This is a genomic window from Cyclobacterium jeungdonense, from assembly GCF_010994275.1.
Classification (GTDB): domain Bacteria; phylum Bacteroidota; class Bacteroidia; order Cytophagales; family Cyclobacteriaceae; genus Cyclobacterium; species Cyclobacterium jeungdonense.
The window spans coordinates 1-230,686 of sequence record NZ_WMCD01000006.1 but is presented as its reverse complement, the minus strand read 5'-3'; the positions used below and the strand labels follow the sequence as shown (position 1 = coordinate 230,686).

The 230,686-nt window shown below is 44.1% G+C and carries 176 protein-coding genes, 1 tRNA gene, 1 pseudogene and 1 riboswitch (1 of these 179 cut by a window edge); of the genes and pseudogenes, 54 read left to right on the top strand and 124 right to left on the bottom strand.

Translation table 11 applies throughout. The features are described 5' to 3' along the window. A pseudogene (locus GKS34_RS13985) lies at positions 1-78 on the top strand (acyl-CoA dehydrogenase family protein); its annotated part reaches 225 nt to the left of the window's first position; the annotation flags it as partial. Positions 79-218: 140 nt separating this feature from the next. After that, positions 219-1,148 (top strand): helix-turn-helix domain-containing protein, encoded by a 930-nt coding sequence (locus tag GKS34_RS13980; protein WP_163385459.1) that lies wholly within the window; start codon positions 219-221, stop codon positions 1,146-1,148. On the opposite strand, the gene GKS34_RS13975 is transcribed toward GKS34_RS13980, so the two are convergent. Genes GKS34_RS13975 through GKS34_RS13965 form a run of 3 tightly spaced genes read right to left on the bottom strand, consistent with a single transcriptional unit; the run spans position 1,131 to position 2,567 of the window. Continuing rightward, positions 1,131-1,910 carry a phosphoglycerol geranylgeranyltransferase gene (locus GKS34_RS13975; RefSeq protein WP_163385458.1) on the bottom strand — a complete coding sequence of 260 codons (780 nt, stop codon included), beginning with the start codon at positions 1,908-1,910 and terminating at the stop codon, positions 1,131-1,133. The genes GKS34_RS13980 and GKS34_RS13975 overlap by 18 nt on opposite strands. Continuing rightward, positions 1,894-2,226, bottom strand: a complete 333-nt coding sequence (locus GKS34_RS13970; protein WP_163385457.1) for a hypothetical protein — start codon at positions 2,224-2,226, stop codon at positions 1,894-1,896. Before GKS34_RS13970 ends, GKS34_RS13975 begins: the two co-directional genes overlap by 17 nt. A 2-nt stretch (positions 2,227-2,228) precedes the next feature. Continuing rightward, positions 2,229-2,567, bottom strand: coding sequence for a phage holin family protein (locus GKS34_RS13965; protein WP_240459308.1), 339 nt, complete (start codon positions 2,565-2,567; stop codon positions 2,229-2,231). Positions 2,568-2,828: 261 nt separating this feature from the next. Between GKS34_RS13965 and GKS34_RS13960 the strand changes: the two genes are divergently transcribed. Then, a complete protein-coding gene (locus GKS34_RS13960; RefSeq protein ID WP_163385455.1) occupies positions 2,829-3,455 on the top strand; it encodes a DsbA family oxidoreductase in 627 nt (208 codons plus the stop codon). Between the two features lie 60 nt (positions 3,456-3,515). Continuing rightward, entirely contained in the window at positions 3,516-5,003 is a 1,488-nt protein-coding gene (gene crtD / locus GKS34_RS13955; RefSeq protein ID WP_163385454.1) for a 1-hydroxycarotenoid 3,4-desaturase CrtD, read from the top strand. Here crtD and GKS34_RS13950 read toward each other — a convergent pair. From GKS34_RS13950 to GKS34_RS13930, 5 genes are all read right to left on the bottom strand, one after another. Then, a complete protein-coding gene (locus tag GKS34_RS13950) occupies positions 4,979-6,379 on the bottom strand; it encodes an MltF family protein (RefSeq protein WP_163385453.1) in 1,401 nt (466 codons plus the stop codon). The two genes, crtD and GKS34_RS13950, sit on opposite strands and share 25 nt — an antisense overlap. 121 nt (positions 6,380-6,500) lie before the next feature. Continuing rightward, positions 6,501-7,823 (bottom strand): TolC family protein, encoded by a 1,323-nt coding sequence (locus GKS34_RS13945; protein ID WP_163385452.1) that lies wholly within the window; start codon positions 7,821-7,823, stop codon positions 6,501-6,503. Position 7,824: 1 nt separating this feature from the next. Beyond that, entirely contained in the window at positions 7,825-10,887 is a 3,063-nt protein-coding gene (locus tag GKS34_RS13940) for an efflux RND transporter permease subunit (RefSeq protein ID WP_163385451.1), read from the bottom strand. A gap of 6 nt (positions 10,888-10,893) precedes the next feature. Continuing rightward, positions 10,894-11,970 (bottom strand): efflux RND transporter periplasmic adaptor subunit, encoded by a 1,077-nt coding sequence (locus tag GKS34_RS13935; RefSeq protein WP_163385450.1) that lies wholly within the window; start codon positions 11,968-11,970, stop codon positions 10,894-10,896. A 500-nt stretch (positions 11,971-12,470) separates the two neighbouring features. After that, positions 12,471-15,842 carry a TonB-dependent receptor gene (locus GKS34_RS13930; protein ID WP_163385449.1) on the bottom strand — a complete coding sequence of 1,124 codons (3,372 nt, stop codon included), beginning with the start codon at positions 15,840-15,842 and terminating at the stop codon, positions 12,471-12,473. 412 nt (positions 15,843-16,254) lie between these two features. Here GKS34_RS13930 and GKS34_RS13925 point away from each other — a divergent pair, with 412 nt between their 5' ends. Continuing rightward, positions 16,255-16,947 carry a lysoplasmalogenase gene (locus GKS34_RS13925; RefSeq protein WP_163385448.1) on the top strand — a complete coding sequence of 231 codons (693 nt, stop codon included), beginning with the start codon at positions 16,255-16,257 and terminating at the stop codon, positions 16,945-16,947. Positions 16,948-16,973: 26 nt separating this feature from the next. On the opposite strand, the gene aspS is transcribed toward GKS34_RS13925, so the two are convergent. Beyond that, on the bottom strand, positions 16,974-18,731 hold the full coding sequence (aspS, locus tag GKS34_RS13920) for an aspartate--tRNA ligase (protein ID WP_163385447.1): 1,758 nt from the start codon (positions 18,729-18,731) through the stop codon (positions 16,974-16,976). A 234-nt stretch (positions 18,732-18,965) separates the two neighbouring features. Between aspS and GKS34_RS13915 the strand changes: the two genes are divergently transcribed. Together GKS34_RS13915 and GKS34_RS13910 are read left to right on the top strand one after the other, a co-directional pair. Next, positions 18,966-20,246: a M23 family metallopeptidase gene (locus tag GKS34_RS13915; RefSeq protein WP_163385446.1), complete on the top strand. Its 1,281-nt coding sequence runs from the start codon at positions 18,966-18,968 to the stop codon at positions 20,244-20,246. Between the two features lie 97 nt (positions 20,247-20,343). After that, positions 20,344-20,682: a hypothetical protein gene (locus GKS34_RS13910; RefSeq protein WP_163385445.1), complete on the top strand. Its 339-nt coding sequence runs from the start codon at positions 20,344-20,346 to the stop codon at positions 20,680-20,682. Positions 20,683-21,051: 369 nt separating this feature from the next. Here the strand turns inward: GKS34_RS13910 and GKS34_RS13905 are convergent, their stop codons facing one another. From GKS34_RS13905 to GKS34_RS13840, 14 genes are all read right to left on the bottom strand, one after another. Next, positions 21,052-22,617, bottom strand: coding sequence for an amidase family protein (locus GKS34_RS13905; protein ID WP_240459303.1), 1,566 nt, complete (start codon positions 22,615-22,617; stop codon positions 21,052-21,054). A gap of 10 nt (positions 22,618-22,627) precedes the next feature. After that, positions 22,628-24,382 (bottom strand): asparaginase domain-containing protein, encoded by a 1,755-nt coding sequence (locus tag GKS34_RS13900; protein WP_205602075.1) that lies wholly within the window; start codon positions 24,380-24,382, stop codon positions 22,628-22,630. Positions 24,383-24,396: 14 nt separating this feature from the next. Beyond that, positions 24,397-25,548 carry an acetamidase/formamidase family protein gene (locus GKS34_RS13895; protein WP_163385444.1) on the bottom strand — a complete coding sequence of 384 codons (1,152 nt, stop codon included), beginning with the start codon at positions 25,546-25,548 and terminating at the stop codon, positions 24,397-24,399. Positions 25,549-25,959: 411 nt separating this feature from the next. Further along, entirely contained in the window at positions 25,960-27,540 is a 1,581-nt protein-coding gene (locus GKS34_RS13890; protein ID WP_163385443.1) for an amidase, read from the bottom strand. 199 nt (positions 27,541-27,739) lie between these two features. After that, positions 27,740-29,254 (bottom strand): amidase, encoded by a 1,515-nt coding sequence (locus tag GKS34_RS13885; protein ID WP_163385442.1) that lies wholly within the window; start codon positions 29,252-29,254, stop codon positions 27,740-27,742. Positions 29,255-29,384: 130 nt separating this feature from the next. Continuing rightward, a complete protein-coding gene (locus GKS34_RS13880; RefSeq protein WP_163385441.1) occupies positions 29,385-30,977 on the bottom strand; it encodes an amidase in 1,593 nt (530 codons plus the stop codon). Positions 30,978-31,019: 42 nt separating this feature from the next. Further along, complete coding sequence (locus GKS34_RS13875; RefSeq protein WP_163385440.1) at positions 31,020-32,564, bottom strand: amidase; 1,545 nt, start codon at positions 32,562-32,564, stop codon at positions 31,020-31,022. A 31-nt stretch (positions 32,565-32,595) separates the two neighbouring features. Next, on the bottom strand, positions 32,596-34,074 hold the full coding sequence (locus GKS34_RS13870; protein WP_163385439.1) for a SusD/RagB family nutrient-binding outer membrane lipoprotein: 1,479 nt from the start codon (positions 34,072-34,074) through the stop codon (positions 32,596-32,598). 82 nt (positions 34,075-34,156) lie between these two features. Further along, entirely contained in the window at positions 34,157-37,393 is a 3,237-nt protein-coding gene (locus GKS34_RS13865) for a SusC/RagA family TonB-linked outer membrane protein (RefSeq protein ID WP_163385438.1), read from the bottom strand. 1,690 nt (positions 37,394-39,083) lie between these two features. Then, positions 39,084-41,441 (bottom strand): OmpA family protein, encoded by a 2,358-nt coding sequence (locus tag GKS34_RS13860; RefSeq protein ID WP_163385437.1) that lies wholly within the window; start codon positions 41,439-41,441, stop codon positions 39,084-39,086. Between the two features lie 2 nt (positions 41,442-41,443). Further along, on the bottom strand, positions 41,444-42,418 hold the full coding sequence (locus GKS34_RS13855; protein ID WP_163385436.1) for a PorP/SprF family type IX secretion system membrane protein: 975 nt from the start codon (positions 42,416-42,418) through the stop codon (positions 41,444-41,446). A gap of 38 nt (positions 42,419-42,456) precedes the next feature. Continuing rightward, the gene (locus GKS34_RS13850) at positions 42,457-45,369 is read right to left on the bottom strand and encodes an Ig-like domain-containing protein (protein ID WP_163385435.1); all 2,913 of its coding nucleotides are present in this window, start codon (positions 45,367-45,369) and stop codon (positions 42,457-42,459) included. Positions 45,370-45,632: 263 nt separating this feature from the next. Further along, positions 45,633-47,186: an LruC domain-containing protein gene (locus tag GKS34_RS13845; RefSeq protein ID WP_163385434.1), complete on the bottom strand. Its 1,554-nt coding sequence runs from the start codon at positions 47,184-47,186 to the stop codon at positions 45,633-45,635. 65 nt (positions 47,187-47,251) lie between these two features. Then, on the bottom strand, positions 47,252-47,683 hold the full coding sequence (locus GKS34_RS13840; protein ID WP_163385433.1) for a hypothetical protein: 432 nt from the start codon (positions 47,681-47,683) through the stop codon (positions 47,252-47,254). A 513-nt stretch (positions 47,684-48,196) separates the two neighbouring features. On the opposite strand from GKS34_RS13840, the gene GKS34_RS13835 reads away from it, so the two are divergent. Next, complete coding sequence (locus GKS34_RS13835; RefSeq protein ID WP_163385432.1) at positions 48,197-49,348, top strand: PQQ-dependent sugar dehydrogenase; 1,152 nt, start codon at positions 48,197-48,199, stop codon at positions 49,346-49,348. 55 nt (positions 49,349-49,403) lie between these two features. Here the strand turns inward: GKS34_RS13835 and GKS34_RS13830 are convergent, their stop codons facing one another. Genes GKS34_RS13830 through bshC form a run of 3 tightly spaced genes read right to left on the bottom strand, consistent with a single transcriptional unit; the run spans position 49,404 to position 52,034 of the window. Continuing rightward, positions 49,404-49,883, bottom strand: a complete 480-nt coding sequence (locus GKS34_RS13830) for a hypothetical protein (RefSeq protein WP_163385431.1) — start codon at positions 49,881-49,883, stop codon at positions 49,404-49,406. A gap of 20 nt (positions 49,884-49,903) precedes the next feature. Beyond that, on the bottom strand, positions 49,904-50,479 hold the full coding sequence (locus GKS34_RS13825; RefSeq protein WP_163385430.1) for a 5-formyltetrahydrofolate cyclo-ligase: 576 nt from the start codon (positions 50,477-50,479) through the stop codon (positions 49,904-49,906). Further along, on the bottom strand, positions 50,436-52,034 hold the full coding sequence (gene bshC / locus GKS34_RS13820) for a bacillithiol biosynthesis cysteine-adding enzyme BshC (RefSeq protein ID WP_163385429.1): 1,599 nt from the start codon (positions 52,032-52,034) through the stop codon (positions 50,436-50,438). Before bshC ends, GKS34_RS13825 begins: the two co-directional genes overlap by 44 nt. A gap of 172 nt (positions 52,035-52,206) precedes the next feature. On the opposite strand from bshC, the gene GKS34_RS13815 reads away from it, so the two are divergent. Genes GKS34_RS13815 through GKS34_RS13790 form a run of 6 tightly spaced genes read left to right on the top strand, consistent with a single transcriptional unit; the run spans position 52,207 to position 57,663 of the window. Further along, positions 52,207-54,414, top strand: a complete 2,208-nt coding sequence (locus tag GKS34_RS13815) for a heavy metal translocating P-type ATPase (protein ID WP_163385428.1) — start codon at positions 52,207-52,209, stop codon at positions 54,412-54,414. 5 nt (positions 54,415-54,419) lie between these two features. Further along, positions 54,420-54,632, top strand: a complete 213-nt coding sequence (locus GKS34_RS13810; protein ID WP_163385427.1) for a heavy-metal-associated domain-containing protein — start codon at positions 54,420-54,422, stop codon at positions 54,630-54,632. Positions 54,633-54,682: 50 nt separating this feature from the next. Next, on the top strand, positions 54,683-55,921 hold the full coding sequence (locus GKS34_RS13805; protein ID WP_163385426.1) for a M16 family metallopeptidase: 1,239 nt from the start codon (positions 54,683-54,685) through the stop codon (positions 55,919-55,921). Between the two features lie 37 nt (positions 55,922-55,958). Further along, positions 55,959-56,456, top strand: coding sequence for a 2-C-methyl-D-erythritol 2,4-cyclodiphosphate synthase (gene ispF, locus GKS34_RS13800; protein ID WP_163385425.1), 498 nt, complete (start codon positions 55,959-55,961; stop codon positions 56,454-56,456). After that, entirely contained in the window at positions 56,453-57,142 is a 690-nt protein-coding gene (gene mnmC2, locus GKS34_RS13795; protein ID WP_163385424.1) for a tRNA (5-methylaminomethyl-2-thiouridine)(34)-methyltransferase MnmC2, read from the top strand. The genes ispF and mnmC2 overlap by 4 nt, the downstream gene beginning before the upstream one ends. Beyond that, on the top strand, positions 57,127-57,663 hold the full coding sequence (locus GKS34_RS13790; protein WP_163385423.1) for a hypothetical protein: 537 nt from the start codon (positions 57,127-57,129) through the stop codon (positions 57,661-57,663). Before mnmC2 ends, GKS34_RS13790 begins: the two co-directional genes overlap by 16 nt. A 55-nt stretch (positions 57,664-57,718) precedes the next feature. Here GKS34_RS13790 and GKS34_RS13785 read toward each other — a convergent pair whose 3' ends face one another. From GKS34_RS13785 to GKS34_RS13675, 23 genes are all read right to left on the bottom strand, one after another. Further along, positions 57,719-58,120, bottom strand: coding sequence for a hypothetical protein (locus GKS34_RS13785; protein ID WP_163385422.1), 402 nt, complete (start codon positions 58,118-58,120; stop codon positions 57,719-57,721). A gap of 130 nt (positions 58,121-58,250) precedes the next feature. Beyond that, positions 58,251-59,261: an adenosine kinase gene (locus GKS34_RS13780; protein WP_163385421.1), complete on the bottom strand. Its 1,011-nt coding sequence runs from the start codon at positions 59,259-59,261 to the stop codon at positions 58,251-58,253. A 52-nt stretch (positions 59,262-59,313) separates the two neighbouring features. Further along, positions 59,314-59,718, bottom strand: coding sequence for a transmembrane 220 family protein (locus GKS34_RS13775; protein WP_163385420.1), 405 nt, complete (start codon positions 59,716-59,718; stop codon positions 59,314-59,316). A 47-nt stretch (positions 59,719-59,765) separates the two neighbouring features. Beyond that, on the bottom strand, positions 59,766-61,142 hold the full coding sequence (locus tag GKS34_RS13770) for an alkaline phosphatase family protein (protein WP_163385419.1): 1,377 nt from the start codon (positions 61,140-61,142) through the stop codon (positions 59,766-59,768). Further along, complete coding sequence (eboE, locus tag GKS34_RS13765; protein WP_163385418.1) at positions 61,139-62,347, bottom strand: metabolite traffic protein EboE; 1,209 nt, start codon at positions 62,345-62,347, stop codon at positions 61,139-61,141. The genes GKS34_RS13770 and eboE overlap by 4 nt, the downstream gene beginning before the upstream one ends. Before the next feature lie 37 nt (positions 62,348-62,384). Continuing rightward, the gene (locus GKS34_RS13760; RefSeq protein ID WP_163385417.1) at positions 62,385-63,545 is read right to left on the bottom strand and encodes a 3-dehydroquinate synthase; all 1,161 of its coding nucleotides are present in this window, start codon (positions 63,543-63,545) and stop codon (positions 62,385-62,387) included. A 70-nt stretch (positions 63,546-63,615) separates the two neighbouring features. Further along, a complete protein-coding gene (eboC, locus tag GKS34_RS13755; RefSeq protein WP_163385416.1) occupies positions 63,616-64,515 on the bottom strand; it encodes a UbiA-like protein EboC in 900 nt (299 codons plus the stop codon). Positions 64,516-64,523: 8 nt separating this feature from the next. Further along, a complete protein-coding gene (locus GKS34_RS13750) occupies positions 64,524-65,435 on the bottom strand; it encodes a TatD family hydrolase (protein WP_163385415.1) in 912 nt (303 codons plus the stop codon). Between the two features lie 106 nt (positions 65,436-65,541). Continuing rightward, complete coding sequence (locus GKS34_RS13745; RefSeq protein WP_163385414.1) at positions 65,542-66,429, bottom strand: EboA domain-containing protein; 888 nt, start codon at positions 66,427-66,429, stop codon at positions 65,542-65,544. Positions 66,430-66,614: 185 nt separating this feature from the next. Continuing rightward, positions 66,615-67,769 carry a Gfo/Idh/MocA family protein gene (locus GKS34_RS13740; RefSeq protein ID WP_163385413.1) on the bottom strand — a complete coding sequence of 385 codons (1,155 nt, stop codon included), beginning with the start codon at positions 67,767-67,769 and terminating at the stop codon, positions 66,615-66,617. 52 nt (positions 67,770-67,821) lie between these two features. Continuing rightward, positions 67,822-68,853: a sugar phosphate isomerase/epimerase family protein gene (locus tag GKS34_RS13735; RefSeq protein ID WP_163385412.1), complete on the bottom strand. Its 1,032-nt coding sequence runs from the start codon at positions 68,851-68,853 to the stop codon at positions 67,822-67,824. 170 nt (positions 68,854-69,023) lie between these two features. Next, complete coding sequence (locus GKS34_RS13730) at positions 69,024-70,229, bottom strand: cupin domain-containing protein (RefSeq protein ID WP_163385411.1); 1,206 nt, start codon at positions 70,227-70,229, stop codon at positions 69,024-69,026. 34 nt (positions 70,230-70,263) lie between these two features. Next, complete coding sequence (locus tag GKS34_RS13725; protein WP_163385410.1) at positions 70,264-71,328, bottom strand: aldose 1-epimerase family protein; 1,065 nt, start codon at positions 71,326-71,328, stop codon at positions 70,264-70,266. A 101-nt stretch (positions 71,329-71,429) separates the two neighbouring features. Beyond that, entirely contained in the window at positions 71,430-72,227 is a 798-nt protein-coding gene (locus GKS34_RS13720) for a 3-keto-disaccharide hydrolase (RefSeq protein ID WP_163385409.1), read from the bottom strand. A 76-nt stretch (positions 72,228-72,303) separates the two neighbouring features. Beyond that, on the bottom strand, positions 72,304-74,961 hold the full coding sequence (locus tag GKS34_RS13715; protein WP_163385408.1) for a PQQ-dependent sugar dehydrogenase: 2,658 nt from the start codon (positions 74,959-74,961) through the stop codon (positions 72,304-72,306). A gap of 211 nt (positions 74,962-75,172) precedes the next feature. Further along, a complete protein-coding gene (locus GKS34_RS13710; RefSeq protein WP_163385407.1) occupies positions 75,173-76,678 on the bottom strand; it encodes a RagB/SusD family nutrient uptake outer membrane protein in 1,506 nt (501 codons plus the stop codon). A 30-nt stretch (positions 76,679-76,708) separates the two neighbouring features. After that, on the bottom strand, positions 76,709-79,804 hold the full coding sequence (locus GKS34_RS13705) for a SusC/RagA family TonB-linked outer membrane protein (protein ID WP_163385406.1): 3,096 nt from the start codon (positions 79,802-79,804) through the stop codon (positions 76,709-76,711). A gap of 359 nt (positions 79,805-80,163) precedes the next feature. Further along, the gene (locus GKS34_RS13700; protein ID WP_163385405.1) at positions 80,164-81,672 is read right to left on the bottom strand and encodes a RagB/SusD family nutrient uptake outer membrane protein; all 1,509 of its coding nucleotides are present in this window, start codon (positions 81,670-81,672) and stop codon (positions 80,164-80,166) included. 20 nt (positions 81,673-81,692) lie between these two features. After that, complete coding sequence (locus tag GKS34_RS13695; RefSeq protein ID WP_163385404.1) at positions 81,693-84,767, bottom strand: SusC/RagA family TonB-linked outer membrane protein; 3,075 nt, start codon at positions 84,765-84,767, stop codon at positions 81,693-81,695. A 290-nt stretch (positions 84,768-85,057) separates the two neighbouring features. Continuing rightward, on the bottom strand, positions 85,058-85,423 hold the full coding sequence (rplS, locus tag GKS34_RS13690) for a 50S ribosomal protein L19 (RefSeq protein WP_163385403.1): 366 nt from the start codon (positions 85,421-85,423) through the stop codon (positions 85,058-85,060). 58 nt (positions 85,424-85,481) lie between these two features. Continuing rightward, a complete protein-coding gene (gene trmD / locus GKS34_RS13685) occupies positions 85,482-86,207 on the bottom strand; it encodes a tRNA (guanosine(37)-N1)-methyltransferase TrmD (protein WP_163385402.1) in 726 nt (241 codons plus the stop codon). 1 nt (position 86,208) lies between these two features. Beyond that, positions 86,209-86,739 (bottom strand): ribosome maturation factor RimM, encoded by a 531-nt coding sequence (gene rimM / locus GKS34_RS13680; protein WP_163385401.1) that lies wholly within the window; start codon positions 86,737-86,739, stop codon positions 86,209-86,211. Positions 86,740-86,753: 14 nt separating this feature from the next. Continuing rightward, positions 86,754-87,416, bottom strand: coding sequence for a 30S ribosomal protein S16 (locus tag GKS34_RS13675; RefSeq protein WP_163385400.1), 663 nt, complete (start codon positions 87,414-87,416; stop codon positions 86,754-86,756). 278 nt (positions 87,417-87,694) lie between these two features. On the opposite strand from GKS34_RS13675, the gene GKS34_RS13670 reads away from it, so the two are divergent. Next, a tRNA-Arg gene (locus GKS34_RS13670) sits at positions 87,695-87,766 on the top strand. Between the two features lie 66 nt (positions 87,767-87,832). Here GKS34_RS13670 and GKS34_RS13665 read toward each other — a convergent pair. The 20 genes from GKS34_RS13665 to GKS34_RS13570 all read right to left on the bottom strand — a co-directional run bounded on the left by GKS34_RS13665 (position 87,833) and on the right by GKS34_RS13570 (position 116,760). Beyond that, positions 87,833-88,261, bottom strand: coding sequence for a terminase small subunit (locus tag GKS34_RS13665; protein ID WP_163385399.1), 429 nt, complete (start codon positions 88,259-88,261; stop codon positions 87,833-87,835). 77 nt (positions 88,262-88,338) lie between these two features. After that, a complete protein-coding gene (locus GKS34_RS13660) occupies positions 88,339-88,860 on the bottom strand; it encodes a hypothetical protein (RefSeq protein WP_163385398.1) in 522 nt (173 codons plus the stop codon). Between the two features lie 105 nt (positions 88,861-88,965). Then, positions 88,966-89,676, bottom strand: a complete 711-nt coding sequence (locus tag GKS34_RS13655; protein WP_163385397.1) for a M48 family metallopeptidase — start codon at positions 89,674-89,676, stop codon at positions 88,966-88,968. Beyond that, complete coding sequence (locus GKS34_RS13650) at positions 89,669-92,908, bottom strand: type I restriction endonuclease subunit R (RefSeq protein WP_163385396.1); 3,240 nt, start codon at positions 92,906-92,908, stop codon at positions 89,669-89,671. Before GKS34_RS13650 ends, GKS34_RS13655 begins: the two co-directional genes overlap by 8 nt. Before the next feature lie 168 nt (positions 92,909-93,076). After that, positions 93,077-93,595, bottom strand: a complete 519-nt coding sequence (locus tag GKS34_RS13645) for a hypothetical protein (RefSeq protein ID WP_240459301.1) — start codon at positions 93,593-93,595, stop codon at positions 93,077-93,079. Next, a complete protein-coding gene (locus tag GKS34_RS13640) occupies positions 93,595-94,305 on the bottom strand; it encodes a DUF3800 domain-containing protein (RefSeq protein ID WP_163385395.1) in 711 nt (236 codons plus the stop codon). The genes GKS34_RS13645 and GKS34_RS13640 overlap by 1 nt, the downstream gene beginning before the upstream one ends. 5 nt (positions 94,306-94,310) lie before the next feature. Further along, complete coding sequence (gene avs4 / locus GKS34_RS13635; RefSeq protein WP_163385394.1) at positions 94,311-99,038, bottom strand: AVAST type 4 anti-phage nuclease Avs4; 4,728 nt, start codon at positions 99,036-99,038, stop codon at positions 94,311-94,313. 26 nt (positions 99,039-99,064) lie between these two features. Beyond that, positions 99,065-100,252, bottom strand: coding sequence for a restriction endonuclease subunit S (locus tag GKS34_RS13630; RefSeq protein ID WP_205602073.1), 1,188 nt, complete (start codon positions 100,250-100,252; stop codon positions 99,065-99,067). Beyond that, on the bottom strand, positions 100,249-101,778 hold the full coding sequence (locus GKS34_RS13625; RefSeq protein ID WP_163385393.1) for a type I restriction-modification system subunit M: 1,530 nt from the start codon (positions 101,776-101,778) through the stop codon (positions 100,249-100,251). The genes GKS34_RS13630 and GKS34_RS13625 overlap by 4 nt, the downstream gene beginning before the upstream one ends. Then, positions 101,775-102,341, bottom strand: a complete 567-nt coding sequence (locus GKS34_RS13620) for a restriction endonuclease subunit S domain-containing protein (protein WP_163385392.1) — start codon at positions 102,339-102,341, stop codon at positions 101,775-101,777. Before GKS34_RS13620 ends, GKS34_RS13625 begins: the two co-directional genes overlap by 4 nt. 146 nt (positions 102,342-102,487) lie before the next feature. Continuing rightward, positions 102,488-104,302, bottom strand: coding sequence for a DUF3987 domain-containing protein (locus GKS34_RS13615; protein WP_163385391.1), 1,815 nt, complete (start codon positions 104,300-104,302; stop codon positions 102,488-102,490). Positions 104,303-104,305: 3 nt separating this feature from the next. Then, positions 104,306-105,316 carry a BT4734/BF3469 family protein gene (locus GKS34_RS23280; protein WP_205602072.1) on the bottom strand — a complete coding sequence of 337 codons (1,011 nt, stop codon included), beginning with the start codon at positions 105,314-105,316 and terminating at the stop codon, positions 104,306-104,308. Positions 105,317-105,320: 4 nt separating this feature from the next. Further along, positions 105,321-105,608 carry a helix-turn-helix domain-containing protein gene (locus GKS34_RS13605; protein WP_163385390.1) on the bottom strand — a complete coding sequence of 96 codons (288 nt, stop codon included), beginning with the start codon at positions 105,606-105,608 and terminating at the stop codon, positions 105,321-105,323. A 90-nt stretch (positions 105,609-105,698) separates the two neighbouring features. Next, positions 105,699-106,523 carry a hypothetical protein gene (locus GKS34_RS13600; protein WP_163385389.1) on the bottom strand — a complete coding sequence of 275 codons (825 nt, stop codon included), beginning with the start codon at positions 106,521-106,523 and terminating at the stop codon, positions 105,699-105,701. A 1-nt stretch (position 106,524) separates the two neighbouring features. Then, positions 106,525-107,820, bottom strand: a complete 1,296-nt coding sequence (locus GKS34_RS13595) for a site-specific integrase (RefSeq protein WP_163385388.1) — start codon at positions 107,818-107,820, stop codon at positions 106,525-106,527. Positions 107,821-108,077: 257 nt separating this feature from the next. Beyond that, positions 108,078-108,860 (bottom strand): glycosyltransferase family 2 protein, encoded by a 783-nt coding sequence (locus GKS34_RS13590; RefSeq protein WP_163385387.1) that lies wholly within the window; start codon positions 108,858-108,860, stop codon positions 108,078-108,080. Then, a complete protein-coding gene (locus GKS34_RS13585) occupies positions 108,860-109,687 on the bottom strand; it encodes an FkbM family methyltransferase (protein WP_163385386.1) in 828 nt (275 codons plus the stop codon). The genes GKS34_RS13590 and GKS34_RS13585 overlap by 1 nt, the downstream gene beginning before the upstream one ends. A gap of 92 nt (positions 109,688-109,779) precedes the next feature. Continuing rightward, the gene (gene pheS, locus GKS34_RS13580) at positions 109,780-110,808 is read right to left on the bottom strand and encodes a phenylalanine--tRNA ligase subunit alpha (RefSeq protein ID WP_163385385.1); all 1,029 of its coding nucleotides are present in this window, start codon (positions 110,806-110,808) and stop codon (positions 109,780-109,782) included. 77 nt (positions 110,809-110,885) lie between these two features. After that, on the bottom strand, positions 110,886-115,238 hold the full coding sequence (locus GKS34_RS13575; RefSeq protein ID WP_163385384.1) for an AsmA family protein: 4,353 nt from the start codon (positions 115,236-115,238) through the stop codon (positions 110,886-110,888). A 487-nt stretch (positions 115,239-115,725) separates the two neighbouring features. Then, positions 115,726-116,760, bottom strand: coding sequence for an RluA family pseudouridine synthase (locus GKS34_RS13570; protein ID WP_163385383.1), 1,035 nt, complete (start codon positions 116,758-116,760; stop codon positions 115,726-115,728). A 66-nt stretch (positions 116,761-116,826) separates the two neighbouring features. Between GKS34_RS13570 and GKS34_RS13565 the strand changes: the two genes are divergently transcribed. Then, positions 116,827-117,735 carry a 1-aminocyclopropane-1-carboxylate deaminase/D-cysteine desulfhydrase gene (locus GKS34_RS13565; protein ID WP_163385382.1) on the top strand — a complete coding sequence of 303 codons (909 nt, stop codon included), beginning with the start codon at positions 116,827-116,829 and terminating at the stop codon, positions 117,733-117,735. A gap of 82 nt (positions 117,736-117,817) precedes the next feature. On the opposite strand, the gene GKS34_RS13560 is transcribed toward GKS34_RS13565, so the two are convergent. Genes GKS34_RS13560 through GKS34_RS13550 form a run of 3 tightly spaced genes read right to left on the bottom strand, consistent with a single transcriptional unit; the run spans position 117,818 to position 121,052 of the window. Beyond that, positions 117,818-119,170, bottom strand: a complete 1,353-nt coding sequence (locus tag GKS34_RS13560; protein ID WP_163385381.1) for an FAD-dependent oxidoreductase — start codon at positions 119,168-119,170, stop codon at positions 117,818-117,820. Between the two features lie 31 nt (positions 119,171-119,201). Continuing rightward, positions 119,202-120,479, bottom strand: coding sequence for a kynureninase (kynU, locus tag GKS34_RS13555; RefSeq protein WP_163385380.1), 1,278 nt, complete (start codon positions 120,477-120,479; stop codon positions 119,202-119,204). Between the two features lie 60 nt (positions 120,480-120,539). Continuing rightward, positions 120,540-121,052, bottom strand: a complete 513-nt coding sequence (locus tag GKS34_RS13550) for a 3-hydroxyanthranilate 3,4-dioxygenase (protein ID WP_163385379.1) — start codon at positions 121,050-121,052, stop codon at positions 120,540-120,542. A gap of 333 nt (positions 121,053-121,385) precedes the next feature. Here GKS34_RS13550 and GKS34_RS13545 point away from each other — a divergent pair, with 333 nt between their 5' ends. Then, positions 121,386-122,003, top strand: a complete 618-nt coding sequence (locus GKS34_RS13545) for a thiamine pyrophosphokinase (RefSeq protein ID WP_163385378.1) — start codon at positions 121,386-121,388, stop codon at positions 122,001-122,003. Here the strand turns inward: GKS34_RS13545 and prmC are convergent. The 3 genes from prmC to GKS34_RS13530 are packed head-to-tail and all read right to left on the bottom strand — an operon-like array spanning position 121,998 to position 123,513. Beyond that, positions 121,998-122,837, bottom strand: a complete 840-nt coding sequence (gene prmC, locus GKS34_RS13540; RefSeq protein WP_163385377.1) for a peptide chain release factor N(5)-glutamine methyltransferase — start codon at positions 122,835-122,837, stop codon at positions 121,998-122,000. The two genes, GKS34_RS13545 and prmC, sit on opposite strands and share 6 nt — an antisense overlap. Before the next feature lie 8 nt (positions 122,838-122,845). Next, the gene (locus GKS34_RS13535) at positions 122,846-123,205 is read right to left on the bottom strand and encodes a magnesium citrate secondary transporter (RefSeq protein WP_163385376.1); all 360 of its coding nucleotides are present in this window, start codon (positions 123,203-123,205) and stop codon (positions 122,846-122,848) included. Then, positions 123,205-123,513: a hypothetical protein gene (locus tag GKS34_RS13530; RefSeq protein WP_240459300.1), complete on the bottom strand. Its 309-nt coding sequence runs from the start codon at positions 123,511-123,513 to the stop codon at positions 123,205-123,207. Before GKS34_RS13530 ends, GKS34_RS13535 begins: the two co-directional genes overlap by 1 nt. A gap of 97 nt (positions 123,514-123,610) precedes the next feature. On the opposite strand from GKS34_RS13530, the gene GKS34_RS13525 reads away from it, so the two are divergent. Together GKS34_RS13525 and guaB are read left to right on the top strand one after the other, a co-directional pair. Next, entirely contained in the window at positions 123,611-124,801 is a 1,191-nt protein-coding gene (locus GKS34_RS13525) for an RsmB/NOP family class I SAM-dependent RNA methyltransferase (protein ID WP_163385375.1), read from the top strand. Between the two features lie 180 nt (positions 124,802-124,981). After that, complete coding sequence (gene guaB, locus GKS34_RS13520) at positions 124,982-126,460, top strand: IMP dehydrogenase (protein ID WP_163385374.1); 1,479 nt, start codon at positions 124,982-124,984, stop codon at positions 126,458-126,460. An 83-nt stretch (positions 126,461-126,543) separates the two neighbouring features. On the opposite strand, the gene GKS34_RS13515 is transcribed toward guaB, so the two are convergent. Genes GKS34_RS13515 through GKS34_RS13500 form a run of 4 tightly spaced genes read right to left on the bottom strand, consistent with a single transcriptional unit; the run spans position 126,544 to position 129,691 of the window. Next, the gene (locus GKS34_RS13515) at positions 126,544-127,107 is read right to left on the bottom strand and encodes an FKBP-type peptidyl-prolyl cis-trans isomerase (RefSeq protein ID WP_163385373.1); all 564 of its coding nucleotides are present in this window, start codon (positions 127,105-127,107) and stop codon (positions 126,544-126,546) included. A 17-nt stretch (positions 127,108-127,124) separates the two neighbouring features. Beyond that, the gene (locus tag GKS34_RS13510) at positions 127,125-127,670 is read right to left on the bottom strand and encodes an FKBP-type peptidyl-prolyl cis-trans isomerase (RefSeq protein ID WP_163385372.1); all 546 of its coding nucleotides are present in this window, start codon (positions 127,668-127,670) and stop codon (positions 127,125-127,127) included. Between the two features lie 55 nt (positions 127,671-127,725). Next, entirely contained in the window at positions 127,726-128,658 is a 933-nt protein-coding gene (locus GKS34_RS13505; RefSeq protein WP_163385371.1) for an FKBP-type peptidyl-prolyl cis-trans isomerase, read from the bottom strand. Continuing rightward, positions 128,642-129,691, bottom strand: a complete 1,050-nt coding sequence (locus GKS34_RS13500) for a DHH family phosphoesterase (protein ID WP_163385370.1) — start codon at positions 129,689-129,691, stop codon at positions 128,642-128,644. The genes GKS34_RS13505 and GKS34_RS13500 overlap by 17 nt, the downstream gene beginning before the upstream one ends. A gap of 180 nt (positions 129,692-129,871) precedes the next feature. Here GKS34_RS13500 and GKS34_RS13495 point away from each other — a divergent pair, with 180 nt between their 5' ends. Together GKS34_RS13495 and GKS34_RS13490 are read left to right on the top strand one after the other, a co-directional pair. Beyond that, complete coding sequence (locus tag GKS34_RS13495; protein WP_163385369.1) at positions 129,872-130,294, top strand: nucleoside-diphosphate kinase; 423 nt, start codon at positions 129,872-129,874, stop codon at positions 130,292-130,294. A 145-nt stretch (positions 130,295-130,439) separates the two neighbouring features. Next, entirely contained in the window at positions 130,440-131,810 is a 1,371-nt protein-coding gene (locus tag GKS34_RS13490) for a glycoside hydrolase family 140 protein (RefSeq protein ID WP_163385368.1), read from the top strand. 13 nt (positions 131,811-131,823) lie between these two features. Here GKS34_RS13490 and GKS34_RS13485 read toward each other — a convergent pair whose 3' ends face one another. Both GKS34_RS13485 and GKS34_RS13480 read right to left on the bottom strand, forming a co-directional pair. Next, positions 131,824-132,876, bottom strand: a complete 1,053-nt coding sequence (locus tag GKS34_RS13485) for a lysylphosphatidylglycerol synthase transmembrane domain-containing protein (protein ID WP_163385367.1) — start codon at positions 132,874-132,876, stop codon at positions 131,824-131,826. A gap of 87 nt (positions 132,877-132,963) precedes the next feature. After that, positions 132,964-133,719 (bottom strand): segregation and condensation protein A, encoded by a 756-nt coding sequence (locus tag GKS34_RS13480; RefSeq protein WP_163385366.1) that lies wholly within the window; start codon positions 133,717-133,719, stop codon positions 132,964-132,966. 182 nt (positions 133,720-133,901) lie between these two features. Here GKS34_RS13480 and dxs point away from each other — a divergent pair, with 182 nt between their 5' ends. Next, positions 133,902-135,827: a 1-deoxy-D-xylulose-5-phosphate synthase gene (gene dxs, locus GKS34_RS13475; RefSeq protein ID WP_163385365.1), complete on the top strand. Its 1,926-nt coding sequence runs from the start codon at positions 133,902-133,904 to the stop codon at positions 135,825-135,827. Between the two features lie 374 nt (positions 135,828-136,201). Here the strand turns inward: dxs and GKS34_RS13470 are convergent, their stop codons facing one another. The 3 genes from GKS34_RS13470 to GKS34_RS13460 all read right to left on the bottom strand — a co-directional run bounded on the left by GKS34_RS13470 (position 136,202) and on the right by GKS34_RS13460 (position 137,938). Beyond that, positions 136,202-136,804 carry a Uma2 family endonuclease gene (locus GKS34_RS13470; RefSeq protein WP_163385364.1) on the bottom strand — a complete coding sequence of 201 codons (603 nt, stop codon included), beginning with the start codon at positions 136,802-136,804 and terminating at the stop codon, positions 136,202-136,204. A 478-nt stretch (positions 136,805-137,282) separates the two neighbouring features. Next, complete coding sequence (locus GKS34_RS13465) at positions 137,283-137,573, bottom strand: helix-turn-helix domain-containing protein (RefSeq protein ID WP_163385363.1); 291 nt, start codon at positions 137,571-137,573, stop codon at positions 137,283-137,285. Continuing rightward, entirely contained in the window at positions 137,570-137,938 is a 369-nt protein-coding gene (locus GKS34_RS13460) for a type II toxin-antitoxin system RelE/ParE family toxin (protein ID WP_163385362.1), read from the bottom strand. Before GKS34_RS13460 ends, GKS34_RS13465 begins: the two co-directional genes overlap by 4 nt. A gap of 330 nt (positions 137,939-138,268) precedes the next feature. Here GKS34_RS13460 and GKS34_RS13455 point away from each other — a divergent pair, with 330 nt between their 5' ends. From GKS34_RS13455 to GKS34_RS13445, 3 genes are all read left to right on the top strand, one after another. Continuing rightward, on the top strand, positions 138,269-138,709 hold the full coding sequence (locus GKS34_RS13455) for a hypothetical protein (RefSeq protein WP_163385291.1): 441 nt from the start codon (positions 138,269-138,271) through the stop codon (positions 138,707-138,709). A gap of 248 nt (positions 138,710-138,957) precedes the next feature. Continuing rightward, positions 138,958-139,914 carry a zinc metalloprotease gene (locus tag GKS34_RS13450; RefSeq protein ID WP_163385361.1) on the top strand — a complete coding sequence of 319 codons (957 nt, stop codon included), beginning with the start codon at positions 138,958-138,960 and terminating at the stop codon, positions 139,912-139,914. Continuing rightward, the gene (locus GKS34_RS13445) at positions 139,911-140,558 is read left to right on the top strand and encodes a T9SS type A sorting domain-containing protein (protein WP_163385360.1); all 648 of its coding nucleotides are present in this window, start codon (positions 139,911-139,913) and stop codon (positions 140,556-140,558) included. The genes GKS34_RS13450 and GKS34_RS13445 overlap by 4 nt, the downstream gene beginning before the upstream one ends. Before the next feature lie 208 nt (positions 140,559-140,766). Here GKS34_RS13445 and GKS34_RS23745 read toward each other — a convergent pair whose 3' ends face one another. Beyond that, positions 140,767-141,039 carry a type II toxin-antitoxin system RelE/ParE family toxin gene (locus GKS34_RS23745; RefSeq protein WP_163385359.1) on the bottom strand — a complete coding sequence of 91 codons (273 nt, stop codon included), beginning with the start codon at positions 141,037-141,039 and terminating at the stop codon, positions 140,767-140,769. After that, positions 141,033-141,257, bottom strand: coding sequence for a hypothetical protein (locus GKS34_RS13435; RefSeq protein ID WP_163385358.1), 225 nt, complete (start codon positions 141,255-141,257; stop codon positions 141,033-141,035). Before GKS34_RS13435 ends, GKS34_RS23745 begins: the two co-directional genes overlap by 7 nt. Before the next feature lie 624 nt (positions 141,258-141,881). Here GKS34_RS13435 and GKS34_RS13430 point away from each other — a divergent pair. Together GKS34_RS13430 and GKS34_RS13425 are read left to right on the top strand one after the other, a co-directional pair. After that, positions 141,882-143,030, top strand: coding sequence for a cellulase family glycosylhydrolase (locus GKS34_RS13430; RefSeq protein ID WP_163385357.1), 1,149 nt, complete (start codon positions 141,882-141,884; stop codon positions 143,028-143,030). Further along, positions 143,023-143,799, top strand: coding sequence for an alpha/beta fold hydrolase (locus GKS34_RS13425; protein WP_163385356.1), 777 nt, complete (start codon positions 143,023-143,025; stop codon positions 143,797-143,799). Before GKS34_RS13430 ends, GKS34_RS13425 begins: the two co-directional genes overlap by 8 nt. Here the strand turns inward: GKS34_RS13425 and GKS34_RS13420 are convergent. The 5 genes from GKS34_RS13420 to GKS34_RS13400 all read right to left on the bottom strand — a co-directional run bounded on the left by GKS34_RS13420 (position 143,789) and on the right by GKS34_RS13400 (position 150,041). After that, complete coding sequence (locus tag GKS34_RS13420) at positions 143,789-144,550, bottom strand: SDR family NAD(P)-dependent oxidoreductase (protein ID WP_163385355.1); 762 nt, start codon at positions 144,548-144,550, stop codon at positions 143,789-143,791. The genes GKS34_RS13425 and GKS34_RS13420 overlap by 11 nt on opposite strands. A gap of 60 nt (positions 144,551-144,610) precedes the next feature. Next, positions 144,611-145,780: a PepSY-associated TM helix domain-containing protein gene (locus tag GKS34_RS13415; protein ID WP_163385354.1), complete on the bottom strand. Its 1,170-nt coding sequence runs from the start codon at positions 145,778-145,780 to the stop codon at positions 144,611-144,613. Then, entirely contained in the window at positions 145,780-148,161 is a 2,382-nt protein-coding gene (locus GKS34_RS13410) for a TonB-dependent receptor (protein WP_163385353.1), read from the bottom strand. The genes GKS34_RS13415 and GKS34_RS13410 overlap by 1 nt, the downstream gene beginning before the upstream one ends. A 280-nt stretch (positions 148,162-148,441) precedes the next feature. Beyond that, a complete protein-coding gene (locus tag GKS34_RS13405) occupies positions 148,442-149,197 on the bottom strand; it encodes a DUF547 domain-containing protein (protein WP_163385352.1) in 756 nt (251 codons plus the stop codon). Positions 149,198-149,354: 157 nt separating this feature from the next. Beyond that, a complete protein-coding gene (locus GKS34_RS13400; RefSeq protein ID WP_163385351.1) occupies positions 149,355-150,041 on the bottom strand; it encodes a haloacid dehalogenase type II in 687 nt (228 codons plus the stop codon). 149 nt (positions 150,042-150,190) lie between these two features. Here GKS34_RS13400 and GKS34_RS13395 point away from each other — a divergent pair, with 149 nt between their 5' ends. Beyond that, positions 150,191-150,388 carry a hypothetical protein gene (locus GKS34_RS13395; RefSeq protein WP_163385350.1) on the top strand — a complete coding sequence of 66 codons (198 nt, stop codon included), beginning with the start codon at positions 150,191-150,193 and terminating at the stop codon, positions 150,386-150,388. A 92-nt stretch (positions 150,389-150,480) separates the two neighbouring features. On the opposite strand, the gene GKS34_RS13390 is transcribed toward GKS34_RS13395, so the two are convergent. From GKS34_RS13390 to GKS34_RS13380, 3 genes are all read right to left on the bottom strand, one after another. Next, the gene (locus tag GKS34_RS13390) at positions 150,481-150,981 is read right to left on the bottom strand and encodes a rhodanese-like domain-containing protein (protein WP_163385349.1); all 501 of its coding nucleotides are present in this window, start codon (positions 150,979-150,981) and stop codon (positions 150,481-150,483) included. A gap of 82 nt (positions 150,982-151,063) precedes the next feature. Then, positions 151,064-151,579 (bottom strand): DinB family protein, encoded by a 516-nt coding sequence (locus tag GKS34_RS13385; protein WP_163385348.1) that lies wholly within the window; start codon positions 151,577-151,579, stop codon positions 151,064-151,066. 172 nt (positions 151,580-151,751) lie between these two features. Further along, positions 151,752-151,913: a hypothetical protein gene (locus GKS34_RS13380; RefSeq protein WP_163385347.1), complete on the bottom strand. Its 162-nt coding sequence runs from the start codon at positions 151,911-151,913 to the stop codon at positions 151,752-151,754. A 365-nt stretch (positions 151,914-152,278) separates the two neighbouring features. On the opposite strand from GKS34_RS13380, the gene GKS34_RS13375 reads away from it, so the two are divergent. Further along, positions 152,279-152,488 carry a YgaP family membrane protein gene (locus GKS34_RS13375; RefSeq protein ID WP_163385346.1) on the top strand — a complete coding sequence of 70 codons (210 nt, stop codon included), beginning with the start codon at positions 152,279-152,281 and terminating at the stop codon, positions 152,486-152,488. A gap of 78 nt (positions 152,489-152,566) precedes the next feature. On the opposite strand, the gene GKS34_RS13370 is transcribed toward GKS34_RS13375, so the two are convergent. Then, entirely contained in the window at positions 152,567-155,086 is a 2,520-nt protein-coding gene (locus tag GKS34_RS13370) for a zinc-dependent metalloprotease (RefSeq protein WP_163385345.1), read from the bottom strand. Between the two features lie 136 nt (positions 155,087-155,222). Between GKS34_RS13370 and GKS34_RS13365 the strand changes: the two genes are divergently transcribed. Next, positions 155,223-156,338 (top strand): NAD(P)/FAD-dependent oxidoreductase, encoded by a 1,116-nt coding sequence (locus GKS34_RS13365; RefSeq protein ID WP_163385344.1) that lies wholly within the window; start codon positions 155,223-155,225, stop codon positions 156,336-156,338. Between the two features lie 56 nt (positions 156,339-156,394). Here GKS34_RS13365 and GKS34_RS13360 read toward each other — a convergent pair whose 3' ends face one another. The 5 genes from GKS34_RS13360 to GKS34_RS13340 form a co-directional block, all read right to left on the bottom strand. Continuing rightward, positions 156,395-158,800: a TonB-dependent receptor gene (locus tag GKS34_RS13360; protein ID WP_163385343.1), complete on the bottom strand. Its 2,406-nt coding sequence runs from the start codon at positions 158,798-158,800 to the stop codon at positions 156,395-156,397. Between the two features lie 82 nt (positions 158,801-158,882). After that, a riboswitch (TPP riboswitch) is annotated at positions 158,883-158,979 on the bottom strand. Positions 158,980-159,028: 49 nt separating this feature from the next. Next, positions 159,029-160,096, bottom strand: coding sequence for a fatty acid desaturase family protein (locus GKS34_RS13355; RefSeq protein ID WP_163385342.1), 1,068 nt, complete (start codon positions 160,094-160,096; stop codon positions 159,029-159,031). Between the two features lie 131 nt (positions 160,097-160,227). Then, the gene (gldD, locus tag GKS34_RS13350) at positions 160,228-160,812 is read right to left on the bottom strand and encodes a gliding motility lipoprotein GldD (RefSeq protein WP_163385610.1); all 585 of its coding nucleotides are present in this window, start codon (positions 160,810-160,812) and stop codon (positions 160,228-160,230) included. A gap of 20 nt (positions 160,813-160,832) precedes the next feature. After that, positions 160,833-161,441 (bottom strand): nitroreductase family protein, encoded by a 609-nt coding sequence (locus tag GKS34_RS13345; RefSeq protein WP_163385341.1) that lies wholly within the window; start codon positions 161,439-161,441, stop codon positions 160,833-160,835. Between the two features lie 16 nt (positions 161,442-161,457). Further along, positions 161,458-163,710: a TonB-dependent receptor domain-containing protein gene (locus GKS34_RS13340; RefSeq protein ID WP_163385340.1), complete on the bottom strand. Its 2,253-nt coding sequence runs from the start codon at positions 163,708-163,710 to the stop codon at positions 161,458-161,460. Between the two features lie 147 nt (positions 163,711-163,857). Between GKS34_RS13340 and GKS34_RS13335 the strand changes: the two genes are divergently transcribed. From GKS34_RS13335 to GKS34_RS13320, 4 genes are all read left to right on the top strand, one after another. Continuing rightward, positions 163,858-164,397 (top strand): gluconate 2-dehydrogenase subunit 3 family protein, encoded by a 540-nt coding sequence (locus GKS34_RS13335; RefSeq protein WP_163385339.1) that lies wholly within the window; start codon positions 163,858-163,860, stop codon positions 164,395-164,397. A gap of 14 nt (positions 164,398-164,411) precedes the next feature. Further along, the gene (locus tag GKS34_RS13330; protein ID WP_163385338.1) at positions 164,412-166,112 is read left to right on the top strand and encodes a GMC oxidoreductase; all 1,701 of its coding nucleotides are present in this window, start codon (positions 164,412-164,414) and stop codon (positions 166,110-166,112) included. Positions 166,113-166,405: 293 nt separating this feature from the next. Beyond that, on the top strand, positions 166,406-166,774 hold the full coding sequence (locus tag GKS34_RS13325; protein ID WP_163385337.1) for a DUF3127 domain-containing protein: 369 nt from the start codon (positions 166,406-166,408) through the stop codon (positions 166,772-166,774). A gap of 58 nt (positions 166,775-166,832) precedes the next feature. Beyond that, the gene (locus tag GKS34_RS13320) at positions 166,833-168,869 is read left to right on the top strand and encodes a glycoside hydrolase family 3 protein (RefSeq protein WP_163385336.1); all 2,037 of its coding nucleotides are present in this window, start codon (positions 166,833-166,835) and stop codon (positions 168,867-168,869) included. A 150-nt stretch (positions 168,870-169,019) separates the two neighbouring features. Here GKS34_RS13320 and GKS34_RS13315 read toward each other — a convergent pair whose 3' ends face one another. After that, entirely contained in the window at positions 169,020-169,517 is a 498-nt protein-coding gene (locus GKS34_RS13315; RefSeq protein ID WP_163385335.1) for a hypothetical protein, read from the bottom strand. Positions 169,518-169,591: 74 nt separating this feature from the next. Here GKS34_RS13315 and GKS34_RS13310 point away from each other — a divergent pair, with 74 nt between their 5' ends. From GKS34_RS13310 to GKS34_RS13295, 4 genes are all read left to right on the top strand, one after another. Then, the gene (locus GKS34_RS13310) at positions 169,592-169,963 is read left to right on the top strand and encodes a hypothetical protein (protein WP_163385334.1); all 372 of its coding nucleotides are present in this window, start codon (positions 169,592-169,594) and stop codon (positions 169,961-169,963) included. Positions 169,964-170,144: 181 nt separating this feature from the next. Continuing rightward, positions 170,145-170,576, top strand: a complete 432-nt coding sequence (locus tag GKS34_RS13305) for a hypothetical protein (protein WP_163385333.1) — start codon at positions 170,145-170,147, stop codon at positions 170,574-170,576. A 2-nt stretch (positions 170,577-170,578) separates the two neighbouring features. Further along, positions 170,579-170,962, top strand: a complete 384-nt coding sequence (locus tag GKS34_RS13300; protein WP_163385332.1) for a hypothetical protein — start codon at positions 170,579-170,581, stop codon at positions 170,960-170,962. Positions 170,963-171,149: 187 nt separating this feature from the next. Beyond that, positions 171,150-172,115, top strand: a complete 966-nt coding sequence (locus GKS34_RS13295) for a YihY/virulence factor BrkB family protein (protein ID WP_163385331.1) — start codon at positions 171,150-171,152, stop codon at positions 172,113-172,115. A gap of 24 nt (positions 172,116-172,139) precedes the next feature. Here the strand turns inward: GKS34_RS13295 and purE are convergent, their stop codons facing one another. The 4 genes from purE to GKS34_RS13275 form a co-directional block, all read right to left on the bottom strand. Beyond that, positions 172,140-172,667 carry a 5-(carboxyamino)imidazole ribonucleotide mutase gene (gene purE / locus GKS34_RS13290; RefSeq protein WP_163385330.1) on the bottom strand — a complete coding sequence of 176 codons (528 nt, stop codon included), beginning with the start codon at positions 172,665-172,667 and terminating at the stop codon, positions 172,140-172,142. Beyond that, positions 172,664-173,803 carry a 5-(carboxyamino)imidazole ribonucleotide synthase gene (locus GKS34_RS13285; RefSeq protein ID WP_163385329.1) on the bottom strand — a complete coding sequence of 380 codons (1,140 nt, stop codon included), beginning with the start codon at positions 173,801-173,803 and terminating at the stop codon, positions 172,664-172,666. The genes purE and GKS34_RS13285 overlap by 4 nt, the downstream gene beginning before the upstream one ends. A gap of 119 nt (positions 173,804-173,922) precedes the next feature. Beyond that, positions 173,923-174,075: a lmo0937 family membrane protein gene (locus GKS34_RS13280; RefSeq protein WP_163385328.1), complete on the bottom strand. Its 153-nt coding sequence runs from the start codon at positions 174,073-174,075 to the stop codon at positions 173,923-173,925. A 66-nt stretch (positions 174,076-174,141) separates the two neighbouring features. After that, positions 174,142-175,923 (bottom strand): MutS-related protein, encoded by a 1,782-nt coding sequence (locus tag GKS34_RS13275; RefSeq protein ID WP_163385327.1) that lies wholly within the window; start codon positions 175,921-175,923, stop codon positions 174,142-174,144. A gap of 476 nt (positions 175,924-176,399) precedes the next feature. On the opposite strand from GKS34_RS13275, the gene GKS34_RS13270 reads away from it, so the two are divergent. Further along, the gene (locus GKS34_RS13270) at positions 176,400-177,200 is read left to right on the top strand and encodes a hypothetical protein (protein ID WP_163385326.1); all 801 of its coding nucleotides are present in this window, start codon (positions 176,400-176,402) and stop codon (positions 177,198-177,200) included. 141 nt (positions 177,201-177,341) lie between these two features. Here GKS34_RS13270 and GKS34_RS13265 read toward each other — a convergent pair whose 3' ends face one another. Genes GKS34_RS13265 through GKS34_RS13255 form a run of 3 tightly spaced genes read right to left on the bottom strand, consistent with a single transcriptional unit; the run spans position 177,342 to position 180,023 of the window. Beyond that, positions 177,342-178,187, bottom strand: coding sequence for a mechanosensitive ion channel family protein (locus GKS34_RS13265; RefSeq protein WP_435380169.1), 846 nt, complete (start codon positions 178,185-178,187; stop codon positions 177,342-177,344). A 52-nt stretch (positions 178,188-178,239) separates the two neighbouring features. Next, positions 178,240-178,947: a methyltransferase domain-containing protein gene (locus GKS34_RS13260; protein ID WP_163385324.1), complete on the bottom strand. Its 708-nt coding sequence runs from the start codon at positions 178,945-178,947 to the stop codon at positions 178,240-178,242. Further along, a complete protein-coding gene (locus GKS34_RS13255; RefSeq protein ID WP_163385323.1) occupies positions 178,944-180,023 on the bottom strand; it encodes a type III polyketide synthase in 1,080 nt (359 codons plus the stop codon). The genes GKS34_RS13260 and GKS34_RS13255 overlap by 4 nt, the downstream gene beginning before the upstream one ends. A gap of 87 nt (positions 180,024-180,110) precedes the next feature. On the opposite strand from GKS34_RS13255, the gene GKS34_RS13250 reads away from it, so the two are divergent. From GKS34_RS13250 to GKS34_RS13240, 3 genes are all read left to right on the top strand, one after another. Continuing rightward, positions 180,111-180,995, top strand: a complete 885-nt coding sequence (locus GKS34_RS13250) for a UbiA family prenyltransferase (RefSeq protein WP_163385322.1) — start codon at positions 180,111-180,113, stop codon at positions 180,993-180,995. Positions 180,996-181,182: 187 nt separating this feature from the next. After that, positions 181,183-184,617 carry a ThuA domain-containing protein gene (locus GKS34_RS13245; RefSeq protein ID WP_163385321.1) on the top strand — a complete coding sequence of 1,145 codons (3,435 nt, stop codon included), beginning with the start codon at positions 181,183-181,185 and terminating at the stop codon, positions 184,615-184,617. Positions 184,618-184,686: 69 nt separating this feature from the next. Then, complete coding sequence (locus GKS34_RS13240; RefSeq protein ID WP_163385320.1) at positions 184,687-185,301, top strand: hypothetical protein; 615 nt, start codon at positions 184,687-184,689, stop codon at positions 185,299-185,301. An 88-nt stretch (positions 185,302-185,389) separates the two neighbouring features. Here GKS34_RS13240 and GKS34_RS13235 read toward each other — a convergent pair whose 3' ends face one another. Both GKS34_RS13235 and GKS34_RS13230 read right to left on the bottom strand, forming a co-directional pair. Further along, the gene (locus tag GKS34_RS13235; RefSeq protein WP_163385319.1) at positions 185,390-187,147 is read right to left on the bottom strand and encodes a M56 family metallopeptidase; all 1,758 of its coding nucleotides are present in this window, start codon (positions 187,145-187,147) and stop codon (positions 185,390-185,392) included. Positions 187,148-187,149: 2 nt separating this feature from the next. Continuing rightward, complete coding sequence (locus GKS34_RS13230; protein WP_163385318.1) at positions 187,150-187,521, bottom strand: BlaI/MecI/CopY family transcriptional regulator; 372 nt, start codon at positions 187,519-187,521, stop codon at positions 187,150-187,152. Positions 187,522-187,664: 143 nt separating this feature from the next. Here GKS34_RS13230 and GKS34_RS13225 point away from each other — a divergent pair, with 143 nt between their 5' ends. Then, positions 187,665-188,417 (top strand): NRDE family protein, encoded by a 753-nt coding sequence (locus GKS34_RS13225; RefSeq protein ID WP_163385317.1) that lies wholly within the window; start codon positions 187,665-187,667, stop codon positions 188,415-188,417. A gap of 157 nt (positions 188,418-188,574) precedes the next feature. Further along, positions 188,575-189,564 (top strand): YpdA family putative bacillithiol disulfide reductase, encoded by a 990-nt coding sequence (locus GKS34_RS13220; RefSeq protein ID WP_163385316.1) that lies wholly within the window; start codon positions 188,575-188,577, stop codon positions 189,562-189,564. An 8-nt stretch (positions 189,565-189,572) separates the two neighbouring features. Here GKS34_RS13220 and GKS34_RS13215 read toward each other — a convergent pair whose 3' ends face one another. The 3 genes from GKS34_RS13215 to dusB all read right to left on the bottom strand — a co-directional run bounded on the left by GKS34_RS13215 (position 189,573) and on the right by dusB (position 192,516). After that, a complete protein-coding gene (locus tag GKS34_RS13215; protein WP_163385315.1) occupies positions 189,573-190,493 on the bottom strand; it encodes a mechanosensitive ion channel family protein in 921 nt (306 codons plus the stop codon). Positions 190,494-190,558: 65 nt separating this feature from the next. Next, a complete protein-coding gene (locus GKS34_RS13210; protein WP_163385314.1) occupies positions 190,559-191,473 on the bottom strand; it encodes a DMT family transporter in 915 nt (304 codons plus the stop codon). Positions 191,474-191,526: 53 nt separating this feature from the next. Next, positions 191,527-192,516 (bottom strand): tRNA dihydrouridine synthase DusB, encoded by a 990-nt coding sequence (gene dusB / locus GKS34_RS13205; RefSeq protein ID WP_163385313.1) that lies wholly within the window; start codon positions 192,514-192,516, stop codon positions 191,527-191,529. Between the two features lie 147 nt (positions 192,517-192,663). Here dusB and GKS34_RS13200 point away from each other — a divergent pair, with 147 nt between their 5' ends. The 4 genes from GKS34_RS13200 (at position 192,664) to GKS34_RS13185 (ending at position 195,403) form a co-directional block, all read left to right on the top strand. Continuing rightward, on the top strand, positions 192,664-193,602 hold the full coding sequence (locus GKS34_RS13200) for a CPBP family intramembrane glutamic endopeptidase (RefSeq protein WP_163385312.1): 939 nt from the start codon (positions 192,664-192,666) through the stop codon (positions 193,600-193,602). Beyond that, positions 193,595-193,801: a putative signal transducing protein gene (locus GKS34_RS13195; protein ID WP_163385311.1), complete on the top strand. Its 207-nt coding sequence runs from the start codon at positions 193,595-193,597 to the stop codon at positions 193,799-193,801. Before GKS34_RS13200 ends, GKS34_RS13195 begins: the two co-directional genes overlap by 8 nt. Further along, positions 193,785-194,624 carry a phosphatidate cytidylyltransferase gene (locus tag GKS34_RS13190; RefSeq protein ID WP_163385310.1) on the top strand — a complete coding sequence of 280 codons (840 nt, stop codon included), beginning with the start codon at positions 193,785-193,787 and terminating at the stop codon, positions 194,622-194,624. Before GKS34_RS13195 ends, GKS34_RS13190 begins: the two co-directional genes overlap by 17 nt. A gap of 116 nt (positions 194,625-194,740) precedes the next feature. Next, positions 194,741-195,403, top strand: coding sequence for a phosphatidylserine decarboxylase family protein (locus GKS34_RS13185; RefSeq protein ID WP_163385309.1), 663 nt, complete (start codon positions 194,741-194,743; stop codon positions 195,401-195,403). 7 nt (positions 195,404-195,410) lie between these two features. Here GKS34_RS13185 and GKS34_RS13180 read toward each other — a convergent pair whose 3' ends face one another. Genes GKS34_RS13180 through GKS34_RS13165 form a run of 4 tightly spaced genes read right to left on the bottom strand, consistent with a single transcriptional unit; the run spans position 195,411 to position 197,873 of the window. Next, complete coding sequence (locus tag GKS34_RS13180) at positions 195,411-196,055, bottom strand: response regulator transcription factor (protein ID WP_163385308.1); 645 nt, start codon at positions 196,053-196,055, stop codon at positions 195,411-195,413. Position 196,056: 1 nt separating this feature from the next. Then, positions 196,057-196,827 (bottom strand): sensor histidine kinase, encoded by a 771-nt coding sequence (locus GKS34_RS13175; RefSeq protein WP_163385307.1) that lies wholly within the window; start codon positions 196,825-196,827, stop codon positions 196,057-196,059. Further along, positions 196,817-197,494, bottom strand: coding sequence for a hypothetical protein (locus GKS34_RS13170; RefSeq protein ID WP_163385306.1), 678 nt, complete (start codon positions 197,492-197,494; stop codon positions 196,817-196,819). Before GKS34_RS13170 ends, GKS34_RS13175 begins: the two co-directional genes overlap by 11 nt. 31 nt (positions 197,495-197,525) lie before the next feature. After that, a complete protein-coding gene (locus GKS34_RS13165) occupies positions 197,526-197,873 on the bottom strand; it encodes a hypothetical protein (protein WP_163385305.1) in 348 nt (115 codons plus the stop codon). 467 nt (positions 197,874-198,340) lie between these two features. Between GKS34_RS13165 and GKS34_RS13160 the strand changes: the two genes are divergently transcribed. Together GKS34_RS13160 and GKS34_RS13155 are read left to right on the top strand one after the other, a co-directional pair. Beyond that, on the top strand, positions 198,341-198,889 hold the full coding sequence (locus tag GKS34_RS13160; protein WP_163385304.1) for a LemA family protein: 549 nt from the start codon (positions 198,341-198,343) through the stop codon (positions 198,887-198,889). A gap of 1 nt (position 198,890) precedes the next feature. Beyond that, positions 198,891-200,819, top strand: coding sequence for a DUF2207 domain-containing protein (locus GKS34_RS13155; protein ID WP_163385303.1), 1,929 nt, complete (start codon positions 198,891-198,893; stop codon positions 200,817-200,819). A 66-nt stretch (positions 200,820-200,885) separates the two neighbouring features. Here the strand turns inward: GKS34_RS13155 and GKS34_RS13150 are convergent, their stop codons facing one another. Together GKS34_RS13150 and GKS34_RS13145 are read right to left on the bottom strand one after the other, a co-directional pair. Next, a complete protein-coding gene (locus GKS34_RS13150; RefSeq protein WP_163385302.1) occupies positions 200,886-201,881 on the bottom strand; it encodes a hypothetical protein in 996 nt (331 codons plus the stop codon). Positions 201,882-201,905: 24 nt separating this feature from the next. Beyond that, positions 201,906-210,821 (bottom strand): non-ribosomal peptide synthetase, encoded by an 8,916-nt coding sequence (locus GKS34_RS13145; protein WP_163385301.1) that lies wholly within the window; start codon positions 210,819-210,821, stop codon positions 201,906-201,908. 618 nt (positions 210,822-211,439) lie between these two features. On the opposite strand from GKS34_RS13145, the gene GKS34_RS13140 reads away from it, so the two are divergent. Beyond that, on the top strand, positions 211,440-212,276 hold the full coding sequence (locus tag GKS34_RS13140; protein WP_163385300.1) for an ion transporter: 837 nt from the start codon (positions 211,440-211,442) through the stop codon (positions 212,274-212,276). 20 nt (positions 212,277-212,296) lie between these two features. On the opposite strand, the gene GKS34_RS13135 is transcribed toward GKS34_RS13140, so the two are convergent. Beyond that, the gene (locus GKS34_RS13135; protein WP_163385299.1) at positions 212,297-213,061 is read right to left on the bottom strand and encodes an SDR family NAD(P)-dependent oxidoreductase; all 765 of its coding nucleotides are present in this window, start codon (positions 213,059-213,061) and stop codon (positions 212,297-212,299) included. 498 nt (positions 213,062-213,559) lie between these two features. On the opposite strand from GKS34_RS13135, the gene pelA reads away from it, so the two are divergent. Further along, a complete protein-coding gene (gene pelA / locus GKS34_RS13130) occupies positions 213,560-214,660 on the top strand; it encodes a pectate lyase (protein WP_163385298.1) in 1,101 nt (366 codons plus the stop codon). 832 nt (positions 214,661-215,492) lie between these two features. On the opposite strand, the gene GKS34_RS13125 is transcribed toward pelA, so the two are convergent. The 3 genes from GKS34_RS13125 to GKS34_RS13115 all read right to left on the bottom strand — a co-directional run bounded on the left by GKS34_RS13125 (position 215,493) and on the right by GKS34_RS13115 (position 218,839). Further along, the gene (locus GKS34_RS13125) at positions 215,493-216,335 is read right to left on the bottom strand and encodes an N-acetylmuramoyl-L-alanine amidase-like domain-containing protein (protein WP_163385297.1); all 843 of its coding nucleotides are present in this window, start codon (positions 216,333-216,335) and stop codon (positions 215,493-215,495) included. 789 nt (positions 216,336-217,124) lie between these two features. After that, a complete protein-coding gene (gene rluF, locus GKS34_RS13120) occupies positions 217,125-217,859 on the bottom strand; it encodes a 23S rRNA pseudouridine(2604) synthase RluF (RefSeq protein WP_163385296.1) in 735 nt (244 codons plus the stop codon). Beyond that, on the bottom strand, positions 217,850-218,839 hold the full coding sequence (locus tag GKS34_RS13115) for a D-alanine--D-alanine ligase (protein ID WP_163385295.1): 990 nt from the start codon (positions 218,837-218,839) through the stop codon (positions 217,850-217,852). The genes rluF and GKS34_RS13115 overlap by 10 nt, the downstream gene beginning before the upstream one ends. Positions 218,840-219,331: 492 nt before the next feature. Between GKS34_RS13115 and GKS34_RS13110 the strand changes: the two genes are divergently transcribed. Next, positions 219,332-228,358, top strand: a complete 9,027-nt coding sequence (locus GKS34_RS13110; RefSeq protein WP_163385294.1) for a non-ribosomal peptide synthetase — start codon at positions 219,332-219,334, stop codon at positions 228,356-228,358. 623 nt (positions 228,359-228,981) lie between these two features. Here the strand turns inward: GKS34_RS13110 and GKS34_RS13105 are convergent. Continuing rightward, on the bottom strand, positions 228,982-229,734 hold the full coding sequence (locus tag GKS34_RS13105; RefSeq protein ID WP_163385293.1) for a CPBP family intramembrane glutamic endopeptidase: 753 nt from the start codon (positions 229,732-229,734) through the stop codon (positions 228,982-228,984). A 595-nt stretch (positions 229,735-230,329) separates the two neighbouring features. Here GKS34_RS13105 and GKS34_RS13100 point away from each other — a divergent pair. Continuing rightward, a partial coding sequence (locus GKS34_RS13100; RefSeq protein WP_163385292.1) for a helix-turn-helix domain-containing protein occupies positions 230,330-230,686 on the top strand: 357 nt, incomplete at its 3' end.

Sequence of the window (230,686 nt, the reverse complement as noted above, 5' to 3'; positions counted from 1 at the left end):
GATGCAAAAATTAAACAAATCTATGAAGGCACTTCAGAAATTCAAAAAATAGTTATATCGAGAAGCATTTTAAGATAATTGTATAAGCTGTGGATTTTTAAAAATATATATTAATTTTCATATCGAAATTTAGTTTATTCTAATTTTTTATCTATAATTGTCATCACAAATCAGAAAAAAAATATACTTTTACAAAAAAAAACCTAAAGGCACTGATCATGGAATATTACAATAAGGTGATTGAGTCGGTTGGGGTAAGGTACGTTAAAGGAAACAACTTCAAGATAGAGCGGCCAGTAACCATCACCGACTATACAGATTCTGAAAACACTGCCATCCTGCTTCACAGGGGATCGCTCAACTTTGGAGAGGATCAGGAATCTGTTAACGAGGGAGAAATACTTTTTATACCTGCTGGAAGATCTACTCGCGTTTCTTTTGGCACCGTAACCAAAAGAAATGAAACCAATAACGAAAACTTCTTAGAGAATAAGAAAAAATACCTCCAGACCATTAGCTTTAAAGATATAAAAAACCTGGAAGACGATTGCATCACTTCCGTTACCTTTGAAGCGAAGGTTTTTGACGTAGTCAATTTCTTTAATTCACTGGGCATACCTGCCTTTGTCATCAGGTTCAATGACCGAATTGCCTCTATTCTGGAAGATGTGGTTAAGGAATCCGAACAAAATACACCGGGAAAAGAACGGGTTATCAAGCTATACACGGAGCTCTTGGTAGTAGAGTTGGTTCGCCATATCCTGAAAAACAGGCTATTTGTGGAAGAATTATCTACCAATAGCACTTACTTCAAAGACCCCAGACTTATCGACATGTTCAATTACATCAAAAAGAACATTGGAGGGGACCTTTCGAACAAAGTATTAGCCAAAGTTGCCAATGTCTCTGAAGATTATGTGGGTCAGTATTTCAAAATGCTCACCGGGATCAATCCTCAGGATTACATCGAATACCAGCGAATGGAAGCAGCCGTAGAATTGTTGAGAACCACCAAGAAAAGTATTCGGGATATTGGAAAAGAAGTCGGATATAAAGATACCGCGTACTTTTGCCGCCGATTTAAAATGATGTATGGGCTTCCTGCAGGAAAAATGCGAAGAAGAGAATCCTTAATTAACGTTCAATGAGGCATTGTAACACCGCATAAAATGAAAAACCTCGGCTATCAGTTCGGGGTTTTTTTCTGCCCCATTCCCGATCACCACGAGGTCAGCACCAGCCTCCCAGGCATTTTGTGCTTTGGATAGGGAATTGATTCCTCCTCCTACCATGAGCGGATAACCGGTGCAATTGCGGACTGCTCGTATCATTTCTCGCGGTACCGGAAGATGAGCACCGCTGCCAGCATCCAGGTAAAAAAGCGACAGGCCCAGGAATTTCCCGGCAAGGGCTGTGGCTACTGCTAAATCTTCCTTATCCCTGGGAATTGGAATCGTTTGGCTGATGTATTCCACACTGGTAGACCGTCCCCCATCGACCAGCATGTAACCAGTGGGCAGGATCTCCAATCCGCTCCTGAAAAGGGCTGGGGCAGCAAGGACATGTTGCCCTATCAGTAATTCGGGATTTCTACCGGAAATAAGCGATAAAAACAAAATGGCGTCTGCTTCTTCGGAAACCTGCATGGCACTTCCGGGGAAGAGCACCACAGGCACCCCCGGTCCGTTTACTTGTTTTAATTTCTTTAAACAGATAGCCAGCTTTTCCGGATTGACCAAACTACCCCCAACAAAAAAATAATCCAGAGGGAAAATGGCATATTTTTCGACCTGCTTCAGCCAGGAATCGTGCCTATCCATCTTCTCAGGATCTATCAGCAACGCCAAACTTTTAGTTCCTTCTTTGCTTCGCTGATAAAGCGAATCTTTTAACTCATTTCCTTGATTCATCCTCTTTGCCCAAGTTGGCCACAAAATTTTCTACCAGCCTGGCTTTGCCATAATCAAACGCCATCCAAAATAGCCTGTTTCGGATGTTTCGAAAGAAGGAGAATCCCCTTTTCTTTTTCTTTTTGCTCTTTTTTTTGCTCTCGTCACTTTTACGGCCTCTAGAAAACAACTTAACCGATCCCACTGCCAGAAGCCCCCCCAGCACTGCAATACCTGCAACTTTAGCGTAAACCTGCGAATCCTGCTTCAGTAATTCAAGTTGTTTCTGAAGCGTCTGCTCCAACTCCTCCGATTGCCTTTTTAATGCTTCATCCATTTTCAGTCCTTATTATTCTCAAATAAAAATACATATTTGGAAAGCGAGTTTTTCAGTGATTTTTGAATAAATCCAGTATTTCTCAACAAGTACAATAAAATAAATATTACAAGATAAATGCCTGTTAATAATAAAAAGCCTATCGAACTACTTTCATAAATTTCACTGAAATAAAAGGCCAGGGAGATACTACCAAATAGTAAAATAAAGGATGCTGACAAAACCATCAACACTAAGATCCCCAATCTGGCTGCCATGGAACTGATCTTGTCTGTTATTTCAGATTTTAAGATTTTAAACCTTACTTCAATTAATTTCTTTAAAGTAGAAATGATTTCCATCATATCGATTTAGTGGTGAATGATATTGTAAACAAATTAAGTTACTATTTTATTCTACAAAAACCTTGCTATTAGAAAAATAAAGAATCTTTTTCCAAAAGTTCGAAGAGAAGACCAAATGCTGAAAGCTTTTTTTCAACTTGCCAAAAGATAGCAAAAAACTGCAAGCATGTCAGAACCCATCCCAATGGCATGGTGTTATCTGTTTGATCAAGAAATTCCTGATAAAAGCGTTGTCTAAAACAAAATTATAATAATTCAATGACTATAGAAATTTGGAGTGACATTGTCTGCCCTTTTTGCTATTTGGGGAAGCGAAAACTAGAAAAGGCGATGGATGGGTTTGAGCATCGGAATTCCATCAAGGTAATTTACAAAAGCTTTCAGTTAATGCCGCATGTAAAAACCGAACCCGAACTCTCAATCAATGAGTTTTTGGCGAGAGAAAAAGGGATGAGTCTGGAAGAGGTCACGCAGATGAACGAATACGTCACACAACAAGCATTAGCCCTGGGCTTAAACTACCAGTTGGAAAAGGCAATAGTAGCCAATACTTTTCGGGCTCATCGGCTTCTGCACCATGCAAAAAGCCAGGGAAGACAAGTAGAAACAAAGGAACGGCTTATGGAAGCCTATTTTACGGAGGGTAAAAATATGGATGATAGAAATACCCTACTCGAATTGGCAAATGAAATCGGATTGACTCAGTCCGAGGAAATACTTGATAGCGATGAATACGCCTTGGATGTTCGCGATGACGTACTTGAAGGGCGCCAAATAGGTGTAAAGGGCGTTCCATTTTTCGCATTTGACAGAAAATACGCCATCAGCGGTGCCCAGGATATGGAGGTGTTTTCGAAAACCCTGGAACAGGCATTTGGGAAATGAAAAAGAAATATTGCAAACTAAAACAGAAGAACTCTTTGGATTTCTTTTAGTTTTACCTCTATGAACAAGCAGGTAATTATTATTGGTTCGGGCATTGCCGGACTGGCCAGCAGTATCCGGCTTGCCAATAAAGGATATCAGGTTCAGGTATTTGAGGCCAATGCCTATCCCGGAGGTAAGTTGTCCGAAATTACTCAGGATGGTTACCGATTTGATACCGGACCGTCGTTATTCACTTTGCCGGAACAAGTGGAAGAATTATTTACCATATCGGGTAAAAACTCCCACGATCATTTCCGGTATATAAGGTTGCCTGTAAACTGCCACTATTTCTGGGAAGACGGAACCCGCATAAAAGCCTATGCCGATATCAATAAATTCGCAGCCGAAGTGGAATCCAAACTGGGGGAAAAACGCGAAACCGTTCTTCATGCCCTTGAAAATGCTTCCTTTATTTACAAGTACCTTTCCCCTCTTTTTATGCACCGGTCGCTTCACCGGATCGGCACCTGGTTTGGCAGTAATGCGCTGAAAGCTTATTTACGTTTGGGGAAGCTGGGTTTGTTTCAGACCATGAACGAATCCAACCAAAGGCAATTTAGCCATCCAAAGTTGGTTCAATTGTTTAACCGATACGCTACTTATAACGGGTCTAATCCTTACCAAACCCCCGCCACCCTGAATATTATCCCTCACCTGGAGTTTAACAGAGGGGCCTATTTTCCGAAAAAAGGCATGCATGCCATTACGGAAAGCCTTTACAAGTTAGCATGTGAACTCGGCGTTCAATTCCATTTTAACCAAAAAGTGGATAAAATAGTCGTTGAAAAGAATCATGTAAAAGGAGTCATGGTGCAAGGCAAGCTTCATGAGGCGGATTTGCTGGTCAACAATATGGATATGGTTAATGCTTACAAAACCCTGCTCAGGGATCAGCAACAACCCAAGCGTCTGCTCCAGCAACCCAAATCAAGCTCGGCGCTGATATTTTACTGGGGAATCAAAAAAACGTTTCCCGATTTGGACCTACACAACATTTTATTCAGCGAGGATTATAAGGAGGAGTTTGATCATATTTTTTCGAAACAAACGATTTATAGCGACCCAACCGTTTACATTAACATCACATCGGTTTATAAAAATGACGATGCACCTGCCAACTGCATGAATTGGTTTACCATGATCAATGTGCCAAACAATCAGGGACAAGACTGGGAGTTGTTAAAATCCGAGGCCCGTTTTGCCATTATTGCCAAAATCAACCGTACGTTGAACACAGACATTGAGTCATTGATTGAGGTCGAGGAAATTCTCGAACCCATCACCATTGAAACAAAAACTTCCTCTGCAAACGGTGCTCTCTATGGAAACAGCTCCAATAATCGGTACGCAGCCTTTTTACGGCATGCTAATTACTCCCCGATTAAGGGCTTGTATTTTTGCGGAGGAAGTGTGCATCCGGGTGGCGGCATTCCGCTTTGTTTGCTATCTGCCAAAATCATGGCTGACATGATTCCGAAAAATCAAGGATCAACCAATACTTTATAGGATTCATACAAGCTATACACTTCCCGAACATACCGAACGGTTACGTGCCCCTTGGCATAGCCACTTTTGACCCATGGATCCCGGTATATCTCCGGCTGTGATTTTCTTTCCAGATAATAGGCCACGTTCTCCCAGCGTCGGGTATCTTTTCCATATTTGTAGGCCAATCGCCATGCATCCTGAACGTGTCCATGTCCAACATTGTAGGAGGCCAAAATAAATTTAATCCGCTCAGTATTATCCGGCACTCTTTCCATCCAGAAACCATCCAGATACCTCAGGTAATTGACTCCCCCTCGCAAACTTTCATTGGGATTGTTGGGGTCGCTTACACCGAATCGTTGCAGGGTAACCGGCATCAGTTGTAATAAGCCTACGGCACCTGCATAGGATACAGCGGAAGTATTAAACCGGCTTTCTTTATAAACTAGGGCGGCAAGTAGGCGCCAGTCCCACCCTAATTGATCTGCGCCGGCCTTGATAATTTCGTCGTAGGGAGAAATTCTACCGCCTGAAACGGATGAAAAGGCTGAAGAGGACCTGTGAAAACTGTTCTTCTTGTTGAGAAAATATTTATTATAGAGAATGGCCTGGTATCCTGTTCGCTTGATCCGCTCCACCCATTCGTTGATCTTTCCCAATAGTTCCGGGGAGTTTTTCCTCACCGCCCAGGAGACGGGGTTCGAAGGACTGACCATGAGACTGACGTCAAGGTTATCATAGTAGGTAGCGTTTACCAATGCGATATCATCATCCACTACGGTGTAATCAATTTCTTCCCGCACTACCTGGGTAATCAGGTCTTCAAGGCTGGTATTTTCTTCCTGAAGGGCAAAATCCAGTTGAAGGGAATCCTGAAGTGCTGCTAACCGGGCTTGGTAAATTGTTCCTTTTTTAATAAAAATTTCTTTCCCATCCAATTGGTCCAAACTATCCAAATGCGTTTGATCTTTTCTCTGTACCAGAACGGTTTTCATTTGCCCCACAGGATCCGTAAAAGCGGCGTATTTTTTACGCATTTCATTTACCTCAAAATTAATAGCGACAATATCTGCTCTTCCTTTGTTAAGCAGTCGAAAAGCGTCTTCCAGGTCATGCCGGACAATCAAACGCAGACCTACTCCAAGTTGATTGGCCAGGTTACGAAGCATTTCAAACTCGTACCCCATAGTTCTTCCCCGATAGATATAGTAGCTGGTGGATGAATTATCCACAATGGCCCGTAAGTATCCTCTGCTTTTAATAGCATCAAAGTCAATTTCGGCGGGTGATTCCCAAAAATCAGGTTCTGGATCCACACTTTCCGGAGGATTGCAGGCACTTAATCCGATGATTACAAAAACCACAAACTGAAAAAAGAAACTGGTATTTGACATACAATAGGCAGTCCCAAAAGGGCGTTGGTTTATTCAATAATAGCTTTTTATCCTTAATAAAACAAAAAAGGCCCGGAGGATTACCCCAGGCCCATATTTTATCTGTTTAAAAAAAAATGCGCTAGTCCGCATTTTCGAAAAAATAAATTTTGCCCGAAAGTCGCATTAATTCAATTTCATTTTCTTTGATTGTAAAAAGAGACTCTATCAATCGGCTTTCTGCCTGCAGGCGATTCACCTGTGCATCACGGAATTCGAGGTAGTTTGTAATCCCTAACCGAAACCGATCCAATGTGATATCGGCATTTTCAATCGCTACGTCATAATTGTTCTTTTCTATTTCCAGTAACCTTTTGCTATTTTCATAGGTATTAAAGGTGCGTTGCAAATCAGAAAGCATCTGGTTCTCGTATTGTTCCATCAAATGCCTTTGGTTATTGATCTGAATCTTGGCTCCCTGAATTTGCCGGTTCAGAGAAAGACCACTGAAAAGATTTAAGCTAATGGTTGCCCCAAGGTTAATACCCTGTTGCTGGTTGCTCAACAAAAAACCCGCATCCGAATTCAGCTGGTTGTCATTGTAAGATCCATTCAGAGTGATGGTAGGCAAGCGCTGAGCTCTTAGTTCTTTAAGTTGCAGGTAGGCCACGTTTTCCATGCGCTGTGTCACCAAAAACGTCTTGTTATTACTGAAAGCATCCTCTTTCAGATCACCCAGATAAAGGTCCTCTTGAACGGTGATGGTGTCATTGACTGCAAAATCATAATCAGGGCCTACTGCGAGTAATTCATTCAAATTAACTCTGGAATTCTGAATTACCTGTTCCTGACTGACCAAAGCGGTCAAATCGGCATTGTAATCTACCTGGGCGGCCAGAAAATCTCGTTTGGATGCCCTACCAAACTCATACTGAGCTTTGGCTATTTCCAATCTTTCATTAGAAAGTTCCAGCGTATTGTTAAGTACTTCATATCGTTGTTGCTCCAAAACCAGCCTGTAATAGGCAGTTGCAATCGCTGCTACGGTATTTTCGATCACAACTTTGGCTTCGAGTTCACTTACTTCTGCCAGTTTTCCCAACCGTTGGAGCGCTACGACCGCATCTGCACTGAAACCATAGATACCTACCAGACTGTAGTTATTGGTGCGGGTCTGGGCTCCAGGTATGACCCTGGGGTTTTCAGGATCACTCACGAAAGCCTGTTCGGTATCTTCCCTCCTGTACCCTCTGGAATTATTCAGGTCCACGGTAGGCATTAGAACACTAGTGGCTATCTTCCGATCATTTTCAGTCAATAAAACCTGGTTGGTGGCAATTTTAACATCAAAGTTGTTTTCCAACCCGATTTCAACGGCTTTTTCAAAGGTTAACGTTTCGCTTTCCTGTGCAAACAGGCTGTAGCTACCTATTCCCACTAAACCAATCAATAAAAATTTCTTCATATCAGACTCTTGCTAACCTGCCAGTTTTGGATGTCAAATAAGTATAAATGCCCGGGATCACAAATAAGGTCAAAATGGTTGCCAGCAATAACCCGCCAATTACTGCCACTCCCATTGGGACCCTTCCTTCGGAACCCGCACCTAGTGCGAGTGCTATCGGTAAGATTCCTAATATAGTGGACAAACTGGTCATCAAAATGGGCCTGAAGCGCGCAGCTGCAGCTCCTTCGATGGCCTCTCCAATGCTCATTCCCTGGGCTTTTCTTTGGTTGGCAAATTCCACAATCAAAATGCCGTTCTTAGTAACTAACCCTATAAGCATAATAATACCTATCTGACTGAATACGTTCAAGGTAAAATCAAATAACCATAAAGAAAAAAGTGCTCCGAATATGGCCAACGGGACGGTAAACATGATGGTCAATGGATCCAAGAAACTTTCAAACTGCGCAGAAAGCACCAGGTAAATCAATACCAAGGCGAAAATAAAGGCAAACACCAAACTGCTGGAACTGTCACGGTATTCTTTTGAAAGCCCGGCAACATCAGTGGAATAGGTTTCGTCCAGTACTTCAGACGCAATTTTGTCCATTTCTTCCAACCCTGTTCCGACGGTCTCCCCTGGGGCTAACTGGGCTTGAACAGTGGCACTCACAAATCGATTATACCGGTACAATTGAGGAGGCGTACTTCTTTCCGTAATGGTTACCACGTTGTCCATCTGTACCAACTGCCCATCCTCACCTCGAACATAAAGCATTCTTAAGTTGATAGGCTCATTCCGGTCTTCCAACTGCATTTCGCCTACCACCTGGTATTGTTTCCCGTTCATAATGAAATAATCAAACCTCTGCCCGGAGTAACTTAATTGTAATGTTCTTGCAATTTCCTGGACAGAAACCCCAATATTCCGGGCTTTTTCCCTATCAATTTCTACTTCTATCTCCGGTTTGGTGAATTTCAGGTTCACATCTGAGAAACTAAATGCGGGATTTTGACCTACCCTTTCCATGAAAACAGGAATGATTTCCTTTAGTTTCTCCAAAGTTTGTGCCTGTATGACATATTGAATGGGTAGCCCTGCTCTTCTATCCCCGATGGAGGGCTCCTGGGCAGCAAAAGCCCTCACCGCCGTTTTTGATTTTAGATATTCCGATACTTCGTCGAAAATTTCTTGCTGAGATCGGGATCTTTCAGAAGCGTCCTTGAGTATTACCCTAAGAAAACCTGAGTTGGTACTGGCAGTTCCGAATCCAGGAGAGGTTACAGAAATCAATCCCTCCCTTTCCTCGTCAGGAACCAATTCCTTCAACTCTTCAGTCATTTCATCTATAACCCTATCCATATACCCAAAGGTGGCACCTTCCGGACCCGCCATATTGATCCGTATCTGTCCCCGGTCTTCCAAGGGAGCCAACTCAGAAGGAATATCATTAAATAAAAAATAGGTCCCGATGCCCATTAGGGCAATGACCAAAAAAGATACCCCCCTCACTTTCATGAATTGAGACAGTGCATTTGCATATATCTCATTTAACCAAAGGAAAAAAGGCTCTGTTTTTCTATAAAGCCAGTTCTGCTTTTCCCTTTTTTTCAATAATTTGGAACTAAGCATGGGTGTCATAGTCAAGGCCACGAATGAAGAAATGATCACCGCGCCGGCCACAACCACACCAAATTCACGAAACAGCCTTCCTGTGGTACCGGTAAGGAAAATGACCGGCAAAAACACGGCTGCCAAGGCAACAGTCGTGGCAATAACGGCAAAGAAGATTTCTTCGGCACCTTTTTCAGAAGCCTTATCCGGATCCTCTCCTCCCTCAATTTTTGTGTAAATATTTTCCAACACCACAATCGCATCATCCACTACCAATCCAATGGACAGCACGATTCCTAAAAGTGTAAGTACGTTGATGGAAAACCCGGCAAAATACATAACAAAGAAAACCCCAATCAAACTGATGGGAATGGTAAGTACAGGAATGAAGGTGGTTCTCCAATCTCTCAGAAAAAGGAAAATAATCAAAACCACTAATACAAAAGCCACCAAGATGGTCTGCTGAACTTCACTTATGGAACTCCTAATGTATTGGGTCGTGTCAAATCCTATCCCCAATTCAATATCAGGAGGAAGGTCCTTTTGGATGAATTCAAGTCGACGGTAAAATTCGTCCATGATTTCTATACTGTTAGATCCCGGAAGGGGAACCAAAGCCACCCCCACCATGGGAATTCCATCCCGCTTTAACACGGTCCGTTCATTGAGCGGGGCCAACTCTGCTCTTCCTATATCCTGAAAGCGCACCACATTATTTGACTCCTCTTTAATGATCAACCTATTGAATTCATCAGGTGTGCTCATCCTACTCCTGGTCCTTACGGAAAGCTCAATGGATTCGCCTTCAATACTACCAGTAGGAAGTTCCACATTCTCACTTTGTACTTTAGCCAGTACATCCAAGGGGGTGATGCCATAAGAAGCCATTCTGAGCGGATCCATCCTGAGACGGATGGCATATTCCTTTTCACCCCAAATACGGATCTCACTCACCCCATCAATGGTTTGAAGCCGCTCTTTAAACACATTATTGGCGATATCAGACAACTCCAAAAGGCTGCGTTGATTGCTTTGTACATTTAAAAAGACTATGGGTTGGGTATCAGCATCCTGTTTGGTGACAATAGGAGGATCTGAATCCGGCGGGAGGTTCCTCTGGGCCCTGGAAACCCGGTCCCTGACATCATTGGCGGCAGCCTCCATATTGGCTCCCACATCAAATTCCACGGTGATACTGCTGCCACCATCGTTGCTAATGGAAGTAAGGGACTTAATACCGGATATACCATTAATTCCCTCTTCCAAAGGTTCTGTAATCTGGGCCTCGATTACGTCTGCATTAGCCCCTACATAAGTGGTTCTCACGTTGACAACCGGAGGATCTACACTAGGAAATTCCCTGATCCCAAGGAAAGAAATTCCGATAATGCCAAAAATCATAATGGTTAAGGACATCACTATGGACAGTACGGGCCTTCGGATGCTGATGGTTGATAAGCTGGACATGGATTATCAGTTGATTAATGTAATGGCTACGGGCATTCCATCCCTTGCTTGTAAAATACCGGTTGTTAAAACCTGTTCTCCTGGTTTTAAACCGTCAACAATTTGTACTTGGGTGTCTGTCCTTTGTCCGATAACAACTCTCCTGGACTCGACAACACCCTCTTTAGCTACAAATACCTTATACCCTTCCAATTCTGGAACGACCGATTCGGAAGGAACCAACAATGCGTCATCTACTTCATTCAATACCAATCTTATCCGCACAAACATTCCCGGTAGGAATTTTTTGTCCTTGTTGGGACTTTTTGCCCTGATTTTCAAGGTTCGTGTAGCAACGTCAATATTTGGCTCAATGGCATATACTTCTCCCACTGCTTCTTCATTGGAAACATTGGAACGAAAAAATATTTGGGATCCGACCTTGATCTCATTTGAGTACCTTTCGGGAATGGAGAACTCAACCTTTATGGGATCCACGTTTACAATGGTGGCGATTACATCCGAGCTCGCTATGACACTTCCCTCAGATACCTGCCGAAAACCAAGTTCCCCGTCGAAAGGGGCACGAATGACCGTTTTGCTGAGCTGGGCCTCTATCAGTCTGAGATCGGCCAGGTTGGTGTTGTATTGGTTCAGTACAATATCGTACTCCTCCTGACTGATGGCTTCCCTTGAAAGCAATTGCTTTTGGCGGTTTTCCTGGCTTTCGTACAGTTTTTTGGTGTAGTCCAGCCGGTCATATTGTGCCCGTAACTCGTCGTCATTCAGGTACAATAAGGGAGTCCCTTTTCTGACAAATTGCCCTTCCTCAAAAGAAACTTTTTCTACAAGGCCAGCTATTTCCGGACGTAGGCTCACCATTTCATTTGGAATAAGCGCTCCAGTAATGTTGAGGCTATTTTCGAGTTTCTCCTCCTTTAACGTGATCGCTTCAACGGGCATGGCATTTTGAGCACCAGGCTCCGCTGCCTGCGTTGGGGAATTATCCTGACTTTCTGTAAAGTTTATCCTTGGGTAAAAAAATATAATTCCTATAACCAATAGGATACTAATGGTCAAAATGATTTTAGTCTGGTTTTTCATTCTGTTCTCTAAAATAACTAATCTTAACAAGCAGCAAAACAAATGGCACTTCTATCCAACCGTTGCCGGTTCGGAAAGTTTGAAATTCAACAGGTAACTTTACTTCAGTAGGGATCACTAAAGAAATACATCCATTAGAAATTATACTCCATTCATGGCAAATTAACTGGTTTTTTTAATGAGGAAAAGTAATAAAATATAAAAGGTGAAACCAAGCCATTAATGGCTAAATTTCCGAACCATTTTTAAAACCACTTTCATTTTAGCCCTACTTTTTCAAATCTACCTATTTTTCATAGGATTACAATTGTTTTTTAACGACCATAACCTTTCCCGCACCGAAGGTCGGGGTGGAATCTTTCATGCTTTAAAATCATCCCTCTGCATGTCGCTTGCGTCTCGCTCGATTTCGTGTGAAGACTCAAAAATTCACCCCCGCAAAATAAAAAAGCCACCTGAGATCAGGTTGGCTTTTTTAGTTTGTAAGCTTGTTCTTCAAATTAGAAGATATACCTTAACCCAACCTGCATACTCCAGGTAGTGCTGGTATTGGTAATGTTTCTGAACGGAGTGGTTGGAAGTACCGTTTCTCCATTTTGCGCCACCGTGTTCATTCTAAATGTAGAAGGACCATTTTGTTCTACGCTAACTGGTACCAATAGATTTTGAGCATTGTTAAGCCCTTGGGCAATTCCCCAGTCGGAATTCAGCAGGTTTCCAACATTCAGTACATCCAAACTGATTTGAAGGGTGTTTTTTCTGCTTCCGATATCGGTAAATACGTCCTGAAGGATCCGAACATCCATCCTGCTTAACCAGGGGATCAGATTAGCATTTCTTTCCGCATACTGGCCTCTTCTGGAACTAAGGTGGGAATCGTTATCTATATAGGCATTAAAGGCAGCCAATTGCTCGGCGGCAGTAAACTGAACGACTCCATTGTTATCCTCTATATCGGCAAAGTTTATTTCGCTGTCGTTTGCAGGAACGTAAAGCAAGTCTGAATTGATACCGTCGTTATTGACGTCATTCAAGTAGCGGTAACTAAACCTACCCTGATTCGAGCCAGTATAAAACAGTGACACGGTCGTGGAAGCATGGTTCAGGTAATTGAATTGATAGGACAAGCTACCTACTACACGGTGAGGCACTGCAAAAAACGACGGGTACAGCAATTGCTGATTTGGATTGTTGATATTTGGTCCTGCAAAAGCAGAATTGGCTGAAGATCCGGGATTACTTGAAACTTCGTCTGCATAGGTATAAGTATATGCCAGAGATCCAAAAAACCCTTGTCCAGCATTGATATTTGCGCTAAAGGTAGCGTTGAAAATATTCCCCTTTTCTTCGGTATTAGATAGAATAAATACATTATTAGCTCCTACAGCTGGATTGTAAGCTGGAGCTCCGCTTGGATAAAATTCACGATTGTCATTTCCATTGTTTATAAATTCGGTAGCTTCCGCCCGGTTGGCAAGAAACTGATAAACCGCATTTACATCCCGGGTATACATCAGATCCGTAGTCAGAGTGATTGGTAAGGATGGCATCTCGTAATCCAATCCAAGACTGGTTCTCCAAACACTTGGCATTTTGAATTCGTCATCTACCAAAGCGATGGTTCCAGGCACGCCTCCTTCAGGGCCAGTCAAAAATACGTCTTCAGCTCCTGCAGGTGGGTTGTTTGGCCAATAATACTGTTCAGGATTAAAGGTTATGCCATCAATCCATCCTTCCACCTGATCGTAACCGTTAGGTTCTACGTTGTTTTGGTATCCTCCCGCTCCAGAGGGCATGTTGGTAAACCAAACAAATGGGATATTTCCATAGAAAATTCCAGTACCTCCACGAAGCTTGAGTACTCCATCACCGGTTACGTCGTAATTGAAACCTACCCTTGGACTTAAGTTTAGCCTGGATTTTGGCCATTCACCAGAGGTATAATTCTTTGAACCTCCGCTGATAGAACGAAACTCCAACGCATCGATTTCTTCATTCGTAGTCAATTCATTCAAAAACAAGGGTACTTCCCCACGTACGCCAATGGTCAAATCTAACTTTTGATTTACATTGATCTTGTCCTGCAGATAAAGGCCCGCTGTTCCCAAAGTCACTCCTCCATAGGTATCGGCTCCTTCGTATGGGTATGTGATTCCAAACATGATTGGTGAAACTTCATTCGGAGTACCTGTGGTAAGAAAGTCATCAACTGACGCGTAACGGTAATAGGAAGCTCCGATCCTTAAGAACTGGTTTCCAAAATTTTGAGATTCAAAGGCAGCCCCTGCAGTGATTTCATGTTTCCCTTCTATGTAGCTCAGGTTGTTAACAAAGTTAAAATTGTTATTGATCACGTCGTTGCCATAGGTAAACGGATCATATCCTGCCGTCATGTAGTTGCTTCCCCCATCAGGCAAACCTGTAGTAGGACTGGTACCTACTCCCGACCAAATGTCTATCGTTGGAAATACCCTGCTGCTGAAAGAAGAGCGGGTAGTTTGGATTTTGGAATAAGATCCGATGAATTGGTTCGAAAGTTTGGGAGTAAAATAACTGCTCAATTCGATAGCGTAAGAGTCGACGATATCATCAAACCCATATTGTGTGGACTCAAAAGCGATGGACTGATCACTAACCCTGTCGGTGCCTGACCTGGGTCTGGGACCGGATGAGCCATTTACCAGAGAGGATCTGGATCCACGAACGTTACTAAACCTGGCAGATAACTTGTGTTTATCATTAATGTTCCAATCCAACCTCGCAAATAAGGAAAGGCTCTCATCTCCGGCATCGTTGGCATAGCCCTCGTACCTTCCCGGATCATATCCCCATTGATTTATCAAGTGGTTGCGGACGGCTATCAGGTCGGATTCCCTGGTACGGGCGATGTTTTGATCCGGAATAGCTACCCCATCTTGGGAAGGCTTCCACAAATTGATCGCATTAGGGTTGGTTCCTTCGTTTTTGGTCTGCTCGGCATTGACAAAAAAGAAAAGTTTATTTTCGATGATGGGGCCTCCGAGTCTAAACCCTAGAATACGGGTTGATGCCTGGTCTTGCTCATCCAATTCCAGGTTTCCAACCTGTCTTCCGTTAAAGTCTTGATTTCTGAAAAATCCGAAAGCCGAACCTTCAAATGTGTTGGTTCCACTTCGGGTGATGGCATTTACGCCGGCACCGGTAAACCCACTCTGCCTCACGTCAAAGGGGGCAATATTTACAGTAATTTCTTCGATAGCGTCCAGAGAGATTGGTTGAGACCTCCCTCCGGGAAGCAATCCGTCACTTAACCCGAACCCGTTATTGAAGTTGGCACCATCAATCTGGACGTTGTTGTACCGACCATCTCTTCCGGCAAAACTATTCCCATTGGCTTGTGGAGTGAGTCGGGTAAAGTCAGTTAAGCTTCTTTGGATTGTCGGCAGGGAATTGACCTGCTCGTTACTAATATTGGTGGCGGCACCTGTGCGGGAAGATCCAAAATCACTTGACCTTGAGGCCGTAACCACAATTTCCGATAGATCCGCACTTTCATCCATAAGAACTACATTAAGGGAGTATGGTTCTCCTAATTTCAGAATTAAATCCGTGTAGGATTGAGATCTGAAACCGATAAAACTGATTTGAACAGAATACGGACCTCCGGTACGAAGATTTGGTAGGGTAAACCGACCTTCCATATTTGTCACAGTGCCATATCTTGTGCCGGACGGTTCGTGTATGGCGACCACATTTGCACCGGGGAGTGTTTCCCCATCACCGTCTGTAACGATCCCTTGCAGGTAACTCGTCGTAACCTGCCCCATCACACTACCCATCGCAAATACGAAGAATAGGATGACCAAAAGACTTTTTTGTAATTTTTGCCTCATGTTTTTAATAGTTGGTAGAAGTAAATAATTCCTTAGTAGTTTTTTGTTCAGGTTACTTGGGCTTTTACAAAGGTAAGTGCAATTAAAGCGGAATGGTTTTACGAATTGTTAAGTTTTCCGTTCTGCTAACAAAAGTAGTTAACATATCCCTAACTTCGGAATTACGAAGGAAGTTTTTTCAAGCCCGCTAAAAATGGTAATTTCGGAGGTTAAAAACTGAAATCTGAAAAATCACCTAACAAAAGTTCTGATTTCGAAAAGAAATCTGGTCTATTAGGAAAGCCCCGTCGAAGTGAGCAAAACGACTCAAGTGTTATTTTTCGCAGGCTCGGAATTGATAGTATGGATTGAAATTTCCCAATGAAAGTCTTTATCTTGAACTCTTCAAATTAAGCTAACTAAAATAAAAAGCATGTATAAAAAAGGAATTGTCTGGCTCTATCTTTTTTTATTTGTAGCCTTGACGGACATGGCGTTGATTGTCAACTTTGAAAGCCAGTACCGTATTTATAGTAAACCCCTTATCATTGCTTCATTGCTAGGTTATTTCCTTCAATCCACCGCACTCATTAAAGGGAGTTTGTTACGAAAAAGTGTTTCTGCCGCGTTATTTTTTTCATTGGCTGGCGATGTGTTACTCCTCTTTCCGAACCTGTTTCTCTACGGTCTCGGTGCTTTCTTCATGACCCATATATGCTATATCATTGCTTTCAAGCTTACCCAGAACCATATCTTTAACCCACTTAAAGTGAATTTTATCAAAATGTTCCTGTACAATCTACCGGTTTACATTTTGGCAGCCTTTGTTTATTTTTTGATCCATAAGCAGTTGAATGAGTTAGAAATACCCCTAGTCTTGTATTTGCTAGTCTTGGTCATGATGTTAACTATGGCCCGGGAACGGTTTGGAAGAACCAATGCTGCCAGCTTTTGGCAATTGTTTCTGGGTGCTTTTCTATTTTTTATTTCTGATGGCTTTCTGGCACTGGACAGGTTTTTTCACCCCATTCCAGATGGCGAAGTCATAATCATGGGTACCTATATATTAGCGCAGCTTTTAATCATCATGGGTATCAGAAGCCACCTGATATACCCACGTTTATGAAATCCGAGGTAAGGTTTCGATATTGCCTAGTCTTTTTTCCGCTGGATAGCCAATGAAAGTTCTGTTAACTGGTCACCAGATATACTGCTGGGAGAATTGATCATCACATCTCTTCCCGCATTATTTTTAGGGAATGCAATGTAGTCTCTGATCGAATCACTACCTCCAAAAATGGCGCAAAGCCTGTCAAAACCAAAGGCGATTCCCCCATGAGGTGGCGCACCGTATTCAAATGCTTCCATCAAAAAGCCAAACTGTGACTGGGCTTCTTCTTCTGTAAACCCTAAATGGCTAAACATGAGCTGTTGGGTTTCCCTGTCGTGAATACGAATAGAACCACCCCCTATTTCTACGCCATTAATCACTAAATCATAGGCGTTGGCGCGGACTTTGCCCGGATCCGTTTCTAACAAGGGGATGTCTTCCGTTTTGGGAGAAGTAAAAGGGTGGTGCATGGCGTGGAATCGGGCCGTTTCTTCATCCCATTCCAATAAAGGAAAATCCAACACCCATAAGGCTTTGTAAACTGATTTATCCCTTAATCCCAAATCATCACCCATTTTAAGGCGTAGTTCTGATAGCTGCTTTCGCGTAGCATCAAGCTCTCCCGACAAAACCAATAAAAGATCTCCGGCCGCAGCTCCTGCCTTTTCAGCCCAGCTTTTCAGGTCTTCCTGGCTATAAAACTTATCCACAGAAGATTTAAAAGTACCGTCTGCATTGCATTTTACGTAGACCAGGCCTTTAGCCCCTATTTGAGGCCTTTTAACCCAATTGGTGAGTTCGTCCAGTTGTTTTCGGGTATAATCGGCCGCTCCTTTGGCACATATGCCTACTACCAGTTCAGCTGAATCGAATACATTAAACCCTTTATCTTGGGCCTGTTCGTTTAATTCGACGAAAGTCATTCCAAATCTCAAATCCGGCTTGTCGTTCCCATACAGCCTCATGGCATCATCATAGGTCATGCGCTGCACCTCCTCAAGTTCCAGCCCTTTGACTGCACGAAAAAGATGCCGAATCATCCCCTCAAACAGTTCCAGAATATCCTCCTGTTCGACAAAAGACATTTCACAGTCTATTTGGGTAAATTCCGGTTGCCGGTCCGCACGGAGGTCTTCATCTCTGAAACACTTTACAATCTGAAAATAACGGTCAAAACCGCTGACCATTAAAAGTTGTTTAAAGGTCTGCGGCGACTGTGGCAGCGCATAAAATTCCCCTGCGTGAATCCGGCTTGGGACCACAAAATCCCTGGCTCCTTCCGGAGTGGATTTTATCAGCACCGGCGTTTCCACTTCCATGAAATTGGCCAGGTCCATGTATTTTCGGGTTTCCTGCATCATTCGGTGCCTCAGGTGCAGTTTTTCCCGGATACTATTTCTTCTCAAGTCCAGATACCGGTACTTCATCCTCAGGTCTTCGCCTCCATCCGTATCATCTTCAATGATAAAAGGAGGTACCTTTGCCTTATTCAATACCTGCAAGTCACTTACTTTTATCTCGATCTCTCCTGTTGGGATTTTATTGTTTTTTGCAGTACGCTCAATGACTTTTCCATGTGCCTGTACGACAAATTCCCTTCCCAGAGAACCTGCACGCTTCAGCAAAGCTGCATCCGCTTCCCCTTCTTCAAATATCAATTGGGTTATTCCATACCTGTCCCTCAAATCCACCCAAATAAGACCCCCTTTATTTCTCACCCGCTGTACCCAGCCAGCAAGGGTTACTTTTTTATTCAAATCCTCCAACCTCAACTCCCCACAAGTATGTGTTCTAAGCATAAATAATTCCGTTTATTTGCAATTAATCGCCAAAGATAAACATTCGATGGAGAGATTGCTATTTTAGGTCAAAGATAAAGCAATAGAAGGGAGATTTAGCCCGTTTGATGAAACAATTGGTACCTTGGAAATAAGTGAAAAAACGTATATTTAAAAAGAAATAGGCAATTGGATTGAAATTTATCAAGGAAATTGACTTATTTTGTGTAAACTTTATTATTTAAACTTGATTTTATGAAAAAATTTTGGACATACGGCGGAATCCTATTGATTATAGGGATGGGCTATTGGGTAAGTCAGAAAAAAGAAGTTCCTGCTTCGGACATAGAAACAGAAGAAAAAGTGATGGTGGAGGAAATAGTACCGATAGAGGAAAATCTTCTATATGGTATTAATGTGGATGAACTTGACATTATTGAAGGGATTGTTAAACGCAACCAGACTCTATCTACCATTTTAGCTCCTTTTAATGTTCCTTATCAGATAATAGACGAAATAGCCAAAAAATCAGCGGAAATTTTTGACGTCAAAAAAATCGCCTTTAATAAAAAATACACGGTGCTAACTCCAAAGGATTCGCTCCAGGCGCAATTTTTCATTTACGAACCCAATCCCACAGAATTTGTGGTATTCAAACTGGATCGGCCAGAAATATACCTGGAGAGTAAACCGATGGAAATTGTCAATCGGGAAATTGGAGGCACTATCAATTCATCTCTTTATGTTAACATGACCCAACTGGGGCTTACTCCTGATCTCATTGACCAGTTCGCTGATTTGTATGGCTGGGTAGTGGATTTCCAACGCCTGCAAAAAGGCGATAAATTTAAAGTGGTTTTTAAAGAACAATTGGTAGAAAGCCAGACGGTAGGCATTGAGGACATAGAGGCAGCCTATTTTGAGCACATGGGACAGGGATATCATGCCATTCCCTTTGAGCAAAATGGAATCGTTTCATATTTTGATCAGGAAGGGAATAGCCTCAAAAAAGCTTTTCTCAGGGATCCACTTCGATTCACGCGGATCAGCTCCCGGTACAGTCTTAGCCGTTTCCATCCGGTTCAAAAACGTTACAAAGCCCATCTGGGGACCGATTATGCCGCACCTAGAGGTACTGAAATCCGTACCGTGGGAGACGGCACTGTCCTGGAAGCCGGGTATAGCCGCGGCAATGGAAACTATGTCAAGATAAAGCACAATGGCACCTATTCTACGCAATACCTCCACATGACTAAGATTGGAAAAGGGATCCGAAAAGGCGCCCGTGTGAAGCAAGGCCAGGTCATCGGATACGTAGGCAGCACGGGACTTGCCACCGGCCCCCATCTTTGTTTCCGGTTCTGGAAACACGGTAAACAAGTGGATTGGCTTCGGGAAGACATCCCACCTGCTGAACCCATTGCGGATGAAAACCTGCAGGCTTTCGAACTGGTGAAATTGGAAAAAATAGCAAAACTATCCGCTATCCCTTATACCGAAAAAACAGAATTACTTACAAGTAGCTTCTCTAAATGAGGCGGTTCATTATAGGATAGCCCAAAGGATCAGAAGTGAAGTATCCTTCGATCTGAACTACGAAGGTTTTGGCGTTCATAGCGCATCCACCATTCAATTGTTTCTTAACAGGGGTTCCAATCAGGTTTCCCTGGGCAGCTTTACCGATTTTCCTTCCTCCATCTCCATGACACGAGCAGAGGCGTATGCCTATTTCGGAGAAACGCCAGCTTCCATAGCAGAAGCTGGGTTGACAAGGGACGAGTTGCGAATGACCTATGAAATAACCACCACAGAAGGGCTGGTCTTTTCCCCGTATGGTCAGAATTTTAACTACAACCCGTCTCTGGATGGCCGGTTTACCGGCAGGTATGCCCAGTTTTATGCAAACCTTCCCCGATTCGGCACCCTGGTATTGGAGGTACGGGCCCCAAACCCTCAGAATCCCAACGAATAGAAAACGTTGGAATTAAATCAATTACTAAAAAGGAGCCATTGAGCTCCTTTTTTACTTTTGATTCGACCTATCCCAAGCCTCTTGCTAGGACCGAAATAAAATAGGCAGGAGGAGCTAATACTTTTTGAATTGTAGTGCTTATAATTGAATGGCGAGCCAACTCTACTCTTTTTCCTATTTGTACAACTACGTGGTGTCTCATTCAATCCGTACTTCCAACAGGAAATTATTATAAGGTCTTGCTGGCCTCTATAAGATGATTTTCAGAAGTAAGTGTAAGCAACTAAGAAAAAATCCAGCCCGGATCGATCTCCTTGCTGGTTTCTTATTCTTACGGTATACATAGATTATGGCAGGTATCTGTCATAGTCAAAAAACCTCTCCAAACCCATCTGGTGCCCTACGATGCTTGGTTAACTGTTCGTAGCCATATGATATGCTAAATAACAGGCCTTCACTAAACGGTCTCCCAAGTAGCTGAAATCCCGCTGGGTATTTACCATATGAATACCCCATAGGTACCGCTATGGCAGGAAAACCAGTAGGCGGCGAAAGTTTACCACTGGTATCACCTCTTGGTCCATTGAGATCACCAATCAATCTGGGAGGGTAGGTAAATGACGGATAAATTAGTGCATCCAGGTTTAAGCTATCCATTACCTCCAAAATACGATCCCGTAATACCTGCCTAAGTGCCATGTTTTTCCCCCAATCCGGATGGTCTTCCGGAACATCTACTTCGCTCTGCGCATCGATTAGCCTTTTTTCCAAATAGGGATGGTATTCGTCCGAGTCAATAATATCCTGTAAGGATTTATAATCAGAACTATCCCCCAGGCTGGCAAGGTATGCGTTGTAGTCTCTTTTTAGTTGACGGATTCGGGTACCAGATTCATTTAGGGAATCCAAATCATTGATTTTCACACTATCGAGCAAAATAGCACCACCCTTCTTAAAATCCTCCAGCGCATCAATCATCAGCGAGTAAACACTGCTATCGGATTCCGTTTCAGGAAAAAGTTGGTGAAGAACTCCTATCCTCTTACCTTCAAGGGCATCCGCTTGAAGGAATGGCAGGTAGGACGCTTCTTTATTTTCAATACTCGCCTTAGTAACACTATCTGCTTCATCGTATCCGGCTATGACATCGAAAACCCTCACGGCGTCTTCTACTGTCCTTGCCATGGGGCCGCCTATATCATTGGTAAGCGCCAACGGCACGATACCATCTCTGCTGGTTAACCCCATGGTGGACCGAATACCAACCAATGCCTGATGCGAAGACGGCCCTCTAATGGAACTTCCTGTATCGGTACCCATACCCACAACCGCCAGGCTAGCTGCGATAGCCGCCCCCGTACCTCCACTGGATCCGGCGGTTGTTCTTCGGGTATCGTAGGGGTTGCGACTGTATCCGGGCAATACCGAACTCACCGAAAAAGAGCCGCTGGAAGCAAATTCAGCCAAATTAGATTTGGCAATTACGATGGCACCAGCTTCCCGCAGTTTTTTGACCTGAAAAGCGTCATTAGGCGGATACGACTCTTTTAAGGCAAGGGTACCGTTACTGGTCGGCAGCCCAAAATAGTCAAAGTTGTCTTTGATTATTATTGGAATGCCGTGCAGGGGCCCCACCATGCCGCTTACGGCGTAAACACTATCCAGGTATTTGGCAGTACTTATTGCCTCTGGATTGGTTATGATTATTGAATTGATCGACGGCCCCTGTTTATCATAGGCTTCAATTCGCTTCAGGTATCCTTCAACCAAATATTGAGCAGAGACATCGCCGCTTTCCATGGCTGCATGGATGTCAGCTATTGTTGCCTCGACGAGCGGAAAATCAGATGAGCTTTCCTGAGGTGAGGCGCACCCAACCCAGATTAACACCAGGCCAATCAAAGAATATTGCATAATTTTTCTTGTAATGAGCATGCTTATGGGATTAATGAGTGTGAAAAACTTCCTGATACAATTTGATCTTTTCCTTGATTGCCGCTATTTCGCTTTCGGTAGGATTTGATGGATCCTTTGCCGGAGGATAGGTTCCAAACCGGAGTATGCAGGCCATTAGCAACACCCTGCCTTTGGTGGAAGTGGTATTATGGCCTTCGATGAATAAATTATCGGGATTGGTATTCATAAATCCATCGGCATTCCCTCTTGCTGCCTTGAGAACCGGGTATCCATGAAGGGCTGCCAGTTCAAGTGCTGCATCCATTGGAGATATCATGGAACCATAGGGTGCCATTCCCTCTCCCACAAAGCCAGCCAGGGGATACTTTTTTAGATTGTCATTGATTCTGGCCAGAATATCTATTTCACTGGAAGGATCATCGCTGCCATCGTCTTCCGTTTTCCATCGCGCACTTTTGAAGATTGTAACCATCGGCATGGACTCTGGAACCAGGTTACCATCGGCATCTTTTACTACAACCTCCGCATTCGAAATCGATCCTGCATCCGAAACGGCTATTCCGGGAACAGTTTTCGGAATTTTAGTGAAGTTCACTTCCGAAAGGTGGGTATGTTTCCTTAAGGGCAAAAAAGTCAATTTGGGACCATAGCCCATGGAGCCAATAATACCCCCATAACCTCCTGTGGTCACATATCCTCCCGGCCTTGCATCTCCCTTTTGCACTTCACGCGAAGAAAATATTATTTGATCCTGGATCATCACTGAACCAACCCGGGACACCCCTTTTTCATCTGCCCAGACTCCGGAAGTAATGTAATTTATACCGTCGATAATGTTTTGATCACCATCGGCACTCACAAGTCCACGCATTCGCTGCGCAGCATTGAATACAAGAGGGGCTTCCGAATCGATAAGTAAACCCATCCAATAGGAAGTGTTTTCGATACTTGGGCTTCCTTCAAGCCAGATAGAGCCATCGTATTCACCAGAGGCCATCACCTCCTGTACCATGTTCGTAGCTTTAGCCAACTGCATGCGGTTTTGGGAGGCGCCGTATGGGCCATAAGTGAAAAAGTCCTTGCCCAACGTTTCAGGCGGAATATCCCCTTCACCGGTATCTGTTCGCTCCTCAGCCGGCAAACCTTTGGTATACCCTCCTGCCGGCGCAGGTCTGTAGAAGTCATAGTCAGCTTCCCCATAGATATTCCCGCCATTCCGTTCGATCTCCTCGAAAATCCTGGAGGCATTGGGGTAGAATGTCTGTCTGGACTCAGAAAACGGCGCTCCGGGGTAGGCAGCCGTGGCATCCCAGGGTTCGCCGTTGGCCTGAACCGCCATGTACGGCAAGGGGTATAGGCCGTCTTCAGGCTTTAATTCAACTATTAACACCGGTTTGTCGGAAGGAGATCTCCTGGTTTTCCGGAATTTCCCGTTTTCGTCAACGTAGCCGTCAGGCGACCCATACAATTCTTTGACGTCACTTTCCAGGGGGTGAGCGGTGAACATCTCGACATACACTGTCACAGGGGCAGCTATCTTTTGATAGTATAACCGATCAAAGGGCATCGCTTCCCCCTCGTCGTTGGTCAATAACGGCAGTTCGTTTTCCGCTCTCGCTTTGTTGCTGGTGATCAACGGATGACTATTTTGAATCGTTGCCGTAGGGCCGGAAAAAATGGCGACCCGGGGCTTTTCCTGAGCATTGCCGTCCCTATAGGAAAATACAAAAAGAAGGACTAAAACTAATTTAACATTAATTGGAAATTGGTTGGTGGTCTTCATATAGAAAGTGGGGTTTAAGAGGAGTACCAATAATCAAATTTTTTGTTTGTGAAGATGGATTTCGGAATCATACCATGCACTCCCTCGGTGCGATCAACAACTTGTGTGACTTCAAAATCAACAGCTGTGCTGGATATAGACATGGCTTCCTCATAGGTGAAGCCGAGCTTTTCGTGAATGAAGACTACCGATTGCTGTAGTGCTTGCTTCATTGCTTCATCCAAATCAGGGTTGAGACCAAAAACAATAAAATGATCCGGCGTTTCGGCCACAGGCATCTGGATGGTCTTTTTGTGAATGATGAACTCGGCTACGAGTATCATTGACGTTTCTATTGCTGTGCCACTCACCTCCCCGTTGCCTTGTGCGCCATGAGCGTCTCCCGTTGTGAACAGGCCGCCTTCTACAGACACCGGCAAGGTAAGGGAAGTGCCTTTGATCAGATGCTTTAAATCCAGGTTACCCCCAAAAAAATCAGGTGGAATGGAACTTACCCGTCCCGTTTCAGGTGGTGGTGAAAGTGCCATTACCCCCATGAACGGCTTCAATGGTATATCTACCCCGGGAAGCAATTCCGCGCTGGTTCTTTTTTTATTGTATTTATACACATAGCTTTCCTGGTTTTTAATTTCCAGCGGAACATCATCCCTGCTGCCCGGCCTTACGTGATTTACGCCATAATCGCTTCTTAATCGGACATCATGGATACGGATTTCTATACTATCACCGGGCATTGCGCCCTCTATAAACACCGGGCCTGTAAGCATATGTCCTCTAATTCCTGAAGGCTCGGGGGGGACATTATTAATGATGTCGATAAGCTCTTTAGCGTGATCGTCTAAAGGCAGGTTATTTTTACTAAAAAAGGATTCCGGGTCGTCCCTTGAAACTCCAGAGGTACTGATCGAATGAATCTCTACTATTTCTCCTTCTTTTACCGAGATTTTGGACGGAACATCAGCACCAAAATATCCCCAAACCATGTTTTCCGGAAAAGAGCGAAGCACCTTATCCGGCTTTATCTTCTTAAAGGTGTCCGTTACAATATTGACAGGTGTATTGACAGGGTCATTGCCGAGTACCATGCCTGGTAATCCGGTGAGCGCAAGGGCACTCCCCATGAGCGACTTTTCTAAAAATCCTCTTCTTGATTTATTATTTTCCATGTTGTTCTTACTTTTCGTTAAATGATTATTCGGATAAATGAAACTGACAATCTACCTTATTCTAATGTTTGAGTAGTTGTTTACAAACCCGCCTCAAGGCTTCGCCGGATACCATTCGCTTTTGTTGAAATTGAACCAAATCATGCAATACCTCGCTTGGAATACGAAAGAGATCATTCATAAGCAACCTTTCGGCACCATTTCTCTTGCACTATAGAGATGCAGTACTTCCGGTTTCAAATACCAGGTTTTTTCACACCAAACGCAATTGCCGGAGAAGGATCCGAAATACGATCAGGACCATTTTTTCCTGTTGTTGGTACAATATTGTCTACCTGAATTTTTGAAGAATCCCTCGGAGATTCCATTTCGTTTTGGTCGTAAAGGAGGAATGGGGGAACCGGATTGGTATCAAATCATAGGCTTTCTCCAACCTCCTGATCTGCTTTCCAGGTATTGTGCCACTGCCAATGAAACATCTTCTCTCCAGGGGTGTGCCACGCACTGCACGCCAACAGGCAATGCCCCGTCGGTATCTCCCCTCACTACGGTGACTGGCCAGCCCGTTGTATTGTAAGGCCCGCAATAACTGGCACCTGGTTTTCTGGTTGTCCACTCACTTCCGATACCCTGATCGATTTCTTCAGCAGGAGTAGCTGTGGTGGGGCAAAGGATGACATCGTATTTTTGAAACCACTGAAGCATTCTGGTTCTGTTCTTATCTTGGAGCGTCAAAAGCTCAGAATAGCGATCTGCTGAGATGGGAATGCCATTGTCAAGTCTATTTTGAATGGATTCGCTAAGGGTATTGCTTCCATGTAAGTCCCCGGCTCTTTTCAAAAATGCCCAGGCATCTCCCGAGACCAACTCTCTTCTGATCTCACCGAGCTCGGTAAAAATATCCAAAGGCATGTCTTCGGTTATTTCAGCACCTGCTTCTTCCATCCACCTGGCGGCTTGTCGAATGGTGTTTTGGGTCACTTCGGCAGTATCTGCTATTAAATTGGAAGGATAGTAGGCTACTTTGAGCTTTTTGATATCTATTAGGGCTGGATCAGGCCAGGGCATGGGTACTACTGCTGCGTCTCGCCCGTCTGGACCACTCATAAGTGGGGTAAGCAACATTAAGTCTTCTACTCGTCTGGCCATAGGCCCCGGTTGTTGCCAGGAATCAAATACCCCACCATAGTCCACTATGTGCCCGGTTCGCGGACATCTGACCGAAGTAGGCTTAATGCCTGCTATGCCATTAGTACTCGATGGCAATCGTACACTACCTCCCCAGTCGGTACCGATATCGAATCCAGCGCCACCTGCTGCGATTATTGATCCGGCGCCTCCGCTACTTCCGGAAGTTCCTCTTGTCAGATCATACGGATTTTTGCTAAGGCCATAAATGATATTACCAGTGGTTCTTACGCCTCTCATGCCACCACCAGCTAAGGTAAATTCCGGCGTATTCGTTTTACCCATGAGAATGGCTCCGTTGTTTCTCATTCTGGCGAGCACCGTAGCATCTTTCTTGCCAACGTAATCAATCCTGCCAAGGGTACCCCCTGTACTAATAACTCCCTCAGCTTCAAAAGAATCTTTGAGTGTCATGGGCACTCCGTGCAAGGGTCCCATAATTTGCTTTTTCTTTAACGCTGCATCTGCAGCTTTTGCTTCATCCATCGCCCTGTCAAAACACTGCATTACTACAGCGTTTAGATGGTAATTGACGTCTTCAATCCGATCGATATAGGCTTGAGTCAGTTCGACTGATGAAACTTTTTTGGCTCTTATCATCTCCGACAGCTTAACCACGGACATGAATATTAAGTCATCTGTCTTGTCTTTTGATACCAGGTATTGGGGATTGGATTTAAAACTGGCGCCCGATAAATTCGTGGTGCTTAGCGTCAGTGCCGCAGCACCTCCTGCGCCAACTAATGACAAAAATTTTCTTCTTGACTGACTAGTTTCGGCTTGTGTTGGTATATTCTTTTTCATTTCTCTGATGGTTTTAACTCTTTATTTGATCTTATTCTGGTCTGGAAAAATTGCGTCTGGTTGTAGAAAAATTAGCGAATAGAATAGGTATAAACCTCAAGCATTCCTTTCCAACTTGCTGGCTACAATCATTATCCACCATGATATCTGTTTTGGCTACCGGATACCGTTAATTTCCAAAGCAGGAAAATCAGCAGCTTTATATATTTTCAGGTTTTGAATACCCTCCGAATTTCTCCTCCAAATGCGCTGCTACTGCCAGGACTTTGTCTTCCGTCCAGGGCTTGCCCACGATTTGGATTCCAAGAGGCAGCCCTTCGTTGGATGTTCCCGCGCGAACGACTGCTGCAGGCCATCCCGTAGCATTGTACTCGGAGGTATACCAATGTCCCGGAAATCTCTCGGCATCCACCTTCATTGCCGCCGTAGAAGTAACCGGACACAGCATGATATCGTAATCATCCATAAACTGAAGCATTTTACTTTTCAAAGCATCTATCTCTTCGACCAATCTGGTATACTGATCTGCAGAGACAACATCACCTGAAATATTGAGATTGGGTGAAATTACTTTGGTTCCGCACGCCTTAATCAATCGCTTGAGGTGGGCTTTACCATCTGCACTGTTCAGTTCGCTACGTTTTTCAGATAATTCGTTAAGTACAGGAGGGCGCGCTTCGGCTACGTTACTTACCGATGGCTTAAGTTCGTTGGCACAATCAACTACCATCTGCTTAATTTCAGGAATTGGGTCGGCCACATCATTGGTAGTGTAGTATGCTATTCTCAGTTTTGAAAGATCCACATCAGCAGGATCGTTGAGCGGAACCGGACTGATACTCGCATCCAAATGATCCGGACCCGAAAGTATAGATAACAACAAATACAAGTCTTCAACTCTTCTGGCCATTGGCCCTGGTTGCTGATAGGACCCGTATCGATCTCCATATCCTGGCAAATGGCCGGTTTGAGGTATCCTGCCACTTGTAGGTTTGATACTTGCCAGGCCACAAACGTGTGCAGGAGCACGTACACTGCCGCCAGAATCAGTCCCAATGTCAAAAAAAGAACCGCCAGCTGCTAAAATAGCTGCCGCTCCTCCGCTGCTTCCGGAAGGGTGCCGGGTAAGGTCGTAAGGATTAAGGGTCTGACCATATATCAGATTAAAAGTAAGAGAGGACATGGTAAATTCCGGTGTGTTGGTTTTTCCGAGCAAAATGGCTCCCTCATCCCTTAGTCTTTTGACTACGGTGGCGTCGGTACCGGGCATGTAATTTTTGCGGCCCATGGTGCCCGCCGTCGAAATAATACCAGCTGTTTCAAAAGAATCTTTGATCGTCATGGGCACGCCGTGAAGCAGGCCCAGTGATTTGCCAGACCTTACTGCTTCATCCGCCGCTTTGGCTTCTACCAAAGCCCGTTCCCTCGCTATCTGAACAACGGCATTGATTTTAGGGTTTACCGCATCAATTCTATCCAGGCACATCTCCACCAGCTCCTGGCTGGTTATTTCTTTGTTTCGAATCATCTCTGCCACTTTAGTAGCGGACATGTATAAAAGTTCCTCTGTCTCATCAGTAGAAGGGAAATGTCTACCGGGAGGGACGACGCCCTCCGGAAGCAGCTGACCATAGACCGGTAGCACCGAACCGAGTGATCCGATTCCAAGTGTAGTGATAAATTTCCGTCGATTGTTGGTGGTTTGTTTTTTCATCTGGTTTTGGTTATTGAAGACTGGTAAAGGTGGGATTGGAAATTCAACTGTCCCGCCTGTTACTTCTCCGTTAATATGTAGGTGTGTTTTCTATTCTTAAAGGGCAAATTAATTGGCCAATTAGAATGCCCTAAATGGATGGTTCTTTCCAACCTCCGGATTTTGATTCGAGGTAACTGGCTACTGCAAGGGCTACGTCCTCTCGCCAGGGTTGTGCAACTACCTGCACACCAATGGGCAAACCACCGCTGCTCTGTCCGCACCTGACTACCGCACCTGGCCAGCCACAGGTATTGAACGGCTTGGTGTAACTCTCCCCAGGATTGTCCATGTAGCTGGATTCCTCATTATAGCTACCGTTGATGTCACCTGCTGGTGAACTGGTGGTTGGGCAAATAATCACATCGTATTGGGAAAACCATTGGAGCATTTTGCTTCTGTTGGCATCTTGCATTTCCAAAAGTTTGGTGTATTCCGCAGTGGAAATCACAGACCCCTGATTCTCAAGTCGTTCTCTCAGAGACGCTCCATACGTATTGGAGCCTGCACGCTCAGTTGCTCGTTTGAGCCATTGCCAACCGTCTCCAATAATCAATTCACGCCTTATCGTTCCCAACTCCACCAAAAGGTCTCTTGGACAATCCTCGGTCACTTCCTGAGCTACCTCATCCATCCACTTTGCAGCCTTTCTTACTGTTTCAATGGTAGCTGAGTCTGTGGCGGCTATTCCGTTTTCGGGAAAAAATGCCACTTTTAACTTGCCGATATCTACTTTCCTGTAATCCGGCCAGGGCATCGGGACCACTGCAGCATCCTTAAAATCAGGACCGGCCATGATAGGGGTAAGCAAGTCCAGGTCTTTTACAAATCTCGCCATCGGTCCGGGTTGCTGCCAGGAATCAAAAAGCCCACCGTAATCGACGATATGACCAGTACGCGGCAACCTTACTGAAGTTGGCTTTAAACCTGCAATACCGTTGGTAGAGGATGGACCCCGTACGCTACCTCCCCAATCAGTTCCCACGTCGAAAGCAGACCCACCTGCGGCTACAATGGCTCCTGCTCCTCCACTACTACCGGACGTCGTTTTATCAAGATCATAGGGATTTTTGCTGATTCCATAAATGATGTTATTGGTCGAGTTAACTCCCAAGACTCCCCCTATGAGGGTAAACTCCGGCGTATTGGTCTTGCCTAACATGAGCCCACCAGCCTTTCGCAGCCGGGCAACTACTGTCGCATCCTCCTCCGGTACAAAATTCATTTTGCCAATAGTCCCTCCGGTACTTACCACACCTTCTGTCATAAACGAGTCTTTAATGGTCAGGGGTACCCCATGAAGCTTCCCCCGCGCGCTTCCCTTTGCAATGGACTTATCCGCATTTTTGGCTTCTTCAATAGCCCGATCGAAGCATTCCATAACTACCGCATTCAGCTGGTAGTTGACATCTTCAATTCGGTCGATATACGTCTGTACCACTTCTGAAGCAGAAACTTCCTTTTTGCGAATCATTTCTGCTATTGCCGTTACGGATTTATAATGCAATTCAGTGGGTTCGGCGGTTTTACCAAATTCTCTGATAAACAACCGCTTGTCAGCACCTATGGCAATAGTCGGCAAGCAGGCAGTGGCTACTGCTCCGGCGGACAGTTTGGTCATAAAAGACCTTCTGGAACTCCCCTTAATCGTATTTTTTGATACCTTATTCTTCAGGTTTTTCATTTATAATCTTTTTTTTAGAAATAAATGGCTATGGATGAAAAATCACATTGGCGGAGCTTGCCAACCTCCCAATTGCTTTTCTAAATATTCAGCAACTGCCAGCACTTTGTGATCCTGGAAAGGCTGCCCCACTATCTGAACACCTATGGGCAGACCGTCTTTGCTGGTACCAGCTCTTACCACTGCTGCGGGCCAACCCGTGAGGTTAAAAATGCCCATATATCCATATTCATCAGCAGTCCCGGAGGATTTTTCGAACACATCGGGATTGGGGGCTGCACCATCGAAATGTACCGGGCAAAGGACAATGTCATAATTTTGCATCCACTGTAACAACCTACTCCGGCAAGCGTCCAGCTTTTCTACCAATTCAGTAAATTCTCCTGATGAAATGGCCGTGGAGGGGTCTGATAGTCTAAGGAGCGGATGCGTTTGCGTAGTACCGTATTTTTCAGTCAGCCTACTTACCCACGCCCGTCCATCAGCGCTGAAAAGCTCATAACGGACCTCCTCTGCTTCTTTGATTTCTTCAATGGGGGCATCTTCCTTGAGTTGTATCCCCGCTGATTTTAATGACGCAACGGCTTTCGCAATGGCATCCACGGTTTCGTCAGCACAATCCTTGGTGCTTCCATGGTCGATAAACCAAGCGTATTCTAAATTTTTTATTTCAATGGAATCCGGATCTATCCAAGGTACAGGGTGTATGGCTGCATCAATCTGATCCGGTCCAATAATGATGGGAAGAATAAGCTTCAAATCTTCGACATACCTGGCCAGCGGGCCAAGCACCTGATAGGCATCGAATAGCCCCCCATAGTCTACGATATGCCCGGTACGGGGGACCAAACCGGTTGTAGGTTTGATACCGGCAATTCCATTGAAATGGGCAGGCCCCCTGATACTACCGCCAAAATCCGACCCAATGTCGAAAGGTGAACCTCCCGCCGCCACGATGGCTCCTGCCCCTCCGCTGCTTCCCCCGGGACTGTACCCCTCTTTGTACGGATTACTTGTCATACCGTAAATCAAGTTGGCCGTCGTTCCTGACAAGGTAAATTCGGGCGTATTGGTTTTACCCATAAGGATGGCTCCACTGGCACGGAGTCGGGCGACTATTGTAGCGTCTTCTGCAGGAATGTAATCCTTTCTACCAAGTGTGCCTCCTGTGCTTAACACTCCGGCTGTCTCCAGGGAATCTTTTATGGTCATCGGCACCCCATGTAATGGTCCCATTACCTTTCCCCTTGTGAGTAGCTCATCTGCTTTTTTAGCTTCCTCAAGTGCTCTCTCTTTGCAGGTCAAAACGACTGCATTGATCTGGGGATTTACTTCTTCGATTCGATTGAACAGGATATTAACCAGTTCGACAGAAGAAATTTCTTTTTCCCGAACCATTTGAGCCATCTGCACTACAGAGGCAAACTTAAGGTCGTCTGTAAAGTGATTGGTTTTATAAAAGGGAGCTGATTTCAGATTATATGTTGAGGTATTTACGGGAGGCTCCAACCCAAGTCCCCCGCTACCAAACAACATAAAAGATGAACTTATGAAATCTCTCCTGCTATTTTTCTTTTTTAAAGTCATATCAACTATTTGTTTTGGTTCAAACGATCTATTAATTATCCCACCACACCCTGGTCAGGAGATCGTCTGTTCCTTGTCTGGCCACAGCGGCCTCATAGTTGGATTTGTTCAAATTGATTTCACTTGGCGGATAACCCCTTCTTCTAGGTATTCCATCGATAACAGCGTCTTTGGCAATTTCGAGCTCTGGTACCTGAAGCCTGCGCCATTCACACCAGGACTGCACCCCCTGCATGTAGAACGCAATCCACTTTTGGTTTCCAATCGATTTTATCGGGTCGGAAGTGTCATAGGCTACATTATCCTGAGCCAGATAGCTGGCAATGGCTGCGGGATCAGTAATCCCCCATTGATCCATGGAAGCAGTGATGGCTGTATTGTAATAATCAGAAGCATTGCCTGATATCCAGCCCCTCTCAGCCGCTTCTGCCAAAATAAAGCCTACCTCGGCATAAGACATAATGGTGAAGATTGAATTGGGCTGTAAAATATTCTGAGCATCAGGCCAAGAGACAGCAAAGTCGCTGATCGCACTCCCGGAAGCTACATCCAGCCCCACAGGCTGACCTATGTATCCCCCTCCTAAATCCTGGTTAAACGCAACGTCAGCATATTTTTCCAGACGTGGGTCATTTAGAGATTTAAGCATGTCTACCATAGTGCTACCTACACCATAGTTGGGAACGCTCAATTCGAATCTAAAAAACCAGGGATTGTTATTCGGCTGGGATTCCAAAAATTGGTAAAAAGCGTTGTCTTCCGTTGATGTCATCGGGCCTGCCGCAACCGCCTCTGAAAGAGAATTTGCAGCAACTCCCGGTGCCACCTTTGACAAACGCAGGGCTACACGCATTTTGAGGCTATTCGCAAATTTAAACCACTTATCCATGTCCCCGTCATAAATAATATCTCCCGATATATCTCCATCGGAGGTAGTGATCATCTCCGCAGCCTCGGTGAGTTCCTTCAGCAAATCCATGTAAATAAATTCTTGCGTATCATAAATCGGCAAGGGAAAATCATTTCCCTGCAAGGTTTCTGTGTAGGGAATGTCTCCCCACACATCCGTAATGTTCTGGAAAGCCCAGGCTTTAAGGATTCTGGCCACGGCTATCTGGTTGTTATTCGGACCGGAGAGGGCTGCATTGGTCATCGTTTCCACATTGGAATTGAGTGCGATGATCTCTTGTAAATCCCTCAAACCCCTAGTGTAAAAGGTAGAGAAGTCTTCCTCTACCGTAGCGTAGGTGTCAGTGGTACCGCCTCTTAAACTAGCCATTTGCTGCACGTAAACCATGGCCGGTAAACCCACTCCATCGAGCTGGTCATGATTCCCAAATATGTCTGCCACTAACTCCCTTTGAGCACCCGTCAGCAGACTTGAAGTCGGTACTGCTACGGGCTGATTGGGGTCGGTATTCAATTCTTCAAAGCCTTCTGTGCAAGCCGACAGATAAAGTAAAAAGCCCGCCACCAGCACGATCAAATTTCTATTTAGTATATTTTTCATTTCGATAATTCTTAGATGTTAAACCATAGTTGTACACGGAGATTGTTAAACCATTCCCCAGATACTGCATAGCACATGTTTTTTATAGCTTGATGTTGATATTGAAGCCAATCACTCTCGGAGCAGGGAGCGATGCACCCTCCAGTCCTTGCACATTGCTGGAACCATAAGCTATTTCTGAGGGATCAATATGCGGAACATTGCTGTGCAGCAATGCCACATTTCTTGAAAAAACAGAAAGCCGGACCGCTCTTACAAACATATTGCTCAGCATTCCCGCAGGTATGCTGTACCCCAATCGGATTTCCCGAAGTTTCACGTAAGAAGCGTCGTACACATTCAAACCGTCAAGGCTGTATTGTTGCTTTAAAAAGTTCTGAGCTTCCAGATAAACGGTATTTGGTTCTCCATTTTCAAAAACGGCATCTGCCCGGATTCCTCCTCCTTCCGAAACGGGATTCCGCATAGGAACTCCCCTATCGTTATCTCCCACAGACTCGATAAATTGTCCATTTGCGATGCCATTCTGAACTGTTTCTGACCAAAAACTACCTCCAGACTGGAAGTCGATGAGCGCGCTAAGGCTAATTCCGCGGTAGGTAAAGGTGTTGGAAAAACCACCCGTAAGGTCCGGCATGATGTTCCCCACGACCTCTCCGGGGTTTCTCAGGTAGAATCCATTGCTTCCAACGATCGGCTTTCCGGTTTCTTCATGGTAGATCACGTTTGGAGTGATGATTGTTCCATAGGGTTGCCCTACTGTAGCATTGACCGAGTTTGTACCGTCCCTGCCGCCTAATTCGAAATTATCCTGCCCTTCCGCAAGCTCCAGAACCATATTCCGATTTCGGGCGAGGTTGAGGTTCACATCCCAGGAAAAACCACTTCGGTCAACCGGGGTACCTTTTAACATTACTTCTATTCCTTTATTTTCCATTTCCCCTGCATTTACAATCAGGGATTGGAATCCGGTTGTCGAGGAAACAGGAAGGGCCAGAATTTGATTGAAGGTGTTCACTTTATACACGGTAAAGTCCAATCCAATTCTGTTTTCTAAAAATCGCAAATCGAGGCCGGCCTCAATATTCGAAACTATCTCCGGTTTCAGATTACTGTTTTTCAACACGTCATCCACCGTAAATACGGAGGTATTGCCGTAGGGGTCACCGTTTGCATAGGTGTTGATCAAACGGTATGGATCCGTATCATTGCCGACCTGAGCCCAGCCGACCCTCATTTTACCAAATGAAAAGAAATCTGCCCCGGTCATCAGATTGGAGAAAACGAAACTACTGGAAACCGCCGGGTACAAATATGAGTTATTATCGACCGGCAGGGTGGAAGACCAATCATTTCGCAGCGAAGCTTCGAAAAAGAGGTAATCCCTATAGCCGATATTACCGCTAGCATAGACACTTTGAACTTCCCGCTCAGATGTAAAATCCTTTATTTCAGGCCGTTGGAGAGAAGCCACCAAATTGTAGAAATTTGGAACGCTCAAACCTCCCTGCGTTCGGGTATAGTTATTTTTAAAGGTATTTTTCCGAATATTACCACCGAAGGTAACGCCTAGACTAAAGTCGTCCCCCAGGTCTGAATTGTATTGCCCAAGCAATTCCAGGTTATCTTCCCTAAAGTTATACAAGTCTTTCTCGTACGCATTTTGGAGATACCCCCCGATTGAGGCCCGATCCTCTCTGATATCGGTGTAGAAATCGGTTCTGGCATATAGTGTAAGGGATAGTTCAGGAAGTATCTGATAGGAAATATTTATGTTTCCAAATACCCTGTCCTTCAAATCGTTGTTGTAGCTTTCATAGAGAGTGAAGTAAGGATTGTTATTGTAACTCTGCTCCAAATGACGCCCCAGACCCTGCGTATTCCAGGTCATGTGGTAGTACCTGTCCGATTTGTAGTTTCTCATTCTGGCCGGATCTATTTGACGCTGCGTCCAGGCGTACCAATAAGTCAATACATTCACCGGTCTTTCAGGTGACCAATCTCCTGTGGCAGGTCTTCCGACAGCCTCAGTTCGGATATAGTTGATTTTGGCGCCAGCAGAAAATTTATCGGAAAGTTTCGTGGTCGCACTCACAGCAATGGTATTTCTGTTAAGCGAACTGTTGGGCATGGTACCGGTCTGGTCCAGATTGGTGTAAGAGAGCCTGAACGAACTCTTATCGTCTCCGCCGCTGATGGAAACGTTGTTGGAAAGCGTTACCCCGGTTTCAAAAAAATCTTTGATGTTATTGGGAGTGGCTACCCAGGGGCGCACCTCACCATAATTGGGCTCTCCCGGATACATGCTGTCCCAGTGTCTTACCAACGTACCATCAAATCTAGGACCCCAGCTATTGTTGGCATTCGTATTTACTACTTTATACGTCATACCATCCAATGGATCGACCGCTTCATCAAATGTAAGCGCAAATCCGCCGCCGTATTCATTTTGCATGTCCGGCAATAAAAACACATTGCTAAACATGGTGGACGAGTTAATGCTAACACCCAATCCACGGGTATTTTCGCCACTTTTGGTTGTGATCAGAATAACACCATTGGAAGCTCTGGACCCATATAGAGCTGAGGCACTCGGTCCCTTCAACACCGAAATAGACGCTACATCATCGGGATTAATGTCCTGTGCCGCATTTCCATAGTCTCTTCCTCCATTACCTGAAACCTGATCGGATGAATTGTAGTTTGAATTGTCGATCGGTGTTCCATCTACGACAAAAAGCGGTTGATTATTACCGGAAATCGAATTGATTCCACGTATCGTGATACGGGAGGAACCTCCGATATTACCAGAGGAATTCGAGATTTGAACGCCTGCAATTTTTCCGGTTAGAGAGTTGACTATATTTGTCTCTTTAGCCTCGTCCAGTCCCCTGGTATCTACTTGCTGCACCGTGTATCCCAAAGCCCGTTCGTCTCGCTTTACGCCGAGTGCCGTTACGACTACTTCTGATAGGGATGTTTCCTCTGGTGCCAAAGAAACCGAAATCGTACTTTGGTTTCCTACGTTCACTTCTTTTTTGTTGTATCCGATAAAGGAAATTTCCAATACCTCTTCTGATTCGGCCAACTGCAGGCTAAATTCACCGTTAATGTCCGTTGCGGCACCTTTTGTGGTACCTTTTACGAGAACACTGGCTCCGGGAATCGATTCTTGATTTTCGTCAACTACCTTTCCAGTCACAGTAATTTCCTGCGCCTGTAGCGAATTAATGGCGAGGCATCCGAGTAGGACGACCAACCCAATAAATGGTTTCATACCACCGGACCAACGGCCCGATGCGAGAGTAAAATTTTTCATGATGTTGTTAGTGGTTAAGTGTTACTGATATGCATTCCGGACAAATCCGAAAGCCAATAGCAGTGTAATGGTTGCTGTTACCAGATTATTTTGGGCGAGATTATTCGGGGCTAAAGCGGGGGGGCGAAATCCAAAGCAATAACTAATCATTACTTAGGATTCAGTTTGTAGGTAGAATTATGTCAGCTGCTAACATCTTCTTTTTCAAAGATATGCGAGGAAGAGGAAACAAAAAAATAATCAGTATTTTATTTTGTTGAACTATAAAATAAAAATATTATTTATTGAATCATTTATTTTATTGTTGTTATTTTTATATTGCTATTATTTTTATATCATTATTATTTTTTTATATTTTTTATATTTTTTTTTATATTATTTAAAAATTTTAAATAAACGGTATTTTTTTTCTTTATAGATCTATTTTTACCTTGTTTTTTTATTTTTTACAGGTTCTAATAAATTTTTGGGTATGTTTTAAACTCATTTTTGTTTAACCTACATTGTTTTTATGTTTATTAGTTCTTATTAAAACCTAGGATCTCTTTTTTATTACTATAAATTACTTTTAAAGTGTGTTCCATTTTTTATTTTATAAATAGTAATAATGACAAACTTATAGTTGCTTGTTAATCGAACAAGTGTTAATTTTATTAAAAATTTTACTTTTTCTAAGTATTACTATAATTATTTATTAAACCTGTAAATTATTACCCCTTCGATTCAAAAAAACCTCGTTTAGGCTGCCTAAGAGAAAGGCAGAGACCATTTGGCAAATTTCACTCCAGGTAACCGATGAATAAAACGGAAGATTTCGTTTTCTGATTTCCGATGGAGACAATCAAAATTCTAACCGGATTCCAGCACCTAAAATAAGTCACAGTGCTTCGGAAACACTATTCTGGATTCCTATATTCCAAACCCGCGGGGTACCACCTTTGATTGGGACTATTGGTGGCTCCGGGCGTATTAAAAACCGTTTGAGTATTCGTTGATTTGGCTCCTACCAGGCCACAGTAAATGGCAATTTCACGATCATTATTTCGATTACAAAAGGACACCGCATTGTGATTGGTATTATAAGGTCCGTTGCTACTTACGGGTTTGGGGTAAGTATAAATGAATGCCTGGCTGTTGGAAAAATACAGCCATCTAAATCGGGTAATACAGGTTGCGCGAAAATGAAAAAGAATTGGTGAATTACATATGGTCACTATACTGGAAGGGCAAGGGCGTCCAATTTACCGCGGTAAAAAAAAGAAATACCAGTGGGCGGAAATGAATGCCTCATTAGCCCAAAAAAAGGCAGTGAATAACCACGCGCAAATCAATTTTGCCGGTAACTCTTTCTTGCGGAGATTAAGATTCTTTGTTCAATACCGGTTATAACCCGACCATTGCCTTACCAATTGCTTGCCCACCTTACCCCTAAGAGAAAAGTCCGGTTCATTCCAGAATCCATTTACCAAAGCTACTGAACTTACATTTAGGCGAACTGTTCGTAAAATAGGAAGCATAATTTCCGACTTGTGTCGAAAAAAGACCTTCAGCCCCTTTGATTTGCTTCACCGTGCCCATAAAATATGCATTCCAAAACAGGCAGAACATATTATCAGCTAACCGACACCTGGGAAAAGAAGACGGCAACGTCCTAAAGCCTCTTCAGGCCGGCACCCAATGATATTGCTTTTTACCTCTTTTTCTTCGGTTGGGGAATGCTCGGAAGAATAAGTTCCGTCCTTCGATTTTGCTTGTGCATTTCCGGTGTACAGGGAACCCCCTCACAATCATTCACGGGCTTGGTTTTACCAAAAAACTCGTAAACCAACCTTTCTGAAGCAATGCCTTTTCCTTCCAGGTAATTTTTAACCACCAACGCCCTCCTTTTGGACAACTCTTCGTTGTAAGCTGCCGAACCTCTGGAATCCGTATGCCCGGTGATAGCAAGACGGCGCTCTACCATGTTTCGAAGCATCAAGGCTACCCTTTCCAGAGCCATCTTGTCTGCAAGAGAAAGCGTCGCCTGATCAAACCCAAAATAAATGGTGGGCAGTTCCTGTGGTAATTGAATATTACTAACATCACATAAATCAACTTCCTGCAACTCCAAAGGCACTTGATATGATTTACCTACTTCAGGAAAGGCCAGTAACAATAACTCTGTCCTTCTATTGAGCTGATGACGATCCTCTGTGCAGGGAACTCCTTCTCCGCAATCCTCCGTCAATTCCGTTTCACCAAACCACTCTGCCTCTATCCTGGAACTGTCGATTCCATATTTTCCCAGGTAATCACGCACCGCATCGGCTCTTTTTTCACTCAACAATTCGTTGTATTCATTACTGGCTCTTTCGTCCGTATGGGAACGAACCACAATATTCAGGAACGAATAGGATTTCAACAATTCAGCCACCCTGTCCAATGCACTTTCCGCATCGCTTCTTATCACGGATTCATCCAGGTTATAGTAAACCAAGTCTACATGAACAGCCGTCTTATAGGGGATTTTTACCAATTGATAGGTTTTTTCCAGCGTTCCGCTCTCCAATCCTTTGGTGGAAATCGTATTATCCTGTACTGCAAAATAACCAGCTTTTGATATATGAATCTCCTGATCTTCCTCCGGACTGATTTTTGCGTGAAACAATCCTTGTCCTCGCTTCTCCACAGGTAGATTGGTATTATCCGCCCCTTCAGCCAAATTCACCTCTATAGGACCTGTTACGGCTGTGCCATCACATTCCAGCACCCTGGCCAGAAAATCCAGTTCCAACGTTTCCATCTCAAATATATCATCCCAACCCGTACTTTGGAGACGATTGGAGGAAATCAATACCTTGTCATCATTGGTCTCGAAAAAGCCAAAGTCGTCCTGGGGAGAATTAAATGGCAGACCCAAGTTTTTTACTCCCAAAAATTCATCTCCCTTGAAATCCGAAACAAATAGATCCAGGCCACCCATTCCTACGTGTCCGTCGGATGCAAAATACAGCATCCCTTCATGTATATAAGGATCGATTTCATTTCCTGGACTGTTGATCAAAGGGCCCAAATTTACAGGAGCCTGGAATTCAAAATCCGAGTTGTAATCCATATAATACAGATCGTAACCTCCTTGGCCTCCTGCCATATTGGAAGAAAAGTACAACCGGTTTTCCGCCTCGTCGACAAAAGGACTCTTCAGACCATATTCCAGCGGAGAATTCAGAGACAAGCCTACAAAATCAATTGGATTTCCAGCATTATCGAGCCTGCTGAAATAGATCTCGGATTGTACTTCGTAATTTTCCGAGCTTCGGATATCCCGGGTCACCGTGTAGAAAAGTACCTCCTGCTCCTGAAGCGGAAAAGGATCGGTAGCATGAAAAACATCCGGCACCGGGGGATCAAAGAGACTTATCTTACCTTCCTCATTCACGGAATAGATATTCAAAAAATTTCTTCCGGTCCAGTCTGAAGATTGGGTATAATATTTATAGCTTTTGTCAATGCGAACGCTGCTTCTATTACGATTTCCTGCTTCCCCTCTATCCGAAGAAAAATAGGCCCTTCCCTGAGCACCTTTTACCCATCCAAATTCCGTATTTGAACTATTGATGCCCTCCATCTTTTTCACACCAGTGTTTCCTGCGACGGCATACCAGTGTTGCAGGGAATCCAAATGCAGGTTAGTAATGGCTTCGTGTTCTCGGGTTTCCATTGTATCCAATGCTGCAAAAACCGCCTCTTGCTGGCCAGCCTGATTGGCAGCAGCGATATATGCCAACAATTCTTCCTGTCCGGACTCCTGAAAAGCCACGGTTTTTTTCCACCAGTCATAGGCATTTTGGTAATCTCTCAAATTGCCATAGGCCTTTGCGGCTCCCTTTGCCGCCTGAAATGAGGGATTTTTTGCATAGGCATCTACATACCCTTTCCCTGCCTCAAAATAATTCTCTTCCGAAGCTTTTTTGTCAGCATATCTCAAAAGTCCCTGCTGTGCCTGAACATTCATGCACAGCATTCCAAGGAAAATAGGGGGTATCAGATAGGTAAAAATCTTTTTCATATTTAAAACCATCTTGGGTTGTTCATAGTCACTTTTCTTGGGGAAATATAATACCCTATAGAAAATTCATGGGAGTTATTTCGTAACCCACTGAAAGCATTCGTTTGTATATCGTAGGCGTAACCTACTCTCAAATTTTCAGTAGCAAACAATTCCAGAATCAGTGCCACAGCGTTTCTGGCAGACAAACCGGTAGGCAACTCATCCTGCCCCAGTTTAACGTTTGTTCGGTAGGATGCCCCGGCCCAAACTCTGTCCACAAATAAAAACATGCCATTTAAATCCATATTGGTGGGCCCTTTTCCCCCATTTCTGACGAGAAAGGAAGGTTTGAATTGTATCTCACTGGAAAGCGGCACTAAGCCTCCTGCCGTCAGGTAATAGTGGACGTTGTGATAGGCAAGGGCAACTGCTTCGTTTTCCAATGCGTTTCTACCGATCAGGTTGTAAGCACTAAAGCCCGCATAAAATCCCGGATTATGGTAAAAAATACCGGCATTCAAGTTAGGAGTAAAGACGTTAATTCGTCCTTCCGGGATTTCAGAATCGTCAAAATCATTGGGATCGAAAAGCGAACCATCAATAGCGTATTCAGAAACACCTCCACTGAGACCAAACCCTAAAAAAGAAGCCTCTCCCGTCTGTATGCGGTAGGCATAGGTCAACAAAGCAGAATTGGACTTTGCCGGTCCCAGTTGGTCGGATAAAATACTCGCTCCAAATCCCATCAGTCCCTCATTGGCACTCAGGTCAGCAGTCACCGTAAAAGTGGTAGGCGCACCTGGCAAACCGGCCCACTGGTTCCGATAGGAGGATTGAATATAATGTTCCCCTTTGTACCCCGCATAGGCCGGATTAACATGCAGGCCATTAAACATGTATTGACTGAATTGGGGTAGTTGCTGCCCATTTGCCCGGCCAACGGTCAAGATCAGCAGCAATGCCAGGTACCCACAAACGCTAAAAATATTTTTCATCGAAATTAAATTTAAACCATCCCTTTTTCACAACTTGTCTATTTCACTACCTGAACCCAACCTTTGTAGGTTTGGCTTTCACCCTGACTATCGGTAATTACCAAAACATAAAAATAAGACCCTCCATTGAGTCCGGCTGCAGCCCAATCGTTTTGGTAATCATCTGAAGCAAATACATGGTCACCATTTCTATTCAATACGGTCAGGGAGCTTTGTGCGAAACGCTCGACTCCACGGATTTCAAAACTGTCATTTTTACCATCCAGATTTCCCGGTGTGATCACATTTGGAATGAAAAATGGATTAACCTGATTGGTGTCGCTATCTTCCTGAACCGGAGAAACGTTTTCCTGATCTTCCGGAAGCTGTACCCGGATTGTATTAGTGATGGTTCCGGTTTCGGTTGCCTGAACCCGAATCCTGAAAACCCGTTCCTCTCCTGCCGCAAGACTCGGAATGGTCCAGCTAAGCGTGCTCCCGGAAACGTTCAATTCGGCCTCACCCGTAAAACCCAGGTAAACCAATCCGGCTGGCAATTGATCCTCAAGGAATATATTTTCTCCCGGACCGGTACCATTATTACTCACCCGGATTTCGTATTCAAACTCATTGCCTTCATACAAATCAATACCGAAAGAAGTCTTTTCTACGCGGATATCCACGGGCCTGGCCAATACCGTAACGGGCACCGCCTGAACCAAATTGATGTAATCGCCAATACTAATGTTGGCGATATTTACCTGTTGGCCTAGCCCAACTCCCATTGCTTCGATCTCAATCTGGGTTTCTGTACCCGCAGGTATCGTTTCAATAGCCCACTGGCTTCCTTCAACCGGTTCCGGATTAGAGGAAAGCAGCATCAGCCCATCCGGTAAAACTTCTTCCACCAAAACATTTTCCAGGTCAAATTCCGAATTATTGGTAAGTAAGATGGTATAGGTTACCATCCCACCCATTGGCAATGCTGTTAAATTCGGAGTTTTGGTTAACTCTAGCACTATCGGTCGAACTGTAATGCTTACCAGTGCCTGATCGCAAAACTGTCGGTCGGCGTTTTCGCATATTTCATAGGTAAAGCTATCAGAACCAAAGAAATTAGCAGTTGGAGTATAGGTAAGCGTTCCATCTCCATTAGGTAACAGCGTCCCGTTTTCAGGTTCTTCGATAATCACCAGTGTTTCCACCAACAATTCCCCTGTGTTGATAAAATCATTGGCCAGCAAATCTAAGGTGAGCTCCTGGTTTTGATTGATAATGTATTCATCATCGTTGGCTTCCAATTGAATATCCCGCAGGGAAAAGCGAATAAATGCCTGATCCCTGTTTCCAGGGTTGATAACTTCTTGCATTTCATATTGCAATTCATATTCCCCATTGGGAAGTCCAACGGGAAGTTCCAGTTCTCCGGCAGGAGAAAGCGTGACTCCCGATAAACCGTCTGCGTCCAGCAAGGTTACACTTACCCTTCCGGTGGGTGCCGCCTCCCCGTTTAACAGGTCATTATCCAGTACATTTCCTACAACCCCACCGCGGTTAAGGTTGATGATTCCATAGGTATCATCCACGGCCGTCAATAGGGTTTGTGCCACAGTAATTGCTATCGTTGCCTGATCGCACTTCTCAGGATCTGCGGCATCACATATCTGGTAAACTAGCAGATAATTTCCTGCAGGAATTCCCTCACCGATATCAATGGATCCGTCAGCTGTCAGACTGACAAATCCGCCTGAATTATTGCTTATTTCACTTAGGTTAACGTTTTCAATTAATGCAGGTAAGCCGTTCAGCATGTCGTTCCCCAGCACATTCAGAACACTATCCCTGGAAAAACTATCCGGTACTTCCATAGCATCATCGAAAGCCTCCGGTTTGTATTCGATAACTTCTATCCTGACCTCTGCCTGATCGGAGTCCTGACCGGCAGAAATTTCGTAGGTAAGCGTATAAACCCCCGGAGGGGTATTGGGAGGGACATCCACCGTTCCATCGGGATTTAAAGTGGCAGTACCTGCCGGAAAATCCTCCAAAATAGTCAATTGAATATCAATAGGATTAAGCGCTGCCCCATTCAGTTCATCATTGTCAAAAATATTCAATACGGCGTCTCCACCGAGTTCACTGTTTACGCGTTCCGCCATGTCTGGAGTAGCGGAAATGGCATTCACAAAGAAAATCAGCTTGCCGTCTGGCTCATTTACTGCAATGATACGTATGCCAAAAATGGGTTCTCCTGATTCAAAAAGGGAAGGAGAGAACAGAACCATTTCCTGCGATTGCTCTGGTACATTGCTAACATGATGGATACCCGTCTTCCATTGGTAGCCCCTAACCTCGATGGTATTTGCTCCTTCAATAGGTTCTCCATTCTTACCCAAAGCGATGAAATCAGTTGGCGAATTACCATCCCGTTCGGTGTATAGCAGGTAACCGGATGTCACTACCGGATCTGAATAAATCAGGTCAACAAAGGGTTCTCCTCTGGGAATAGAAGGCTGGGAATTAATATCCCAATAAGACCGGATGTCAGGCGTCGAAACGACAGCTTCAAGGTTGTTGAAAAATTCCAGGGCTCTGTGAGAAATGATGGCATTGTCCGATCGGACTATTTGAATGGCATCTGGTCTGATTTCATTACTCCCTATAGTTGGGTTGGGATTCGCTACTGAAGGGTTTCGTGTGGTCGCGTAAATCACCTTACCACCTTCAATTTGAATACCACTAATAATAATTGGCACATCTTCCGGACTGGGATTCTGATTTCCCTCAGGTGAATTTTGAATAAGCGCCTGTCCATCGATCAGGTAGGTCACCTGTTCCATCAAAATAAAATTTTCTGTGTTCGTTATCGTCACTACCTGAGAGAAAACAGCAGTAGTTGCTTGAAGCATGAATAAGAACGCCAATGCCGGAATGAGGCTACTTCTTTTAAAAAATGTATGCGAGGAAGGCATATTCTGTAAAATTAAATTTCCCATAATTCCATTCTATTAAAAACCATCTACCTATCCCAAAAAACAAACTAAACAAAGCACTGCTAAAGTAGCTATTTCTTACTAAATCCAAAAAAACAACAACCGTATCCTTTATTATTAAGTCATTCAAGTAAAACTCAGGTGGCTGAATGGCCACCTGAGTATACTTCAAAGAATACTATTTCTAACAATATCTAATTTTTCGGGACTATTTTGTTAGTGAGTAAAAACTCCCAACCATTTTATCTCGGGACTCTCATTGGTCCTCCACCTCTGACGATAGTGTCTTCCTGCAAATTTGCGTTAAGCATTAACCTACTGTTTCGGAATCCACTTTTGTCCAGGTACCAATCCGGGTAGGACTCTCCTCCGGAAACAACCCATTCAAAAAACCGAGCATACCCTTTGGTAATCGGAGCCTTGTTAACCATATAAGGAATACTTACCGGTACGTTCATTCCCCAGGGCAAACCGTTTTCTTTGTTGCGGTAAAAGCTATCAGGCCCTGCTGTACTCCCGTCTTCCTTCGTCCCAAAAATGGACTGGTCGGCGTGTTTGGTTGGCTTCATTCCGGGCAAGTGAACCTCTACACCTCTTTTTTGATTGACGATCAGGAAAGGGTTGAAATTATCCAATCCCAGTTCACCCAATTTTGTCGCTCCTGCTTCCGTGCTTTTTCCTTCCTCTTTCAACGTGACCACAATAGTCTGTAGATCCGGTTTTTGAAGCTCAAATTTCGGATCGGTATTGATGCCTAACGCACCTCCACCTGGATGGGTGAGGACAAGAGATACTTTATCAAAAGGGATGATCGTTGCAAACTCATTATCTAATTCCAATCCTTTTTCATCTATTTTGTGAATGCTTTCCGAACTTGCTTTCGTTCCGGTTACCTGCATCACTTTTTTCGGTGACAAACCTGCAAACTCTATCCCAAACCCATTGGTGAAACCAGCTCCTGCAGCCCTTGGCGACAGTTGGATTTGAATTTCTACTACGTCTCCCTTGGCATCCGTAACTCGGTTTAGCTTATAATCAACAACCAGGTCATTGAAATCATAATCACCTCTGGCCGGCCATAAATCCTCAAACATCAGGGTTCCGAAACCGGTGGCAGGTAAAAAATTGTCAAATGCCTTGTATGGATCTTCCGGATACGCATCTTCTTCATCTGCAATACCATCTTCATCTTTGTCAGCTATCTGGCTCTTAGGAAAACAATTTTCCGAGGGATCCGAAGCGTAAGTGCCTGGAATGGCCAAATCATCGAGTCCTATTCGGGCACTTCCACCGGAACCAACAAGGCTAAAGTAAATTTTAACTGTCTTTCCTGCTAGTGCATTAGGAATCGAAACAGTCACTTCATGCACTTCGGTTTGTTTGTTTATAGGATTAGGAAACTCAAATTCATCAATCTCAGTAACGTCACCTTCCCCAGTGGACTCATTTTCTGAATCAAATTCGATATATTGAATGACGATGCTTCTTTCACCTCCGGAACTCCCATCCAAACGGGTATTGAAACTTATCTCGCCAGCTTCCATAATCATCCAGGGGGACTTTAACCAGGTAGCAGTCTTTGACTCATTGGTTACCTGATTGCTTCGAAGGCTATATTCTCCGGATATCAGGGTTTGCTTACTGTCGCTTACCGATATCGCTCCCATGGACCAGCAGGCGGCAAAATACTTGTCCCGGTCACCTAGTTCGGCGTTATTTTTCACCCAATTTTCCTGAGCTTGTAGGGAAAAACTCATCAATCCTAATATATAGCTGAATACCAATAATTTTTTCATGGTCGTCATTGTTAAAAATTTAAAAATTGTAATTTACTTATTACTGTTTTTCCTGTAACCCCTTCTCAAAGTTCCAGATCCTCTTCGCCTCTTTCTTCCACGAAGCTAAATGATACCTGATTTTTACTGATCTCTTTCTTTTGTTCGATAGTACCGTACTTCATTGTAACTTCTGTTACATGTGCAGGCAAATCGAAGGTCATCTCAAAGTCCTCGTTCATGGCCTGGGCTCCGCCGAAAAATTCATCCCCACTTCCCGTTTCCAAGGTTAACTTTCTGTTGACGTCCACGTCTATTGCCAAGCCTTCAATCTCCACAGTAATCTTTTCGCTGGTTTTCCAGTCAAATGTGCCGGACGCCTGCAATGCTTCAATATTTTCGGTCTGACTACCGACAGGTCTTTCTATAGGCTCGTCCACACAGGAGGCGAAAAATAGGGTAGCGAATACCGCAAGTGCTCCTGCCATCATTTTAAAATTATTTCTGCTGTTATTCATGATCACTTTAGTTTAAAATATCTTAATCCTACTGGATTTGTCTTTGCTGTTTTTGATCGATGCTTCAAATTTCAGAAATTATAACCAGCCATTTGAATTTTTTCGATGAACCCGCCTTACTGGGCGACAAAGTGGTGCTCCGGAAGGTTAAAATTTCCGTTACAGGTTGGTTTTCAGTCATAAAAGTAGAAACCAAACTTCTGTTCAGAAAGAGTTAATAGATTTATTTTGTAATAATTAAATACAAAATTTTTTTTATTGTTTAAAAGACAAATTATTCTATATGTATTTTTTCATACAATGAAATTTGGTGATTATAGCTATCTATTTGCTATCCCATTAAACCTGGTGTTTTTAAAAAAAATTAACGCGCTCATGCGCTTCCAACCTCTACCCATAATAAGCGAAAAAAATGGATTATTTGCCATTAAGCCATGCCTAACAATACCCGTAGTTGAAACCAAAAAATTCTGAAATATGTGGTATATTCGGGCTTTAAAAGAAAAAAGTACGATGAGAAAAACAAGTTTAACAAAGATAGTTTTAGGAATTGCAGTGGTGGGCTTAGGTATTGGCTGTGAGTCAAGCCAGCAGGAAAAATCGGCCCCAGATCCATTTGCGATAACTTCCGATCAGCTTACCTTTAAAGTGGATACCCTTTACGAAGGATTGGAAAACCCCTGGGGCATGACCTGGCTTGCCGACGGAAGAATGTTGGTGACGGAAAGAAAAGGAGAAATCCTTGTTTTCCAGGACGACCAATTCACCGGCGAAAAATTAGCCGGTGTACCGGAAGTTCATGAAGTTAATCAGGCTGGATTACTGGATATTCAAACGCATCCGGATCACGCTAGCAATGGATGGATCTATTTTTCCTATGCAAAACCAGTAGAGGGAGGCGGCGCAACTGCCATTATGCGGGCAAAAGTAGCCGGAAACAGCCTTACGGATCAGGAAGACCTTATTGTAACGACACCAGCTGTAGAAGGTGGCCGACACTTTGGAAGCAGAATCATTTTCGACAATGAAAACTACCTCTACTTTAGTAATGGAGAAAGAGGAGCCAACCCGGAGAATGCGCAAACGCTTAAAAATTCCCATGGAAAAATACATCGGATTCACGACGATGGTCGGATTCCTGAAGACAACCCCTTCGTTGATGAGCCGGACGCCATACCTTCCATCTGGACTTACGGAAACCGTAACCCCCAGGGGCTGGTTTATGACAGCGCTAATGACCGGATTTATGGAATCGAACACGGTCCCAAAGGCGGGGATGAAATTAACCTTATCGAAAAAGGCAACAACTATGGCTGGCCGGAAATAACTTACGGAATCGATTATGACGATAGCATTATCACCGAAGATACAGTAAAGGCTGGAATGGAACAGCCCATCCACTTCTGGAGACCTTCCATTGCTCCCTGCGGATCCATGATGGTAACTTCTGACCGATACCCTGAATGGAAAGGAAACCTGCTAGTGGGCGCACTTGCCAAACAACACATCGCAAGGGTAATGCTTAACGGCACCGATTACGCAGGAGAAGAAAAATTACTACAAGACATTGGGCGGGTAAGACAGGTGGCCCAAAGCCCCGATGGATACATCTATGCCCTCACAGAGGGTACAGGCTTATTGATCAAGCTTATTCCACAGGAATAAACAAAAAAAACCCGCTGAAAAAATCTCAGCGGGTTTTTTTGTTTTCATACCTTTTTTAAAAAGTAAACCGTATCGAGAGGGCAACCTCATCTCCCCAGAACCCCGCGTCATTAATAATGTTAAATGCCGGTTTATAATCCAGCGATAGATTGATAGGAGCATCTGCAAATTTAAAATCCAAGCCGATGATTCCATCGATACCAACAATGGTAGTGCCACTGTAATCTCGCTTCACTGTATTTCCGCTATTCCAGCTACCGATATGAGCTCCTCCACCATAAAACCAACGAAGACCCCGAACTTCCCGTATGTCTTTATGGACCTCATAAAGTCCGGTAAGGACCAATCCCCTCCATCGCGAATGAAGAATTCCCTCTAAAGCCACGTTGCTTTGAATAAAGTGTTTTACCGTCAGCCCATTGCTAACTCCAGCTCTCAGACCAATCCCGGTGGCATAGGTCTGGGCTTTACTCTCATTGAGGAGGCCAAACCCCATCATTAGAGCAAATACGACAATCATTGATTTTTTTACCATACAACTATTATTTAGAAAAACTATTGTTTAAAAATTACACTTCCTTCAGGAAAGACACAGGCGTCCAAAGGCACATCGTGCTCAGCTCTGGGCAATTCTTCTTTGGGGGCGAAGTAAGACAATCCCACCTTTAAAACATCCGGCTTTAACTCCAAAAAAAACCGGTCGTAATAGCCCATTCCGTAACCTAACCTGTTGCCCTTGGTATCCACTCCTAATAGTGGAACGAATACCAATTCGATGCTCTCATTAGGTGCAGATTTCGGATTCCCGGGGACGGGTATTCCCATTTCATCTTCCTGGAAAACCGTATCCTCATTTATTTTTACCGTATTTAGCCGTTGCATCTTTCTATCCGTTATGGATCCATAAACCTTATATCCGGCGTCAAGTAATTGCGGCAATAATAGTACCGTATTAATTTCGAAAAGCTTTTTAATGGGAAAAAAAAGGTGAATATGCCGAATTTTTTCCTGTTGGTTTAAAAAATTAATGCATTGCCTGGCAATTTTTTCAGAGCGAATGGCTCTCTCTTTTTCTCCCAGGGCTATTCTATCCGATTTGAACCTTTTCCTGAGTACTTCCTTCGCTTCCATTCTCCTGCAAAATTATAAAATTAAAATCCAATGGATCAAATTTTCCTAAAAGTTGTTCGATAATTTTCGGCTCCCTCAGGTAAAATTCCAGAAAATTAACCTTCCTTTCCTGCAAGGTTCCGTTTGGAAAGAGGTAAGACTTAACTTCGTTTATTTGCCGAATGGCATCTTTCTGTTTTCTTTCTTCAGCTTTCCTGAATTTAACCGCTACCTGGTCCAGGATTTTATCGCTTCGAGTGAGCGCCGCTTTTACTGCACCCTCTAAGGTAGGATCCAGCCTGCTTGCACGCTTTTCCAAGGTCCCAAAAAGTTGATTTAACTGCTCTTTTTCTGATTCCAGGGAAAGATCCTCGGACGCATGCTTTTTTACATATGCAATCCTCAACCGATCAATAGACTTGAAAAGATCTTTTGGTTTCAGACTCAATTTATTGATTTTCCGCTGCACATACCCCGGGATTATGACGGCAAAATTCCTCGGCAGAAGAAAGGGGAATGATACCTTATAATGATCAAAAACCTTTTTTAATTGAAACCAATAGGCCACCTCGGCAGGACCTCCCAAATAGGCCAGATTGGGCAAAATAACTTCCTGATACAAGGGCCGCATGACCACATTGGGGCTAAATTTTTCTGGATGGGCTTCTAAAAAGGCCTCCATTTCAGTCTCCGTCCATTTGTTTTTTCCATCGTGTGTACGAAATTCCCCGTCTTGTCGAACCAGCCTTTCCCTGCGCCCGGGTTCCATGTAAAAAAAATTGATCTCTCTGGGGAAAATCTGGGTCTTGTATCCGGCAGCCTCCAGGGATTGATTGCTTTCGTTTACAAGCTTATTGGCCTGCTGAAAAAAAAGATCATCCTTAATAATGGGTAAAAACTGCTTCTTCAGTACCGGCTGGTTGGCATCTATTATTACCAGCCCTCTTTCTGCAAACAAGTGATGAACGTATTTTCTGACAGCATCTTTCAGGTACTTGCTCTGGGTGTATGCTTCTGTAAAGAATGCGGGGACAAAATCCCATTGCTTCAGCAGGCTTTTCAAGGTATCGTCTATTTCAAATTCACCTACCGGCCCTTCCTGATCTGTGTCCCAGGTGTATTTTTTCCCATCAAAATGAAAATGATTGATCTCTTCAAAATCATGATCCTCGCTGGCCATCCAATAAACCGGAACAAACTGGTAATCCGGAAATGCTTCCTGTAACTTTTCGGCCAATCGCAGGGTGGATACAATCTTATATATAAAGAAAGAGGGACCTGTCATCAGGTTAAGCTGATGCCCTGTGGTTACGGTAAAGGTTCTTGAATCAGCCAGTTTCTCGATGTTCTGGGTAACCGGTGATTCCCCGAAGTCCTTATATTGCTCCTGTAGCGTATTCACCAACACCTTTCGCTTTGCCTCAGAAAAGGTTTTCTTTTCAAGGGTCTTCTTAAATCGATTCAATTCCGGATATTCCTGATAAAATGGTGCTAGCGCATCCTTTTGCTGAATATAGTCTAAAAATAAATCTGAAAATAAGCCCGTACAGGCAGGGTCTACAGTGGATTTTATCATGAAAGGTGAAATTTTTACTGGTTATCAGAAGTAAATAAAGTCTAAAAACCTGCGTACCAACGCTAAAGTTCAACATTTTTATCGATTTATCAGAAATGCCTTTATACAATTTTTTGAAAATTATATAACAGGTAGGGACTTTGTCCTGCGTAATTTTGGGAAACCTTAAGTTATGACAAAAACCGTCGAAATTCCGGTATCAGGAATGAGTTGCGCTGCCTGTGCCGTAAGCGTGGAAACCATGCTGAAAGAAACTCCGGGTGTCCAATCTGCCAGTGTGAACTATGCCACACAGGCAGCCACCCTCGTTTTTGATGAAAAGATAACCGATCTGAATCAAGCCCGGAAGAATATTCATGCGGTAGGCTATGAATTGCTGATTGACCAACTGGATAAGGATAGCCTGGAAGAGCTTCAAAAATCAGCCTATAAGAAATTGCGTAAAAACACCATTGCATCGGGAATATTGGCCCTTCCGGTGTTTCTTATTGGCATGTTTTGGATGGAGATGCCTTATGGAAATTATATCATGTGGTTTCTGACAACACCTGTCCTCTTTGTTTTTGGCAGGTCATTTTTTACCAATGCCGCCAAACAAACGAAGATTGGGAAGGCGAATATGGACACCTTGGTAGCACTGAGTACCGGGATTGCCTATTTGTACAGTACCTTTGCCACTTTTTTTCCACAGTGGCTGGAAGGAAGGGGCATCATTGCACATGTCTATTTTGAAACCGCCGCTGTCATTGTCTTTTTTATTTTATTAGGAAGAATGTTGGAGGCAGGAGCCAAAGCAGGAACATCGGAAGCGCTGCGAAAACTGATTGGCTTACAGCCAGACCGTTTGATCGCAATTCGGGATGGCAAGGAACTTAGCCTCCCTGTGAAAGAGGTGCAAACAGGAGAACTCATTGTAATCAAGCCCGGGCAGCGGGTTCCGTTGGACGGGATTCTGGAACAAGGTAATTCCTACGTAGACGAAAGCATGCTTACTGGTGAACCTATTCCTATAGAAAAGAAAACAGGGGATACCGTTTATGCTGGCACCATCAACCAGAAAGGAAGCTTTATTTTCAAAGCCACCGTATCCGCATCAGAAACCCTACTGGCAGCCATAATTGACCGGGTAAAACAAGCCCAGGGCTCCAAAGCTCCCATTCAGAAGACGGTAGATAAGGTAACGGCTGTCTTTGTTCCGGTAGTATTGGGATTGGCCGTGCTGACCTTTTTTGTCTGGACATTCAGTGGCGTGGAAGAAGCAGTACTTCGGGGAATGCTCTCGGGAATTACCGTATTGGTAATCGCCTGCCCCTGTGCACTGGGACTGGCCACCCCTACTGCCATCATGGTGGGGATGGGAAAAGCAGCTTCACTCGGAATACTGATCCGGGATGCCGAAAGTCTGGAAAGAGGGAAGCGCACGGACAGCCTTATCCTGGACAAAACCGGCACTATCACCGTTGGTAAGCCCACTGTGAAAGAGGTGAAGTGGAAAGCAGGGGTGGATGAAACGCACCTGAGCCGGGTTTTTCAGGCACTTGAATCTAAAAGTGAACACCCTTTGGCTACGGCCATAGCGCAACATTTTACGCTTTCTGAAAATTTGTTGGGAATAGAAAATTTTCAATCTGAAACCGGGAAAGGGGTAAGTGCCAGCTACGAAGGGAAAACGTATCGTATTGGCACCCGAAACTGGCTGGTATCGCTGAACGTAGCCATGGAAGATGGCCTGATTCAGTCGGGAGAAAAAGCCCTGGAGGAAGGCAGCATTCTTGTTTATTTGGCTGTAGGCGCTAGCTTGGTGGGATGGGTTGCCATTTCAGATCAGATCAGGGAAGATTCCGCGGAGGCCGTCGCCACTTTGGAAAAAATGGGAATCACCGTTCACATGCTGACCGGGGATCAGGAAAAAACCGCTGCCACAGTGGCTCAAGCTGTTGGCATCCGACATTTTCAAAGTGGGATGTTGCCCCAGGATAAAGGGAACTACATCCGGGAACTTCAGAAACAGGGGCATAAGGTGGCCATGGTAGGCGACGGCATCAACGATAGCGAGGCGCTGGTTCTGGCCGATTTGGGCATTGCCATGGGGGCAGGTACGGATATTGCCATGGAAACGGCCAAGGTCACGTTGATGCATTCATCCCTGAAAAGCGTACCTCAACTGTTACAATTAAGTACCCAAACGGTCCGCACCATACGGCAAAATCTGTTCTGGGCCTTTATCTATAATATCATTGGAATACCTATAGCTGCTGGGGTGTTGTATCCGGTATTGGGTTTTTTACTAAACCCGATGATCGCCGGTGCCGCCATGGCCTTAAGCTCCGTTTCCGTAGTGAGCAATAGCCTTCGATTAAAATTTACCAAAATAAAATGAAAACCATGAGTAAAGAAACGTCCATGCAATTTAAAACGAATATCAAATGTGCGGCTTGTATTGCTGCGGTGAGTCCGGCCCTGAACCAATTAGCCCCTAACCAATGGGAAGTGGATCTCAAATCCCCAGATAGAATTCTTACCGTAAACGAAAAAGTCGATCCCGAATCTGTCAAAGCTGCTTTGGAAAAATCAGGATACAAAGGCGAATCAATTTAAAAAAACAGGCGTCGGATGGGACAAAATTTTCTTACTTTTGACTCTATTCTATGATCGATTACAAAGAATTTACGCTAGACAACGGCCTGCAGGTGCTGGTTCACGAAGATCCTACTTCCGAAATGGCCGTTGTCAATTTACTCTATAAGGTGGGATCCAGAAATGAAACCGCTGGTAAAACTGGTTTGGCTCACTATTTTGAACACCTTATGTTTTCCGGTTCGCGACACGTTCCTGAATTTGACAGTGCACTGGAAAGGGTGGGAGGCTCCAGTAATGCCTTTACCAATACAGACATTACCAATTATTACATTACCCTTCCGGCGGTCAATCTTGACACTGCTCTTTGGTTGGAATCCGACAGAATGCTCCACCTGAACTTGAACGACCCGCAAGTTCTGACCCAGAAGCAAGTGGTTATGGAGGAGTTTAAACAGCGGTATCTCAATCAGCCTTATGGGGATGCCATGCATCATGTTCGAAGCCTGGCCTATGAGCAGCATCCTTACCGCTGGCCCACCATCGGACAACATATCGAAGATATCGAGCTATTGGAAAAAAAGGATTTGTCGCAATTCTATCAGCACCATTACTCCCCGAATAATGCCGTTTTGTGCGTTGCCGGGAAAGTAGCATTTGACGAAGTTCGGGAAAAAGTCACTCACTGGTTTGGTGAAATTCCGGGGAGTTCGCATCAAATCTCTACGCCCATTCCCGAACCTCCCCAAAACGGAAAAAGAAGCAAGCAGGTATTCGCAGATGTACCTACTGAGGCACTATACAAAGTATACAGGATTCCCGGTAGGCTGGAGGAAGCGTACCTCAAATGCGACCTTATTACCGATATTTTAAGTTTTGGAAGATCCTCTGTATTGGAGCAAAAACTCGTGAAAAACGGGTCTACTTTTGCCAGCTGCCAGGCTTACGTTTTGGGAAACATAGACCCCGGGCTTATGGTATTTACCGGCAAAATGGAAAAAGGTATTCCCGCCGAAAAAGCCGAAGAGGAGCTGGATAAAATAGTAGAAAGGTTAAAACAAAAAAAATTTCCAGAGCAGGTCCTTCAAAAGATAAAAAATCAGTCAGAAGCAATGACAACTTTCGAGTCCGTTTCGTTGCTGGGGCGGGCCATGAAACTGGCTTATTATGCCTCCTTGGGAGATCCATCTTTAATCCAGACGGAATTTGACCGGAAACTAGCCATTTCGGCAGAAGAAATCAAGGAGGCGTCTGATACCTATCTAAGTGATGATTTGGCTTCAGTAGTTTATTATAAATGCAATGATTGACCTATCCTGGATTGTTCCGGGATTAACACATTACATCATGAATAATTTTCGAATAGGATTTGGTTACGATGTTCATCAACTGGAAGAAAAGGTTGATTTTTGGTTAGGTGGAATTAAAATTCCTCATCACAAAGGGGCAGTGGGGCATTCGGATGCAGACGTGCTGATACATGTCATTTGTGATGCCCTCTTGGGAGCTGCCAACCTGCGCGACATCGGGTACCACTTTTCAGATCAGGACCCCCAGTACAAGGGAATTGATAGCAAATTATTGTTGAAAGAAGTCATGAGGCTAGTGGTGGATAGCGGGTATGCGCTGGGAAACCTGGATGCTACCATTTGCCTTCAAAAGCCAAAAATCAATCCCTTTATCCCGCAAATGAAAAAATGCCTTTCGGAGGTAATGCAAGTAACAGAAAACCAGGTATCAATTAAGGCCACCACCACGGAAAATTTGGGTTTTGTAGGAAGGCAGGAAGGAGTATCCGCCTATTGTGTGGCTTTAATTCACCAGCCAAATCAACCCATAAAATGAAAAAGAAGGAACCCAAAATCATTACTACGGAAGACGGGTCCCATTCGGTATACCTTCCGGAACTCAACGAAAGCTATCATTCTTCCCATGGTGCCTATCGGGAGTCCATCCACGTATTTCTACTTTATGGCTTAGAAGCCTGGTACGCCCGAAACCGGGGTAAGTTTCCTATTCGGATTTTTGAGGTGGGCTTTGGTACCGGCCTCAATGCCTGGCTTACCTTGATTTGGGCAGAACAAAACCAGGTTCCGGTATTGTACCATACCATAGAACCCTTTCCACTTCCGGAAAAAATTTACGATGCCCTAAATTATACCCAGCAAGATGAAACCCTCACTCACTACAACGGTTATTTTAGAAAGTTGCACAAAATGGAATGGGATACCGGGAAGCCATTAACTGACTATTTTAACATTAAAAAGGAAACGGTTTCCTTGCAGGATGTCCAGCTCTATCCTACAGACATAGTCTACTTTGACGCCTTTTCTCCTAAAAAACAACCCGAACTATGGGAGAAACCGCTACTTGAAAAAATTCATGCCAGTATGAATCCCGGTGCTAACTTTGTTACCTACTGCGCAGCAGGCCATCTCAAAAAGAACCTTCAATCCCTCGAGTTAACCTTGGATGAGGTACCCGGACCGCCGGGTAAAAAAGAAATGACCCGGGCATGGAAAAAAAGTTAAGGAAGGTAGTTTTCCCGCTATTCCTACTTTGCTGGGTATGGACCTTAGGCTGTAAGCCAAAAAAGGAAGAAAAAGCATCCAGAATTAGCGCAACAGAGGAGGGTATTATTAAGGACAGCCAACCTTCGACGCATCAAAACAGGTGGGTCGTAGTACAGGATGGTGACAGTACCAGGCAAAAATATCAGGAAGGAGGGATCACCTATTTTGAAAGTTTATTAGTTAAGGAAAAAAGGATCTACAACACGTTTTATCCACTCATACAGGATGCCTTCTTATTTGAGGATAAATTTTACCTTAAAACCCGGTTTCCTTTGGACTATAGCGGTGAAATCGAATTTACCTTTCCGGAATACCCTGATTACGTTCTCACCAAAATCGGTGATCAAGCCTACCAGTTAGTTATTAACAACGCACTGGATCTAAACCATGTGCTCTTCGATTTACATTACCTTCCATCGGAAACGGACAGCCTGGTACGCACCGACTATTCCTTTACACATGTCGTGTTCGAGGAATAAAAAATGGGACGGAAATATTCCCGTCCCTATACATACATCTATCCTTTTTGATAAATTAACCCTTTTCTGATACGGTCTTAATTACGATACCAGGCATCCCGTTTCTAACAAAATAATTTCCAGTTACCTCCACATTTGCTGCAGCGAGTTCCTTTAATGACTGATACGGACTGGCATTTTTGTGATCCTCTACCAAGAGGTAGACTTTCCCATCTGACCCCAGCAAACCAATAGGCATGCCGTTAGCCATGCATTTTTCAGCGCAGCCTTTGTGTCCTTCTCCTTTAGCACCACTAGCCATAAAGCAGGAAAGATCCAAAACCTCTCCGCTAACACTTATTTCTTCTCCATCGCCTTCTTTTTCAAAAGCATCGGCCTGGAAGAAAACCAAACAGCCCATGGCCAACAATAGTAGGCCAAAACGAAATAACATTTTTGAATTTGCGTGACTTGTCATGATAAAATGGTTTAGGTTTACGAATATGTAAAACAATTTATCCATAAATGGCTATAAAAGCAACTTTGACGAAAATTTAACGGGTCAAAGACATTTATAACTTACAAGCTATCACGTGTTTTACCGGTCTTTATGCCTCCTGATCCGGCCTGAGCCGATCCAAAATTTCTCTGGCCTCATCCCAGCTAAGGCGAGGACCAAACTGGCTGACAATTTTGGAGGACGCCATGCTGGCCAATTTTCCACTCGAAGCGTAGGAATGTCCATTGGTAATCCCGTAAAGAAAGGCCCCGGCAAACATATCACCAGCACCATTGCTATCCACCGCACGGGTAGGGTAGGGTTCGATATCTATAAAGGTTTCTCCGTCGTAGATCATCGCTCCATTTTTACCCTGGGTAATAACGAAACGGGTTGCCAGTTTTTTCATGGCTTCCCTTGCCTCAAGAATCGAATCCTCACCTGTATACAACATGGCTTCTTCTTCATTGGCAAAAAGCAGGTCCACACCATCACCGATTATCTCCTCAAAACCGGCTCCAAAATACTTGACCATCGCAGGATCGGAGAAGGTAATTGCTACTTTTACACCGTGTTCCTTTGCCACTTTTTTAGCTTGAAGCATTGCCTCTTTCGCATCGGGAGAAGTGATCAGGTATCCTTCGATATACAGGTACTTGGAGTCTTTGATAGCCTCCGGGTTTACCTGGGATTTTGAGAATGTTTGGGTTATTCCCAGAAAGGTATTCATGGTTCTTTCTGCATCAGCTGTTACCATTACCAGGCATTTACCTGTAATTCCTTTTTCCAACTGGTAAGGGTCCAGGTTATGGTTGACACCTGACTCCCGAAGATCCTCCATAAAAAACCTACCCAGCTCGTCGTCTGCCACTTTGCAGCAGTAGTATGATTTTCCTCCGAACTGACTGAGGGCGATGACGGTGTTGGCGGCGGATCCACCACATTGCAGCTTGGAAGTTTTAGTATGAATGGCAGTCATTAGCGTTCCCTGCCGCTCTTCATCGACTAGCGTCATCAGACCTTTTTCTATACCATTCGTTTCCAGAAAAGAATCACTTACCTCAAACTCTATATCCACCAGGGCATTTCCCATACCCGTCACATCGTATTTTTTCGTCATGTTTTATATTAAATTTCCCGACTTGTAAAATGGCTTGATTAGAACGTATTTTTCAGGAATCCAGCTCGCTTTTTTTCTGATTTTCCAACAGCCTTTTTCTCCTTCCAATAATCGCTTCCAGTGCAAAAACTACCGCTGCTAGGGTTAGGCCAAAAAATTCACGGTTAATTTCCATGGCTGTGGTTTTCATGGACAGGTCTTTTTGTTGCCACTCTTCCCCTATCCAACCCAGGATATTTTCCGGCCAGAAGAACACCGCGCCAATCAAATAACTGAAGGTTAAAAACACCAGTAGGTTTACATTAAACTTTCCGAAGAAAGCAAACCCTGCTGTGAGGGCGGCGATCAGGTACACGGGCACCCACCACATTGGGTCCGGATCATTTATCTGCCAATAGGCAAACAATAAAAACAGCAGCGAACCGATACCGAAAAACCATTTCCAACCTTTCGTCATAGAATATGTAAGTTACTTATTTTAGAAATAAAACGTATCCAAAATAGTTATTTTCTCATGACCTGGTCGTAAATCAAGGAATACACATCGGTCGGACTGACTTCATCTTCCGTTTCAGTGGAGTTTTCCGGTAGAATTAAAACAGGCCAGTCCAGGGGATTCTCGCTAATTCGTCCGTGGGAGCCTTTTACCAGGTCAGCCTGTAAAGGAATCACGTCCATTAGGTACCTGAATCCCAGTTTCTTTTTGAGCAATATCCAACCCAGCTTTGCTTTCAGAAAGGGAATGTCCGGATTGGCAAACATTTCGACCGGATCATAACCCGGCTTCCGGTGAATATCTACCGTGCGGGCATAATCGGGAGCCTTTGAATCATCCAACCAATAATAGTAGGTAAACCAGGAGTCCTTGTCTGCTACGGCTACCAGATCACCTGCCCTTTCGTGGTTTAGATGGTATTCTTTTTTCCCTTCCTCATCCAGCACTCTTTCAACCCCGGGCAGGGAAGCTATCAGGTTTTTGACCGCCTCCTTTTCCGCTGGATCATTGATATAAATATGCGCCAACTGGTGGTCTGAAACCGCAAATGCCTTACAGGTGCCCGCATCCAGGGTTTCCAATCCCAATTCATCCTTTACCTGGATATAGCCTTCTTTTCTAAGGGCCCGGTTGATATGGATGGGCTTGTTTACGGAAGTGATTCCGTATTCAGAGAGTAAGATAATCTCCGCACCTCGCTGCTCGTAATAGGTAATTAATCGCTCACACAACCCGTCTATCTCCTCCAGATCCTTTCCAATGAAATCAAAATCGGTTCCGTGTTTTTGCAAGCCATAATCCAAATGAGGAAGGTAGATTAAGGTAAGCGTGGGGTCATGCCATTCGTCTACTTTCATAGACGCTTCTGCTATCCATTTAGAAGAAGAGATATTGGCATTGGGCCCCCAAAAGGAAAACAAGGGAAACTGACCCAGCTCTTTCTGAAGGCGATCCCGCAAATCCATGGGCTGACTATGAACGTCCGGCAACTTTCTGCCATCTGAAGGATACAAGGGCCTCGGAGTAACACCATAATCCACCGAGGAATACATGTTGTACCACCAAAACATATTGGAACAAGTAAAATCGGGGTTTTCAGCCTTCAGCGCATCCCAGATTTTCGATGATTGGACCAGGTGATTGGACTGCCTCCAGAATTTGATCTCACATTCATCCTTAAAATACCAGCCATTCCCCACGATTCCGTTTTCCTCCGGCCATTTACCCGTCAGGTAAACGGACTGCGCGGAACAGGTGACCGCAGGTAATACGGGTTTAATGGAAGCTTGTTTTCGTTTTTTTACCCACTGGCTGAGGAAGGGGGTGTGTTTTCCCAAGATCCTTCCAGATAGCGCCACTACATTGAGTACAACTGTTTTTTTCATGTGATTTGTTTTTTCACCCAGTCCAGTTCCCGGATGATGGATTGTCCCAGAGAGAGGTGAATGTCTTCGGGCAAAACCTCCCATGTATACGTCTCCACTTCCAGCTGCGCAGAATACTGCCCTTTTTCATTCAATTTTAATACAGTAAGGATATCCTCCTGGGTGGACTTTAAGGTGCCGTATCCGGACAAAAATACCGGTACATGGAAGTGGATCCTCCATTCGGCTTCTTCAGTTTCCGATAATTTCAACAAGGCATCCGGTAGATCCGGGTACGCATGTTGGGTACCGTCCTTCTCAACTCCAATTACCTGATGAAGGTAGGTAGATTCGACGAAGGGCAACAAAGCTTTTTCTACCAATTTCCTATCTCCTATTTTTTTTGGTATCGGAATTTTCAAGGCGGCACTGAGCTGGAATTTGCCGATTTTGATGCCTTCCTCCTGAAGCCTTTGCAGGACTGCATCGTGATCTTCGTAAGCCACTGCAAAGTGACACACATCGTAACAAACTCGTACATGATCCAGAATAAGTTCCCGGGCAGCGGCTGCCGAAATTCCATATTTCTTTACAAACAGAGCAATTCCTTTTGGAAGCAGCCAATCGGTAAAAAACTGTATTAACCCAGCGGAATTCTCAATGATTCCGTCGGGCTCAGGCTCTATATCCAGGTGTAGCAACTGACCCTTCTCCTGTTTCAGGATATACAAACGATCCACCACCTCCAGCAGGTGATCGCAAGATTGGGTCATTACCTGCTCCAATGCTTCGGGACTTTTGTGCCAGTGTTTATAGCTTAATGGAGAGGTGGAAATCCCCGCATCCATGTCAGCGGGCATAATGGCTGACAAAATATCAAAAAGCCGGAGTGTATAGGTGACCCGCTCACGAGTAGTCCAGTCGGGATGATGCACCTCATCTTTAACCACCTGTCTGTGAAAGCCGCCAAAGGGAAAGCCATTAAGGGTGAACACGTAGCAGTGATTCGTTTCCAGCCAGCTTTTGAGTTCGCTTAGATTTCCGGGTTCCATCAGCTCCCTACTTGCCTCATCCGAAATCCTCAATCCGATACCAAAGGGTTGTTTTGCGGATACACTTTCTTTTATCCGCGGCACATAATCTTTCAGGTTGGTAAAGGTTGCATCCCAGCTTTCTCCCGGATGAATATTGGTACAATAGGTTAAATGATAATCGGAAATGCGCATGTCACAGGTTCTACTTGATAACTATCATAAACAGGGGTTAGGCCCTGGAATTAGTCAGTTGTAATTGATTTAATTTCTCAACGGCATTTCGTACCAATGCCGGGTCCATTTGATGGACTTCAACTCCGCTGCCAATTTTATCCAAAAGCATGATGGTCAATTCTCCCCCCAGGTGTTCTCTGAATTCTTCCAGGCCCTTTAATAGGGAATCTCCAGACAATTCGGGAACATATAACTCAAATCCAAGCTTAACGATGACATCCACCACCCTGTTAAGTTCATTTTCAGAAATCATTCCCGCCAGGAAGGAATACATGGTATCCAGCGCAATACCAATGGCAACAGCTTCTCCGTGGCGAATTCTGTAATCGCTTAAATGTTCCAGTTTATGCGCTGACCAGTGCCCAAAATCCAGAGGTCTGGAAGATCCAGCCTCAAATGGGTCTCCGGAAGAAATGTGATCCATGTGCATCTGCGCACAGCGGTAAATCAACTCCTGCATGGAAGAATGACTTTTATCCATTAAATCCAGGGCCTGCTGTTCTATCCAGACAAAAAAAGAAGCATCTTTGATCAAAGCCACTTTTAGGGCTTCCGAAATTCCGGAACGCCAATCCCGCTCCTCCAGGGTCTGAAGGAATTGCGCATCGTTAATCACGGCATAAGGTGGAGCAAAAGCGCCCAGGTAATTTTTCTTACCATAAGCATTAATACCATTTTTAACGCCAACACCCGAATCATTTTGTGAAAGAACCGTGGTGGGAATGCGAATGTGGCGGATCCCACGGTGAGCGATCGTGGCTGCAAAGCCAACCATGTCCAGCAAGGCCCCCCCACCTAATCCGACGATATAGGAGTGCCGGTCAATGCCGTATTCATGGGTGGCCTTTAATACTTGCTGAAAATACTGTTGATCGTTTTTTACCTGCTCCCCACCAGGCACCACCAGCGGTTCAGCGCATAGGGTGAATACTTCCCGATGTTCGGAGGCATAGGCCTTGATCGCAGCGATAAGTCCCGGATGATGTTGTACGACTCCTTCATCCAGAACCATGTATACTTTGGGAACCTTATCTCCTTTTACTAAATCTGCAAAGAGCCCGTTAGCAGAAGAAAATAGATCTTCCGTAAAAAAAACCTGATAGGTGAACGGGACATTGAAAACCTGCTCAATTGATTGATGCACTCTTTTTTCCATTTTTAAATAGACGGTTCCACCGAACGTTTCATTTCATTAGTAATAAGTAATAAATCCCGCTTTTGGTTCATCAGGTCACGGCGAATACCCTGGCCAACTGCAAGGATACTGGCAATAGTAACAAAATGACAAGGCCAACCATCCAACCGGAAAAAGCAGCCGCAAGCGAAGCATTGACCAGGATTAAAGCAAGTACTGCTGCTTTTACTGATTTTCCGATCAGTGCCGGTTCCTGTTTTTTTATCGCCTTCATTAATGGGGGGAAAATAAAGTAGGCCAGTAAAATCAGAAATGGAAGGCTTTCCCACCAATGGTCTTTCTGAATGTAGGCTAACCCAGCTACAAATAACAGAATGCTGGCGTACATGAACAATCCACCATACAATGCCTTGGTGTTTTTTCCATACACTTCTCCACGGCTGACCATGGTGATCGCGGCGACATATACCAACGGAACCAATCCAATGTAGGCAAATTCCTGCACCGCCCCTGGAACCATGCTCATGCCCAAAAGCAGGTTTCCTGCCCTGCATAATCCCATATTTACGGGCCCGAAAAGGGACTGGTGTTTTCCCCAGGCATCATATAGAACGGCCAACAGCGCCACTGATAAGGCAAGGACTCCGGAAAGTAAACTAACCTGCCAGGCTGCAAACACACCAATCAAAAGCAATAAAAAGGCCATCCAGCCCGCACTTCTAACAGTAGCCTGCCCGCTGGGTATCGGTCGTTCCGGACGCTCAACTTTATCCAGGTCAGCGTCAAAGACGTCATTGAAAGCCACTCCGCCACCATACAGCCCAATCGTGGCAAGAACTAACCAGCCAAGATCTCCCCACAATTCGGGTGCGTTGTCCTCAAGAAGGAAATAGGCCACTCCTGAAATGGCCGCGCCGGCCAGAATGTCAGCAATGGCAGTAATAATATTAGCGGGCCGGGTGAGCCTGATGTGGGCAATTAAGGATTGCATTGACTGAATCAATTCTCTATAATATTGGACGAATCATTGTCCACCCTGGGCTTTTGTCCCCCTCTCAAGACAGTACTTCCGCCATGTTTTTTCGTTTGGTCAATGGGTTCTTTTTCCAGCCAATCTTTTTCATCCATCTGTCCGCTTTGCCCGTAAGCTTTCAACGCATTTTGATAGCAGACCATCCGCACATGCTCCTCTGGAATTCCTTTTTCTAACATCAAATCGGCCGTCTTTGGCACTGCCAGCGGATCGCTGATACCCCAGTCTGCTGCACTATCCACGATGATCTTTTCCGGACCGTATTGCCTGACGATTTCCACCATCCGTTCACTACCCATTTTGGTATGGGGATAAATGGTAAAGGCGGCCCAATAGCCTCTATCCAGCACTTCCTTAACCGTTTCTTCGTTGTTGTGATCTACGATAACCATCCCAGGATCCAGGCCGTGTTCCTCACTCACATCCATGCTTCGAATGGTTCCTTTCTTTTTATCCCGATGGGGAGTATGGATCATAACCGGAAGATCAACTTCCTTCGCTAACTCCAATTGCAAGCGGTAAAAGCGGTCCTCTGCCTCCGTTTGGTCGTCATAACCAATCTCTCCAATCGCTACTACCCCTTCTTTACCAACATAAAGCGGCAACAGCTCCATCACTTCCTCCGCCAGGGCCACATTATTGGCCTCCTTGCTATTCAAACCAATGGTGCAGTAATGAACAATTCCAAATTGCTTGGCCCGAAATCGCTCCCAACCAACCAGACTGCTGAAATAATCCTGAAAGCTACCCACCTTGGTACGGGGCTGCCCCAACCAAAATGCCGGTTCAATTACAGCGACAATCCCTGCCTTCTGCATGGCTTCGTAATCATCTGTAGTCCGGGAGGTAACGTGTATATGTGGATCGATGTACATCATAACGAATTAATTTTATTTGCTAACCTAATCTTTTTTTAATCCAATTCATAACGATCCCCGGTGAACGGGTATTTTCCTAAGGAAGCGGCAAATTAGAAAGCTGAAACTATCTTTCCGCATCGTATTCCTTTCCGATAGCCTCCCAGGAAAGGTCTCCTCTGGCGATCATTTCCTGCAGATCCGGATATTTGGATAACAGAATCACACAACCGGGATGGTCACCAGAGGAACAGGCTAAAGCTGCCGCTTTCCTTTCCAAATCATTTCCTTCCTCTAATACCTTTTCCAATAAACCCAAAACCTCTTCGTCCACGAAAGGTGCCAGAAAACGCCATAATTCAGGGATGACATTCCTCCCGGCTGACCAGCGTTCATGCACGTAATCCACCAGTGTTTTCGCAAGCGTCAGGTTTGCACGCTGGTCGGCGCCCACTATTCGATAAAGGGGGCGTTGCATAAAGATCGCCTTTAGCAGCAGCTGGTTCCATGCTGGCTCATCCAAAAACTCTGACGGGTAGGGGTTCTCCAATGCCACGGCATCAAATACGGAAGTAATGTTGGTTCGTATTCCCTCGGCAGCACGATGGGTATGTTGTTTAGGAAAGGGCAACAAGGGAAGCGCCGCATACAGAGCTTCCTGCTCATGCATATCTGCCGATTCAAATAACCGATCGAGTGTTTGGATCCAACCGTCCTCTGCCTCTGACGCGATTTCCAGTACCAATAAGGTTCGCGCCGTTTGCAAGAGTGTCCAGGAGCCCGGCTGAAATCCAGCTCTGATTTTCCTTGCTTCCAATTCCCTTTGTTCTGACAGTTTCAAAGAGTCCTTTGAAAATCGCCTCGAGGCTTGGCTAAAAGCTAAAAAAAACTTCATTTGCCCATCTGCCTTTTTTATCTTCTCTATCTGGGCGTCCAGCCAATCCATGGCCTGAGCGGGTGCCGCATCCGATAGAATATCCTTTAGAAATTGCCTGGTTGAGCTAAGGTTATGCATAAGTCAAACGATCGGTTAAATTCTTGGTAAATATAACACTTATTCCATTTTCATTTTTTGAAACTGAGAATAATCATATTTTTCACTAAAAGTAGAAATTGAAAAAAAAGAAAATCCAGACCTTCAATTTAAAAAAAGGCCTGGATTTTAAATTATTGCAATAACTTATCTGATTGGACTCGTACCTACCAATCCACACCGGTGTCTTTCCAGCTTCTGGAGGCTGCCGAATCCAACACGGCTTGGCAAACCTTTTGGGTTTCATAAGCATCCTTAAAGGTAGGCGCGCATGGTACGTTGTCTTCCAAACTCTTAAAGAAGTCCGCTACTTGATGGATAAACGAATGTTCGTAGCCAATACTGGTGCCTGGTATCCACCATCGGTCCATGTAAGGCTGATCTGCGTCGGTGACGTGAATGGACCGCCATCCTCTGACGATGGACTCGTCTCTATGATCAAAATACTCCAATCGATTCAAATCATGTAAATCCCAGCGTATAGAAGCATGTTCCCCGTTAATTTCAAATGTATACATTGCTTTGTGACCTCTGGCATAGCGGGTAGCTTCAAACAAGCCCAGAGAGCCGTTGTCAAAATGACAATGGAAGGTACAGGCATCGTCAATGCCTACTTTTTTCTTTTCGCCACTACCCTGATGCACGCGTTCTTTAATGAAGGTCTCCGTCATACCGGACACATCTTTGATTCCCCCATTCAGCCACATGGCCGTATCGATACAGTGGGCCAACAGGTCTCCGGTTACTCCTGACCCTGCCGCATCGGCATCCAGCCTCCACAAAGCGTCTCCACCTTGAGGAAGGTCCGGGCTAATGGTCCAGTCCTGAAGAAAGTTTGCCCGGTAATGGAAAATTTTACCTAGTTTCCCGGAGTCAACCAATTGCTTGGCCAGGGTAACCGCAGGTACTCTCCGGTAATTATACCATACCGTGTTGCGTACACCCGCACCTTCGATCACTTTGACCATCTCCTTGGCTTCCTCCAGGGTTCGGGCAAGCGGTTTTTCACACAAGATCATTTTGCCTGCCTTGGCTGCAGCAATGGCAATCTCGGCATGGGTATCATTGGGAGTACAGATATCTATCGCATCCACATCGTCCCTCTCAATGACTTTCTTCCAGTCGGTTTCGTAGGAGGCATAGCCCCACTGTTCGGCAAAGGCCTTTATTTTATCCTCGCGTCTGGAACAGGCCACCTGCAATACCGGCCGGTATTCGTATTCGGGAAAAAAATCACCTAATCGTTTATATCCATTGGTATGGATCCTTCCCATCAAACCCGTACCGATCAATCCTATTCGTATTTGCTTTTTTTCTGACATGGTTAACATTTTTGGTTTGGAAAATTGAAACTATTCAAAACATGAACTGGATTTAGGCTTTCCAGCCATGCGCCTCTCTAACCTGAATCAATGCCGCTAAAATATTATTCCAGGTGTCCTTCTTGCTCATCACCGCATTGGGGAACATGCAACCATCCCAGCAAATGTGATTGAAAGCCTTGGTGAGATTTCCTTTCTCATCCCGAAGCCAGTATCCGGCATCTTCAGCAATGTCCAGTTTTCCATTAGGGTCATTGGCCAGGCAATGCCTGCCTGTTTTGTCATGTGATCCAGAACCAAAAACGGTCGCATCATTTTGAGCCACGTGAAAATCGATGGTCCAGGGACGCAATGCATCGGTCATCTTTTTGAGTGCTGCCTTCCATACAGACCTGTCTTTCCAATCGTAGCCCTCAGGTAAAATTCTATGCTCCGGGTAGTTGTAGCCCAGGGTATATAAGAGGGTATGCGCCATATCTGCCTGAAAACCCAGGTAAGGACTGTCTACAGACTCCAGTGTTTCCAGCATGGTCTTCCAGCTGTGCATGCCTCCCCAGCAAATTTCACCTTCTGCAGCTAATTTTTCACCGTAATTCTCTGCAATTTTGCAGGCCTCCTTAAAGGTCTCTACAATTATCTTTTGGCTTCCTTTTGGATCTTTTGCCCATTGTTCCGGACTACTTGCTGTGTCCACCCGAACAATGCCATTGGGTCGGATCCCTGCACTTCTTAGCTTGGATGCCAGCTTACAGGATTTCTCAAGTAAATCCAGGTAAGTGGCCCGGTCCTCTTTTGATCCCAAAATAGGACCGCCCCAAATAGGAGCTACTACAGAGCCAATTTCAAGGTTATAAGAAGACACCTTGTCTACCAATTTTTTTATTCCGTCATCATCCATTTCCAAATCGATGTGCGGGTCAAACAGTCCGATGTCCACCCCATCAAACTTTACACCGTTTACTTCCGCATTGGCGGTGTTCTCCAACATTTCATCAAAGGAAATAATAGGTTCCGAATCCGGGCCTTTTCCGACGATTCCAGGCCAGGTAGCATTGTGTAACTTTGGAAAATTATTTTGGGACATAATACGATAATGTTAGCGATGAATAATAAATATAAAATCAAAATTTAAAACCGGTTGAATGGATCCAATTGCAAAAGGGGAAACCAAATCAACCGATCACCTTTTCAAGTTACTAAATAATGGAAAGAATCCCATAAAATGCGGCATTCTACCCGTATTTATCCAGTCAATTAAAGATTGAGGTCAGGATTTCCCGGACCAAAATGTTTCAGCATAACGATAGGATCGGTCTTGGAATGATTGCTGATTTTCACTCCTTCCTTGGCTGCCTTTTCCGTGACAAAATATTCATCATGTGTCAACTGTCCGTATCGAATCAGGGCAGGGGTCTCCACGTCCCATACACCCATGGTGCCGTGTCCCTGCATCATAATCATTCCATAAGCAGCCTGGTCTTTAATGACCACGGACTGTCCTGGCATCACCGTTAATTCCTTGGCACTGAACGCATCCGAACGGTAACAAATCCAGTTTTCCACATAACCCTCTGACTCCATAGCCGATTGATCTTTTACGGGAATCGGGGCCATAAACCGCGTTTCCAGAATATTAGGATCCACATTGAGATCCCAATCAATTACTTCCATCAGCTGGTCATAATCGCCCATCCGATCTTTCGGTGTTCCTTTCCAAAGGAGTTCTTCCGGAATAATGGCTTCGTTGACCAGGGACTGATACATGGCAAATACATCCGAGGCCTTTTGGGGCTCGTAGGTACACATACTACCAGGTGCATGAAGCATGCCTGGAGGCACGTCCCAGCCAGTGCCGGGATCCAACTTAAATGCCTGAGAAAAACTGGTGATCTTATTGTCTCCCTTGTTAAAATTCATCAGACATTCTTTGATTTGCTCCCTGGTAGTACCCGGGGCAATCCCAAAAAAGGTGTAAGGAAAATCTCCACCGTGGTTATTCAACTGGGGTGGGAAATAATAGGCTTCCGGCTTTCCTTTCATCCCGATTTTAGCTGCGTGCTCATCGTTATGATGAATGTGATGCGGTAAAGGACCCATATTGTCAAAAAACTTGGAATACATAGGCCAGCTTTCGTGCTCCTCCCAAATACGAGTTCCTATGATTTCTCCTTTCAGTTCGTCGATTACATCTTTTAGCAGGATTTGTTCCTCCTTGCCTTCAGCCCCAACAATTACCTTGCTTAATCCTTCGTGTTTCCCGGTAAGGGGTCCGTTTTCGGCAGCGGTGGTGGAGGATAGCCATCGTTCATCTATTCCTCCTCTTTCGCCTCCCAAAACGTAATAATCATCCGGGTGTAATTTTATCCTTCTTCCGGGAACACAAAAGGATCTGGGTACCCAAGTAGGCGACAGGCGCAAAATACCCTGTCCTTCTTCTAATGCTTTTTTTGCCAAACTCATAGGTTCTTATTTGATTTATTATTGTAAATGCTATTTATTTTGTGTTTGTAAAAGATTTAAGTCCTTTGCTGTCGGTCAAAACATCCAGCATCAGGTCATAGGTACGCTTTTCGCCCGGCTTGAGCAGGATCAGCGAACCTTCTTCTCTGGCTTTGGCCTGTCCTATCGGGGGATGGGTTCCAGGTTCCAATGCGGTAACGTATTCATTTTCTCCCCAGTGTTGCCAGTTTACCAGGTTGGGCAATTGGCGTTTATCAAAAGTCATCCTCAGGGCAAACCCCAGGGAGGAATTATAGATGCCTGCCCGGGAGCGATTATCACCTTCTACTTCCGGATCGATAAATGCTACATCCTCTCCAAACCCCGCATGTTCATCCAAAGGGGCCGGGCAGCGTTTGAAGTCGTTCCTGGAATTAAAAATCCGGTTATGGGAGTCTCCATCCCGGGACTTCCAGGACCCGTTCCATACGATCTGGCTCCCCTCATCCACCAACGGCCATCCAAAATTCACGTGGTAAAGTAGCATATGGGGTGCCTCCACATTGGATTCATTGATAACCTCATCCGTTATCTTCAGGTAAGGTTGCCCTAAGATCCCGGAAATGGTTCGCTTTAAAACCAAATGGGGACCAAATACTCTGCTCTCCCGGACAACTCCAATGAGTTGCATGTTTAGATCACCACCAAGTAGGTCTGGTTGTTTGATCGAGATGATTTCCGCTGGATTATTTGAAATCCTTCCGTGCAATCCCCTTTGACCCTGGTTATCCTCCTCCGGGCCTCCTACATGACTCAAACCACAAGTAGTGAGCAATCCTCCGCCAAAAGTCCGAAGCCAATCCAATCCCTTGTCGGAAAAAGGAGAAGGAGGTGTAATTCCAACCTGACTGAGCCAGGCAAGGCTATGAGATTCGTAAAAAGCAGATGAGATATCCATGCCCCGGTCAAGAACGACCTGGTAGCGCAATCCGGCACCAGTATCTATCCAGGCCACACGAACACCACGCCCCGGACCATTATCCAAAACACTGGTTTCGATTCCTCCGATCTGATGAACATTTCCTACTTTTCCGTGCCAGGGATTATATCCGGAATTCATAAACCTTTTTTTGATACAATATATATGGTTAAGTTATTCTAACTATCCTGTTCTTTCTGGTTTCTCCCCAAAAAGCATGACCTGATAGGATAAATAAACTACTAAAGTTCTTTCAAAAAGATATTTCTGTATTCTACTTGCATGGGAGGCCCCACGTGTACCTGCATGCCCAAATATCCTTTCATAGACCGGTTGGCAGGATCCTCGTCAGTTACGTCACTCATCAATGTTCCATTGATGTAGTGCTGCAGCCTGTTTCCTTTTGCCACAATATGGATTTCATTCCAGTCATTGGAATTTACCACTTTCTTCATTTCTTCCCTGTCTCCAAGTTCTTCTACCACTTCCAGTCCCAACCAGGCATTTCGCTCTATATTGGACCGTAGATCGCCCTCCGTTTCCTGTGGATTGATTTTGGTTTTCTGGCCGATGTAGGCGAGTGTGGTTCGTTTTCTTTCCTCGTAATTCTGACCGGTATAGTTGTTTTTGCCATCGATATCGGCCTGGTAGCCGCGAAGAGCGAAGGGTAGGTCCTCGACCATTTCGCTGCGGTAATTCACGCCGGAATTTCCGGCTTCCGTAATTTTAAACTCTGCCTTGAATTCAAAATCTCCCGGCTGCCCGCCTTGCCAGATAATGAAATGATTTCTATCCAGTTTGGTTTCTTCGGTAATTTCTCCCACGATGCTTCCGTCTTCTACCCGCCAATAGGTAGGGTCACCATCCCAGCCATTTAAAGTGGTTCCATCAAAGATTTGCACAAAACCATCTTCATCATCCTGATCCTGAACAACTTCGGCGATGCTTTCGGTTTCTGTATCGCTTTGCTCACCCGATCCACAGGCAAATGCCAAGGTGGAAAATGCGGCCAAAAAGGCTATTTGAGTATATTTCTTCATTGCATGCTGATTTAGGTTGAAAGGTTTCAGGCCAAACAATTGCTGCCTGGCCTGAAAATTATAGAATAAGCAATAATTATTGATAAACCTCGTGGTTTGGATTGCCTCCTGATACCAAATAAGCCATCAAATCTTTTAATTCTTCTTCGTTAAGACGATTCACTAATCCCGGCATCATCACCGAAACTTCCGATTCGTTGATGCTTGTTACCTGGTCCTTAGGAACCTCCTTGATCATCGTAGGGGCAAAAGGATTCTGGGATATGTAATAGTTTTGATCGTCTTCTCGGATCAGTCTACCCACTACAGAGGATTTATCTCCCATCACGAAAACCATGGCTGCGTATTGATCTGAAATTACGGCGCTAGGATCAAGAGTGGCTTCCAAAATATCGGTAGGTGCAAAGCGGCTACCCAGTTGGGTCAGGTCGGGCCCAATGGATCCACCTTCTCCTCCGATGGCGTGGCAGGAACTACACAGCGCTGCATTGTACATGGCCTTGCCGTTTTCCAGATCTCTGTTTTCTAGGTTTTGTACCAATGGCGCCGCTTCTTCTACCGTCCACCTTCTCCCCGGGCCTTCCGGCTGTACGTCAGAAACGAGGATCTCATTCCCGGACTCTGAAAGTAATTTGCCGCCGGAAAGTTCATCGTAATAATCAAACTTTCCTTCTGGAACGGTGCTTAAAGCCATCTTTCGAGCCCGATCGATGAAACCTACATAACTTCTTCCTCCTTTATACTGGAAGGCATTATGCGTCCAGTTGAAGTATTTTTCGTATGCTTCTTCATCCCATCCGGCTTTGGCGCCTCCCAGTACGGTCGCATAATACGTTTGCTGGGCGGGCGGAACATTCGCAAGCATATTGGCAATGTCCAATCCGTATTGCGGATTTCTCAAGATCAGGTCTGAGGAAGCAGTCAGCGTCTTCTGGTAATTTGGATCGTCCTCCGCATTTTCAAGCAGCGTTAATAACTGCGGTACGGCCGACGGCGCTTCCAAGGCGACCAATATTTTACCAATAACCCGGTTAAGACTGTTTGTTTCCGCCGGAAAATGTTCGTCTAAGTAACTGATTAACTGGTCTCGTACCGCACCGGTTGGATTTCCATGTCTATAGATAACCACTTCTAGCGCCCTGGAAAGATTTAACCGATCCTCTTCATTTAAAGATTCGTAGTCAATTCCCATCAGCGCCTGTATCATGGCATCTCTCTGCGAAGCATCTCCATGTCTTGCCAGCGCAATAATGGCCTGTGTCAGTGCTCTTGGATCCGTTTCATTCAAGGCTTTACTTTGCCATTCGGAAAGCGGCTGGTGCTCTACGGCTATTCTGGCTGCGTACTGTACAAATCGGTCTTCGTGGCTTAAGTGAGGCCAGGCAAAATCAATGGCTTCTGCGTCTTCTCCCAGATGGTAAGCCTCAAGGCTTCTCCGGATACCGTGTTCCTCCGGTAAGTCCGCTTCCGTTAACCCGCCGGCTTCTTCTTCGCTTAGGTCTCCGGTATAGTGAACCCGATATAGATCAGATTGCAATCTTCTTCCACCTGTCATGAAGTAAAGCGCCCCGTCAGGACCAATAACCCCATCCGTCAGCGGCAGGGGAGAACCTGAAATAAATTCCTCGCCGGTAGCGGAATAAGAACCACCTTCCGGGGTCAGGTTTATTTTATACATAATACCAAAGCTCCAGTCGAAGGCATACAAGGCGTGTCGGTAGTCAGCAGGAAAATTGGCATTGGTTCCGTAAAATACGTTCGTAGGGGATCCTTGGCCGATATTTAAAACTGCAGGCAAATTGTCGGTATAGTCCGGAGACCATTTTTTATTTCCAGTCCTCCAACCGTATTCGCTACCACTGGTCACGTGATTCATACGGGTCGGCCGATACCAAGGCATTCCAAAATCCCATTCCATATCGGAATCATAGGTAAATAGGTCACCAACCTCGTTGAAGGCGATATCAAAGGGGTTACGGTAGCCTACGCTTATCAATTCCCAATGCGTGCCTTCGGGATCAATTTTAGCTACCCAGCCTCCCGGAGCTCCCCTATTATTGGCATGTCCTCTGGGATCCTTGATTTCCGGAATGAGGTTATCGTCCTGCCAAACTCTGGGTATACGGTAATGATCCATTTCAGGAACATCAATGTGGTTTCCTACCACCAGGTAAATGGATTCGCCATCCGGAGAAACCACCATGCTATGTGGACCATGCTCACCGGGACTCCCGGTAAATTCTCTGAGCATGGTTATAGAATCAAATTGATCGTCTCCATTGGTATCCTGGAGCCGGTAAATGCCGGTATTTTTGTCAAAGTCATCGTTGGCCCTGTGATTAACCATTACATAGAGACTATTGAAGGCATACAAGAGCGCCTGGGCATAACCCATTCCAATCTTATCGTCTCCACTTTCTCCTATAATGAGCTTTTCCACCTTCGGTGTCAGCGAGTCAGACCCGATGGCCGGAACCTCTAGCCGATAAATGGCACCGTATTGGTCCACCGTTAGCAAGCGGTCTTTGTCATCAAAAGTCATTCCCACCCAGGAGCCTTGTTCATGCTCTCCAGGGCTGTAGAGGTGCTCCGCCTCAAAGCCGGAGGGCAATTTCAACTTGGCAACTTTAGGGTCGACCTCTTTTTGGTCTCCACCGCCCTCACCGCAAGATCCCACGATCGTGAGGATCAATGCAGCCATCAGCCAGTTTTTCATTGAGTTTTTGGTATACATATACGTTATTATTAATTGGCAATTTCTCCTTTAAGGCATTTTAATAGCCTGGGAAACAACTCTAAATTTAACCCAAATCTACTGCTTAATAAAGCCAGTAAAGTGGAAATTAGACCTTTGATCATAATTAACCAAAAAACAGCGGAAAGCAAATGGGCTTTCCGCTGTACCTATCTGGTTGGATTATATCGTTTCCAAGCCTCCAGTAGCATTAGAAGTGAGGTGTGATCTCTGCTTCGGCAGCTGGCAACGCATAGTACTTGGTGATATTGGTAAACGCATTGGATCTGAAAGTAGCTCCCTCAGGATAGTAATAATCCTGTGGATTGGCCAAAGCCCTGGCTGCAAAATCTCCGATGATCTCCTGCACCCTGTCAGCACGGGTGATGTCAAACCATCTTTTGTTTTCAAAGGCAAATTCAACCCTTCTTTCATTAAAGATGGCTTCTCTCATGGCTTCTTGTCCAGAAGCATTGGTGTCGTCCAATCCAGCCCGGTCCCTTACCTGATTCAGGTATCCGGCAGCCTCTTCGGTTTTACCCTGCTCATTAAGTGCCTCCGCCAGGAAAAGCAACACTTCTGCATAGCGGTAAATGGGCCAGTTTATCCCGTGATTGCCATGTAGGTCATGGTGCTTGGCATACTTCTTAATATATGGATATACCTTGTCGTCACGGTCACTTCCTGCAATTTCCACGTAAGCTATAGAAGCATCCTCTCTCAAATCCCCTTCTTCATAGGCAGCGATAATATCCGGAGTAGGAATGTTGTTTCCTTCACCATCCAGCGGTTGTGGATTAGATGTTCCGGTAATGGGCTGCAACTCATCGGGGGAAATAGGCCGGGGCATAAAAGCATACAAAAAGTCGCTATTCAAGCCTTCGGGACCTTCCAGATATTGTACCTCGAAAATAGATTCAGCATTGTTTTTATTACCGACACTTTCGGAAAAAACATCTTCATAATTTTCAATCAATTCGTATTCTCCACTGCTCACAATCGCCTTCAGCAAGGTTTCTGCTTCTCCCCACCTCTTTTGGGTGATAAACACATCTGCGAGTAACATCTGGGCCGCACCTTTGGATGCCCTGCCCACACCCTGCTGAGATCGTACAGGCAACAAATTGATGGCAGACTGAATGTCACCGATCAAATGCGTGTAAATCTCTGCTTCGGGAGTCAATGGCAATGCTGCTTCTTCCCGGCTGGTCACAGGAGTAAGGTGCAAGGGCACACTTCCGAAATACCGGGCCAATTCATAATAGGCATAGCCCCGTAAGAAAAGCGCCTGACCTTTCAGGTTGTCTTTAGACGCCTGATTGAACTCCACATCATCAATCAGGTCCAGAATCTGGTTTGCCCGGGCAATGATCAGATAATCCTCCCTGTATTGATTCAAAACATGGGTATTAGATGTTATTCCCTGAGCTTCGGGCAAGGCGTGATCAGAAAGGTCCTCCTGCTGCTCGGTAGCTCCAAAGTTGATGTTACGTGCATAAATGGTATTATCCGAACGCATTTCGCACAATAACCAGGAACGGTTGTCTGCGATGGTTCTCATCGGCGCATAGGCAGCATTCACCGCTTGTTCAAAGTCGGACTCTGTCCTGAAGAAGGTAGCCGAACTCAATGCAGTTTCCGGGGTAATAGTCAAGAACTCTTCGCAGCCCGACATCATGATTCCCAAAAACGCTAGAATGATATGTATTTTTTTCATTTTTAAGTCAATTTTAGATGAAAAGCTTCTTTAGAAGGTGATGTTAGCACCTACAGTAAAGGTTCTAGGAACAGGATAACCGGTAAGGTCAACTCCCTGGCTCAGGTTTCCTCCGTCGCCATTGCCATTATTTTGCTGACTAACTTCTGGGTTAGGTCCTCCCCAGTAAGGAGTAAAAATGTACACATTTTGTACAGCAGCATAGACTCTAGCAGACTTAATCACGTTGGCAATTGCCCCCAGATTGTATCCCAGAGTTATGTTTTTGATAGTGAAAAAGGAAGCATCCCAGACAAAGTTGCTGTTGGCCCAATCTCTCTCAATACCGGTTACGTTGCCTCCACCCACGGTGGTTCCGAAAATTCCATCACCCGGATCTTCGGGAGAACGGAAGCGCTCGGTGGCTTTTTGTACCATATTGAACACACCATCCAAATTAGCTGTACTGTACAAATGCCTCATGTATAACTGATTTCCATAGGAACCGGAGCCGATGATGTTCAGGTCCCACTTTCCATATCGGAAATTATTGGTGATTCCGTAGGTGAAATCAGGGAAAGGATTGCCAATAATCGTACGATCATCATTATCTCCGCCAATGGTAATGATGCCGTCACCATTGATGTCTTCCAATTTAATAGAACCAACGGTAGAGCGGCCGGGTACCTGCGGGGAACTGTTCAGGTCTTCCTCATTCATGTAATTTCCCAGCTTACGCAATCCATAGAATTGTCCGAATGGCTGTCCAACCTGTGTAATGTGAACGTTGCCATACACACGGTCAATACCTTCGGCAAGATCCACTACCTCGTTACGGTTGAAAGAAATATTAGCATTGGTAGTCCAAACCAGTCTGCCTTGGGTATTTCGTGAAGTGATGGCGAATTCATGTCCCCAGAATTTGATCTCACCAATATTATCGGTAAAGCTGCCGAACCCGGCCTCTTGAGGAATCTGCACGTTGTACAATAGGTTGGTGGTATTTTTGGTATAGAAATCATAAACAAACTGGATGCGGTCGTCAAACAATCCCAAATCCAATCCGATGTCAAACTGCTGGGTGGTTTCCCATCCCAGGAAGGGGTTTTGCAGTGAAGTGACCGCTGCACCCGGAACCACAGAATTGTCGAATACATGGTTTACCGTATTGTTTACCAGGGCATACTGGGTATAGTTACCGATGTTGTTATTACCGGTGACCCCATAGCTACCCCTGATTTTGGCGAAGGAAACCTTATCACTGGTATTCAAAAAACCTTCATCTGACATGACCCAACCGGCAGAAACGGAAGGGAACACCCCCCAACGGTTTTCAGAGCCGAAGCGGGAAGAACCATCCGCCCTTATGGCTGCTGTCAACAGGTATTTACCTTGATAATTGTACGTCAATCGGCTAAGAAAGGAAGTTAATGCCCATTCCTGCACATCCGATATGGTGCTTCCTCTATTGATATTAATCGCTCCCTGTACGGTAGGCAGACGGTCATCCGCATAGGTATTGGCGGCCACCTGGGTACGGTCCAATCGGTATTTCTGGTTGGTAAAACCTCCCAACAACTGGAAATTGTGGTCGTTGATGGACTTGGTATACGTCACTGTATTTTCATTCAACCAACTAAATATCTCCCGGTTATCCCGAACAGAGGAAGCCACTGTAGGGATGGCCACATTCATACCGGGTGTGGCAGTAGAGGGATTGAAATAGAAATATTTGCTGTTTCTGATTTCAGCGTTAATGGTGGATTTGATCTCGAGACCTTCTATAGGCTCATATTGTATATACGCATTAGACAACAAATTGGTCTGTTTGGTTTCGTTGGTGATTTCCAGTGCAGATCTTACGTAGTTAGGATAGGCGAAAATATTACCCGTCTCACTTGGGAATCTATTGAAATACGTCAACTCTCCGTTATCATCGTAGATCGGCATATTAGGCCAGGTATGCAACGCATTGAACAAAATACCGGTACCTCTGGATCCATCTGTTCTGGGAGTGTTGTCTCGTACATAAGTCGGAGCCAGGTTAAAACCCATGGTCAGCTTATCTGAAGCCGTGTAATCAGTGTTTAATCGCAATGAAAACCGTTCGTAGTCGGTATTTAAGACCACACCTTCCTGATCAAAATAGCCTGCCACCACTGAAGTTCGCATTTTATCGGTATTGGAGTTGATCGTCAGGTTGTAGTTTGTTATTGGCGCTGTCTGCAATAAGGCATCGTACCAATCCTGCGTCTTTCCTTCATACTGGGAGGGGTTCTGGAACATTTCCGGCACAGGTCTTCCAGCATCTTCAAAATATTCCTTCTTAAACTGGGCAAATTCTACCGCATCCATCATTTCCAGACGGTTGTAGTGAGGCACATTTTGCAATCCTGTGTACACATTCAAGGCCACGGAGGATTGTCCGGCTTTCCCTCTTTTTGTCGTTATCAAAACCACGCCGTTTGCAGCACGGGATCCATACAAAGAGGTAGATGCTGCATCTTTCAAAATGGTAATGTCCTGAATTTCATCCGGATTCAACGTAGAAATATCTCCCGTAATAGGAAAACCATCAACTACATATAGCGGGTCACTTCCTGCAGAAACCGATAACTGTCCCCTGATCCGGACGTTCATTCCCTGACCGGGTTTACCTGTGGTCTGGTTGATCTGCACTCCGGCAAGTTGTCCCTGAAGCTTCTGGGCCATTTGCGTAGCGGGTATGTCCATCAGGTCATCTCCCTGGATGGTTTGTACCGATCCCGTGATTTCCTTCTTTAACTGGCTACCGTATCCGACGACTACTACCTCAGTCAGATCACTCATGGAAGACTCAAGAACAATTTCGTATTCTGTCTGGCCTCCCTGTACGGGAATTTCCCGCGTTGCGTATCCGATGTAGCTGACGGAAAGCACCTCACCGGCAGCGGCTTCTACCTGAAACCTACCGTCCAGGTCGGTGACCGTTCCGCGAGTAGTTCCTTTTACCAGAACAGAAACTCCCGGCAACGTTTCATTGTCTCCCTCTGAACGCACCACACCCGAGACGGTGCTCTGCGCATAAGAAACGAAAGTCAATAGCATGGCCGCCATGAATGCAATCAGGCGCCTGCTATCCAAAATTGGGTAACAATCTTTTTTCATAATAATTAGGTTAAATGAATGGATTTATTAAACCTTTCACGACACGAGTTGTGAAAATTCTCTTAAATAAAACGGATTCCTTTCACTGAACTATCCTGCACTGTGCTGAATCGTTTTTCAATCACTCCTCTTGAAAAAGGCACCATTTAATAAATAAATACTCGATCTAAAACAATTTGATAATATTTATTTTTGTTTGTGATGGAATCGAAAGCATTATCGGAAGCCACTGCGGTAATCTTACCGCGATAGGAAATTTCCTACTGAAATTAAAAAATAGCGGATAAAAAAAATCTCCCGAAACAAACGGTTTTTCACAGTTTATCACGGAAGATTTTTTATTTTTTTCAATTCTAATCTCAATATCCCGGATTCTGGCTCAGCGAGGAATTTATCCGAATTTGATCCTGAGGTATGGGAAACAATATCTCATGGGCCTCGAAGATAAAGTCGTTGGTGGAAAAAGGAATTCCGCCCCTTGAAGTGGTAGGATTTGCACGCTCTCGTAAGCCATAAGCATTAAGAAAGGTCACCAGCTCCTGAGTCCCCATCGTTCGTTTCAGATCAAACCATCGATGATTTTCAAAAGCCAGCTCTATCCGTCTCTCCGTAAGGACTGCTTCTCTAAAAGCCTCTTTACCCAACCCACTAAGCGGATCCAAACCGGCCCTTTCTCTGACATCATTCAGATAACCAACAGCCGTTTCGGTGGGTCCATTCACCTCATTAATCGCTTCCGCGAGCATTAATAGTACGTCCGCATATCGCAATACCGGAAAGTTATCGTTGGTGACCCCTCTAATGGAGTGGGGGTGGTTGTATTTGTTGATATAGGGAACACCGACATACTCTCCCTCAAGGTTGGTATACCCTTCTTTCAAAGAAACCTCTTTTCTCAAATCACCCTCCTCATATAGTGCAATGATTTCGTTCGTGGGCGTATTCCAGCCCCCACCTTCCTGACCGGGAAAATCGATTACAGCTCCGAAGGATTCCCGTGGCGCAAAGGTGTATATAAAGTTACTATTGACACCAAATTCGTTATCTCCCTGGTACTGAATATCCCAAATCGATTCCTGGTGATTCTTATTCTGCGGGTCAAAGATGTCTTCATAGTCGTCAAGCAAACCATAGCCCAGGGTGGTTACCTGATTTAAGGCGTCAATTGCTTCTGAATAATTCTTTGTTGTCAGGTGAACCTTGCCCAGCAAGGCTAAAGCAGCACCTTTCGTTACTCTGCCAACTTCGTCGGATTCATAACTTGTCGGCAGGGCATTCACTGCAAAATTCAGGTCTGAGATAATCTGCTGATACACCGTTTCTACCGGTTGCCTGTTGTACTCAAACGCTTCTGCCGGGGAACTTACGGGCTCGGTGATGATTATAACATCGCCAAAATGTTGCACCAAGTGAAAATAAAGGTAGGCCCTTATTAATTTAAGCTCTCCTTCTGATCTGTTTTTGATCGCCTCACTCGCATTGGATTCGGGTAATTTACTCAGGGTCGTGTTAACGTTGACCATTATCCCATACGTACTATTGTACAAATTGGTGATATTGCCCGTGGCTGGATTGTACTGCCAAAATTCAAGCGCTTCCAAACTTGGCCCCTGACCTCTGTTTCCCGGATTAAAGTGAAGGGTAGCATTGTCAGATATGAACTCTGTATACTGCCATTGATTAAGATGCCAGGGCCTCAATTGCCCATACACCCCGTTTACAGCCTGAATCACCTGGGTTTCGGTCTGGTAAAAATTATCAGACACCAGCACGGTAGGGTCCGTTTTGTTAAGAAATTCCTCATCGCAGGCAGTGCTGATCAGCAAAATGCTTAAGCAAAGGAATGTTATGTTAGAATATTTTTTCATTTTTCTACTCGTTTTGTGGTTTAGAATCGTAGCGATGCGCCTAACGTAAAGGTTCTTGGCATTGGATAAGCTTCATCATCCACACCTATGTTGATTCCTCCTCTACGATTGATTTCTGGATTTGTACCCGGAAAAGAAGTAAACAAAAATGGATTCTCCGCACTGAAAAACACCCTTGCATTGGGTATTACCGGATTCGTAGGAATGGTATAACCAAGGGTGATGTTTCGAAGCCAGACGTGGGTGGCATCATAAATGTACCTGGAATTAGATTCGCGTTGCCATTTCCAGGTATTGGTCGTAGCTCCTCTGCCGTCCCCGGGATTTTCAGCAGACCTCCAGCGATTTACACCCGATTGCAGGATGTTAAAAACCCCGTCCATATTCATGGTAGTAGCTTCTATATTTCGAAAAACATCATAATTAAATGCACCGGTAAACATCAGGTTGAAATCAAAACTTTTGAAATCACCTCCAAGAGTATAGCCCAGGATGTAATCAGGATGGGGGTTGCCAATCTCAATCATATCTTGTTGGTCATAGGAAATGACACCGTCCCCGTTGGCATCAAAATATTTATAGGTACCTGGAACTGCTCCATCCTGATCCGGCCACGCCTCGATTTCGTCTTCTGTATTGAAAATACCCATCATCCTAAATCCATGTAACATGGCTAAAGGTCTACCCACTTGGGAAACATTGTAGGTACTGTAAAATCCACCCGACCAGATTTCATCGTTTTCTCCTCTTATTTCCAACACCTTATTTCTGTTGATCGTGAGGTTTACATTCGACCTGATATTTAACTGGTTGATATTAGTTCTGTAATCCAATGCCAGTTCCAGGCCTCGGTTTTGCACCTTACCGACATTATCCAGGGACTGCGTAAATCCGGAAATAACTGGCATCTCCACCGAAAGCAGCATGTTATTAGTTAATCGATTGTAGTATTCCGCAGTGACGATCAGTCGGTTATCAAACATGGCCCAATCCAAACCAATATCGGTTTGCTGAGATTGTTCCCAGCCCAAATTGGCGTTCGCAAAATTTGATAGGATTTGCCCGTTGGCTATAGAACCACCAAGCACGTAGTTTGAGATCGCCATATTTGACAAGCTGGAATAATTTCCAATCGCATTGTTTCCCGTTACGCCAAAGCTTGCCCTCAATTTCAAATCAGTAATCCAGCGGGTTTCCGGCATAAACGATTCTTCGGAAATTCTCCAACCTGCTGAAAAAGCAGGGAAATTACCCCATTTATTTTCAGCGCCAAAACGGGAGCTGCCTTCCCGTCTGAAAGAAGCAGAAAAAAGGTAGCGATCATCAAAAGAGTAGTTTGCCCTGGCAAAATAGGCCAAAAGGCTCCAATCGGCCTCTCCTGAGGTAGACGTTTGCCTGATGGCAGCACTCAAATACCTTACCTGGTCATTAGGAAATTCGTTACCGTTGCCCTGAAGGTATTTGAACGTTTCCTCCTGAGCGGAGAAACCAAGTAATCCTTCAACCCTGTGACTTCCTAAAATTTTGCTGTAGGATAATAATTGATCAGCGGCGATGTTAAGCGTCTCGTTTCTTCGTTGATACAAAGAGGCTTCCCGCGGTGGTGCCTGATTAAATCCGGTACCCGCCAGTGTGGATGGCCTGAATTCTTTTTGATCGCTGCTTTCCAAAATGGCATTGACTGAAGTTCTAAATTTGAAATCCTTCAAAAAGGTGAATTCCAAAAAGCCATTGGTCAAAATATTGTTCTCCGAACGACTGCGCTCCATCTCGACTAATTCCTGCACCACATTTGCCGCGCCAAATACCCCGTGGGTCCCGCCGATGAAATCGTTGAAACTGCCGTCCTCATTATAAACCGGGTAGCGAGGGTCTAACCACAGGGATTTCCCTATAATGGCGCTTCTACCATCTGTAGACGCGTAATCTTCTCTGGAATGAGAGGCCGCTATGTTCCATCCCATACTGATAAAATCGTTGATTTTACCATCAACATTGGCTCTTACGTTAAATCGTTCGAAACCCGTCTCAATTACCGCCCCTTCCTGGTTAATGTAACCGACCGAAACCAGGGACCGAATTCCACCTTTCCCGGAAGATAACGTGGCATTGTAATTTTGAAACCGGGCATTTTGGTTAAGTATTTCGTCAAACCAGTCGGTTGAGGTGGTGGTTTGCTCCGGAAATCTGAATTCAAGTGGAATTTCTTCCAAAGCCGGCTCTCTATTTTCATAATACCTTATTCGGTCCACAAAGCTATCGTGTTTAAATTGAGCGAATTCCGGACCGTTCATCATGCGGGTTCTTCTACCGTCAGGCACGTTCTGAATTCCTTGATTGACGACGAAATCCAGGCTTATCACACCTTCCTTCGCCGATTTGGTGGTAATCAGGATAACGCCATTGGAACCTCTTGCCCCATAAATGGCCGTTGAGGCAGCATCTTTTAGCACTGTCATACTTTCAATGTCGGCTGGATTCAGGTTTTGTCCCAGGGAGGTTCCCACGGGAAATCCATCCACAACATATAGCGGGCGGCTTCCGGCACCTAATGAACCTATTCCCCGAATGGTTACTTCCATTTCCTCACCCGGTCTTCCAGAGGTTTGTCTTACCTGCACGCCTGCGGCCTGTCCCTGAAGCAAACGGGTGACATTAGTGGTCGGTACTTCCCCAATATTATCCATGTTTATTACGGAAACTGCCGAGGTGATGTCTGCTTTTCGCTGTGAACCATAGCCCACAACTACGACTTCACCCAGATCTCCAATGGAGGGCTCCATGGATATTTCGTAACTAGTCTGCCCACCGGTGACGGCTACCTCTTTGGTTTCAAATCCGATAAAACTAATGGTGAGTGTTTCTCCGGAAGATGCCTGGATGGCAAACTCTCCGTCCATATTGGTGACCGTTCCCCGTGTGGTTCCCTTCACCAAAATGGATACACCCGGCAAGGGTTCGGAATCCTCCGCTGCAACGACTCTTCCTGTAATCTGACCTGCATCCTGAGAATACCCGGAATAGGTCACTACTAAAAGAAAAGCCATTATCACACTCCGAAACCCTATTAAGAGTGGTTTGTAACATGTTTTCATAATCTCTTGTGTTTGGTTAGATTAATTTATAAGAATTAAATAAACCCAAAAGACCATGGAATACTATCCTGCACTATCCTGCCTAAATAAAATTTTATAATGAAAAATAGCTGACTTGAAACTCATTTGTCTGGTTTTTTCAATAAAAAGACATTATAATGATATAGTTCGTTGACTGGCTTTTCTGAGCAGTCCCACCAAAGAATCAGCTGCCGGCATGGAAAAAAACCCATAAAAAAAGGGAGCGAAAGCCCCCTTTTTTACATTGGTGATAATAAATTCGGATAAAATTATTTTTTCACCCTTATCTTTTCCTTTATTTTTGCAGATTTTCCTTGTCTTCCTCTCAGATAGAACAATTTGGCCCTGCGAACTTTACCTTCTCTCAGGACTTCAATTTTTTCTAAACTTGGAGAGATTATGGGAAATATTCTTTCCACACCAATACCGTTGGACACCTTTCTTACCGTGAAGGTTTCGCCATTGGAATTTACATTTTTCCGCTGGATTACCGTTCCCTGAAACTGCTGGATACGCTCTTTGTTTCCTTCTGTTATTTTCACGTGAACATTGACCGTATCCCCGGCTTTAAAGGCAGGGAATTTGGATCGCGCATCTTTGTAATCCTGTTCTACGAATTTAAGTAGTTCGCTCATTGCTTTACTATTTTGCTTATCGCTTTATCGGATACGGATTCCTGTATCCTTAATTATCTCAATTATCGTTTCGTTCTGTTGTGCTATCGCCGTTGCCTAAAGAAATATCCCCTTCCATCAGGTCGGGTCTTCGTTCTTTGGTCCGGCGTACCGATTCATCAAATCTCCAGGATTCAATGTTTGCCGCATGTCCTGAAAGCAATACCTCAGGGACTTCCCAGCCTTTGTAGGAGGCTGGCCGGGTATAAACTGGCGGAGCCAATAAGCCATCCTGAAAGGAATCTGTCAATGCAGAAGTCTCGTCATTCAAAACCCCAGGGAGTAATCGAATGATGGCATCTGTTACCACCGCAGCGGCTAATTCTCCCCCAGAAAGGACAAAATCACCTATACTTACCTCTTTGGTGATCAAATGTTGACGAACCCGCTCATCCACTCCTTTGTAATGCCCACAAAGAATGATTAAATTCTCCCTGAGCGAAAGGGAATTGGCCATGGATTGATCGAAGGTAAGACCGTCCGGTGTCATGTAAATGACCTCGTCGTAATCCCGTTCCTTTTTCAAGACTTCGATGCATTTGGCGATGGGTTCTATCATCATGACCATGCCTGCACCACCACCAAAGGCGTAATCGTCAACGCTCTTTTGCTTCCCGATACCATATCCCCGTAAATCATGCACCTTCACGCTGGCCAGTCCTTTATCTTCCGCTCTTTTGAGAATGGAGTGGGAAAAGGGCCCTTCCAGCAGTCCGGGCAAAACGGTAATGATATCAATCCGCATGTTAATCCTCCAAATAAATGTCAAGTAGGCCTTCCGGAAGCCTGCAGAAAACTTTTTTCTCTGCTTTATCCACCCGCTCCAGGATTCCCTCCTGAATGGGTATCAATACCTCTTTGCCCTGGTAATCCATCCCGATCAGATCCTGTGTTTCCAGGTCATAAATCACTTTGACTTCGCCTAATTCCCCCAGCTTTTCATCGATTACAGAATATCCTACCAATTCGTGGTAATAAAACTGATCCTCTTTCAATTCTGGAAGAAGGGATAACGGAAGGAACAATGCAGCTCCTACCATGGGCTTCACCTGATCGACCTGGTCAAATTCCTCAAACTTGGCCAGAAATTTATTATTCGGTTGAGGCACCATGTGCTCCAGCATGAAGGGTACCAAACGGTTGCCCTTTTCTACGAACACATGATCCAAATCCTCATAATCCTCGGGAAAGTCTACATCCAGTACCAGTAATACCTCTCCATGTAATCCATGAACCTTGGCTATATGGCCCAATTGAAAGCAATTGTCTTTGTTCATGGCTAGCGCTGGATTTAGGCTTTTTCTTCGTCAGAAGCTGCCGCATCACCTGCAGGAGCTTCTCCTTCGTTTTTGGCAGGGTCTTCGGCCTCAGTTTTGGCAGGAGTTTCCGCTTTATTCTCGGCTGGGGCTTCGGCCTCAGTTTCGGCAGGAGCTTCCTCCTGAGGTGCTGCTGCTGCTTTGGCTTCCGCTTCAGCCGCCTCGGCAGCTGCAATAGCTTCTTCTTCTCGTTTCTTGATGGCATCCAGACGAGCCTGATTTTTGGCCGCTTCCGCTTCTAATGCCGCTTTCTTGGCATCATCTTTTGCAGACTGAATTTTGTCCACCTTACTTGCGATGTTCTTCTCTTTGGTTTCTAACCAAGCCTCAAATTTCTCATCGGCTTGTTCCTGGGAAATAGCTCCCTTTACGACCCCGATCTGCAAGTGCTTCTTCAGCATTACTCCCCGGTAGGAAAGCATGGCTTTTACGGTATCGGTAGGTTGTGCTCCATTCATCAACCATTTTAACGCACGGTCGTTGTTGATAGCAATGGTAGCTGGGTCGGTGTTTGGATTGTAAGACCCGATTTTTTCGATAAAGCGTCCATCTCGTGGAGCTCTAGCATCAGCAATTACTACATCGTAAATGGCCATTTTTCTGCGGCCTCTACGTGCTAATCTGATTTTTAATGCCATAATATTTTGACTTTTAGTGAATTGATGGATCCCGTCCATCGATATTTTTTGGACTGCAAAGATAAAACATTAAAATCAAAAAGAAGAATATGGCTCTCTTTTATTTGTTAAATAGTAAAATTTTGGTTTAAATTGCGATGTTTTTCGGAGGAAAAGCTTTCGAAAAGTCAAAGATATACTCCTAATAACTTGTTATCCAAGGTTTTCACCATACAATTATAAGTTTATCTCATGTGATCGGTACTCGGGCTTCCAGTATTGAATCTTTGAAATAGTCTGGCCTCGTAGTTCAATGGATAGAATAGAAGTTTCCTAAACTTTAGATACAGGTTCGATTCCTGTCGAGGCTACAAAAAACCCCTTATACAAGCTGTATTTGGGGTTTTTGCGTTTTGGGGGACAGTTTGGGGGACAGTTTACGGATGTTCATCTCCATCTTTCACCATGTCCCGAAGGATCTGCAGCGCCTTTATTTTGTCGTGCATCTGAACCGATACACTGAAATCCGATTTTTTAAGCGATTTGATGGCGCCGGATGCAGATGGACAAATTTCCTCCTTGCTCTTCAAACTCCAATCCTCGTTAAAAATTTCCGTCACATCTGAAAATGCAATTTTTGCCAATTCAGCCAATACCCTTTCCTGAGTGATATGCAGCTGGTCCAGGATTTCGGAAGAGCGGGAACGAATGTATTCCTTAATGTAAGGTTTTGTCAGGTTTTCGTAGCCGATTTGCCGGGCCGTGTACTCGCTGTAACCTGCAAGTTTTGCGGCTTTCGTGGCGTTGAAGCCAGCCTCTCCTAGGTAGTAGTTGGCAAAAAGACTTTCCTTGCTGGATAATTTCATTTGTTATTCTTTGGCTCTAAACGAAACACTCAAGTTTGAATGGTTTTTATTTAATTCAATTGAAATGTTAATTGATTTTAACTTGGACATAGTTTAACTCGCTCAATCAAAAATTGCTTTGAATATCTGTGAATTGCTACGGGAATGCAAGCTTGGCCTAAATGGTGAGCCAGAATGGCTCTATGCCTTCCATCAGTAAATTCTAAATACTCCTTTTCTTTGTTGTAACATAAGGTAGGAGGGTCCACGGGCTGACCATTTTCCCACCTAATTAAAGTTGTAACAAAACTCATATTACTTGATTGCTTTGTACTAAACAGATTTTTTGGGTTTAGTTCTTGAAAATTAACTGCTTCAATTAGTTGTATGGTATTGATGCTTATGTGTTCCAAATTATCTAGATCTCCAGGAGGGTTACCAATGTTATGATGCATCAATTCATCAGTGGCCCAGAGCGGTTTTATTTTTTTTAGGTCTTCTAATTTCATTGTCATATATCGCTCTTTTTGGTTTTCACGATATTCCTCATCATTAATATTATTTCCTGATTCTTGTTTCAGAATACGTATTATTTCTTCGAATTCGTTTTCGCCATCCATGGAGTACATTAATTATTTTCAGCCATACTAAAATAGTTAGTTTAATTTTCACAAACACCATTTTTGCCACTTATTTGTAGCATTTTCAGTCTGATTCAGCTTACCTTAGTTCAATGTCGTTTCAAGTCTTTCTTTCCATTTTTTCCAGTCAGGCATGATTGATTCTTGCAGGTTATAGAATGCACGTGTATGGTTGTGATGGACCAAATGGCATAGCTCGTGAATAATGACGTATTCAATACTTCCCTTGGGTGCCTTGATCAATTCAGGGTTTAAAATTACCTTTCCCTTCGGTGTACAGCTTCCCCAACGAGTGGGCATCTGTCTGATTTGAAGCTCAGGCTGATTGATTTTGTGCCTGGCGAAAAGCGGAAGTATCTTTATTAGTGTTTCTTCGAAGTGAACGGATGCCTTTTTTCTGTACCATTCGGAAAGTAGATTCTTGGCAGGTGTTTTGTCTCTTTTCAAAACTAACAGTCTTCCTCTATAAAGTTTCACCTCATTGATTTCAGCCTTTTCGATTCTCAGCTTATACTGTCTTCCTAAGTAAAGATGGGTTTCACCATTGATGTATGCCCTTGGTGGTGTCAATGGATGATAGGATAGAAACTCAAGCTGCTGCTTAATAATCCACGGTGCTTTCTCCTTTAGTTTGATTTTCAATTTTTCACCTGTAGTATCTAGGGGAGCAATCACTTTAACTTTACAATCGGGGTAAACCCGAATGCCAAGGGTTTTGCGATCCTGAAAAGAAAGCTCATATTGGATTTCTCTGGATCCAAAAACTAAGGTTTCTATAGTAGCTGTTTCAGACATATTTCAACTTGGCTACTTTCAGACTTTCTTCTACCAACTCATCTATCAAATCAAAAGGCAACTCAATGTCCTGTTGGGCTTTTAGGTCAAACAGGTAATCATCTATATCAATTTTTATCCTACCTTCAATATCTGATTTGTTTACCCAATCAATAATGGGCTTGCCATTTTCAAAGACTATGGACTTGACGAGCTGATCAATGCCTTCAGCCATTACAGCGGCTATATTTTTAGATCCATCTGTTCCCTGTAAGTGACCTTTAAAAATCTCAGTCACCAAATTGTAAATCGCAATCCCCGTATCATTACCAGCTAGGTTTTCCGGCACATTGTCCTGTCTGCCATTGTGGAACTGATCCTCATACGCTCTTGCTTTATTCAGGTAATCCGCTTCTGAGATTCGGTGTTGATGGTAATCATCAATGGTATCTTTAATCAACCGTGAAAGCTTCTTATAGTAAACGGTATCCTCTTTCATTTTCACATTGATCGCTTTGATTGTTCGGCTTGCAATATGGTCTGCTTTGGCTGCCTTACTGGATATTTTTTCAACTTCACGATCCCTTTCTTCTTTGTCGAATATATTAACAAGATCAGTGATGCGAAGAATTTCCCCTTCTGTAGTGATGTGTTTGTCAATGAGCTTCTGAACCTGTGGTTCATATTCCTTGTATTCCAGATCGTCAAAGTATCTGCGCTTGACGGCGATTCTTAAACCAAGGAAAAATTTAGCATCTTGCTTATATTTGTTGATTTGCTGCTCCGGTGTTTTACTGATAAATTCAAAACTGGATAAAGCGAGCTTCAATAAACGGGCGAACGCTGATACTTTTTCATAGAAGATATGTCGGATGGCTTCATCCTGCAATAATTCCTCATAAGCAGGTTCATCATACTTGTTTTTGATTTCTTTAAAGATGTCCCAAACTTCTGATTGTGCTTGAGGTAACTTTTTGATTTCTTCACTGATATTGGTTAGAGTACCTTCCAAATCAATGGCATCATAATCGTTAGTCCCTGAATAGGTCTCTAATGCAGAATCCAAATTTTCAAGATTACCATAATAGTCGATAATCAATCCATGTTCCTTCCCTGGAGCCAATCGGTTTACCCGTGCAATAGCCTGAAGTAAAGTGTGTTCTTTAAGCTGGCGAGTGAGGTACAATGCATAGTTATTTGGGGCATCAAAACCGGTAAGGAGTTTATCAACCACAATGATGATTTCAGGATGGTCCTGCTTTTTGAATGAGTTGATGAGTGACTTTTCAAAGGTCTCTGGATTGCCATATTTATCCATCATGGCTTTCCAAAACTTTAGTACCAAATCATCACTTTCCTCAAAAGCATCCTCATAGTTTTCCCGAACATCAGGAGGGGAGATCAGCACCTCACACGTCACTTTTCCAATCTCCCTGATAAACTCACGGTATCGAATTGCAGTGGTTTTATTAGGTGCAACTAACTGGCCTTTTGCTTTTAGGTTTCCAAAAAAGATGTCCTGGACGTTTTGCGCATAGTGGTCTGAAATGTCCCAGGCACGGGCATAGATTACTTCCTCTGCTTTGTTAAGCTGATTCGTTGAGCTGAATTTACGCTTGAGCGCTGCTTTGCCATACGGAGTGAGTGGTTCTGATACCCGATCAAAGTAATTGTCCAAAGGTTTTTCGTTTACCTCAATCAGGTTGTGGCGACCCTCGTAAAGCAATGGCACTACGGCTCCATCTTCGACTGCATCAGTGATCGAGTACACATCTATCAAACCACCAAAGCGATTCGCTGTGCTTTTTTCTTTCTTCATCAAAGGTGTTCCGGTAAAGGCGATAAAGCAGCCTTTTGGAAATACCTTTTGCATTTTGATGTTGAATGTGCCGTATTGACTTCTGTGGCCCTCATCTACCAAAACAAAGATTTCAGGTGAATCAAAGCCTTCTTTAGCTCGGTTGACAGCCGCTTCAAACTTGTGAATCAAAGTGGTGATAACTGTGTCACCTGTACCGGAAAGAAGCTCAACCAGGTGTTTGCCTGTCTGAGCATTCTCTACGGGTATTTGGCATTTCTTGAAAGTCTCAGTGATTTGATCGTCCAAATCAATACGGTCGGTGACCAATATGATCTTGGGGTTCTTGATTTGAGGGTGTGTGGCAATCAATTGAGCCAACATGACCATGGTGAGGGATTTTCCACTTCCCTGAGTATGCCAGATTACACCACCTTTCCGCAGGCCATCAGGATCGGTTTTGGCTATCTTTTTAAGCGTGTTATGGACCGCAAAATACTGCTGGTATCTGGTTACTTTCTTGATACCGTCATCATATATGGTAAAGTTAAAGAAGAGGTCCAAAAGTCTCTCCGGCTGGCAAAAACTGAATAGCAACTTATCCTGCTCGGTTACTGCCTGTTCCTCTTTTTCAAGATGCTGGAAGTAGGCCCAGACATTTTTGTACCGTTCCTGAAAAAGTATCGTCCTTTCGTTGGCAGGTAGTGGTTGATTTTTTAGGGCCTGGAGCTTGTCGAACCATGCAGTTTCCTCTGCTTCGGTTTTAAACAGCTCTTTCCAGAAACTCCAAAACTCTTTTTGTGTCGCCGTCGTAGCGTATTTTGCCTCATGGGTGGCCAATCCCACCACCAAATTGGAGTATTGATACAAGGACCGGATCCCGTCTTCCTGCTGATTCCTCAGATGTTGTTCAATAGATTTATCAATAGGGTCCTTGATCTTTGGACTTTTACACTCTATAACCGCAAACGGAATACCATTGATGAACAAGACAATATCCGGGCGATAATGCTCACTGCTGCCGCTTCTGAGTACACTAAACTCTTCTGATACGTGATAGGTGTTGTTTTCAGGGTGCTTCCAATCGATATAGTGAAATGAGAAGCTTTTTTTGTCACCCAAAACAGATTGCTCAAAGCTTCTTCCCAACGTGATCAGTTCATAAAAGGCCTTATTGGCTGCAATAAAACCATCCTGAACCGGAAGGTCGCGGATGGCGAGAATGGCATTGTTTACATTTGCATCAGAAAAGGGGAACTCTTTTCCTTTGTATTCAATGGTATTGATGGTCTGAAGTTGATCCTTCAGGATTGTCTCCAACAGCACATTGGATGTCCTGCCTCCACGGGAATCTAAAGCCTGCTCAGGTGAGAGGTATTTCCAGCCCATATTCATGAGCAGCTTCAGTGCGGGAAGCTGTGATATATGGTCTTCTTTGAACGATGGTACTGCCATGATTTTTGAACTTTTGGATCGGTTTTTGAGTTATAAATTCGAACGATATCGTTGTTGGATTTTGAAAATCCAATATTTATTCGTTCGTTTGTAGTGTCATTACCCAAAGGGTAAAGGACTTGGCAAGTGACATTGTTCACTCGATCGCAGTGCCTAAAGTTGCGTGCCTCACTTACGAAGTGGGGTTTTTTTATGCCCATTCCTGTACTCATCATACCACTTTTTGAATTTATACCTTTCCATATTATCTACTGAAAAAGAGGTTATTAACAAAATGTCAGGCTGAATTTCCCTGATTATTATGATGAAAGATTTTTTCTGATACCAATAAAAATGTTGGTTTTCGCGTTTGTCATTTATCTTTTCAAAATACTTTATTCTGACATCACTGGCGTTCAATAAAACCGGACGAATCCAATGCACTTTGTTGGCCCTATCCCTGTCAAAATTTCTTTTACCCGATATTTTACTTTCTCTTGTAATGATATGCTCGAAAGCCTGTGCCTTACCTCTGCAAACAGGATGTTTTGACCTGTTGCTGTTATATTTAAGTGTATTGCCGTTAAGTACAATTGGGTTCCTGGCAATGTCATTTAGAAAAATGCCGTACATCTGATACAATTGTTCAGGTGTTGGCTCATCAAAGTCCAAATCATCAAACAAGTCTTCTAAATCATCCAGCTCCATTATGACTTAGATTTAGGTTGATGATCGAATATGTTAAACTTCTCTTCCCAAGGTTCTGTACCCTCGTTCAGTAAATAACCTGACTTTTCCTCCAAATAGGCAATCACTATATTTTTAACAGAAGATGCTCCTTCCTTTTCATGTTCCTTTCTTGACTTATAGGTTATAGCACCAATGAATAGATCAGTAAGCTGTAGAAATTCGTTTTCGTCTGAACGGATGTGTTGAAAGTGGACAAAGGGTGATACACCGTAATATTTATTCTCAAATACTGTTTTGATTTGAGCCAACCGCTCTTTGCCTCTGGTGTCTTTGATGTCCATGTACACCTTATAATCAATACCATTAGGAGGATTGGTGGACGAGTTGAGTAGAAAGTAAACCAGCTTGTAGTAAAAACTGTCATGGTCGCCTTTGTTAAAGGCAGCATGATCTAACTTTCCTTTGTACTTGACAAGAATGCATCTGAAATGAATGGGAGAATCAAAGAAGAAATCTATGATTTCTTTGTACAGCCCTATACGTGATTGAGAAAGCTTGTTCCACTTTATTTCAGTTGGGGCATTGTGTTTTAGTTTTATGGATTTAATGCCTTCTTTAAGGTTGTCATAATCCTCTGCATTTATTTTGGTATAACCAATGCACATCACCGGAAATCCATCATGTTCCAGATGGCAACTTTCATCAATGTATAGTTTTTTTGTACTCATATAATCTATATAATATCCTCTCTTAATAAGTAAGCATTTACCGAACCTTTTTCGATAAGGAAATTCAGTATAACTAAAATCTTTCGTTTGATTTTACTGCCCTGCTTAACCTTGGTTCTATTCAGGTAAACATATCTTCTGACAAGTTTTTCAACATAATATGTTGTGTTCCTTTCCAGTTTGTTCTTACTATTCTTATTGACAAGCTCTGTAATCCAGAAAATCCCTTCATTCAGAAAACCACTACCTATTTCATTTAAGAACTTTGCAATAGCGTCAAATACAGAAGGGAGGTGTCCGATATCATTTACAACATCTCTGTAAAATTTCTTTTCCTTTACTTTAAGACTATGCCATTCCTTTGCAGTCTCCTTCCAGAAATTCCATGCTAACAAATAACTATGGATCACCTGGCTTAAATCAAACCCTCTATGATTTTGAACATTGGTTACTTGTGGATAAAAACACGCCCAAACAGTCCAAAATTGGTCGTACTTTTCCAACTTATCTTCTGCAGAAATTAGTTCTTGTAAGAAATTCGCTACATGCTCACTACAACTGAATTCATCAACAAACGGCTGAACAAGCTCTTTTACTTCTTTTGAATCTCGATTCAATATGAAAAACGCGAATTTTACAAACACTCTATTTCGTAACGAATAATCTATTTCACTTTCCCGGTCATCATGCAAAAGCGATTTGGCAAATATTGGAAGTATGCCTGAAACAAGTTTTATTAAGTTCTGGTCCGAGGTGTCATTGGGAATAAGTTTAAATGCAATTTCAAGTTCTTCAAGCGAGTATACTGAAAGGATTAACTCTTCAAACTTTGGAGAGGAATAAAGACATTTTTTTATTTCAGATTCATGCTTGTTCAGCAGTTCATCAATGAGTTTTGGTCTTGATAGTTTGGGCCATCCGTATTCATTTATAGAAACTTCCTTTAATTGCTTTACAAGGTCGTTATGCTTAGGTATGAATTTTAGGTAAGCATATAGAATCTGTTTTGCATTATAAGGTGATGATTTCCAAAGGTTTTTCTCAATTGCTTCAATTGAATAATCACATATTCTCTTATTGTGACCAAGGGGATGAGTATCGAACAACACAAGTAACTGGATCAGTGCCAAGTCTTCCTTTTGATCTGGAAACAAGTCCATTAAAAATGGAATCGTATTTACGGCAACCTCAACTCCGTCAGAAATCTGATAATCATACCCCTCTTTAAAAGGAGCTGTTGCATACTCAATGATAATATCTCTACAAAATCGTAAATCTTCCTGAGTGATAATAGACGAGTATTCTCTAATTAAAACTGCACAAGAGTATGCAGGAGTAGACTTGTTAAACAGAAAATAATCTGGTTCAGCCGATTTATTGAAACCTTCAACAATTTCCCGGGTTTCTTTTAATACAAGATCGGGGTCAGTTTCATATTGTTCATAATTACCATACTCCTTTCTTTGCTCAAATTTATTCATGCCCCATAACTTTAATGGGGTATACTTCATTATCTCATGTGACTGTGCTAAAGCTTGTTGACTATGTTTTTGTAGGTCTTCTTCAATTGTAGGGTTAAAATCTATGAGTATTTTATCTCCTTTTTGTTCCAGTATTGGATTCATCTTTCTTCGATCAATCGTCGTCAACAGTAGCTTGATCGTTTTATCTGATTCGGTCTCCTTTGATTTTTCAGGGAGTTTGCTTTTTAATTCATCAATTAATCTCCACAACTCCATTTGTCTTATTTCAGCAGTTTCTTCACTTGTATCTTCATTTCTAAAAAATTGGTAATTTATCATCAGGTTTTCAAGCGAGGTGCTCCTATGTTTTTGCTCAAAAGTCTTTATTCGTTCTGTTTCATATCTACTGTTCCGACCGTTCAACCCTAATCCGATTGAGGCGACACTTCTGGCTTGATGCTCACCTGAAACAGATCTCAATCGATCATAAAGCAGGAATGTGCTACTGCTAAACAAAATCTTTGCAACGTTGTAGAATTTATTCGGATGTGCTAGGACAATACTTGCTACCACAGCAGAAATAGATGCTGAACTTGAATTTTTTATTAAATAGATCAGCTTATCTTCAGTTCTTTGTGAATCTTCCTTCTCTGCCTTTTCCAATAAAATCTTCTCCAATGCCATGTGTATTGACTGAAGTAAGTAAGGTGTTACGGGAGAACCACTTCCCCTATACATATTCCACAGACTATGAGAGAGATATTGTTTTTTCTTTTTTTCTGAAAATATAGTCAATTCAACTTCTTCAATGCTGTTATCAAATCCTGATTTCGCATAGGCTATCACAGCCCGATTAGTAAAATCAATAATGAAATCAACTGCTTTTTCATAATGAAAAGTAAGCAACCAATAAACAGGGGTTTGATATGCACTTGCCGGAAAGTAATCTCGTCTGGATGATAGGGAATAGTGTTTCTCAACACCCATTCCATCATATCGATACGGACTTTTATCTGGTTCATGCCAGAATAATTCAGCAAACCTGATTACGAAATCAGGTAATTCTTTGATAACAGGTATAATATCAAGCTCCGAACTGACAAGAATTTTACATAATTCATAGTATGCTTCTCTTCTTTCAACTCCGCCATTTTCCAATACTTTGCTGTATATCTGACTTAGCTCATCTTTAATTTCAAACACACAACTAATTATTACTTTTACAAGCTTCTTTGCCGCTTCTGAATTATAGACAAGATCTTTAGTTGAAAAAAGCTCATCATAATATTTTAGGGCTAATAGCCCCGCTTGTTTTGTTGTACTTCCATTTTTATTGTTGGAACACCACTCTTGTAGGACAGGTAAGATGTAATGCAAAGAGTCTAAGGTGAAATTTTCTCTCCTTTGATAAATCAGGTTAATAATGCACCCCCAACCTGATCCCTTTGGTCTAGTGTAGACATAGCTATGGCTTATTTTTTCAAAATCTCCAAGAAAACCCAGAATAGAGTTGTCCACCTCTTTGCATGAAATTCTTAGTAAGAAAATTATTCTTTTCAGCACCTTGTGATTATCCGCAAGGATAAAATCATTATTCCGCGTAAAAAACTCATGCGAATATTCAGATAGCAATACGGAAGTCAAAATTTCATCCTTCCAAAATGCTTCAATTTCGGCATCATTGAAACTACTTTCGATAAACCTTTTTATTTCATCACCATCGTCATAAAGTTTATCAGATAACCACCCTCGAAAAGCCCGTCTTATTGAAAGAGAATTTCCAATCTCATTTAAAAAACTCCTATAGTCATTAGAAGAAACATAAGCACGTTCAATCAAAATGTTTTGACCCCATTCTTCATAAATGTCATGGGTGATGAAATAGCCCCCACTATTACGATCAAAAGCAATAATTTCATCTTTCTGCAATAAGGCTAAAATTTTGTTTGAACATCCATCCGCAGAAACGAAAAAAACTCCCTGTTCAGCTTTGTCCTTTATAACACTTAGGAAACACTTTTCTCTCAATATGTGTACATTGCCTTTGGTAAAAGATAGATTTTGAATTTTTCGAGACCAAATTCCATCTTTGAATTGTAAATATGTAGGGAGAGTACCACCGGCTGGATAGTTTCTTAGATACTCATCTAAATAGAAAGGATTTTGAATAAGAGTCTTTAGTTTCTGGTTGTCAGGTAATTTAAATGAATATTGAGCAGCCAACAATTCAAGTGTTTGTGGAGGAACATTTTTTATACTGATTTCGCGAAAAGGTATTCTGAAAACACTAATAAACTGAAAACGCAAATCATCTAAGTAACTCAACCTGGTTGTAAAGATGATTGTCCAATTATTCTTTAAAAGTTCTGTAAGGAATTCCTTAAACGGATCTTGGTTTTCTAGGTCAGCAATTTTTTCTGCTGAATCAATCAGTACAATTTTCTCTGCCTCTTCGTGATGTGCAGCAATAAAATCACTCAGTGAATAGTCTCCATAATTGCGGAATAGCAATTGTATGCTACTCAAATTAAATTCTGCCGCCTTGAAGCCATAGAATGGAAGAAGCTGATTCGTTTTATGGTATAGTTCCTTAATTAAGGCTGTTTTCCCAGTTCCTCCTTCGCCGCTTACTATTATTGCACTCGAATCACCTATCCAGTCTTGCAATGAATTTATCTCTGAGTTACGATCAATTTTAATGGAATGACCATTATACAGAATATCCGTTTGGATGGGATGGATGAGATTTTCCGTATGATTTTTTAGTCCTTCAAGAAAATCTACGATACTATTTTCTTGTGTAAAGAAGAAATCATTTAAGTATTGGTTTTGAGGAAGTGCAAGTTGTCTCTCAAAATGGGAAGGAACCCTCCATTCAATTGATAATCCTAGTGTTTTGGCCTCTTTCTCAATTTCGGACTTATACTTCGGATCTTTGTTACCTTTTGTACTGCTTTCCGAAACTTCCTGATTTAAATAGAGCAGTATATTATCAAGTTGTGAATTTTCTCGTTTAGCTTTTTTTAGAGATTCAATAATATCATCTTTATTCTCGGAGACCTTAGTATCGTAGAATTTTGCCTGAAACCCAATTTTTTTGTTATCTACCACTATAGGTTCAGTCTCTATTCCTGTTTGGTTTTTGAATCTAAAAATTCCAGTCCTGTTATCGTACTCACTACAAAATAACTGATAGGCCAGGCTTTCAAAGCTGCTGGTTTCTTTGCCGTTGAATTTGGCTTTGAATATGTTCCAGTTGATTTCTTTCATGTTAACCTATCAGTTTTGTCAATTTATTATACGCTCACTCTTATCTCCCCCGTCAATAGCTTTTGTATTAAGCCTTTTTTTTGCTCTTTCAGGGTGTCTAATTGTTGTTGATACCGTCTGACTTCTTTATCCGCCTCATTTAGTACAGATACAATTGCTTTTTGCTCTCCAATTGATGGCGGGGTAAGGACTCTTACAATCTTAAAATCTTTGAACTTGCAGTTTAATGTGTCGCTAACCAGTCCCTGTGATTTTCTGAAAAACTTATGAATGACTTCATCTAGTTTAAAAAGATAGGCAAAAAATTGAGCGTCAGCATTTTTCTTGGGTGTTACAATTGTGTACGCAGGGCTTACAATTCCTTCTAATGAAGACAGAGCGCTGCGTCCTTGCCACATTCTCATTGTATTGTAGCCTATATCACCGGGACATATTCTTTTATATTTTGATTTATCCTCGTTGGAAGTATCCTTTTTGTTGGAGTCAGTTTGGGGATAAACTCCAATCTCACCAACAGAAAGTAATGGCAACTCGGAGTGATTGGTTTCTTTTCTCTCTTTAAAGTAATGTTCAAGGTGTTGCTCTTCCCACTTACCCTCATACCCTTTCAACCGCCTCTTCCCGGTCAGCAATTGTTGAGCAAGTCCTTTATTGCGGAGCTTGAGTTCATCAATTAGCTTTTGGGTGGTGGAGATGGCTTGACCCCAACAGCTGAGGAATTCGGCTATTTTTTGTTGCTCAGGGAGTGGTGGTTTTGGAATAGGTATTCGAGTACAAATGTCCTTGTTCAGCTTTGGTTGAGCTGTTCCTGTGTTATATTTATCGTATTTTATACTCTCCAAGTATTCGACCAAGTACCCTAGTTCGAAGGATTCTCGTGGCTTTAAAACATGAGCGTGATTATTTACCCAGATCTTTCCTGAAACTCTAAAAGCTAATGGAGTGCTTCTATTAACGATATTCGCCCCATCTTCCCCAAGTAGGATGAGTTCATCATCAAAGATGTAGTCATTGACATAATCAATTATTCCGGATGCACCATAGTATGGGTAATTCCCATGCATTTTGGCACGCTCAACCTCTTTTAATGGCTTTCTTTTCCCATCCAAAAATTTTACAGCATCGCCCAAGGTAGTAACATCCCAATCTTCTGGAATCAAACCAGCCTTGGTGTGTTTGAAACCATTCTTTGTTATGGTAGGTTGCTGTATCAAAATCCTATCTTTTTTAAATATTGATCCATTTGCCCTTCAATCACAGCCAACTCCTTTTTCAATGCGGTAATATTGCTTTGGGTAGTAGGAATATCCACCTCCACTTCTTCCTCAAATGTGTCCACATACCGAGGGATATTAAGGTTGCATTCGTTTTCTGCTACTTCCTGAATAGTAGCACGATATGCGTATTTTTCTTCTAATACTGCGCCTTCTTCGGTGTTTAATGATCGTCCCTCCTGAAATGCCTCGTAAGTATTGACAATCTTGTCGATGTCTTTGTCCCGTAAGCGGTTTTGGTTGGTTCCGGATTCATACCCTTGACTGGCATCTATAAAGAGAATGTCATTATTGTCTCCCTTTGCACGGTTGAATATCAGTATGGTGGCAGGAATACCGGTACCAAAGAAGAGATTAGCCGGTAAACCAATAACGGCTTCCAGTAGGTTTTCCTCGATCAGCTGTTGCCTGATTTTTCCTTCGCTGCTGCCCCTAAAGAGTACTCCATGCGGCAGAATGACACCTACACGGCCTGTGTCCTGGTAGGTGGATTCGATCATGTGGGTAATAAATGCATAATCTCCTTTACTCTTGGGGGGTACCCCTCGGTGGAATCGATTAAACTGATCTGCCATGGCATCATCCGCTCCCCATTTATCAAGTGAAAATGGAGGATTGGCCACCACCACATTCCCTTTCAATAAACTATCTTCTTCGAGTAATCTGGGGTTATTGAGCGTATCACCCCATTCGATTTGTGCATTATCCACTTCATGCAGAAACATGTTCATGCGAGCCAAAGCCCAGGTGCTGCCGTTGATTTCCTGTCCGTAAAGCGAGAAATTCTTACTCCCTACTTCTTTAGCTGTTTTAATCAAAAGTGATCCTGATCCACATGTAGGGTCTATGATCCGGTCACCAGGTTGCGGATTGACCAGTTTTGCTAAAAGCTTAGATACCTGAGAGGGGGTGTAAAATTCTCCCGCTTTCTTACCTGCATCACTGGCAAATTTTTCTATCAAGTACTCATAAGCGTCCCCAATCACGTCATTGTCCTCTAAGTGCGATGGCTGCAAGTCCAGAGCAGAGAAATCAACTAACAGGTTTTTGAGTCTTCTGTTACGGTCTTTGGTTTGCCCGAGGTTGGCTTCTGAGTTGAAATCAATATTTCGAAATACACGCTCTAGCTTGCTGCGGTTGGCATCTTCCATGCTTTCCAAAGCCGTATTGATTAACTCGCCTACATTAGCAGCATTTCGGTTTTCAAACAGGTAGTCGAAGGTACAGGTATCAGGCAATTGAAAACGTTCGTTCCTCAATGCTCTCTGCACACGTATTTCATCACCGGTGTACTTTTCTGAATAGAAGTTCTTTTTGTCCTTCCATACGTCCGAAACATACTTTACGAAAAGCATGGTCAGAATGTAGTCCTTATATTGTGAAGGATCAATTACACCCCGGAAAGTGTCGCAGGCTTTCCATACAATATTGTTGATCTCACTTTGTGTAATCGGTTTTTTACTCATGCTTTTTGATTGATTATATTCTTAATTACTGCCTGATATACTTGTTGCTTTTCAAAAATGATCTTCCTGGATAGTTCCATCTCTTTATAGTGTAGCTCCTTTACAGTAATAGCCTTTTGCTGCAATTCCAACGAGGGAAGTGTAACCACAAATGCTTCCAATTCGGATTTTCGAATGGAAGGAATGGAGCTGCCAGTTCCCAGAATCTGGAAATAGGTCTGCGTTTGAGACATATTAAATAATGTGGTAAGGTACTCCGGAATTACCCTTGAAGGATCTACTTTGATTACAAAGAAAATAGAAGAGGCAATGGCCGGGCCGAAAGCCTTGTCATAGGTCCAGGCAAAGTTTCTCATTCCTTTACCTGCCAAAAGGATGTCACCTTCTTCAAGTAAGTGAGATTCGTTCTTTTGGTCAATCTGAATGAAAGTATCTATCTGTTCTGTCCGATTTCCCCATTTATCAAAGTGCTTTCCCTGTAAATAGACAGCATTCCCCTCATCTACCGGTTTAGCATATAAACCAAAATGCAATTGAGAAATATCACCGAGTTTTACTCTCATTTAGACTATAAATTTTCTAACGATAAACAAAGGTAAGAAAAAAATTACCAAATCTGATTATTTTCTTTTGTAGAGTTTTTCAAATTGAAATAATATATATTTTGTAGGGTTAAGGGTTTTAAGGAAATCGAGGAAGCTACGGACAATTAGTCCTTAACTTCCAAAGAATCCTGAATTTCCTCAAGTGAGGTATTTATGTATTGGTCATGTGCTTCTCGGTGAATAAGTCTTGATTTTACAAATTTGGAGATGTAGCCTTCGGCTGTCTTTGCCGGAATTCCCTGAGCTTCTGCTGCTTCGAGATACTCCTGTCTGTTAAAGGTGCGTGGCAAGGCACACAGGAACTTCTCTTTCCTATTCAACCGAGTTGGCTTTGTTTCTTCCTGTGGAAGTTCTCCAAACACTTTGCTGGAATGCTTCACTAACACTTTGACAATTGAAAGTGAAGCTCGAAAATCTCTTTCCTCACAAATCAGTTTCTTGGAAGTATCACCTGTTTCCATGATACGCAAAGCGGAAAAAATCATGGAGATTCGGTAGGCTATCAATCCTAATCTTCTGATAGTAGCCAGGTATTCCAATCCCTGAAGGCTCATGTACTTTTCCTGTATCTGCCCGAAGAACTGATTGAACTGTTCCTGCTGGTCTGCTGTAAGGCAAAACTGCCGGGGTTCATCCTGCATGATGACTTTATACAGTTCATAGAACTCATTGCCCAGAGCTTCAAAGTAATCGTCCAGTCCGTTATCCATTTGGCTTGCAAAGACATTTTTCCATACTGGGCGAACGTTCATGAAATAGAAGATGAAACGGCTGAATAGACCGTTTTCAACATTGGGTATCAATGCCGAAACTTGCATTGGGGTTCCTGAAAGGACGGTAGAAAGGCAAGGGCTTTCTATGTCCACAAACTCACGATCGGTTCTGCGATAGTAGGAAATGGTTTCATGGTGAAAGGCTTTTCTAAAGCCATCACTGTAATTTCCGTAGTCGCTCTTGAAGGCATGTGCTAAGGTATCTCCTTCAGTCTCGAAAATCAACCCTCTACCATCACTATCCCCTAAAAGTTGGTAAGCACCTGTCGAACTGTTGTTTGCAGGAATGAACAGCATCTTTTCAGGCGGTTTGGCTGGTTTCTCTATACCTTCATCCTTGCCTTTTTTCGAGTTGTATTCTGCTATTTCCAATTCATAGCGTTGCTTGTGTAGTTTGGCCTGTTCCCTCAATTCTTTATGAATCGTGTTGACTAGCTGACGGCAATGCACCAAACGACCTTTCCCTGCGGATGCCTGGGCAGTAATGAATAGGAATAGATTGGGGAATACCCGTTTGCCGTCATAAATGCCCGATACTTTGGACAAACATGCGCTGATAGCTCCGAGGGAACCGAGAAGTAGAATATCCCTTTCCTCATTGGATGTGGCAACTGCCACCACCTTTTGCAGAAATTCAGGAAGTTCAGGAAACAAGGAATCTGGAAAGGTTGGAATTTTTTCCGGCTCCTGTTTTTCGGGCTGGTGGTATTCCGATTGACTACCATTCAGCTTTTCACTTTTGAAAGTTCGCCGGTCCTGTTTTTCTGTCCGTAGAGGAGCAATTTCAATTCCTGCGTTTTTCGCAAAATAGAAAAAAGTCTTTAGTGAAACACCATGACCTTTGGACTTCAAACAATTGTCAAACTGCTTGTCGCACTCTGGTGTGGAATAGTTGGGATAGAACTGGCTAACCCGATGAAATAGTGTGCGGCCATTTTCTCCAAACTCGTCCGAGAAGGCGAAGCCGATATTTACCCAATCGCTATACGTGGAGGTAATATCTGTTTTGTTGGCTTCAATACTCTGAATAATCCGTCCTACTTCGTCTATTTGAAAATCTGTATTGAAAGTTTGTTGCTCTGTAACTTTCGGTCGCGGGGTTGGCTGATTAAGCCAATCCTGCGGATTGAATGTTTTTCTTTCCATGTCCTACAAGTATTTAGGATTGATGAATAATTCGGAATCATGCGGAAGGAAACATGCTCTTGAGATATCTTTCCCAGATTGGTCTATTTCGAGTTGATAGGTGTGGGAAACGTAGTTTGCCACTGCCCTGAAATAGTCCTGGTGTTTTGCCTGTGTCAAGTCGATTGGAATTACCCATTTGAGGCCGTCACCTGAAGGAGATACAAACAGTAGCTCCGTTTCAAAGTAATGGTCGTTGAGTAGTGCTGCCTTGAGTGTTGGAATGTCCTTAATATGGTCAAAATCGATTGTGAGCAAACCTGAATGTCTTTGAAGGTTTGCATCATTTCTCTGTGAGAATGTGCCTGAAAAGGTCACATAATCGAAATTTTGAGCCTTGTACTTTCTGGCTCCCTGCGGGTCGGGAATGTTGCGAAGTGTACTTGTACACGAAGCAAATTGATTGCCTTTGATATGGTGGTACACCTCAACCAAAGAGGCTTGCCGACTTGGTATTACATTGGTGACAGGCTTATTAAAATAGCTGAAAACTGGCGCAGCCGGTTTAACTATTCCAGGAAGAGCAACTGCAGGTTGCGATTCTGACTGACCGTAAAAACCTTGTTGCTTCCCGATGCGCAAATGCAGTTCTTCATTCAGCTTGTCGAGAAGGGCTTGCCCTTCCAGGCTGAAATGTAGTGCTGCAAAATCAAAGACATTGCCTTGTGCAATGGCTTCTTCTGAATCGGAGTGGGTGGCGCAGCCGTCAACAATTTTTACAACCAATGTAGGCTCGTCCGCATTGAAAGGGTTCTTTGCGTGTTTGCAGTCCCTTCCCGAAAGGGAAAGGACTGTTTCTCCCGGGTAGTATTGGCACAACACATGGGCATAGATATTCAGGCCGTAGTGTGTTTTTGATAGGATCTCTTTTACAAAATGGGTATATTTGATTACTGCTTTTGATTGGATACTATAAGCGGTGTCGGCATCAATGGGATCTAATCCGATTGGTGCCCATTCTTTTTTTGCTGCCATCGGATTAAAACTTAACGGTTTGGGTTTTGTGAAGGGAGGCATCTATTTCGCTTTCCTTATACAAGACGCGGCCCCCGATTAGGTAGGATTGAATGATTCCCCGCTTCGTCCATTCATTTAGGGTAACAAGCGATATTTTCAACTTGTCAGCGGTTTCTTTGCGGGTTAATAAGGTTTCGCTTTTTACCTTTTCTTTATCAGAGAGGCTTTCAATAGCTGCCATCACCTCTGATCTGATTATCCCCCTGAATTTGTCAATTGTTATAGGGAAAACAATAATTGGCTTTTCCATTTTCTTTGAATGTTAAGTACGATTCAAAGGAACAAACCGTCCAATCGGGGAAAAATCGGGGAATACGCAAAAAATTAAAAATGATAAATATTATAGTTTTTTGGCTGTCAATCCAAGATCTTTAAGGATTGCCTCTACTGTTTTTTTTGATCTGCTATTTATCGGGTTTTTATTACTTCGTAATCCTAAATAACTTAGGGTTTTTCGAATAGTTTCAACCATTTTTGGATTGGGACAATCCAAAATTGTCCCAATTAGTTTTGCTTTATTAGTATCTGTTTCTGCACCGTCTTCCTTGAATCGAGCGTCAATTAAGTCGATGATTCCTAATTCATAAAGTAGGGCGATTTTATGTCCCACTATGTCTAATTTGTGCTGGATATCTTCGGGAAGGGAATGCTCATGAATCCACTCTTTCAAACTTTTTGAAATTTTATAAGCAACATGGGCTTTTAAAATATCGCTATCTGCTGTAATTACTTCTTGACCGAAAACACAATTCTGCCCATTAAAAATAATCTCTTCTTTAGTATCATTTTTATTATACTGAATTGCGTTTTCTACCATCCTGTAAATTTCTCCATCAATAAAATCAATTTCATTATCGGTTGGTCCCCGTATAATCTTCTCTAATCCGAAACCCTCTACTATTTCAAGTTGCCTTGATAGTTCTTGATTTGCCAGAAATATCCTTTCTTCAACATCTATTTCCTTCGGAAACGATTTCTCAATTAGCGGCCAATGCCAATCGAAATTTAACTGAACTAAAAAATAAAAAGTTTTTCTTCGTGCCTCGACAATTTCATTTCTTGATTTATTGAAATGCATAATACCATTTGTAATTTCCGCAAACCAAAAAGGGTCGCTTGGCTCGTTTGTTCCGTTTACCCAATCATCAAAAGTGTACCTTTCCATATTATCCGACTTTTAAGGTATTTTCGTTCCAGTGTTCCATCAATTTGCTAGCTACATCTTCAGGAGTTACTTTGATGTACTTCAAAAAGGCCGTTTCGGTCCGGTGCCCGGTAATTTTCATTAAGCTGATAGCAGGGAAGCCACTTTTGTACACATTCGTTGCAAAGGAACGCCTGGCAGTATGGGTGGTTACCAATTCCCATTTCTTTTTGGTTTCCGTCACTTTCATTCCCCCTTGAATATACTCTGCCTCTACATCTGTTTGTAAGCAATCAATTTCCTGGGCAATATCCTTGAGGTATTTGTTCATCTTTTGATTGGAGATGGCCGGTGGTAAATTGTTTGGGTATTTGCCTTGATGTTTGGCCATGATGGCCTTAATAGTATGGTGAATGGGAATGACTACATTTTCGCCTGTTTTCGCAGTCTTGATATGTAAAAACCCTTTCTTAATGTTCCCTGGCTTGATACTGGTAAAATCAGAAAATCGCAAACCCGTCCATGCTCCTACTAGGAACAGATCCCGTACACGGTCCAGGTGAGGCGTTTTGGAAAGATCCTTTTCGTAAATGGCTTGTAACTCGGATTCATTCAAATACACAGAAAAGCCAGTCACATTGTATGCTTTGAATTTTTTGGATTTGAAAAACAGGTTGGTGTTGTACCCGTTTTCCGTCGCATAACTCATAAAGGTTTTGATCACCATGATGTGCTTTCCCACCGAATTGATTCTGTACCCCTTCTTATTCATTTCCTGAACAAATTTTGAATAGAAATTGTGATCGATCGATTCAAAGGATAAATTATATTTTCGCCCAAAGCTTTGCAGTTTCTTGTAGGTCGTCTTGTATTTCTGAATGGTACGGAGATCGTATTTTTTTCCCGAGGCAGTTAATCTCGCTCCGGATTCTGCTTCTTTGATAAACCTGTCAAACAAATTCAAAAAGGATGGTTTATAATCCGGGCTTTCCGGGTCCTCTTCTGGAACAAGTTTCAAAACGCGATCCAGGTTTTCTTTCAGCTCCTTCATTGATGGGGGATGACCCAGCGTATTTTCAAGTTCGCCCAAGATCTTTTCAGCCTCCCCTTTGATGTATTTTAGCCTGTTATTAAAAATTTTAGCAGTAGGAAACTCTTTTACCTGTCTTGTCAGCTGATCATTCTCATTCCAAAATTTTGGATGAATGATCTTTCCAGTGGCATATTTTAGGCGCCAGCCATTGTAACTGATAAAAAGAATAACGGGAGTCTCGCCCTCCCTGGATTTATCCCTTAGGTAGAAATTAAACTTTGCCATGGGCACTGTCTTTTGATTGGATAGTTAAATATACCAAAAATAAAAATTGGGGGACAGTTTGGGGGACAGTTTTCTTTAATCTATTTTTACTGAACTTAATCAAACTTAACTTTAAAACCACTTAAACTACTGTAAATCAGTATTATTAGATTAAATCAAGCATTAAGAAATTAAAAGGTAATTAGCCCTGTCGAGGCTACAAAAAACCCCTTATACAAGCTGTATTTGGGGTTTTTGTGTTTTGGGGGACAGTTGTATCAACCCCTCCCGATCCATTTCAGCAAGGTATTGTACCTCCTGGACCAGGAGCGCTGAATCCGTAGTGGGCCGTTGAGCTCCTGCTGAAAAAATGCCGCATGCTTCTTATTGAGATAGGCGATTCGCTCCCGCTTTTTTTGATTGGTTCCAGTTTTTTTTCGTTTGCTTCCGGGACTTAGGCGATAGTAGAAACCCACAAAAGGAAGTTGTACTACCTGCCCTCCATTTTTGAGCATTTTGATCCAGAATTCCCAATCTTCCCGCCCCATGTGCATGTCTTCCGAAAAGCCACCTACCGCCAGGGCATCTGCTTTCCGGAACAAGGCAGCCACAAAAATCATATTGTCCCTGGCCAGTGCCCGAAGGCTAAAAGGTTTTAATTTCCAGGGCCTTTGCCCGGCTTCGGAAAATTTTACGGCTTTGCAATACACTACTTTCACCATTGGCTGCTGATTCAGCACGGCTACGCCCCGCTCAATGTAATCAGCAGCAATTTTATCATCCCCATCCAGTGGTAGCAGGATCTCACCCTCCGCGGCCTGTATTCCGGTATTTCGGGCTTTGGCGACTCCTGCATTTGCCTGGTTTATGACCCTTACTTCGGGGTGCTCTTTTTCCAGACCCAGGGCTATTTCCAGGGAATTATCGGTGGAACCGTCATTAACAATGAGCATTTCGAGGGGGCGGTAGCTAGATGCCAAAACGGATTGCACGGTTTCTATGAGGTACTTTCCCTGATTATAGCAGGGAATAACGACGGAAACCATGCCTTTCTTGCTCATTAAAAAAACGTATTATAAACCTTTGCTGTCTTTTTTAAGGCCAGTGTATTTGGCCCGAATTTCCTGGTACCGTATCCATTTTCCTGCAAAAGCGCCAGGCATGCCACGTAATCCGGATCATTCAATCCTACGTTTTCGAAAATAATCGCCTCCGGATTTGTTCGCGGTAAGTCAAAAATCCGGATCACTTCCAAATCATATCCCTCGGCATCTATTTGCAAAAGATCGATTTTACGAATGTCGTACCGCTTCATTAGGGTTTGGGGAGCAATAACCTCAACCTCCTCTTTACTGATCCATTGATCTTTATCTTCCGGAATCTTTAAACCAAATTTCGCACAATTGGCAGCAACAATTCCCTCTTCAAAGGCCTTTTCAATTTTCTCCCTGGAAAAAGATGTCAAACCGGTTGCCCAACGCATGTCGGAAAAACCTATTTTATAAATGTCTTGGGAACCGTCCTTTTCCCCAATAGCAGCGCAAACGGGTGTTATCCCTTTATTTTTGGCATAAATTTTCTTCAGAAAGCGATTAAATACATCGGGCTGGGGTTCGAGCAAAACCCCATTCCAATGATCTCTTTTGATGAATTTGTGAATGGGATCATGGGTAATGCCATCGTTTGCCCCTATTTGAATAACAGTAAAGTCTGCTTTTTTTGAAAGCGAATAAACGCTTAGAAACTCACCCAGGCTATTTTTCCCTGGATTATAAAGATACTTGTAAAACCCTATAAATGCCGGATTATTCGAAGCACTCAGTTGAAAACGCAGGGCCTTCCATTTGCTTTGAAATTTTCTCTTGAGAGGCAAAAATAGTGATTGCATGGTCGTTATGTCAAGACTTATTGTACGATATTGATTACGGAGATTCCCTATTTTCCGTGAAGAACACCTCCAATTAGGAACGCCAAACTTGTTTAAAGCAGTCCCCTGAACTGTTGCAAAAAACGGATATCATTTTCAGTAAATAACCTCAGGTCATTGATCTGGTATTTGAGCATGGCAATACGCTCGATGCCCATACCAAAGGCAAATCCGGTGTATTTTTCAGAATTGATCCCACAATTTTCCAACACATTGGGGTCCACCATTCCCGAACCTCCGATCTCCACCCAGCCGGTACCTTTACAGATATTACAGCCTTTTCCACCGCAAAGCTGGCAGGAGATGTCTATTTCTGCACTGGGTTCGGTAAATGGAAAAAACGATGGACGGAACCTTACCTGCGTCTGCTTGCCAAACATTTCCTTGGCAAAATGATACAAGGTCTGCTTCAGGTTAGCAAAACTCACATTTTCATCTACGTAAAGGCCTTCTACCTGATGAAAAATACAATGTGCCCTTGCCGAAATGGCCTCGTTTCGAAACACCCTACCGGGTGACAGGGTGCGGATGGGAGGCTTTTCATTTTCCATAACGCGTACCTGTACGGAAGAGGTATGGGTCCGCAAGGCAATGTCCGGATCCTTTTCAATGAAAAAGGTATCCTGCATTTCCCGGGCAGGATGGTTTTCCGGGAAGTTTAGGGCCGTAAAATTATGCCAGTCATCCTCTATCTCAGGGCCTTCGGACAGGTTAAACCCGATTCGCTCAAATATTTCGACGATACGCTGCCGGGTAGCGGTCAAGGGGTGGATTCCTCCCACAGGCCAGGTTGTTGGTGGAAGGCTGAGATCCGGCCCGGGGCCAGTCCTTTGTTGACCGCTCGTATTGACCTCTTCGATCAATTGCTTGAATTTCTCTTCTGCCAGTTGCTTAACCTCATTTACTTGTTGCCCATATTCCTTTTTTTGCTCATTGGGTATCGATTTCATGTCAGCAAATAGCGCACCTACCACACTTTTCTTGCTGATAAACCGCATCCGGTAGGCTTCCAGCTCCTCAGGAGTTTCGGCATTGGCGGCTGCAATTTCAGCTTTGATCTGGTCTATTTTCTGGCTTTGCATGGGCAATAGGATCTTTTTAAGGTCACAAATCTATAATAAATTATTGACGCGGCCTACCTTTTAAATCAGGGAAACGCTCATTCCTCGTTTTCCAGGTCTTCCTCTTCTTCCTCTTTCGCAGGAATTCGGGGCTGAATTAGACCCGAACTACCCATCAATCCGGAAAAAGTAGCCTTCCACAGGTAATTAAAAACAAACTTATAAGGCGTACGCTCAATGTATATGGGCGAGGATACTAGTCGGTTAAATAAGGGCCTCGGATTATTTTTCCGCAGCGCCAGGGCATTGATCACAAAGGTAAGAATGCCCTTTCTGCCTCCGGCCCTTTTAAGGGTCCGTTCATCCAATAGACGGACTTTCAAGTCATTGTACTTCAGCGTCATTTCCCCAATAGCATGCTCTTGATCGGCCGTAAATTTCCATTCTCCTTCTCGAATCTTGCCCCTTTCGACTGTGACAAAGGCATTGGATTCCAAAATGGAGTTAATCACCGCCAGTTCAAATGAACCTACACTGGCCTCTACTGCGATGGGGTAGGGAGGCTCAAACTTCATGGAGAGGCTTACATCTATATCAGCGGCATTATTAATCAGAAATGAAGCTTTAACAATCGCCTCCTCGCGCGTCCCATCCTTTTTCCCCAAACTAAAAGGATACATGAGACCCTCCATCCTGCTAAAATTGATTTCACCGGGAACCATTCCTTCCTCCGGAAATTCCCTGTAGCGAAGACGCCCATCCTTTACAACCAAGGTATCCAAAACCATTACCATGCTCATGGCATCCATTACTTGTTGCGGCATTGGCTTCACCACGGTAGTATCCTCAGGAATTCGTTTGTCACGGAATATTTCTACATGAGGGGAATAGACTGTCATGGACCGGGCCACTAATTTTTCTTCCGCAATAAATACACCTGCGTCCAAACCATCTACCACTACCTGCGGAATATATAACTCCGCTACATCGGTTTGCTTTCCTACCTGCCGGGTATACGCGTACCGTCCTGATTTCGGGAAAAACGAGATATCGTTGAGAACAAGTTGATTTGAAGAAATCAATACCTGGCCGATCAGCAGCCGGTTCAGACTGTCCGGCAGGTCAAGTTGGTAATCCTTCAGTTCAAATTGAAAGTCATTACTAAAAAAGAATTCGGAAGTGATGGGTTGATTCTGAGTAAAATCAAAATTCAAATCACTAAGAATCAAACTCAAATTTTCAAAAGCAGTCACTTTGGTAGTATCTGCTTTATTAATCAGGGCGAGTTTTCCCCCGGCAAGGTTAAAATCTCTGATCAACAGACTTTCCAGGATTTTTTGTACTACTTCTTTCTCCCTTTCCGGTTGCAGTAGGGTCAGGGTTTCCTCTTCATCCAGGTAAATACTTACATCCGGATCACTGAATTGAAGAAGAGATACATCCAGCCGGCCAGTGCGCTGGAAGCTCTGCAAGGATCGGGTATTGATGGTAACCCGAGGAACATTCGCCCTCACCACCGGTACGCCCTTAATCCCTACAATTTGACCAGGCTCTACCCGAAGGTTTTCTACCAAAATCTCTTCCTCTCTGGAATCAAATCCAATTTTGGAAAAAGTCAACGTGTGGATACTGTCTTTTAAGGCCAGAGAAAAATCATCCACCTCCAAACTTACGTTGGAGAAAAAACTGGCAATATCTCCCTCTGAAAGACGCGCTGAATCCAATAAAAAGGAAGCTATTGACAAATTAATGCCGGTTTTAATCAAATCCAGATCTTTTCCCTCCTGATAGTAAGCCACATTAAATGAAGCATTGGATGTAAGAATGGAATCAATCCGAATGACATCTATCCTTTTGGGAAGTTTACGGCCTGCCAGCTTTTCCTCTTCAGGTTCCTCCTCGCTATCCGCCTCCCCATAATCCCGGTTTATAGAAAGCTTAACTCCTGCATCGGTGAGTTTTAACTCAGAAAGAGACAGGGTATTGTCAAACAAAAAGGCCTCTAAATCCACACCGCGAAAGCTAAGTTCGGGAATCGTAGCAGCTATGCTCACTTTGGAATCCAGGTACCGGTTTGGGTTCAGCCTTACGTTGAAGGTGTTGATTTCTTCCGTAGCAGAGTTGAAGGTAATTCGTTCGGCAACAATGCTGTATTTTCCGTTGGCAATATTAAATAAATAATTTTTCAGGTTTACATCCACTTCCTCTGCAAAAAGCGTTTGGTTTTCGGCAGGATCGACGTTCTCATCCAGATAAAAATTTCGGATATTCACCTCAATATCATTTTCTGCAAAAGAACGAAAGCGCTCATTTGCAAAGTTATCATACACAAAAGACCCTTCGCTGATACTCAGCGAATCAATGCTCACCACTTCAAAGTAATTGGTGATCAGGTTTAAAATATCCCCCCGCTCCAGTTGATCCTGCTCCTCTTCTCCTGACGGAATGTATTTGGTCCATTGGATAATGGGACTTGGAATATCAATGTGGTTAATGAATAACTTTTCCTGAAAATAGGCCTGATTGATATCCACTCCTGTGGCTAGAAATTCCGGTATGGTAATGTCCAGTACGGTTGTTCTACCGTACCTTTCCAACAATTGAAGTACTTCTTCCGGCGAATGGGGCTGCAGCCGGAACCCGTTGATCATCAATTCCTCCTTTTTAGTATCTATTAGAATTTTATCAGCGGAAAACAAGTGCAGGTTATCGGAAAGTTTCAGGGCATAATCTTCAATTTCGAGTTGGAGATTCTCGGCCAGAAAAATTCGCGAAGAAGAATCCGTCAGTTGTTGCGCGTCCAACTGAAAGTTTTCGAGAACAAAATCAATTTTACCAAAGGAAAGGCTGTCCTGCCGCAGCCTCAAGTGATTGTCCAGAACCAGGCTGCCTTCTACCATTTCCAGCCGCTGAATATAAACACCGTTTAAAAACCCCTGTGTTAATTGCCGCAGTGAAGCCAGTTGCGTACTTCCCTCAGACCGTTCAGAATTGCCCAGGATATCTTTGATCACCACATCCGGCGAACGAATCATCAATTCCCCGATGTCGATAATTTTCTCATTGTACACTTTTCTGAGATTGGCATTGGCAAATTCTAGTTGGGGAACTTTAATCTCAAACAAAGAAATATCTGACAGGCTGTCTTCATTCACCAGGGGGTTTATTTCCACTTCGTTGATAGTCACCCGGTCATCATAGGAAGACAAATAGATTTGACGGCCAGTGACCCAATGAATCTCATCAGCCAGGGCAATCCTTGCCCGGTCTATTTCCAAGGTCGCGTCTTTGGCATAAAAAAAGCTGTTTTCCTTCAAGGCCTCATCCTGACCAATGTATACTTCCTCCATGGAAAACCGGATGTCTTCTGCTTCAATCCGGTTTTGATTGGGCTGACTGACCCCCCTTTGGAGAAAATGCCCCTGGTTTATGGTAAGGTCTTGAATGGAAATGGACGTAAGTACATCCCGGATCAATTCGTAGAGGTCCGTAGTCCTTCGTTCATTTTCCAGGGTTGCTCTGTCCGTATACAAAACAAAATCAGGTCCTTCCAGATTAAGGGATCCGACCTTTACTTCTGCCGTGCGAAACATTTCCATGATATCCGCATCTTCCAATACCAGTTGTTCGAGGGCGATTTCATAATACACATCGGCTGCTCTTTCCAGGTCTGGCACCACTTGTAGGGTCTGAGCACTGATTTGTTTTTCCAACGAAGACACCAGTACTTTTTCTGATGTAACCCGATGAATACTATCCGACAAAACGATATCAAAATCATCAAAATCCAGCCGGAATCCTTCCAATCCAAAGGGTAGATCATCTGGATGCGTTCCCCCTACATGAATATTCTTAACGTATAAGTTGGTGTTGGAAGCAGAGATTGATTTTTGGCTAATGAAGTTTTCGATCAATAAATTAGCCTGTTCAATGTAAAAATCTTCCACCAAAATCTCCCGCACACTCTCACCCAGGGATTTTTGGATTTCATTTTCCAGCAGCTGTAAGGGACTGGCATTGGTCGTATCTTCCCGACTCGCACTTTGTCGGGACTGAACCCGTGGGGAGGTTAACCGAAGCGTACCAACTGATAATTGGCCGGAGCTTCGGGAATAGTCAAGCCCCAATAGGTCTAACTGGTCTATATCAATCCGGTAATAAGGAATTTTCTGTTCATCAAAAATCGCCGGATCCGTAGGGTTCAGGGAGAAACCCCTTACAAATAGGCCCCGTTGTAGCAGCGAGAAATAGATTTTATCAAAATCAACGACATATTTTCCTGCGGATATGCTTTCCACCTGGCGCTTTATGAATTCCCTAAATAACAAATCCCCACCATAATACAAGCCTGCTTGCAGAAATACGGTAAGGAAAACCAGGATTCCAACTACTTTAAGCCAGCGTTTCTTCCGGTTCTTTTGCTGTTTCGTATGTAAACTTTCTTCCCCCATTGCCAGATCAAGAATACAAAATAAAGTGGATATTATTCAAAAATCAGAAACAAAAGAAGCAATTAACGCAGGATACCAACAAAAAAAATCCGGCGTTGTACACTCGGGTATACCAGCCGGATTTTTAATACTTGCTGTAGGAGAAGGATTCGAACCTCCACGGAGCTGTTAGGCAACACATTGAGCTCGATGTGTGCTTTATCCAGTACACCGGATAAATCCGGATTCTCCACCCCCGAGACAGGAGGGCTTGTCTGCCAATTTCAACATCCTACATGTTGATACCAAAACATAATTTAAAACGATTGGCAGTACTACTACCCGTTGATATTTTGATGTTTCAAATGTAATGAAAGCTTACTTTTAAAGAAATATTTTCATAATAAATTATTTCTTTTTTAATATTATTCAATAAAACACCAAATTATAAGGACTATTGTTAATGACAGCCCTAATTTAAATCTATCGGTTAACAAATCAATAACAATTATTGATCAATCTGCACATAATTTTCCCACTTTTCAATTACAGCGGCCATGTCATCCGGGATTTCAGATTCAAAAAACAGATTTTGGCCGGTAATGGGGTGAATAAACCCCAATGACTGTGCGTGAAGGGCCTGCCGTGGAATCAGCTTGAAACAATTCTTAACAAAAGAGGTATATTTGGCATATTGCGTACCCCTTCTGATTTTATCCCCTCCATACACGGCGTCATTGAACAACGGATGGCCAATGTATTTCATATGAACCCGTATCTGATGGGTGCGACCGGTTTCCAACGAACAGCTGATTAAACTCACGTAGCGGAATCGCTGAAGCAATTTCCAGTGGGTAATCGCCGCTTTGCCCGCTGACCCATCGGGATAGGCCTGCATTACTTTGCGATCTTTCATTCCCCTGCCTATGGGAACGTCTATTGTTCCTTCCTCCTCGCCCGGTTCTCCCCATACCAGCGCCAGGTAGGTTCGTTGTATGCTGTGATCAAAAAATTGTCCGGCCAGGTTCGCCATGGCCTGTTCGGATTTGGCCACTACCAACAGTCCTGAGGTATCTTTGTCAATGCGATGAACCAATCCGGGCCTGCCGGAATTTCCAGGTAATTCCGGAAGCTGCTTAAAATAATAAGCCAAACCATTTACCAGTGTACCGGTCCAGTTTCCATGGGCCGGATGCACGACCATTCCAGCTGGCTTGTTCACAACCAACAGGTACTCGTCCTCGTAGCGAATATCTAGCGGGATGGGTTCCGGAACCACGTCGGTATCCTTACGGCTGCGTTCCATGACAAAATAGACCTGGTCTCCCGCTTTCGTCTTGTAATTGGCCTTTACAGGCTGGCCGTTAACTTTTACAATGCCGGCAGCGATGCTCTGTTGCACTTTATTACGGGAAGCATTGGCAACTTTGTCCGTAATGAATTTGTCTATACGAAGGGGCCTCTGCCCCGGATCTACCTGTAATTCATACGGTTCAAAATAGGATTCCTCCTCTGGTAATTCTCCTTCATTGGATATAGTCATGACACAAAATTAGGATATGATGAAAAACAATCAGAATTTTAATCTAAAATCCCTAAATAAATTTTCTTGGAAAGCGACAAATCCCCCATTTACCAAACACTTGACCTACCTCTTCTATACGAAAAGAAAGTGCATGTAGTAGTAAAACGGCTGGATCTGATGCATCCGGGCATGCAGGGTAATAAGTATTACAAGCTTCGATACAATATCATGGAGGCAAAAAAGAGGGGCCATTCCCAACTCCTGACGTTTGGAGGGACCTTTTCCAACCATATTCATGCCACCGCAATGGCCAGTGAAAAAGCAGGCATCCGGGCCATAGGCATTATCCGGGGAGAAATTTCTGAGCCTCTAAATCCCACTTTGGCAGATGCCAGGCAGCAGGGCATGCACCTTTACCCGCTTTCCCGCTCCGAATACCGAGATAAACAAAGTGATCAGGTGTTGGGCAAGCTCCGAAGCGTATTTGGAGATTTTTACCTGATTCCAGAGGGAGGCACCAATGCTTTTGCTATTCAGGGTGCCTCGGAGATTTTATCGGATGAGGATGCCTCCATGCAGGTCATAGCGCTTCCGGTAGGTACCGGGGGCACACTGGCTGGAATAGCTGGAAGCGCTCTTCCACATCAACGAGTGCTGGGATTCTCTGCTTTAAAAGGTGATTTTATACGAAAGGAAGTACGACACCTGCTGGATTCACACCACATCAGTCTCACCATACCGGTAGAAATCCAAACCGATTTTCACTTTGGGGGCTATGCCAAATTCACGCCGGAACTCATAGATTTTATCAAACAAATGCAGATCCAGGCCAACCTGCCTCTGGATCCTGTTTACACGGGAAAACTATTTTTCGGGCTTTTTGAACTGATACGAAAGAATTATTTTCCAAAAGGAAGCAAGATACTCGCGCTACACACCGGTGGGCTGCAAGGAATCAGGGGATTTAATCAGCGTTTTGGATTGGATCTATAAGAAATAAGGGAAAATATCCGTAAACCCTTTAATGCTCTTACATCACTTATATGGTTCCTCTTTTTTTAACATAAAACTACAGTCAGACCGCTCCGGCAACTTCTACCTTATGAAGGATGTCTTCATAATCCAACCGGTCCCAGTTCTGGGTGATCAGCGGATCACTCATGACCTGATCCATTACCTTTTCCTGAATTTTTCCGATGGTATAGGCTTCCGAATACTTCATATCTGAAAAGGTTACCATGCTGTACAAAGGCACCCACTCTTTCGGATAAAGTTCGTAAAGTCGGGCTTCAATTTTCTTACGAATAAGAAATTTTGGATCGGCCACATTATCACTCATTTCAACAAAATTATCCATTGCCAATTGGCAAATGGCATCTGTATCTGGTTTTCGCCCTTTCTGAAACTTTTGAAACACCAAATCCCAGGAGAAGGTACCGTACTTTTCCAACAACCCATCCAGAATAAAGCAATCTTCAAATCCACAGTTCATACCCTGTCCGTAAAAAGGTACCATGGCATGCGCTGCATCTCCAATCAACAAGGTATTATTTTCCGTCCAGGGATAACACTCCGTATTGATCAATGCCGAAGTGGGATTGCTATTGAAATCGCGTATCAGGGTGGGCATCAAAGCTTGGGCGTCGTTGAAATGCGTTTTGAAAATCTGAAGGATATCCTGATCATCATGAATGTTTTCAAAACTGACTTTATAGCCTTCGAAGGGCAAAAATAAGGTACAGGTAAACGATTTATCCTGGTTAGGCAGTGCAATCAACATGAATTTGCCTCTTGGCCAGATATGCAAAGCGTTGGGGTCCATCGCGAATTCTCCTTCCGGAGTAGGCGGTATGCTCAGTTCTTTGTATCCATGAGAGATGTATTGTTGATTAAAGTTGAACCGAAGCTGGCTTTGAAAGGCATTTCTGAGGGAGGAATAGGCACCATCCGAACCAATCAATACTTCCGTTTGGATACTTTTGGTAGCCCCATCCGCCAAACTAAAGGTCACTTCGCGATCACCTACATTAACACGCTCCACTTTATGCTCAAAATGAAGGTTGGCTCCCAGCGCTTCCGCTTCATCTAGCAATATTTTGTTAAAAGAATTTCTGCTGATCGAGTAGATGGCTTGATTTTCTTTACCATAAGGCTGAAAGTACGTATTACCATGCTCATCATGAATTCTTCTGCCATGCATGGGCTGGATGTGGGGAAGCACTTTATCTTTTATTCCGGCCTTTTCCAGGGCTTTCCAACCCCTGTAACTGAGGGCCATATTAATGGAACGCCCCTCGCCGGTGGCATTTACCTGTCGCCAGTCTTTTCTTTTTTCATATATGGACACATCCAATCCTCGTTTTTTAAGGTAGATTGCCAAGAGGGAACCGATCAATCCCGCCCCCAATAGGTCAATTTTTTCTTTCATAATTTTAATAGGTTCTCGGACTTATAGCTTTTCAGGTCAAAGATGCTTGCAGGATTTTGCTGAAAGCAAACACCTCCTGAAAGGTATTATAGAGAGGTACGGGAGCCAGACGAACTACATTTGGTTTTCTCCAATCTACCACTACACCATTCTCCGTCCATTTTTCGACAATTTCTTTCCCACCTTCGGGAATTAGAACAGACAATTGGCAACCCCTATCCTTTGGTTTTGAAGGAGTTATTATTTGTAACACATCCCGGCTACCTATTGTTTCACGGATTACAAACTCCAGATAGCCGGTCAATAGTTCGGACTTGGTCCATATATTTTCTAAACCCGCCGCAGAAAAGATATCCAATGAAGCCTGTAATGCTCCTAAGCCTAAAACCGGATCATTGCTTAGTAGCCAACCGTCAGCCCCTTGCATAGGCAGAAATCCTTTTTTCATCTCAAATCGGCTCTCTTCCAGATAACCCCACCATCCTGCAAACCGGGGAATTTCAGGATCGTTGCCATGTTTCTGATGAACAAAAACCCCGGATACATTGCCAGGGCCGGCATTCAGGTATTTATAACTACACCAGGTGGCAAAATCAACCCCCCAGTCGTGAAGAGACAAGGGTACGTTTCCAATGGCATGTGCCAGATCCAATCCTACTTTTATGCCATGAAGTCCCGCTTCCCGGCTAATGGCCTTCATGTCAAAACATTGACCGGTATAATATTGCACTCCAGACATCATGACCAATGCCAAATCATCCTTATAATGGCATATCTTCTGAAGAATATCCTCCGTTCTGAGTATGTGCTCTCCAGGGCGGGGGGAAACTTCTAAAAGCGCCTCTTCCGGGTCATAGCCATGGTACTTCAACTGGGACTCTAAAACGTACTGATCAGAAGGAAAGGCGCCGGATTCTGTCAGGATTTTGTACTTTTTCCCATTAGGTCTGTAGAAGGAAACGAGCAACAAGTGCAGGTTGACCGTCAAACTGTTCATGGCCACCACTTCCTCTGTTTTGGCTCCCAACAAGGCAGCGAGATGACTTTTGGATGGCTTGCGGGCATCCACCCAGGGCACCTCTCCTTCAAAATGCCCCTCCACCCCCTGATTCGCCCATTTTTTCAGATCCTTATTAATATAGGTGGTAACAGTTCGGGGTTGCAGGCCGAGTGAATTGCCGCAAAAATACAAAGCCTCTTTGCCTTTTTTCTTTGGTAGAAAAAACTGATTTCGGAAGCCTTTTAATGGATCCTTTTCGTCCATTTCTCTGGCAAATTCCAAGGTCAATTCAAAGTTTGGGTGCCGCATTGGTTTAGCGATAGGTAATCATGAAGAAGGGCGAAGGAAGGGAAATTTACCAGTTAAAGGCTACTTCTGCATTACGGTACCGCATTTATCACAAGTAACATGGGTTGGATTAGCCCAAAACCGCTCCATGATTGGCGGCAATTGATTGACGATATCGGTAATGGGCTCAAATTCCTCATAAAGTTTGTGTCCGCAGTTTTCACAAAACCAAAGAAACCCGTCTTTTTCACCTGGATTTCGGTACCTTTCGATCACTAAGCCCACGGTATCGGCCGGCCTGCGGGGGCTGTGGGGGATTCGTGGTGGTAATAAAAACACCTCCCCTTCCCGAATTGGAATATCTCTCATTACGCCATCGTCCACTACCTTCAGGGTAATATCTCCTTCCACCTGATAAAAAAACTCTTCCCCTTCGTTATAATGGTAATCTTTTCTGGCATTTGGCCCACCGACGACCATTATGATAAAATCATCGTTGTGGAGGTACATCTGCTGATTGCCCACGGGCGGCTTTAGCAGATGACGGTTTTCTTCTATCCATTTGGCAAAGTTTATCGGTTGGGAAATAGGCATGGCTGATTGATTTAGTATAACAACAAACCCCAAAAACCGTATCTGCCACGATTCTACCCAAAACGCCATCAGGCCTTTCAAGGGTAAATGGAGCTCATATCCTGACCTTCAGACAGGCCTTCCGGGGTAATAATTCCAAAAGTATAAAAAAAATCCAATTTACCAGTTCATTGGACCATGCAAATCTAATTGGAAACACCCTGTATAATTTAAAGAAAATGGACAAAAAAAGTTCTCTGAGAGGAATAGCCTTATTTTAATTAGATTTGACCCGGCCAACGCATCGTCCAGCAGGCCAATAACCATTTATGAAAACATTGATTTGCATCACCCATGTCTTCCCATCACTTCGTTAAAGAAAAACAGGAACCCGCCCTTTTAATAATAGGCCGAACAGGTTGGGATTTTCAGGAGCTACAGTCCCTTTTGGAGTGGGTCCCGACCATTCTGGTTACAGAAGAAAATGTACTGGATGTACTTTCATTGGGCATCAAGGTGGATGTCATCCTGGCTACTCAAAAATTTCAACAGGATAATCCACAACTAGCCGAGGAACAGTTTCCGGTGAATTTTATAACGGTCCCTACCGAGCAATTCCTCTCCGCATCCCTCCATTACCTAATCCAATCCGGACACAACGCTGTAAATATTCTCCCTTATGATCCCCTGGATCATTCCCTGCTCGAACCCTATTTGAAAGACCTGGACATTGTTTTTTTTCATTGCGGATATCGGTACTTCGCCGCAAAGCAAGGAAGTATTAAAAAATGGCTGCCCTCCAGCTCCATTCAGGTTCTTGGCGAGGAAGGGCAATTTGTAGAACATCAGTCACCGGGAAACACCCAAATTTTCCCTATCCGATACCTCACAACGCTGGAGCTAAATGAAGGGATGCAGCGCTTTTCCAGCAACAAAATGTTCTGGTTAGGTACATGTCTGGAATTCTCATGATCCTCTTCCCCAAACAATCCGGTCTTTGCCCTGAAGGTCCCGGTACACCCGTACCTCCTTCAAGTCGTTTGCTTCCATAAGACTTGCTACCTCAGGCCCGAATTTTTCGTTGACCTCTACATATAAAAATCCTCCTTTCACCAAATGGCTGCCAGCATGCCTGACAAGGGACTTGTAATACAACAACGGATCAGTGTCGGGAACAAACAGTGCCAAATGAGGTTCGTGCTCCAGGACATTGGGCCGCATGAAGGTTTTCTCCTGCTCTGTCACATAGGGAGGATTGCTAACCAAAATGTCGACCTCCCCTACGGGCAAGGAATCGGAAAGCATATCTGCTTTTACAAAATCCACTGTTGCGCCCAGATCTGAGGCGTTTTTCTGAGCAATTGCAAGTGCTTCGCCACTGATATCCAGTGCAGTTACCGACGCTTCGTTCCACTCCAATGCCAGGCTTATGGCAATGCATCCGGAACCAGTACCCAAGTCCAAAACTTGTTTTTTACCAGAATGATTCTTCAGGATCAGGTGAACCAACTCTTCTGTTTCCTGCCGAGGGATCAGTACTTCGGGGCTGACCAGGAATTCCCTGCCGTAAAAAGGGGCCTTTCCCAGGATGTATTGGATGGGTAGCCCAGACTTCAGCTTCTCCAGGGCCTGTTCCATGGCGGAAGGAATACTTTCTACCACTTTTTGAGAAAGCAGGTCCCTTTTTTTTACGCCGAGGTAGGCTTCCATCAGCCAGTAAACCAGACTCTCAGCCTCCTCAGCAGGGTAGGTGCCTGATAATTCTGCCTTGTATTGGGAGTGAAGCGCTTTAAGTGTAGCGGCCATGTTTAAAGTTAGTTTTCCTTTCTGTTGATCAAAAAGTAAAAATACACCGATCCAACCAAATAACAGCAAACATCCCAGAGATCAGCAATGTATCTGTCCGACCAGCGGGGCAGCAAGTATTCAAAAATCAGGCTTACATACAGCCAACCGGCTAAAACCTGGACAATGGTGAAAACCAATTGCGCTTTAAGAGGGTGAATCCATTGGTAAAACTGGAGCGTCAAACCCAGAATTACCGGCATGGCCAGCAGGTCATCCCAATAACCGTGAATAAAAGGGAGGTAGACTCTTTCAATGCGCTCCAGGTACTGGTTTACCCAAAATAACAAGACTGGCAGCAGAAAGTAGGGATTTTTGTAAACTGGCATTATCCGGGCAAAGCGGCAATTAACCAGGCAAGAAACGTGATGATGGCAATGTAGATGGTATAAAAGAAATTACCCACCTTTTTCATATTTTTTACGAACGTACTATCCGTCTTCTTAATATAGAAAATCCATTGTTCCTCATTGGCTTTTTTTTGCGCTGCTCTTTTTTCCTGATACTCCAGGTCGGCGCCTCCTAATGGTTTTCCGCAATGGTTACAGCGATCTAATAAATTTTGGTTCCAATCAGACCATTTTCCGCAATGAGGGCATTTTTTCTCTCCCATAGCGCCAAAAATACCAAATTTCACGCAGAAACAAAGCTTGGGAACCCGATCTCCTTCCTGGGAATTGCCGTTTTCCCTGGTTTTAATTACCTATATTTGCAGAAAAGTAGCCAAAAAATTTATGAAGCTTTTTCCGAATACGGTAAATGGAGTAGTCAGGGCACTGGAAGAAATTTTTGACCAGCATCACTTTGCAGATAAAGTGATTGAGCGCATATTAAAATCAAATCCCAAATGGGGAGCCCGGGATCGGGCTTTTATTGCTGAAAGCGTCTACGAGATCGTCCGTTGGAAACGACTGGTTGAATACCTGAGTCCGGGAGCTGATTACTACCAGTGGTTCGGCACCTATTGGGTCCTCCAGGGAAACGCTTTACCGGACTGGAGGGAATTTAAGGGTATTAACCCTCAAGCGATTCATCGTAAAAAGGAGAAAATAACCCAAAGAACCTTGCTTCAGTCCATACCGGACTGGATGGACCAGATGGGACAGGAGCAACTTGGAGAAAAGTGGGAACAGGAAATTAACAGCCTGAACCAGGTTGCAGAAGTTGTATTACGGGTTAACACCCTAAAAACCAGCCGATCCCGCCTGAGGGAGCAATTGGAGGAGCTGGGAATCACCAGTTACCCGGTTAATGGCTATCCGGATGCATTGGTCCTTAAGGAAAGAAAAAATGTTTTCCGCACTCCTTTATTTAAGGAAGGGCATTTTGAAGTACAGGATGCTTCTTCCCAACTGGTCGCCATGGCCCTGGAAGCACAGCCCGGAATGCGGGTGATTGATGCCTGTGCCGGAGCTGGAGGCAAATCCCTGCACCTGGCAGCCCTTATGGAGAACAAAGGTCGAATTGTATCCATGGACCTGGAAGCCTGGAAACTGAAAAACACCAAACTCAGGGCAAGGCGGGCCGGAGTTTCCATTATCGAAACCAAACCCATAGAAGGGAGCAAAACGATTAAACGGCTGCATGAGAGTGCCGACCGCCTGCTTTTGGATGTCCCTTGTTCCGGACTAGGCGTACTAAAGCGGAATCCGGATACCAAATGGAAGTTAAGCCCTGAATCCATTTCTGCGGTACAAGTAATCCAAAAAGGCATTCTATCCCAGTATCCTTCCATGCTTAAACCCGGTGGAATACTGGTCTATGCCACCTGCAGTATTTTACCGTCGGAAAACAACCTTCAGGTACAGGCCTTTTTACAAAGCCCGGAAGGAAAATCCTTCGAGCTACTGGAAGAGACCCAGGTACTTTCCCAGGAAAGCGGCTTTGATGGATTCTATATTGCCAAATTGAAAAAGGGGGAATAATGCCTTTCGGTATTCATTTGACTTGGCAGTTAGCTGAGTAGTACGGTTACCTATCCAAAGAAAATTCCATGAAGCGGTAGGATCGGAGAGAAAAATAACATCTTTTTTCTCTTATCTATTGATCTGCATGTCAAAAACATTGTATCTTTGACGGGCAAATAGGGTTACTAACCATTTGCCATGAATCCGAACACAAATAAATTCCTCTTCGAAGCACTCACCTATGATGATGTGCTTCTGGTACCCGGATATTCCGAGGTCCTCCCACGAAATACCAATACTTCTACACAGCTTACACGGAATATTCGACTGCAAATTCCCTTGACCTCATCTGCCATGGATACGGTCACCGAGGCAGAGATGGCCATTGCTATAGCATTAGAAGGTGGACTGGGTTTTGTCCACAAAAATATGTCCATCGAGAAACAGGCCGCTCAAGTCCGGAAAGTAAAACGGTCCCAAAGCGGAATGATTTTGGATCCCATCACCTTGAACATAGATGCCCTGGTCAGGGATGCAGAAGCCATCATGAGAGAATACAATATTGGGGGAATTCCAGTGGTAGATAAAGATCGCTACCTAAAGGGAATCATCACCAACCGGGACCTGCGCTTTATTAAAGACATGAACCGGCCCGTTCGGGAAATCATGACTAAGGGTAACTTGTTCACTGCCAAAGCCGGGATTACGCTGGAACAGGCCGAAGAAATACTTCAGGAATATAAAATAGAAAAATTACCGATTGTAGATGAGGACTATAAATTAACCGGTCTGATTACCTACAAAGATATTCTCAAAAGGAAAGACAAACCAAATGCCTGCAAAGACGAATTTGGCAGGTTGCGCGTAGGAGCAGCAGTAGGGGTGACCTCCGATATAGTCGAAAGGGTAGAAGCGCTGAAAATTGCCGGTGTTGATGTGGTTTCCATTGATACGGCGCACGGACATTCCAAGGGAGTGATCGATACCTGCAAAAAAATCAAAGCTGCCTTTCCAGATTTAGAAGTAATCGTAGGAAACATTGCGACAGCGGATGCTGCCACTGCACTGGCGGATGCTGGTGCGGATGCGGTAAAAGTAGGGGTAGGTCCAGGCAGCATCTGTACTACCCGCGTAATTGCAGGCGTAGGCATGCCTCAGTTGTCTGCAGTTATGGAATGCGCAGGGGTTTTGAAAGACAGGGGAATTCCGGTAATTGCAGACGGAGGTATCCGGTATTCGGGGGATGTAGTAAAAGCCCTTGCTGCTGGAGCAAGTTCGGTAATGATCGGGTCTATCCTGGCAGGTACGGAAGAAGCTCCGGGCGAGATTATTATATTTGAAGGCAGAAAATTTAAATCTTACCGGGGCATGGGTTCTCTTGAAGCCATGGAATCGGGATCCAAAGACAGGTATTTCCAGGATGCTGAGGACAACATTAAAAAGCTGGTGCCGGAAGGAATAATCGGACGGGTAGCTTTCAAAGGGCTGGTTTCCGAGGTGCTGTACCAACTCGTGGGTGGCTTGCAGGCTGGAATGGGATACTGCGGAACAGCCACCATTCAAGACCTGAAAGACAATGCCAAATTTGTAAAAATTACAGCGGCAGGTGCCAGGGAATCGCATCCACATGATGTCAGTATCACCCGTGAAGCACCGAACTACAGTGCTAAAATGTAACTATGAAGTAGATTAATATTAGATTTAAAACAAAAAAACCCGGACAAACCGGGTTTTTTTGTTTTATTAAATCAGGCGATTCACTAATCCATTCCGAGAAAATCCACATCAAAAACCAAAACAGAATTGGCAGGGACCCGGACCACATTTTCATTGTCCTGATAGCCATACGGAGATGGGATGATAATGGTAGCTTTGGCTCCGCTTCTCAGCCGCTTGAACCCAAGACTAAAACCTTGAATAGCGCCACCCTGCGAAGCTGGCAAATCAACGAAAAATGAGAAGATATCGTAATTTCTTTCCTCATCGTATATATCGTTTTCAATGGCTACATCTTCCAAATTAGAATCAAATACAGATCCATCCAGTAAATACCCGGTGTAATTGGCGTATACCACATTCCCAGCGGTAGGCCGGGAACCCTCTCCTTCTTCTGTTACGATCACCACCACTCCGGATGGATCGTGGATCCGGTATAAACTGTCGTAGGAAGCTGTTTCCAGGTAATCTGCTATGATCTCCCGATCAATTGCCAGGTTTCCCTCCCGATCATATACCGGACCTCCAAACTGATTCAACCTATCTTCACAGGAAAAACCAAACAAAACGATAAAAAATAAGCAAGCTATCTTTGAAACTTTTATCATGAATTAGATATCTGAAATTAAGGTTGATATGGTCGTACTTCGAGCAGATCAAGTTCAAAAACCAACACCGAATTGGCTGGAATCGGGCCATTGGCCTGACTTCCATAGGCATAGGATGAGGGGATCAGAGCAATCGCTTTTTCCCCTTCTTTCATTTGAGAAAGCGCCCAATGCCAACCATTAATCACATTGGACATGCCCAACACTATTTCAAAAGGTTCGTATGTCCGGTTAGGATTGAAAACATCATTGGCCTGCGCTACCTGCTCTATAGAGGTATCGAAAACGGTCCCGTCCGTCAACATTCCGGTATAATTAACGGCGAGGGTATCCCTGACCTGTGGCAATTCCTCTGATTCAACTTCCTCGGTGAATAAAAGCACAATACCGGTCTCCTCAATGGTTTCTCTGCGGGTATACTCCGTTTCTACCGTTTGAATGTATTCTTCGATCTTCTGCAGGTCCTGCTCAAATACGACATCCAGATTTTCCTCATCGGAAATACAAGACGAAATCGTACCCAAGACTGGTAGCAATGCCAAAATAAAGATGCTTTTTCTCATGGTAGTAGTACTATGGTTTAGTAGGTATATTTCCTAATTTCCGGCACTTACCGGATTATTGCTTTTCTACATCCGTCACTTCGACATCAAATATCAAAATAGAATTGGGTACAATTATGGCTCCGCGCTGACTGGGCCCGTAAGCCAGAGGAGACGGAATCAGAAATTTGGCTTTTGCACCTTCCTTCAAAAGCTGCAAACCTTCATCCCAACCCGGAATAACCATTCCTTCTCCTACATTGAAACTAAAGGGCTCGTAGGGCCTGTTTTCATCATAGGTATTCGCTTCTTTCGCTTTGCTTTCCACGCTGGTATCAAAAACGGTCCCGTCCAGTACATAGCCCGTATAGTCTACAGAGATCTTATCTCCCTGTTCCACTTGCGGTCCGTTACCTTCTTCCTCTATGACGTAAAAGAGACCTGATTCTGTCCTGTTGGCATCAAGATTATTTTCCTCGATATACGCTTCCAGTGCGCTAACGTCTTCATCCAACTGTACCCCAGCTTGTTCCGCTTGCTTCCTTTGCTGTTCGGCTACCAGATCGTTGAAGTAATCTTCGAAGACAGCCTCTTCGAGTACATTGATTACACCAATACTGATGGTAACCATTTCGTCATTATCCAAAAAGGGCGGCACTCCTCCTCCAGCAGCAAATATCTTTTCGGCAGTAGCGGTAATAACAATGCTATCCCCATTATTCAGATTGAGGAATATCTCATCGATACCCGTTTTCGCTTCGGCAGAATCCAGATGCTGCAAATAGGGAGGAACTGGCTGATCATAACTGGAGATAAAAAGCGAGTCGCTTCCTGTCTTTGCTGTAAAGTGATAGACCACAAATTCACCATCCTTGGTCTTATCGTCCCCTTGTTCTACATAGGTGTATTCTATCCCATCTGAGGTGGTTTGTGTTTTTTCGCAAGAATACAATAGGCTGCTGGCTGCCAGCACCATAGCACCTAAAACTAAATTATTGATTTTTTTCATCGACTAATGCTAATTGATTAAATAAGATATGTTTGTTTTCTTTCACTAATGTCTCGAATCGCTTCATGGTATCCTCCAAAGAAAGGCTGGAAATACCTCCGGAAGCGTTCTTATGTCCCCCTCCATCAAAATAGGTAGCCGCAAACTTATTGACGGCCACATCTTCCGATGAACGAAAGGAGATTTTTACCCCGTCCTTTCTTTCGGTAAACAAAGCTGCAATTTTAATACCATCTAAAGACAGGGCATAGTTTACCAAGCCTTCGGTATCTCCGGTCTGCGATTGGTATTTTCTAAGGTCTTTCTTGCTTATTCCAAAATAAGCAGTGTTTAGTTCCGGTAAAATGGTCAACCTCCTCGTTAGCGCAAAGCCCAGAAATTTAAGCCTGTTGACGGAATAGGTATCGTAAATCAATCGGGAGATTTTGGAATTGTCCGCTCCAAGACCAATAAGTTCTGCCGTAACCAGATGTACATTCTTGGTCGTATTTGGGTGCCGGAAGCCGCCTGTGTCAGTCATGATTCCTGAATAAAGGCATTCTGCCATGTCTTTATCGATCAAGTCCTTATCCCCCACTTTCACCATCAAATCATACAATAATTCGCAGGTGGCGGCGGCTTTGGTACTTGAAAAGCTAAAGTCAGCAAAATCATCCGGATCCTGGTGATGATCAATATTCACCATAAAAGCATTGGATGCCCTTACCGCCTCTTCCATTCCTTGTAAACGCCCAAGATTGGAAAAATCCAGACAAAATAAGATATCCGCTTCCCCGATCAGATTTCTGGCTTCATCCACCTGTTGCTTGTCCTCAAAATTGATAACCTCGTCGTTACCTTTCATCCAGTGAAGGAAAGAAGGATAATCGGAAGGTGTGACCACAGTGACCTGATGCTTTTTCTTTTTCAGGTATAGTGCCAAGGCCAATGAAGAGCCAAGGGCATCTGCGTCAGGTTTATGATGGGTGGTGATAATGATTCTTTTGGACGAAGCAGATGAAATCTGTTCTTTAAATAGATCTAATTTCTGCATGTGTAATTTTTGACTACCGCATTTTAAAAACACGGACGACAAAGTTCTGTATAATTTTCTGAAATTCCCAATGCCATTTTACCTGGACTCAGGTAGTTCATCGGGAAATGAATCCATTCCTTCGGTCTTTCAGAGAAAAGACGTAATTTTGCCTGCGAATCAAACAATTCTATCTAGTCTATGGCTACCAACAGAACATTTACCATGATCAAACCTGATGCTTTTGGCGCAGGAAACTCAGGTGCAATTTTAGAGATGATCGAAACCGCAGGTTTTAAAATTATCGCTTTAAAGGCTACCCGACTCACGGAGGAACTTGCCGCCGAATTTTACCTGGTACACAAAGAGCGACCTTTTTATGCTGATTTATGCCGGTACATGTCGTCAGGCCCAATCCTTGCCGCCATCTTGGAAAAAACTAACGCGGTGGCAGATTTCAGATCCCTTATCGGTGCCACCAATCCCGAAAATGCAGCAGAAGGAACCATTCGAAAACGTTTCGCCACTTCCATAGAAGCAAATGCCATTCACGGTTCCGATTCGGATGAAAATGCCCTTATTGAAGGCAATTTCTTTTTTAATGCCTTCGAACACCAAGGATAAATCTTTCTCCCTTCCTTACAAAGAGCTTCTTGCAGGAAGGGAGAAATTTTATGATTTTTTAACATTATTTCGGAGTACTGATTCTTATTTGCCGATTCATTTTGATTTTTTTTTATCTTTCTATCATCATTAACCTATCCCCACCATGAACACAAAACCTTTCCTTGCCCTCTGGTTGGTTTTTTTCCCATTGTGTTTTGTCTTCGGCCAGGAAACGCTACCCAGACTTAAGGTATCCGATAATCAGCGCTTTTTGGTAACAGAAGAAGGAAATCCGTTTTTCTGGATGGCGGATACGGCCTGGGAACTCTTCCACCGCTGTGACCGGGAAGAAGCCGCCCATTACTTGAAAAAACGGGCCGAACAAGGCTTCAACGTAGTGCAGGCAGTAGCCCTTGCGGAAATTGACGGCCTCAATACTCCGAATCCTTATGGAGAAACACCTTTGGTCAATAATGATCCCAACCAGCCTAATCCCGCTTATTTTTCACATGTAGATACCATCCTACAAATGGCAGCAGCGCAGGGGATCTATGTCGCTCTGTTGCCTACCTGGGGCGATAAGGTATTTACCCATTCCTGGGGAAAGGGTCCGGAAGTCTTTACCGAGGAAAATGCCATGGCTTTTGGCTATTGGATCGGCAACCGGTACAAAGATCAATCCCATATCATTTGGGTCATAGGAGGGGACCGTAATCCAAGAGCAAAGAGTTCGGATGAAGCTATTTGGAGAGCCCTGGCTTCCGGCATTGGCGAAGGAGTCGGAGGCCATGACAAGGCCTTGATGACGTTTCACCCACAGCCCGCAGGACCGGGGGGGTCAAGTAATTGGTTTCACGATGACGATTGGCTGGATTTCAACATGCATCAAACCGGCCATTGCGCCAACCAACCTACTTACAAAAAAATCAGTCACGATTATGCCTTGCAACCGGTAAAACCTACCCTGGATGGCGAACCACTATATGAAGACCATCCCAATTGCTTCAATGCCAGGGAACTTGGATACAGTCTACCAGAAGATATCCGCCGGATCATGTACTGGAATGTATTTGCAGGTGCTTTCGGACAGTCCTACGGCTGTCACGATGTCTGGCAAATGTATACAACCGAAAGGGAAGGCATCAACGGGCCTTTAAGACCCTGGAAAGAAGCTTTGTATCTACCCATGGCCAATCAAGTGAAACACTTGAAAAACCTGATGCTCAGCAGGCCTTTTCTGACCCGCATCCCGGCACAGGAGATGATTATCGGTACTCAGGAAGACAACGAACATTTTGTAATCGCCACCCGGGACAGCGAAGGAAGCTATGCCATGATTTATTTCCCTACGGGCAAACCCTTGGTGGTAGACTCTCGCTCCCTAACTTCAAAAACCTTGCAAATCACCTGGTACGATCCCCGAACCGGAAATGCAATTGACGCAGGATTTACTAGCAGTGCTCCTGATGGTGAATTCACTCCTCCCACTAGAGGAAAAGGCAATGACTGGGTGCTAATTCTGGACGCCGTCTGATACGCGGTATTTATTAGTCCTTCTTTTTGAAAAACACCTGCCGGATCCAGCGTGGCAAAAATATCGCTCCTAAAAGCAGGTAGGGATAGTACGAAAACATCCGCCATAGAATGCTGGTAACAAAGGTGTACCCGGTCAGAAACTCATTAAAGAACTGGGCAAAGAAAAACTCCGCCGTGCCGCTGCTACCTGGTGTAGGACTGATCATCATCACGATCCACATGATAATTTGTCTGGCAAAGATGACTACATGCTCAAATAAGCTCAGGCTCTCATAGGCTGCTATCAGGGCATTTAGCATAAAATAGCGCGATGACCAGATGAAAATCGTAGTTACAATGATTAGCAGCCAGTATTTCAGGTTCTTCCCTTTAAACTCTTTACTGGCTTCAATGATTTGGTCACCGTAATTATTGGCCTCGTATTTCCACTTTTTCAACCACCGTATTGAAAATAGTCTCAACAATATCCACTTAAAAACCCGCGGCCTGTAAAACAATGCCAGCGCCATAAGTAAAGAATACAAGGTATATAGCGAATAACTGACCCAAAAAAGATATTCCAAACTGTTTCCTAACCGCATTTCCAAAACCCTGCTTTCGGGAAATATGTGCCCTTGGGCCAGATAAAGAATTACAGGCGCTCCCAACACAAAAAACAAGTTGTCCATGATAGCCGTCAGCATGGTAAATGCCAAAGCCTTTCCCAGTGGAATTCCTTCTTTGTGAAGAATAAATACAGCCACTGCAGTACCTCCTACGATGGAAGGCGTAACCGCAGAGGCAAATTCCCAAAGTATGATGACATAAATGGCCCTGCCCCAGCTTAGGTGCTTGTTTGTGATTTCGCGTATTCGAAATACATAGCCTGCATCCCGAAGAAAAATAAATACCAGCGCCAGCAACAGTGACCAAATGGAAGCATCAAACACCCCCCTTAGGGTTTGGGCATTGACGGTGGGATCCAGGTAAAACATAAGAAACACAATCCCAATCCCAATCAATACAGGAACCCAAACCTTATTCGGATTTAAGGTTTTAAAAATTTCCCTATTGTCTAATTTCATATGTCTATAATTGTCTTTAAGCGGCCATATGGAATCTCGCATGCTTTATAATCATCCCTCTGTGTGTCGCTTGCGTCATGCTCGATTTCATAAGTTTTCTACAGGTATGGCTTCCAGTTTTTCAACCCAAAAATTATTAAACCCTTCGCCGATTTTTATAGTCACCATGGCAAGCTGCAGCAATTCAAGAATAGCTAAAAAGGTGTAAATCACAAAAATCTTATCCGGTTTATAAGCTATAAAATCTGAAAATGGGATTCGCGGTTTTTCATTTAGTTTATCCAGCACCAGCATTTTCTGTTGCTCAATTGTATAGGGATACTGGATAACGGTATGCTTGGTTTCATCGCTTCTGTGGGCGTATTTTGTGAGCACTTTTTGGTACACTTTTAATAGTCGGTACAGATCCAGGTCTTGTAATTCGGCATCTACCTGGTCCGTTTTTGTTAACTGCTTCAATTCGGAAACGACATTACCTCTGTCAAATCGGCTCATGCGTTGTTCTTCCAGATTCGCCAGTTCGCCAATTACTGACTTGTACTTTTTGTACTCTAATAAATGCCTGATTAACTCTTCCCGAGGATCAATTTCCTCTCCGTCTTCATTAAACTCCGGCCTGGGAAGCAGCATTTTGGATTTAATTTTCATTAAAGTGGCCGCGAAAAGAATAAATTCACTGGCCACTTCGATTTCCATTTTCTCCAGTTGGTGGATGTAATCCAAAAAATCACGGGTGATTTTGGAAATGGGAATATCGTATATATCCAGCTCATCCCTTTCTATAAAAAAGAGCATCAGGTCAAATGGTCCTTCGAATAAAGGTAATTTGATTTCAAAACTCACTGGATACGATTATTTTTTGTTATTTTTGCACTTCTTATTGAGTTCAAAGGTATCATATATCTTTCTAATTCAATAGGCATCTGAATAATTTCCCTCATGGCATGGTGGCCTGAATAATTATTGGTAATATTAAACAATCTACTGCCACCGGGGTTATAAATTTTTATAAAGAAAAGCGGCATATGCAAATAGAACCTGGAAAATTACTCAGGGAAATCCATAATCCGGAAGACCTAAAAAACCTCAGTAAAGACCAATTGGTTCAAATCTGTGATGAGCTGAGGCAATTTATTATCGACCATGTTTCCGTATATGGAGGACATTTCGGTGCCGGCCTGGGAGTTGTGGAAATGACCGTCGCTTTGCATTACGTATTAAATACACCTGACGACCAACTGGTATGGGATGTGGGACATCAAGCCTACGGTCATAAAATCCTTACTGGCCGAAGGGATGAATTTCACACAAACAGACTTTACAAAGGCCTTTCTGGTTTTCCAAAACGAAAGGAAAGTCCTTACGATGCGTTTGGAGTCGGTCATTCCAGCACCTCCATCTCGGCAGCTTTGGGAATGGCCATGGCCTCTAAATACAAGGGAGAGGATAAAAGACAGCATGTAGCGGTTATTGGAGACGGTGCCATGACCGGAGGAATGGCCTTTGAAGCCATGAATCATGCCGGTGTATCGGATACCAATCTGCTCATCATTCTGAATGACAATTGCATGTCCATAGACCCAAACGTCGGGGCATTAAAAGACTACCTGACCGATATTACTACCTCCCATACCTATAATAAGGTCCGGGATGAAGTGTGGACTCTCCTGGGTAAAATCAGCAAATTTGGTTTCAGTGCACAGGACGTGGTCTCCAAAGTGGAAGGTGCCATTAAATCGACGCTACTCAAACAAAGTAATTTATTTGAATCCCTGAACCTTCGTTATTTCGGACCAGTAGATGGTCATGATGTCAATCACCTGGTAGAAATTCTGAATGATCTGAAAGACATACCCGGACCAAAAATTCTGCATTGCATTACCGTAAAAGGAAAAGGTTTCGCTCCGGCTGAAAAAGACCAGACCAAGTGGCATGCACCCGGAAAATTTGACAAAATCACCGGGGAAATTTCCAAGAAAATACCCACCTCCCCACAAGCGCCCAAGTACCAGGATGTTTTTGGGCACACCCTGGTAGAACTAGCTGGACAAAATGAAAAAATTGTAGGCGTTACCCCAGCCATGCCCTCCGGATCGTCTATGAATATCATGATGAAGGCCTTTCCTGAAAGGTCTTTTGACGTAGGCATCGCCGAACAACACGCCGTTACCTTTTCGGCCGGGTTGGCAACCCAGGGGCTTACGCCTTTTTGCAATATTTACAGCACGTTTATGCAACGGGCCTATGATCAGGTAATTCATGACGTATGCCTTCAAAACCTTCCGGTGGTCTTTTGTCTGGACAGGGCCGGTTTTGCCGGAGCCGATGGCCCCACGCACCACGGTGCCTACGATTTGGCCTTTTTCAGGTGCGTGCCCAACCTGGTGGTGAGTGCCCCGATGAATGAAGAAGAACTGAGGAATTTGATGTTGTCGGCTTCCGAACATGAGGGACCGTACTCCATTCGCTATCCCAGAGGACAAGGGGTCATGCCCGATTGGAAACAGCCGCTTCAAAAAATTCCTACCGGACAAGGTAGAATCGTGAGGGAAGGAAAAGACATTGCCCTATTGAGCATTGGCCACGTAGGCAATTACGCCGTTGAGGCGGCAGCAAAACTTCAGGCCAAAGGCATCGACATGGCACATTACGACATGCGGTTTGTAAAGCCATTGGACGAGGCCCTGCTTCATGAGGTTTTCAGCAAATTCGACAAGGTGATTACCGTCGAAGACGGCTGTCTGATGGGAGGCTTTGGAAGTGCCGTTCTGGAATGGATGGTAGACCATGATTACCAGGCCAAAGTAAAAAGATTGGGAATACCTGATGAGGTCATAGAGCATGGAGAGCAAATTGAATTGCATCGTGAATGTGGATTTGACCCCGATGGAATTATTGCCGCTGCAAAAGAAATGCTCGGAACGACCGTTTCGGAAAATTTGAAGTACTAAAGGTCGGGCAGGATTTACCGGAAATCTGATTTGAAGTTTACCGATGACGACCGATATACTATCAGCGAGAACTGCGTTTTTTTAAATAGAGAAACCTGGATGATGATGTGTTTTTTGCAACTCATTGGACGACGGAATGAGATAGGAACAAAGAGAACGTGAACGAACAAAAAAGGGGAGTCACAAAACGCACAAAGGCTGCACTAAGAACACGAAGTAGTATTAAAAAATCCTCTGTGCCCTTTGTGGTTCTTTGAGTCCTCTGTGACAAAAAATTAGAGGTTCTAAGAACACTGTAATTGCCTGCCTGCCGCTAGTGCCATCCTATCATCAAACCTTCACATGATCAAAGTAGCAATGCTCAGGACCTGCGTCTACAACTCCCCAAACACCTCATCCAGATCCAAGACAAACCCTGAAAGAACTTGAGACTTGACTTCGTCTCCCATCGTAAATAACCGGGAGGGTCGGTATTTTCCAGCTTCCAGGGTATAGATCAGCAAGGTACGCTCGTCGGGATGAATGACCCAGTATTCTTTTACACCAGAGGCTTCGTACACCTCATATTTCAATTGCAGCTCTTTCTTATTATTTCCCGGCGACAGGATCTCCACAATCAGGTCCGGAGCACCCACGCAGCCCAGCTCATCCAGCTTCTCCGGGTCGCATACCACACAGAGGTCCGGCTGTACCACGGTATCGATGTCCTTATGCTTTCTGGAATCAACCGGAAGGCGCACATCAAAGGGGGCGGTATATACCTTACAGCTTCCTCCTTTTAAAAATCCGTGAATTCTCGTAACCAAGGCTACTGTAAGCCCCTGATGGATTCTACGAGGAGCCGCTGCAGCCTGCCGGAATACTTTTCCCCGGATCAACTCCACCATCTCATCCAGCTGCCAGGAAAGGTAATCCGCATAGGAATAGCGTCCATAGGCGGAAAACGGTTCTTTAACTTTATCTTGAGGCTTTTCCATATTTTGCGCAAACCGAAAATGGTTACTAAAGATAATAAGATTTGGGCAAATCCACCAGGGTCCAAAATCGGTATATTGAATGCGATCGCAAATGTTTAAAGTACTGCCGGTTCCTTCGTTCCCTTTACTACGACAGGTCACTGCGCAGCAAACCTGGGCTCCGTTCAGCCTGAGAAGCAATTTGAAGGGAAATAGAAACTAAGATAATCCCATTGTTTACTTCAGGTGTTATCATCCGGTCCCGTAGGGACCAAAGGTGGCTATTAATAACATAATGAATCCTCTTCCGTGCCTTTAGGTACGGAATATGGTGATCGGAAACGGGGAAACCGATCGGTTTCGGAATTCAGCTTGGAGACGGCGGGTCCTTCCGGAGCCTACTTTTCCTGCCCTGATCGAATATTGTTGGATTAACAAAATAAAATTTTTAACGCTCCCCCTAAATGGATTTAAGGTGATGATATAGACCTGAATTTTTTCAAACTTCAATGGAAATTTTGACTTTTCCTCCCAATCCTTTTTCAACTATGTCGAAGAGTGTTTTAAGTGTCAGGTTGCTTCCGTTATTTTCGACTCTTGAAATGTAGGTTCTCTTCTTGTCTACTAATTCTGCCAGTTGCTCCTGAGTCAAATTCCTGTCCTCTCTGGCTTTCTTTAATAATACACCGATCTTAAATGATTCAAAATCTCTTTCAAGTTCGTCTCTTCGTGATGTGCCTTTCATTCCATACACATCATCTTTTATGTTATTCCAGCTTTTTGTATTCATGGCTTCGGTCTTTTCTTTTCTTCTGATTCTTTTTCGGCAAAGTATTGGTCCATCAACTTACTCGCCTTTTCAATTTCCTTTGGTGGTGTCTTTTGTGACTTTTTTTGAAAGCCATTTAACAGAATAACAAGCTGACCTTCATCAAAAAAACAAAACACTCGCCAAATGTTTGATCCCAACTGAATACGGGCTTCAAACAACCCCTTCTTGGTCTTGATAGGCTGCAGGTAGGTTTTGGGTACTCTTTCCAAGGTCTCAATAGCCTCAATAACCTTGTAAATTTTGTTTTGAACTTTAACTGTCTGCTTTTTTAGAAAGTTCTCAAAATGGTCTTGGTAGGCTATGACTTCCCTTACTTTATTCATGAACGTAAATGTAACTTAAAGGTTACTATTTTCAAAGTTTCAGAAAGTTGTTTATTTGTGAATGTACCTTCTCAAAGTGCTATAACTATCAAATCTATTTTGTTCCCGAAAGGGTTACCAACCCTTTTTATCCAGGTTCGGCATTGCAAGTCCCGAACAGCCCATTTGGTCCCAGGCCATCTCATTCCTGTAGCGTTTTGCAGTCCTTTTTCGTCTTAAAAGAAAAAGACAAAAGGATTAGGAAATTAAAAATAAAACCTGTGTGTTTAGTAGTGTTTTTAATCCTTTCTTTTTTTAACCGGATGGAGTAGCAATTAAAATTTGATTAAGATGACGAAAATAGTAGTTTTTAAAAGTAGATGGATGGTTTTGGTAGGCATGGTTTTTCTTATACCGATTCTTAGCGGATGCCAGGATGAGGGGTTGCCCGATCAAGTCAGATCATTGGATGACGCATATGCATTCATCGTTGGGGAATGGGAATGGAAAAAGTCTCTGGTTATTAATCGTAGGCAAGGAAGCACCTTGGTTCAAACTCCCAAATCTGAAGGGATTACCAAACAATATGTTTTCCAGGGGAACAGATCCATGCAGTATTTCGAAAATGGCACTGTTTTGTGGACAGCTGATTATCAGATTGAAATAAATGAAACGAAGTTCCGCTTACAGATTTTGGAAACAGGCTTCTCAACAGGGATTTCTTTTCACACTGACACCCTAATATTCATTAATAGAGTTTTCGGAGACAACGAATTCTATATTCGGAAATGAAATATACAAAAAGCAAAATCATTAGGTTATGAAAAGAATTATATTATCAATTTTTACGATTTTATTTTTTTCCCATTTAGGGATGCCGCAAGACAGATGCGCAAGCATAATGAATTTGGAAAGTATAAAACAGGCTGACCCAATTAAATGAAGGTGCCGTACGAAATGTTCCATCCATTATTAGAGTTCCAGTGGTTGTGCATGTTTTGCATAATGGTGTTCCCGTTGGTACAGGTCTCAACATTGCGATGGCACAAATAGAATCACAAATTGACGTATTAAATGAAGATTTTCGGCGAATGAATTCAGATGGTGTAAACACACCCGGTGCGTTTTTACCAGTAGCAGCAGATTCCCAGATTGAATTTTATTTGGCTTGCATAGACCCAAATGACAACCCAACAAACGGTGTGGTCAGAGTTCAAGGTGAAGGTGAATATACTGTGGAGATGGATGGAGATCAAGTTAACGAAACTCTGACTGGAATAAAAGTTGGCATAAATGGCAGCCAAGCTTGGCCCACCAATCGGTATTTAAATATTTGGGTAGCAAATCTGGCAGACGACGTTTTAGGCTATGCACAATTTCCTGATCAATATGCTTCAAAGCCAAATACTGACGGAGTAGTTATCAATACTACTTCTTTTGGGACAACGGGACTGGTAGATGCTCCCTTTGACCAAGGAAGGACGGCAACCCACGAGATCGGACATTGGTTGAACTTGTTACACATTTGGGGCGATGAGTTATGTGGGGATGATTTAGTAGGCGACACTCCTTTCCAAGAATGGTCAAGTACAGGGTGTCCTAATCATCCAAGAGCTTCGTGCGAAAGTGATGATATGTTTATGAACTATATGGATTATACCGACGATGCATGCATGAATATGTTTACCCAGGGACAGCGTAACCGTATGCGTGCAGTGCTTTCTCCAGGCGGAATTCGGCATAGTTTTGTAAGTTCTCCTTTGGGGATGTCTATAACCGGACCCGACCGCATCTGCACCACAAATACCAACTTCACCCTCCAAAATGTTCCCGCAGGGCAGACGGTGACCTGGGCGGTATCGCCTACCTACCTCTTTCCCTCCACAGGAAGAATGGGTACGGGAACTACCGCCACCTTACGGGCGGCAGGTACTTCTGTCAGTGGTGCAGCCACCCTTACCTACACAGTGGATACGGACTGTGGGAATACGAGGTGAGCCGGGAGATCTGGGTGGGCGTACCCAATACCAGCATGCAGGTGGATGCCAATTACTACCCCATCTGCCTGAACGAATACACCTATATCAACGCCTTCTATGATCCCTATAATACCAATCCTGAAGGCAATAAAGATGCTGACATTACCAACTTTATCTGGCAGCAGCCTGCCGGAGTCAGTTGTTTTACCGCAGGTACCAGAAATGAGGTGCTGGCTTGCTGGTTTACAACACCGAATATGTATACCGTAAGGGTGCGTGCCGTCAATTCTTGTGGTCAGGGTGCCTTTCAGAACGTATATCTCAATGTGTATGGCTGTTCGTACTATTCCATGAGCCTTAATCCCAACCCCGCCAACGGCAGGGTACGCATAGCACTTACCGAAATGCCTTTGGATGAATCCGCAAAAGCCATTCTTCAATCTGAAAACAAAACCAGTCGGGAGTACCAGGAGTACAGCTTCGACAGCCCTCCCCAGCGCATCCGGGTCTTTGACCTGACGGGAGCGGAAAGGATCTGTGTGGAAGACCCTCCTGCGGACAGCAGTTATGAGCTGGACATCAGCCACCTCCAGCCGGGTGTCTATGTCGTCCACCTGGACCACCGCAATGGCACCGTCACCCGGCAGCTAAAGGTGGAGTGAACTAGAAATAAAAAATCTCCCTGACCGTTGGTTAGGGAGATTCTTTATGGAGGGAAAATTGACCGCCCCTATGTGAATCCATCCTTCACCTGCAAGACTTTCCCCGGAGAGTAGAAGTCGCTTCAAACTTTTATCTACAACCCGGTTTAACAGGACGGATTTAGCTGTCATTGCTTTTATTCGGTTCCTGGCTGGTGTGGATTACATTTTATATTACGATTTGATCCATCTTAACTTGAAAAATGATCCGATAACTCCACCTGAAAAACCTCCGGATGTTACCTGGATTGTTTGGATAATATTCATCCAACTGGTGTTTTTCAGGGTTCAGGACCAGCGTTTTGGTAGATCTTATAATTTCCCGCCTTACATTGTCTGCTGCACTTTTGGACTCTGATTTTATCCAATCATAATGATCCTTTAGAGCCATTTTGGCTTTATCAGACCATATAACGGGTTTATGTTGCTGTATTTTTACCAACGCTCGGATTCTTTCTCCAAGTCATCTACTGTTGAGATTTTTCCTGCCTGCACTTGAAGGATGGCTTCGTCAATGGAATTTACATACTCTTTTAAATCCATCGGGGAATATTTAGACTTCGTGTCCTTTAATAATGCATACAGAACCTCAAGTTTAGCTCGGTCATTGATGGAATCAATGGTTTGATGTAGCCTTAATTTTAATTCCGCTATGCTCATGCTTTTTTTTAAGTAAATATAATGAGATTTCTCTCAAAATCAATCGGATCAAAGCAACCGAACCAATGAATTAAGGAATGCCTTTTGGGCTGAGCTTGCCGAAGCCCGACGCTGCCCACGCCATAAGGCGAAGTTGAAACATATGATCGCTCAGTACAGGCTGAAGTATGCTACATCACCCAACTATTTTCGGAATCATAAACAGAAAAGACCCGCCAACAAGCCATTTGTAATGGCTAATCGGGTGCATTTTAAGAGACGGTCTTTTTAGGGTTTGTCTTTGGTTTCCGGCATTACAAATGCCTCGTTTGCGTAACCAATCAGACACCTGGGATGTAGTTGCCAACTCCCAGAGACAGTTTTGGGGATTGCAAATCCCCTTTATCTGAACCACGGAATTGCAAATTCCGCGGAGCGGAATGATAACCCCTTAACAAATTCCAGGTTTTTGTCGCTACAAAACTATGTGACCTATGTGCGCTATGTGGTTAATTCTTTTGCGTCCTGGAAATTCATGAAGATTGGATGTCCATTAAAAAGGATCACTGGTTTTTTGGCATTTATTTTTTATTTTGTCTCCTGGTAATTCAATGCCGGATACAAACCAAATAACCTGTTAAGCCCATGCTATCCCACTCCAATTCCAGAAGAGATTTTCTCAAAAAGTCCGCGCTCCTCACCGCAGGGATAGGACTTTCACTTCAGCAAAGCAGCTTCGCATCAGCCAAAAACAAATTGCCGCGTTGGCGGGGATTTAATTTGCTGGATTTTTTTAATCCGGATCCGGATAAGGGACGCAAAAGCAAAGACGAGTATTTCAAATGGATGGCCGACTGGGGTTTTGACTTTGTCCGCATTCCCATTTCCTATCCCAGTTACCTGGATTTTGACCGCAGCAAACCCATCACTCCCGAAGAGGTGATGCAATTTGACGAAAGAAGGCTGGAAGAAATTGATACGCTGATCGATAAGTGCCACGAGCAGAAGTTACACGTCAGCCTGAACCTACACCGGGCACCGGGCTTCTGCATCAATGCCGGTTTTCAGGAACCTTACAATCTATGGGAAGATCAGGAGGCATTAGATGCTTTCTGCGCCCATTGGGAAATGTGGGCAAAACGCTACAAAAATATCTCCTCCAAAAAATTGAGTTTTGACCTGGTCAATGAGCCCTTTAAACGGGAAAATCCGAACGATCAGCACTCTCCGGGAGGGCCGGTACCGGTAGAAGAATACCGGAAAGTGGCTCAGGCAGCCTTAAATACGATCAAATCCGTCAAAAAAAACCGCTTGGTCATTGCTGATGGAAATGGCGGTGGGGGCATGGCTGTTCCCGAACTGGCGGACCTGGACCTGCACCAGAGTTGCCGCGGCTATTTCCCCATGCACATTTCCCATCACAAGGCCTCCTGGGTTTACAAAGACCCCGATAGCCTGAAAGATCCGGTCTGGCCCGGCATGCATAACGAAAAATATTACAGCCGGGAGGATTTGGAGAAACACTATGCCCCTTGGATATCTTTGCTGGAACAAGGGGTAGGCGTACATTGTGGGGAATTGGGTTGCTACAATAAAACTCCCCACGAGGTGTTTTTATCCTGGTTTGAGGATATATTGGATATTCAGCATGCCCATGGGATAGGTTTTGGCCTTTGGGAGTTTTCGGGTACTTTTGGGGTATTAAACTCTGGCAGGAAGGATGTGGAATACGAAGATTGGCATGGAGAAAAACTAGATCGCAAACTGCTAAACTTGTTAATGAAATATGCCTGAAATCGCCTATTTGAAATACGGAAAAGGTTTGCCCCTCGTATTGTTACCAGGTTTTGGTGAAACCAAAGAAATATGGACCGACTTTGCCAGGCCACTGGCGGACAGCTATGAAGTCTGGTGTCCGGACCTACCCGGTTTTGGGGAAAGCAAGGCACCTGGGGAGGGCTTTACCTTGCAAACCGTAGCGCAATCGCTGGGGCAATGGCTGTTAAACCAGAATATCCCAAACGCTTGTCTGCTGGGCCATTCGCTTGGCGGATACCTGGTACTAGAAATGGCCACGCTGTCGAACCTGTCTTTATCGGCCATTGGTTTGTTTCATTCGACGGCCTTTCCCGATACGCCAATGAAAAAAGAAACCCGAAATCAAACCGTCGCTTTTCTGGACAAGCACGGAGTAGCCCCTTTTATTCGTTCCTTTGTTCCTCCCTTGTTTTCGGCAGAAAATCGGGACTCCTGCCAGCAGGAAATCCAGAACCTGATCAGCCGCGGTATTCTCCATTCCAAAGAAAGCCTGATAGGGTATACCCGAGCCATGCGTGACCGGGCTGATCACATGGCTACGCTAAGGGAATTTAGCAAGCCAAAACTCATGATCTGCGGCGATCAGGATCCAGCGGTTCCACTAGATGCCAGCCTGAAACACCAGGAGGCGGTGACGGATTTCAATATACTGGAAAATTGCGGACACATGGGCATGTTTGAAAAACAAAACGAATCCCAAATCCTCATAAAAAATTTCCTAAAGGGCCTTTCTGTTAATATGTAGCCCTGCCACCGGATAAATCATAGATAAATCCGGTCGTAAAACTGGCTTCGTCCGAACAGATCCAACAAGCCATGGCGGCAACTTCTTCCACGGTACCCAGCCGTTGCATCGGAATTTTGGAGGCCATGTATTCCAATTGCTCCGGAGCCGTATCGGCATTCATCGGTGTTCGAATGACTGCCGGTGCCAGTCCATTTACGGTGATGCCTGTAGCGGCATATTCCTTACCTAGTGCCTTCACCAAACCAATGACCCCGGCTTTAGTCGCCGAATAGCCGACCATATTGGGGTTACCTTCTTTTCCGGCAATGGAGGCAATTAGCAGAATCCGGCCTTTACCTCCCTTTTCCATCCAGGTCAATGCGTATTTGCTGGTTAGAAAGGAGCCTCGTAAGTTTACCTGATAGATTTCATCAAAGGCTGCTGTGGGGTAATCGGTAATTTTCGTTTGCGTAGGACCCACAATACCCGCAGAATTGACCAGAATATCCAATCGACCGAAAGCTTCAATAGTGTCCCGAAAGGCCTTTTCCACTGCCTTTTCATCAGAAATATCTACGACAGTAGCTTTGACAGGTATTCCTTTTGCCTGCCATTCGCTTTCCAGGGCTTTTAATTTTTCTTCTTTTATGTCCCACAGCGCAATGCTGGCTCCTTCGGCAGCAATCCGCTGTGCAATGGCCTTGCCAATGCCATCGGCTGCGCCGGTAATTACCGCTACCTGATTGGTGTACCTCATTTCAGTCTTCATCCAGCTATAGTTTAAGTTGTCTTTTGGCTAAAATAAGAATAAAGACTGATGTAATAAAGGTTACGCTTCTACCAATGTTTTGGTTTGTTTTTTGGTTAAGACTTGCTTCTCTTTTCCTGCGTTGGACTTTTTCCTTCTCCCCCACCAAATCATAAATCCGGTAATTGGCAACGATGCAATGAGGGCACTCAGGCAAAAGGCAAGGAATTTACCAGGCAGGCCTGCAATGGCTCCCACATGAATGTCGTAGTTCATTCGGTTTAGTTTTTCCCCAAAGCCAGCCTCCGGAAATCGGCCCCAAACATGGTCTACCGGAATTTCTTCCAGGCTGTATTGATCGAAATAGCGATAATCCATTTTCCAATAGGTATCCGCATCCGGATTGGCATTGGCCGCGATGGCTCCGTGTTCGCTTTCGGCAGGATGTACTTCAATCCAGTCAGCATCTGGATACAGACTATTCATTTTGGCCCAAACCCGGTCTATGGCTGGAGTGTTAGCATCCGATACCTGGGTAGAATCAGAATGGGGGGTGTAGTACTCAATAAAGGGTTTACCTCCAGTGGTCGTGTAGAAGACCGCGTCCCGAAACCAGGAAAACCCCCACACTAATCCCGTCAGCGCAAAAATCAATGCAAATACCATCACATAAAAACCAAGAACCCGGTGCAGATCGTAATTTTTTCGTCTCCATCGCGCATTCCAGCGGATTTTAAGGGCTTGCTTCAGATTAACCTTCTTTTTGGGCCACCAAAGTACCAGCCCGGACAACACCATCACCAGAAAGACCAGGGTAAAACTGGCTACGACCGGCTGCCCGATTTCCGGAGGAAGCCAAAGGTAAAAATGACCATCCAGAATAATCCTGAAAAAATCCGCATATTCATCCTTTACCTTTTGCACCATTCCCGTGTAGGGATTGACATAGACGAAATAGTAATAATGCTCTTCAAAGCTGTAATAGATCGCCATGGCGGCCCGCTCTGCGGTGGGGTAGAGCACTGCATGCAGGTGTTTTCCCGGCAGGGCCTCATCAGCGGCTTCCCAAATTTTACTGGGGGGTAGCACTGCCGTTTCCTGAGGAGTCACGAAGCGATAAGGCTGGAGCAGGTCCTGTATTTCAGATTGAAACGCGTACAAACAGCCGGTAACGGCGACGATAAATACCACCAGCCCGGAAGATAACCCGAGCCAGAGGTGCATTTTTCTGATGTATTTCTTCAAACGCATTAGAATCGGTAATTTAATGCCAGACTAATGTTTCGTGTATTCTGCGGAGTCACGGTAGACCATCCTGAGTAGTACAACTCATCTGTTAGGTTATTGACCTTTAGTGCCAACAGGTATTGCGGTCCTGAGTAGGAAAGGGAAGCATTAAACACCTCGTACGGCGGCAGGGCAAAAGTACCCGTGGTACTTCTGTTTAAGGTAAGGTGCTCGCTGGCTGCGTTCCCACCAAATCCCAGACCAAAGCCTTTAAGGGGTCCCTGAGGAGCCGTGTAACTTGCCCAGAAATTGATCAGGCGATCCGGACCGGCTTCTTCCGGGCGCATGCCCAGGTAACCGTTTTCCGGATTATCCCCGGTCACCTCCGAGGTGTTTTTGGAGTAACCGGCAACGATATTCAGGCCATTGATTGGGTTTGCTACCAGACTAAATTCCAGTCCTTTGCTTTCCACGCTTCCTCCTTGTATGAAATTGTTGATGTTGGCTGGATCTATCATGATTCGGTTATCGATGCCGATGGAATAATAACTCAGGGTAGCCGCCAATTTATCCTTGTATAGGCTTGTCTTTACGCCAAGTTCCCACTGGTTGGCCTGTTCGGGGGAGAAGGATTCTACTCTGGGATTGGACCCGTCGGCATTGCTTACCTGCCGTGGTGCCACGTTTACGAACCCATTCATGTAATTTCCAAATAGAGAGACTTTGTCTTTTATCGGCTGGTATACCAGGCCGAATTTTGGCGACAAGGCTACTTGTTCGTTCCGCTCTTCCTCTGAAAGGTTTTCTGACTGATCACTGAACCGGTCTACCCGCAAACTAGCCATGGCAGATAATTTTGGTGTAAAGGCAATGACGTCGGATACGTAAGCACTTACCACCTGGGTTTTGGCCATGGAATTTCCGACAAAGGTTCCCTTTAAAATATCATCCACACCCGCTCGTGTCAGGTCTCCGGTATCGGTACCCTCCTGTAGCGACACCGTGCCGTTGGCAAGCCATCCAGAGCTGCCATCCAATAAACCCGATTCGTAGAAGTCCAGTCCGACGACCATTTTGTTTTCGAATTTGCCGAGAGAAAACTCCCCGATAAAATTTTGCTGAATGTCCGTGGTGAGGGTTTGCCCGTTGCGGTTGGAAATAAACCGAACGAATTCATCGCCGTTGGACTGATCCCAAAGGTAGTGGTAATACCCGGCGGACTTGGTGGAACTTCTGGATAGTGCGGTTTGTGATGTCCAGGAGTCCGAAATTTCATACATGGCCTGGGCCTGTATGGCGAAGGTAGTATTCCGCATGGTCAGGTCGTTACTGGTATACGAACGGAAATAGTTGTCTTCAAACAGGTCAATACTGGTAAAACTCAAGGGAGCGTTTCGGTTCAAAAAGATCATGGGAGCATTGGCTGCCTCAGAATCCAAAAATTCGGTGTTGATCAGAAATGTCAACCGATCGCTGGCCTTCAATTTGAAAGAAGGCGCAATGTAAAAGGATTTTCGGTTCCCTGCATCCTGAAAAGTATTCTGGGATTGGTAGGCCGTATTGACCCGCATAAACGCCTGATCCGAAAGCGGCAGGTTAATATCTCCGGTGACCCGATTCAGACCAAAACTTCCCGTAATGAATCCAATTTCCCCTTTCAAAATATTCAGGGGCCTTTTGGTGGAGACATTTATCAAGCCACCGTAGGAAATCAGTGGGCTGCCAAACAGGGTTCCTGAAGGACCTTTGATAACGTCAATGCTTTCAATATTCGCGGGATCCAGGGCGCCGTTATTGACACTAGGTAAGCCGTTGACCATGGTGGGTTGAACGGAAAAGCCTCTCATGGAATAGTATTCGGCTCCATCGCCGCCCCTGCCGGTCGATTCCCAAAGCCGGGTCACGCCGGTGGCATTTTTCATGGCATCGTTCATATTGGTCACCACTTGCTCTTTCAGCAGTTTCGAGCTGATGGATTGATACACCTGCGGGTTTTCGAGATCTTTTAGGGGCAGTTTGGCCACCGTAAAAGCACTGTCCTCATAAAAGCGGTTTGAAAACTGATCGGAAACCACCACTTCAGCGAGCTGGGTGGAAGATTCCTGGAGCCGAAAAGATAACTCCACCTTTTGTCCTGGCTGCAATTGGATGGTTTTTGTTTGCCTTTCTGCTCCCACCAGCGAGGCAAAGATTTCATAGGTGCCCGGAGGTATGTTTTTTATCTCATACGTTCCCAAACGATCCGTTGTGGCCCCTTTGGATAGGCCTTGAATGCCCACATTTACAAATTCCAGCGGTAACTCATCGGCGGAGGTTACGGTGCCTTTAATACTAGCATTTTGTGCCCAGGCGGCAAATCCGAATCCCAGGGTAAAAAGAATCAGACTAATGGATTTAAGCTTCATATCGGTTACTAATTGAATGATTTGACAAAGCTATTAATTAGACTAAATCTAAACAACGCTATTTGGAATTAATTTAAATAAAAATTGAAAATCACCATTTCGAGTTCCCAATTCCTGTTCTGCAGAAGGGACCCTTTCTGGAAAAAAGGATAATGGACAACACCTTTTAAAAATTCAACCCCCTGGCAGTCCGGGGAATGTCGAAAAATCACCCTAAAAAGTCACTCCATAAACCCGGTGCTGACTCTAAAAAAAAGGCTTGATTTGATTTATACCTGACTCATTCGTTCAAACTCCAATCGTAATCCCTGTAACTAATTTTACTGGAAGGGTGGAGAGGTGTTTCTGCGTATTGATTTAAAAAATCAATTAAACTGCCATTTGTTGTAAAATCCTCTTCAAACCAGGAGAAGATACTGGAAATTTCAGCGCTATCAGTACCCAGTTCATTTCGGTTGGGATCGTTGATAAATTCCTTGCTAACTTTCTCCAACTGGGCTTCCATCTTTTCTGCCCTAAAAGCACGATTCAATAGCTTCGGACAAGAAACCGAAGCGCAATTAATGGCAAAATGAATCCGAGGCTCGTCGAACTCTTTTCGAAGAATCTTGTGCTCTATTTCATCCAGGCTGGCCGGTTGCCCGCCAATTTCAAAAAACTCCAGATGCCAGACAGTATTCACCAGGGGGATATCCAATAATGGCCCGATATCCCGGATGCTTTCTACCGGATAGTGATCAATGATCAACTTAATGGTAAAGGCGTTGTAGGCATTGATCCAATAGGCCAGTTGCTCTTCCCTGGACCAGGTATCTCTATCGGGCGGATTTTGACTAAGTAATTGCAGGTAATTTTTAAACTCCTCTTTATCAGCAATAAACCCCCTGTAATCCACTAACCCCTCCTTGTCTACATGTCGCGAGAGCAAGGAATCAAAAATGTCGTGAGATGGCGGCTCGGTATCTTCCCCGCCCAATGGTGAATTCCCACAAGATACGTTAAACAAAAAAAGAACAAACAGGATAAGGATTTTCATGGATGTTTTTACGTTTTGTTGTGAATCTTTAGCTCGTTATAGCCTTTCAATATCTTTCACCAAAATTCTGTTCCTACTATAGCTGATGATACCAAATGAAATGCGTACTTCTAAAATTAAATGTAGGCTCAATTGATTCCATCCATCAAACCAACTATTACTCCATTTGTACGGCAATTTGCACCAACGAATTCCCGGAGTATTCCGGAAGGGGTGCCTCCGGATATAACACCTTTCCAGGGCGGGAGACAAATGCCGTTTGCATTCCCACTCGCTGGGCTCCGAGAATATCCCAGGCATGGGCCGCCAGCAACATTCCTTTGTTGGCTTGGATCTGCATTTGATCCAATACATGCTTATAAGTAGCCGGGTCGGGCTTATATTTACCGGTGACATCAACACTGAAAATCCGTTCAAAAAATGGGGAAAGCCCTGCATGATCCAGTTGCTTTTGAACCAGATCCAGGCTACCGTTGCTCAGTGCTACCAGCGTATATCCCGCGTGTCGAAACAATTCCAAGGCTTCGGGAACCTCCTTGTGGGCAGGAAGTGTACCCATCAAGCCTAAAACCTCCTCTATCTCCTTTTCCTGAATGTCTTTCTGGTATTCCTGAAAAACCATTTTCAGTGTTGCCTTGCCTATGGATCCGAATTCACGGTAATTACCGGTTAGTGATTCTACACAGGAGTAATGCAACAGCAGGGAAAACCACTCCTTAAAGGCATGCGCATCACCCCTTAGTTCATTTACCCTACTTTTTACAGGACTCAAATCCAATAAGGTTTCATTTACATCAAAGATCAGTAACTGAGGTTTTTCAAGAAGTGAGGCTTTTGATTTCATAAGATTATAATAATTTTTTAGCTGCCATTTGGAATCTCGCAAGCTTTAATAGGCATCTCTGTGTGTGACAATTTCGTCATGTCTGTCTGCCTTAGGCAGGATCGATTTCATTAGTTAAAAATAATAAAAAGAACTGACTTATAGTCGATATGAGATCACAATTAGGGGATATCTGGGTAACTGTCGGCTATACTTCTAAAGGCGATGTAGCTGAAATCACGCCGGTAGGTTACGGAGAAAAGCACTTCCTGGCTGTTGCGGTAAAAACCATTAGCAATTACTCCAACCAATTTTCCTTAAGGAGCTGGAAAAGGTATTTGCAAAAAGAAAATGGCCGGGTTAGATAAATAAGTGCCAGGGTGATTAGGTTGCCAACTGTCTAAAAATTGATACCTTCACAATTGGTAATTTTAGAATGATCCGGTCATCAAAGCCGAAATTAATATACCTTTTCCCCTTTATTCAGCCACATGCCCCACATTTTATTGTAGGTATGCACCCGATCGGTCTGAATGGTGTCGCCTGTAAAGACCGGATTGTCTTCATTGACCCAGTGAAAGATTCCTCCATACAAGTTGTATACATGTTGGTACCCGGCCGCTTTCAGTTTTTTTCCAATTTCCTGACTTCGGGCACCAACGGAGCAATAAACGACAATGGTTTCGTCCTTTGAAATTTTTGCCACCGATTCCATCGAAAAGGTTTCGTACCCTACCCATTGGGCTGACTCAAGATGGCTAACCGAAAATTCCTCCCATTCCCGGGTATCCAATATCACGGCCTCCTCCAGCAAGTCTTTCTGCTCGGGGTAGACCAGCGGGAAGTCCTTGTCATAGGTGGTTTTTAGCAAGGCTTTAAACGGCAGGCTTTGAGAATAAGCAGGAACCGCAAAAAAGGTCCAGGCGACAAAACAAATTAATCGTGGAAAGGATACGCTCATAGCTAAGTAACACGCCTTCCCAGGCAATAATTTCCGAAAAGGAACGAAATATTGCCCAAAGGGCATTTCTTAAGCGGGATTTCTACCAGCCGACGTAGCCGGGAGCCGATACCCCTTTCATCCGAAGGTATACCAGGCATTGGGCCCGGTGATGGGCCTGATGGTCACGCAACAGGTAGAAAATATTTTCCTTGGTCATGGAAACGCCGCCAAATTCAATCTCCTCATTTAGCTGAGATTCGGAGGCATTTTGGATCAAATCCAGCACATAGGCATTGGCCCGATCCAGAACAGCCATTACATCTACTTTTTTGAAGCCGGTAGCATCCTCTTTGCGGTAAAAATTTTTACGATCGCCGGTAATGCGCGAGGTCAGCATGCTGATATTATCTGCCACGTGAAGCAATTGCTCCTGAAAAGACATGGCTTCATCCGTAGGTCTGAAATCATAGCCAGCCTCGGGCATGGCTTCCGCCACGGCTTTCGAATAGTTCAGGTTTCGTTCCCAGACTCCGGCATACTGTTTTTCAAAATATTGCTGCGCATGTAGATTCGTTCCGGCCATAAAGAGTAAGAGTGCAATCCATCGAACCGCCATATATCATCCTTTTTGTAACCATGCAATAAACTGAACTTTCGGTAAAAAAACAATTTGGGCTGTCAGGAAATTCAGAAAAACCCGACTAGCAGGTATAACGAAATACCAACCACTAAAACAAAACTGCATATGTGTACCGTATCTTATATTCCCAGTGCCCATGAATTTCTACTTACCTCAAGCAGGGATGAACGGGTGGAGCGGAAAACGCTTCCTCCAATGACCTGCCGGCATTCGGGTCAATAAAATAGTGTACCCAAAAGATGCCGTTTCGGGCGGCACCTGGATTGCAGGTTGCGGTGGTAGCTATAAGCACAGGCCTGATTTGCGGCATTGGGTCGTTGTCATTCCGCTCATTTTCATTATATACAGGTAAGTGTTTCCTGATCGGGGAGATAAGCTCAGTTTTACCTGAAAAAAAACGAAAAGGTCAACGAAACCCAACAAAAAAACTATTGGAAATCGCTAATAAATGTCACGTCCATCGTCCCCTGCAAGAGCAAATTTGCATCGAATCGAGGTCTAAAAACGAATAGCATTTCTGGGCACAAAGACCGGCTCTAAAATCAACAAATCTTTACTATCCGTGACAGGAATCACACAAACCTTCCTACACAATGACTATCTTTAGTATATCTATCTGAGGATTACGGTAACAGACCGTAATGCTAACCATGAAAAACCAAAACACAACCTATCATGAAAAAAAACATGGGTACTATTGATCGTGTGGTGCGGACCATTATCGCTATTGTCGCCCTGTATCTTTACTTTACAGGAGCTGTGTCAGGAACCTTAGGCTTGGTATTTATTGCAGTGGCAGCTATTTTTCTGCTAACAAGCCTGGTGAGTTTTTGTCCCCTTTATACGCTGGTTGGAATAAAGACTTGCCCGGCAAAAGAAAATTAAGGTAGGCACTTTATTAAGAAAAAAAAGGCTGACTCCTCACGGAAATCAGCCTTTAAACTTTTACCTGGAACCCGGTCGTTAGGCAGGATCCAGAATTTCTTTAATACGTTCCAGACAATCCTCTAAATGGATTTTACTCATCCGGTCTCCGGTTCTGGGAATGGCCCTTTGAATTTGTCCTTGAAGGGTTTTTAAGACGGCCCGAGCAGCTGGACGGATATCTGACTGAGAGGCGTCTAAAGAGGAAGCTGACCTCCCGCTTTCATCTTCGCTAAGGAGGAGTTCCAGCCGCTCTAAATGCGCACGTTGCAGGCTTCTGCGGTTGACATCGATGGTTTTACCCTGAGGAAGCTCGGACCATATCCCTTCGCTGAGGTCATCCATCATCTCCAGCAATCCATAGGCCGATGCCCCGTTCAGGGCCTGGTTTTCAATGACCCTTCCCAATCTACCCCATTCCAGAATGCCATTCAGCGTGGTTACCTGAAGTTTTCGCACGCGGTCAAGCATTCCAAAATCTTCAATCCTATGGGTAATGGCCTCATTGGTCAGCCAGTCCTGGGTAGCAAATAACTCATTGACCAAAAACGCCATGGCTTCTTTTTGGGTGGCTTTGTCTACGTGGGTATACACGGCTTCCTCTTCCTGACCTGTAGCTTTATAGATTTCGTAGACCCCGCCTATATTGGTTCGTACATGTCCCATGTATCGGTTATACTGGGCCAAGACCTGTCCGTACAATTCCTCCAGATCACTGTAATCCTTATAGGGTTTGTCTTTCTCTGCCGTCCATTCGATCAGGTTTGGTACGATCCGTTGCAGGTTTTGGATGCCGTAGCCGGAAGCCTTCATCGCATCGTTACCCAAGTCTTCGCTTTGAGTACTGGGATCGTAGGGGTTGCCCTGCCGACCGTACCGGTAAACCGGATTTCCCTGTTTTTCCAATATCCATCGGTCCAGGATGGCCTGCTCTTCTTCCGGAGTATTGGCTTCTGGAATGGGTCTATAGCCCCAGCCAACAGCGAATTTGTCATAGGGGCCCACTTCTGGATACAGGTGTACTCCTTCATCCTCAGGTTGTGCAATGTAATTGAACCGGGCATAATCCATAATGGAGGGAGCCGTACCGAATTCACGGGTAAAGGTAGCTGAACGCAGGGAATCTACCGGATAGGCAAAAGAAGAGGCAAAATTGTGGGGTAACCCGAGGGTATGGCCTACTTCATGGGCGGATACAAAACGAATCAACCTGCCCATCACTTCATCTTCAAATTCGGTTCCCCGGGATTCCGGATTGATAGCTGCAGTTTGGACAAAAAACCAATTGCGCAGCAGGTTCATGACATTATGGTACCAACCAATATCGGATTCAATGATTTCACCGGACCGAGGGTCGGAAACATGGGGACCATAGGCGTTTTGAATATCAGAAGCAAAATAACGAATCACGGAATAGCGCGCATCCTCGGGATGCCAATTCGGGTCTTCCTCAGGCGTAGGAGCATCTTTCGCCACAATGGTGTTTTTAAAGCCCGCTTCCTCAAATGCAACATTCCAGTCCTCAACCCCCGCTTTTAGATAGGGTACCCATTTTTTTGGCGTAGCCGGATCGATGTAATAAACAATCTGTTTTTTGGGCTCTACCAACTCTCCGGCCTTGAATTTTTCAAGGTCTTCCTCCTTCACTTCCAATCTCCAGCGGTCAAGGTAAGTCCGCTTGCTGGCCTTTTGCGCATCCAGACCGTAATCGGTCACCCGGGTGCTAAACCAGCCCACCCTACGGTCAGCTAGTCGCTGCATCATGGGTTCCTTCGGAAGCAAAACCATGCTACTGTTCATTTCTACCGTAATCAAGCCTGTGCTGGAATTAGAGGGAGGCTCGGCAGCGGCATAAGTAAGTACATACCGGGCTTCAATATTGGTAGGATAGGTACGGATGCTATCCACATAAGAGCGGTCGGTGTCCAATCGGGATACTTTGTATTGGGTACGACGGCTTTTCTGCAAGCCAAGGGCCTGTATGTCCTTGGAAAAAAGGTCCGTCACTTCTATCACCCAGCCTTTTTCGTCCTTTCCTTTAGACTTGATATCGAAGCGATAAAGAATAGGTTCCAGATTTGAGTTTCTCACCGCTTCGTAGATCGGGAGTGAATCGGATGCGGTATTTGAGTAAGAAACTACCCGAAGTAGCAGGTTTTTGTCCTTTTTATCCCAGCGTAGCATCTGGGTATTGGTGCGCTCTCCTCCATATCCTATACCCGAAGCGGTCTTGGAAATAGTAGTGACCATAAGCATTTCTCTACCCAGCATCTCCTCGGGAATTTCATAAAAATAGGCCCCATCTACCAGGTGCACGTCAAAAAGCCCTTCCTGGCTCTGCGCTCCTTCTGTAATGACCTCTTTGTAGGGTTTTAACCCTCCTTTGGAGTCTTCTTTTTCTTCAGAATCCTTCTCGTCTTGTTTTTCAACCTCCTCTTTCTTATCTTTTCTTTTTTTACGTTGAGCTTGGGCTTCTTCTGTAAAACATAGGGTGAAACAAAAGCTAAACAAAAAAACAATCAGCAAACCTGACCTTGACCAATGCGTGTATTTTTTCATTTAAGTAGATTTAATGGAAAGACGAAATTAAAGGATTATTTTTAAATCCATTCTTTATGTAGAATGGAAATCACTTGTTGAAATAATTTTACCCTTTTCCAAACCATCCCGAGCAAGGATAGTTAAAAAACCAGACATGTTTGAAAATGAAATCATTATCATTGGAGGAGGATTATCCGGATTGACGGCAGCCTATTTACTGGCCAGGCAAGGTAAAAAGGTGCTGGTTATAGAAAAAAAATCCTATCCTTTTCATCGAGTCTGTGGAGAATACGTGTCCAACGAGGTAAAAGACTTTTTGATTCGGGAAGATTTGTTTCCCTTTGAGCACAATCCGCCTTCCATCAACCGGTTTAGATTAAGTGCCGTCAACGGAAACCACGCTGATTTTCCTTTGGAATTAGGTGGCTTTGGGATAAGCCGATACGTGCTGGACCATCATATTTTCCAAAAATGCCTGGAGCAAGGGGTTCAGTTTTTGCAAAAAACCCAGGTTATCGATGTCCGGTACGAATCAAAAAAGCATTGCTTTTTAGTTGAAACGAATGACGGAACCATCCTTCCGGCGGTATTTGTGCTGGGGGCTCATGGCAAAAGGTCAAAAATTGATAAAAAATTAGATCGCCCCTTCATTCAAAAAAGAAGCCCTTATATAGGCGTTAAGTACCATATCCAAGCAGAAGGACTGGAAGACCAAATGGTGGCCTTGCATAACTACAATGGAGGTTACCTAGGCATCAATAAAGTAGAAAACGGGCATTTTAACTTGTGTTATCTCGGTAGCAGGGAACAGCTCAAAACTTCCGGAAGTATTGCTGCCATGGAAGAAACCTACCTTTACAAAAATCCTCATATTCGTGAAATTTTTCAAAATGCTCATTTTTTATGGGATAGGCCGGAAGTGATCAACGAGATTAGCTTTGCCACAAAACAGCCTATAGAAAATCAGATCCTGATGTTGGGGGACGCAGCTGGCATGATTACACCTCTGTGCGGAAATGGAATGGCCATTGCAATCCATACAGCAATCCTGGCAGCCGAAGCCTTTCGGGAAAATCAGCACTTGACTGAAATTCAGGAGGCCTATCAAAAAAATTGGAATAGGTATTTCCGAAAACGACTTTTTCTCGGAAGAAAAATACAACAGCTATTTGGAGCTCCGCTGGTCTCTTCCCTTGCAGTAAAATTATTGCAAAGTTCTACTTTTCTATCGCGACAACTTATCCGACAAACCCACGGTACTCCCATGTAATAAAACCACCCCAAAAAGCAAAATAAAACAGATTGGGGTGGCTTGGAATCTTTTTCTTAAAATCGTATGGATAGGCCCGCCAGGAAATTGGTCCCGGCCATGGGATAGTAATAATTTTCAGTTACCAATTCCCTGCCACTAGTTCCCTCTGTCGGCACGAAATAACTAAACGTATACCCATTCGGTTCGTACAGTTCGTTGAAAAGGTTATTAACCTTCAGGGAAAATGCCATTTCCTCTACAAAGCCGGGCTTCCAGCTGTAAGAGAACCGTAGATCCGTGGTCCAGAAGGGGTCAAGGCTACGGCTTTCCTGCTGGGTATTGTCCAGGTACTGTCTACCAACATACTTATTGAGGAGGCTTAGCTCCAGGTTTTTTATCGGACGGAAATCAAGGAGGACACTACCTACCAGATTGGGAGAAAAGGCAATATCCGTATCCTGGTAAGTGGTGCTTTCCTGCCCTGCAAACGCCCAATTTTCATCGTACACATCGTTGTATTCGGTGAAAGTATCAATCTTATTTCTACTTAATGCAATGTTTCCTCCAATTGTCCAACGAGTGTTAAGCTGCAACGCTCCATCCAGTTCTATACCGGCCCGGTAGCTGCTCGCAACGTTTTCACGTATATAAGCGCCTACATCATTTAGTTGGCCGGTGAGTACCAATTGATCCTGATACCCCATGTAATACAGATTGGCGCTGTATTGGTAGCGATTGCGATTGACGCGAACCCCCGCTTCCACATTATTCAGCGTCTCCGGTCTGGGGATTTCTTCGAGCGGAGAATCCGTGAAATCCGCACGAACCGGTTCCCGGTTGGCCACGGCATAGGATGCATACCAGGTCTTTCCATTGGTTGTTTCATAAGACAAGCCAACTTTAGGATTAAAAAAGTTATAATTCTGGCTACCGGTGATCGTCCTTAGATCGCTGTTGATTCCCTCGAAGCGATAGTAAATATTTCTCCACTGAAAATCGCCAAAAAGGTACAATCTTTCACGAAATTCATAGGTGCTTTTCAAGTACAGGTTCCGATCATCTTTGACGGCTATATTGTCATAGTACCTGTCTCGAATATCGGTGTTTCCACTAACACCCATCCAGATGATTTCTCCAAAGTGATCTCCATCATAGCGGTTGGCTCCACCGCCTAAAATGGCATCCACTTTACCATTTTTGGAAACATAGTTCAGGGAAAATACTGCCCCATAAAAATCATTGTCCAACCACCTTCTACGAATGATATCAGTTTGGCTGATTTCTTCGTTACCGATGACTATAGGATCTATTCCATAGTTATCCGGTAGGTTGTCATCCGGTCTGAATTGCTCGTAATATCCTTGTCCTTGAGTGTAGTGTAAGGCGAAATTGGCCTTCAGGTAGTCTCCCCAGGTACCTGCATAAATAAACTGATAATGATCCTGCTGGTAATTATCAGTCTCGTTTTCATAAGTGTAGCTATTATACGTGCGATCGGTTTCCAGCAGGTTTTCAGGTACCCCGTTCCAGGCCTGGTAGGTCTGTTCTGATCCGGAAAAGATATTGACCTTTACAACATGGTCTTCTCCAAAATAGCCACCGGATACAAAATAGGATTTCAGGTCCGAGAAAGCCCGATCGATGTAGCCCTCAGAAGAAATTCTTGAAAGTCGGGCATCTACAGCCCAGCGGTCGTCTATCAGCCCTGTACCTGCCTTAATGGTATGTTTGCGGGTCGCAAAAGAGCCGACCGAATGATCGGTTTCGGCATAAGCGGCCTCTTTTTTTGTATCCGTTTGGATATTCAGGCTGGCGCCAAAGGTGGCCGCTCCATTGGTCGAAGTGCCTACGCCTCTCTGGATTTGAATGTTTTCTACCGAGGATGCAAAATCCGGCATGTTCACCCAGAAAACGCCATGTGATTCGGCGTCGTTCAGCGGAATCCCATTCACCGTCACATTAATTCGGGTCTGGTCGGTACCTCTGATCCTCAAGCCCGTATAACCGACCCCGGCACCTGCATCGGAGTGGATAACGATTGAAGGGGTATAATTGAGCAATAGCGGTAGGTCCTGGCCAAGATTATTTTTGGAAAGGTCTGATTTGTCGATCACCTGAAAGGTGGTGGGGGTGGTGGCAGAAGCCCTCGTTCCGGTGACGATAAACTCCTCTGTCGTAACGGTCATGGGGTTTAGTCGGATAAGAAGCGGTGAATCCTGGGGAACCCGGACCGTAGCCCAGATGGGCTCGTATCCTACATAAGATATTTTCAAATCCCATTCGCCTTCCGCCATACCATTTAGCTCAAAGTGACCATTTCTGTTGGAAACCGTGCCTTTTTCGGTTTCTTCGACCATAATGGTGGCCCCGGGAAGGGCAACATCGTTTTCGGCATCCCTGATTTCTCCTTGAATGCGGTTTTGGGCCAATGCCCATTGCGTCAAAAGCATTCCTGCTGCTGCCAGATACATACGAATCATAATAATTAACGAATTCGGTTAAACATAAAAGGAATAAAGGGGTATTCCTTTTTTCGTTGTTTACCCAATAGCAGTACGTACGATAAGCTATTTCTCATTTCCCTTCGCCGGCACTACCCGGATCAGGTAATATGGGTATGATCTCAGCCCGGTATATTGGGGCACCCCTAATGATCTTGATGCAAATGTAAGTGGTAGAAATGGGAAAGCCAAATCCTACCGCATGGCTTACGCTGTTCCCAATACTCTTAAATGGCGAAAATGGGAAAGAAAAGCACGTCGTAATTTCTGATGCTCCAGATAGGTGATGTTATATTCCCCGCATGCTTGCTTGATTATCTTGCTAATAGCAGGATAGTGGATGTGTGAAATTTTAGGAAACAGGTGGTGTTCCACCTGGAAATTCAAGCCACCCAGAAACCAAGTCAGCAATTTGTTGTCGGTGGCAAAGTTGGCGGTTGTACGAATTTGGTGAATCATCCATTCATCTTCCAGGCTATTGGTGGCTGGGGAAGGTAAGGGGAAAGCGGTTTCTTCCAGGCTATGTGCCAATTGAAATACCATGGTCAACAATAGTCCAGCAAACAATCCGAAAACGGCGAAACCTATAAGCCATTGGCTAAATCCTACCATATAGATGGGGATGACCAGAAATAAAATCAAATGAATGGCCTTGAAACTCCAGAAACTGATATGATCCGAAAGATTCATCTTTTGGATAGGAACCATTCCGACTTTCTTGGTCACGTATTTTTTATAATCCGTGAAAAATACCCAATATAAGTAAAGCAGAGAATAGGTGAAAATAAAGTAGTAATGTTGAAACTGATGAATTTTAAACTTTTTCTGGGTAGGGGAAAGTCTCAAAAAAGGGCGGGCATTCAAGTCGTCGTCTACTCCCTCTACATTGGTAAAGGAATGATGAACCACATTGTGTTTGGTTTTCCACATAAAGACATTGGCTCCCAGAAAATTGATCGAAAGACCAGCCAATTTATTAACCCATGGCCGGTCACTGAAACTACCATGTGCGCCATCGTGCATGACATTAAAGCCGATGAAAGCAGTCATGGCTCCCAAAAGCAGGCATTCTAACAATGCAAAAGGCCAGTAGGGCGTAAAGAAAACAAGGTGCACGTAAAGCAGAATAAAGGTCAATACGATGATACCTGCTTTTAAATAAAGCGGGCTGTTTCCGTAACGGCTTAAATGTTTTTCCCGGAAATAGTCACTTACCCTTTTCTTCAATTCCTGATGAAAATTGGGAGTAGGTTTAGAAAATTTTGGCGTAGCCATACTTATTTATTAATAGGTGAATTGCAAATGGTGAACGTAGAGAGAAGGTGGCTTCGTATTTCTGAAATCAGCCGGGTGAGGGACGGTATCCAAAATACCAATATGAAAGATACAACATTTTATCGGATTAATCAATTAAATTCCAGTGTATTTATTAAATGCATCATATCTGTTTTAACATATTCAATGACAGGGGCCAGTGAGTCATTTTTAACGGCTGTATTGAAATAAAGTGCTCCTCTCAAAAAATGAGAAGTAGAGTCGGTCACAAAGAATTGAAACTGGGTAGGTACTTCTCCGCTCAGCTCTGCTACCAAGCCCGTGTAGCCTGTAGGCGTCCGGACCACGCTTTCCTCAATTCCATAGGCCTTGATTTGATGCTTGAATGTCAGATTGAGTGCGTCATCGAGGAAGGATTTGAGCTTTTCTCTATTCCCCTCAATGGGCTTGTAAGTAAGGTGCACCCTTGCTCCCAATGAAGTATAATGCAAATTGATCCAGGTTTTTTCAGCCATGTTGAAGGAATCCGGCTCCACCTGCAGGTGCCTGGAGTGCTGAAAGGTATAGGGTAAGTCCATTCCTAGTGGCTCAAATTCCCTTTGCGGCAAGTCAATGCGATTGTAACCCTCTGGTTTGGGCAGGTAATCCTCCCCGCATGCGCTGATCAACAGCAGAACCAGCAGGCTCCAACCAATAATCCCCGGAGAAAAACCCATGTCTTGCTTTTTCCTTTCCATTATTCCTTTACCCAAGAAACTTTTTCTGAAATTGGTTTTCTTTTTCCTTCCGGCCAGCGATCGGAGGCTGGTTTGGCCACATAAAAAAATCCCATCAGCATGTCTTCTTCTTCCAAACCGAAAAAAGACTTGGCTTCCGGCCAGAATGTAGGACCGCCAGTCCCCCAATAAGCCGCCAAGCCATGCGCACTTGCCGTGAGGTACATGTTCTGAACCGCCATGGCAACGGCCGCGATTTCCTCCATTTCCGGAAGGTTGGCCCGGAGATCCCTCTTCATCCCGATCGCAATTATATGAGATGCTTTTAGTGGATTCTCTTTAAACTTGGTATAGGTGGCTTCAATAAATTTTCCGGTTTTTTCACTTCGTTCCTTGTACAAATCGGATTGAAAATCAGCAAGCCGCTGAAGTCCTTCTCCCGAAAAGACTACAAAACGCCAGGGCTCGGTTAGCTTATGGGTCGGAGCCCAATTGGCATTTTCCAACATTTCCATAATAATCCGATCATCCACCGGATCGTCCTCCTTAAACTGAGCTACAAATTGTGATCGCCGGTTTCGGATAATTTTATTGACTTCTTCGATATTGAATACGGGTCGGTTATTCATAAATATTATATTACTTCTAGTATTTCAATCCAACCTTTATCCCACCATAAAAGTTTCTTGGAGCGGCTGGCTGGAAGTACCTGCCTCCGAATGGGTTCAAGTCATTGCCCAGGCTATAACTGGCATTCGATAGGTTTTCCACGCCTGCAAAAACTTCCAAATCCAATGTGGTGCCGATACTACCTCTCCAGCCTGTTCGGGCATTAAGAAGGTGATAGGCTTCTTGGTACACTGTATTGGCGTCATTCAGGGGAATATCATCCACAAATTGGTGGGTGAAATTAAGGTAAAAACCAGGTCTGGTTCGTATATCTATCTGATTTACCAGTGTATGCGGAGCCACTCCGGTAAGGTCATTTCCAGAATAATCATTTTCTCCTTGTACAAAATTGGCAAAGGTAAAATAATGACCGGTAAAGGTATGGGTAAGCTTTAGTTCTTGAATAAAAGTCAGTTGATTGCGGATCAAGGCATAATCCACCAAGGCTTCTATTCCTTTTTGATCCGTGGCCCCGGCATTGCGAAACAGCACCACTCCCTGATCATTGGTAAAGGTGGTGATGGTCTCGTCCAATTTAAAGTAGAAAGCAGAAACATCCACATTTATCCCTCCCTGGTTAAAGCTGGACCGGTACCCCAACTCATAATTAATCCCCTTCTCCGCCTCCAGGTCCAGGTTGATGGTACCTTCATTGGTCCTCACCTCATCAATGGTTGGGGGAGAAAAGCCTGAACTAATACTCCCGTGAATAGCTGCCGTTGCGTTCAATTTCGCAACCAATGCTATTCTCGGAACAATTACCGGATCAAATGTACGACGGGCCTGAGACGGCATGCCCCGGATGGCGTCAATGTTTCTGGCAATATCCAGACTGGAGAAATTTTCACTCAAGCCCAGCGTTAATAAAAATTGCTCTGATAATTCGGCTTCCACTTGCTGGAAAAGAAAGGCGGTGGTCGATTGCAACTCATCACTAAACCGGATGGTGTCTGCCTGGCCGGCCCGATTGCCAAAGTTTTGGGCCGCTGTTTTTGAAAACTGGTATTCGCCCCCTCCGATCAATCGTACCGGAATGGATCCCCAGATAGCATCATAGGTAAAACTGGTTCTTCCCCCATAACTAAACTGCGTTTCCTTTTTATAATCCAGGTTAAACGGATTTTCGAAATCTACGGTGTTGATATAGATCGAAGTCTTGTTACTGAAATTGGGATGGAACTGGTAATCGTGAGAAACTACTCCATACATCGACTGTTGGTCAATAGATGCATTTTGTGCTGCAGACCCAGGTCGGGCCTGGCTGGGATCTTCCTCCACCTGGCTGGCAGTCAGCGCTCCGGGCAATTCATAAAAAAGATCAGAATACAATAGTTGGGTCGTCAGCCGTTGATTTTCAGAGGGCCGGAAATGCCCGGTTAGTTGAACAACTTCGCGGTCCATGGCGGTATGATCCCGATAGCCATCGGCTTTCTGTTTCACATAGGACACCTTGATGCCTCCTTCCTCCATTTTTTGAGAAAGTCCAAAACGGTACCGTGTCATCCCAAAATCGCCAAAGATAAGATCCGAGCTAATCCTGTTTTCATTGATGTCCTGACTACTGCTAAAATTAATAACGCCTCCGTTTCCGGCACCATAAATGCTTCCCGCCGGACCCTTGATGATTTCGGTGTTTTCCAGATTGGAAAGATCCAGCATGTTGAGCGGCGTGGTGCCATCTGCAGCCGTAAAGGGGACTCCATTCCAATAAACTTTAACATTTCTTACCCCAAAAGGAGCGCGTAATGAGCTTCCCCGGATCGAAATACGGTAACTGGCAGGGGCCCTTTGCTCCACCCGTATGCCCGGCTTGGTATTAAAGGCATGGACCATAGAAGTTTCATCGAACCGAAACAAATCCGCTTCAGAAACCCTGGCGATACCTGCTGCCTGCTCCAAAAGGGGTCTTTCCGTGTCAAAAGAACTGACCACCACTTCCGAAAGCGAATTCTCTGCCCGTTGCAAGGAAACCGTCAACGTGCCCGAAACGGGTACCGTTTGCGTCTTACTCTCATAGGCCACATGCGAAAACCGCATCTCGGTAGGCTGTTCCAGGGAAAGGCTTACTTGTCCTTTTTCGTCGACCACGTAAGCAGCGATATTGTTTCCTTTCAGAGACACATAGGGTATCGGATCTCCAGATTGGGCGTCCAGCACTAAAATTCTGGTCTGTGCAAACAGAGTCAATGGCAATACAGTTAAAAGCAAGAGAGATAGGATTCGAAACATGGAATAGAGGTGTACGGTGAGGATATTGTTTAATTCACAAAATTAACTCAATTCACGGGTAATATACCACCAATAAAAAAAACCTGTAACAACTAATCAAAAAATCAATACCTTGTTTGACAATAATCATTAAATCTACATACAATTATGGATAGAAGATCTGCCATGAAGCAGTTGGCTCTGCTTACCGGGGGAGTGGTCCTGATACCGGCCTGCGACTTCAGTGAGGAATCCATCTTGCAAGCCCATCAAAACTTAAAGATTACCGCTTCTCAAAAAGAGCTTTTGACCCAAGTCATCAATACTATTTTTCCGGGAAAGGTTCTTAAACCCAGTGAAGAATTGCAGCTACCCGATTTCGTCCTGGTCATGTGCAATGATTGCCTGGATAAAGAGCAGCAGGAAACATTTGTATCAGGCCTTCAGCAATGGGACGCCTTTTCAAAGGAACAATTTGGAAAGAAGTTTTCTCAAATGAATTCTACGGAGGCAGAAGACTGCCTTCGGACTGCCCTGACAATGGACGGAAAAGAAGAAGAAAAAAAGTCCGCAATAGGATTTGTCAATACAACCAAACGCTTTGCTTTGCAAGGCTACCTGAATTCTGAATACTTTATGACGGAGATCAAGCCTTATGAATTGGTGCCGGCTCGCTTTTACGGAAGCAAAAAGATTGAAAACGCATAAAAGAAACGTACGCCATGGCGAATTTGAATATAAATAGTAAAAAAGACAACACCTATGATGCTATCGTAATCGGCTCAGGCATGAGCGGCGGTTGGGCAGCTAAAGAACTTTGCGAAAAGGGCCTGAAAACCCTGGTCCTGGAAAGAGGAAGGGAAGTGAAGCACGTTCAGGATTATCCTACCACTAATAAGATGCCCTGGGAATTTGAGCACCGGGGAGCCATCCCCGAAGAAATCAAAAAGGAAAACCCAGTGGTAAGTCGCTGCTATGCCTTTCGGGAGGATGCCCAGCATTTTTTTGTAAAGGATCAAGAGCACCCCTATGTTCAGGAAAAGCCCTTTGACTGGATCAGAGGGTATCAAACGGGTGGAAAATCGCTGCTTTGGGCCCGGCAGGTTCAACGCTGGAGCGATTTCGACTTTGAGGGCCCTGCCCGGGATGGATTTGCCGTGGACTGGCCCATTCGCTATCAGGACATCGCTCCCTGGTACAGCCATGTAGAGAAATTTATCGGCGTTTCCGGCAATAAGGACGGCAGGGACAACCTTCCTGACGGGGAGTTTTTACCCCCTTTCGAACTAACAGCCGGGGAATTGTATTTCAAGGACTTTCTACGAAAAAACTATCCCGAAAGGGAAATCATCGTGGCTCGTTGCGCCCACATTACCGGCAACAAAGAATTTTATGCCAAGCAGGGCCGAGCCCTTTGCCAAAACAGAACCCTTTGCCAGCGGGGTTGCCCCTTTGGCGGCTATTTCAGCAGCAACTCCTCCACCCTGCCTTGGGCTGCCAACACTGGCAACTTGACCATGCAACACCATGCGGTGGTTGATTCCATTATCTATGACGAGGCCAAAGGGAAGGCTACGGGAGTTCGGGTGATCGATGCGAATACTAATGAAACCACGGAATATTATGCAAAAGTGATTTTTGTAAACGCCAGCGCATTGAATACCAATCTGATCCTGTTGAACTCTACCTCCAGCCGCTTTCCTCAGGGGTTGGGCAATGACAGTGGCGTTCTGGGAAAATACGTGGCCTTTCATAACTACCGCGCAGGAATTTCAGGAGAGTATGATGGCTTAAAAGAATATACTACCGAAGGAAGGAGGCCCACTTCCGGGTATTTCCCGCGCTTCCGAAATGTATACAAACAGGAAACCGACTTTCTCAGGGGATATGCCGCTGGATTCAGTGCACATCGAAGCATGATAACCGATTATTCCGGTATTGGAGAAGAACTGGAACAAGCCATTACTCGGGAGGAATACGGACCCTGGCGCGTGGGTTCACACATGATGGGCGAAACCATCCCAAAAGAGGAAAGTCAGGTGAGCCTGGATCCGAATAAAAAAGACGCCTGGGGAATTCCCCAGCTAAAGGTTTCCATGGATTACGATGCCAATGATGAAGCCATGATTAAGGACTACCTGGAGCAGATGACCGAGATGTTTGAAGCCGCGGGGTTCACCAATATCCGTACCCGGGATGACAAACGTGCCCCCGGCCTGGATATCCATGAAATGGGAGGAGCCAGAATGGGCAAGGATCCCGAAACTTCGGTGCTGAACAAATGGAACCAGATTCATAGTTGCCCCAATGTATACGTGACTGACGGAGCCTGTATGACCTCCACCAGTACCCAAAACCCCTCTTTGACCTATATGGCTTTTGCCGCCAGAGCAGTAGATCATGCTGTGAAGAATATGGGCTGATAATCCCATTTAATCGAAACCAAAAACCGGCTGATCAATTTGGATTGGCCGGTTTTTGGTTTTCAAGCCGGAGCTGACCTGTACCATCCTTCTATTCCATGAAGACAGGTTTTCATCCCTGTAAGAAATGGTCTGTGTCTCCGTAAGGGGGACCATGGAAAGAATCCAGGGTCAACGAGCGGCGACTTCGGACCAATCTCCATTTATTGAAAATCTGAGAGGTATCGCAAGCGCTATTTTAAATCCCAGCCCTTTTAATTACCTTCGTTTTTTCAACAATCAACCAACAACCCATGGAACTAACTGGAAAAATCATTCAGGCACTTGAAGAACAATCAGGTAACGGTAGAAATGGTACCTGGCGAAAAAGGGACTATATTATGGAAACCCCCGGCCAGTATCCCAAAAAAGTCTGCCTCACCGTATGGGGTGATAAAATCGATCAATTTAACATTCAGCCTGGTCAGGAAATTACAGCCAGCATAGAAGTGGAAAGCAGAGAATACAACGGACGTTGGTATACAGATGTGAAAGTCTGGCGGGTAAACAGCCCGGACAACAACGGGACAGGAGGGGGATCGGCTTCGGGAAGCCAAAAAAATGACCAGCCCGACGTGAGTACCTTTTCGGACGATAGCGAGGGCGATATTTTGCCTTTTTAATCAAGATTATCTACATGGACCAGCAGCTTCAAATTCAAAAAGGTAAATTGCCGAAATCATGAAAAACCTATTCCGACTGTCCATTTTATTTTTGTGCTTTCAGGGCCATGCACAAGGCACTTATACGCACCAACCGGAACTCGAAGCCCGGGCCGTTGACCTCCTGCATGAAGGCCAGTTAACTTTCAAAGACCTGAATAAAAACAATCAACTGGACCTCTACGAAGATTGGCGTCAGCCGGTGGCCTCACGGATTGAGGACCTGCTCAGCCAGATGACCTTGGAGGAAAAAGCAGGCATGCTACTTATCAATACCCTTAATGCCGGCGAGTATGGCCATATGACAGACCGTGCGGTCCAGTTCATAGAGGATGAAAAGATGACCCGGTTTGTTTTTAGAAATGTGCTGAAAAATAACCCTGAACGTTCTGAATCCTCCAATTCCTTTGGCGGAGCGGAGATCAGTCCCTTTGAAGCGGCCCAGTTTACCAATTCCATCCAGGAATTGGCTGAAACCACCAGGCTTGGTATACCGGTTGTATTTAAGTCCAATGCCCGAAACCATGTAGACTTTGATGCCAGAGCAGGCATAAATGTTTCCTCCGGATCATTCTCAGCCTGGCCCAAGGAAAGCGGCCTAGCAGCCACCCGGGACATGGAGTTGATTGCAGATTTTGCCAACATCATGGCCAGGGAATGGACATCGGTTGGCATCCGTGGAATGTATGGCTACATGGCCGACCTTTCCACCGAACCGCGCTGGTACAGGGTGCATGAAACTTTTACCGAAGACAGTGAACTGGCTTCGGATATACTTTCTACGCTTGTCAAAAACCTTCAGGGCGAAAACCTGAATTCAAATAGTGTTGCGCTGACCATCAAGCATTTTCCAGGTGGGGGACCACAGGAAGGTGGCGGAGATCCGCATTACGATTTTGGTAAAAATCAGGTGTATCCTTCTGATAATTTTGATTACCACGTGGCACCGTTTAAGGCCGCTATTGATGCGGGTGCCTCTTCCATCATGGCCTATTATGGCATTCCGGTGGGCCAACCTTACATGCCCAACAACGTAGGAATGGCTTTTTCAAAGGGAATTCTAACGGAGTTACTGAGGAATAAGCTGGGTTTTAAAGGATACATTAACTCAGATACCGGCATTATCGGAGATCGGGCATGGGGTCTGGAAGACAAAAGTGTTGAGGATCAAATACTCATTGCCATTGAAGCTGGTACGGATGTCCTCTCCGGGTTCAATGACAATAGCCAGCTTCTGGAATTGGTGCAGTCTGGGAAACTTTCAGAAAGCAGGCTTGATCTTTCGGTAGAAAGACTTTTACGGGAACAATTCGAACTGGGGCTTTTTGAAAATCCTTTCGTGGATCCCAATCGGGCGGCATATCTCCTGGGCAACCCCGCTCACCAGCGAAAGGCCGATCTCGCGCAAAGAAAATCGATCGTATTGCTTCAAAATAAAATGAACCTTCCTGTAACACTGCCGGAAGAAGGTGACTCCCTGATGGTCTATACAATGGGAGTAAATCCGGAAGTATTTAAGGATCGATCCTGGGCTGGCATAAAGGCAGTGGCTGGAGATCACCATTCCGGCGAGGAAGAAATTCTTGCTCCGATCAGTGATGGTACTGAACTTGCGATCATCCGTGTAAATGTATCTAATAGTGGCGGAAGAGAGAGCGGGCGCATGTTTGGCGGGGCAGATCCTAAGGAACTGGATTTACTCGCATTTTCGGATATGGAGGGTTCAACTTCCTGGGAAATTTCCCCCTCTTTACAGGACATACGAACCATTATGGAAAAGGTAGGGCCTGAAAATACGGTGTTGGCCATTGATTTCAGACAACCTTATGTATTGGATGAAAATTCAGGAATCCTCAATGCCGGAGCCATTTTAGCTACATTTGGCGTCACGGATGCGGCCCTTTTGGACATCCTTACCGGGAAATTCAAGCCTACTGGAAAGCTTCCCTTTGCCCTGGCCAATAAGCCGCAGGCAATAGTGGATCAGGCTCCTGATGCTCCCGGATATCCGGAAGAAGATACGCTGTTTCCATTTGGGTTTGGATTGACCTACTGAGGTTGATTCTTCGGGAAACTAATCTTACCACACACCACGGTCGGACTGGCAAGAAGGGGGTGAGATCACCGGAAGGAGCTAATTATCACCCTGACTTTGATCCGTTCACGTATTATTTTTTTTTGCGACCCAAGTTCTGAAAAATCCGCATCAAAGCAGGTCACTGGAGAAAGCTACCAGTTTGTTAAAGGTTTTATTGGGGACACATAGTGCGGAGGAAACGGGGTTGCAGGGGAGGTGCATGTTAAGAACTGTTCCGTTTTCCCTAAGCGACAACTCTGCCCATATCTCCGGGTTAGGGTTGATGGGGCTCAGTTGATCTAGTTCTCCATAAAAGGTTCCCCCCAGTTGGAACAGACGTTCGCTTTCCTGAATTAACGCTCGCTTCCCTTCCAACTCGTAGGTACCCCCCGCATAGAATTGGTAACCCAAAAAAGCTCCCGATCCAGCCTCCCGATACTCCACCCACTGTCCGTAGGTGCCATTTTCATAAAACGTAAACGATTCTACCCGCTCCACATCCTGGTTTTCCTCGTATTCAACCATCCTCCAGGTACCTGTAAGCATGGCTGGAAGTATGGGTTCCTCCGTGTCGGTGCAGGAAAAAAGGAAGACTACCACTAAGGAATACGCACATATGGATCTCATGGGAAGAAGATTTGAATTGTCTATTCTTTATACGTATAAAATTAAGATACTGTCCTGATTCCCGGTCTATTTTAATGACTACCAAAGTAAGCGGCAAAACCAAAATGGAGATTGCGTCTGAGGTGTTGACCAACTCGGTCAATAGCCTTCCGGAAAACCAAAAAAAATCGGACTGGTGGCTTATGGTCACCGAAATAAGGGTGATTTCAGGGACGTTGAATTTTTGGTTCCACATCATTGGGTTTGGCTTAGTTGATGAAGATACCGAGCAATTACAATGTGCTGCAAGTGCCGGTGAGGGACAGTATTTCCCGGCAACGGATGCCCTCGACCTGGGAACGGTCTTGAATGAAGCTACTACGGCTACCATAGACAAACCAAAAAGCAACGCTTCGGTATATGCTGTAAAGAACGGGAAGCCCATTGATGCCTTTGTTGAGGCTTAAGATATCGTTGGAAAAAGAAACCCTATACGCGTCCGCACCTACCGAGACACGGTTTTTTTCTATTTGCCTCCGAGCAAGTATAATTTTGAGGTAAGCCACCTTGAAGGAAGTGATGTGAAAATGGTCACTGTTACTGGCATAGAAAGTAGGGAAGACAGCCTGGTGAATCAGGAAATTAGTTTTGACGGCGGGAAATTCGGGATTTCGATCCTATAATGCACCTAAGGAAGTAGAGGTGAGCCCCGGTACATATAAAGCCACCATTCAGGCACTCGCCATGGACGGTATGGACACCTATACGGAAATTGAGAATGTTACCATAGCGTCAGGTGGAACCACTCCTGTTACGTTTGATTTCCAAACAGGGACTGCACATATCGATGCCCGGGTAGGGGACAAATCCATTGACAGTATGGTTACCCTAACCGAAGAATCCTCTGGTAAAAACGTAGCGGGAGGCCTTACCTATGATCGTGGAAAGGAATTTTTAATAAACCCAGGCGTGTATACGGTAAAAGTGACCCCATTAGGGGATTATAAAGACAGAAATGCACAGACCTTTACCTTGGAGGTAAAAAAATCAGAGAAAATAATGAAAACCGTTAATTTCTGACCATGAAAAAACTATTAAAACCTGCCAGCCTTTTATTTAATGTACTTTGCCTCCTGGTTTTCTTCCTGGCAGGAACGTTTTTTGCGGGATGGATAGAAGCTGGAAAAAATCAGGGCCTGGCTGGCGGCGCCATTGTTTTTGGTTGGGGGATATTATTTGCTGGCATTGCCTTTATTGTTTCCTTAATTCTGACCTACCACCTCATCCATAGAAAAATTGTAATTGGCAATTGGGTGCTCTTGACCTGCCTGCTTATGGGTTATGGTATTACCCATTATCGGTTTGTACAGCGGGATAAATTACAAAAAGAAGAGGCAATTCCCGATTTGGAAAAGCCAATCTCTCCCCAGGAAACGACCAAGCCAATAGAACTGGATTTCCCTTAAAATCAATCAAAGTACCTAGGTCAAAGTATCTCCCCATTCATCATTCGTTAGCAGCTAGCTATTGAACTAAAACATTCATTTTTTAGTAATGAAAAGCCCGTTAGTTGATTCAGGTGAAAAGCAGGGCATGGTTAATGCTGTACGGATAAATTATCTGATTGCCGGATAAAATTGAATTTCTATTAAAATGATAAGAAAGAAAAATATATCCGTCAGGAATAAGGGGAAATTTAGAATCGTGCATTTACCCGGGCTTTTTTGGAAAGCCGCAAAAATTTGGAATGATAACAATCCCTGGCGACTGGGTGCTGTAGTCGCTTACTACGCCGTTTTATCTCTTCCTGGTTTGTTAATCATTATAATCAATACAGTGGGAGCCATTTGGGGCACGGAGATCGTACAAGGACAGATCACCGGGGAAATCACTGAGGCCATAGGGGCAGATGCCGCGCGGGCCGTGATCTCCATCATAGAAAATACCCAAAAAGATGGTAGGACCGTTTTTGCAACCATTCTCGGCATTGCCATATTGGTGTTTGGCGCAACAGGTGTGTTTTACCAGCTCCAGATTTCCATGAATGAAATTTGGGGGGTAAAAATTGACCCCAAAGCCGGATACTGGAAAATCATCAAAGACCGGGCCTTGAGCCTGGCATTTGTCATGGCCATTGCGTTTTTATTGATTGTCAGCTTTGTGGTTTCCACTGCCTTAACCGTGGTCAGTACCTACCTGGCGCGTTTATGGGAACCTGGCTATGTAGAAATTGCCCAGGTATTGGAGTTTTTATTTTCCACAGGTGTGTTAGGATGTCTGTTTGTTTTGATATTTAAATTTATGCCTGACATGAAGGTTCATTGGCGCTCCGTTTGGCTCGGTGGATTTATTACCGCTTTTTTATTTAATCTGGGCAAAATTCTATTGAGCCTTTATTTTGGTATTGCTGAACCCGGTTCTACCTATGGCGCAGCGGGATCTGTGGTATTGGTGTTATTATGGGTATCGTATTCTTGTTTGATACTGTTTTTTGGAGCTGCATTTACCCGCGTATATGCCGAACGATACGGACCAAAGCTTCACCCTGAGGACTTCGCCATCATGGTTGAAAACAAAGAAGTAGTCATTGAAAAGGGAAGCAAAAAATTAGGAAAATAACGTTAAATAGGACAAAAAGTCTTCTCAGTGCCCTTGGTTTCGCAAAACGGTTTTCCAACCTTTACTTTCTATCTCTTCAGCGGTATCCTCAACTTTTTCTTTGAGTGAATTTTTGAAGGTCGCCATTTTGGCCCCCGTCTCTTCCTCAAAGGCACCAACAATCGACGCGGCTAAGATTCCGGCATTTTTTGCCCCGTTCAATGCTACTGTGGCTACGGGTATGCCCGATGGCATCTGCAGGATGGACAAGATACTGTCCCAGCCATCAATGGAATTAGATGATTTGACCGGTACACCAATTACAGGTAATGTGGTGAGTGAGGCCACCATTCCCGGCAGGTGTGCCGCACCGCCGGCACCAGCGATGATTACCTTTATGCCTCTTGCCTTGGCATTCTCAGCGTATTCAATCATCCTCCCGGGCGTACGATGTGCCGATACGATCGTGAGCTCGTAGCCGACATCCATTGCTTCTAAAAATTCTGCAGCCGCTGCCATCACCGGAAGGTCCGATTGGCTGCCCATGATGATACCTACCTTAACCTTGCTCATGCTTTTATTTTGATTAATTCCTTAATTCGCTGGGCCTTTTCTCTTAGCCGATCCACATCTTCCTCCAATACCGTCACATGTCCCATTTTCCGAAAAGGCTTGGTCAACTTCTTTCCATAAAGGTGAAGGTAAACTCCTTTTTCCTTTAGCGCTTCGTCCATTCCCTCTACAAGTGCTTCGCCCGTGTACCCGGCTTCACCCAACAAATTTACCATGGCCGCTGCACTCCGGATACCGGTATCCCCCAGTGGCATGCCCATTACTGCCCGAAGGTGCTGCTCAAATTGGGAGGTATAATTGGCTTCTATGGTGTGGTGCCCACTATTATGTGGACGAGGGGCGATTTCGTTCACCAGAATTTCGCCGGCCTTGGTTACAAATAGTTCTACGGCAAGCAAGCCCACCATATCCAACTTTTCGATCACTTCCAGGGCCAGGGACTGTGCCTTTTGATCCGTCTCCGGAGAAATGGTTGCCGGAGAAAACAAAAATTCCACCAAATTATGTACCGGATGAAAGGCACATTCCACCGATGGAAAGGTTTTTACCTCTCCTTGTTCATTTCTGGCAACAATAACGGCAAGTTCTTTATCGAAATCGACAAATTTTTCCAGCAAACCTGGCGCATCAAAGGCTTTGTCAAGGTCTGATGCCGACCGAATGAGTTGCACGCCACGACCATCGTAACCTTCTTTCCCCAATTTATGAACTGCAGGCAAAAAATCCAGGTGTTGCTTTACATCTGCTTTGGTTTCCGTCAGCACAAAAGGGGCCGTAGGGATGTCCCTATCCAGGTAAAATTGTTTTTGCTTTCGCTTGTCCTGAATCAATTCGATAATATGTGGCTGTGGAAATATTTTCTTTCCCTCCTTCTCCAGTTGGTACAACGCTTCGGTATTCACATGCTCTATTTCAATGGAAATCACCTCACATTCTTTTCCAAATTCATAAACGGTGTTGAAGTCTGTTAGACTCCCCTGAACAAAGCGGCTGCATAGGTTTTTACAAGGGGCCTCCGCGTCCGGATCCAGAATGTGGATATCCAGGTTGTAATTTATAGCGGATTGGATGAGCATTCGGCCCAGTTGCCCTCCTCCTAAAATGCCTAAGGTCTGTTGCTGGTAATTTCTTTGCACGATCTGCCTGATTTACATGGTTTGCAAACCCAAAAATAGGCATAAATACCGAATGGAAATAAAAAAACCGCCATTCCCGGCGGTTTTCATTTATTTAATTTACAGTAATAGTTAGCTGGCTATACCGTCCTGCCGCCTATAACGCGGAATAGTATGGCGATTATAGCTAAGACCAATAAAATATGAATCAGTCCACCTACGCTATAAACAAATGCTCCAATAATCCATCCGATAACCAGGATAATTGCAATCAAATACAATAAAGAACTCATAGTGGTGTTGGTTAATGATAGTTATAATTTATATATAAAAAATACCAATATTTATGCCAAAAAAAATTATCCCTTATCTGAACTTGTTTTTGAGAGGTTTATTCCCATCAATCCCATTAGCTTTTGTGCATTAAAGTTAGGGCAGGGGCCCTTTTTTATTTTATAGTCAAAAACAATTTCTTCCTTCTGAATATCATGGTGAAAACTATAATTAATCAGAGACGGAAGACTACTTTCCATTTCACTCAATTCGATATCATGGGTAGAGATAATGCCTTTGGAAGAGCTTCCAGCCAGTTGCCGGATCAGGGCCTCGCTACCCATAATCCGGTCCGCAGTATTGGTTCCTTTAAGTATTTCATCCAGCAGGTAAAAAATGGGCTTACCTCCCTTCGCCAGATCCAACAATCCTTTGATCCGAGCCAGCTCTGCATAAAACGAACTGATACTTTCCCCCAGGCTATCGGTATTTCTCATGCTGGTATACAATTGGAAATGACCACTGCGAAGTTGCGCTGCAAAAGGAGGAACTCCCATACCGGCCAAAACCAGATTAATACCTACCGTACGCATAAAAGTGGTTTTGCCGGACATGTTGGAGCCAGTAAGGAGAATGACCTGATCCTTCTCTTCCAGTTTAAAATCATTAGGTACACAGTCCACTGGCTTAATTAAGGGGTGTTTGACCGCAACCATGTGTAGCTCCTCCACTGAGGACCAATGAACGGGAGCGGAAATTTTTTCCTCCCTAATAAAAGCGGCCAGCGAAATCAGGGCTTCCCAATTTTCAAATGTTTCTTCCCATTCCCGGATATAGCTTCCCACCCTATTCTGCCAGCGAACCAATCGGTAAAGCACAAAAAAATCTGTCCAGAAAAAAACGTTAAAAATCAGATACATGAGATTAGTCCTGTTTTGCAGCAAAAAGGTAAGGCTTTCCAATTGATCCAAGGCCATGGATGCAAGAAAGCCGTGGTTTTTTACGGGTTGCTGAAACCCCTTTAATAAGGGGTGCTCAAATTCTTGTCTTTCGAGCAAATTTGCCCAGGCTTGTAATGTTTTAAGATCACTGTCATTTGGAAGCGCCTTCATCGCGGCAAGCAGAGGCTTAAAGACCAATCCAAGCAGGAGCAGTCCAACCGCTATAAATATACTTAGGTACACCGTCGGAAACCATCCAAATAACACCCCCAACAAAATCCCCAAACCAAAAGAAGGACCAATAATCATGGGTAATAGGAATAAGGGGCTCCACCTTATTGGTTTTTCAAGCCAACGATAAAAAGTTGTTTTGGACTTTTCTTGTTTCAAAAAGGCCTTGCCCAGCGATTCAAATATGAGTAAAAAATCTACTTTGCTGCTCAATTCAAGTAATGCTTCCCTTTTCTCTTCGGCTGCCTTAGGCGGAAGGGGATGTCTGATCCATTGCGCTAATTTGCTTCGTCCTCCATTGCTAACCGTGTGGTTGAGCAATTGGAAGAGCGAATGTTCTCCAAACAAATCAAGATCACTCGAAAAGGGATGATTAGGATCTATAAAATCTGCTCCCGGATCGAAACCAGACAATTTTCTTTCCTTCCGCTTTTCCCCCATCCTTTGAATTTCCAGGAGCGATTCGTAAAAATGTTCCCGGTCCTTTTGGGTGTTAAAGCGCAAAATCAAAACTACGAACAAACCACTCAGTGGCAAAAACAGCAATGCGGACCAATGAGATTCGGAAATTCCTACAATTAATACAAAACCCAGCAAAAAAAACAGCCCTAATCGACCCACTGAAAGCAACAAGGCGGCTTTCCGAGCGTCTTCCACTGATTTTTCAGGGTCTGTAAGGTCAAAATTGGTATTCATATGGAGTTGGATTTGCGAATGAAGGACCAAAGATAAAAAGAATTTTGCTGAGGACCCCTTTACGGTAAACCGGTTAGCAGAAGGCGGGTAATTCGGTAGGTCCTTACCGGTTTTTTAAAAAAATTACCGGTAGGGTCTCGCCAGTATAACCCGCAGAAAACCAGCTCACTTACTCAATATGCATTACCTGTCCCAGTTCTAAATAATATTTTTTTTATTTTAAATTTCATTATTCGGTTTAAAACCACCCCAAAAAACAAAAACCGGAAGCAGGTGCTGCTATCAAATGCATTTTTTCTGAAAAAAAGGGCAATTTTAATGCTACATCGGCGGGCGCATGCGTATTTTTGCCTTTCAAAATCAAATATATGTTTTGTTATTTTTAAAAGTAAAATAGTTGGTATTCCATTAGTAAACCAACGTATTCTATTCTATATTTCGTATACAAACAACAAGGTCATTGACTTTAGCATACGATGGAAACTTCGAATTTACGTTTGGTTAACTGGTTTGTAGTAGCCTTCCCATTCTTGGTTTTATCCTGTATGGCTCCTGATTTGGAAGATCCTGCACCCGAAATGGAAATGATTTCTTCAGAGGAGGTAGCCCACACAATGGGACTAATGGAAGAGGTAGATCTTATGGTTTTATCAGCCTTGCAGCATGATCTAACCCAGCAAAAAATTACGCCATTACCGGATGTTTCCAGTTGCCCGGGATCGATTTTCCAGCATGACGAGAAAAACAATCGCGTACGGATAGATTATGGAGACGGTTGTGCTTCGGGCAGGGGAGTAGTAAAAAAAGGAATAGTAACCATCGATTATACGGATGAATTCCTGATAAAGGGAAGTAAGGTGATCATCGGATTCGAAAATTTCTCACTAAACGGGCATCAACTGAAAGGTAGCCGGCTACTAGAAAATCTTGGATTTGAGATAAACAGTCGAAGTCTCCAAATTTCATCGGTAACCAACGATTTTAAAGTGACATCCCAATCGGGTAAGACCTATAATGTAAATCAGGATTATATAAGAAGCCTGCATTTGTCCACCGATAAAGAAGGGTTTCGGATTTACCTGGAAGGATATGGAAATTTAAGTTCTTACAACGATGAGAAGACATCCTTTGAAATCATTCATCCAATGGTCTACCTGCAGGAATGTATGAACTCCGGACTTTCTATTCCATCAAAAGGAAGTATGCAGCTAAAGGGTGAAAAAGATTTACAAGTACTGATCACATTCAATTCAGAGAGATGTAGTACCACTCCCTGAAATAAAGAGTTTATTTTTTTGAAGATTAATTACGAGTGATGTTGGAAGTGAAGTTGGTCGAATTTTGGTAGTTGGTTATTTTTTAATGTAGGGTTTGCCCGGAGCCTCTTAACTTGGTAGTAACAGAGGCTCCGGCTTTTTTTACCCTTTTATTTCAGGTTTTCCTTCTGGAAAAAAGTGATGTACGTCGCGCTGAGGAAAGGGAACTTCAATGTCATGTGCCTCTAACGATTCCTTTATGGTCTCCATATTGTCCCAAAACACCGGCCATAAATCATCTGCATTGGCCCAGCATCTTACGGATAAATCGAGCGAATTATCCCCAAAGTTGGTAAAATATACTGCTGGAGCTGGATCTGCGAGTATTCTTTCGTCCTTTTTTAGCGTTTCCAGAATGACCTGACGGGTTTTTTTCAGATCTGTCCCGTAGGCCACTCCCACTGCCATCTCCACCCTACGGGTGGGTTTGATCGAATGATTAACAATGCTGTTATTTGCCAAAGCTCCATTAGGTATGGTTACTACTTTATTGTCAAAATTTCTAACGGTGGTATACAGGATAGCTATGTTTTCTACCGACCCCAGGGTTCCCTGCGCCTCAATGGTTTCCCCTAACCTAAAGGGTTTGAAGATTAAAATAAGAATTCCTCCGGCAAAATTAGCCAGGGAGCCTTGTAATGCCAGACCAATGGCCAAACCAGCAGCGCCTAGAACTGCAATGAAAGCAGTAACCTGCACGCCCATAGTCGATAAAACAACTAAAATCAATATCACATACAATAGTCCTTTCAGGAAGCTATTCAAAAAAGAAGTTAAGGATGGATCGATATCGTATTTGGCGAAGACCTTATTGAGTGCCTTCAAAGTAAAATTGATTACCCATTTACCGACAAAATAGACAATTACGGCAACAAGAATGCTGGTTAAAGCATCTAAAATAAATGGGAGTGCATTCGCAAACACTCCTTCGTAATCTATAGTATCCATATCCATAGGTTAAATATAATTTTAGGTTAAAATTTAAATTACAAAATAATACTCACACCCAGCAAATAACTTGCCACCTAAATGCCCAATGCCAGGAAATTTTATATTTTTCAATGCCAGCGGCTCTCAATAATCGCTTCCAATCCTCTCTTGAAAATGCCCTCAAAACCGAAAGAGGCGCATCATTTTTTACCATTTGAGAACGAGAGAAGGCTGTTGTCAGCCATTTGATGCTGTGATAAGCTAAAAAATGACGGTGTAGATCATTAATGACCATGCCGATCTTGGTATTGCCCTTAAGGTTGATAAGAATTTGAACCAATTCATCATCTGTAAAATGATGCATAAACAAGGTACAGGTCTGAATATCTACCTCCTCAGTCAAATAATCCGTGTCAAATACGTTTCCTTGCCTGAATTCAATTTCAGGATAGTTAAGCTGGACTTTTTCTTTTGCCAGGGAAATAATATTCGGATTGGCATCTATGCCTATGATTCGCAGCCTGTATCCGTTGCGAATACTCCAGTCTTTCATTACCAGGGTCATGTCCCCTCCTCCACACCCCAGATCAGCTACGCTGTAGGGGCGCCGGTTTTTTTTTCCAACCAGAGTCCGAATTCCGGAAGTAGTTACCTTATTGCCTCCCAGAAGCCTATTGATGGTCCTGAGTTCTCGCAGAGTCTGTTCCAGTTCCTTACCACTGCAATGCAGGTCATCCATCAATTCCTTCTTGTAGCATCTTTTTGAAAATTTACTCATGATTTATGAAGTAGTAAGGTTTCCAAAGTGAGACCTGGACCAAAACCCATCGCCAAAACGTTTCCATCCATGGTAGGATCGTTCAGAATGGCTGAAAGAACGTACAGAATCGTTACGGAAGACATGTTTCCAAACCTTTCCAAAATTTGATGGGCATGCAGGTTCTGCTTTTCTACAATACCGAATGCCGCTTCCATTTTTTTCAGTATTTGTTTCCCTCCCGGATGAATGGCAAAATGATTGATCTGAGCGATGTCAAACTTCTTCTCCAGGTTTTTCCTTAGTTCATGAATCCCCCGGTTTAGCAGTTCCGGAATGTATTTACTGAGTTTCATTTCAAAACCAAAATCCCCAATGGTCCAGGCCATATCGGCTTCACCTTCTATAAATATGTTACTTTGGTATTTGCGGATAGAAAGGCCCTGTTCGGCATTATTTACCAATACAGCCGCTGCACCATCTCCGAAAAGCGCATTGGCGATCACATTATCCTCATTGTATTCTTTTTGAAAATGGATGGTGCACAATTCCACCCCTATAATAATCACCTGAGCATCGGGCTCACTCCTACAAATCCTGTCGGCCAGTTTGATGGCGTTGAATGCTGCATAACAACCCATAAAGTGAATCGCATAACGTTCGATGGTATTTTGGAAACCCATTTGCCCAATGATGTCCATTTCTACCCCCGGGGCATACATTCCGGTGCAGGAAACCAATATCAAGTGGGTTACCTTTTCGGGAGTCGTGGCAGTGTTTTCCAAACAACGCCGAATGGCAGTGGTGGCTAATACAGGAGCTACCTCCCGAAAAATCTGCATTCTACTGGCCGTCCCCGGAAAAGGCTCCAACCTATGGTTTTTTGGAAAAAAATCAAATTTCAAGGGATCATCATGATGAAAATCGGCTAGCGCGCTGTAGCGCTCCTGTATTCCAGACTTTCGATAAATAAACCCCAATTTCCTACTCTCCTGCGCATCTAATCCATGAGCCATCTGCATGAATCGACTGATCTTGTCCTGCGGTATCGGTATTCCCGGATTGGCCAGTCCAATGCTGACTATTTGGCTATTCATGGATTTTATTTTAGCTGATATTTATTGTACTTTTCAAGATAAGTAAAAAACAGTTGCCGCAACGAAAAGTTATCAAGGTTTCTAGATATGTTCAGAAAATCAAACTGGGAGCACCTTAGGATTCCCTTTTCCTATTACCTCATGCCGGTATACTGGTTTGCCTTGGCAAGCGTACCGGACGTAAATACCCTTAACGCAGTTGTGGTATGGTTGGTACTGCACCTGTTTTTATACCCTTCCAGCAACGGGTACAACAGCTATTTCGACAAGGATGAAAAAAGCATCGGGGGATTGAAGAACCCAAAGAAAGCGACCATAGGGCTTTACTACCTATCATTGGTGTTTTTTTTGATAGCTCTGGGAATTTCGTTAAGCATAGACATTGTTTTTTTCTGGATGGTATTGACTTACGGGTTGGTATCCATGGCTTACAGCCACCCCTCCGTCCGCCTGAAAAAATATCCTTACCTCAGTTGGCTGACGGCTGGATTTTTTCAAGGTGCCTTCACGTTCTGGATGTGCAGCGTAGGAATTACCGATTCCGGATTGGTTTGGCCCATACCCCGGGAACTCTGGATGGCTGCCCTTCTTACCAGCTTATTGTTGTTGGGGTCCTATCCTCTCACTCAAATTTACCAGCATGAAGAGGACCTGAAAAGAGGAGATCTGACTCTAAGTATTAGGCTGGGAATAATGGGTACCTTTGGTTTTTCTGCCATTTGGTTGCTCTTGGGAGGCCTGGCATTTGCCGGATATTTTATCACTATTGAAAAGCCCTGGGCGGTTTGGCCTTTTTTGCTTGCGATGCTTCCAGTAGTATCCTATTTTTCAATCTGGTTTATATTGGCAGATAAAGATCCGGAAAACTATGTCTCCCACCGGATGAGCATGTGGATGAACAAAATTTCTGCCACTGCCCTGAATGCTTTTTTTATTTACTTGTTTTGGCAATCCCAAACCCCATCCGTATAAAAGAGTATCCTTCCGCATTTCTCAGATACCTACCCGGACTCTATATATCCGGAAAACAAGGGTAGCTGAATTAGGAAGCCATTTCCAACAGTTCCTGTCCTGTGATTACCATTCAACTACAATTTTGATAAAGGAAGCTGCCAGAAAAAAGATATTCTTTATATTGCTGCAAAATTAAAATTTAGGTATGTATATCAACACGATTACAAAGGGCATTTTGGCTCTCTTGTTTGCAGGCATTTTCCTGGGAGCTTGTTCCACCCGTTCCGGTGATCCCAAGGTCTTGGTTTTTTCCAAAACCGCAGGGTATTACCATGAGTCAATCCCAGACGGAGTGCAGGCCCTTATTGAGATGGGTCAGGAAAATGGTTTTCTAGTGGACACCACTACCAATTCGGAGCTTTTCACAGAAGAAATACTACAACAATACAGCGCAGTGATTTTTCTGAGTACAACAGGTGATGTGCTGGATCATTACCAGGAGGCAGATTTTGAGCGGTACATACAGGCTGGAGGAGGCTTTGTGGGCATACACGCAGCAGCCGATACGGAATACGACTGGTCCTGGTATGGCAACATGGCCGGGGGCTATTTTTCAGACCACCCGGGAATCAATGACCCCCATCCAAACGTGCAGGAGGGAGTGATCGATGTGATAGACAAATCCCACAACAGTACTTCATTTTTGCCAGACGAATGGACCCGCACCGATGAATGGTACAGCTACAAAGACTTTAACGAAAGCGTAAACGTACTGATGACCTTGGATGAAAGCAGTTATCAAGGGGGAGAGGACATGGGCGAACACCCCATTGCCTGGTACCATGACTACGATGGAGGCAGGGCTTTTTATACAGGCGGGGGGCATACTTCAGCCTCCTTTCAGGAAGAATTGTTTTTACGCCATCTGCTTGAAGGGATACGCTATGCAATTGGAGGAAATAAAAAATTGGACTATTCCAAAACCAGCAGTAAAAGGGTACCTGAAGCTGATCGGTTTGAAAAGGTGAGCATGGTTACGGGCGAATTTACCGAGCCCACTGAAATGACCATTTTGCCCAACCTGGATATTTTGATTTCTCAAAGAAGAGGCGAAATCCTGTTGTATAAAGAGGGAGATTCCACCACCCGGCAAGTGGCGCATCTGGATGTATACTGGAAAACGGACGCCCCAAGAGTCAATGCCGAAGAAGGCCTTATGGGAATCAAGGCAGATCCGGATTTTGAAACCAACCACTGGGTCTATGTTTTTTACAGCCCTACAGGTGAGTCGGTAAACAGGCTCTCCAGATTTAAATTTGAGGCTGATGAGTGGAAAATGGATACCGAACAGGTAATCCTCGAATTTTATTCACAACGGGACATTTGCTGCCATACGGGTGGTTCCATCGCATTTGATAGCCAAGGGTTGCTCTACGTATCTGCCGGAGATAACTCCACGCCGTTTAACCAACCAGACCAGCCTTATACCCTGAGAGGCTATGCTCCCCTGGACGACAGACCCGGATTTGAGCAATATGATGCTGGCCGGTCATCAGGCAACACCAACGATCTCCGCGGAAAAATCATCCGGATAAAAGTGAACGAAGACGGATCCTACAGCATACCGGAAGGAAACCTTTATCCTGAAGGAATGGAGGGCACCAAACCTGAAATCTACGTACAAGGTAACCGAAACCCTTACCGGATCAGTGTGGATCAAAAAACCGGCTATTTGTACTGGGGAGAAGTTGGTCCAGATGCCCGAAACGATAGTTTGGGTGTTCGCGGCCCCAAAGGATACGACGAAGTAAATCAGGCCAAGGAAGCCGGATTCTATGGCTGGCCATTTTTTGTCGGTAACAATTATCCCTACAATGCATTTAACTTTGATACGGGCGAATCCGGCATCCAATTTGACCCACTATCTCCGGTAAATATTTCCCGAAATAATACCGGATTAACAGAATTGCCCCCAGCCCAACCAGCTTTTATCTATTACCCCTATGACCAGTCGGCTGAATTTCCCCAGGTAGGTACCGGTGGAAGAAATGCCATGGCAGGTCCGGTATATTATTCAGACTTGTACCCAAATGGAGGTGGACTTCCGGACTATTACGACGGCAAACTGTTTATCTACGATTGGATCCGGGGATGGATCAAAGTAGTCACTATGGATGAAAACGGAGACTACCTGAAAATGGAGCCATTTATGGAAGGGGTACGACACAATGCACTTATCGATTTGGAAATGGGTCCCGACGGGAAGCTTTACCTGCTGGAATACGGCAACGGTTGGTTCAGTGCAAACGAAGACGCCGCCCTATCGGTAATCACCTATAACCCGGGTAACAGGGCGCCGGTGATTGCAGGAATATCCTCCGATAAAACATCTGGTACACTGCCTTTGGAAATCCATTTGACTGCGGAAGCCAGTGACCCCGAAAAGGATGCGCTGACTTATTCCTGGAACCTCGGAAACGGAGAATCAATAGATACCACCGAACCGGAGTTGACCTATACCTACGAATCCGTTGGCGATTATGACATTTCGGTCACCGTAAAGGACACTGGAAATGAAGTGGTGAAAAGCAACACGTTAAACGTCTATGCTGGAAATGTTGCCCCGGAGGTATCTATAGAATTTGACGGCAATTCTACCTTTTATTTTCCCGGTAAAACGATTGAATATCAGGTAATTGTTACAGATCCCGATGATCCCGGGGCAGAGGAGGATTTATCTACCTTGTACGTATCAGCGGATTATATTGAAGGGTTTGACAGGGCGGAAGCAGCCATGGGCCACCAGGTAATGTCTGAAGCCATGGCAGGTAAAAGCATCATGGAATCGCTAACCTGTAAAACCTGTCACCAGGTGGATGAACTTTCTGTGGGACCTGCTTATACAGAGGTATCTAAGAAATATGCCGATAACCCACAGGCCGCTGACCATCTGATCAATAAAATCATCAAAGGTGGATCGGGTGTCTGGGGAGAAACCATGATGCCTGCCAACCCGGATCTGAAAGAAGGCGATGCGCGAAAAATCGTCGCCTGGATTCTTTCCCTGGGGGATTTAGAAAACATAGAGGCCAGCCTTCCTCCTGTTGGCGAGCTGGATCCACTTCAGGGAAAAGCAATCGCCGATAACGGTGTGATGATAATAAATGCCAGCTTTACAGACAGGGGCGGCGTTAATATCAAGCCGCTCAGTTCCTCTACTACTGCGTTCCTGCGAAACAGTAAAATCAGCTTTTCAGAAGTAAGCGAATCTTCAGGATATAAATCCCTTGAAATGGACGGGCAGAGCATGCTATCAGCACCAACCAGCAAGGGGTATTTTGCCCTTAAAAACATCGACCTTACCGACCTGGCAGGTATCGACTTTATAGCTGGATCTCAAAATCCTTTTGAATACGGCTACCAGGTAGAAGCCCGAATCGGATCTCCCGATGGACCGCTGATTGGACAGTCGGTACTACGCAAAAAAGAAGACGGTGGCATGGCGCAATATTCCTTTCAGCTATCCTTTGAAAATGTGCCGGAGCAAGGCATGCAGGACCTATATATCGTAACGTATGCTCTGAATGAAAATGAAAAAGTGAACCTGACTTTTCTTTCCATGAAAATGATTAGCGAATAGGCTGCTCGGAATTAATGGAGTCAATAAAGGGTTGTATCAGTAATTGATACAACCCTTTTTTATGGTAGCATGGATATAGATCACTTTACCCTTAAAAAACCGAATTATTCCAGTCTTGAAATCCGTTGGTTTTTTCCGGATAACGTACCGGAATTGCAGGATTTTGTGCTGGACAATTTCAATATGAAGCCTGAGCCAGAGATACGAACGGATACCTATTACCCCATTTCCAACCGGGAGGATCTTGGGATAAAACTTCGGCAGGGTAATCATGAGATCAAAAAAAGGAGAAAACCGGGCATTCCCTTTCAATTTAACGGTAATCAGGCCGGCCATTTAGAGTATTGGGACAAATGGATTCTCAATCGTCCTTTACCTGAATTACCCTACACAGATCCCTTTCCTGTCCGAAAAAAAAGGTGGGTCCTAAAATTCAACAGCCAATCCGAACAGGATTACACAGCATATCCCTACGAAAAAAACCTGACTCAGGGCATACAGGTAGAATATGCCGAATTGAAAGTAGCAAGCGATACATCCCATACTTTTGGTCTGGAGGTATTTGGAGATACAAGTCGTTCACACCTGGAAAAAATAACTTCCATTTTACCAGATGTTATCTGCCTGGATTTCAAATATTCCCTGGGCTATCCTGCCTGGATTTTATCCCAGCGTGGGAAGTAATCCGGAAGAATCGAAATTCTTCCGGACAACGTAAAAATGAAAGGGAGTATTACCTGTCGGGACTGGCCGGTTGTCTTCTTACCTGCTCTTACTGGATTTCCTCCATGGCTTTCTCTTTTTCGCGCATTTTTTCTTCCATTGCTTTAAATCTGGCTTCCTGCTGTTTGCTCCATTCCTCCATCTTGGCTTCAAACTCCTTTATCTTGGGTTCGTTTTCCTTTCTCCAAGCTTCCATTTTCGCTTCAAACTCTTCCATTTTTGGCTTAAAATCAGCTTCCCATTCCCGCATTTTTTCTTCAAAAACCTGTTGGGAAGCGGCCATTTTTAGTTGAAGTTCCTTCATCTTAAGCTCAAGCTTTTCTTTTTGGAACCGCCCATTTGGAGTAGAATCTTGATGTAATAGAATAATCCTGGACGTAACTAACCCCAGACTGTCGCCGAATTCTTTAAAAAAACCTCCCGAAACTCCTGGCAGGTTTTCTGGAAAGGCAGGGGAAAAGTCAAGTGTTGGAGGCGGACTGAGCGCCAAAGCGGGCATCTCAGGAACAGTGTCGATTTTTACAGCTGCCTCCCTTTCCCACGTCGCATCCTGATCTACCTCCACAACCAAGTCTACTACCTCAGCAATTTGGAAGTTAAATTCCTGGATGGAGTCCAAAATCACTTCTGCCTTTGCCAAAGTGGATGGAGTAACGGAACTTGGAACGCTGTCATCGCTACCGGATATCAGGGGCATTGGAAACGACGGAATCGAAACAGGAAGCGAACTCAGAGTATTGTTTAACTGGGTCTCCAACCAGATGTTTCGATCTGGGTTTTCCTGACGGGCTGTTCCCAGTAGCAGGATAAAGCTAAGCAAACAAGTAATTATCATGGTTTTACTGATTAATGGTGAAGGGGAAATTTTTGAATGTTTTTTGCCCATCATCCGCTGTATTCGAAGGAGGGTAGGAAATGTCGATTTTTGGGCAGCCATGGCCAGTTCCGGGGTACTGTTGGAAGCTCTGTTTACGATATTCGCAAGGGCATGGGCCAAATCTGAAGCCACCGCGCCATTTTTTATCGCCAGATCATCCGTCGCTTGTTCCCGTGCCTCTCTTACGGATTCATTTATCCACCAGAATGCCGGATGGTAGAAAAAGATCATTTCAAGGAAAGATTGACATAAATTGATGGTAAAATCCTGTCTTCGAATATGCGCCAGTTCATGGGCAAGAATCGTTTCCAACTGAGCAGGAGGCATGCCTGATAACAGACCGGCCGGTATCAATACGATGGGTTTCAGCATTCCAAAAACCATGGGCACCTCAATTTCCTCACTCACCCGGATCGAAACGGGAAGGGTGATTCCCATTTTCAGCCCATAGACACGAGCTTTTTCGTGAATCCATTTCGGTAAACTCATGGAAGAACGCCGCTTTATCTGTTGCAAGGAAGCAAAATTTCCTGCCAGGCGTACCATGTAAAATACCACGCCTATAAACCACACATTAACGAAGTAGGGCAATGCTTTTTGCAAAAACAGAGAGGCGGTTGCCCAGTGTCCGGGAGAGGTTTCGGCTTGATAACCTGTTGCTGTATGTAGTAGTGATTCCAGATGGGGCTGTGGTATTGCTGCATCATGCAGCCACATTTGGTATTCGTACCATAGGGTAGCCGAAAAAGAAAGGGCCATGAGAAACAGGACGAGTAATCCGGTCAGATACCGGTAATGTGGTATCCGTAACGCTCCAAACCGAAGCAACAACCAATAGATACCAGCCAATAACACAAATTGCCAGAGGGAATGTATTAGAGACCAGCCCAGAATCTCCGGGACCGCAAGAAGAAACCAATCGATTTTCATGACTATTTATTTTCCATTTTATCTAAAAACGCACGAATTTCTTCAATTTCCTCCTTGGAGGGCTCACTTTGACCCAAAGCTTGCATGACGAGTTTGTTGGCAGAACCCCCAAATGCTTTACGGATAAAGTTCTTCACCAGTGATTCCTGGGTATCTTGTTGGGAAATGGCCGCACGATACACATGGCTCCTTTTTTTTTCGTCCCGGGCCACCAGACCCTTCCCATACATGTTTTGCATGATTTTCAAGGTAGTGGTATATCCGGTCTCTTTATCTTGTGTCAATCGCTCGTGTACCTGACGAACACTGGCATTCCCTAGTTCCCATAAGATAGCCAGCACTTCTAACTCTGCACCTGTAGGTTTTTCTTTCATGCCTATTTACGATTTATTTCGTAGGCAATTTATACGATAGTTTTCGTATTTCCAAATACATACGATACAAATCGTATTAAGTTTTACCAAAAATTTATTTCTTTTTGGTTTCTCCTTAATACCCTGCTTAGTTAATTTGCACCATGTGTCTGATAACTTTTAGCTGGAACCAGCACCCGAAGTACAAGCTAATCCTGGTAGCCAACCGGGATGAATATTTTAAAAGGCCCAGTCAATCCCTGCACCAATGGGATAGCGGAATTTATGCAGGAAAGGACTTAAAGGAGGGTGGAACCTGGTTGGGTTTTCATCCAAGCGGTAGGTTTGCAGCCCTTACTAATTTCCGGGACATGGACCGGGAAGTTCCGAGGGAGCGGTCTAGAGGAGAATTGGTTACGGGGTTTCTAGAAAGTAAGGATGATCCGCTGAGTTATTTACAAGGTATTGATCCCTACAAGAACGAATACAACGGATTCAATCTTCTGGTTGCAGACAAGAACCGGCTCTATATATTGTCCAACTACGGTCAGGGGATACAGGAGGTAAGTGCTGGCATACATGCTATCTCTAATGCATTTTTAGATAGTCCCTGGCCAAAAGTGAACCTCGCCCGGCAGCAGTTTGAGCAGCTTTTGAAAAAAAAGAATCCTGAAATGGAAGATTTGCATCAGCTATTGCAGTCCACAGAACACGCACCGGAGGATCAGCTGCCCGCCACCGGTCTTAGCAAAGGATTGGAAAAGGCCGTTTCTGCCCAGTTTATCCGCGTGGACGATTATTATGGCACAGTCAACACCACTGCCTTGCTTTGGGACAAGGAGGGTGAGGTACACCTTCGGGAGGTTCGAACCATTCCCGAACCCCAGATCAGCGAATGTGCTTTTCGGGTCAATTAGCTATAAACAGGAACTATGCGGGGAATTTCATGTTTATAACCATATGTAATCGAGCATGACGCGAGCGACACACAGAGGAATGATTATTTAACCTGCGAGATTCTCCCGATTTAACATCGGGACAGGCTATCTGACCCCTAAAAAAAAATATAAACAGATGAAAAAGCTGGAATTATTGATCATTGGTGCCGGACCGATTGGATTGGCTTGTGGCATTGAAGCCCAAAAGAAGAATTTGAATTACCTTATCGTAGAAAAGGGAGTGTTGACCAATTCCATTTTTAATTATCCGGTCAACATGACTTTTTTTTCCACTTCGGAAAAACTGGAAATGGGCGATATCCCGTTCATGTCCATTTCCAACAAACCTACCCGGCCGGAGGCATTGGAGTATTACCGAAGGATTGTCCGACATTACCAGCTCAACATCAGTTTGTACGAAGAGGTACAGACACTGGAAAAAGACGGAGATGGATTTTTGGTTCATACCTCCAAAGGAGTTTACCTGGCTGAAAAACTAGTAATGGCCACCGGTTTTTATGATTTGCCTAACACGATGAATGTTCCCGGAGAGGACCTACCAAAAGTGACCCATTATTACAAAGAACCCTGGCCCTACATTGGCCAAAAGGTAATCGTAGTAGGAGGAGGAAATTCGGCTGTAGATGTAGCGCTTGAAACCTGGCGTAAAGGGGCAGAGGTAACCATGGTGGTCATGAAACCGGAAATTGACCAAACGGTAAAATACTGGGTCTTACCAGACATAGAAAACCGCATCAAAGAAGGCTCCATCAAGGGTTACTTCAACACCACCATTAAAGAAATACGGGAAAAGGAAGTTCTCTTGCAAACACCGGAGGGGGTGGTGTCGCTGGAAAATGATTTTGTGCTGGCCATGACCGGATACAAACCCAACTTTGCTCTTCTGGACCAGTTGGGAGTAAAGCTTAGCCTGGATGAGAAAAAACAGCCTTGCTACGATGATCAGAGTCAGGAATCCAACATACCAGGCTTATACCTGGCGGGGGTAGTCTGCGGGGGATTAAATACCCGTGAATTTTTTATTGAAAACACCATTGTCCATGCCCGGTCAATAATAGAAGATATTGTAAAAAAGAAAGAGGTTCCTTCCGGTTTGGAAAAATAACCCCGTCGTTATTTTCTTTTTGAGCCCGGGTGGGTATCCGGGTGTGCTTTGTCCTGATGAAGCAAAATGGTAGATGTAGGGTATGCAATTCGGATGTTGTCCTCAGGGCCCAGTCTTTCAAGAATACTTTCGGTAATAGAATGTTCGAACATCCGTCTTTTCTTGGGATCGCAAAGATAACGCATAGATAGTTGAATTCCCCTCTCGGTGATTTTGGTGAAAATCATAGGGGTAAATTGCTTGTAAACGATAAGGTGTTCCTGTTTGGCTTTCTTAAAAACTTTTTCCGCCAATCGAAGATCATCCTTCAGATGTTCATTCAGAATTTCCAGTAAGATGGCCTTGGCTCTTTTGAAGTCACTCCGTAAGGTGATGTATATTTTTTGTTCGTTCCAGATATAGTTAAAGCCGATGGAATAATTTGCTTGGGCATCCATAAAAATCTTCCCGTTGGGCACATGAACCACCCTGCCAGTACTTTGATCTGCTTCCACCCAATTTCCAATTTCCAGCAGGGAAAATTGAAAAAGACGCAAATCGATCACATCTCCCTGAACCTCTCCTATCTGAATCCGGTCTCCGACATCAAAGGGCTTTCGCAAATAAATAAAGGCCCAACCGGCGATATTTACAAAAATATCCTTTAATGCAATGGCAATACCGGCTGACAACAAGCCTAAAAAAGTGGTAACCGATTGGAAATTGTTAATCCAAAGATTACCGATAATCAGAATACCCACAATAAAGGAAGTGTATTCAATCACTTTTCTCCAGTGGTATTGCTTCCTAAGTTCCGCGGCATCTCCCCTGTAAATTAGCCTTACAGATATTTTATTGATCAGCCACATGATAAAGATGATCAAGAGGGTCTGTAGGATCCTGTTTCTTAAAGCGGTGTCCAGATCAAAGTTTAGGAAATTGTCAAACATGGTAGTTCACTAAGGAAATTTAAACTAGGCGAATATATCTTAATAATTCAATGCTGCGGAAGGAATTATTTTGGGAATTTGGATTTTCGGTTTCCGAGCCATACACCCATTATCACCGCAAAAATCCCTACATAATGGAAAAGAAACAACGACTCACCATCTAAAACTCCCCAAAATAAGGCCACCATGGGCACCAGATAGGTAACCGAACTGGCAAAAACCGGAGTCACTAATTTGACCATAGTATTGAAGAGTACCAGGGCTGCGGCGGTACCAATAATGCCCAATGCAGCAATATATCCTGCCGCTATCCAGGATCCTTCCATATGCAAGAGTTTGAAAGAAAAATCCGTAAACCCCCACAAATAAATAGCTGCCAATGGCAGAACCATCATCAGGGAAACCGCCGTGATGACCTTCGCCTCAATTTCCTGGACCCGAAACTTAATAATATTAACATTTAGCCCGTAACAAATGGTGGCTCCTACTACCAGCAGCCCATAGAGGTTAATGCTTGAAAACACCGCCCAGCCCTTTCCCTCTGATCCGGCCATTACCAGAATACCCACGCCCGCAAAAGCGATGAGCAATCCCAGGGCGTTACGGTTGGTAATGCGGGTTCCAAAAAAGAAGGCCCCCACCGTTACCACCATTAGTGGTGTAAGGGCATTGATTACCCCTGCCAGGGAACTGGAAAGATTGGTCTGAGCAGTGGCAAAAAGAAAGGCAGGTATAAAACTACCTACAAAGCCGATGCTCAGTAGGTAACCCAACTGTTTGTTTTGAAGCCTTTTTAATTGAGGCATGGCCAGGGGTAGCAACACCGTAGCCGCTGTCACAATCCGTAAGGCGCCTACTTCCCCGGCTGAGAAAACCAGCAAAGCCTTTTTAATCAGAATGAAAGAACTCCCCCAAATCAACGCCAACACAACCAACATACCCCAATGCTTTGGACGATTACTCGGGTTTGATTCAGGCATTTAAGGTCGAAATAGATTTCATAAATGGGAAAAGTTTCGGCTCGGGGACTGTGTTAGAATTCAGCACCGGCAAAGACCCTGGAAACCTCCTCCAGTATCTCACAAACGGATTCGTAATCATCCGTGGTCACCAGGGCAGTTCGGTAAGGCTTAAAATGAGGAAGGCCCCTGAAGTAATTGGTATAATGCCTCCTCATTTCCAGGAGCCCCAATTTTTCACCCTTCCATTCCACCGAAAAATCCAAATGCCTTTTTGCCACTCTTACCCGTTCTTCCAGGTCAGGCCCTTCCAGCAACTCCCCGGTCGTCAGAAAATGGTTGATCTCATTAAAAATCCAGGGATAGCCGATGGCAGCTCGTCCGATCATGATTCCATCCACGCCGTATTTTTCCTTGTAAGCTTTTGCTTTTTGGGGGCTGTCTACGTCTCCGTTGCCGAAAACAGGAATGGTGACTCTGGGATTCCTTTTGACTGCTGCCAGGTAATCCCAGTTCGCCTCCCCTTTGTACATTTGTTTTCGGGTGCGTGCGTGAATGCTGATGGCCTGAATGCCCACATCCTGCAGCCGCTCGGTAACTTCTACTATTCGGATGGTGTTTTCATCCCAGCCAAGTCTCGTTTTCACGGTAACGGGGATGGAAACAGCTTTTACAATTTCTGCCGTCATGGACACCATTTTGTCAATATCTAACAATATGCCGGCACCGGCACCCTTGCAGGCCACTTTATTTACCGGACAGCCGTAATTGATATCCAGAATGTCAGGCCCAGCCGCTTCGGCTATTGCGGCAGCTTCCCGCATGGAAGCAATTTCATTCCCGAAAATCTGAATGCCAACGGGCCTTTCGTATTCGTAAATATCCAGTTTCTGAACGGATTTGGCAGCATCCCTGATTAGTCCTTCGGAACTTATAAACTCCGTGTACATCAAATCAGCGCCATTAGCTTTACATACGGCCCGAAAGGGTGGATCGCTGACATCCTCCATAGGGGCCAACAATAAGGGGAATTCCCCCAAACTCAAATCTCCAATTTTAATCACTACTTAAATTTTTAGCAAAAATGATGGTTTTTCCTTGAATATCAATGCCATTGCCGGTAATGTAGAAATTTTCTTTCCCTGTTATTTAAATCCAATTCAATAAACTGGCTTGTGGTACAGGCTAATTCATGTAAATTTAGGTCGTATATGGAAATTTATGAACATCGGCCGGGACCTCAGGTAAACCAGCATTGGTTACTTTCCCTAACGGTATTGGTCTTAATTGTGTTTGGCACCTTAGCCATTCTTCAAACCATCGCTGTGGGGTTGATCCCCTTTTTATTTGGAATTGGTTTTGACCAGCTTCCCTCCCTATTGACAGCAAGCCTGGATCATCCAAACGGAAGAATGGCCTTTCTGTTTATTCAGGGGCTCGGAGGGGGATTGGCATTTTGGTTGGGGGGCTGGTTATTTCTCAGGTTAGTCGACAAAAAATCCCTACAGCTATCTCGTCAATTAAGCCCCGAAAAGCTAGATCGTGTCTGGCTGGTGCTACCTATACTTATAGGCTTCGTGCTTTTTAACTCCTTATTGGTATACCTGAACATGAATCTGGAGTTTCCTGAATCCATGCGCGGTTTGGAAACCCTATTCCGGGAAAAAGAAGATCAGTTGATGGAATTGACCTTATACCTGACAGATTTCTCCGGGACGGGAGAACTACTGATGGGAATACTGGTCATTGGTGTTCTGGCAGGCATAGGGGAAGAATACCTTTTCAGGGGAATCTTGCAGCCAAAATTGCATCATTATACTCAAAATGCCCATGCCGGGGTCTGGATCACTGCGTTTATCTTTTCCGCCATCCACTTTCAATTTTATGGGTTTTTACCAAGACTGACGCTGGGAGCTTTATTTGGTTACCTTTACCTCTATTCCGGCACTTTAATCTTTCCCATTCTGGCGCATATCCTAAATAATACCTTTACGTTGTTTTTGGTATATTTCAACAAATTGAAACTGATAGAATATGACATGGAAAATGCTACTGATCTTCATTGGGAATACGTAATTCTGGGCCTGGTTGTGTTCCTGATTTCATGGAAATGGTTTTTAATGCGACATAAACCCTTAAAAAATGAGTAAGTGGCAAAAAGTGTTCGAATCCGATTCTCCCATTCGGGCCGAAATAGTCAAGGGAGTTTTGGAAGAAAAAGGCATTACCGCGGTTATTTTAAATAAAAAAGATCCGGTTTACCGGATTCATGGAAACATCGAGGTGATGGTTTCAGAGGAAGAAGCCATCCGGGCTATTAATACAATAGAAAATGAGATCTCGTTTTAGTATAAGTAATTACAGTAATCTTGCACAGCGTGTGATTACAGCACTCATTGGAGCACTGGTAATTATTGGTGGTGCGATTTACAGTGAGTGGGCTTACTTTATTATATTCGTGATCATTCTCGGCTTTACCCAAATGGAATTTTACAAGCTTTCAGGCTTGGATGGTATGTTACCTTTAAAGAGCTTTGGAACATTTGTAGGCTTGCTGATCTTTAGTTTCACCTTTTTGGAAGAAATGAAAATCATCCCCATTGCCTACTATTTCCTGGTTTTCCCACTGGTCTCCATGATCTTCTTTATTAAGCTCTATCGAAAATCCGATAAAAAACCCTTTACCGGAATTGCTTACACAATTTTAGGAATTTTTTATGTAGCCATTCCCTTTTCCCTTCTGACGGTAGCTGCATTTTCAGTGGACAACACCTTTCACTATGAAATCATAATCGGGTCCTTGTTAATTTTGTGGGCAAGTGATTCCGGTGCCTTTTTTGCAGGAACCAAATTCGGTAAAACCAAACTTTTTGAACGGGTATCCCCTAAAAAATCATGGGAAGGCAGCCTGGGAGGAGCTTTTACTGCAATTGTTGTCACCTATTTCATTTCCAAAAATTTCACGGTTTTGCCAGAATGGCAATGGTTTTGTATTATGACCATTATTATTATTGCTGGCACCTATGGGGACTTGATCGAATCGCTTTTCAAAAGAAGCATTGCCATCAAAGACTCCGGTAAGGGCCTACCTGGACATGGGGGATTTATGGATCGGTTTGATGGATTACTCTTATCCACTCCCTTTATCGTAGCATTTTTGAAAATATTTTAATTTATACCCCAAAAAATACTAATTTTGTAATCTAGGATCCACCGTTTCACTAGCCGGTAAGCACTAAAATGAATCCCTTACAGAACGCGTGAAACCTGAATTAAAGCTGTAATCTTATGACCATTCATAAAGAAGGAAAGTCGTTGTTATTTTGGATGCTTTTTATCCTTGCAGGCATTAACATTGGCTTGCATCAGGTATTTCCGGAAAAAGAATTGCTACTTAATCTGGTGCTTCTTGGAAGCATTGTTGGCTACCTCGCCGTGTTGCAATTTTTTAGAAATCCATCCATTCCTATTCCTGATGATCCGGAAATAATTTATGCTCCTGCAGATGGAAAAGTAGTCGTCATCGAAAAAACCGTAGAAGATGAATACCTGCAGGAAGAGCGGATCCAGGTTTCGGTCTTTATGTCTCCCATCAATGTACATGTAAACCGCTCTCCCATGACGGGTGTATTAAAATATTTTAAATACCATCCTGGAAAATACCTGGTGGCCTGGCATCCAAAGTCAAGCACGGAAAATGAAAGAACCTCCCTGGTGCTGGAGCATGCCAGTGGCTTATTATTAATGGTCCGCCAGATAGCAGGAGCCATGGCCAAGAGAATTAAATGCTATGTAAAAGAGGGAGACACTATGGTGCAGGGGCATGAATTTGGGTTCATAAAGTTTGGCTCCCGGGTGGATGTATTTATCCCTGTGGATGCTGAAATACTCGTGCAAGTAAATCAATCAACCAAAGCAGGCATCACTCCGCTTGCCCGATTGAAACCGTAGCATTTACTTATCCCAGCCCCATATCCAGGGCTTTTTTTACCAGCTCCGCCATGGAAGAGACCTCAAGCTTGCGGTGGAGATTCTTACGGTGGGTTTCTACGGTAAAGATACTCAAGTGAAGCCCATCGGCTATCTCTTTATTGCTTTTCCCTTGGGCAATCCATTTAAGAATCTCTAGTTCTCTTTTGGACAATTTTAATGCTGTTTTGAAGTGGTCGTATTGGTCAAATTCATCCTCTTCAGCTTGTTTCAACACCTTTTCAAAATTAGCTATGTACCGATCCTCCATCACTTCACGGATGGTAAAAATCAATTCATCCGGATCTGCATTCTTCAAAACGTAGGCATCCACTCCTTGCCGGATACATTTCTGAAAAATATCCTCTTCATCGTACATAGAAAGCACGATCGTCTTTATTTTCCATCTCCTCTTTTTGATGTGTTGCAGTATATCCAAGCCGTTAATGCCAGGCATATTCATATCCGTGATAATCAGATCTGCTTTTGCTTTTTCCAAAGCCTCCAGGGCCTCTTTTCCGTTATGATAGACTCCCTCTACTTCAAAGTCTTCCTCTCTCGACAGCAAGTTCTCTATTCCTGCTGCAAAAAGCTTATGATCGTCTGCTATTATGATCCGGGTCTTTGTTGCCATTTTAATTGTCAGTTGGGTTTCCAAATTGGATTTTTATCTCAGTTCCCTCATTAATCCCCGAAACAACCTCGACCTGACCATTGACTGCCTTGATTCTTGACTTTAGGTTTTTAATGCCCAACCCAGACGAATCTGACTCTGGATCGAATCCTACACCATCGTCCCGGATCAGCAAGGTGGGAACACCCGCTTCGTGGTAAATTTTTATTGAAATCAGTGTAGGAGAGGCGTGCTTGATCGCATTATTTAGGCATTCCTGAACCATCCGGATCAACACCAGTTTCTTGTCCCCTTCTAAACCCTCAAAGGAGTTGCCTAATTTTTCAAAAGTAGTCGCACAAAAGCCACTCCTTTCAATCTTTCCCAATTCTTCGGCCAGAAAATCCTCAAATTTTAGTGAACTGAGGTAGTCCTTATTGATGGATTTGGACAAACTTCTTACCTCACGGATAATCTGATTGATCAGTTTTTTTCCTTCGTACACACTGGACCCGTCAGGATTATTCAAGACCAGCTTTGTCAGGGAAAGCAACTGACCGATATTGTCGTGCAATTCCTGACTGACATAAAGAAGGGTTTGCTCACGAATTTCCTTTTCCGCATTCAGAATCGTATTTTCATAATCGGCTTTAAGGAGTTGAATTTTATGCCGGTTCTTAATTTGTCGCTGTCTGTGGATGATCACAATGGCAATAATAAATACGGCCATGATCACCATCAACACGACTCCCGTTAGGATGGCGAGGAATGTCGGTAGCGAATTACCTTCCATACCTGTCTGTGGAAAAAATGAAGGAAGAATAAAAGGAAAGTCCAAAGATAAGGTAAAGAAGCGCAGCAAAAATTCTGTTCATGGAGGCCAGAACCGTAAGGTACCATTTATCGATATCCCAAAGAATATTGATTGCCCCAAAATAAATGAAATTGGGGCAGTAAAACAGGAGGATGGCCGCTATATTCCAGAAATGAGGCACTTTAAGCAAAGGCTGATCCCAATACCCTTCCTCAAGAAATACCCGGTATAAGAGGTAGCAACTTACTACGACAATGCCAAAACTACCCAGCAGGTGCGTATACTGCTGAAACAACTCGGTCGGCTTCTGAAAAAAAATACTGTTCACGATAGCCCATACAGTAAAAAACTGCATGAATTGATCGATTCGCTTTTTAACTACATCCAGATTAACCAGTGATTTTAAATAAATTAAAATCAGTAAGGTTTCTCCACAAACAAAGAAGATGTTATAGACCAGTACATTTTTTTGGCCATTTTGAACGAGATAATAAGCATATATCTCGAAGGCCAACACATAGAAAATGAGAAAAAAAATGTACTCATGCGCCCTATTCTCTTCTTTTCGTGGCTTCCTTTGGTAAAAATTAAGGAATGAACACAGCAAACCAAGCCCAATACAGGAAAGGTAAACATGGTGAGACATGATAAAGGTGGTTTTAAGTCCGCAAGGCGGCTCAGCAATCCGGCGGGCAAACCTTGCCTCCGTTTACAATCAATTTTTCCTGATCCGGATCCTGATTTTCATCAGAAGCAGCTAGAATTACGGTCAACTTTCCAATGTATTCTGTTGCTCGTTCCGGATCATCTCTTTCCGATAGGGTATCTTCATCGTACATACCCAAATAAATTTTAAGCCCACCCATTTTGGGATCTGTCTGAGCCAAAAGCTTTTCAATCGTCTGCCGATCAAACCAAACCGACCGGGTTTGATCCTTGGCAGATTCCTGATTTAGGGCCTCTTCCGCTTCCTGAATAAACTTATCGTAATTACGTTTAAGCGTATTAAATTTCTTTAAATCCATTGATGATTCATTTTTAGGTGATTTGAAACTGATCAAAATTAACCAATCTTCCGGTTAATCAATCGCCGTCGAAAAAAAAAATGTCTTCTTTAAATTTCAGTCCCCATGTGAAAACTTGCCGCTATATTCCATTTTTTAAGCACTATTTACATAGAAAAGCATTATTTTCAATAGAAAATAATGTCCTGGCCGGGAGGCCTTTCTTAGAAAAATCAAGTATATTTCATATGAAATCGAGCATGACTAGAACGTCACACAGTGGGATGATTATCAAGCATGCGAGATTCTCCCGATTTAACATCGCGACAGGCTATCCCGACCTTCGGTGCGGGACAGATTATGACCGTTGAAAAAAAATTATAAACAGATGAAACCTTCCTCCTAAATTTGACCGGGTTTCTTTGATGTGAATAATTTTGGCTAATATACTTTTTTGTTTTAGGAAAAGACATTTAACAATTGCTATTATGATTATTACCTTAGTGGTTCTCGGTCTTATTGTTTTAACGACCATATGGATTTACAACAGCCTCATTCGTTTAAGAAACAATGCCCGGGAAGGCTGGAGCGGCATTGATGTTCAGTTGAAAAGGAGAGCCGACCTGGTTCCTAACCTGGTGACTACCGTAAAGGGATATGCCAACCACGAACAACAATTGCTAGAAGATATTACCAAGCTTCGAAGCGAAAGCATTGCCGGTCAGTCCGTCCCTGATCAAGCAAAAACCGCCGCTGAATTGGGTCGGTCTTTGAAACGATTGATGGTGGTAGCGGAGGCGTACCCGGAATTAAAAGCGGATAAAAATTTCCTGAAATTACAAGAACAACTTTCCGAAATTGAAAACACCCTGCAAAAATCTAGGAGGTACTACAACGGCACCGTGAGGGAGCTTAATATTAAAATAGAATCTTTCCCCTCCAATCTGATCGCCAGCATTTTTAGCTTTGAAAAATTTGATTTTTTTGCCCTGACAGATGACTCCGATCGAATGGTCCCCGAAATAAACTTAAGTTGATATGTTAAAACAAATACGATGGCTCATTTACCTGGCTGTTTTCTTTTCAGGTAATTGGTCTTTACAGGCACAGGAACGAGAAGAAATACGGTCTTATCACAGTGAAATAAACATACAACCGGATGGATCCCTGGATGTCACCGAAGAAATAAACGTTAGAAGCACGGGAGATGCAATTAAAAGAGGTATTTTCCGAAGTTTTCCTGTACGCTACCGGGATCGTTACAATAATCAGGTACAGGTAGGCTTCGATGTTCTCGAAGTTACGAAAGACGGCAAGGAGGAACCCTATCAGGTAATCCGACAAGGGGACTATGAGGTAATCCGGATTGGAGATGAAAAAACCTTTCTAGACCCGGGGAATTACACGTATTCCATTCGGTATACCACGAACCGACAAATTGGGTTTTTTGAAACCTATGACGAGCTTTATTGGAATGCGATTGGAGATCAATGGGATTTCAGGATCCAGGAGGCTTCTGCACGGATTACCTTGCCGGAAGGGGGAGAAATTGGTCAGTTTGCGGCGTATGCAGGTCCTGTAGGCAGCGACAGTTGTCCCTGCGATATACGGAAGGAATCCGATAGAACACTATTTGTAGCGGTTACGGAACCACTGAATCCACGCGAGCCGCTGACGGTTGCCGTTTCATGGCAAAAGGGCCTCATAGAACCTCCGGGAGCGGCCGAAAAGGCCCAGAGTTTTCTCAGCGATAATGCTGGTATCCTATCCCTTTTACTGGGAATTTTACTTTGCTTCGGGTATTATTACTATGCCTGGACTAAAGTTGGCAAAGACCCGCACAAAGGGGGAATCTATCCCATGTTTGATATTCCCCAGGGATTAGATGCCTCAGCCGTAAGATACCTATACAAGATGGGCTTTGATACCAAGTCTTACGTAGCGGGGATCGTCGAACTGGCAACCGGGGGATATTTAAAAATTATTGAAGAAAAAAAGAAGAAATACGTTCTGGAAAAGTTGGATTCTCCGGAAAATACCAACAGCGGTTATCAGAAGATCATGTCCAGTTTGTTTACTGGTGGAGATCAAATGATCTCATTGGATCAGAAAGAACACAAAAAAATAGGTGGTGCATTGAAAAAGCTTCAAAATGACTTATACGACCGATTCCATAGTTCCCATTTCAAAAATAACTACAAATGGTTGATTCCTGGAATACTTATTTCACTAATTAGTTTAGTTGCAGGAATAAAATATACTATTGACCAGTCGCTTGAAGAAGAAAACATCTTTTTGATCATGGGCCTAATATTTTCCATCTTCCTGCTTACATTCCTCAGGAAGGTCTTTTTGACGGTGATGCATTACCTGGATTACGGCTATGTAAAAATTAGTACGATTATCGGCGAACTGTTTGGTCTTTTGTTTCTGATAGGCTTTCCTTTTGTGCTGGTATTCTATTTTGGTGCCAATTTGCCCTATGGATTTCTGGTCATGGCCTTGCTATTGGGGTTGATAAACGTTGCTTTCATTTTTTTAATCAAAGCCCCTACCGAAAAAGGCAGGGAGGTAATGGATGAAATAGAAGGTTTTCGCATGTATCTGAATGCTGCAGAAAAGCCTTTGCTGGAAACCTATAATCCTCCGGGAGTTACCCCTGAGATTTTTGAAAAATTCCTTCCTTATGCCATTGCGCTGGACGTGGGAGAGGCTTGGGGCAAAGCCATGGAAAAGAAATTGGAATCTATTTCTACAGAGCAAGATAGTTCCACCCGATACAGACCGGCCTGGTATGCAGGAACCGGTTTTGCAGCGGGTTCTCTGGCCGGCTTCACTTCTAGCCTGGGGAATTCTTTTGGTTCCGCTCTAAGCAATTCTGCCAGCCCTCCTGGTTCCAAATCCGGAAGTGGTGGTGGTGGCAGCTCCGGAGGCGGAGGTGGCGGAGGCGGCGGAGGCGGCTGGTAACACCACGCAAAAAAGCCTCGGAGAACTAACTCTGAGGCTTTTTTTATTTTTAACCTGTATGACCTTTTATGGCTGTTGCAAAATCACTTTCATCGCATCAATATAGGAAGGTTCGGGAACTTCCTGTTCCAGTACCAGCATTACGAAATGTTCGGCGAGTATTTCCTCAGGATGAAGAGTATATTCGGTGTTGGTACCAATTTTCTGCTCCAAGTCTGCGGCCGCAGCAAAATTTCTCAATATTGGCATATCGTCTACCAGGGTAGCTTGCTTTTCATCTGCTGGTCCTTCCACGAACATGAGGCGTTGCTTCAGGTAGGTGAAAAAAGATCCTCCATCCCATTCCTCTTCTGAGATAAGAATGAATACCACCTCCTCCGATTCTCCGTCAATTTCCACGGTAATGGTATGCTCTAAGAAGGGTGCATCCGGATTGGTGATCACCAAATCCCGGATACCCTCAGGGTAGGAGATTCGGTTACTTTCGGTAAAGTGGATGGTCTCGAATAGATCTGATCTGATTTCCGGCTTGAATCGGGTCAGGATATGAAACAACTCATGAATCAGAAAACTTTCATTCACCAGTCCACGAACCACAATGTAATTTTCACGCGTATAGCTCACCGCGCCCCCTTCTTCGTTCATGGTTGATTTAATCAACAGAATTTCTTCCGGGAACTCAAGCTGCAATCCGAGTGCATCGATCTTTTCTTTTATTCCAAGAATCCGCTCCTCCAAGATTGTTTTCTCCTCTGCTGTCCATGCCTGCGCTTGCTGCGAAGCAAACGTCAGGTAATCTTCTTCTTCGGTGCTCTCCTTGTTTTGTGTTCGGGAGGTCAGGTCAAACTTACTAAGCGTTTGCGTGTAGGTATCAGAGGTACCCAACCTTTCGGCCGCTTCGGCCTGTGGGGTAAAAACAATGGACGTATTTTCGTCAATGGGTACCACAATGTCCGGGTCCCGGGGGTCCTCATCCGGATCTGGTATAGGATCCGGATCGTCTACCGTACAGGCCATGGCTAAGGCCAGAAGAAAGAATGGGTAAAGAAGTAACTTTTTCATTTGTTTTAAATTAATAGATAGGTATTATTTTTTATTTTTTTGATCCAATACATGTTGTAACAACCTCGCAAAGGAGGTATCATTTGGAGGAGAAAGCATGGTAATGTGTTCACCCTCTGCTTCCCACACCCGCAGCTCCCGGGCATGTGGTTTCCACCCAAAACCTTCCTTATCCGGCAGGTAGCCCGATGCAATTTTAGCCTTAATCAGGTCTATTGTTCCGTCGTAATAGTTGATTTTGTAATCCCGGCATGCTTCTTTATAAACGAATTCTACCCGCTTATAGGTTTTCAGCAAGGAGGATTCAGCCTTTTCTGGCTCTGGTCGAAACCGCTGCTTTATTTTATTCAATTTCTTTTCAAAAGAAGCCTTTTTGATTCGTTTGAAAATTGATGAATGGTGGATCAATAGTTCCACATCGAATTTTCGCTTCCCTAGAAAATGCCGGATTTTATTCCGAAAGCGGATCGACAAACTTTCATGATGATCGCTTTGAAAGGCATAAGTGTCAAAAAACACCAACTTTCCCACACTTTTCCCCATTTTCTTCAACTGGCTAGCCATTTCAAAGGCTATTATTCCTCCTAACGAATATCCTGCCAAAAAGTACGGGCCATCCGGATTTTGTTGTAATATTTCCGCAAGGTATTGGGAAGCAATCGCTTCTACCGTATGTAAAGGTTGCTCCACGCCGTCTAGCCCTTTGGCCTGAATTCCAAATACTGGTTGCTCCTTGTCCATCTCTCTGGCCACGGCATAAAAAGGTAAAATATTTAATCCGCCACCATGGACAATGTACAACGGTGGCTTTGAACCGGTCTTTTTGATAGCTACCAGACTTCTCCATTCACTGTCTCCAAGAACACCACTTTTGATCGCTTGAGACAACTTTTGGATGGTAGGGTACTTGAATAGTACCGACAAAGGCAATCGGATACCATAAACTTTTTCTAACTGAACCATCACCTTCACCGCAGTCAGGGAGTGCCCTCCTATTTCAAAAAAATTGTCCTTCTTGTGGATGGATGACAGCCCCAGTGCAGCTTTCCAAATATTCGCTACCAACTTTTCTTCCGGATCCAATACTTCCTCGCTCATTTTGGAAACGGGAACTTTCCGTCTGTCAGGGTCAGGCAGCGCATTCCGGTTTACTTTGCCGTTTTCCAACAGGGGAAAGGCTTTCATCCAAATGAAGTCAGTAGGAATCATGTAATCGGAAAGGGTTTGCGCCAGTTGATCTTTCCATGCGCGTACCCAATCGGCATCGGGGTATTGCCATTCCTGAATATTTGAAGGAACTTTCTGATCCAAGGAGAGATAGGCGGTCAAAAATCCCTGTCCGTGCTCATCTTTTCTAACCTTAACAATGGCCTCTGTGACCCCCTCCAACTGACGAATTACGCTTTCCACTTCAGCCAGTTCAATTCGATACCCCCTGATTTTTACCTGATGATCCAGTCGACCGCTGACTACCAATTCGTCGAGAGCATTGATCCAGCCCAAATCTCCGGATTTATAGACCCGAACAGGCATTTCGTCTCCAATTCTTCTTTCTGTAAACTTTTCTTTGGTAAGTTCCGGTTGATTCAGGTAACCCTTACCAACGCCATGGCCTGCAATGTGTATTTCCCCCTTTCTTCCCTTTTGAACCGGATTCCCGAACTTATCCATAATAAGGATTTGGGTATTGAGTACCGGCTTTCCAACGGTTATCTCCTCTTCTGAATTTTGAACGCGTTTAATAGTGGCATATACCGTTGTTTCAGTAGGACCATACACGTTCCACAACTCAGCACAGAGCGGTAACAAACGATCTGCCAATTTTCTCTCCAACGGTTCACCCCCACTGATCATCCGAAGGTTATCAAAGCTTTGGTTCCAGCCCCCTTCCAACAATAATTTCCAATGAGATGGGGTAGCGAACATGATGGTTATTTCCCTTTTCTCCAATTCATTAATGATAAACTGAGGATCTTTTCGCTGATCCTTATCCACCACCACTACCTGTGCCCCGAAGGCAAGTGAAACAAGGGTTTCCAGAAGGGCAATATCAAAAGAAACCGAGCTGATAGAAAGAACTTTATCCTTCGCAGAAATGCCCGGATGCTCTTTAACAACGGAAACAAAATTGAACAAATTTAGATGTTCCAGTACCACTCCTTTTGGCCTGCCTGTAGTGCCGGAAGTATAAATAATGTAGGCCGGATCTTCCGGTACGGATTCTATCCCTGGGTTCTCACTGGAGAAATCCTTGTGCTTATTCAAAAAATCCTCCCAAACAATCTTTTCTACCTGCGTTTTTGATTTCCTAATCACATCCATTCCGGTAATAAAAAACGTACAGGAATCGTCCAGCATGTAATCTATTCGGTGGTCCGGATATCCGGTATCTATGGGCAAATAGGCTCCTCCAGCCTTGAGAATACCAAGAATACTTACCAGGAATTCAGGAGACCTTTCCAATACAATACCCACAATTTGCCCTTTTCGAAGGCCCCTTTCCAATAAATACCCAGCCAATTGATTCGCACGGATATTTAGTTCATCAAAAGTCATTTCTTGCTGCCCAAAAAACACCGCTGTCTTATCCCCATGTCTGCTAACCACTGCCTCTATATGCTGCTGTATGGGAGCGTACCGGCTACGGATAGCAGATAGGAGTTCTATTTTTCCTATACCCTGAAACAGTTGCTCCGGCAGTAGCTGGGATAGTTTTTGACCCGTATTAGCCAATCCCGCCCCCAGGATCTGCTTGTACTGCTTAGCCATGGTTTCGATTCTTTCTGCATCAAACAGGTCTTTGGAATATTCGATGCGGATCCGAATGCCATGGGATTCTTCCTTAACCAAAAAGGTGAGGTCGAACTTGGAGCTTGTTTGAGCGAAGGGCATCACTTCCATGGAAAAACCTTCTGCCCTGTTCAGGTCCTCGTTGCCATATTCCATGACAAACATGACCTGAAAAAGTGGATTGACACCGAATTGTCGGCGTTGCGCTGTGGCTGCTACTATCTTTTCAAATGGAACATCCTGATGATCGAAGGCTTCGAGCGTATTTTTTTTCACTTCCAAAAGAATCTCTTTAAACGATTCTTCGGGATTTACGGTGCTGCGGATTGGCAAAGGATTGACAAAATATCCTATGAGAGGCTCGGCCTCCACCTGTTTCCTTCCACCCATTGCGGTACCCACACAAAGATCCTGCTGCCCACTGTTTCGTTCCATCAGCGATTTAAAAACGGCCAGCAATATCATAAAAGGAGAAAGCCCGAGAGACTTCCCCAGACGCAGCATGTCTTTTCTTTGTTTCCCATCAATGAAAAAGTCCAGGGTGCCGCCCTCGTGAGTTCTTTGATGTACATGTTCGCCCCCCCCAAACAGGTTAAGGGCTTGCACTCCCTTCAGCTTCTCTTTCCAGTAAAGCAGCTTTTTCTCAAGCGCCGACTCGCTTAAGCGGTTTCGTTGCCACAGGGCATAATCTGCATATTGTATTTTCAAATGGGGAAGGAATAAACTTTCTCCAGTTTTTTCCGCTTTTACCAGTGCAAAAAGTTCTTTGATGAAAACAGGAATAGACCATCCATCGAAGGCGATATGGTGCACAACCACCAACAATAAACATTCATCCGGGTTCAAGTAGTACTTTTTTGCCCGAATCATAAAATCCTTCCCAAGATCAAAGGGCCTTTCCAGAAACTCAGCCATATCCTCCTGAGGTAAGCGGAAAGGGTCCGAAGGTGGATTTTCTGCAGACTCAAGCAGCTCCCAACCCAGCACAGGTAATACCTGCTGCCAGGTATGCTCGCCCTGCTCCCTAATAACAGTCCGCAAGACTTCATGTCGCTCCAGAATACTTTTGATAGCTTCCTGCAGGACGTCGCTTCGGGTTTCCCCCTTTAGTTTTAAAAGTAAAGGAATATGATACTGGTTGGATCCTTCCAGCTTGTCCGTTAACCAGAGACTCTCTTGCCCAAAAGAAAGGGGGATGATATCCGGACGGGGCCTGAATGGGAGTATACGAGTGTTTTCTACTTCCTTGTGCTCCTTTTCTTTGATGAATTCCGCCAATTCGGATACCGTCGGCCGGGCAAATAATTCACTGATGCTCACTTCAAATTCCAGGGATTCTTTTATCCTCCCGATCAGACGAATAGCTAACAAGGAATTTCCCCCGGATAAGAAAAAGTCATCTTTAATCCCTGGAGTATCCGATTGCAGTACTTTTCTCCAGAGATCCAGAAGGTTGCTTTCCAGCAATGTAGCCGGTGCTTCAAAATCATCCTCCTCGATTTGGCTAACAGCGGTCCTTTCAAGCTGCTTCCGGTCTACCTTTCCATTTGGGCTAAGTGGAAATTTTTCCAAAAACTGCAGGCGGGAAGGGACCATATAGGAGGGCAACACTTTTCTTACCTGATCTATCAGCTCTTTTGTGTCGAGAGGCTTATCGCCTGTGACAAATCCGGTCAAAACCTGCTCGCCTGAAGAGCCGATCTGAAGTACAGCCACCGCATTTTTCACTCCTTCGATGGATTGCAAGACGGAAGCTACTTCATCCAACTCGATCCGGAATCCATTAAATTTAACCTGATTATCCAACCTGCCCAGGAATTGAATTTTTCCATCCCCATTCCAAACTCCCATATCGCCGGTTTTGTAAATCAAGTCCCCATTCGCAGTTTCCAGCGGATCCGGAATGAATTTTTCAGCCGTCAGACCAGGCCGGTTAAGGTATCCTTCGGCCAATCCTTTACCTCCCAGGTAAATTTCCCCGGGAACCCCTACCGGACAAGGCTGAAGATCCTGATTCAAAATATAGGCGTAACTTCCCTCAATTGGCCTTCCTATAGAAAGGGTTTCGCCAACCTGAATTTTTTCACAGGTAGAGTAAGTGGTGTCTTCTGTAGGTCCGTATAAGTTCCTGACACTAATTTTTTCAAGATCCAGCATGTTTAGGACCTGTTGGGGAATGGGCTCCCCCGCCATGTTCAATAGGCTGACGGAAGACAAATCCACCCTTTCTTCCAGCAACTTTTGCATCAGGCTGGGGACGGTATTGATCAAAACGTCTTTGTCCCCGGGTAGGTATTCGGGAATTTGAAGTCCATTTTGAAGAATCCGGATGGGTTTTCCGTAAGCCAGGGGAAAAAACAATTCGAAAATCGAAAGGTCAAAACACATGGAGGTAGCCGCATACATTAGCCCGAAGCTTTCAGGTTTGAATTCCCTACCACACCAGTCCAGAAACGCGGCCAGGTTGCCATGAGTAAGGGCGACTCCTTTGGGTTTTCCCGTACTGCCGGAAGTGTAGATTACGTAGGCTCTTTGGTCGGGATCAAACGCTATTCCTTCCAAATTTTTTGTCGGATTTTCAAGATAAGCCTCCTCTATTAGGAGTAATTTCCCATTATTTCCCGCCAGATCCGTAATCCCGACCGATTCCTCGTCCGATACCAGGAATTTGGCACCACAATCAGCTAATATAAAGTTTATCCTTTCTTTCGGATAGGCCGGATCCACCGGTACATAGACCGCTCCTACCTTCCAAATACCCAGCATGGCAGCTACCATTTCTTGGTCCCTTTGCACCAAAAGAATGACGTGATCCCCCTTGTTGACTCCTTCCCTTTTTAACCATGTCGCAATTTGATTTGCCTGTTGGTCTAAAACCCGGAAATCAACACTATCCTTTCCCACCAAAAGGGCAGTGGAATTTCCCACTTTCCGCACCTGTTCGTCATACCGGTCGAAAAAGCTTCTGTAACTCCCTTCTGGATTATAATTATTTCTACCTGAAAGTTCTTCGATTTCCTTCCTGGAAAGCAGCTCCTGCCTTTTGATCGGTAGTTGGGGCTGTTCGGGGATGACTTTCACCAAACGCCTGAAATGGTCACGCATTCGGAGCATGGTCTCCGGGGAAAATAGTCCCCTGTCGTATTCGAGGGTTCCGCTAAGACGGTTGGCATCTCCGGAAAGGGTTAAGGTAAGGTCGTATTTGGCTGCAAGCGGGTCGGTTTCCAGGTTCCTGACTTCAACACCAGGAATCTGAAGGTTTCCGGCGTCTGCGGTACCTTGGTGCATGACAAAAAGTGTATTAAAAAAAGGCTTCCTGTCCCGATCTCCTGAAGCAAATGCTTCTACCAATTTGATCAATGGAATCTGACTGAATTTCAATGCCATCAACACCTCTTTTCTGATCTGCTGTAAAAATGTACTAAAAGCGTCTTCGGGGTTTATCCGGGATCGTAAAGGCAGGGTATTGATAAAATAACCAATCATCTCTTCGGAGCCGGGCAAATCGCGGTTTAGTATGGGGCTGCCCACAGATATATCTCTCTGGTTGCTGTACCGGTAAAGCAACACTTTAAAAACGGCCAAAAAGGTCATGAAAAGGGTCGCTTGATTACCTTCACCCAGCTTGACAAGGGGGCCAATTTCATCCTTATCCATTTCAAAGCGAAGTATTCCCACTTCCCGGACAGGTGAACTTGTTTTTTTGTTTTCTTTTGGCAATTTCAGGGTTTCACTACCAGCTAACGCCTCTTTCCAGTAAGCCATACCGGTTTTAAATTCAGGCTGGTTTATCAAATCCTCCTGCTGCCGGATTAGGGTCAAATAGTCCTCCGAGAGAAGCTCCCTATCCAGTTTCTCTCCACTGAGCAGCTGGCGGTAATTATCAGATAACTCACGAAGAAATACCTTCATGGAATAATCATCAAAAGCAATGTGATGAAATACCAGCCCCAGTGCATGGGTATTTTTCCGATCTGTAACCAACATGCCACGGATCATAAAGTCACTTTTGAGATCAAATGGACTTTGAAAAAAAGGGACGAATTTTTCCTGGTAATGGGCTATGGAAAAATGTTTTCCTGAATCCTCACTGATGACCAAACTCCAGTCCTTTTCGGATTTACGTGTTACCTGATCGATTCCTGATATACAGGTTCGGAGGGATTCATGCTTTTTTAGCACCGCCCGAATGGCGTCTTCCAACACCTTTGGATCCAGCCTTCCGTTTAACAGGTAAGCAACCGGCAAGTGATAGGCAAGCGACCCTTCCAACTGATCTACCAACCACAGGGATTTTTGGGCAGAAGAAACAGCGGAAACAGGTTCTTTAGAGAAAGTCCCAGTAGAAACCGATTCTTCAGGTTCCTCAGCCATACTTTTCTGGAGGAATCCGTGCAGGTCTGAAATCGTGGGGTATTCAAATATATCTGCAACACTGATTTTATAGCCATGCTCTTTATTCAAATGAGCGGCAAGCCGCATAGCAGCCAGGGAATTTCCCCCTATCTCAAAAAAACTGCGCAACGGATCTATGGCGTTTACACCTAGAACATGTTCAAATGCATCTTTCAGATATTGAAGCTCCGGGGCGAATGTCTTGCTCCCTCGCTTATTCCTATCGGCTGCCATCCCAGCCAGTAGTGCGGCCTGGTCTACTTTTCCATTTTCTGTGAGCGGAAAACGATCCCTGATTTGAATTTCACCCGGGAGCATGTAAGCGGGAAGTCGCTGAACTAACCGTTGCTTGCAGGTGTCCGGATTCAATTTTCCTTTGGGCACCACAAAAAGGACAATCTGATCCGGGGCTCCTGTTGGTTTGGAAAGAAGGGCAATGGCTTCCTTTACCTCGCCTGTATCGGACAGGGCTTTTTCGATTTCTGAAAGATCTATTCGGTTGCCCTGAAACTTAATCTGCCTGTCCTTTCTTCCTTCAAATACAAAGGAACCGTCCGGAAGCAGGCGAACCTGGTCACCCGTTGCATACATTTTCGCTCCTTTTTCCTTACTGAAAGGATCTGGAAGAAATCGGGCTGCCGTTAAGCCCGGGTCTTTCCAATACCCCTGAGAAACCTGCCCCCCTCCGATAAACAGCTCTCCTGGAGCCCCCTTGGGAAGCATGTTTTTATCTTGGTCCAACACATAGCATCTTACACCGGAGACCGGCATACCGATGGTAATCGGACCCTGATCCGGCTTGACTTCTTCTACCGTTGACCATATGGTGGCCTCTGTCGGACCGTATTCATTGTACAGCCGTACCTCTTTCATAGTGCCAAAATGGCTGGCGGCCAGGTCTTCCGGCAAACTTTCCCCACCCAGAATTACCCGTTCAAAATGATGCCCTTGAAAAACGTCCAGATCCAAAAGAAAGCGGTAGAACGCCGGAACACAAAGCAAGGTGTCAGTGCCCTGCAGCAAGCCAGGAAGGAGATCCACATCCTGAATGGAACTGATCGAACTGATGACAAGACTTCCTCCCGTACACAATGGCCAAAAAATGGCTGCAAGTGAAGCATCAAATGTAAGCGGCGGAATCAGCAATAAATGCGGAATGCAGGCGTAATGATCAATTCTGCTTTGGGTGGCATTGAACAGCTGACGTTGACTCACCATGACCCCCTTTGGCTCTCCGGTACTTCCGGAAGTAAAAATAATGTAGGCCAGGCTCTCCTGATTAACCTGTGGAAAAGGGAGCAATTCCTCGTTCTCAATCTCCAGAGTCTTTTCGTAGGAATAGACCGAAATTTGTGAATCGTCTGACCTGAGGTGTACTTCTTTTCCATCGGTAAGAAGTACCTCCGAACCCAGTTGTTTCAAAATAGTGCGTTTTCTTTGTTCCGGCCAATCTGGATTCAATGGCACGAAGGCCTTCCCGGACTTTAGGATACCCAGGATGGTGGCGATGTAGCGGTAGGAGCGACCCATACTCACGGGAATAAGGGCCTGATGGGTGAATTCAGGATCTTGTAAAAAGCAACTAATTTTATTAGAAAGCGATTCGAGTTGCTCATAGGTATACCCATGAATCCCTTCCTTCACCGCCTGTTGTAGGGGGGAGTTTTTAACTTGCAGCCGAAACAAATCAGTCAGGGTTCGAGGCCCCGCTACCAGCTTTCTATCCATTTCACCTAAAAAATCTTTGCCTTTCATTTACTCCTTCTCCTTTTTATCACCCTTTAAGCGGTTGACCGTTCCAAATCTGCTCGTCTCCTTCTTCCAATGCTATCCAGAAAAAGGACAGGATTGGCCACTCCATTAAAACAATTAGCCATTTTTCCAGGAATGTGAAATTGTTTTAGAGGAAAAAGATACACCTTCATTATTGCAAAAAAAAATGATTTCAACTTTTCCCAAAATCGATTTCTGCTTGATCCCAGCTTGAATACCATGCGAACAATACCTTTCGTAACTACCCGGTTGAAATGTATTTGATCCTTCAGGGTAAGTTCCCTCGTTCTTGCCAGGCAAGTGCGGGAAGCCAATCGAAATGAGGATTCAAATGATGATTTTTTCATAAACAGCAAGAGAATCCTTGATCCAGGTAAATAAATCGATAAATTAATATTTAATCTATAATTCGTTTTTGTAGCTATGAAATGCAAATATATGGAATTTTTCCTTCTCTATCCTAGCTTCAATAGAAAATGAGTTTGAAGTAAATGGCATTCTTGCGAAAACCAAATTGCTAGAATATTTTTAGGAACAAAAAGTGTGCTTAAATTTAAAAATAATGTTCCCTTTGTATATCTAAAGTCATTATTTGAATTAATGAATCTATTCCCTTCTAAAAAAAGACTGGCGCATATCATATACGAATCCGATGACAGGGCGTCTAAAAACTTTGATTTAGTGCTCCTCATCTTAATTTTTATGAGTGTCACAGTTGTGATTTTAGACTCTGTGGAAGAAATTCATAGGGACTATGGGCGTTTTTTGTACGGACTCGAATGGTTTTTTACACTGGTGTTTACGGTGGAATATTTTCTTAGGATCTGGCTTAGCAATGACAAGCCTGGGTACATTTTTGGATTTTACGGTTTGGTGGATTTTTTGGCGATTTTGCCTTCTTACCTTAGTTTATTTTTATTTCAAACCCAGTACCTAACGGTCATCAGGGCCTTGCGGTTTTTGCGAATTCTCCGGATCTTAAAACTTCCCCATTATATCCGTGAAGCTTCGGCCCTAAAAAGTGCTCTTAAGAACAGCCAAACAAAAATTCAGATTTTTGTTGGATCTGTGCTTACCATCGTGTTGATTATGGGCTCCGTTATGTATATTATTGAAGGGCCAGAAAGTGGTTTCACCTCCATCCCTCGCTCCATGTATTGGGCGATAGTCACCTTAACCACGGTCGGATATGGAGACATTGCTCCTTCCACCAGTCTTGGGCAATTTGTGGCTGCTCTCATTATGCTTTTGGGCTATGCCATCATTGCTATCCCTACCGGTATTGTAAGCTCTGAAATGACGGCTGCCAGGTTTGATAAAAAAAATGCCCGGCAAAAGGACTTATACTTTTGCCCCAATTGCGGTCTTCATGTTCATAATTCCGATGCTGAATACTGCAGGAAGTGCGGAACCAAATTAGAACCCCTGAATCCGTAAGAATCCAGAGGTTCCTTTTATCACACCGTAAATCCCCCATCGATGACATAGGTAGCTCCGGTGATAAATTTACTTTTATCAGAGGCTAAAAACAGTGCCAAATCGGCAATGTCTTCGTTATTTGCGTAACGTCCCAGGGGAATCATTTTGGTGAAATTTTCTTTAACGGTATCTCCCATACCTGGTGCGAATCCATCTTCCAAAGAACGCATCATTCGGTTATCCACTGGCGAAGGGTGAATGGAATTTACCCGAACATTATCTGGAGCTCCTTCCAAAGCCCCTACCCGCATCAAACCTATCGTTGCATGCTTGCTGCCCACATAGGCACTTACCTGTGCGGTTCCTCTAAGTCCTGCCACGGAGGATGTAATAATAACGGATCCCCCGCCATCCGATTTCATGATCGGAAACGCATACTTCATGCCCAACCAGACTCCTTTAACATTTACGGCCATTACTTGGTCAAAGGTCTCTTCGGGATAATGCTCCATGGGCTTGACCACACCTTCCACACCCGCATTCAGAAACAATACATCTATCTTACCCAGCTCGGTCTTTACTTTGTTAGTATAGTTTTTAACCTCCTCTGCCTTGCTCACGTCAGCCTGAATGTATAGCACCTTTTCCGTTCCCAAGGTTTCTTCTGCCATTTTCAGGTTTTCCTCACTAAAATCAACGATGGCTACCCTTTCAGCTCCCTCTTCCAAAAAGAGCTTTGCTGTGGCCAGACCAATCCCTCCGGCTCCACCGGTGATTAACGCGACTTTATTTTTTAACATCATAACACAGAAAATTTAAGATCTATTTTGATTTCTTTTACTATCTTAAATTTAAGGTATTTACAGGAAATTATGCCTTTGGCATCTCATCTTAAAACATGAGAAAAATCAGGGAAATTCTACTCCCTCAGCAAATTCGTTACCAGTAAAAACCAGACTAAGGGTCTCTTGAGTTGTTTCTCCAGGGACAATTCCTCTTTGTCCATATAAATTTTGAGCTCCTACTTCGCCGCCTTTCAAATTCAAAAAAACAAAAATGAACATCCTGCATAAACAACCAATTGTAGATTCATAATCCTTCTATACTTCCCGGATAAGACCTAAATAGATCGTTCGTATGCTGGTAATTTTAGATCTCCTATTCTGTATTTCCATCATTATAGTGATTGGAATCTGCTCCTTTATTATTTAGTAATTCTGCCCTCCATGTGCCAGTAGTTACCCTAAAAAAGATTTTAGTAACTTGTTTTTTTAAATCCTAACGTTAAACCCATCCGAAGCATGTACCCAAGACCGCAATTTGCTACACTCGTTCTACTTTTCACGCTTTTCCTGTATCCCCCACACTTAAAAAGCCAGTCGCAGGAAAACATCCCCTGGGGCCAGGTATTAGAACAGGATGCATCCTGGTACGGGTCAGACCAGGCAGTGCGAATTGCCGAAAATATCCTACTTCACCAGAAAGAAAACGGTGGCTGGTATAAGAATATCGACATGTCGGAGGAATTGACGAATGCAGAAAAAGAAAGCCTGATTGCGGAAAAATCCGATATCATCGGCACCACCCTGGATAACGATGCGGGATTTATTCAAATTGAATACCTGGCCAGGGTGTATCAGGAGACGGGAGATACTCGCTATGAAAATGCCGCTCTCGCTGGCATTGATTACTTATTGGAAGCCCAATACGAAAACGGGGGCTGGCCGCAATATTATCCCCTGCGCGAGGGATATTATACCCACATCACTTACAACGACGGCGCCATGATACAGGCTATGAACCTGCTCCGATCAATATCAAAAAAAGAGTCCCTCTACGCCTTTGCTGGTAACTCACGGAGAAAAAAAGCCCAGCAGGCCATCGATAAGGGCCTGGAAATAATATTGGCCTCGCAAATTCAGGTGGACGGCCAACTTACTGCCTGGTGCGCCCAAATTGACCGGGAAGACCTGAGCCCGGTAAAGGCCAGGGCCTACGAGCTTCCCTCCATAAGTGGATCTGAAAGTGTGGGAATCGTGCGTTACCTGATGCAGCTTGAGCAGCCGGATGAAGCGGTGATTCAGGCGATTGAAAGTGCGGTGCGCTGGTTTGAAGAAGTAAAACTAGAAAACATTCGTTTGGATAGGGTTGAAAATCCCGATTTGCCGCAGGGATATGACCGGATTGTGGTACCCGATAAAAATGCCGAACCATTGTGGGCCAGGTTTTACGAAATCGGCACCAATAGGCCCATGTTTGTGGGCAGGGATAGTGTGGTGCGGTACGCGCTTTCAGAGATTGAACACGAAAGGAGAATCGGATACAGCTATCTCGGAGCCTATGCAAAAGAGCTACTGGAAATCGACTTTCCGAATTGGAAGAGGAGAATGGGGGACTTATAAGAGACTTAGAGACTTAGAGGAGGGGGGATTTGAGGATGATTGCCTGGCGTGCGGAGGTGGGCATTCTTTTAGTAACAGAGGACACGGAGGTGGCACGAAGGGCTCTGAGGTTTTTGGGGGAACAAATGGGATCGTGAGCCATAAAGACTGAGGGACTAAGAGACGAAGGGATGGCAGCAAAAAAAAATCTTAGCGACCTCTGTGCCTCCCTTGTGCTCTCTGAGACCAAAACCTTCCTTTTATTACACAAAAAAAAGCTACGAAACACTGTTCCATAGCTTTAGTCAATTAACAATAAACCCAAAATAACCTGCTGTAGGAGAAGGATTCGAACCTCCACGGGGCAGTTAGGCAAAACACGAGCTCGATATTTGCTTTATGCTGAAATCCCCACCCCCGAGACAGGAGGGCATGTCTGCCAGTTTCATCATCCTACAGTATCTTTTCAATTTTTTCGGTCTCCAAAAGCAAGCTTTTTTTAACCGATCAAGACCGTTTGCCTTTTTTTGATATGTCAAAGGTAATAAAACAATTGATTTATTGAAAATAAATTAATAAAAATAATATTTTTTATATTATTTTTAATTTTTGTCCCCTATTGATAATAAATATGCAACAGAGAATCATAACTAGCCTGTCTGGTTGCAAATATCAAAATTGACGGTTCCGGAATGGCTGTATTTGGATCACTTTTGCTAATAATTCAGAAGTTTTTCCCTGAAATCCTCAAGTCACCATCCACATTTACCACGTTCATCCTGCAACTAATTTACACGGGTAAATGCCAGGAAATGGATCATATTCGATTTGGAAAAAGTTAATGGAAATGCCCTCAGGGCCTCACTAATCTACTGACCATAATCCCGGACTGGGATTTATTACCCTTCAAATAATCACTCAAAGGTTTATCAGAAATTTCCACCTGCATGGACCGGGTACTCGCATGCAATAGATGGATGAGGCCATTTTGTTCAATAGCAAAACCGACATGCACGATATCCAGGTTTTTCATAGTGGTGGTGATAGCAATCAGATCTCCGGGCTTGATTTTATCCACATGCCTGCTCAATTCCTCCTTGGGCACAAAAGAATAGGTTCTTAATTTGATTTCTTCCTCTATAGCTTTTAGCTGTACCAAAAATTCAGGGTTGTTTAACTGAACGTAAAACCGGGGGTTGGCTGACATAAAGGAAGGCTTATTTTCATAATACCGGCCACCCATTTCACTGGTAATGTCATTTAAAATCCCCTTCCGCTGATTTTGATAGGTCCAGTCTGAGAAATAATGCAATCGGGAAGAATAATCCCTCTTGATACCGTCGCGATACCTTAAAAATTCAAGTTCCTGTTCATAATCCTCAAACGACAAACGCCCTTGTTTGGTAAGCCTGGCAAGGACAACAACCGTCTCCAGAAACGTGGTGCAATCCAGGCCCATCACATCAATCACCAATTTTTCTTCCCCGGGCAACTCCAGGGTTTTCTCCACGTAGGGCGTATGAATAAACTGGCTGCCTATGTTGACAATCAAATCATTCGTCGACAATTTCGAATATTTCGTTTGCGAAAGCTCACTGAAGGCAGCTTCGAGAATGTTGCGACTTTCCACAGAGCAGACCGTCTGTCCCTGAAGCAATACAGGAATGAAGCAAAGAATCAGGGCCGTTAATCTCATGGAATTCAAAAGTCAAGTTAAGCATCCAGGGTGGACTGAGACAAATTATTGATGGTTTTAAGGTACGAATATTTTTAAAATTTATGCTCCGTAATAGAAAAAATTATGCTTTCGCACTTTTATGGAAAAATGCAGGCAACTGGACCTTGAGTCCATGCAGAGCATTGAAAAAAGACTCTTAGAGGTAAGAAAATGGACGAAGAAGAAAAAGAAGGGATATAAGGCGATAAAAGAAATTGAAGGACTTTGGCCTTCGACAAACTCAGCCACCGTAAGGACTGGACTGAAAGAGATTGAAAATGAATAAATTTTTTGAGTTCTTTATGCGGCGTTTGTCTTCTCCCTGAGCTCAAATCTATATTCAGAAGGAAACAAAAAAGCCATGAAACACTGTTTCATAGCTTTAGTCAATTAACAATAAACCCAAAATAACCAGCTGTAGGAGAAGGATTCGAACCTCCACGGAGCGGTTTGGCAAAATACGAGCTCGCTATTTGCTTTATTCCGGACTCTCCACCCCCGAGACAGGAGGGCATGTCTGCCAGTTTCATCACCCTACAAGATTTCAAACTTTTTAAGACCGTTTGTCTTTGTTTGTTACTTCAAAGGTAATAAAGGAATTGATAAAATAAAATTATATCAATAATTAGGGCATTTATTTACAGTATTTCTAACATTTATGATTCTTACTTATGAATTTCATAATTGAAGTTGAAAAGGAAGCCGTGGAATTGACTATTTTTCAATGGACAAGCGTAAATAGGCTATTACAGCCTCGAAACGCTCTTTTCAGGGTTGCGTTTTGGAAGAGTGAGCCACCATCTGTAGGATTTCTTGTAATTCAGATTCGGTCAGGTCGCGCCATTGGCCCGTAGGCAGATCCAATTGAATATTCATGATACGGATGCGCTTTAGTGAAACCACCTGATAGCCCAGGTATTCGCACATACGCCGGATTTGCCGGTTGAGTCCCTGGGTTAGGATAATCTTAAAGGTATTTTTCCCCAACTGTTTTACCTGGCACTTCCGGGTCATCACCCCCAGTATGGGGACGCCACTGCTCATCTTCTCGATGAAGTCCGGACGGATGGGTTTATTTACCCGAACCAGGTATTCCTTTTCGTGGTAATTGCCGGCTCTCAGGATTTTATTCACAATATCCCCGTCGCTGGTCAACAGAATTAGCCCCTCGCTAGGCTTATCCAGGCGCCCGATAGGAAATATCCTCCTCGGGTGCTTGATAAAATCAACAATATTATCCTTTTCCCCTTCCGTATCGGTGGTGCATACGATGCCTACCGGTTTGTTAAACGCGATGTAAACGGGCTTTTCCTCCGGTTCGGATATCAATTTTCCGTCCACCCTGACTTCATCTTCCGGGCCGATTTTTGTTCCCATTTCAGGAACCTCCCCATTGATGGTCACCCTGCCAGCCTCGATGAGTTTGTCCGCAGCCCGGCGGGAACAATAGCCTGCTTCGCTTAAATACTTGTTGATCCGTACCCGATTTTTGTCTACCGCCACATTTCTTCGATTAGTTCCGTATAAAAATCCTTTAAGGTCATACCAGCAGCGCGAACTTGTTGGGATATCAGGCTGGTTTCGGTCTGTCCTGGCACGGTGTTGATTTCGATAAAGAAAAAATTGCCGGTTTCCTTTTCCAAAAAATAATCCATACGAACCGATCCTTTGCAGTTGAGTTTCAAATAAACTTGCTCTGCAATCCGGTTTACACGTGCTACTTCCCGCTCTTCCATTCGGCCAGGGGTAATCTCCTCGGAAACGCCCGGGCTGTACTTGGCTTCGAAGTCGAAAAACTCTTTGGAACTGATGATCTCGGTAGCTGGAAGTACGGTAACTTTTCCATCTGTTTTATAAATGCCGATGGAAAACTCCCTTCCCGTAACAAATTCCTCCACCAAGACCTGCTTGTCCTCCTGAAAGGCCTTGTCCAGGGCCTCATCCAGCTCCTCTTTTTCCTTCACCTTGCTCATACCAATGCTGCTGCCACCGTTATTGGGTTTTACAAAATAGGGCAGGCGTAGCTGTTCCAGCACAAGGGAGGCATTTCCTTTCTGATTGGAAAACAACTGCAGGGAATTTGCCAGGTGCAGGTCTTCGATTCCGGAAAGAATGGCTTTGGTATACCCCTTGTTCATGGTAATGGAAGAAGTCAGGGCATCACAGGTAGTATAGGGAATACCTAGCATATCAAAGTACCCGGCCAGCTTCCCATCCTCGCCCGGAGAACCGTGAATGATGTTAAAAATACCATCAAAGGAAATCTTTTCTCCATCCTTTATTACGGTAAACCCGTTCATGTCCACTGGCCACTTCGTACCCTCTTCCCCCTCCAGGTACCAATTGCCCGGGTAAATATGTAGCGGATACACATCGTAACGGTCCCGGTCCAGGTGTTGGGCCACTACGGCAGCGCTTTTTTCGGAGACCACCGACTCCGCGGTATATCCACCCATGATCAGGGCGAGTTGTTTCTTCTTCATGGATAAAAATTTATAAGTACGAATTACCGGATTTTTAATTTAAAATAGAAAAGTTAATTAACCTGAATAAAATAGTACAGAATGATTTGATGATGTAATGGTATGATGGACTATCTGTTTGATTTGCTGATGTTCCACTTTTACCTGACTAATGCAGGACAACAGGGAAGATTTATCCGGCTTTATTTCGTTGTTTTTAGCGATTCGAATATTTAATCCGAACACTTCTAAAAGGATGAAATTTGAACCTTATATCTACTTTTATGTTGGTTATACTATTTTTTTCTTAATTTAATAATTTTATTTTAGTGCAATTCTAAAATTTTTGACTTATGTTGCTATATATATTCACCTGTAGCATATCCATAAAGGTACTTGCTCAAAGCCGGTTTGAAATCAGCTAGCCAATCTAAAAAAATTACAATAGTAGCTGATACTTTTCGTCCAACAAATCGCGGCCGTTTTAAGCTTTTATGGGCAATTTATAGCAAAATGGAAAACTCATTCAATAGCGAACAAGAAAGACCCGGCGGTTTAAATAAAAACCCACCAAGCGCCGCCCTGTTTTTAAACCCATCTGGGTGTCTCTTTTCTTCTGCCTGGTATCCTAAAAACAAAACCATTGTCGAAATTCTCGAGGAAGTGGCCGCAAGCTGTCCCGAAGGAATTGCACTGGTTTATGAAGAATCTTCCCTAACCTATTACGAGCTAAACAAAAGGGCCAACCAAGTCGCTCATATTTTAATAAAAAAAGGCATTACCACCGAGAGCCTGGTTCCGTTTTGTATGGAAAAATCCATCGACATGATGGTTACCCTTTTTGGGATTTTAAAATCCGGAGCCGCCTATGTACCCATTGACCCAAACTATCCTGTAGAACGGATACGCTATATTCTGGCAGATATCGGGGCAAAAATCCTTTTGGTAAATAATACGCTAGCAGGCAAATCACCAATTTCGGGGACCATTGACCTCCTAGATGTATCCTCGATTTTGGCGGAATCAACTTCCAGCGCTAACCCTAAAATAAAGCCTGGTCCCGAAAACCTGGCATATGTCATTTACACCTCCGGTTCTACCGGAAAACCAAAAGGAGTCATGGTCCCTCACAGGGGTCTACTGGATCATTGTTTTGGATTAATAGAACGTGCGGCACTACAAGATTGTACGTCCTATGCGGTAACCGCACCTATCGTATTCGATGCCGGTCATTCGCTGATTCATATTGCCATCATTCAGGCTAGCACCATCCATCTGTTATCAGACAGCGTCGTTTTAGACAGTGAAAAATTTGCTTCCTACTTTGAAAAGCATCAAATCGACTGCCTGAAAATCGTTCCCTCCCTTTGGCTAACACACTCTGAAAATGGAGTGCTACCCTTGCCCTCGAAAACATTAATTTTCGGGGGTGAGATTTTCCCAGTTTCCATCCTTACCTTGCTTAGGGAGCGGAATTTCACCGGGGATGTATTTAATCATTATGGGCCAACGGAAGCATCCATAGGAAAAACATTATACCGTGTAGAACTAAATTACCATTACCATCAGGTCCCCATAGGAATGCCCTATTCCAATTCATTCATTTTACTTTTGAATAGCAATCTTGAAACGGTCGCTGAGGGAGAAGCGGGTGAGATCTATATAGGTGGAGAAGGCATAAGCAGAGGGTATCTTAATTCACCGCGTGCTACTGCTAGTCGTTTTATCCCTGATTTTTATTCTGGTAACAATGGAGACTTGCTGTACCGTACCGGTGACCTGGCCAAAATATCCACTGATGGGAACATCATTTTTATAGGAAGATTGGATGATCAGGTCAAAATAAACGGGCACCGAATAGAGCCTGGAGAAATCGAGAAAAGTATTTATCAATTTGAAAGCGTCAAACAAATAGCAGTCGTAGCCAAAAGCAATCCGAATCGCAAAACCTATCTAGTGGCTTATTTCGTGTCGCATCAAAATAGCACCCAACAGAATTTAAAAGCAAAGCTCAAATCACAACTTCCACCCCATATGATTCCCCAGTATTGGGTAGCAATGGAAGAAATGCCCTTGACCAGAAATGGTAAAATTGATAAAAGGGCCTTGCCTGATCCCGAATGGAAAAGCTCCAATTTATCAGATCATCAACTGCCCCAAACCAAGACCGAAAAGCTGCTTTTGGGGATATGGCAAAAGGTTTTGGGTTGGGAAAAGATGGGTATTCGAGATAACTTTTTTGAGCTTGGCGGCGATTCGTTACTCATCATCCGGGCCATTGCGTCGATAAAGAAAACCTTTGGAAAACGCCTTTCGGTAAGTGATTTTTTTGAAAACCCCAGCATCTCTGCGCTAAGCAAGGTAATCGCTAACGCAAACGCTGAGGTACAGGTCATTGAACCGGCAGAAGAGAAAGCGTTTATTCCCCTTTCCTTTAATCAGGAAGCGCTCTGGATCATTCACCATTCAGCTGGAAGCGTTGAATATCATTTGCCCATGGTTTTCAAGATATCGGGTGAATTGGATGTTGCATCCCTCAAAGCTTCATTGAAAGAACTGGTAAAAAGGCATTTACCCCTACGAACCGTCATTTATCAATCGGAAAAGGGTCTGGAGCAACAGTTTCTTGAGCCGGAATCCTGGGTTCTACAAGAGTTTATTTCATCCCAAACCGAGGATGAGATCCAAAACGATTGGGTTTTTAAATCCATGTTGGAAAGGCCTTTTGACCTCTCTAAGGATTACATGATACGGGCTGTGTTGTTCCACATCCAGCCTCAAAAATACCTTTTGGGAGTGCTTGTCCATCACATCGCCTGGGATGGCTGGTCCACCACGCTTTTCAAAAACCAATTGGCAGCCCTTTACCGTCAATTTAAAAATGACACGCCTATTTCCCTCTCATTTCCGGAATTGGATTACGCGGATTTTTCGATTTATCAAAGAAACCGCCTACAGGGAAATTCACTGGATCATTCCCTTCAGTATTGGAAAATGAAACTGCATGGAGTCCAGAACAGCCAACTTAGAACCGATTTTCCCAGTACCTCAGCAACTACTACCACCGGAGCTTCTCATGAATTCGTTATCGATAGGGATACCGTTTCCAAATTAAAATTGCTGGCAAAAAAACAGCAGGCAACGCTCTTTATGGTATTGCTGGCCGGGTTTAATGCCTTGCTCAAACGCTATAGCAGTCAGGAAGATATCTGTGTGGGCACTCCGGTAGCGGGAAGGGAACACGAAGGATTGGATCAATTGATTGGTTATTTTGTGAATCCGCTACCCATTCGAACATGGGTCCAAGACAACACCAAATTTGAGGAATTGATTGGAGCGGTCAAAAAAAACATGCTGGAGGCCTTCGAGCACGGTCACGTGCCCTTTAGCGAAATCGTTAAGCTGTCTGAGGATTTTAGGATTTCCGGTAGAAATCCCATTTTCCAAGTCCTCTTTGTCATGCAAAACAATGCTTCGTCAACCCTAAATTTAGAAGGACTGGACACGGTTCCACTGAGAATTTCCCAGCAGACTTCTGGTTTTGAGTTGACCCTGGAAATCAAAGAAACGGAAGACTCCCTACAGGGAATGATTGAATATCGGACCTCATTGTTTAGCTCGTCCACGATTGCCTATCTATCAGACCATTACCTGCAATTATTGAAGTCCGTAACCCGCGACCCTCAAAGCACTATTGATGGAATCAACCTCCTAAGCGATAGCGAAAACGATTTTGTTTTAACTAATGGTATCGATTTTAGCCTTCCGGATGAGTTTTCGGGGCGTACGGTTATTCAGTTAATGGCCGAACAAGTAACCCGTTTTCCTGAAAATACGGCCATCCAGTTTAATGACGAACGCCTTTCGTATAGGGAATTAGAGTTACAGTCGAACGTAGTGGCAAATCATTTGATCCAAAATGGAGTAGGGTTCCGTTCGTTTGTTCCCATTTGTTTGGATAATTCCCCTCAGATGATAATCGGCATCCTGGGAATCCTCAAGGCTGGCGCAGCGTACGTACCGGTAGATCCCTTAACTCCGCCTGAAAGAATTCAATTTATCCTTGGCGACATCCGGGCTTCCTGGATCCTCACTGATAAAGAAACCGAACCCTTTGTTCGGGAGCATTTTTCCAGCCTTTCTATCTTAACGCTAGATACAAACCTAAGCGGAATTGATGGCCAGAATCCTAACGCATCAAAGTTAATCCCTTCTCCGGAGAACACAGCCTACCTAATCTATACATCGGGCACCACCGGCAGGCCCAAAGGGGTAATGATCAGTCATCAAGGTTTGTTTTTATTTTTATTTTCCAGAAAAAAATATTACCCGGATAATTTTTCCATTCCCCTTTTAACCTCCTTTTCTTTCGATGCGTCCATACCCGTTATTTTTGGGACATTGGCAAGTGGAAACACCCTGGTTTTAGGAACCTCAGCTCAGCTTAAAGACCCTAAGGAGTTAAGCCGATTACTACACCGTACAGAATCAATTATTTGTGTGCCTTCCTTTTACCGATTTTTACTCACTGAAAATCTAATTCCTTCTGGCCGGATCAAACGGGTGATTTTAGGTGGTGAGCGGGTTGAAAATACCCTGGTGGCTTTACATTTTGACAAGAATAAAGCAGCCAGACTATTCAATGAATACGGTCCCACCGAAGTTACCGTATGGGCAACGGTTACCGAATTGACATCAGCGAAGGAAAGAATAACCATTGGAAAGCCCATCACCCACATTAAAACCTATGTATTGGATCCATTAGGTGCGGTCTGTCCGGTAGGCATTGCGGGAGAGCTATGTATCTCCGGAGATAGCTTGGCCATAGGTTACCTGAACCGTCCCGATTTGACCGCTGCCCGTTTTGTTCCGGATCCCTTTTCGAAGGTGAAAAACCGAAGGATGTACAAAACCGGGGACAAGGCAAGGTTACTACCTGACGGCAATCTGGAGTTTCTGGGGAGGATAGACAATCAGGTAAAATTAAGGGGCTTTAGAATCGAACCAGAAGAGATTGAAGCCATACTGGATGAATCAGCCTGTGTCGAAAAGGCAATCGTTACCTGTTGCGGGGAATCTACGGAAAATCAAAAGCTGGTCGGTCATGTAATCGTCACTAACCATTCTACATCCCTTGCAGGAGAACAGATTAGCCCCAAACTTATCGCCCATCTTTCCGAACGGCTACCGGCACACATGGTACCCGACCAATGGAATTACCTAACTGAAATGCCATTGACCGTTAATGGCAAAATAGACCGAAAAAAACTGTCTCAAGCCGACATCCGGGTAGGCCCCAAGGAGTTCAGCGCAGAACTTGAGAGCGCCACGGAAAAACGTCTAAAGGTCGTTTGGAAAGACCTGCTAAAAATCGATCGGATTGGCGTTCATGATAATTTCTTCCAAATAGGCGGTCATTCCCTCCTTGCAATTCGATTAATAAATGCGATCCGAGAGCAATTTGATTACGAAATCAAATTCGCTGATTTTTTTAAGCACCCCACCCTTCGGCAGCTATCGGTATTGATAGACGGGGATACCATCGCTCCATTACCGACCAATTCTACCAAAAATAATACAGATAATAAGGAGTTTCCGCTTTCTTTTAGTCAGGAAAGCTTATGGCTCGCCGATAGACTGGAAGGGTCCCAACAGTATCACATTCCACTGGTCTTAAAACTAAAGGGAAGGTTACATATTCATGCCTTAGAAATGGCCCTGCAGGCGATCTGTAGTCGACATGAGGTATTGCGCTCCGTCTACCGCTATACCGGCGAAAACATTCACCAGGTAGTGCGGGATCTCGATTCCTGGCACTTGGAGGTGAAAGACATTTCTAAGGAAAACTGGGACCAACAGGCACTTGATGATTTTATTTATCAGTGCATCAGCAAACCATTTGATTTGGAAAGGGATGCAATGTTTCGGGCATTGTTGATTCGTCAATCTGGCGAAGTAAATATCCTGGTCATGACCTTCCATCACATTGCCTTTGACGGATGGTCGGTGGGGTTATTTATGCAAGAACTCGAGAACTTTTACACCCAGCAAAAGAATAAAAACAAAATAGATGCGGACCCTTTGCCTATTCAATACGTGGATTACGCACGCTGGCAAAGGGAGCGGATTCCGGTTAATGGCTTTGAGAAGAAAATGGCATATTGGAGGGAAAAGCTGGGAGGATTACAGCCAGCAAAGCTAGCGGAACGAAAGGGCCCTGTTGACCTGCCTTCTACCTCAGGCGATGCCCGTAAGTTCCTATTTCCAACTCACATTTCCGAAAATGTAAAAGCAGTTGCTCAGCAAACCGGTACAACGGTGTACATGGTTTTAATGGCCACCTTAAAAACGCTACTCTACCAACTGACCCGTCAACCGGATATTTGTGTGGGTACGGTGGTTGCAGATCGGAATCACCTACATACCGACAAATTGCTTGGGTATTTTATAAACACGCTTCCCATTCGTTCTCAGCTAAACCCCGGTTCTACGTTTACCGACTTTCTCCAGGAAGTGAAAGGCAACTGCCTGGAAGCCTTTGAATACGGGGATGTGCCTTTTGAAAAAATTGTGGCGGCTACCCAAGCGGAAAGACAATTAGGTAGCAATCCCCTTTTTCAGGTGATGTTTGTACTCCAGAACAGCTTTGATGAAAAGGGCTGGCAACTGGATCAGCTACAAGTAGAAAAACTCGAGACCCAATCAAAAAGGGCTAAGTTTGATCTATTGTTTACCGTTTCTGAGGCGGACAGTGGATTCAAAGGCCTGATGGAATACAAAACTTCTTTGTTCAATTCTACAGAAATAGAGGGAATAATCGAAAAATACCTGCAGTTATTGGACACCCTTTTTCGGCAGCCTTCTGAACCGATGGATCATTTGTTCCCGGAAACCAATCCTACTAAAACTAATGATCCTGCGGTCGTTTCAAGCCTTTTTCCGGATGATTTTAAGCCTGTTCAGGAATTAATAGAAACAGCAGCAGCCAACTTTGGCAGCAAGAAGGCCATCCTATCTAAAAATACTTCCTGCACCTATAAGGAATTGAATGAAACAGCGAATCAACTGGCAGACTTACTTTGCCAACAAGGGGTTGGGAGGAACGATATCGTCGGAGTGGTAATGGATCGATCGATTGAAATGATCACCTCTATTTTGGCCGTGTTGAAAGCCGGTGCTGCTTACCTTCCGGTAGACACCGACTTCCCCGAGGAAAGAATCAGTTATATGCTAAAGGACGCCGCAAAAGTTCATATAACACAGCGTAAGTATGAGGGGAACTTTACTACCCAATCGAAGGAAATTCTTTGGGAAGTATTTGTGGAAAACCAATCGGGTTATTCAAAACAAGATCGGCCGTCAACTAATGAAGCCCCTGATGCCGCCTACATCATCTATACCTCCGGATCCACCGGAAAGCCGAAAGGAGTCATCCTTACGCACGACAACCTGTATAACTTTCTAAAAACGGTAAGCCAAAAACCCGGGATAAGTGCCCCTAACCAGTTTCTGGCCGTCAGTTCTGCCTCCTTTGATATCGCCCTCCTGGAATTAATACTACCCTTTGTACATGGGGCTCAAGTGGTGATTCTGGATCAATTTGAGAGAAAAGACCCACGGGTAATCCTACAATACCTCCGCCAAAAAAAGGCGGATATCATGTTCGCCACGCCTACCCATTGGAAAATGCTACTGGAAAGCGGCTGGAGTTCGCCGGTGGAAAACCTGCAAGTCATTAGCGGAGGGGAAGCCTTAAGTAAGGAGTTGGCCAACCAATTAGTGCCATTATGCCAAAGGCTGTGGAATATTTATGGACCTACGGAAACCACCGTTTTTTCTACCATTAAAAAAATACAAGCCGATCAACCGCTGATAACCATTGGCCGCCCTGTACTGAATACCCAGATTTACATACTTGATGAACAGCAAAAACCGGTGCCTACCGGATGGGAGGGAGAATTGTATATTTCCGGTAAGGGAGTCGGGAAAGGCTACCTAAACCAACCCGAATTAACCCAGGAGAAATTTTCCCCAGATCCCTTTCAGACAGAGCTCGGTACTTACATGTACAAAACGGGTGACCGGGGAAAATTCCTTCCAGATGGGGAAATCCAGATTTTAGGAAGAATAGACAATCAAATCAAGCTGAGAGGTCACCGTATAGAACTTGAAGAAATCGAACAAGCCATAAACAGGCTTGGTTCGGTAAAAGAAAGCATTGTCCTCTTCAGAAATACCTCCCGCAACGATAAAGGACTGGTTGCCTACCTTTTACTAAAAAATAATGGAAAAGGACTCGTTGACGATAATAAAGCAATCTTAAGCAGCACCATTAAGGATTGGAAAAGGAAACTATCCACTATCCTTCCTGCCTATATGTTGCCCTATGATTATGTCATGGTGGATCATTTTCCCCATACAGCGAGCGGTAAAGTAGACCGGCTAAAACTCCCGGACCCGATCGCAGTAGCTCAAGAGGTTGTTTTACTTCCTGAGACAGCAGAAGAAAAGATGGTAGCAGAAATATGGAAAGAGGCCTTGGGATTAACCAACATTGATATTACGGATAATTTTTTCGATTTGGGAGGGCATTCACTCATAGCTGTGAAAGTAGTGACCCTGATAGAGAAAGCATCGGGAACGCTCCTACCGCTTTCCATCTTGTTTAAATACCCCACCATCCAACAATTAGGTGCTTTCCTGGAAACCAAGGAGGGGTTGCAAAAAGAATGGAAATCCCTGGTCCCCATTCAGCCAAACGGTTCCAAAGCACCCATATACATGGTTCACGGAGCTGGCTTGAACGTCATGCCCTTTCAGGCGCTTGCCAAGTATTTTGACCGGGACCAACCTATTTTTGGCCTGCAATCCAAAGGAATGGATGGCGAAGCAACCTCCTATGAATCTGTGGAAGAAATTGCTGCTTCCTATATCGCTGAAATCAGGGAAAACAGTCCTTCGGGTGAAATAATCCTTGCCGGCTATTCCCTTGGAGGAATCATTGCTTTCGAAATGGCCAGGCAACTCAGCGGATCCTCTATCCATGTCAAGCACCTTTTTTTACTGGACAGTTACGCTACCTTTGCCAGCGATAAAAATAGCCCAAAAAACAAGTTACTCAACAAAATATACAAGGAGTACCACAAGAAATCCTTTGATTTAAAATTACTGCTTCGCCATCCTGCCATTTTAAGGGAAATTAAATCCAGGTCCTTCAGCAAAAAGCTTACGAAGCTACTTGTCAAACTGGGAGTAAAAGCAAAAGAATCAGAAAACCCCATTCTACTAAGAATAAATAAAATAAAGGCCATGCATTTGGCCGCATGCAGGAACTATACGCCCGGATTTTATCAGGGAGAGATCGTCTTGCTACGGGCCAGGCTTCGCACCAAATATTTCTTCGATCCCGAAACCCTGGGATGGAAGGGCTGCTCCAGCACTATCCGTATCGTCGACGTAGAAGGCATGCATTCAGAGCTATTTTCCGAACCTAATGAAGGCAAATTGGCTGCCTGTATTAAGCGAATTATTGGGGAGTAGGTTAATTATAGGATGGTTTGATGTGATGATGTGACCATATGATTATTTGATGGTAAAATGACATTACTTGTTTTTTATTCACGCTTGCCCATGGCAAATGGCCTTTTGATAAATGGTTTTTCAAATGGTACTTTCGTAGATATCAGGGATGAAATTGCAAATTTCACCCAGCAGGATTGATGATGCGATTATTTGATGGTCTCATGGTACGATGTGCAGATTTATTGATTTGCAAATGGTGTGTCTTGTCCTGAAATAACCAACTAAACCCTAAATTAATAACGTACACGATCTCCAAAAAATAAATGCCAACAAATATGAAAACTGCTCCCATAGACCAATCAACCTATCGGCCCTTACTAATATGCTGATTTAATAACCGGGGTCGTGTCTAAACAGTTAACTGATTAAACAGTTAAACATCCTTGTCTCGTTATACGGTTTTGTCAGAGGTTTAGGGGTGGGATTCCCCTTTGCCTACTCGAATGAGGTTTCGTGGCGTATTGGGAATCTATTTTTCCATTATATAAATCCCATAGTGGAAGAATTAGGTGTAATCATTCCAATTGAAATTCCCGTCTACAATTCAGAATTCCCAAGTATTCAAAATCTATCTGAATCCATCAAACTATTTGATCTGTTAGCACCATGACGACATGAGCAAAAATATGGGCGAGGAAGGCACTTTCCAATCCTTTTTTCCAATAGAGCCATCCGAAAACAAGCCCTCCAATAGTGTTGCCCAAAAGCACATAGGTTATCATAATGATACTGGGATTTCCTACAGATTGAAAGACTACGGGGAAATGGCCCATTGCAAAAATTAGGGAGGAAATGATTATACCCATCCAATATATTTGGGGTTTGATTCCCTTTGAAAGTTTAGCTCCTAACCAAACCAACAGCGTCATCAAACCAAAACGCATGAAGATTTCTTCCGTTATGCCACCATATAAAACCCTTGCCGGAAGTGTAAGTTGCAGTTGACCGCTGAGGAGTTCAAATTCCGAAGGGGAGAGTAACCTGAAAAGTCCAAGTAGGCTCAATACAATTCCTGTGAGAATTCCCCCTGAGATCCCAAATAAAAGTATTTCCCTAAGTTGGATGGAATCTTGTTTGATGCCCAAAAACTTCTCAATTATTGGGACGCTGAGGTTTACTTTTTGGTAAAGTAACGTTCCCACAAGTACGGCCACTATCAAAATAATGGCCGGGTTAATCAATATCAACAGCTTAATCTGGGATGGCGTAAACTGATCCCCTAATACGGATAATACCTCCTCCGGCAATGGGATATCCATGGTCAAGATGGACAGCATGCCCAACATGCCAAGGACAAATAGGATAAGGGCGAGGTAAAACTTCTTTTTTTTCATTGCTATCCATTTTTGTTACTCAATATATGATTTGCGAAAATGGTAAAACCCCCGCTGTCCCTGTCATCCAGTCTCCTTTTCTGGATTATAAATTCTGCTTTACCGCAAAAAGCTGCTTTCAATGTAGTGGAAAAAGAGGATTTCACCAATGACTGGTTTAGGAAGTGTCAGGGGATAGTCTGATGGTACGATGTGCAAAAAATGGCAATGATTTAATAATATGATGGTTTGATGCTGCGATGCCATTACCTGTTTTTCATTTACGAATGGCCATTGCAAATGGCCTACGGGTGAAAGGTTTTCAAAACGGTATTTTCGTAGATTCCAGGGATGAAATTGCAAATTTCACCCAGCAGGAGACGTATCAACAATACGTGGGAAGCCAACTAGGGTAAAAATTTCACCTTTTTACCCTAGTTTACACTGCAAGAGTAATAATTGCCCTCGTTCTTTTGATCCGATTTCCAAATCAAAGCCAAAAGATACCAGCGACAGACCTTCCTTAATATTGATCTGAAAAAGCTACGATGAAATCTGACAGTTAGGGATTAAATTTAGGTGTTGAATCTAATCATTAACCCCTAAAAACTGTCAGATGAATACAGAGACAAAAGTAATAAAAACCAAGGTAGGTTTATTACAATTAGCAGAACAATTAGGCAATGTTTCCCAGGCTTGCAAACTTTTCGGTTACAGCAGAGATAGCTTTTACCGGTTCAAAGAACTCTATGACCAGGGAGGAGAGCTGGCGCTCAGGGAACTTAGCAAAAGGACACCAAATCTCAAGAACCGCATAGAGGCAGAGATAGAGGATGCGGTAGTCAAGTTTGCTTTCGAAAATCCTGCGATGGGCCAGCTTCGGGTATCCAACGAACTTAAGAAGAAAGGGCTTTTTATTTCTCCCGCAGGGGTAAGATGCGTATGGTTGCGTCATGATCTGGAAACCTTTAAA

Excerpts from the sequence above, each read along its gene's own strand:
- GKS34_RS13640 (WP_163385395.1), bottom strand. The coding sequence starts at position 94,305 with ATGAGTACAAAAAAACTATACATTGATGAAAGTTGCCATCTGGAACAT.
- GKS34_RS13945 (WP_163385452.1), bottom strand. The coding sequence starts at position 7,823 with ATGAAGAAATTTTTATTGATTGGTTTAGTGGGAATAGGTAGCTACAGC.
- GKS34_RS13875 (WP_163385440.1), bottom strand. The coding sequence starts at position 32,564 with ATGACTTTAAAAAAGAAAAATAGCAGGAGAGATTTCATAAGTTCATCT.
- GKS34_RS13715 (WP_163385408.1), bottom strand. The coding sequence starts at position 74,961 with ATGTATACCAAAAACTCAATGAAAAACTGGCTGATGGCTGCATTGATC.
- GKS34_RS13325 (WP_163385337.1), top strand. The coding sequence starts at position 166,406 with ATGGAACTAACTGGAAAAATCATTCAGGCACTTGAAGAACAATCAGGT.
- GKS34_RS13730 (WP_163385411.1), bottom strand. The coding sequence starts at position 70,229 with ATGAGTTTGGCAAAAAAAGCATTAGAAGAAGGACAGGGTATTTTGCGC.
- GKS34_RS13425 (WP_163385356.1), top strand. The coding sequence starts at position 143,023 with ATGCCTGAAATCGCCTATTTGAAATACGGAAAAGGTTTGCCCCTCGTA.
- GKS34_RS13620 (WP_163385392.1), bottom strand. The coding sequence starts at position 102,341 with ATGAGAGTAAAACTCGGTGATATTTCTCAATTGCATTTTGGTTTATAT.
- GKS34_RS13745 (WP_163385414.1), bottom strand. The coding sequence starts at position 66,429 with ATGCATAACCTTAGCTCAACCAGGCAATTTCTAAAGGATATTCTATCG.
- GKS34_RS13495 (WP_163385369.1), top strand. The coding sequence starts at position 129,872 with ATGGCTACCAACAGAACATTTACCATGATCAAACCTGATGCTTTTGGC.
- GKS34_RS13320 (WP_163385336.1), top strand. The coding sequence starts at position 166,833 with ATGAAAAACCTATTCCGACTGTCCATTTTATTTTTGTGCTTTCAGGGC.
- GKS34_RS13815 (WP_163385428.1), top strand. The coding sequence starts at position 52,207 with ATGACAAAAACCGTCGAAATTCCGGTATCAGGAATGAGTTGCGCTGCC.
- GKS34_RS13675 (WP_163385400.1), bottom strand. The coding sequence starts at position 87,416 with ATGGCATTAAAAATCAGATTAGCACGTAGAGGCCGCAGAAAAATGGCC.
- GKS34_RS13595 (WP_163385388.1), bottom strand. The coding sequence starts at position 107,820 with ATGGCAAAGTTTAATTTCTACCTAAGGGATAAATCCAGGGAGGGCGAG.
- GKS34_RS13470 (WP_163385364.1), bottom strand. The coding sequence starts at position 136,804 with ATGGAAAAGCCTCAAGATAAAGTTAAAGAACCGTTTTCCGCCTATGGA.
- GKS34_RS13805 (WP_163385426.1), top strand. The coding sequence starts at position 54,683 with ATGATCGATTACAAAGAATTTACGCTAGACAACGGCCTGCAGGTGCTG.
- GKS34_RS13545 (WP_163385378.1), top strand. The coding sequence starts at position 121,386 with ATGTCTTCCCATCACTTCGTTAAAGAAAAACAGGAACCCGCCCTTTTA.
- GKS34_RS13500 (WP_163385370.1), bottom strand. The coding sequence starts at position 129,691 with ATGCAGAAATTAGATCTATTTAAAGAACAGATTTCATCTGCTTCGTCC.
- GKS34_RS13835 (WP_163385432.1), top strand. The coding sequence starts at position 48,197 with ATGAGAAAAACAAGTTTAACAAAGATAGTTTTAGGAATTGCAGTGGTG.
- GKS34_RS13370 (WP_163385345.1), bottom strand. The coding sequence starts at position 155,086 with ATGAAAAAATACACGCATTGGTCAAGGTCAGGTTTGCTGATTGTTTTT.
- GKS34_RS13780 (WP_163385421.1), bottom strand. The coding sequence starts at position 59,261 with ATGACGAAAAAATACGATGTGACGGGTATGGGAAATGCCCTGGTGGAT.
- eboE (WP_163385418.1), bottom strand. The coding sequence starts at position 62,347 with ATGCGCATTTCCGATTATCATTTAACCTATTGTACCAATATTCATCCG.
- GKS34_RS13195 (WP_163385311.1), top strand. The coding sequence starts at position 193,595 with ATGAGTAAGTGGCAAAAAGTGTTCGAATCCGATTCTCCCATTCGGGCC.
- GKS34_RS13845 (WP_163385434.1), bottom strand. The coding sequence starts at position 47,186 with ATGAAAAAATTATTGGTATTCAGCTATATATTAGGATTGATGAGTTTT.
- ispF (WP_163385425.1), top strand. The coding sequence starts at position 55,959 with ATGAATAATTTTCGAATAGGATTTGGTTACGATGTTCATCAACTGGAA.
- GKS34_RS13160 (WP_163385304.1), top strand. The coding sequence starts at position 198,341 with ATGATTATTACCTTAGTGGTTCTCGGTCTTATTGTTTTAACGACCATA.
- GKS34_RS13940 (WP_163385451.1), bottom strand. The coding sequence starts at position 10,887 with ATGTCCAGCTTATCAACCATCAGCATCCGAAGGCCCGTACTGTCCATA.
- GKS34_RS13165 (WP_163385305.1), bottom strand. The coding sequence starts at position 197,873 with ATGGATTTAAAGAAATTTAATACGCTTAAACGTAATTACGATAAGTTT.
- GKS34_RS13825 (WP_163385430.1), bottom strand. The coding sequence starts at position 50,479 with ATGGAAGCGAAGGAAGTACTCAGGAAAAGGTTCAAATCGGATAGAATA.
- GKS34_RS13895 (WP_163385444.1), bottom strand. The coding sequence starts at position 25,548 with ATGGAAAATAATAAATCAAGAAGAGGATTTTTAGAAAAGTCGCTCATG.
- GKS34_RS13395 (WP_163385350.1), top strand. The coding sequence starts at position 150,191 with ATGAGATCACAATTAGGGGATATCTGGGTAACTGTCGGCTATACTTCT.
- GKS34_RS13245 (WP_163385321.1), top strand. The coding sequence starts at position 181,183 with ATGTATATCAACACGATTACAAAGGGCATTTTGGCTCTCTTGTTTGCA.
- GKS34_RS13510 (WP_163385372.1), bottom strand. The coding sequence starts at position 127,670 with ATGAGAAAAAGCATCTTTATTTTGGCATTGCTACCAGTCTTGGGTACG.
- rplS (WP_163385403.1), bottom strand. The coding sequence starts at position 85,423 with ATGAGCGAACTACTTAAATTCGTAGAACAGGATTACAAAGATGCGCGA.
- GKS34_RS13885 (WP_163385442.1), bottom strand. The coding sequence starts at position 29,254 with ATGAAAAAACAAACCACCAACAATCGACGGAAATTTATCACTACACTT.
- GKS34_RS13890 (WP_163385443.1), bottom strand. The coding sequence starts at position 27,540 with ATGAAAAAGAATATACCAACACAAGCCGAAACTAGTCAGTCAAGAAGA.
- GKS34_RS13710 (WP_163385407.1), bottom strand. The coding sequence starts at position 76,678 with ATGAAAAAAATACATATCATTCTAGCGTTTTTGGGAATCATGATGTCG.
- GKS34_RS13380 (WP_163385347.1), bottom strand. The coding sequence starts at position 151,913 with ATGCCGCAAATCAGGCCTGTGCTTATAGCTACCACCGCAACCTGCAAT.
- GKS34_RS13455 (WP_163385291.1), top strand. The coding sequence starts at position 138,269 with ATGACGAAAATAGTAGTTTTTAAAAGTAGATGGATGGTTTTGGTAGGC.
- GKS34_RS13210 (WP_163385314.1), bottom strand. The coding sequence starts at position 191,473 with ATGCCTGAATCAAACCCGAGTAATCGTCCAAAGCATTGGGGTATGTTG.
- GKS34_RS13385 (WP_163385348.1), bottom strand. The coding sequence starts at position 151,579 with ATGGCGGTTCGATGGATTGCACTCTTACTCTTTATGGCCGGAACGAAT.
- GKS34_RS13600 (WP_163385389.1), bottom strand. The coding sequence starts at position 106,523 with ATGGAAAGGTACACTTTTGATGATTGGGTAAACGGAACAAACGAGCCA.
- GKS34_RS13705 (WP_163385406.1), bottom strand. The coding sequence starts at position 79,804 with ATGAAAAAAGATTGTTACCCAATTTTGGATAGCAGGCGCCTGATTGCA.
- GKS34_RS13855 (WP_163385436.1), bottom strand. The coding sequence starts at position 42,418 with ATGAAAAATATTTTTAGCGTTTGTGGGTACCTGGCATTGCTGCTGATC.
- GKS34_RS13935 (WP_163385450.1), bottom strand. The coding sequence starts at position 11,970 with ATGAAAAACCAGACTAAAATCATTTTGACCATTAGTATCCTATTGGTT.
- GKS34_RS13115 (WP_163385295.1), bottom strand. The coding sequence starts at position 218,839 with ATGAAGAAGAAACAACTCGCCCTGATCATGGGTGGATATACCGCGGAG.
- GKS34_RS13525 (WP_163385375.1), top strand. The coding sequence starts at position 123,611 with ATGAAGCTTTTTCCGAATACGGTAAATGGAGTAGTCAGGGCACTGGAA.
- GKS34_RS13950 (WP_163385453.1), bottom strand. The coding sequence starts at position 6,379 with ATGTCAAATACCAGTTTCTTTTTTCAGTTTGTGGTTTTTGTAATCATC.
- GKS34_RS13790 (WP_163385423.1), top strand. The coding sequence starts at position 57,127 with ATGGAAAAAAAGTTAAGGAAGGTAGTTTTCCCGCTATTCCTACTTTGC.
- GKS34_RS13645 (WP_240459301.1), bottom strand. The coding sequence starts at position 93,595 with ATGGAGCTGGATGATTTAGAAGACTTGTTTGATGATTTGGACTTTGAT.
- GKS34_RS13775 (WP_163385420.1), bottom strand. The coding sequence starts at position 59,718 with ATGACGAAAGGTTGGAAATGGTTTTTCGGTATCGGTTCGCTGCTGTTT.
- GKS34_RS13960 (WP_163385455.1), top strand. The coding sequence starts at position 2,829 with ATGACTATAGAAATTTGGAGTGACATTGTCTGCCCTTTTTGCTATTTG.
- GKS34_RS13725 (WP_163385410.1), bottom strand. The coding sequence starts at position 71,328 with ATGAATTCCGGATATAATCCCTGGCACGGAAAAGTAGGAAATGTTCAT.
- GKS34_RS13515 (WP_163385373.1), bottom strand. The coding sequence starts at position 127,107 with ATGATAAAAGTTTCAAAGATAGCTTGCTTATTTTTTATCGTTTTGTTT.
- GKS34_RS13850 (WP_163385435.1), bottom strand. The coding sequence starts at position 45,369 with ATGCCTTCCTCGCATACATTTTTTAAAAGAAGTAGCCTCATTCCGGCA.
- dxs (WP_163385365.1), top strand. The coding sequence starts at position 133,902 with ATGCAAATAGAACCTGGAAAATTACTCAGGGAAATCCATAATCCGGAA.
- GKS34_RS13870 (WP_163385439.1), bottom strand. The coding sequence starts at position 34,074 with ATGAAAAATATACTAAATAGAAATTTGATCGTGCTGGTGGCGGGCTTT.
- GKS34_RS13145 (WP_163385301.1), bottom strand. The coding sequence starts at position 210,821 with ATGAAAGGCAAAGATTTTTTAGGTGAAATGGATAGAAAGCTGGTAGCG.
- GKS34_RS13925 (WP_163385448.1), top strand. The coding sequence starts at position 16,255 with ATGTATAAAAAAGGAATTGTCTGGCTCTATCTTTTTTTATTTGTAGCC.
- GKS34_RS13485 (WP_163385367.1), bottom strand. The coding sequence starts at position 132,876 with ATGAAATTAGACAATAGGGAAATTTTTAAAACCTTAAATCCGAATAAG.
- GKS34_RS13155 (WP_163385303.1), top strand. The coding sequence starts at position 198,891 with ATGTTAAAACAAATACGATGGCTCATTTACCTGGCTGTTTTCTTTTCA.
- GKS34_RS13140 (WP_163385300.1), top strand. The coding sequence starts at position 211,440 with ATGAATCTATTCCCTTCTAAAAAAAGACTGGCGCATATCATATACGAA.
- GKS34_RS13750 (WP_163385415.1), bottom strand. The coding sequence starts at position 65,435 with ATGATGTACATCGATCCACATATACACGTTACCTCCCGGACTACAGAT.
- trmD (WP_163385402.1), bottom strand. The coding sequence starts at position 86,207 with ATGCGGATTGATATCATTACCGTTTTGCCCGGACTGCTGGAAGGGCCC.
- GKS34_RS13125 (WP_163385297.1), bottom strand. The coding sequence starts at position 216,335 with ATGAGATTAACGGCCCTGATTCTTTGCTTCATTCCTGTATTGCTTCAG.
- crtD (WP_163385454.1), top strand. The coding sequence starts at position 3,516 with ATGAACAAGCAGGTAATTATTATTGGTTCGGGCATTGCCGGACTGGCC.
- GKS34_RS13930 (WP_163385449.1), bottom strand. The coding sequence starts at position 15,842 with ATGAGGCAAAAATTACAAAAAAGTCTTTTGGTCATCCTATTCTTCGTA.
- GKS34_RS13240 (WP_163385320.1), top strand. The coding sequence starts at position 184,687 with ATGGATATAGATCACTTTACCCTTAAAAAACCGAATTATTCCAGTCTT.
- GKS34_RS13170 (WP_163385306.1), bottom strand. The coding sequence starts at position 197,494 with ATGTCTCACCATGTTTACCTTTCCTGTATTGGGCTTGGTTTGCTGTGT.
- GKS34_RS13250 (WP_163385322.1), top strand. The coding sequence starts at position 180,111 with ATGTTCAGAAAATCAAACTGGGAGCACCTTAGGATTCCCTTTTCCTAT.
- gldD (WP_163385610.1), bottom strand. The coding sequence starts at position 160,812 with ATGGGTTTTTCTCCGGGGATTATTGGTTGGAGCCTGCTGGTTCTGCTG.
- GKS34_RS13340 (WP_163385340.1), bottom strand. The coding sequence starts at position 163,710 with ATGTTTCGAATCCTATCTCTCTTGCTTTTAACTGTATTGCCATTGACT.
- GKS34_RS13300 (WP_163385332.1), top strand. The coding sequence starts at position 170,579 with ATGAAAAAACTATTAAAACCTGCCAGCCTTTTATTTAATGTACTTTGC.
- GKS34_RS13975 (WP_163385458.1), bottom strand. The coding sequence starts at position 1,910 with ATGAATCAAGGAAATGAGTTAAAAGATTCGCTTTATCAGCGAAGCAAA.
- GKS34_RS13280 (WP_163385328.1), bottom strand. The coding sequence starts at position 174,075 with ATGAGTTCTTTATTGTATTTGATTGCAATTATCCTGGTTATCGGATGG.
- GKS34_RS13860 (WP_163385437.1), bottom strand. The coding sequence starts at position 41,441 with ATGAAAAAGATTTTTACCTATCTGATACCCCCTATTTTCCTTGGAATG.
- GKS34_RS13830 (WP_163385431.1), bottom strand. The coding sequence starts at position 49,883 with ATGGTAAAAAAATCAATGATTGTCGTATTTGCTCTAATGATGGGGTTT.
- GKS34_RS13490 (WP_163385368.1), top strand. The coding sequence starts at position 130,440 with ATGAACACAAAACCTTTCCTTGCCCTCTGGTTGGTTTTTTTCCCATTG.
- GKS34_RS13915 (WP_163385446.1), top strand. The coding sequence starts at position 18,966 with ATGAAAAAATTTTGGACATACGGCGGAATCCTATTGATTATAGGGATG.
- GKS34_RS13235 (WP_163385319.1), bottom strand. The coding sequence starts at position 187,147 with ATGAAAATCGATTGGTTTCTTCTTGCGGTCCCGGAGATTCTGGGCTGG.
- GKS34_RS13330 (WP_163385338.1), top strand. The coding sequence starts at position 164,412 with ATGGCGAATTTGAATATAAATAGTAAAAAAGACAACACCTATGATGCT.
- eboC (WP_163385416.1), bottom strand. The coding sequence starts at position 64,515 with ATGCAATCCTTAATTGCCCACATCAGGCTCACCCGGCCCGCTAATATT.
- GKS34_RS13505 (WP_163385371.1), bottom strand. The coding sequence starts at position 128,658 with ATGAAAAAAATCAATAATTTAGTTTTAGGTGCTATGGTGCTGGCAGCC.
- GKS34_RS13335 (WP_163385339.1), top strand. The coding sequence starts at position 163,858 with ATGGATAGAAGATCTGCCATGAAGCAGTTGGCTCTGCTTACCGGGGGA.
- GKS34_RS13410 (WP_163385353.1), bottom strand. The coding sequence starts at position 148,161 with ATGAAGCTTAAATCCATTAGTCTGATTCTTTTTACCCTGGGATTCGGA.
- GKS34_RS13375 (WP_163385346.1), top strand. The coding sequence starts at position 152,279 with ATGAAAAAAAACATGGGTACTATTGATCGTGTGGTGCGGACCATTATC.
- prmC (WP_163385377.1), bottom strand. The coding sequence starts at position 122,837 with ATGGCCGCTACACTTAAAGCGCTTCACTCCCAATACAAGGCAGAATTA.
- guaB (WP_163385374.1), top strand. The coding sequence starts at position 124,982 with ATGAATCCGAACACAAATAAATTCCTCTTCGAAGCACTCACCTATGAT.
- GKS34_RS13590 (WP_163385387.1), bottom strand. The coding sequence starts at position 108,860 with ATGAGCAAGAAAGGCATGGTTTCCGTCGTTATTCCCTGCTATAATCAG.
- GKS34_RS13255 (WP_163385323.1), bottom strand. The coding sequence starts at position 180,023 with ATGAATAGCCAAATAGTCAGCATTGGACTGGCCAATCCGGGAATACCG.
- GKS34_RS13535 (WP_163385376.1), bottom strand. The coding sequence starts at position 123,205 with ATGCCAGTTTACAAAAATCCCTACTTTCTGCTGCCAGTCTTGTTATTT.
- GKS34_RS13740 (WP_163385413.1), bottom strand. The coding sequence starts at position 67,769 with ATGTCAGAAAAAAAGCAAATACGAATAGGATTGATCGGTACGGGTTTG.
- GKS34_RS13570 (WP_163385383.1), bottom strand. The coding sequence starts at position 116,760 with ATGACTATATCCAATGAAGGAGAATTACCAGAGGAGGAATCCTATTTT.
- GKS34_RS13390 (WP_163385349.1), bottom strand. The coding sequence starts at position 150,981 with ATGAGCGTATCCTTTCCACGATTAATTTGTTTTGTCGCCTGGACCTTT.
- GKS34_RS13180 (WP_163385308.1), bottom strand. The coding sequence starts at position 196,055 with ATGGCAACAAAGACCCGGATCATAATAGCAGACGATCATAAGCTTTTT.
- GKS34_RS13880 (WP_163385441.1), bottom strand. The coding sequence starts at position 30,977 with ATGAAAAACCTGAAGAATAAGGTATCAAAAAATACGATTAAGGGGAGT.
- GKS34_RS13105 (WP_163385293.1), bottom strand. The coding sequence starts at position 229,734 with ATGAAAAAAAAGAAGTTTTACCTCGCCCTTATCCTATTTGTCCTTGGC.
- GKS34_RS13150 (WP_163385302.1), bottom strand. The coding sequence starts at position 201,881 with ATGAAAAAGTTACTTCTTTACCCATTCTTTCTTCTGGCCTTAGCCATG.
- GKS34_RS13345 (WP_163385341.1), bottom strand. The coding sequence starts at position 161,441 with ATGAATAACCGACCCGTATTCAATATCGAAGAAGTCAATAAAATTATC.
- GKS34_RS13175 (WP_163385307.1), bottom strand. The coding sequence starts at position 196,827 with ATGGAAGGTAATTCGCTACCGACATTCCTCGCCATCCTAACGGGAGTC.
- GKS34_RS13560 (WP_163385381.1), bottom strand. The coding sequence starts at position 119,170 with ATGAAAGAAAAAATTGACCTATTGGGGGCGGGATTGATCGGTTCCCTC.
- GKS34_RS13650 (WP_163385396.1), bottom strand. The coding sequence starts at position 92,908 with ATGGCAGTACCATCGTTCAAAGAAGACCATATATCACAGCTTCCCGCA.
- GKS34_RS13695 (WP_163385404.1), bottom strand. The coding sequence starts at position 84,767 with ATGAAAACATGTTACAAACCACTCTTAATAGGGTTTCGGAGTGTGATA.
- GKS34_RS13585 (WP_163385386.1), bottom strand. The coding sequence starts at position 109,687 with ATGCAATCACTATTTTTGCCTCTCAAGAGAAAATTTCAAAGCAAATGG.
- GKS34_RS13295 (WP_163385331.1), top strand. The coding sequence starts at position 171,150 with ATGATAAGAAAGAAAAATATATCCGTCAGGAATAAGGGGAAATTTAGA.
- GKS34_RS13355 (WP_163385342.1), bottom strand. The coding sequence starts at position 160,096 with ATGGCTACGCCAAAATTTTCTAAACCTACTCCCAATTTTCATCAGGAA.
- GKS34_RS13605 (WP_163385390.1), bottom strand. The coding sequence starts at position 105,608 with ATGGAAAAGCCAATTATTGTTTTCCCTATAACAATTGACAAATTCAGG.
- GKS34_RS13720 (WP_163385409.1), bottom strand. The coding sequence starts at position 72,227 with ATGAAGAAATATACTCAAATAGCCTTTTTGGCCGCATTTTCCACCTTG.
- GKS34_RS13450 (WP_163385361.1), top strand. The coding sequence starts at position 138,958 with ATGGCACAAATAGAATCACAAATTGACGTATTAAATGAAGATTTTCGG.
- GKS34_RS13615 (WP_163385391.1), bottom strand. The coding sequence starts at position 104,302 with ATGGAAAGAAAAACATTCAATCCGCAGGATTGGCTTAATCAGCCAACC.
- GKS34_RS13430 (WP_163385357.1), top strand. The coding sequence starts at position 141,882 with ATGCTATCCCACTCCAATTCCAGAAGAGATTTTCTCAAAAAGTCCGCG.
- GKS34_RS13770 (WP_163385419.1), bottom strand. The coding sequence starts at position 61,142 with ATGAAAAAAACAGTTGTACTCAATGTAGTGGCGCTATCTGGAAGGATC.
- GKS34_RS13970 (WP_163385457.1), bottom strand. The coding sequence starts at position 2,226 with ATGGATGAAGCATTAAAAAGGCAATCGGAGGAGTTGGAGCAGACGCTT.
- GKS34_RS13735 (WP_163385412.1), bottom strand. The coding sequence starts at position 68,853 with ATGTCCCAAAATAATTTTCCAAAGTTACACAATGCTACCTGGCCTGGA.
- mnmC2 (WP_163385424.1), top strand. The coding sequence starts at position 56,453 with ATGAAAAAGAAGGAACCCAAAATCATTACTACGGAAGACGGGTCCCAT.
- GKS34_RS13200 (WP_163385312.1), top strand. The coding sequence starts at position 192,664 with ATGGAAATTTATGAACATCGGCCGGGACCTCAGGTAAACCAGCATTGG.
- pelA (WP_163385298.1), top strand. The coding sequence starts at position 213,560 with ATGTACCCAAGACCGCAATTTGCTACACTCGTTCTACTTTTCACGCTT.
- GKS34_RS13220 (WP_163385316.1), top strand. The coding sequence starts at position 188,575 with ATGAAAAAGCTGGAATTATTGATCATTGGTGCCGGACCGATTGGATTG.
- GKS34_RS13185 (WP_163385309.1), top strand. The coding sequence starts at position 194,741 with ATGACCATTCATAAAGAAGGAAAGTCGTTGTTATTTTGGATGCTTTTT.
- GKS34_RS13135 (WP_163385299.1), bottom strand. The coding sequence starts at position 213,061 with ATGATGTTAAAAAATAAAGTCGCGTTAATCACCGGTGGAGCCGGAGGG.
- GKS34_RS13190 (WP_163385310.1), top strand. The coding sequence starts at position 193,785 with ATGAGATCTCGTTTTAGTATAAGTAATTACAGTAATCTTGCACAGCGT.
- GKS34_RS13435 (WP_163385358.1), bottom strand. The coding sequence starts at position 141,257 with ATGAGCATAGCGGAATTAAAATTAAGGCTACATCAAACCATTGATTCC.
- GKS34_RS13400 (WP_163385351.1), bottom strand. The coding sequence starts at position 150,041 with ATGAAATCAAAAGCCTCACTTCTTGAAAAACCTCAGTTACTGATCTTT.
- GKS34_RS13415 (WP_163385354.1), bottom strand. The coding sequence starts at position 145,780 with ATGCGTTTGAAGAAATACATCAGAAAAATGCACCTCTGGCTCGGGTTA.
- GKS34_RS13655 (WP_163385397.1), bottom strand. The coding sequence starts at position 89,676 with ATGTCTGAAACAGCTACTATAGAAACCTTAGTTTTTGGATCCAGAGAA.
- aspS (WP_163385447.1), bottom strand. The coding sequence starts at position 18,731 with ATGCTTAGAACACATACTTGTGGGGAGTTGAGGTTGGAGGATTTGAAT.
- GKS34_RS13575 (WP_163385384.1), bottom strand. The coding sequence starts at position 115,238 with ATGGGGGAAGAAAGTTTACATACGAAACAGCAAAAGAACCGGAAGAAA.
- kynU (WP_163385380.1), bottom strand. The coding sequence starts at position 120,479 with ATGCGGCACCCAAACTTTGAATTGACCTTGGAATTTGCCAGAGAAATG.
- GKS34_RS13405 (WP_163385352.1), bottom strand. The coding sequence starts at position 149,197 with ATGAAAATCCTTATCCTGTTTGTTCTTTTTTTGTTTAACGTATCTTGT.
- GKS34_RS13275 (WP_163385327.1), bottom strand. The coding sequence starts at position 175,923 with ATGAATACCAATTTTGACCTTACAGACCCTGAAAAATCAGTGGAAGAC.
- GKS34_RS13420 (WP_163385355.1), bottom strand. The coding sequence starts at position 144,550 with ATGAAGACTGAAATGAGGTACACCAATCAGGTAGCGGTAATTACCGGC.
- GKS34_RS13270 (WP_163385326.1), top strand. The coding sequence starts at position 176,400 with ATGGAAACTTCGAATTTACGTTTGGTTAACTGGTTTGTAGTAGCCTTC.
- GKS34_RS13215 (WP_163385315.1), bottom strand. The coding sequence starts at position 190,493 with ATGTTTGACAATTTCCTAAACTTTGATCTGGACACCGCTTTAAGAAAC.
- GKS34_RS13900 (WP_205602075.1), bottom strand. The coding sequence starts at position 24,382 with ATGAAGACCACCAACCAATTTCCAATTAATGTTAAATTAGTTTTAGTC.
- GKS34_RS13465 (WP_163385363.1), bottom strand. The coding sequence starts at position 137,573 with ATGAATACAAAAAGCTGGAATAACATAAAAGATGATGTGTATGGAATG.
- GKS34_RS13760 (WP_163385417.1), bottom strand. The coding sequence starts at position 63,545 with ATGGAAAAAAGAGTGCATCAATCAATTGAGCAGGTTTTCAATGTCCCG.
- rimM (WP_163385401.1), bottom strand. The coding sequence starts at position 86,739 with ATGAACAAAGACAATTGCTTTCAATTGGGCCATATAGCCAAGGTTCAT.
- GKS34_RS13360 (WP_163385343.1), bottom strand. The coding sequence starts at position 158,800 with ATGATTCGTATGTATCTGGCAGCAGCAGGAATGCTTTTGACGCAATGG.
- GKS34_RS13965 (WP_240459308.1), bottom strand. The coding sequence starts at position 2,567 with ATGGAAATCATTTCTACTTTAAAGAAATTAATTGAAGTAAGGTTTAAA.
- purE (WP_163385330.1), bottom strand. The coding sequence starts at position 172,667 with ATGAGCAAGGTTAAGGTAGGTATCATCATGGGCAGCCAATCGGACCTT.
- avs4 (WP_163385394.1), bottom strand. The coding sequence starts at position 99,038 with ATGAAAGAAATCAACTGGAACATATTCAAAGCCAAATTCAACGGCAAA.
- GKS34_RS13265 (WP_435380169.1), bottom strand. The coding sequence starts at position 178,187 with ATGGATACTATAGATTACGAAGGAGTGTTTGCGAATGCACTCCCATTT.
- GKS34_RS13840 (WP_163385433.1), bottom strand. The coding sequence starts at position 47,683 with ATGAATAACAGCAGAAATAATTTTAAAATGATGGCAGGAGCACTTGCG.
- GKS34_RS13225 (WP_163385317.1), top strand. The coding sequence starts at position 187,665 with ATGTGTCTGATAACTTTTAGCTGGAACCAGCACCCGAAGTACAAGCTA.
- GKS34_RS13865 (WP_163385438.1), bottom strand. The coding sequence starts at position 37,393 with ATGAAAAATTTTACTCTCGCATCGGGCCGTTGGTCCGGTGGTATGAAA.
- GKS34_RS13980 (WP_163385459.1), top strand. The coding sequence starts at position 219 with ATGGAATATTACAATAAGGTGATTGAGTCGGTTGGGGTAAGGTACGTT.
- GKS34_RS13550 (WP_163385379.1), bottom strand. The coding sequence starts at position 121,052 with ATGCCTATTTCCCAACCGATAAACTTTGCCAAATGGATAGAAGAAAAC.
- GKS34_RS13260 (WP_163385324.1), bottom strand. The coding sequence starts at position 178,947 with ATGAGTAAATTTTCAAAAAGATGCTACAAGAAGGAATTGATGGATGAC.
- GKS34_RS23280 (WP_205602072.1), bottom strand. The coding sequence starts at position 105,316 with ATGGCAGCAAAAAAAGAATGGGCACCAATCGGATTAGATCCCATTGAT.
- GKS34_RS13660 (WP_163385398.1), bottom strand. The coding sequence starts at position 88,860 with ATGGATGGCGAAAACGAATTCGAAGAAATAATACGTATTCTGAAACAA.
- GKS34_RS13460 (WP_163385362.1), bottom strand. The coding sequence starts at position 137,938 with ATGAATAAAGTAAGGGAAGTCATAGCCTACCAAGACCATTTTGAGAAC.
- pheS (WP_163385385.1), bottom strand. The coding sequence starts at position 110,808 with ATGCAAAGCCAGAAAATAGACCAGATCAAAGCTGAAATTGCAGCCGCC.
- GKS34_RS13625 (WP_163385393.1), bottom strand. The coding sequence starts at position 101,778 with ATGAGTAAAAAACCGATTACACAAAGTGAGATCAACAATATTGTATGG.
- GKS34_RS13230 (WP_163385318.1), bottom strand. The coding sequence starts at position 187,521 with ATGAAAGAAAAACCTACAGGTGCAGAGTTAGAAGTGCTGGCTATCTTA.
- GKS34_RS13785 (WP_163385422.1), bottom strand. The coding sequence starts at position 58,120 with ATGACAAGTCACGCAAATTCAAAAATGTTATTTCGTTTTGGCCTACTA.
- GKS34_RS13665 (WP_163385399.1), bottom strand. The coding sequence starts at position 88,261 with ATGAAATTATCCAGCAAGGAAAGTCTTTTTGCCAACTACTACCTAGGA.
- GKS34_RS13810 (WP_163385427.1), top strand. The coding sequence starts at position 54,420 with ATGAGTAAAGAAACGTCCATGCAATTTAAAACGAATATCAAATGTGCG.
- GKS34_RS13110 (WP_163385294.1), top strand. The coding sequence starts at position 219,332 with ATGGAAAACTCATTCAATAGCGAACAAGAAAGACCCGGCGGTTTAAAT.
- GKS34_RS13365 (WP_163385344.1), top strand. The coding sequence starts at position 155,223 with ATGTTTGAAAATGAAATCATTATCATTGGAGGAGGATTATCCGGATTG.
- GKS34_RS13700 (WP_163385405.1), bottom strand. The coding sequence starts at position 81,672 with ATGAAAAAATATTCTAACATAACATTCCTTTGCTTAAGCATTTTGCTG.
- GKS34_RS13315 (WP_163385335.1), bottom strand. The coding sequence starts at position 169,517 with ATGAGATCCATATGTGCGTATTCCTTAGTGGTAGTCTTCCTTTTTTCC.
- GKS34_RS13905 (WP_240459303.1), bottom strand. The coding sequence starts at position 22,617 with ATGCTCATTACAAGAAAAATTATGCAATATTCTTTGATTGGCCTGGTG.
- bshC (WP_163385429.1), bottom strand. The coding sequence starts at position 52,034 with ATGATAAAATCCACTGTAGACCCTGCCTGTACGGGCTTATTTTCAGAT.
- GKS34_RS13310 (WP_163385334.1), top strand. The coding sequence starts at position 169,592 with ATGACTACCAAAGTAAGCGGCAAAACCAAAATGGAGATTGCGTCTGAG.